The organism is Halofilum ochraceum (genome assembly GCF_001614315.2).
Classification (GTDB): Bacteria; Pseudomonadota; Gammaproteobacteria; order XJ16; family Halofilaceae; genus Halofilum; species Halofilum ochraceum.
The window spans coordinates 342,810-531,074 of the sequence record NZ_LVEG02000004.1 but is presented as its reverse complement, the minus strand read 5'-3'; the positions used below and the strand labels follow the sequence as shown (position 1 = coordinate 531,074).

General features: G+C 65.3%; 163 protein-coding genes and 1 tRNA gene (1 of these 164 cut by a window edge). 74 read left to right on the top strand and 90 right to left on the bottom strand.

The window, feature by feature from the left end; translation table 11 throughout:
* Positions 1-407: 407 nt before the first annotated feature.
* Complete coding sequence (locus tag A0W70_RS06450) at positions 408-1,043, bottom strand: glutathione S-transferase family protein (RefSeq protein WP_067561542.1); 636 nt, start codon at positions 1,041-1,043, stop codon at positions 408-410.
* A 182-nt stretch (positions 1,044-1,225) separates the two neighbouring features.
* Here A0W70_RS06450 and A0W70_RS06445 point away from each other — a divergent pair, with 182 nt between their 5' ends.
* The 11 genes from A0W70_RS06445 (at position 1,226) to A0W70_RS06395 (ending at position 13,279) form a co-directional block, all read left to right on the top strand.
* Positions 1,226-1,705: a MarR family winged helix-turn-helix transcriptional regulator gene (locus A0W70_RS06445; protein WP_067561540.1), complete on the top strand. Its 480-nt coding sequence runs from the start codon at positions 1,226-1,228 to the stop codon at positions 1,703-1,705.
* 126 nt (positions 1,706-1,831) lie between these two features.
* On the top strand, positions 1,832-3,916 hold the full coding sequence (locus tag A0W70_RS06440; protein ID WP_083330824.1) for a TonB-dependent receptor family protein: 2,085 nt from the start codon (positions 1,832-1,834) through the stop codon (positions 3,914-3,916).
* A 294-nt stretch (positions 3,917-4,210) separates the two neighbouring features.
* A complete protein-coding gene (gene proV, locus A0W70_RS06435; RefSeq protein WP_067561538.1) occupies positions 4,211-5,386 on the top strand; it encodes a glycine betaine/L-proline ABC transporter ATP-binding protein ProV in 1,176 nt (391 codons plus the stop codon).
* A 6-nt stretch (positions 5,387-5,392) separates the two neighbouring features.
* Entirely contained in the window at positions 5,393-6,313 is a 921-nt protein-coding gene (locus tag A0W70_RS06430; RefSeq protein ID WP_067561535.1) for an ABC transporter permease, read from the top strand.
* A gap of 388 nt (positions 6,314-6,701) precedes the next feature.
* A complete protein-coding gene (locus tag A0W70_RS06425) occupies positions 6,702-8,006 on the top strand; it encodes a sigma-54 interaction domain-containing protein (protein WP_217495398.1) in 1,305 nt (434 codons plus the stop codon).
* Positions 8,007-8,228: 222 nt separating this feature from the next.
* The gene (locus tag A0W70_RS06420) at positions 8,229-8,597 is read left to right on the top strand and encodes a hypothetical protein (RefSeq protein ID WP_067561533.1); all 369 of its coding nucleotides are present in this window, start codon (positions 8,229-8,231) and stop codon (positions 8,595-8,597) included.
* Position 8,598: 1 nt separating this feature from the next.
* Positions 8,599-9,237 (top strand): hypothetical protein, encoded by a 639-nt coding sequence (locus A0W70_RS06415; RefSeq protein WP_067561532.1) that lies wholly within the window; start codon positions 8,599-8,601, stop codon positions 9,235-9,237.
* A 21-nt stretch (positions 9,238-9,258) separates the two neighbouring features.
* Positions 9,259-10,401 (top strand): hypothetical protein, encoded by a 1,143-nt coding sequence (locus tag A0W70_RS06410; protein WP_070988397.1) that lies wholly within the window; start codon positions 9,259-9,261, stop codon positions 10,399-10,401.
* 37 nt (positions 10,402-10,438) lie between these two features.
* Complete coding sequence (locus tag A0W70_RS06405) at positions 10,439-11,233, top strand: C39 family peptidase (protein WP_083330815.1); 795 nt, start codon at positions 10,439-10,441, stop codon at positions 11,231-11,233.
* A gap of 47 nt (positions 11,234-11,280) precedes the next feature.
* Positions 11,281-12,108 (top strand): hypothetical protein, encoded by an 828-nt coding sequence (locus A0W70_RS06400; protein ID WP_139150751.1) that lies wholly within the window; start codon positions 11,281-11,283, stop codon positions 12,106-12,108.
* 94 nt (positions 12,109-12,202) lie between these two features.
* A complete protein-coding gene (locus tag A0W70_RS06395) occupies positions 12,203-13,279 on the top strand; it encodes a transporter (RefSeq protein ID WP_067561527.1) in 1,077 nt (358 codons plus the stop codon).
* A 41-nt stretch (positions 13,280-13,320) separates the two neighbouring features.
* Here the strand turns inward: A0W70_RS06395 and A0W70_RS06390 are convergent, their stop codons facing one another.
* Genes A0W70_RS06390 through A0W70_RS06380 form a run of 3 tightly spaced genes read right to left on the bottom strand, consistent with a single transcriptional unit; the run spans position 13,321 to position 16,745 of the window.
* Positions 13,321-14,301 (bottom strand): alpha-L-glutamate ligase-like protein, encoded by a 981-nt coding sequence (locus A0W70_RS06390; RefSeq protein ID WP_067561525.1) that lies wholly within the window; start codon positions 14,299-14,301, stop codon positions 13,321-13,323.
* Positions 14,294-15,820, bottom strand: a complete 1,527-nt coding sequence (locus tag A0W70_RS06385) for an inactive transglutaminase family protein (RefSeq protein WP_067561524.1) — start codon at positions 15,818-15,820, stop codon at positions 14,294-14,296. The genes A0W70_RS06390 and A0W70_RS06385 overlap by 8 nt, the downstream gene beginning before the upstream one ends.
* Before the next feature lie 10 nt (positions 15,821-15,830).
* Entirely contained in the window at positions 15,831-16,745 is a 915-nt protein-coding gene (locus A0W70_RS06380) for an ATP-dependent zinc protease family protein (RefSeq protein WP_067561522.1), read from the bottom strand.
* Between the two features lie 518 nt (positions 16,746-17,263).
* Between A0W70_RS06380 and A0W70_RS06375 the strand changes: the two genes are divergently transcribed.
* The 3 genes from A0W70_RS06375 to A0W70_RS06365 are packed head-to-tail and all read left to right on the top strand — an operon-like array spanning position 17,264 to position 23,380.
* Positions 17,264-21,283, top strand: a complete 4,020-nt coding sequence (locus A0W70_RS06375; RefSeq protein WP_067561520.1) for an EAL domain-containing protein — start codon at positions 17,264-17,266, stop codon at positions 21,281-21,283.
* Between the two features lie 58 nt (positions 21,284-21,341).
* The gene (locus A0W70_RS06370) at positions 21,342-23,066 is read left to right on the top strand and encodes a DUF7125 family protein (protein WP_067561519.1); all 1,725 of its coding nucleotides are present in this window, start codon (positions 21,342-21,344) and stop codon (positions 23,064-23,066) included.
* Complete coding sequence (locus A0W70_RS06365) at positions 23,063-23,380, top strand: circadian clock KaiB family protein (protein WP_067561518.1); 318 nt, start codon at positions 23,063-23,065, stop codon at positions 23,378-23,380. Before A0W70_RS06370 ends, A0W70_RS06365 begins: the two co-directional genes overlap by 4 nt.
* 123 nt (positions 23,381-23,503) lie before the next feature.
* Here A0W70_RS06365 and A0W70_RS06360 read toward each other — a convergent pair whose 3' ends face one another.
* Positions 23,504-24,160, bottom strand: coding sequence for a YiiX/YebB-like N1pC/P60 family cysteine hydrolase (locus A0W70_RS06360; RefSeq protein ID WP_245675823.1), 657 nt, complete (start codon positions 24,158-24,160; stop codon positions 23,504-23,506).
* 575 nt (positions 24,161-24,735) lie between these two features.
* Between A0W70_RS06360 and A0W70_RS06355 the strand changes: the two genes are divergently transcribed.
* Positions 24,736-27,510 (top strand): sensor domain-containing protein, encoded by a 2,775-nt coding sequence (locus A0W70_RS06355; RefSeq protein WP_067561516.1) that lies wholly within the window; start codon positions 24,736-24,738, stop codon positions 27,508-27,510.
* 14 nt (positions 27,511-27,524) lie between these two features.
* Here the strand turns inward: A0W70_RS06355 and A0W70_RS06350 are convergent, their stop codons facing one another.
* Positions 27,525-29,270: a diguanylate cyclase gene (locus A0W70_RS06350; RefSeq protein WP_070988394.1), complete on the bottom strand. Its 1,746-nt coding sequence runs from the start codon at positions 29,268-29,270 to the stop codon at positions 27,525-27,527.
* Positions 29,271-29,522: 252 nt separating this feature from the next.
* Here A0W70_RS06350 and A0W70_RS06345 point away from each other — a divergent pair, with 252 nt between their 5' ends.
* From A0W70_RS06345 to A0W70_RS06335, 3 genes are all read left to right on the top strand, one after another.
* The gene (locus A0W70_RS06345; protein ID WP_067561510.1) at positions 29,523-29,822 is read left to right on the top strand and encodes an HlyU family transcriptional regulator; all 300 of its coding nucleotides are present in this window, start codon (positions 29,523-29,525) and stop codon (positions 29,820-29,822) included.
* Positions 29,823-29,892: 70 nt separating this feature from the next.
* The gene (locus A0W70_RS06340; protein WP_067561509.1) at positions 29,893-31,029 is read left to right on the top strand and encodes a hypothetical protein; all 1,137 of its coding nucleotides are present in this window, start codon (positions 29,893-29,895) and stop codon (positions 31,027-31,029) included.
* 417 nt (positions 31,030-31,446) lie between these two features.
* Positions 31,447-32,718 (top strand): MFS transporter, encoded by a 1,272-nt coding sequence (locus tag A0W70_RS06335; protein WP_067561507.1) that lies wholly within the window; start codon positions 31,447-31,449, stop codon positions 32,716-32,718.
* A gap of 153 nt (positions 32,719-32,871) precedes the next feature.
* Here A0W70_RS06335 and metX read toward each other — a convergent pair whose 3' ends face one another.
* On the bottom strand, positions 32,872-33,981 hold the full coding sequence (gene metX, locus A0W70_RS06330; RefSeq protein ID WP_067561506.1) for a homoserine O-acetyltransferase MetX: 1,110 nt from the start codon (positions 33,979-33,981) through the stop codon (positions 32,872-32,874).
* A 169-nt stretch (positions 33,982-34,150) separates the two neighbouring features.
* Here metX and A0W70_RS06325 point away from each other — a divergent pair, with 169 nt between their 5' ends.
* The 3 genes from A0W70_RS06325 (at position 34,151) to A0W70_RS06315 (ending at position 38,190) form a co-directional block, all read left to right on the top strand.
* Entirely contained in the window at positions 34,151-36,268 is a 2,118-nt protein-coding gene (locus tag A0W70_RS06325) for a S9 family peptidase (protein ID WP_245675822.1), read from the top strand.
* Between the two features lie 87 nt (positions 36,269-36,355).
* Entirely contained in the window at positions 36,356-37,645 is a 1,290-nt protein-coding gene (locus A0W70_RS06320) for a GGDEF domain-containing response regulator (protein ID WP_067561504.1), read from the top strand.
* A gap of 98 nt (positions 37,646-37,743) precedes the next feature.
* Positions 37,744-38,190 (top strand): PilZ domain-containing protein, encoded by a 447-nt coding sequence (locus A0W70_RS06315; protein ID WP_067561502.1) that lies wholly within the window; start codon positions 37,744-37,746, stop codon positions 38,188-38,190.
* A gap of 23 nt (positions 38,191-38,213) precedes the next feature.
* Here the strand turns inward: A0W70_RS06315 and A0W70_RS06310 are convergent, their stop codons facing one another.
* Together A0W70_RS06310 and A0W70_RS06305 are read right to left on the bottom strand one after the other, a co-directional pair.
* Positions 38,214-39,539: a nucleoside recognition domain-containing protein gene (locus tag A0W70_RS06310; protein ID WP_067561501.1), complete on the bottom strand. Its 1,326-nt coding sequence runs from the start codon at positions 39,537-39,539 to the stop codon at positions 38,214-38,216.
* Between the two features lie 106 nt (positions 39,540-39,645).
* Positions 39,646-40,053 (bottom strand): DUF411 domain-containing protein, encoded by a 408-nt coding sequence (locus A0W70_RS06305; RefSeq protein ID WP_217495397.1) that lies wholly within the window; start codon positions 40,051-40,053, stop codon positions 39,646-39,648.
* Between the two features lie 245 nt (positions 40,054-40,298).
* On the opposite strand from A0W70_RS06305, the gene A0W70_RS06300 reads away from it, so the two are divergent.
* Positions 40,299-40,649 (top strand): hypothetical protein, encoded by a 351-nt coding sequence (locus A0W70_RS06300; RefSeq protein ID WP_067561499.1) that lies wholly within the window; start codon positions 40,299-40,301, stop codon positions 40,647-40,649.
* A 16-nt stretch (positions 40,650-40,665) separates the two neighbouring features.
* Here A0W70_RS06300 and A0W70_RS06295 read toward each other — a convergent pair whose 3' ends face one another.
* The gene (locus A0W70_RS06295) at positions 40,666-41,607 is read right to left on the bottom strand and encodes a cation diffusion facilitator family transporter (RefSeq protein ID WP_067561497.1); all 942 of its coding nucleotides are present in this window, start codon (positions 41,605-41,607) and stop codon (positions 40,666-40,668) included.
* A 401-nt stretch (positions 41,608-42,008) separates the two neighbouring features.
* Here A0W70_RS06295 and A0W70_RS06290 point away from each other — a divergent pair, with 401 nt between their 5' ends.
* Both A0W70_RS06290 and pbpG read left to right on the top strand, forming a co-directional pair.
* A complete protein-coding gene (locus A0W70_RS06290) occupies positions 42,009-42,692 on the top strand; it encodes a zinc metallopeptidase (RefSeq protein ID WP_067561496.1) in 684 nt (227 codons plus the stop codon).
* A 346-nt stretch (positions 42,693-43,038) separates the two neighbouring features.
* Entirely contained in the window at positions 43,039-43,977 is a 939-nt protein-coding gene (gene pbpG, locus A0W70_RS06285) for a D-alanyl-D-alanine endopeptidase (protein ID WP_245675820.1), read from the top strand.
* Between the two features lie 186 nt (positions 43,978-44,163).
* On the opposite strand, the gene A0W70_RS06280 is transcribed toward pbpG, so the two are convergent.
* Together A0W70_RS06280 and A0W70_RS06275 are read right to left on the bottom strand one after the other, a co-directional pair.
* Complete coding sequence (locus A0W70_RS06280) at positions 44,164-45,171, bottom strand: metal-dependent hydrolase (protein WP_067561495.1); 1,008 nt, start codon at positions 45,169-45,171, stop codon at positions 44,164-44,166.
* Positions 45,172-45,196: 25 nt separating this feature from the next.
* A complete protein-coding gene (locus A0W70_RS06275) occupies positions 45,197-46,552 on the bottom strand; it encodes a trimethylamine methyltransferase family protein (protein ID WP_175443072.1) in 1,356 nt (451 codons plus the stop codon).
* Positions 46,553-46,611: 59 nt separating this feature from the next.
* Here A0W70_RS06275 and A0W70_RS06270 point away from each other — a divergent pair, with 59 nt between their 5' ends.
* The gene (locus A0W70_RS06270) at positions 46,612-46,992 is read left to right on the top strand and encodes an Mth938-like domain-containing protein (RefSeq protein ID WP_067561493.1); all 381 of its coding nucleotides are present in this window, start codon (positions 46,612-46,614) and stop codon (positions 46,990-46,992) included.
* A gap of 324 nt (positions 46,993-47,316) precedes the next feature.
* On the opposite strand, the gene putP is transcribed toward A0W70_RS06270, so the two are convergent.
* The 3 genes from putP to A0W70_RS06255 all read right to left on the bottom strand — a co-directional run bounded on the left by putP (position 47,317) and on the right by A0W70_RS06255 (position 51,009).
* Positions 47,317-48,807, bottom strand: a complete 1,491-nt coding sequence (gene putP / locus A0W70_RS06265) for a sodium/proline symporter PutP (RefSeq protein WP_083330809.1) — start codon at positions 48,805-48,807, stop codon at positions 47,317-47,319.
* Positions 48,808-49,348: 541 nt separating this feature from the next.
* Entirely contained in the window at positions 49,349-50,071 is a 723-nt protein-coding gene (locus A0W70_RS06260; RefSeq protein ID WP_067561695.1) for a glutamine amidotransferase-related protein, read from the bottom strand.
* Between the two features lie 2 nt (positions 50,072-50,073).
* Positions 50,074-51,009 carry a MurR/RpiR family transcriptional regulator gene (locus tag A0W70_RS06255; RefSeq protein WP_067561492.1) on the bottom strand — a complete coding sequence of 312 codons (936 nt, stop codon included), beginning with the start codon at positions 51,007-51,009 and terminating at the stop codon, positions 50,074-50,076.
* 227 nt (positions 51,010-51,236) lie between these two features.
* Between A0W70_RS06255 and A0W70_RS06250 the strand changes: the two genes are divergently transcribed.
* The 6 genes from A0W70_RS06250 (at position 51,237) to A0W70_RS06225 (ending at position 58,915) form a co-directional block, all read left to right on the top strand.
* Positions 51,237-52,289: a TRAP transporter substrate-binding protein gene (locus A0W70_RS06250; RefSeq protein WP_067561491.1), complete on the top strand. Its 1,053-nt coding sequence runs from the start codon at positions 51,237-51,239 to the stop codon at positions 52,287-52,289.
* 367 nt (positions 52,290-52,656) lie between these two features.
* Positions 52,657-53,187, top strand: a complete 531-nt coding sequence (locus A0W70_RS06245; RefSeq protein WP_067561489.1) for a TRAP transporter small permease subunit — start codon at positions 52,657-52,659, stop codon at positions 53,185-53,187.
* Positions 53,180-54,499, top strand: a complete 1,320-nt coding sequence (locus A0W70_RS06240; RefSeq protein ID WP_067561486.1) for a TRAP transporter large permease — start codon at positions 53,180-53,182, stop codon at positions 54,497-54,499. Before A0W70_RS06245 ends, A0W70_RS06240 begins: the two co-directional genes overlap by 8 nt.
* A gap of 66 nt (positions 54,500-54,565) precedes the next feature.
* Entirely contained in the window at positions 54,566-55,930 is a 1,365-nt protein-coding gene (locus A0W70_RS06235; RefSeq protein ID WP_067561484.1) for a glutamine synthetase family protein, read from the top strand.
* Between the two features lie 404 nt (positions 55,931-56,334).
* Entirely contained in the window at positions 56,335-57,726 is a 1,392-nt protein-coding gene (locus tag A0W70_RS06230; protein WP_067561482.1) for an aldehyde dehydrogenase family protein, read from the top strand.
* Between the two features lie 10 nt (positions 57,727-57,736).
* On the top strand, positions 57,737-58,915 hold the full coding sequence (locus A0W70_RS06225; protein WP_067561480.1) for an iron-containing alcohol dehydrogenase: 1,179 nt from the start codon (positions 57,737-57,739) through the stop codon (positions 58,913-58,915).
* A gap of 147 nt (positions 58,916-59,062) precedes the next feature.
* On the opposite strand, the gene A0W70_RS06220 is transcribed toward A0W70_RS06225, so the two are convergent.
* On the bottom strand, positions 59,063-59,863 hold the full coding sequence (locus tag A0W70_RS06220) for a sulfite exporter TauE/SafE family protein (protein ID WP_083330808.1): 801 nt from the start codon (positions 59,861-59,863) through the stop codon (positions 59,063-59,065).
* 103 nt (positions 59,864-59,966) lie between these two features.
* On the bottom strand, positions 59,967-60,530 hold the full coding sequence (locus A0W70_RS06215; RefSeq protein ID WP_067561476.1) for a hypothetical protein: 564 nt from the start codon (positions 60,528-60,530) through the stop codon (positions 59,967-59,969).
* 187 nt (positions 60,531-60,717) lie between these two features.
* Here A0W70_RS06215 and A0W70_RS06210 point away from each other — a divergent pair, with 187 nt between their 5' ends.
* The gene (locus tag A0W70_RS06210; RefSeq protein WP_067561475.1) at positions 60,718-61,302 is read left to right on the top strand and encodes a DUF2726 domain-containing protein; all 585 of its coding nucleotides are present in this window, start codon (positions 60,718-60,720) and stop codon (positions 61,300-61,302) included.
* Positions 61,303-61,334: 32 nt separating this feature from the next.
* Here A0W70_RS06210 and A0W70_RS06205 read toward each other — a convergent pair whose 3' ends face one another.
* Together A0W70_RS06205 and galE are read right to left on the bottom strand one after the other, a co-directional pair.
* Positions 61,335-61,790 carry an aminoacyl-tRNA deacylase gene (locus A0W70_RS06205; protein ID WP_067561474.1) on the bottom strand — a complete coding sequence of 152 codons (456 nt, stop codon included), beginning with the start codon at positions 61,788-61,790 and terminating at the stop codon, positions 61,335-61,337.
* A 107-nt stretch (positions 61,791-61,897) separates the two neighbouring features.
* On the bottom strand, positions 61,898-62,944 hold the full coding sequence (galE, locus tag A0W70_RS06200) for a UDP-glucose 4-epimerase GalE (protein WP_067561473.1): 1,047 nt from the start codon (positions 62,942-62,944) through the stop codon (positions 61,898-61,900).
* Between the two features lie 246 nt (positions 62,945-63,190).
* Between galE and A0W70_RS06195 the strand changes: the two genes are divergently transcribed.
* Positions 63,191-64,342, top strand: a complete 1,152-nt coding sequence (locus A0W70_RS06195; protein WP_067561472.1) for a glycosyltransferase family 2 protein — start codon at positions 63,191-63,193, stop codon at positions 64,340-64,342.
* A gap of 18 nt (positions 64,343-64,360) precedes the next feature.
* Here A0W70_RS06195 and A0W70_RS06190 read toward each other — a convergent pair whose 3' ends face one another.
* The 8 genes from A0W70_RS06190 to A0W70_RS06155 form a co-directional block, all read right to left on the bottom strand.
* Positions 64,361-65,200 carry a formyl transferase gene (locus A0W70_RS06190; protein ID WP_067561471.1) on the bottom strand — a complete coding sequence of 280 codons (840 nt, stop codon included), beginning with the start codon at positions 65,198-65,200 and terminating at the stop codon, positions 64,361-64,363.
* Complete coding sequence (wecB, locus tag A0W70_RS06185) at positions 65,197-66,438, bottom strand: non-hydrolyzing UDP-N-acetylglucosamine 2-epimerase (RefSeq protein WP_425402595.1); 1,242 nt, start codon at positions 66,436-66,438, stop codon at positions 65,197-65,199. Before wecB ends, A0W70_RS06190 begins: the two co-directional genes overlap by 4 nt.
* Positions 66,428-67,717: a glycosyltransferase family 4 protein gene (locus A0W70_RS06180; protein WP_175443071.1), complete on the bottom strand. Its 1,290-nt coding sequence runs from the start codon at positions 67,715-67,717 to the stop codon at positions 66,428-66,430. The genes wecB and A0W70_RS06180 overlap by 11 nt, the downstream gene beginning before the upstream one ends.
* A gap of 236 nt (positions 67,718-67,953) precedes the next feature.
* Positions 67,954-68,610, bottom strand: a complete 657-nt coding sequence (locus tag A0W70_RS06175; RefSeq protein ID WP_067561465.1) for a PIG-L deacetylase family protein — start codon at positions 68,608-68,610, stop codon at positions 67,954-67,956.
* 132 nt (positions 68,611-68,742) lie between these two features.
* Positions 68,743-69,564: a sugar phosphate nucleotidyltransferase gene (locus A0W70_RS06170; protein WP_067561463.1), complete on the bottom strand. Its 822-nt coding sequence runs from the start codon at positions 69,562-69,564 to the stop codon at positions 68,743-68,745.
* Entirely contained in the window at positions 69,561-70,889 is a 1,329-nt protein-coding gene (locus A0W70_RS06165; RefSeq protein ID WP_067561461.1) for an NAD(P)H-dependent oxidoreductase, read from the bottom strand. The genes A0W70_RS06170 and A0W70_RS06165 overlap by 4 nt, the downstream gene beginning before the upstream one ends.
* A 3-nt stretch (positions 70,890-70,892) precedes the next feature.
* Complete coding sequence (locus tag A0W70_RS06160) at positions 70,893-71,951, bottom strand: NAD-dependent epimerase/dehydratase family protein (RefSeq protein ID WP_075109834.1); 1,059 nt, start codon at positions 71,949-71,951, stop codon at positions 70,893-70,895.
* Positions 71,952-71,981: 30 nt separating this feature from the next.
* On the bottom strand, positions 71,982-73,274 hold the full coding sequence (locus A0W70_RS06155; protein WP_245675819.1) for a class I SAM-dependent methyltransferase: 1,293 nt from the start codon (positions 73,272-73,274) through the stop codon (positions 71,982-71,984).
* A gap of 425 nt (positions 73,275-73,699) precedes the next feature.
* Between A0W70_RS06155 and A0W70_RS06150 the strand changes: the two genes are divergently transcribed.
* A complete protein-coding gene (locus A0W70_RS06150; RefSeq protein WP_067561459.1) occupies positions 73,700-74,431 on the top strand; it encodes an SDR family NAD(P)-dependent oxidoreductase in 732 nt (243 codons plus the stop codon).
* An 87-nt stretch (positions 74,432-74,518) separates the two neighbouring features.
* On the opposite strand, the gene A0W70_RS06145 is transcribed toward A0W70_RS06150, so the two are convergent.
* The 5 genes from A0W70_RS06145 to A0W70_RS06125 form a co-directional block, all read right to left on the bottom strand.
* Positions 74,519-75,850 (bottom strand): DUF4910 domain-containing protein, encoded by a 1,332-nt coding sequence (locus A0W70_RS06145; RefSeq protein WP_067561458.1) that lies wholly within the window; start codon positions 75,848-75,850, stop codon positions 74,519-74,521.
* Positions 75,847-76,407, bottom strand: coding sequence for a dTDP-4-dehydrorhamnose 3,5-epimerase family protein (locus A0W70_RS06140; protein WP_070988393.1), 561 nt, complete (start codon positions 76,405-76,407; stop codon positions 75,847-75,849). Before A0W70_RS06140 ends, A0W70_RS06145 begins: the two co-directional genes overlap by 4 nt.
* Entirely contained in the window at positions 76,394-76,597 is a 204-nt protein-coding gene (locus A0W70_RS06135) for a hypothetical protein (RefSeq protein ID WP_139150747.1), read from the bottom strand. Before A0W70_RS06135 ends, A0W70_RS06140 begins: the two co-directional genes overlap by 14 nt.
* A 212-nt stretch (positions 76,598-76,809) precedes the next feature.
* Entirely contained in the window at positions 76,810-77,715 is a 906-nt protein-coding gene (locus A0W70_RS06130) for a glycosyltransferase family 2 protein (protein ID WP_083330806.1), read from the bottom strand.
* The gene (locus A0W70_RS06125; RefSeq protein WP_175443070.1) at positions 77,712-79,058 is read right to left on the bottom strand and encodes a polysaccharide pyruvyl transferase family protein; all 1,347 of its coding nucleotides are present in this window, start codon (positions 79,056-79,058) and stop codon (positions 77,712-77,714) included. Before A0W70_RS06125 ends, A0W70_RS06130 begins: the two co-directional genes overlap by 4 nt.
* 722 nt (positions 79,059-79,780) lie before the next feature.
* On the opposite strand from A0W70_RS06125, the gene A0W70_RS06120 reads away from it, so the two are divergent.
* From A0W70_RS06120 to A0W70_RS06105, 5 genes are all read left to right on the top strand, one after another.
* Positions 79,781-81,343 (top strand): Ig-like domain-containing domain, encoded by a 1,563-nt coding sequence (locus tag A0W70_RS06120; RefSeq protein WP_083330804.1) that lies wholly within the window; start codon positions 79,781-79,783, stop codon positions 81,341-81,343.
* 248 nt (positions 81,344-81,591) lie between these two features.
* Positions 81,592-82,773 carry a hypothetical protein gene (locus A0W70_RS06115; RefSeq protein WP_139150745.1) on the top strand — a complete coding sequence of 394 codons (1,182 nt, stop codon included), beginning with the start codon at positions 81,592-81,594 and terminating at the stop codon, positions 82,771-82,773.
* Positions 82,774-83,038: 265 nt separating this feature from the next.
* On the top strand, positions 83,039-83,689 hold the full coding sequence (locus tag A0W70_RS16405) for a GNAT family N-acetyltransferase (RefSeq protein WP_075109833.1): 651 nt from the start codon (positions 83,039-83,041) through the stop codon (positions 83,687-83,689).
* 130 nt (positions 83,690-83,819) lie between these two features.
* Positions 83,820-85,040, top strand: coding sequence for a hypothetical protein (locus A0W70_RS06110; RefSeq protein WP_139150743.1), 1,221 nt, complete (start codon positions 83,820-83,822; stop codon positions 85,038-85,040).
* A gap of 348 nt (positions 85,041-85,388) precedes the next feature.
* Positions 85,389-86,324 (top strand): alpha/beta hydrolase family protein, encoded by a 936-nt coding sequence (locus A0W70_RS06105; protein ID WP_067561446.1) that lies wholly within the window; start codon positions 85,389-85,391, stop codon positions 86,322-86,324.
* 9 nt (positions 86,325-86,333) lie between these two features.
* Here A0W70_RS06105 and A0W70_RS06100 read toward each other — a convergent pair whose 3' ends face one another.
* Positions 86,334-87,308 (bottom strand): GlxA family transcriptional regulator, encoded by a 975-nt coding sequence (locus A0W70_RS06100; protein WP_067561445.1) that lies wholly within the window; start codon positions 87,306-87,308, stop codon positions 86,334-86,336.
* A gap of 122 nt (positions 87,309-87,430) precedes the next feature.
* Between A0W70_RS06100 and tmpA the strand changes: the two genes are divergently transcribed.
* Positions 87,431-88,552, top strand: coding sequence for a 2-trimethylaminoethylphosphonate dioxygenase (gene tmpA, locus A0W70_RS06095; RefSeq protein WP_067561444.1), 1,122 nt, complete (start codon positions 87,431-87,433; stop codon positions 88,550-88,552).
* 488 nt (positions 88,553-89,040) lie between these two features.
* On the opposite strand, the gene A0W70_RS06090 is transcribed toward tmpA, so the two are convergent.
* The 3 genes from A0W70_RS06090 to A0W70_RS06080 form a co-directional block, all read right to left on the bottom strand.
* Positions 89,041-89,610 (bottom strand): HD domain-containing protein, encoded by a 570-nt coding sequence (locus A0W70_RS06090; RefSeq protein ID WP_067561442.1) that lies wholly within the window; start codon positions 89,608-89,610, stop codon positions 89,041-89,043.
* A gap of 437 nt (positions 89,611-90,047) precedes the next feature.
* Positions 90,048-91,664 (bottom strand): 5-guanidino-2-oxopentanoate decarboxylase, encoded by a 1,617-nt coding sequence (locus A0W70_RS06085; protein ID WP_067561441.1) that lies wholly within the window; start codon positions 91,662-91,664, stop codon positions 90,048-90,050.
* Complete coding sequence (locus tag A0W70_RS06080) at positions 91,657-92,850, bottom strand: pyridoxal phosphate-dependent aminotransferase (protein WP_067561440.1); 1,194 nt, start codon at positions 92,848-92,850, stop codon at positions 91,657-91,659. The genes A0W70_RS06085 and A0W70_RS06080 overlap by 8 nt, the downstream gene beginning before the upstream one ends.
* A 113-nt stretch (positions 92,851-92,963) precedes the next feature.
* On the opposite strand from A0W70_RS06080, the gene A0W70_RS06075 reads away from it, so the two are divergent.
* The 5 genes from A0W70_RS06075 to A0W70_RS06055 all read left to right on the top strand — a co-directional run bounded on the left by A0W70_RS06075 (position 92,964) and on the right by A0W70_RS06055 (position 96,917).
* Positions 92,964-93,656 (top strand): TetR family transcriptional regulator C-terminal domain-containing protein, encoded by a 693-nt coding sequence (locus A0W70_RS06075; RefSeq protein WP_070988389.1) that lies wholly within the window; start codon positions 92,964-92,966, stop codon positions 93,654-93,656.
* A gap of 81 nt (positions 93,657-93,737) precedes the next feature.
* Positions 93,738-94,565 carry an ABC transporter ATP-binding protein gene (locus tag A0W70_RS06070; RefSeq protein ID WP_067561439.1) on the top strand — a complete coding sequence of 276 codons (828 nt, stop codon included), beginning with the start codon at positions 93,738-93,740 and terminating at the stop codon, positions 94,563-94,565.
* 55 nt (positions 94,566-94,620) lie between these two features.
* Positions 94,621-95,406 (top strand): transporter substrate-binding domain-containing protein, encoded by a 786-nt coding sequence (locus A0W70_RS06065; protein ID WP_217495395.1) that lies wholly within the window; start codon positions 94,621-94,623, stop codon positions 95,404-95,406.
* Positions 95,407-95,486: 80 nt separating this feature from the next.
* Complete coding sequence (locus tag A0W70_RS06060) at positions 95,487-96,191, top strand: ABC transporter permease (RefSeq protein WP_067561438.1); 705 nt, start codon at positions 95,487-95,489, stop codon at positions 96,189-96,191.
* Between the two features lie 9 nt (positions 96,192-96,200).
* Positions 96,201-96,917: an ABC transporter permease gene (locus A0W70_RS06055; RefSeq protein ID WP_067561437.1), complete on the top strand. Its 717-nt coding sequence runs from the start codon at positions 96,201-96,203 to the stop codon at positions 96,915-96,917.
* 84 nt (positions 96,918-97,001) lie between these two features.
* Here the strand turns inward: A0W70_RS06055 and A0W70_RS06050 are convergent, their stop codons facing one another.
* Positions 97,002-97,769: a dimethylarginine dimethylaminohydrolase family protein gene (locus A0W70_RS06050; protein WP_067561434.1), complete on the bottom strand. Its 768-nt coding sequence runs from the start codon at positions 97,767-97,769 to the stop codon at positions 97,002-97,004.
* 44 nt (positions 97,770-97,813) lie between these two features.
* Positions 97,814-99,406, bottom strand: a complete 1,593-nt coding sequence (locus A0W70_RS06045; RefSeq protein WP_067561433.1) for a phytoene desaturase family protein — start codon at positions 99,404-99,406, stop codon at positions 97,814-97,816.
* A gap of 1,074 nt (positions 99,407-100,480) precedes the next feature.
* Here A0W70_RS06045 and A0W70_RS06040 point away from each other — a divergent pair.
* The gene (locus A0W70_RS06040) at positions 100,481-101,941 is read left to right on the top strand and encodes a mannose-1-phosphate guanylyltransferase/mannose-6-phosphate isomerase (protein ID WP_067561430.1); all 1,461 of its coding nucleotides are present in this window, start codon (positions 100,481-100,483) and stop codon (positions 101,939-101,941) included.
* A 49-nt stretch (positions 101,942-101,990) separates the two neighbouring features.
* The gene (locus tag A0W70_RS06035; RefSeq protein ID WP_067561425.1) at positions 101,991-103,010 is read left to right on the top strand and encodes a glycosyltransferase; all 1,020 of its coding nucleotides are present in this window, start codon (positions 101,991-101,993) and stop codon (positions 103,008-103,010) included.
* A 278-nt stretch (positions 103,011-103,288) separates the two neighbouring features.
* Here A0W70_RS06035 and A0W70_RS06030 read toward each other — a convergent pair whose 3' ends face one another.
* Positions 103,289-104,293 (bottom strand): hypothetical protein, encoded by a 1,005-nt coding sequence (locus tag A0W70_RS06030; protein WP_067561424.1) that lies wholly within the window; start codon positions 104,291-104,293, stop codon positions 103,289-103,291.
* Positions 104,294-104,632: 339 nt separating this feature from the next.
* On the opposite strand from A0W70_RS06030, the gene A0W70_RS06025 reads away from it, so the two are divergent.
* Entirely contained in the window at positions 104,633-106,570 is a 1,938-nt protein-coding gene (locus A0W70_RS06025) for an XrtA/PEP-CTERM system amidotransferase (RefSeq protein WP_067561423.1), read from the top strand.
* A 22-nt stretch (positions 106,571-106,592) separates the two neighbouring features.
* Here the strand turns inward: A0W70_RS06025 and A0W70_RS06020 are convergent, their stop codons facing one another.
* The 21 genes from A0W70_RS06020 to A0W70_RS05920 form a co-directional block, all read right to left on the bottom strand.
* Positions 106,593-107,222 (bottom strand): acyltransferase, encoded by a 630-nt coding sequence (locus A0W70_RS06020; protein ID WP_067561422.1) that lies wholly within the window; start codon positions 107,220-107,222, stop codon positions 106,593-106,595.
* A gap of 217 nt (positions 107,223-107,439) precedes the next feature.
* Positions 107,440-108,591 (bottom strand): glycosyltransferase, encoded by a 1,152-nt coding sequence (locus A0W70_RS06015; protein ID WP_070988388.1) that lies wholly within the window; start codon positions 108,589-108,591, stop codon positions 107,440-107,442.
* A complete protein-coding gene (locus A0W70_RS06010) occupies positions 108,588-109,907 on the bottom strand; it encodes a glycosyltransferase (protein WP_083330801.1) in 1,320 nt (439 codons plus the stop codon). Before A0W70_RS06010 ends, A0W70_RS06015 begins: the two co-directional genes overlap by 4 nt.
* Positions 109,897-111,294 (bottom strand): O-antigen ligase family protein, encoded by a 1,398-nt coding sequence (locus A0W70_RS06005; protein ID WP_139150742.1) that lies wholly within the window; start codon positions 111,292-111,294, stop codon positions 109,897-109,899. The genes A0W70_RS06010 and A0W70_RS06005 overlap by 11 nt, the downstream gene beginning before the upstream one ends.
* A gap of 5 nt (positions 111,295-111,299) precedes the next feature.
* Positions 111,300-112,514 carry a DegT/DnrJ/EryC1/StrS family aminotransferase gene (locus A0W70_RS06000; protein ID WP_067561414.1) on the bottom strand — a complete coding sequence of 405 codons (1,215 nt, stop codon included), beginning with the start codon at positions 112,512-112,514 and terminating at the stop codon, positions 111,300-111,302.
* Positions 112,481-113,995: a lipopolysaccharide biosynthesis protein gene (locus tag A0W70_RS05995; protein ID WP_083330800.1), complete on the bottom strand. Its 1,515-nt coding sequence runs from the start codon at positions 113,993-113,995 to the stop codon at positions 112,481-112,483. The genes A0W70_RS06000 and A0W70_RS05995 overlap by 34 nt, the downstream gene beginning before the upstream one ends.
* A complete protein-coding gene (locus tag A0W70_RS05990) occupies positions 113,992-115,197 on the bottom strand; it encodes a glycosyltransferase (RefSeq protein ID WP_070988387.1) in 1,206 nt (401 codons plus the stop codon). Before A0W70_RS05990 ends, A0W70_RS05995 begins: the two co-directional genes overlap by 4 nt.
* A complete protein-coding gene (locus A0W70_RS05985) occupies positions 115,194-116,252 on the bottom strand; it encodes a FemAB family XrtA/PEP-CTERM system-associated protein (RefSeq protein ID WP_245675818.1) in 1,059 nt (352 codons plus the stop codon). Before A0W70_RS05985 ends, A0W70_RS05990 begins: the two co-directional genes overlap by 4 nt.
* 105 nt (positions 116,253-116,357) lie before the next feature.
* On the bottom strand, positions 116,358-117,245 hold the full coding sequence (locus tag A0W70_RS05980) for an XrtA system polysaccharide deacetylase (RefSeq protein ID WP_067561411.1): 888 nt from the start codon (positions 117,243-117,245) through the stop codon (positions 116,358-116,360).
* Positions 117,242-118,231 carry an ExeA family protein gene (locus A0W70_RS05975; protein WP_067561410.1) on the bottom strand — a complete coding sequence of 330 codons (990 nt, stop codon included), beginning with the start codon at positions 118,229-118,231 and terminating at the stop codon, positions 117,242-117,244. The genes A0W70_RS05980 and A0W70_RS05975 overlap by 4 nt, the downstream gene beginning before the upstream one ends.
* A 12-nt stretch (positions 118,232-118,243) precedes the next feature.
* Positions 118,244-119,557 carry a porin family protein gene (locus tag A0W70_RS05970; protein WP_067561409.1) on the bottom strand — a complete coding sequence of 438 codons (1,314 nt, stop codon included), beginning with the start codon at positions 119,555-119,557 and terminating at the stop codon, positions 118,244-118,246.
* An 8-nt stretch (positions 119,558-119,565) separates the two neighbouring features.
* A complete protein-coding gene (locus A0W70_RS05965) occupies positions 119,566-120,366 on the bottom strand; it encodes a P-loop NTPase family protein (protein WP_067561407.1) in 801 nt (266 codons plus the stop codon).
* Between the two features lie 2 nt (positions 120,367-120,368).
* Positions 120,369-121,892 (bottom strand): XrtA system polysaccharide chain length determinant, encoded by a 1,524-nt coding sequence (locus A0W70_RS05960; RefSeq protein WP_067561406.1) that lies wholly within the window; start codon positions 121,890-121,892, stop codon positions 120,369-120,371.
* Between the two features lie 12 nt (positions 121,893-121,904).
* Positions 121,905-122,531: an XrtA/PEP-CTERM system exopolysaccharide export protein gene (locus A0W70_RS05955; RefSeq protein ID WP_070988386.1), complete on the bottom strand. Its 627-nt coding sequence runs from the start codon at positions 122,529-122,531 to the stop codon at positions 121,905-121,907.
* Between the two features lie 115 nt (positions 122,532-122,646).
* A complete protein-coding gene (locus A0W70_RS05950; RefSeq protein ID WP_067561405.1) occupies positions 122,647-124,041 on the bottom strand; it encodes a TIGR03013 family XrtA/PEP-CTERM system glycosyltransferase in 1,395 nt (464 codons plus the stop codon).
* Positions 124,042-124,353: 312 nt separating this feature from the next.
* Complete coding sequence (locus A0W70_RS05945) at positions 124,354-125,238, bottom strand: energy transducer TonB (protein WP_067561400.1); 885 nt, start codon at positions 125,236-125,238, stop codon at positions 124,354-124,356.
* The gene (locus A0W70_RS05940; RefSeq protein ID WP_067561399.1) at positions 125,238-125,660 is read right to left on the bottom strand and encodes an ExbD/TolR family protein; all 423 of its coding nucleotides are present in this window, start codon (positions 125,658-125,660) and stop codon (positions 125,238-125,240) included. Before A0W70_RS05940 ends, A0W70_RS05945 begins: the two co-directional genes overlap by 1 nt.
* Entirely contained in the window at positions 125,657-126,055 is a 399-nt protein-coding gene (locus tag A0W70_RS05935) for an ExbD/TolR family protein (RefSeq protein WP_067561398.1), read from the bottom strand. The genes A0W70_RS05940 and A0W70_RS05935 overlap by 4 nt, the downstream gene beginning before the upstream one ends.
* The gene (locus A0W70_RS05930) at positions 126,045-126,767 is read right to left on the bottom strand and encodes a MotA/TolQ/ExbB proton channel family protein (protein ID WP_070988385.1); all 723 of its coding nucleotides are present in this window, start codon (positions 126,765-126,767) and stop codon (positions 126,045-126,047) included. Before A0W70_RS05930 ends, A0W70_RS05935 begins: the two co-directional genes overlap by 11 nt.
* A gap of 108 nt (positions 126,768-126,875) precedes the next feature.
* Positions 126,876-128,141 carry an ABC transporter permease gene (locus A0W70_RS05925; RefSeq protein WP_067561397.1) on the bottom strand — a complete coding sequence of 422 codons (1,266 nt, stop codon included), beginning with the start codon at positions 128,139-128,141 and terminating at the stop codon, positions 126,876-126,878.
* Entirely contained in the window at positions 128,138-128,854 is a 717-nt protein-coding gene (locus A0W70_RS05920) for an ABC transporter ATP-binding protein (RefSeq protein ID WP_067561396.1), read from the bottom strand. The genes A0W70_RS05925 and A0W70_RS05920 overlap by 4 nt, the downstream gene beginning before the upstream one ends.
* 35 nt (positions 128,855-128,889) lie before the next feature.
* Between A0W70_RS05920 and A0W70_RS05915 the strand changes: the two genes are divergently transcribed.
* A complete protein-coding gene (locus tag A0W70_RS05915) occupies positions 128,890-129,429 on the top strand; it encodes a DUF3299 domain-containing protein (RefSeq protein ID WP_067561395.1) in 540 nt (179 codons plus the stop codon).
* A gap of 144 nt (positions 129,430-129,573) precedes the next feature.
* Here A0W70_RS05915 and A0W70_RS05910 read toward each other — a convergent pair whose 3' ends face one another.
* Complete coding sequence (locus A0W70_RS05910) at positions 129,574-130,140, bottom strand: DUF2796 domain-containing protein (RefSeq protein WP_067561394.1); 567 nt, start codon at positions 130,138-130,140, stop codon at positions 129,574-129,576.
* A 349-nt stretch (positions 130,141-130,489) separates the two neighbouring features.
* Here A0W70_RS05910 and A0W70_RS05905 point away from each other — a divergent pair, with 349 nt between their 5' ends.
* Together A0W70_RS05905 and fhuB are read left to right on the top strand one after the other, a co-directional pair.
* Positions 130,490-131,359, top strand: a complete 870-nt coding sequence (locus tag A0W70_RS05905) for an ABC transporter substrate-binding protein (RefSeq protein ID WP_067561393.1) — start codon at positions 130,490-130,492, stop codon at positions 131,357-131,359.
* On the top strand, positions 131,352-133,331 hold the full coding sequence (gene fhuB / locus A0W70_RS05900; protein WP_070988414.1) for a Fe(3+)-hydroxamate ABC transporter permease FhuB: 1,980 nt from the start codon (positions 131,352-131,354) through the stop codon (positions 133,329-133,331). The genes A0W70_RS05905 and fhuB overlap by 8 nt, the downstream gene beginning before the upstream one ends.
* A gap of 266 nt (positions 133,332-133,597) precedes the next feature.
* Here fhuB and fhuF read toward each other — a convergent pair whose 3' ends face one another.
* Genes fhuF through A0W70_RS17240 form a run of 3 tightly spaced genes read right to left on the bottom strand, consistent with a single transcriptional unit; the run spans position 133,598 to position 137,404 of the window.
* Positions 133,598-134,371 (bottom strand): siderophore-iron reductase FhuF, encoded by a 774-nt coding sequence (gene fhuF, locus A0W70_RS05895; RefSeq protein ID WP_067561391.1) that lies wholly within the window; start codon positions 134,369-134,371, stop codon positions 133,598-133,600.
* A 4-nt stretch (positions 134,372-134,375) separates the two neighbouring features.
* Positions 134,376-135,260, bottom strand: a complete 885-nt coding sequence (locus A0W70_RS05890) for an ATP-binding cassette domain-containing protein (RefSeq protein ID WP_245675817.1) — start codon at positions 135,258-135,260, stop codon at positions 134,376-134,378.
* 2 nt (positions 135,261-135,262) lie between these two features.
* The gene (locus A0W70_RS17240) at positions 135,263-137,404 is read right to left on the bottom strand and encodes a TonB-dependent receptor (RefSeq protein WP_067561390.1); all 2,142 of its coding nucleotides are present in this window, start codon (positions 137,402-137,404) and stop codon (positions 135,263-135,265) included.
* 198 nt (positions 137,405-137,602) lie between these two features.
* Here A0W70_RS17240 and mltF point away from each other — a divergent pair, with 198 nt between their 5' ends.
* From mltF to A0W70_RS05860, 5 genes are all read left to right on the top strand, one after another.
* On the top strand, positions 137,603-139,015 hold the full coding sequence (mltF, locus tag A0W70_RS05880) for a membrane-bound lytic murein transglycosylase MltF (protein WP_067561385.1): 1,413 nt from the start codon (positions 137,603-137,605) through the stop codon (positions 139,013-139,015).
* Positions 139,016-139,119: 104 nt separating this feature from the next.
* Positions 139,120-140,148: an Ldh family oxidoreductase gene (locus A0W70_RS05875; RefSeq protein ID WP_067561384.1), complete on the top strand. Its 1,029-nt coding sequence runs from the start codon at positions 139,120-139,122 to the stop codon at positions 140,146-140,148.
* Positions 140,149-140,178: 30 nt separating this feature from the next.
* Positions 140,179-141,039, top strand: a complete 861-nt coding sequence (locus A0W70_RS05870; protein WP_067561383.1) for a hypothetical protein — start codon at positions 140,179-140,181, stop codon at positions 141,037-141,039.
* A gap of 137 nt (positions 141,040-141,176) precedes the next feature.
* Positions 141,177-142,157 (top strand): DMT family transporter, encoded by a 981-nt coding sequence (locus A0W70_RS05865; RefSeq protein ID WP_067561382.1) that lies wholly within the window; start codon positions 141,177-141,179, stop codon positions 142,155-142,157.
* 70 nt (positions 142,158-142,227) lie between these two features.
* Complete coding sequence (locus tag A0W70_RS05860; RefSeq protein WP_070988384.1) at positions 142,228-142,554, top strand: hypothetical protein; 327 nt, start codon at positions 142,228-142,230, stop codon at positions 142,552-142,554.
* A 408-nt stretch (positions 142,555-142,962) separates the two neighbouring features.
* Here the strand turns inward: A0W70_RS05860 and tfpB are convergent, their stop codons facing one another.
* From tfpB to A0W70_RS05840, 4 genes are all read right to left on the bottom strand, one after another.
* Positions 142,963-144,756 (bottom strand): type IV pilus assembly ATPase TfpB, encoded by a 1,794-nt coding sequence (gene tfpB, locus A0W70_RS05855; protein WP_067561377.1) that lies wholly within the window; start codon positions 144,754-144,756, stop codon positions 142,963-142,965.
* Between the two features lie 174 nt (positions 144,757-144,930).
* Positions 144,931-145,203, bottom strand: a complete 273-nt coding sequence (locus A0W70_RS05850; RefSeq protein WP_067561376.1) for an acylphosphatase — start codon at positions 145,201-145,203, stop codon at positions 144,931-144,933.
* A gap of 166 nt (positions 145,204-145,369) precedes the next feature.
* Positions 145,370-146,002: a LysM peptidoglycan-binding domain-containing protein gene (locus A0W70_RS17135; RefSeq protein WP_245675816.1), complete on the bottom strand. Its 633-nt coding sequence runs from the start codon at positions 146,000-146,002 to the stop codon at positions 145,370-145,372.
* 189 nt (positions 146,003-146,191) lie between these two features.
* Entirely contained in the window at positions 146,192-146,401 is a 210-nt protein-coding gene (locus A0W70_RS05840; protein ID WP_067561666.1) for a DUF4398 domain-containing protein, read from the bottom strand.
* Between the two features lie 275 nt (positions 146,402-146,676).
* Here A0W70_RS05840 and wrbA point away from each other — a divergent pair, with 275 nt between their 5' ends.
* Positions 146,677-147,279, top strand: a complete 603-nt coding sequence (gene wrbA, locus A0W70_RS05835) for an NAD(P)H:quinone oxidoreductase (protein WP_067561375.1) — start codon at positions 146,677-146,679, stop codon at positions 147,277-147,279.
* Positions 147,276-147,644: a DUF2069 domain-containing protein gene (locus tag A0W70_RS05830; protein WP_245675815.1), complete on the top strand. Its 369-nt coding sequence runs from the start codon at positions 147,276-147,278 to the stop codon at positions 147,642-147,644. Before wrbA ends, A0W70_RS05830 begins: the two co-directional genes overlap by 4 nt.
* A gap of 239 nt (positions 147,645-147,883) precedes the next feature.
* Here A0W70_RS05830 and hda read toward each other — a convergent pair whose 3' ends face one another.
* Both hda and A0W70_RS05820 read right to left on the bottom strand, forming a co-directional pair.
* Positions 147,884-148,603: a DnaA regulatory inactivator Hda gene (hda, locus tag A0W70_RS05825; RefSeq protein WP_067561372.1), complete on the bottom strand. Its 720-nt coding sequence runs from the start codon at positions 148,601-148,603 to the stop codon at positions 147,884-147,886.
* 9 nt (positions 148,604-148,612) lie between these two features.
* Positions 148,613-149,929 (bottom strand): DUF2066 domain-containing protein, encoded by a 1,317-nt coding sequence (locus A0W70_RS05820; protein ID WP_070988383.1) that lies wholly within the window; start codon positions 149,927-149,929, stop codon positions 148,613-148,615.
* Here A0W70_RS05820 and purM point away from each other — a divergent pair.
* From purM to A0W70_RS05805, 3 genes are read left to right on the top strand one after another with little or no spacing between them, the layout of a single operon-like run.
* Positions 149,928-150,989: a phosphoribosylformylglycinamidine cyclo-ligase gene (gene purM / locus A0W70_RS05815; protein ID WP_067561663.1), complete on the top strand. Its 1,062-nt coding sequence runs from the start codon at positions 149,928-149,930 to the stop codon at positions 150,987-150,989. The two genes, A0W70_RS05820 and purM, sit on opposite strands and share 2 nt — an antisense overlap.
* Positions 150,986-151,681: a phosphoribosylglycinamide formyltransferase gene (gene purN, locus A0W70_RS05810; protein WP_067561368.1), complete on the top strand. Its 696-nt coding sequence runs from the start codon at positions 150,986-150,988 to the stop codon at positions 151,679-151,681. Before purM ends, purN begins: the two co-directional genes overlap by 4 nt.
* Positions 151,671-152,429 (top strand): DUF3108 domain-containing protein, encoded by a 759-nt coding sequence (locus tag A0W70_RS05805; protein ID WP_067561366.1) that lies wholly within the window; start codon positions 151,671-151,673, stop codon positions 152,427-152,429. Before purN ends, A0W70_RS05805 begins: the two co-directional genes overlap by 11 nt.
* Positions 152,430-152,435: 6 nt before the next feature.
* On the opposite strand, the gene pmbA is transcribed toward A0W70_RS05805, so the two are convergent.
* The 12 genes from pmbA to holA all read right to left on the bottom strand — a co-directional run bounded on the left by pmbA (position 152,436) and on the right by holA (position 167,451).
* Complete coding sequence (pmbA, locus tag A0W70_RS05800) at positions 152,436-153,797, bottom strand: metalloprotease PmbA (protein ID WP_175443069.1); 1,362 nt, start codon at positions 153,795-153,797, stop codon at positions 152,436-152,438.
* Between the two features lie 377 nt (positions 153,798-154,174).
* Positions 154,175-155,623: a metalloprotease TldD gene (tldD, locus tag A0W70_RS05795; RefSeq protein WP_067561365.1), complete on the bottom strand. Its 1,449-nt coding sequence runs from the start codon at positions 155,621-155,623 to the stop codon at positions 154,175-154,177.
* A gap of 78 nt (positions 155,624-155,701) precedes the next feature.
* A complete protein-coding gene (locus tag A0W70_RS05790) occupies positions 155,702-156,538 on the bottom strand; it encodes a carbon-nitrogen hydrolase family protein (RefSeq protein ID WP_067561364.1) in 837 nt (278 codons plus the stop codon).
* Positions 156,535-156,894, bottom strand: a complete 360-nt coding sequence (locus tag A0W70_RS05785; protein ID WP_067561363.1) for a hypothetical protein — start codon at positions 156,892-156,894, stop codon at positions 156,535-156,537. The genes A0W70_RS05790 and A0W70_RS05785 overlap by 4 nt, the downstream gene beginning before the upstream one ends.
* A 2-nt stretch (positions 156,895-156,896) precedes the next feature.
* Complete coding sequence (locus A0W70_RS05780) at positions 156,897-160,844, bottom strand: YhdP family protein (protein ID WP_067561357.1); 3,948 nt, start codon at positions 160,842-160,844, stop codon at positions 156,897-156,899.
* A gap of 25 nt (positions 160,845-160,869) precedes the next feature.
* A complete protein-coding gene (gene rng, locus A0W70_RS05775; protein ID WP_067561355.1) occupies positions 160,870-162,384 on the bottom strand; it encodes a ribonuclease G in 1,515 nt (504 codons plus the stop codon).
* A gap of 294 nt (positions 162,385-162,678) precedes the next feature.
* Positions 162,679-163,284, bottom strand: a complete 606-nt coding sequence (locus A0W70_RS05770) for a Maf family protein (RefSeq protein WP_067561353.1) — start codon at positions 163,282-163,284, stop codon at positions 162,679-162,681.
* Between the two features lie 3 nt (positions 163,285-163,287).
* Positions 163,288-163,755 carry a 23S rRNA (pseudouridine(1915)-N(3))-methyltransferase RlmH gene (gene rlmH, locus A0W70_RS05765; RefSeq protein WP_067561346.1) on the bottom strand — a complete coding sequence of 156 codons (468 nt, stop codon included), beginning with the start codon at positions 163,753-163,755 and terminating at the stop codon, positions 163,288-163,290.
* A gap of 330 nt (positions 163,756-164,085) precedes the next feature.
* Positions 164,086-164,460, bottom strand: coding sequence for a ribosome silencing factor (gene rsfS / locus A0W70_RS05760; protein WP_067561345.1), 375 nt, complete (start codon positions 164,458-164,460; stop codon positions 164,086-164,088).
* A complete protein-coding gene (gene nadD / locus A0W70_RS05755) occupies positions 164,450-165,073 on the bottom strand; it encodes a nicotinate-nucleotide adenylyltransferase (RefSeq protein WP_067561342.1) in 624 nt (207 codons plus the stop codon). Before nadD ends, rsfS begins: the two co-directional genes overlap by 11 nt.
* 32 nt (positions 165,074-165,105) lie before the next feature.
* A complete protein-coding gene (locus A0W70_RS05750) occupies positions 165,106-166,389 on the bottom strand; it encodes a glutamate-5-semialdehyde dehydrogenase (protein ID WP_067561341.1) in 1,284 nt (427 codons plus the stop codon).
* A gap of 18 nt (positions 166,390-166,407) precedes the next feature.
* Positions 166,408-167,451, bottom strand: a complete 1,044-nt coding sequence (holA, locus tag A0W70_RS05745) for a DNA polymerase III subunit delta (RefSeq protein WP_067561339.1) — start codon at positions 167,449-167,451, stop codon at positions 166,408-166,410.
* Between the two features lie 209 nt (positions 167,452-167,660).
* On the opposite strand from holA, the gene A0W70_RS05740 reads away from it, so the two are divergent.
* Together A0W70_RS05740 and A0W70_RS05735 are read left to right on the top strand one after the other, a co-directional pair.
* A complete protein-coding gene (locus tag A0W70_RS05740; RefSeq protein WP_067561337.1) occupies positions 167,661-168,383 on the top strand; it encodes a haloacid dehalogenase type II in 723 nt (240 codons plus the stop codon).
* 31 nt (positions 168,384-168,414) lie between these two features.
* Positions 168,415-169,437: a quinone-dependent dihydroorotate dehydrogenase gene (locus tag A0W70_RS05735; RefSeq protein ID WP_067561335.1), complete on the top strand. Its 1,023-nt coding sequence runs from the start codon at positions 168,415-168,417 to the stop codon at positions 169,435-169,437.
* Between the two features lie 238 nt (positions 169,438-169,675).
* Here A0W70_RS05735 and A0W70_RS05730 read toward each other — a convergent pair whose 3' ends face one another.
* Positions 169,676-170,602 carry a histone deacetylase family protein gene (locus A0W70_RS05730; RefSeq protein ID WP_067561333.1) on the bottom strand — a complete coding sequence of 309 codons (927 nt, stop codon included), beginning with the start codon at positions 170,600-170,602 and terminating at the stop codon, positions 169,676-169,678.
* 5 nt (positions 170,603-170,607) lie between these two features.
* Positions 170,608-170,985 (bottom strand): SirB2 family protein, encoded by a 378-nt coding sequence (locus A0W70_RS05725; protein WP_067561331.1) that lies wholly within the window; start codon positions 170,983-170,985, stop codon positions 170,608-170,610.
* Between the two features lie 168 nt (positions 170,986-171,153).
* Between A0W70_RS05725 and A0W70_RS05720 the strand changes: the two genes are divergently transcribed.
* Positions 171,154-171,228 (top strand) — tRNA-Val (locus A0W70_RS05720).
* A gap of 207 nt (positions 171,229-171,435) precedes the next feature.
* On the opposite strand, the gene A0W70_RS05715 is transcribed toward A0W70_RS05720, so the two are convergent.
* From A0W70_RS05715 to A0W70_RS05700, 4 genes are all read right to left on the bottom strand, one after another.
* Positions 171,436-171,714, bottom strand: coding sequence for an EF-hand domain-containing protein (locus A0W70_RS05715; RefSeq protein WP_070988382.1), 279 nt, complete (start codon positions 171,712-171,714; stop codon positions 171,436-171,438).
* Positions 171,715-171,832: 118 nt separating this feature from the next.
* Positions 171,833-172,618 (bottom strand): ABC transporter permease, encoded by a 786-nt coding sequence (locus tag A0W70_RS05710; protein ID WP_067561329.1) that lies wholly within the window; start codon positions 172,616-172,618, stop codon positions 171,833-171,835.
* Positions 172,619-172,679: 61 nt separating this feature from the next.
* Positions 172,680-173,588, bottom strand: coding sequence for an ATP-binding cassette domain-containing protein (locus A0W70_RS05705; protein ID WP_067561327.1), 909 nt, complete (start codon positions 173,586-173,588; stop codon positions 172,680-172,682).
* Between the two features lie 120 nt (positions 173,589-173,708).
* Positions 173,709-174,395 (bottom strand): YiaD family glycine zipper/OmpA-like lipoprotein, encoded by a 687-nt coding sequence (locus A0W70_RS05700; RefSeq protein WP_067561325.1) that lies wholly within the window; start codon positions 174,393-174,395, stop codon positions 173,709-173,711.
* 92 nt (positions 174,396-174,487) lie between these two features.
* On the opposite strand from A0W70_RS05700, the gene mnmM reads away from it, so the two are divergent.
* The 7 genes from mnmM to A0W70_RS05665 all read left to right on the top strand — a co-directional run bounded on the left by mnmM (position 174,488) and on the right by A0W70_RS05665 (position 181,584).
* Entirely contained in the window at positions 174,488-175,048 is a 561-nt protein-coding gene (mnmM, locus tag A0W70_RS05695; RefSeq protein ID WP_067561324.1) for a tRNA 5-(aminomethyl)-2-thiouridylate-methyltransferase MnmM, read from the top strand.
* Between the two features lie 121 nt (positions 175,049-175,169).
* The gene (locus tag A0W70_RS05690; protein ID WP_070988381.1) at positions 175,170-177,260 is read left to right on the top strand and encodes a putative bifunctional diguanylate cyclase/phosphodiesterase; all 2,091 of its coding nucleotides are present in this window, start codon (positions 175,170-175,172) and stop codon (positions 177,258-177,260) included.
* 140 nt (positions 177,261-177,400) lie between these two features.
* Positions 177,401-178,252 (top strand): TRAP transporter TatT component family protein, encoded by an 852-nt coding sequence (locus tag A0W70_RS05685; protein ID WP_067561321.1) that lies wholly within the window; start codon positions 177,401-177,403, stop codon positions 178,250-178,252.
* A 23-nt stretch (positions 178,253-178,275) separates the two neighbouring features.
* Positions 178,276-179,298: a TRAP transporter substrate-binding protein gene (locus A0W70_RS05680; protein ID WP_070988380.1), complete on the top strand. Its 1,023-nt coding sequence runs from the start codon at positions 178,276-178,278 to the stop codon at positions 179,296-179,298.
* Positions 179,288-179,797 (top strand): TRAP transporter small permease, encoded by a 510-nt coding sequence (locus tag A0W70_RS05675; RefSeq protein ID WP_067561320.1) that lies wholly within the window; start codon positions 179,288-179,290, stop codon positions 179,795-179,797. Before A0W70_RS05680 ends, A0W70_RS05675 begins: the two co-directional genes overlap by 11 nt.
* Complete coding sequence (locus A0W70_RS05670; protein ID WP_067561318.1) at positions 179,794-181,083, top strand: TRAP transporter large permease; 1,290 nt, start codon at positions 179,794-179,796, stop codon at positions 181,081-181,083. The genes A0W70_RS05675 and A0W70_RS05670 overlap by 4 nt, the downstream gene beginning before the upstream one ends.
* 87 nt (positions 181,084-181,170) lie before the next feature.
* Positions 181,171-181,584, top strand: a complete 414-nt coding sequence (locus A0W70_RS05665) for a hypothetical protein (RefSeq protein ID WP_067561315.1) — start codon at positions 181,171-181,173, stop codon at positions 181,582-181,584.
* Between the two features lie 11 nt (positions 181,585-181,595).
* Here the strand turns inward: A0W70_RS05665 and A0W70_RS05660 are convergent, their stop codons facing one another.
* Positions 181,596-183,149: a BCCT family transporter gene (locus A0W70_RS05660; protein ID WP_067561313.1), complete on the bottom strand. Its 1,554-nt coding sequence runs from the start codon at positions 183,147-183,149 to the stop codon at positions 181,596-181,598.
* A 211-nt stretch (positions 183,150-183,360) separates the two neighbouring features.
* Here A0W70_RS05660 and A0W70_RS05655 point away from each other — a divergent pair, with 211 nt between their 5' ends.
* Both A0W70_RS05655 and A0W70_RS05650 read left to right on the top strand, forming a co-directional pair.
* The gene (locus tag A0W70_RS05655) at positions 183,361-184,257 is read left to right on the top strand and encodes a DMT family transporter (protein WP_067561311.1); all 897 of its coding nucleotides are present in this window, start codon (positions 183,361-183,363) and stop codon (positions 184,255-184,257) included.
* Between the two features lie 430 nt (positions 184,258-184,687).
* Entirely contained in the window at positions 184,688-185,197 is a 510-nt protein-coding gene (locus A0W70_RS05650; protein WP_067561309.1) for a retropepsin-like aspartic protease family protein, read from the top strand.
* A 374-nt stretch (positions 185,198-185,571) separates the two neighbouring features.
* Here A0W70_RS05650 and A0W70_RS05645 read toward each other — a convergent pair whose 3' ends face one another.
* The gene (locus tag A0W70_RS05645) at positions 185,572-188,013 is read right to left on the bottom strand and encodes a GcvT family protein (RefSeq protein ID WP_067561308.1); all 2,442 of its coding nucleotides are present in this window, start codon (positions 188,011-188,013) and stop codon (positions 185,572-185,574) included.
* Positions 188,014-188,171: 158 nt separating this feature from the next.
* On the opposite strand from A0W70_RS05645, the gene A0W70_RS05640 reads away from it, so the two are divergent.
* Positions 188,172-188,265: the 5' end (the start) of a helix-turn-helix domain-containing protein gene (locus tag A0W70_RS05640; protein ID WP_067561307.1), read on the top strand. 485 nt of this gene lie beyond the right edge of the window; the window shows 94 of its 579 coding nt (coding positions 1-94); it begins with the start codon at positions 188,172-188,174; its stop codon lies off the right edge, out of view.

Sequence of the window (188,265 nt, the reverse complement as noted above, 5' to 3'; positions counted from 1 at the left end):
TCCCTGCGAGGAGGCGAAGGCGACGCGGCAGGAACCAGCCGGCGGGAAACACAGTGGCGCGGTGCAGGGGATGCCGGCTGTTGCCTTTCGGCAAAAGCCGGCCTACCGGCGCCTCACCACAATCCGAGCTACCAGGGATGCCGCATCCCGTAGGCCGGCTTGCGACCGAAGGGAGCCAGCCGGCGAACCACGCGGCGGTGCTGCACCAGCGCTACCACCTCGGGGTTCCGCCAACCGCGCATTTTTCTCTCGCAAAGGGGCGAGGATCGCCGAGAGGTGCAAAGGAAAATCGAGCCAGCAGGTCACGCACTGCCCGACCGAAAGTCATTGGCTTCTCTGCGCTCTTCGCGCCCTCCGCGCCTCTGCGTGAAAACCGACCCGGACCGCTTGAGCCCGCGTTGCAGGAATCAGCCGAGGTCGGGTTCGGTCGCGCGATAGCTCTCCAACTGCTGGAAGCGATCCCACCATTCCTGGAAGCCCGGGACGTCGAACACCTTTGCGGCATCGTCGGTCAGGCTGACATAGAAGCAGGCGGGTGCCAGATAGAGATCGGCCAGCGTCGGTTTGTCACCGGCGATGTACTTCGAGTCGCCGCGGATCTTCATCAGCTCGGTGAGGACCTTGCGCGCGTCCTCGATGGACTGCTTGCGGAACGCCTCGTCCGGATTGCCGAGGAAGCCGGGGAACAGGTGATAACCGGCGACACCGACCAGCGCACCATAGCCATAGGAATCGAACAGGCCGATCGCCATGTCCATGCGGGCACGGTCTTTGGGGTTATCGGGTATGAATGACGGCCCCTCGAGCACATCGTTCAGATAGCGGGTGATCGCGCTGGTTTCGAGAATCCGCATCCCGTCGTGGTCGAGCACCGGCACTTTGCCGAATGGGTGGCGCTCGAGATGTTCCGGCTGCCGCGGCTCGCCTTCCAGCACGTTCACCTGGACCTGGTCGTAATCGGCGCCCTTCTCCGCGAGCAGCATACGCACGGTTCGTACGTAGGTGCTCCCGTCGAAACCGTAGAGAACGATGTCCTTGCTCATGGCACTACCTCCGGGTATGTCCGGTGGCCATTCCGGTACCGGAATGGCGCGAGGCGAAACCCCGCTCGAAGGAGATTCGCACACGATCCAATTGTGTGCAATCATTCTGACCGATCGGGCATTCGACCCGCGCGCGACGCCGATCCGGCATCGCAAAAGGCGACGGGCCCGAAGGAGGTACCTTGGCGAACGGTTGCGACAACAGGGATCCGCTCACGCTCGACAACCAGCTCTGTTTCAGCGTCTATTCGACCGCGCACGCATTCACCCGCCTGTACCGGACCCTGCTCGACCCGCTCGGCCTAACCTACACCCAGTACATCGTCCTGCTCGCCCTGCTGGAAGAAGACGGGGTATCGATCAAGGTCCTCGGCGGCCGGCTGTCACTGGATTCCGGCACGCTCACGCCGGTCCTCCGTCGGCTCGATACGGCTGGCCACGTGAATCGGACGCGTGACCGGGACGACGAGCGCATCGTTCGCGTGCACCTCACCGCTCAGGGGCGGGCCCTGCGACCGGAACTCGAACGCGTGAACAATTCGATCGGCGCATCCACGGGCCTGGACGCGGACGAACTGACGCGGCTGCAACAGCGCCTGCGCACATTGCAGGATGGCCTCGAAGCCGGGTTGAAGCGGCTGCACGGGCAACCGGACGACTGAAGCCGAGAGACAGCGCCGATCCCCCGGGGCATTGCCGCACTCGCCGAGGACCACGCGGGGGTCTGGCAAACGGGTATCACAGCCACGAGAATGCAGGCTATCCAACCCCGCGGCGAGTGGCTGGCGATGGAGACTGGACCGATTCCGGCACACGCCCACTTCGACACGAACGCGCCCGCGAGGCGGATTCGCGTCCTGCTGTTCGCCGCCGCCGCGACCCTGGTGTCCGCCGCGCCCGCGGAGGACGGGGTCATGGAACCCATCGTGATCACCGCCCCGCGCATGGAGCGCAACCTGCTCGACGTCCCGGCGGCGGTGGACGCGGTCGATCGCGACGAGATCCGGAACGGGCGCCGGGGGCTCACCCTGGACGAGTCGCTGCAGCAGATCCCGGGTCTCTACTTCCAGAACCAGTACAACTTCGCCCAGGGGCTGCGGATATCCACGCGCGGATTCGGCGCCCGTGCGCCCTTCGGTATCCGCGGCATCCGGCTGCGGGTCGATGGGTTCCCGGAGACGCTGCCCGACGGCCAGTCGCAGACCGATGCCATCGACCTCGAATCGGCGGATCGGATCGAGGTGATCCGCGGGCCAGCCGCGGTGGCCTACGGCAACGCCGCCGGCGGCGTCATCGATATCACCACGGCGGACGGTCGAGACATGGCCTACAGCCCCGCCGTGTCCGCACAGGGCGGCAGCCATGGCTACCGCAAGGGCGGCGTCCGGGCCGGCGGCAACGACGGCCCGTGGGCCTACCACATCAACGCCTCGGCACTCCGCTTCGACGGCTTCCGCGAGCAGTCGCGCGTGGAGCGCGACCGCGTGAATGCCAAGGTCACCCGCTCGTTCGACGAGGAGCGCGAATTGCAGACGGTGCTGACGCTGATGGACAACCCGGTCTCCGAAGATCCCGGCGGCCTGACCGCGGCCGAGCTGGCGGACGACCGCAGCGCCGCGACCGCCAATGCCCGCGCGCTCGACGCCGGCCAGACGGCCTCGCAACAGCGGCTGGGATTGCGCTGGCGCGACGGGGGTGCGGCCGGCGGCGTGCTGACGCTGCGGGGGTTCTACACCCGCCGGGATTTCGAACAGCAGCTGCCTTTTCCGGGCAACAGCCTGCTCGGCTACGATCGCGATTTCTTCGGCCTCGGTACTGAATACGCCCGTTCGGGCGCATTCGCCGGCATGCCGGTGCAATACACGATCGGCGGCGAAATCGACCGGCAGATCGACGATCGCTTCCGTTTCGCGGTGGATGGCGACGGTGCGATCCAGTCACGTACGGCCCGCGAGCGCCAGCAGGCGACCGCCGGCGGGCTTTTCGCCCAGGCGGACCTTGGCGTGACCGAAGCCCTCGACCTCAGCGCGGGCCTGCGCTTCGATCGGGTGCGTTTCGAAATCGACGACGAGCTCGTCAGTGACGGCGATGACTCGGGTTCCCGCCGGTTCGACGAGACCAGCGGCAGTCTCGGCGCCCTATATGCGCTATCGACCAACCATCGCCTGTATGCCAATGTCTCGACGGCTTTTGAAACCCCCACCTTCACCGAATTCGCGGATCCGGATGGCACCGGCGGCTTCAATCCCGCGATCGAGTCCCAGCAGGCGCTGAACCGCGAGATCGGCGCGCGCGGGCGTTTTGGCAGTCGCCTGCGCTATCAGCTCGCCCTCTTCCGGGTCGATGTCGACGACGAGATCGTCTCTTTCGAGCGCAACGGCCGCGATTTCTACGAGAACGCCGCCGAGACACGGCGCGACGGCATTGAACTCGGTCTCGACTGGATCGCCTCGCGGCGGCTGTCGATCGCCGCCGCCTGGACCTGGTCCGACTATCGCTTCGAGGAATTCGTCGACCGCGACGGCAACGACTTCACCGGCAATCGCCTGCCCGGGCTCCCCGAGCACAAGCTGTTCCTCGAGGCGGACTGGCGCGCTGCGGACGGCCGCTACGCACGCGCCAGCATCCGCTATATCGACTCGGTCTACGCCGACAACGCGAACCGCGTCCGCGTCGATGACTACACGACGCTGGATCTGCGCGCCGGGCGCACGTGGAGCGCCTCCGGGCGCCGCGTCGAGGCCTGGTTCGGCATCGACAACGTCACCGACACGGAGCATGTCGCGAATGTCCGCGTGAATGCGACCGGCGGGAGCTACTTCGAGCCGGCGCCGGGTCGGACATTCGTGGCCGGACTCGAAGTCGGATTCTGAATACAGCGCTGCGGCCGGGCGCCAAAGCCCGCGGCCGGCTGCATACATCCCCGGATTCCGCTGGCGCTGCATCCGGGCTGCGGTTTCCGCGTAGTCCGCCTCCCATCGGCCATGAGCGGGGCTAAGGCTCAGGCCGAACTGGCGTCATGACGGGCGTCGCTCCGCGGCGAAATTGGGCTCGGTTCCGGTCCCCCTCTTTTATAGTGGGGCGCGATCCGGGTTAGACTGCGTTTCGTCGGCCGGCCGTATGCGGCCTGTCATTCCATGATTTCATAACCACGGGAGCGACGATCGATGACACAAAAAATCGTCGTCGAAGATGTCTACAAGATCTTTGGCCCCAGCCCCGATCAGGCGAAACAGCTGATCGAGGAGGGCAAGAGCAAGGACGAGATCTTCGCGCAGATCGGGGCTACGGTCGGCGTGCAACGGGCAAGCTTCGGCATCGAAGAGGGGGAGATTTTCGTCGTGATGGGCCTGTCGGGCTCGGGCAAATCCACCATGGTGCGGATGCTCAATCGACTGATCGACCCGACCTATGGCGCCGTGAAGATCGACGGCAACGACATCACGAAGATGTCCACCGAAGATCTCATCCAGCTGCGCCGCCGCGACATGAGCATGGTGTTCCAGTCATTCGCCCTGATGCCGCACCAGACGGTCATCGAGAACGCGGCGTTCGGCCTGGAACTCTCCGGCGTCGAGAAGGCGGACCGCGAGAAACGCGCGCTGGCCGCGCTTGAGCAGGTCGGGCTGAAGGCGAACGCCAACAGCTATCCGAGCGAACTCTCCGGCGGCATGAAACAGCGTGTCGGACTCGCCCGCGCCCTGGCCGTGGACCCGACCATCCTGCTGATGGACGAGGCCTTCTCCGCGCTCGACCCGCTGATCCGCACGCAGATGCAGGACGAGCTGATCGAACTGCAGAAGCAGCATGCGCGGACGGTCGTATTCATCTCGCACGACCTCGACGAGGCCATGCGGATCGGCGATCGCATCGCCATCATGGAACAGGGCCGCGTGGTGCAGATCGGTACGCCGGACGAGATCGTCACGAACCCGGCCAACGAGTACGTGCGCTCCTTCTTCCACGGCGTGGACGTCACCAAGGTCTTCACGGGCGGCGACCTTGCCCGCAAGGACGCCGTCTCCGTGATCGACGACGCGAACGCCGATCCGAAATCGGTCCGCGAGCAGCTGCAGCGCGACGGGCATGACAGCGCGGTCCTGATCGACGGCTCGGGCAACGTCAAAGGCGTGATGACCGAGAAATCGCTCGCCGACGCCAACTCGCTGAACGACGCCTTCATCAAGGATCTTGAGCCGGCCGGGGCGGATATGTCGCTGCACGATGTCCTGAGCCGTGTCGCACACGCAGGGGCGCCGGTACCGGTGGTCGACGACAACGGCCGCTATGTCGGCAGCGTGTCGCAGGCCCACCTTCTCCAGACGCTCGATCGGACGGGATAATTCATCATGGCTGATCCAGAGAACTATCAATTCCTCAATATCGATCTGGGACAGTACGTCGAAGACCTCGTCGACTGGATCCAGAACAATCTCGGCGGCCTGCTCGACGGCATCTCCGCCGCCATCGACTTCGTCGTGGCCAACCTCGAAGGCTTCATGCTTTGGGTGCATCCATTGGTGATGGCGGCAGCGATCATCATTCTCGGCTTTCTGCGCGTCGGCTGGGGCTTCGGAATATTCTGCATCGTCGCGATGATCCTGTTCTTCGAGATGACGCTGTGGCCGGAGACCATGTCGACGGTGGCGATCGTACTCAGTGCCAGTTTCGTCGCACTGTTGATCGGCGGGCCGCTCGGCATCGCGATGGCCCGCAACGACAAGGTCGAGATGCTCGTACGGCCGGTGCTGGACTTCATGCAGACCATGCCGCCATTCGTGTACCTGATCCCGGCCGCAATCTTCTTCGGCCTCGGGAAGGTACCCGGCACGATCGCGACGGTGGTGTTCGCCATGCCGCCGGCCGTGCGCCTCACGAATCTCGGCATCCGCCAGGTGCATGAGGAGAACATCGAGGCCGGCCTCGCGTTCGGCTGCACGCCGCGCCAGCTCCTGACCAAGGTACAGCTGCCTCTGGCGATGCCCACCATCATGCAGGGCGTGAACCAGACCATCATGCTGTCGCTGTCGATGGTCGTCATCGCCTCGATGATCGGTGCGGGCGGTCTCGGCAACGTGGTCCTGACGGGTATTCAGCGCCTGAACGTCGGCCTCGGGTTCGAGGGCGGTCTTGGCGTGGTGCTGATTGCGATCCTGCTCGACCGGATCACGCAGACCTTCGGTCAGGCTGGAGCCAGCGGCAGCCCGCTGTTCCACTACCTCAAGGCGATGTTCAGCGGTTCCGGCAAGAAGACGGCCGCGTCCAGCTGATCCGCCAGTACCGTTGTGGCGAGCGTACGGTGCCCGGTCCCCCGGGCACCGTACGCCCCGCCCCTTTCCAGTCAGCCCACCTGTTTTCGGACCCGGTTCCCCTATCCGGGCTGCATCCCCACTCCACGTGAATTTCCGCCAAGCCGAACCGTCGGCAGTGCGAAATATTGACCTCACTTTGGGTTAGGTACTACACCTTTAATAAGCAGTCGGCGCTCACCCGTGACTTCATGACAATGAGCGGAGCCCGCGAATGGCCATGCCGGTCGGGCGCGGGCCGTCGACTACTTCGATTTCAGCGCCTGCGCATGCACAGGGGAGGCACGCGATGGATGTGGCGCGCTTGGTTGTTCGGGGCCCGCGGACGGGCCCGATAGATGATCTGATCATGAACATGGAGGCACGCGGCTGGTCTCCGGTGATTCATCGCGAGATCGGAGAACCGCTGCCACCGATGCCGGGGTCGGACACGGCTCCGGGCGTGATCGCCCTCGACGGCGCATCGCCGCCGGATAGTCGTCAAATCGAGGCGATACTCGGGAACAGCCGCAGGGAATGGATCGCACTCGTCCCGGGCAGGAGGAATCCCGAGGAACTCCTCACGGGTTCCGTTGCGGACTGCCTGTTCGCGCATCACCCGCTTCCCCCCGACCCCGACTCGCTCGACACGCTTCTGCGCCACGCTGCTGGACTCTCGGCACTGCGGCAAAAGACAGCCGCAAAGGAATCGGACGAAGACATCCCGCAGGACACGGATGAATCCGAGATGGTCGGCACGACGCCGGCGATGATGAAACTGTTCGGACAGATACGGAAAACCGCCCGGGTCGATGCACCGGTGCTGATTCATGGCGAATCCGGTACCGGCAAGGAACTGGCCGCCCACGCCATTCACGAGCGTTCGCCCCGTGCTGAGGGGCCGTTCATTGCCGTCAATTGTGGTGCCCTGCCGACGGAGTTGATCCAGTCCGAACTGTTCGGCCATGAAAAAGGCGCCTTTACCGGCGCGATCGAACGCCACGAGGGCAGGATCGAGGCCGCGTCCGGTGGCACGCTCCTGCTCGACGAGATCGGCGATCTCCCGTTGAATCTGCAGGCGAACCTGCTGCGCTTTCTGCAGTCCGGCGTCATCCAGCGGGTCGGGAGTTCGCACGATGTCTCCGTTGATGTCCGGATCCTCGCGGCCACCAATGTGGATATCGCGGACGCGGTCGCGGCGGGGGACTTCCGTGAAGACCTGTTTCACCGGCTCAATGTCCTCCAGCTGGAAATCCCGCCACTGCGCGAGCGGCCCGACGACATCGAGGTGCTGGCCCGGTTTTTCTTCGACCGTTTCCAGACCGAAAGCGCCCCGTCGCTGAGCGGGATCAGCCGTAATGCGCTGCACGTCATGCGCCACTATGACTGGCCCGGCAATGTCCGCGAACTGATCAACCGGATGCGGCGCGGCATGGTCATGGCCGAGGGCCGGTTGCTGCAGCCGGAGGACCTGGGTCTGGAGCGTCGCGGCCACTGGCGCCGGGCTAGAAGCCTGGAAGAAGTCCGTGAAAATGCCGAGCGGGAGGCGATCCATGCCGCGCTGATCCGCAATCGGCAGTGCGTGACGGAGGCCGCCCAGGAACTCGACGTGTCCCGCATGACCCTGTACCGGCTCATGGACCGCTACGGATTGCGCGACACCAGCGAAGCCTGAACGCCCGCCTCCGCCTGTCGCATCCGTGTGACGATCGACGAAACGGCCACATACGGGCCCCACGACCGCATCTGCCGCCCTCCCCGCCCCACGCTGTCTCGCCAGCGTGACACATACCTGCACCCGGCCTGAATAATACCCCCATAAAACAGGGATTTACGTAGTGGCACGGCGTTTGCGACACGGTCGGCAACAACGGCTTACCGGCGCAATACGACTGCCATGCAATCACTTTTGGTCGAGCAAAAGCGGAAACGGCAAGGACGCCATACCCGCGGTCTGACCGCCGCGCTTCTCGCGCTGCTGTTCGTCCTGACCGCACCGGCGACCGCATGGTCCGCGGATGCGCAGCAGATCGCGGCGACCGTGGCTGCCGGCGATGCGGGTCTGCCGGCGGCAACGCTGGATGACCGTGCGCTGGCGGGCATCCGCGCCCGCAACGCCGAGGGCAACACCCCCGTCGGCGGGAACCAGCGTACCGGCGTGACGCTCTGGGATGAGCGTGGCTCGCCGACGCAATCGACCCGGCGGCGCAACCACAGCGACGGCGCTGGCAACCGCCAGACTCACACACTGCAGCTGGGGCACTGACATGGAACGCAATCCGTACACCGGTCTCGAACGCGCACTGTGGTCGCTGGCCGCCGCGGCCCTGCTGCTCGGTGTCCCCGGCACCGCCGCCAGCGAGGAGCCGATCCCGGGCAGCGTGGCGCAGAGCGTGATCGAGGATCGTGCGCTGGGCGACGTCAACGGCGCGGTCCAGGTCAACCAGACCGCGGGCAACGCGAACGTACAGGCCAACGCCGGCGCGATCGCGATCGGGGCGCAGACCCCCGGGCGCGCCGTGATCCGCCAACGGACGGCGTCAGGGGCCACGGACAATGGCGCGGCGCGGGCCCGGATCGGGGCGGGCGCATTCAGCGGGGCGAGCGGCTGGATCGCCGTCAATCAGAGCGCCGGCCAGGCAAACGCCCAGGGCAATGCCCTCACGATCAATGTCGGTATCGACGGCGAGCAACTCGGTGAGGCCGATCTGGCCGCCGTCGGTACGGCACAACAGACTCGGCCGGGTCCCGATGGACGCGGCGAGGAGTCGGCGGAAACGGCGGAGATCGATCCGAGCGCTTTCGCCGGCGCCAGCGGCGTCATTCAGGTAAACCAGGCCGCAGGTAGTGGCAACGCCACGAGCAACCGGTTCGAACTGCATGTAGACAGTGCGATCGAGCCATGACAACCAAGGGGAGACAGAGCGATGACTAATCGTTTCGAAAAATCCGCACTTGCAATCGCGGTGGCCGCGGTGATTGCTGCACCCGCTGCAATGGCTGAGGGCTACGAAAGCGACAGTTCCGTCGAAATGGACAAGGAGACCGATACCGAAAAGGAAATCGATTATGAAGGTGAGGTCAGTGTCGGCGGCTACATCGACGGCGATGCCCTCGGCATGGCGGTGATCGAGAACCGCCAGGACAACGGCGGTAATGAAGTCCTCAACAAGGCCAACAACAATTCGGCCTCGGTGGACGACAACGCCATGCGCGAAGGCAGCGGCAACCTCGGCGCCAACGCGGCGGCCGGCGACAACAACAGCCAGTCGAACGCGGCGGCGCTGGCCGCGGCCGATGCCGACTTCGTCTTCGGCCATGGGGACGCCGAGGCGTTCTCCAAGCAGACCACCGGCGGTAACCGCACCGCCAATATCGGTGCCCGGAACTCGGCGAACCTCGGCGGCAATGCGCTGCAGGATGCAACCGGCAACATCGGGGTCAACGTGACGGCCGGCAACAGCAACAGCCAGCAGAACAATTTCGCGGCCACCACCGGTGCCGACAGCATGGCTGAGGCCGGCGTGAGCACCCGGCAGTCGGTCGGGGGCAACGAAACCGTGAACAGCCCCAGCTATGACCTCGAGTTCGAGCAGCTCACCGCCGAGATCGACATGGGCGGTCCCGAAAGCGGGGTCTCAGGCTCCTACGAGGGCGACGTGGATCAGAGCAACAACGTCTACCCCGACAACTGGGATCACAATCCGGAGTTCGGGGATGAGAACCAGCATCCCAATGCGCCGGCTCCTTCACTCGGCCATTCCGACTTCGACTCTGAGACCCAGACGAACTCCAGCGACGAGGACAACGCACCGCTGGACGAGGATGGCGCCTTCGAGTTCGAGGAAGCCGGTGACATCGAACTGTCCGGTACGGCAAGCGTGTCGATGGGCTATGCCCATCTCGAGCGTGACCGTCGCACCACCAACAACGCGTCGATCGATGGCAATGCCCTGCGCGGCGCCACCGGCAATATCGGCGTGAACGTGGCCTCCGGCACCAACAACCTCCAGTCCAACAGCCTGTCGGTCGTGTCCGTCGGGCCCGAAGGGAATGGAGGCGGAGAGTGATCGTGGTAGCCGGATACCACGGGTTCGGGAAGCCGTCATGAAAACGGCAACCCTGCCAACCTCGGCCCGGTCGCCTTCGGGCGGCCGGGTCGAGCCTGTTTTCGCGGGACGCGCCGGCAGGCCCGCGCGGTGGGGAACGATCCTCGCCTGCTGCGGGCTTGTGGCGCTCCTGCTGTCCTGGCCACTGACGGGCCATACAGCCCGGGTCCCGATGGGGGGCAATCTCCCCGTCGGGGACCTGGCCGACAAGGAAGTGGAATCGATGCGCGAGCGCAAGTATGCGCAGCTGGTCGAGCAGCAGACCGACTTCTCCTGCGGGGCCGCGGCACTCGCGACCATCCTGCGTTACGCATACGATCGGAACGGGGCCACGGAAAAACGCATCCTCAAAGGACTGTTCCAAGTCGCGGACCGCGAGAAGGTCCGCAAGCAGGGATTTTCACTGCTCGATCTCAAGAATTTCGTCGAGGGCATTGGCATGCGCGGGCGCGGCTATCGCGTAGCGGCCGATACCCTGGGCGACATCAAGATCCCGACCATCGCCCTCGTCGACATCGAGGGCTACCGGCATTTCGTCGTCGTTCGCCAGGTCGAGGGCGAGCGTGTATTCGTGGGTGATCCGGCGCTCGGGAACCGCACCATGGCGCTGGAGGATTTTGTTGACGCCTGGAACGGCATCGTTTTCGCGGTGATCGGGCCGGGATTCGATGAGGATACGGCTCTGCTGAAACCCAGGCGAACACTCTCCGCCCGCCGCCTCCACGATATCTATGCACCGGTGCCCGAGGCCCAGACGATCGGCTTCGGCATCCGGCACACGGAGATCTTCTGAGAACGGTGGAGTCACGGGCGCTGTCACAGAATTTCGGAGAATCGGTGATGCAATGGCGAAAACTCAGTAATCGGGGAACCGCAAGGGGCGCCCTGCTGATCGTCGCGGCATGCTCAGTCCAGGCGGCCGTCGCTGCCCCCGAGGGGGAACGGCCGGCAACACCAACCCTGGACGCGGCACAGGTGGTCCCGGAGCATGAACTCGCCAACCAGCGCGGGCGCTTCGTCCAGGGCGGCAAGGTCGTCCGTTTTGGCCTGCGAATGGCGAGTCAAATACAATCGGAAACAGGTGAAATTGTACGTGGCGGTGTCGACTTCCGCGTCGATATGAGTTCGTCGGAGCCGAAGGTGGAGTTCACCCCGACCATGGCGATCAAAAACCCATCAGACTCGAAACCCGACGGCACCCATCCGGCTAAAAACGGTGGTGGCTCGGTCACTCCCGGGGAGTCGGGTAATCGCAGTCCCGGCAACGGCAACAACAACGGGAACGGGATCGTGCAACGCGTTCAGGTCGCCGGGGACGCCAACAGCGGCGTCAACGACATGCGGATCGACGTCGTCGAGCACATGGACCACCCCGCTTCCGGCTCGGACGCGAACAATACCGATGTCGCGCTCCATGGCACCAACGGATCGAGTGTCGAGATATCCGCAGGCGAGCACGGCATGAACCTGGCGCTCGATATCCCCGGCAGCGGCCGCGTCTCGCAACGCGTCGTTTCCGGCCAGGGCGTCAAACAGCTGATCCAGCTCAGCGGCGAACTCAACCGGGCCAGCAGTATCGCCCGGCTCCGCGTGGAACTGCAGGAGGAATTGTCAGGCAATACCGCGTCGATACGCCAGGCGCTCGACTCGATCGAGACGCTGCGCTGACCGGGGTTTCCCCCGGAGATATCACGGGGCGCGCCCGCGCGCGGGCGCGCCTTTACGTCGTGCGGACACATGCAAACCGGACGGGAGACGATCCATGGAACGCACCGTCGCAGCATCCATCCTGACGCTCACGCTCACACTGCCATTTGCCGGTGCATCCGCCCAGGAATCCGATTCCGGGGGGGAACCTTCCGCCTCCGGTAGCGCCGCACCGACCGAGGAAGAGGCGGAACCCGAATCCTCGGTCCGCGACGTATACCGTGAGCAGCACGCGCTGTTCGGCGAGGACCTCACGATCGAGCCGAGCATCACCTGGACACACTCCGACCGCAATCAACTGACGCTTTCCGGTTTTCTGGCACTGGACGCGATTTTCCTCGGCAATATCAGCGTTGATCGAATCGCGCGCGATACCATCCAGCCGGAAGTGGCGATGCGCTACGACCTGACCGATCGATTCCAGTTCCAGCTCGCGGTGCCATACGTCTTCCGTCAGGCCAACTACGAATCGACAAATCAGGAAGGTGATCTTACGCTGGAAGAAACGGTCAGCGATGACGATATCGGGGACACGCGTATGCGCCTGTTCTATCGCTGGCTTGACGAAACACAGAACCAACCGGATGTCGTCCTCAACCTGGGCGTGACCGCACCGACCGGGACCGATCCGTTCGGAATCCCGACCGCGAGCCGCGGCGATGGGTTGTTGACTTTCCCCGAGGAATTGCCGACGGGGAACGGCGTCTGGACCGTTTCGCTTGGCGCCTCGATACTCAAGACCTATGACCCGGCCATCGTGTTCGCCAGTTTCGGCGCCGACGTGCGCCTGAAGGAAGAGTTCGACGATATCTCGGCACAGAGTGGTGATCAGCCAGGTGAAATCGACCTCGGTGACAGCTTCCGCTTCGGGCTGGGAACGGCATTCGCGCTGAATCGCGACCTGAGCCTGTCATTTTCTCTCGACCAGAAATTCACGTCGCCGACGGAGCAGAAACTGGAGGGGCAGGCCAGCCAGGAGATTACGGGGAGTGATTCCGTCTCGTCCGTCCTGAATCTCGGCGCTACGCTCAACCTCGGACCCGACCGCTCACTGACCACGAACGTCGGTTTCGGTCTGACGGACGATGCACCGGACGTTTCACTGCGGATGGCCATGCCGTTCAGCATGTGATCCTGAACGGTCCCGGTGGCCCAAAGACAGACCTGAAACCGTCAGGGAAGGACGTCGTTCGTGCCCGTGAACCGGGCGCGCGCGAAGGCGACGCGTTCCTGCGCTGTGTAGACAGGGCGGTCCGCCTCTACGCGCTCGGCCTCACGATCACGAATACACTGCAGCCGCGGAGCGAGCCCGATACCGTTCGCCAGCTGGATGGATAGCCCGGGGCGCGCATTCAACTCGAGCAGTAAGGGCCCGTGCCGGCGGTCGAGCACCATATCCGCGCCGAGGAAGCCGAGTCCGGTCATCTCGAAACAGTTTGCCGCCTGTATGAGCATGGCCTCCCAGTCGCTGATCCGCAGTTCATCGAGCCGCTGCCCCGTGTCCGGATGATGGCTTACGCGTCGGTTCTTCTGCACGGCATGCACCGGCTCGCCACGGGCAATATCCAGACCCACACCGATGGCATTCTGATGCAGGTTGGCCTTGCCATCGGAAGCCGCCGTGGACAGGCGCATCATGGCCATCACCGGATAGCCCTGGTACACGACGATACGGATGTCCGGGACCCCGGCATGACTGAACGCCGCGAATTCCGGTTCGATCTCGACCAGGGCCTCCACCATGGCCACATCGGGCGTCCCCCCGAGCGTATACAGACCGGCGAGCAGGTTGGACAGGTACCGCACGACGCGGCGGCGCGGCAGCCATTCCCCTGACCCTTTCCGGAACCAGCCATCACCGTGGGACGCGATCACGAGGATGCCCTTGCCGCCGCTGCCCCGGGCCGGTTTGATCGCAAAACCGCGATCGCCGGGGATGATCTGTTCGAGGCGGCGGACCTCGTGATTGCCACGGATGACACCCAGCAGTTCCGGCACGGCGACGCCGTAACGTTGCGCGAGGCGTTTCGTCCGCAGCTTGTCGTCGACAAGCGGGAAGTGCCGACGGCCATTGGCGCGGTTGATGTACTCGAGATTGCGCTCGTTCAGGCCCACCACGCCCTGCTCGCGCAGCCGCCGCGACCATTCAGGCATCAGCGCGTTTCCAGAAAGTGCGGAACCGCCACATCTCGCTCAGGCGATAGCCGGTATAGCTGCCGACGAGGATGATCAGGGCGAGCACCACGAGCTGCAGGCCAAGGAAGTTGAACATCCAATACTGCACCCAGGGCTGCTGCATCACCAGATACGCGGCGATCGCCGTAATCAGACTGCCGCCGCCCTGGATAAACACCTCGTGCGCACCCTCTTCTTCCCAGAGGATCGACAACCGCTCGATCGTCCACGCGATGATGATCATCGGGAAAAAGGGCATCTGCAGGGCATCAGCGAACCCGAGATGGAAGCTGAGCACGGACAGCAGCGCGACCAGCCCGATGACACAGACGATGACCACGGACACGCGCGCGACGAGCAGCAGATTGAGATGGGCCAGCGCCTGGCGGAGCACCAGGCCACCGCCGATCACCAGCAGGAACGTCACGAGACCGGTCAGCAGGGACATCTTGATGAACGCCAGCGCGATGAGTACCGGCATAAAGGTCCCCGAGGTCTGCAGACCGACGAACACCCGGAAGAACACGACGACCAGTGCACCCAACGGCAGCAGCAGGATGCTTTTGAAGATGGTCTGCTCGGAGATGGGCAGGCTGTAGATCGAGAGGTTGAACAGACCTTCGCTGATGCCCTCGTCGCGAGCGACCACGGCCGCGGGGCGACGGGTCTCGAGAATCGAGAAGCTGACGTCCGAGTCCTGCCCGCCCTCGACCTCGAGGACCGGGCCACCACTGCCTTCCCACAGCAGCAGCCGACTGGTATCCGCCCGACCGCCCGCGACCGGGTCAAACAACCGCGAGCCGCCGTCACCAAACACGCGCACGATGGAGCGCAGATCCTGCCGACGCCGACCATCCTCGAGTTCGAGCGCCTGGACCACACGAGCCGGAACATCCGCCTGCGCCAACAGGCGCACGAGCGCATCCGGCGGATCCGCTTCGCTCAGCAAGAGGCGGGCGTTCTGATTGCCGTTATCCTGCAGGCGTCGACTCAGTGCCGCCGCCAGACTGAAGGCGTCGACCGAGGCGGCGTAGGCGGACGCGAGGAGTTCATTGGCGGCAATCTGCAAGGCCGGTCGCCACGAAGACACGGTCCCGGTGGAGGCGGGTTTCTCCGGATCTTTCCGTGCCGGCGGCCCGCCGGATTCACCCTCGACCGCCCGGAACTGGGCGCGGTAATAGAGGACCTGCAGCCCCTCGGTCTCCCGCGTTGTCCATTCGGCACGCCGTTGCCCATCATCGAGGAACTGCAGCCCGTACCCCGGCGATGCGGTGTGCTCACTGCGCAGGGCAAAACCCGGCGGATCGTCCGGCACCGCCAGGCGTACGCGGACCGGTCCTTCCTCCGCCTCCAGGCGCACGCGCGCCTCGACATCCCAGAAGGTCTCGCTCGCCCCTGGCAGCAGCGGAACGCCCTGCTCGATATGGCGATAGACGCTGTGACCCAGACCCGACGCGATGAGTCCAAGTGCGACCAGGATCAGTGTCGGTACGCGCATGCCCGATCACTCAGCGCGGCGGACAAGGCTGAACGTACTCGCGGGCCACATCGATCACGGCGAGATCCTGCAGAAAGCGCCGCCCGAGCAGGACTCCGTAGGTCAAATGTCCGCGATCGGCGAGCGTGTACTCGACCCGTCGTTCGAGCGGACCGATCCGCGTCGGCAGGCGTATCACCGGACGTTCATCTTCCCCTGACGCCTGGATGATGGTGACCCGGCGCTGGACCTCGGCCTCGACCCGCACGCCCACCTCCTCTTCATTCTCGGCCTCGGCCGCGGACTCGACCGCATCCATGACTTCTTCGAATACGTCCTCATCCTCACCGGCGCCATCCTCCGCGCCGGACGCGGCCTCGTCACCTGAACCGGCGCGCGGAATCCGAAAGCGAACCCAGGGATCGCCGTCGCGCTCGAACTGTTCGATATCGACGGCGGCCAGTGAGGCCGTATTCGCACCGGAATCGATCCGCGCGCGCAGTACGAGCTCCTGTTCCGGCAGTGCAATGCATTCCTTTGCACCAAAAATCAGCGGTTCACCGGATGTCAGCGCATTCGGATCGCGCTCCAGATCGGGGCCATCTTCGCCCTTGCCTTCGCCTTCGCCGCTGCCCGCGCCATTGTTTCCGTCGTCCCCGGACGCGTTCGATTCATCGCCGTCTCCTCCGCTGTCATCGGCCCGCTCCTCCCGATTCGCGCGCCGCTGGGCCGCCTCGAGTTCACGCAGTCCGACCAGGATCCGTTCCGAACGCCGCTCGAGCGTACCGAGACGTTCCTCGTGTTCGAGTAGCGGCTCGATCCGCTCATCCAGCAGGGCCTTCAGCCGCCGCTCGCGTTCGTCGGCCCAGCGCTCCTCGAGCGTGCGGTACTCGTCGACCGTCAGTGCCTGACTGCCCGACGTCCATGCACAGCCGCCGAGCGTCAAGGCAATGGTCGCGACAATGAGGGCCGAAAGGCACCGAGGGCTGGACGAACGAATCACTCCCCGGCTGCGTGGGCACGGCAGCATTGTTCAACACTCCATCGCAAGGCTGGAATCCGCTGCGGCCAGCGGTAATGGTCCGGATTGAGCGTGATGAAGGATCTTTACGGCGAGTGCACACGCCCCGGATTCTGCTCAATGGATCCGGTACAAGCCGGCATCCACACTGCGCATGTCAGAATGCGAGCGCCGAACGCTGAAGCATACCAGGCGACACCGGAGCGGCATAGTTACGGTTTCTTCAGATCACGCAGCGCGATCTCGCGCAAAGGGAGTGGGTATAAACCCTGAACGGGTCGCGTGGCAAATAGACACTACCAGCCCTGCGCGATACATTGCCAGCAACGAAGCGCATGAGTCCTGTCATTGTCCTCTACCTCCCGCCAACCGCCGCGTTGCTGGCAGACAACGACCGCGCAGCGAAGGGTCGAGCGTGCCCCCTGTAACGGGGGATGACCTGCATGAAACTGGCGCGCCTATCCAATGTCAGTATTGCCGGCTGCGTAACCGGCCTGGCCGCGCTGCTGCTGATCGGCCTGATCGCGTATGACGATATGCGAGCGAGGCAGGCCGAGCTCGTCGAACTGATCGAGCTGCAAAAACGCCTCGACGATCTGTCCGCCGCGAGTGACCGCCAACTCCTGCTCGGAGCCGACCAGCAAAGCGATGGCGCTTTCCGCACCCGTGCGGCGTCGCTTCGCAGGGAGTTGCGCGCCATGGGCGACGAATACCCGGCGGCCCAGGCCGCCGCCCAGGAAATCGATCGGATGATCGAGGCGCTTGCGGATGCCAACGCGTTGGCGACGGAACCGGTAACGGAGCCGGCGGAGTCGAACGCCCCCGGAGCGCTGGATATCTCACCGCGCGCGCGGAGCCTCATGGACCGCGTCGCCAGCCACGGCGTCGCACTCGACACGGCCCTGTATCAGCTGCTGCGCGACCGCCAGCAGGGTATCGCCACCGATGCGATGTGGATCGCCGGCAGCTTCGCCGCGGCGGCGCTGTCGTTCGGAATACTGTCGCTGGCCGCATTCGGGCTGATCCATCGCCGCATGGGTGGGCCCATACAGGAGTTGGCGAGCACGATCGACCGGATCCGCGCGGGGGAGTCCGGCCTGCGCGCCGCCGGTCGTGGCGACAACGAACTCTCGCGCCTCGCCGATGCCTTCAACCGGCTGCTCGACGAGCGTGACGCAGCCGACGACCGCATCGCGGCGCAACAACGGGCCCTGGAGGATCGCGAGCGGATGCTGATCGACTCACAGCGCATTGCGCAGATCGGCAGCTGGCGCCTCATGGTCCACGAAGACCGCCTCGAGTGGTCGGAGGAGACCTTCCGCATCCTGGGACTCGACCCCGCGCTGGGAGAACCGACGCCAGAGGCGTTTCTGGAGCTCGTGCACCCTGACGATCGCGCCCATCTGCTGGACGTGCGCACTCGCCTGCGGGACGAAAATCTCCGGCACGATTTCGAGTTCCGTATCGTCCGCCCAGATGGATCGACCCGCCGGGTCCATGAACTCGCCGAAACCGAGACCGACGCGTCGGGCAATACCGTCGCGCTCACGGGAACGATCCAGGACATTACCGAGTGGCACAAGGTGGAGCAGCGACTCCGGCAATACCACCATCTGATCGAGTCCGGCAGCGATTTATTCTGCGTGATCGATTCGAGTCATCACTACGTGCTCGCCAATGACGGCTACGCGGCACTCTACGGGCTGACCCGGGAGTCGATTGAAGGACTGCATCTGCTCGATATCCTCAGCCGTGAGTTCTACGACCGCGAAGTCGTGCCGCGACTCGATCGCTGCCTCGCCGGGGAATCGCTGAGTTTCGAGGGCGATCGCACCTACGCGCATCTCGGCACGCGTCATTTCCTGATCCGGTATTTCCCGATCACGGCGAGCGAGGGCAAAGGACAGAATATCGGCGCGGTCATGACCGACCTCACCGACGTCCGCCACGCCGAGGAGACGCTGCGCGAGCAGGCGCAGCTGCTCGATATGGCCGGCCGGGTCGCGCGGTTCGGCGGCTGGTGGGTGGACCTCGACAGCGCTCGGATTCACTGGTCGGACATGGTCGCGGAGATTCACGGCATGCCGGCAGGCTATGCGCCCACGGTCGATGAGGGATTGGCGTTCTATGCGCCCGAATACCGCGAGGCCATGCGCGCACGCTTTACCGCGTGTGCCGAAAACGGCATCGCCTATGACGAAGAAATGCAGATCCTCGATGCCCACGGGCAACGGGTCTGGGTCCGGGTCGTGGCCGAGCCGGTCCACGACCTGAGCGGCCGGATCTACTGCGTACAGGGCGCGTTCCAGGATATATCCGCGAACAAGGAAGCCGACGAGGAGCTGGAACGCATCAATGCACGGCTTGCGAATGTCCTCGAGAGCATCAGCGACGCCTTTTTCACCCTGACACCGGAGTGGCGCTTCGATTACGTCAACAGCGCGGCCGGCGACCTGCTCGGGCGCGGTCACGCCGAGCTCGTCGGCAAGCATGTATGGACGGAATTTCCGGCGGCGGTGGGCACGCCGATCGAGCGGGAATACCGGCGCGCGATGCGCGAGCGCGTCACCGTCGCGCTCGAGGAATACTACGAACCACTCGAAATCTGGTTCGATATCCGGGCCTACCCGACCGAAGAGGGACTGGCCGTGTATTTCCGCGACGTCACCGAACGCCGCAGGATGGAGGAACAGCTCCGCAACCGGGAGGAAGAACTCCGTGTGTCGCGTGACGAGTTGGCCGCGACGCTCGAAACGCGGCAGATGCTGATCAACGCATTGCCCGCCCATATCGCGCTGCTCGATGCAGACGGCACGATACGGGACGTCAATCGGCAGTGGCGCCACTTCGGTATGGAGAACGCCAACCCCGACCCCGAAACCGGGGTCGGACAGAACTATCTCCGGATCTGCGATGGTGCAACCGGCGATTGCGCCGACGAAGCGGCGGAGGCCCGCACCGGACTTGCCGATGTGCTGAATGGCGAGCGCGAGACGTTTGTCCTGGAGTACCCGTGTCACGCCCCCGACCGTGCGCGCTGGTTCCGGATGATGGCCAACCGTCTGGGTGGCGAACTCGTATCCGGCGCGGTCGTCATGCACGTGGACATCACGGAACGCAAACTGGCCGAGCAGGAACTCAATCGGCTGGCCTACCAGGACGCTCTCACCCGTCTGCCGTCACGCAACGGCTTCGTGCAGTCACTGGCGGATCGCCTGTGGCAACTGGGATGGCAACCGAGTGCAATGATCGTCATGTTCGATATCCAGCGGCACCGGGATATCAACGACAGTCACGGCTATGCGGTCGGTGACCAGCTGCTGCGGACGGTCGCTGAACGGGTCAACGAGATGCTCGGGGAGGACGCGCTCGCGGGACGCGTGGGCGGAGATGAGTTCGTCGTCTATCTGCCGGAACACCCGGACTTGAGCGCCGCGGAGCTGCGCGCGCAGATCGACGCCCTCTTCGATCAGCCGTTCGAACTTGATGGTCTGCAGCTCGATGTGACCGCCCGGTTCGGCTATACGCTGCTCGGCGACGAGCCACGCGCGCACGAGGAACTGCTGCGCGAGGCGGAACTGGCGCTCTTCGAGAGCACGGGGAGCGACAACAATAACTACTGGACCGCGTACACCAGCGCGATCGATCATGAAGTGCGTCAACGCGTGGAGATCACGCAGGAACTGCGCCAGGCCCTCGCCGGGGATGAATTCCAGCTCCACTTCCAGCCGAAGGTCCGACTGGACACCGGCGAGCTGATCGCGAGCGAGGCGCTGCTGCGCTGGTATCACCCCGAACATGGCCTGCGCTCACCCGCCACGTTCGTCACGATCGCCGAACAGAGCCAGTTGATCGGCCCGATCGGCGACTGGGCGCTGAACGAGGCCTGCCGGCATCTGCGCGAATGGCAGGACGCGAAGCTGGACATCGTGCGCGTGGCGGTCAACGTCTCGCTGGTGCAGTTCATGGTGGGCGATTTCCCGGAGACCGTGCGTTCCGCATTGCAGCGCCACGATGTGCCGCCACAAGCGCTGACGCTGGAGATCACGGAGAGTGTATTCGAGCGCGAATCGGAGAATCTCAATCAACAACTGCGCACGCTGCACGACATGGGCGTACGCCTGTCCCTGGACGACTTTGGAACGGGGTATTCGTCGCTGCTGTACCTGCAGCGCTATCCATTCGACGAGATCAAGATCGATAAGGGCTTCGTCCGGCGTATGCTGGAAGATCCCTACAGCCGCCAGATCGTGACCACCGTGCTCGGCGTGGCCGGTGCCCTGAACGCGGAGGTCGTCGCCGAAGGCGTCGAGAGCGCGGCCGAGCGCGACGCGCTGCTCGGGATGGGCTGCCGTATCGGTCAGGGTTTTTATTACAGCATGCCGCTGGAGTCGGAGGATTTCCGCTGGCTGCTGGAGCAGCGGTCCCACCTGCCGATTTCGCATGCAGGCGGCGCCGGCTAAGCTGCCCGATCGATGAACCGGGCAACGCCCGGACACACGCAAACCGGAGAGTCGACCCATGGGGCAAGCGGATACCCCACTGACCAAACGCCCGACCGGTATCGCCGGGCTCGACGCCGTCACCCGCGGCGGTCTGCCGGATGCCGGCGGCGTGCTTGTGCTGGGCGGACCCGGTGCAGGCAAGACCATACTCGGACTGCAGATCCTCGCCAGCGCCATTGCCAACGGTGATGGCGGTCTGTTCATCTCATTCGAGGAATCCCCCGCGCAGATTCTGCGGGATGCCGGCTCGTTCGACTGGGGTGAGACCCTCACCGAATCGGATGCGTGGGCGCTGCTCGATGGCCGGCCACCGGTGGATGCGACCGCCTCGGGGGGCTTCGACCTCGAGGGCCTGCTGGCGATTGCCGGGCAGCGTCTCGATCACCTCGGCGGCGGCTGGTTGATCCTGGACGGCATCGATCAACTGCTGTCTCTGGAACCGGACGCGCGGGCCGCGCTCGACCAGATCCGACATCTCAACGACTGGTGCGAAGCGCGCCGCGTCACGCTGCTGCTGAGCGGCAAGCGGGCCAGCGCCGATGCGGCACGGCCACTGGATCTCGAGGGCATCGAGTTCATGCTCTCCACCGTGCTGGTGCTGTCAGCGGAACTCGTGGGGCGGCGCCTGAATCGTCGCTTCCGGATCGCGAAGTACCGCGGGAGCGCGCACGTCACCGACGAGTTGCCGATGGTCATGGACGATGCCGGGCTGCACCTGCCCTATAGCGCAGCCAATCAATCACGCCACGCCCCCGTTTCGTATGAACGTGTCGGCATGGGCATTCCGCGCCTGGACCACATCCTCGGTGGCGGTATCTATCGGGGCTCCACCGTCCTCGTGTCCGGCGCGCCCGGGACCGCGAAAACGACGCTCGCGGTCGGTTTCGCGCGGGCGGCGGTCGACCGTGGCGAACGGGTGCTCTATCTGACCTTCGACGAACTGGGTGACCGGATCGTCCGCAACGCCGCCTCGGTCGGGATCGAACTGCAGCCGGGCATCGATTCCGGGCTGCTGAGGATCGAATCGCGCGAGGCCTGGAACGCGCTGGTGGAGGAGCATTTCATCACCATCCACCGCTGGCTCGATGCGTTCCAGCCGGACTGCATGGTCATCGATCCGGTCTCGGCACTGCTGAAGTCGGCCAGCGCCGACAGCGCCTACATGACCACCGAGCGGATCCTTGGCGAGGCGCGCGCACGGGGCATCACGATCCTGTTGACGTCCCTGATCGATACCGAGAGCCAGGAGCAGGAATCGACGCTGAGCCATGTATCGACCCTGGCCGACAGCTGGATCTCGCTGGAATACCGGGTCCATGGCGGCGAACGCAATCGTGCCCTGTCGATCGTGAAATCCCGGGGCTCCGCGCACTCCAATCAGGTACGGGAACTGCTGTTGTCGGATGACGGCGTGGCGCTTGCCGATGTCTATGAGTACGGCTCCGAGGTCCTCATGGGTACCGCCCGGATGCAGAAGGAACATGAGGTCGCCGAGCGCAGTCGACGGGCGGAGGTGGAACGGGGACAGCGCCGGCGTGATCTGGAACGCAACATCGAACAGGCGCGGCTGCGCATGCAGGAGGCACAGAGCGAGGCCGAGCGCCTCAGCGAGGTCCTGGAGCGCGAGCGTCAGGGCGATACCGATGCCAACCATCAGGCGGATCTGCATCGACAGGACATCCGGCGCCGGCGGGCAGCGGATGATCAAACGACCGGCCCAAACCGGGGGAACGAGGAATGAATCCGGGAAACGATCGGGATAGCGGTGCGAGCGCCGACCTGGTTCTGTTCGTGACGGGTAATTCTCCGCGCTCACTGCGCGCGCGTGCCAACCTGGCGAAAGCCGTGGAAGAAACCGCCAGTGACCATATCACCGTGCGCCATGTCGACCTCCTCGAGGACACCGGGGGCATCACCGAGTACGGGATCTTCGCGACGCCGGCATTGGTCCACGTCCGCGACGGGGGAGAACCCGCGGTGCTGTACGGGGACCTGTCCAATGAAGCCGAACTGCAGCGTTTCCTCGCCAATCTCGACGGCCGCCTGAGCGCCTGAACCGCGCGCCGTCGCTCGCATGCGGCTGCCGACCAGGGAACGCTGCTTATATCAGGCGGCGCGTCGGGGAACGATGCCGGTCGGATCGCGGTGCTGCAGGCGCGGCCAACCTTCGAAGTGGCTTCATCGCTCCGTTCCGGCACCTTCCCGGTCGTCCCAGACGATTTCGCGGTAGTCGAAACCCGCCGCGATCCGCGGCTTGATCACGTCGAAATACGGCGACACATCGAAGTCGCGCGGCGCGAACAGGCTGTGGTGGCGGATATGGTGGATCTCGTCGGCGGCCTCCGGGTGGGTGCCCGGCTCGACATGCGGTAACACCGGGTAGCGGATCGACTGGAACGCCTGCGCGATCAACGACGAACAGATCGCGCGCGTGGGGTCACCACTGCCCAGCGCGAGCATCCGCCGCTTCCAGTGCCCCGGCACGGGCGGCGTCTGTATCAGGTAGCGCGCGAGGTCGAAGACGTTGCGCATGTCATACCGGTAACCGAGGCGCGAAATCATGTAGTCGCACACGCGCGCGGTCTCGGAGTCCTTCAACCCGACCGGGCGGCAGATGCGCGTGTGATACCCCGCATACAGGCTGAATGGAACCGCGCGAACGCCCTCGTTAACATCGGCCTCGATCAGTGTGCGCCGATCGCCCACCAGGCCTGGCGGATCGATGGCATCGCCGACATACAGCGCCGCGTGTGACCAGGTCGACTGTGTCAGGTACTTGATCGCCGAGCTGAGCCGGCTGGTCCCTTCCACGAGCAGCACATCGCCGGGCCGCAACGCGGCGGCCACCAACCCGGGCGGGCTGGTGGCCGGATGCGATCCGATATCACGCGATCGCGACAGATATCGCGCGAGCCATTGTCCGATCCGCTCAGGCCAACTCCGCACCACAGCCCCCTCCGCAATCATGCCCCTGCGACACCATCGGCGTGCTGCACCGATGCATGGCCACTATGCCCCGTAGCGGATACCGGCGAACAGATCCCGCGCCGGGAGGTCGCACCAGTCGCCCCGGCAGACGGGTCCGATGCACCGTGCGATCCATCACCCGCGACTACCATGCCATATTGCAATGAACACGCCCGGCGATCATCATCTTCCAGGCGAGTTGCGCGCAATCGCGTGCCCGACCAGCGAGCGGCTGAATGTACCGAGCGGCTTTGAAATCCGCCATCGTCGGCGGCGGATCCGCGCCGCCATCGAACGCACCACGCTCCCGGCGCGCCGGTTTTTCCGGCCTCCGAGCGTCCACGCTGCTGTGCCTTCTGATTCTCGGGACATTTTCATCAGCCGCGACATTCGCCGATTCCGTCAGAGACATCCGCGTCGGCGTCTATGACAATCCTCCCAGGATGGTTTCCGAGGCGGGCACGAACCACACCGCTTACGACCACGAGCTCTCTGCGCTCGAGCAGGAGCAGACATCGACATATGATGCGCTCATCGACCAATGGCTCGGGGCTGGCGGCGGCGTTCCCGCCGAGGCCCCCCTGCCGCCCGGGGCCCGCCGGCTGCTGATCATTTTGCTTGCGGTCATATTCATTACGACCGTGGGTCTGATCCTTGTCGAACTGCGGGTCCACGCGCGCACCCGGGATCTGCGCGCGCACGAGGCCGAACTCGAGCGCCATCAAGGCATGCTCGCGGACGCCCAGCAGCTTGCCGGTATCGGCAGTTGGCGCCACACGGCGGGCACCCCCCATCCCGAATGGTCACTCCAGATGTGGCGACTGCTGCGCGAGCTCCCCGATCGACTCATCCCGACCGCGGAGGCGCTGCTCGGATTCGTCCATGACGATGATCGTGACCGGGTACGCGCCGCGCATGATCGACTGTCCCCCGACACCCCGACTTCGACCGTCGAATACCGGATCGTGTGCGCCGACGATAAAGTCCGCCACGTACATGAGCGCATCGCGGCGGCGTACGACGAGCGGGGCGAACTTCGCGTGATCAACGGCACGGTCCAGGACGTGACCGAGCGCTACGAACTCGACCAGTCCGTACGTCAGTACCAGCAGCTGATCGAATCGAGCTCGGACCTCTTTTCGGTCATCGACGCGGACTACCGGTATACGTTCTGCAACGAGGCCTACGCGGCCCTGTACGAAAAACGCCCCGAGGACGTGATCGGGAAATCTGTCGCCGACATGGTGGGCTTCGATTTCTTCGATACCCGCGTACGCCCGTATATCGACCGCTGTCTCGCGGGCGAACCGCAGCGCATCGAAGTCGAACGCAACTATCAACACCTCGGCACGCGGCAACTCCTGATCCGTTCTTACCCGATCCCCGCGCCCGACGGCAAGACCATTCGTGCCGCGTCGATCCTGACGGACACCACGGAATTGCGGGAGATCGAAACGGAATTGCGGACATCGCGGGATCGGCTCGAACGGGTCCTCGAAACCCGCCAGAAGCTGATCAATGCCCTGCCCGCTCATATTGCACTGCTGGACGTCGAGGGCAACGTTCTCGATGTCAATCAGCAATGGCGCCACTACGGCGCCGCGAATGGAGGCAGCGACCCCGATTACGGTATCGGTCAGAACTATCTCGCGATCTGCAACAACGCCCAGGGTCAAAACGGCGAAGAGGCGGACCAGGTCGCTCACCTGCTCGCTGAAGTGCTCAGCGGCGCGCGCGAGACATTCGCCCTCGAATATCCCTGCCACGCCCCGGATCACCAGCGCTGGTTCCGGGTCATGGCCAACCGGATCGAAACACCCGGCGTCGATCGGCAGACCGACGGCGCGGTGGTGATGCATGTCGATATCACGGAGCGCAAGCTGGCCGAGCGGGAACTCAATCGCCTGGCCTACGAAGATCCCCTTACGGGTCTGCGCTCGCGCAACGGTTTCACGCATTCACTGCACGGAGCGCTGACCGACGAGGCCTGGCATCCGGACGCGGCAGTCGTGATCTTCGATATCGAACAGCTCCGGGACATCAACGACGCCCACGGTTACGAGACCGGGGATCGATTACTGATCGAAATCGGGCGACGCATGCGGGAAATGCTCGACGAGGACGCGATTACCAGCCGGCTCGGGGGTGATGAGTTCGCGGTGTTTCTACCCGCACATGCCAGTCGGGGCGCACTGGAATCGCGTGAGGCCCTGGCGTCCGTATTCGCCGCCCCGTTTTCGCTCGGCGAGCACGCGATCGAGGTGAGTGCAAACTTCGGTTATACGGTACTCGGTCCGTCGCCGCGCCCCGTAGAGGAACTCCTGCGCGAGGCGGAGCTCGCACTCTTCCAGAAGCAGCATGCCGACGGGGCGAGAGAATGGACGCCCTATACCGCGGCCCTGGACGACGCCACGCGCGAGCGGATCTCGGTCACCGGGGAGCTGCGACGGGCACTGTCGAACGACGAATTCGAACTGCACTATCATCCGAAGGTGACGCTGGATACGGGAGCGCTCGTCGCCAGCGAGGCCCTGATCCGCTGGAACCATCCCCAACGGGGACTGCAGTCACCGGGAACCTTTATCCCGATCGCCGAGCAGAGCCAGTTGATCGGCCCGATCGGCGACTGGGCGGTGCGCGAGGCCTGTCGTCAGCTGCGCGAGTGGCGCGACGCGGGACTCGAGATCGTCCGCGTCGCCGTCAACGTCTCGGTGGTGCAATTCACCGTGGGGGATTTTGCCGCCACCGTTCGCGATGCCCTCGATGCCCACGGCGTGGAACCGGCATCCCTGACGCTCGAGATTACCGAGAGCGTTTTCGAACGTGAGTCCGAGCTGCTCCAGCTCCAGCTGCGAACCCTGCACCAGCTCGGTGTACAGTTATCACTCGATGATTTCGGCACGGGGTATTCTTCCCTGCTCTATCTGCAGCGATACCCGTTCGATGAAATCAAGATCGACCAGGGATTCGTCCGCTGGATGCTGGACGATGAATACAGCCGCCGGATCGTTCAGACGGTGCTCGGCGTCGCCGGTGCGCTCGGGGCGGACGTGGTCGCCGAGGGTGTGGAAAACGAAGCGGTGCGAGACGCCCTGTTCGCAATGGGCTGCCGCATCGGCCAAGGGTTCCACTACAGCATGCCACTGGCAGCGGAGGATTTCCGCTGGCTGCTGGCGCGACGCTCAACGCTGCCGCTGGCAAGCGGCGCGGAGGTCTGAACCGCCGTACCCGCTCACTCCCCGGGGCAGCCCTTCAGGGCCTCCGCCGCCAGGGCAAACGCGACCCGATCACGGCCGTCGCCCTTGGCCCGGTACAACGCCCGATCGGCCGCACCGACAAAGGCGTCCCGCGTGTCCACCCCCTGCAGGTCGGCGACACCGAAACTCGCGGTAATGCCGCCGACGCCGGGGAACGGGGTCAACTTGATGCGGCCACGTATCCGCTCGGCCAGCTCCCCCGCCTCGGCCACACTGGTCTCGGGCAGCAGTACGGCGAACTCCTCACCGCCCCATCGACAGACCGTATCGGCATCACGGACGCACTCCTGAAGCAAAGCCGCGACCCCTTCAAGAACCCGGTCGCCGACGGCATGACCGTGAAAGTCATTGACCGCCTTGAAATGATCGATATCCATGAAGACCAGACTCAGCGGTCGCTGATAGCGATGGGCCGTGCTGTACAGCGCCTCCAGCCGTTCCTCGAATACACGGCGATTCCACACCCCCGTCAGCCAGTCGCATTCGGCGCGCCGCCGGTCACTGACGTCACGTACGAGGACATACACCCCGGCCACCTCACCGCCTGCCGCGATATGCGGGATGTAGTCGGCCTCGATCGGCCGCGTTCCGCCATAGCGGTAGGGGATTTCGGCCTCGTAGGTGACCCGTTCACCGGTAAGGGCCGCTTCGAGGCGCGGCTCGATTTCTTCATAGGCGCTGTCGCCCACGATCTCGCGTATATGCCGCCCGATGATCTCGATGCGTTCCAGACCGAACCACTGCCGATACGCATCATTGACCTCGCGGTAGCGCTTTTCAGCGTCGATATACGAAACCAGCGCCGGCAGCGCATCCACCAGGAGCTGCCGCCGCTGACGTTCGCGCTCGTACTGCGATGCGCCTTCGAGCGAGGCCGCGAGCACTTCGGAGGCCCGCCGGAGCACCTGCACATCACCATCGGAGAACGCATCCGGTTCGCCCGAGTAGACCTTAAGCACGCCGAAGGTCTTGCCGCCGTTGACCAGCGGCACGATGATACCCGACCGGAAACCGATGCTCTCGCAGGTATCCTGCAGCGCGACACGCTCATCCCGCGTGACGTCCATACAGATCGCCGCCTCCCCGGTCCGGTAACACCAGCCCGAGAGCGTCTCCGCCATGGGCAACTCCAACCCCAGAGAGGCCGTGGCCGTCCCGCTGGCGGCGGTGTAAACCATACGGTCGCCGACCGGTTCCTCGACCACCGCCCCGTCGGCGCCCGTGGCTTCGAGGGCCGCATCCACGACGCTGGAACGCAGCCCATCGAGCTCATGGCCGGCGGTGGCTACCTGCCGCTGCATACGGGTGACGGCCTCCAGGCGGGACCGTCGTTCTTCGAGCGCACGCAGATCGGTGACATCGCGCAGCACGGCGAGCAGCCGTGAAGGCGGCCCAGACTCCGGGAACGGCTGGATCCGCCATTCCAGCCGCATTGGCAGACCGTCGCGGTCGTAATTGACGAACTCGCCTTTGTAGGGGCGCCCGGCGGCGAGCGCCGCATGCAGCTCCGCGATCGCGGTGGCATCCGTGCCCGCCCCCATCAGGACCCGCGCCGGACCGCCCACGACCTCGCCCGGGGCGTAACCGGTCAGGTGTTCGAAGGCCGAATTGACATAAAGGACCGTCGGCCCGGGCTCTTCGAGTCGGGTATCCGTCACGAGCACGGCATCGCCGACGGCATTCAGGCCAGCCAGCAGGACGTCCCGGGCGGGTTCTTCCATCACACGCACTACCATGTTGGTGAGCACTGCCCCCCGAACACCCGACTCATCGCGGGCCCGGGGAATGGCCCGGCGGTCTGCAAAAACCTTGCCACCGACCGGCGCCCTATACCACAGAAGTCTCGCACACGGGACGGGACCGGAAAATCGGCATCGCCGAGCCCGGACGCGTGCTGCGGCGGGCCTGACAATGCTTGCCAATGCCTCCGCCAAGTGGATGATAGGGGCAATCACGAACAAAGGACGACACCAATGCTGAAAAAACTCTTCGGCGGCCGCGGCGCAAAGGCGACCCGCGGGCCGCTCCAGCCGGGCGAGACGGCCGCACAGGAGCGCTATGAGGGTTGCGAACTGCTGGCGCGCCCGATCCGCGAGGGCAATGTCTGGCGTGTGGCGGGGACGGTCCGCAGCGGCGAAGGCGACGCGGCGGAGGAGCAGGACTTCGTGCGCGCGGACACCATGGCCGACCACGACGAGGCGGTGCAGATGTCCCTGCTCAAGGCGCGGCAGCTGGTCGATGAACGCGGTCGCGGACTGTCCCATCGCGGCTGACGCGAGGCCACTCCATCCCGGGCCGGCCGATTCCCCGCACGGCCGGCCGCCTACGGTTCACACTGCATCGATGCCCCGGCTCCTGTTCATACTCGCGCTGTCCGTCGGCCTCGCGGGCGCCGCTCACGCGGAGCAGACCCGCTGGATTCAGACCGACCGGTCGTGGGATCGCCTGCCCGACACTGCCACCAGCGGCCCGCGCGCGACGCTGGCGGCAGCGGCCCGCGCCCTCGGCGACCAGCCGATCCAGCTGGCCGGGATCCGGGTCGATCGGGATCTGCTCGACGGACTCGCGGCGACACCGGCCGAAGAACCATTGCTGCGGGCCGCGCGCGAGGCGATCGGGCGCCCGGTCGACCTGACGGATTTCCTGTACCTGCTGGATGATCTTGCCGCGGCGGGCGGCACCGGTCTGCATGGCCAGACGGTGCACCTGCCCTCGGGCCGTGCCCGCGCAGCCGGCATCTTGCTGCACCCCGACGACGTATTCGACGGCGAACCGCGGCGCTATGGCGGCCGCCGCCTGGCCATCTACCAACCCCGGCGCCCCGCCGAACTCGAGCCGGCTAACGATGGTGATCCGCTGGGCCCGCGCTGGACGGCGCGCTATCGCAATCCCGACGATGGCGACGAGATGCTGGAGGCGCTGAGCGCGGCGGGCGGCGCCGATTTCGCCCGCCGAATCCGCTCACTGCTCGAACAGTTCCGGGCCCAGGGGGCGGATGCCTGGGTGTTCTCCACGGTGCGCAGCCGCGAACGCGGTTATCTGATCTACGGTGCGTTCATCCTGAGCCGGGCCAGCAGCGAGGCGATCGTCAACGAACGCATCGAGACCCTCGAGCGGCTCAATCGCGAGTGGGATCTCGATATCCCCATCCGCTGGCGGCACCCGGAAGGCTGGCGGGCCACGGTCGATGCGGCCGACGCGATGGCGAATGCCTACAACGTCGTCTATGCAACCCGCAGCGGGGCCCGTTATTCCAGCCACTACGGCGCCAGCGCCGCCGACTTCGCGGCGATGGCCCTGCCGCGCGAACTCACGCTCACCGCGCCCGACGGCAGCCGGCGCACATTTGACCTCTCCGACCCGGATCATCCGCGTGACCTGAACCTGTCACCCGAGCTGATCGGATGGGTCGAGGAACACTTCGGGATGAAGAAACTGCGAAGTGATTATCCGCACTGGACGGACGCTGTCGGGGACTGACGTGGAGTGGTTGGGGATCTGGAAGCGTGGGTCTGGGGTTCCCGCCAAGGCGCGGAGGGCGCCAGGGGACGCGAAGGACGGCAGAACCTGTAGGAGCGAGCTTGCTCGCGATCGTGCGCGTCAGACGGTTGGTTGTTACAGCAGCGATAGGCGAGGCCCGCGGAATTCGTGAGGTATCGCAGAAAGCCGATTCGCCGTGCGGGTACGATCGCGAGCAAGCTCGCTCCTACAATAAGTCTCACCGCGCACCTTCGAATTTCTTCGCGTCCCCTGGCGCCCTTTGCGCCTTGGCGAGAACCCCGAACCCACGACTCCACCCCACAACCACCACACGCCAGTCCCCAACCTCTACAAAGCGGCCCCCAAAGAGCGTAGCCTCGCGTCGCCCGGCAGAGGATCGCCGGTGTGGAGGGGTTGATGCGTATCTGGCTGTATATCGCCACCGTGATCGTCGCGACCGCGTTCACCGCGGCCGGCAACGGCATGATGGCCACGTTCGTGCCGATCCGGCTCGACCTGGTCGGCAGCAGCCAGGACGCGGTCGGTGTCGTCGTCACGGCCTATGCCATCGGTATGCTGCTGGGCTGTATCTTCTCCGGGCACCTGATCCGCGGAGTCGGCCATATCCGCGCCTTTGCCGCCTTCGCCGCCACCGGGACAATCGCAACGCTTTTGATGAGCGGCTGGGTGACCGTGCCGCTTTGGATCGTGCTGCGCCTGGCGGGTGGTTTCTGCACCACGGCCATGTTCATCACCGCACAGTCCTGGCTGAACGAGGTCTGCGAGACGGACTACCGTGGCCGGGTGATGTCGATGTTCTATCTCGGCTACACCGTGTCGCTCGGCCTGGGCGCGCTGGTGATGAGCCGGGTGTCCGCCGAGACGGCGACGCCGTTCCTGATCCACGCGGGTTTCTACGCCGCCTCCGTCATCCCCATTGCCCTGACCCGGCTGCAGACGCCGCCGGCCCCGGAACGCATCGCCGTACGCCTGCGCGAGGTGTACCGCATCTCCCCGGTCGGTCTGGTCGGGGCCTACGCCTCCGGGTCACTGGGCATGACCATGATGGGTGTGGGGCCGATGTACGGCACCGCGATCGGCCTGAGTGCCCAGGACATCGCGCTGACCATGGCGGCGCTGCAGGTCGGAAACCTTGCGATCCAGTGGCCGCTCGGCTGGCTGTCGGACCGCGTGGACCGACGTTACGTGATCGTGGGTGCCGCCTTCTCCGTGGTGCTGGTATCGATCGCGATTCTCGTTGCCGGTGAGGCGACGCTTTTGCTGCTGGTATTCCTGTTCGGTCTGTGGGGTGGCCTCGCCGAATCGATCTATGCCGTGTCGACCGCGCACGCGAATGATCGTACCCGGGTGGGCGATTACGTGGTCGTTTCGTCGACGGTGCTGGTCGTCTGGGCCACCGGGAGCACGGTCGGCCCCATGCTGGCGACCGGTGCCATCCGGCTGTTCGGCCCCGCCGGCATCTGGATCTTCTTTATCGCCGTAAGCGGCCTGTTCGCCGCGTTCGTCGCCTGGCGTCTGCTCCAGCGGGCCGGCCCGCGCGAGGCCCAGCAGGAGCCCTTCCACACGGTACCGGCCTCGCCGCAGATTCCGGAATGGAATCCGTACTGGCACGAGGAAGACGGGCCGGAAACGGCCGCTGATCATGACCGCGGCAGAACGTCGACGTAGGCCGGCTTTTGCCGAAGGCAACAGCCGGCATGCACCTGTACCGGACTGTGGCCTCATCCGCCGGCTGGCTCCTGTCGCGTCGCCTTCGGCTCCTCGCAGCGATGCCGTCGGTCGCAAGCCGGCCTGCAATGATGTGAGAAAGGCGGCAGGATTTCAGGGTGCGTCGGCGCCCAGAAAGTGCTCCACCATGGGCGCGAAGCGCTCATGGTCGATGAGGAAGGAGTCGTGCCCCTGGATGGACTCGAGTTCGTGCATCGACACCTCGACGCCCGCGCCATCCAGCAGCGCGGCGATCTCGTGCTGCTGGGCGACGGGGAACAGCCAATCGGTCGTGACGCCGGCCACCAGCGCACGTCGGGCATCGATGGGCCGCATGCCGGCCTCGAGCGAGCCGCCGCCGTGATCGGCGATGTCGAACAGATCCATGGCGTGGGACAGATAGAGGTAGCAGTTGGCATCGAAGCCGCCGACAAACCGGCGCGCGTTGTACTCCAGGTAGCCCTCGATCTCGAACTCGGGCCCGAGCGGGACCGCGCCGGCACGCTCGGTCTCCGCCAGGCGATTACGGCCGAATCGCTGCGACCATTCCTCCCCCGAGCGGTAGGACATTACGCCGAGCTTGCGCGCGAGCCGCATCCCTTCTTTCGGGCCCGCGTCATCCGCATACCAGCCACCCGCCCACTCGGGATCGCTGCGGATCATCTCGCGCTGGAGTGAGCGGATCCCGATCGCGAACGGCGTCGCATGAACCGCGGCGGAGATGCTGATCAGGTTGCGGTACGTCCCCGGGTACATGGCCGCGTAGGCGAGCACGTCCATGCCACCGAGTGAACAGCCAGCCACGGTATGGAAATGATCGATCCCGAGCGCCATGCACGCCGAGCGGGCGGCATTGACGATGTCCTCCACCGACAGCAGCGGGAACTCGATCCGATACGGCCGCCCGGTCGCCGGATCGATCGAGGCCGGTCCGGTCGAGCCGAAGCAGCTGCCGAGTGAATTGATACAGATCACGAAAAACCGATCGGTATCGATCGGCTTGCCCGGGCCGATCATGTACTCCCACCAGCCCGGCGACGGATCGTCCGCCGAGGAGGCGGCGTGTGCACTGGGCGACAGTCCGGTGAACAGCAGAATGGCATTGTCGCCGCGGCCGACCGGCTCCCCCCAGGCCTCATACGCGATCGTTGCCTGCGCCAGTTGCCCGCCGCGGTACATCGCGAACGGAGATTCGATCTGGACGTAACGACGGGCATCCGACATCCGTACAACGCTCCTGTTGGCTGGTACATCGTTGGCGGCGGGGTCCCCGTCACCGAGAAAAGCGGGCAATCTTCCCGAAACCGGCGCGCAACGTCCAGCGATGGCCAACTGGACGCCAGGGCGCTCGGCTGTCAGGTTACGCGCCCTGTCCATCCCCGCTGGAGTCCTCGTGCAGACACCCACGCAACCGCCCGTCGCCGCAACGGCCCCGATCGAGTCGGTCCATCACGGCCACCGCCGAATCGACCCGTATGCGTGGCTGCGTTCGGACAACTGGCGCGAGGCGATGCAGGACCCCCGCCAGCTCCCCGCCGACATCCGCGAGTACCTCGAGGCCGAGAACGCCTGGGCGGAAGCCGCGACGGCCGATGCCAAGCCGCTGCGCGAACGGCTCACGGCCGAACTCCGGGCCCGCATCCGCGAGGACGACAGTACGGTGCCGCAGCCGCACGGCCCATGGATGTATTACCTGCGCTACCGCGAGGGCGGCCAACACCCGCTGATCTGCCGGTGCCCACGCGACGACAAAGCGGCCGAGTCCCTATTGCTCGACGGCGACGAAGAGGCCGAAGGCCTCGACTATTTCCGGCTGGTCGCGGCCGCGCATGCGCCCGACCACCGCCTGCTGGCCTGCGCGATCGACCGCAGCGGTGCCGAACGCTGCAGCGTGCGCGTACGGCATATGGACAGCGGGGAGTGGCTCGGGTTCACGATCGAGGACGCCCAGGGCGACCTGGTCTGGTCGGCGGACGGCCGGCACCTGTTCTATACCCTGCTCGACGAAGACCACCGCCCGCGCTGGGTCTACCGCCGCGATCTCGATACCGGTGCCGACAGTCTGGTCTTCGAGGAGACCGATCCCGGCTTTTTCGTCGGCGTCGATGATACCGAGAGCGGCCGCTTCATCCTGATCGGCAGCCGCGATCCGGAGACCACCGAGGTGCGGGCGATCCCGGCCGACCGCCCGACCGAGTCCCCGCGCTGCCTGCTCGCACGCGAGCCCGGCGTCGAGTACGAAGTCACCGATCACGATGATCGCTGGGTCATTCTCTCCAACCGGGACGGGGCCGACGACTTCCGGATCGCCACCGCGCCGCTGGACGCAGCGGGGCCCGAGCGCTGGCAGGATCTGGTCCCCCACCGCCCGGGCACCCTGATCCAGAGCATGCTGGACTTCCGCGACTGGCTCGTGCGCCTGGAGATGGCCGATGCCCGGCCACGGATCGTCGTGCGCCGCTGGGCCGACGGCCGCGAGCACGTGCTCGACTTCGGCGAAGACCTCTGCGATCTGGATCTGATCCCCGGTTACGAATACGCGACCACGACCCTGCGCGTCGCTTTCAGTGCGTTGGCCATCCCGGATCGAGTCTACGACTGCGATCTGGCCACGGATGAACGGGTGCTGCGCAAAGAGGAAGAGATCCCGAGCGGTCACGACCCCGAGCAGTACGTCAGTCGCCGCATTACGGCCACTGCCCCGGATGGCGAGTCGGTACCGATCTCGCTGTTGCACCACCGCGCCATCTCACCCGATGCCGGCACACCGCTGGTGCTCTACGGCTATGGCGCGTATGGGATGTCGGAACTGCCGGCCTTTTCACCCAACCGGCTGAGTCTGGTGAATCGAGGCTTCGTGTATGCCATCGCGCACCTCCGCGGCGGCAAGGAGAAAGGCGATCACTGGTATCGCCAGGGCAAACTGGAACACAAGGAGAACACGTTCACCGACTGCATCGCCGCCGCGGAGGCGCTGATCGCCGAGGGCTGGTCCGGTGCCGGCCGGATCGCCCTGCATGGCGGCAGTGCGGGCGGCATGCTCGTCGGCGCCGTCCTGAACCGGCGGCCGGAACTGTTCCACGCAGCCGTCGCGGACGTGCCATTCGTGGACGTGCTGAACACGATGCTCGATGCGGACCTGCCCCTGACACCGCCCGAGTGGCCCGAATGGGGCAATCCGATCGAGGACCCCGAGGCCTACCGCCGGATCCTCGCCTGGTCGCCGTACGACAATGTCCGCGCCCAGGCCTATCCGCATCTTCTGGTCACCGCGGGGGTCAGCGACCCGAGGGTCACCTGGTGGGAACCCGCCAAGTGGGTCGCGCGACTGCGCGCACTCAAGACCGACGATCGTCTGTTGCTGCTGCGCACGAACATGAGCGCGGGCCACGGCGGTGCGGCCGGGCGTTTCGATTACCTGGAGGAAGTCGCCTTCCGCTACGCGTTCCTGCTGCAGGCGTACGGGCTCATGGAAGCGGAGCCGCTGCCGGCCGTGCCCCCGAAAGGCTGACAGCCACCACGCGGGGCCAGCGACCGGCCACGATGGGTATTCCGGCGCTGCTGGCCGCGGGATGCGGGAAGCGGCACAATCCATTCCATGAACATACTGGTGGTCGATCATTCGAAGGTGTTCCGCGCCATTTGGCGCCGCATGGCATCGGCGGCCGGGCATGAACCGATCATGGTCACCGACGGCGGCGACGGCCTGGACACGCTGCGCAACCGCCCGGTCGATCTCGTCTGCGTCGCGCTCACGCTGGCGGACATGACCGGGATCGAGTTCTGTCGGCAGGCCCGCGCGATGCGCGGTGTCGGCCGGATCCCGATCCTCCTGATGACCTCCACCGAGGATAAGACCATCAGCCACGCGGCCTTCGAGGCCGGGGTGACCGACATCCATCCACGCACCGATGTCGAGCACCTGTTCCGGCATGTGCAGCGATACGTGGAGGGTGCGATTCGCGCCTGTTCCGGACGCGTGCTGTACGTCGAGGACAGCAATACGGTCGCGGCGATGATGCTGGGCGTGCTCGGGGAAATGAACCTCGAAGTCGACCACTACGCCAGCGCCAGCGAGGCGTGGGACGCGTTCGACCCGGAGCGCTACGACCTCGTGATCAGCGACATCCTCCTCGAAGGCGAGATGAGCGGGACGGGGCTCGTGCGCGCCATCCGTGCCGCCTGTCCGGACCACATGCGCATGCCGATCCTCGCGATCTCCGGGATCGAGGACAAGCAACGGCGAATCGAACTGTTTCACCTCGGGATCAACGATTTCATCAGCAAGCCGGTGCTTGGCGAAGAGGTGCGCGCACGCGTCACGCACCTGATCACGAGTCGGCAGCTGATCGCACAGGTCGAGGATCAGCGCCGCCACCTCTACGAGCTGGCGATGACGGATCAACTCACCGGGTTGTATAACCGGAATGCACTGGACGAATTCGCCGGCCGCGCGCTTGCCGAAGCGGAACGCCATGATTTTCCGTTGAGCACGGTCCTGATCGACATCGACCACTTCAAGACCATCAACGACGAGCATGGCCACCTCGTCGGCGACGAGGTGCTGGCCGCCATCGGGGAACTGCTGCTGGACAATACGCGCACGGAAGACTTCGCGGTCCGCTTCGGTGGCGAGGAACTGCTGCTCATCCTGACCCACTGCGATCTCGCCGGTGCCGCGGCCCATGCCGAACGCATACGCACAATGATCGCGGAACTGCACCCGCACGGCCTTGATGTGACCGCCAGTCTGGGCGTCGCGGCACGTCCCGCCGGCGCAACGGTCGCGTTCGAACGGCTATTGCGAAACGCCGATGCGGCGGTGTACACGGCCAAGGATAACGGCCGCGACCGGGTCGTGACGGCCGGCCCGGAACACGCGCGATGAAGAACCGATGGTTGGGCCCGACGCGCGGGCCCCATCAGAGTTTGTGGGAACGCGGCGACGGGGGTAGGATCGATCCAGTCCACCCCGGAAATCCATCCGTGGACCCGCAGTACGACGAGCCGTCCAGCGAGCATCCCGACCGCCGCGCGTTCATCCGCCACCCGGCCGATATCCCCATTGAAATCGAATCCCTGCCGGGCGAATCGGCTACGCGGGTCGCGGACGTCAGCTATGGCGGGCTCGCGTTTTTTGCCGAACGCTCGCAACCGCCGGGGACGGTGCTGCAGATCCGGATCGCGGGGAACGAAACGTCCCTCAGTGCGAAGGCCTTTGTCGCCTGGTGTCGCCCCGAAGACGAGGGGTACCGGATCGGCGTGCGCTTCGAGACCCCGGAAGACGCCTACCGTTCCCGCCTGCTCGAACAAGTCATCGCGATTGAGCGCTTCCGGGAAGAGCTGGCGCGCTCGGAGGGCCGGGAGGTGCCGCGCGACGAAGCCGCCCGGGAATGGATCCGGCGCCACGCCAGCGAATTCCCGAATCCCTGACGAACGCGCAGATCCTCCAGCCTTCAGCTGACGCCGCCATACAGGATCAGACAGATCGCGACCGCGCCGGCGATACCCGCTACGTCGGCCATCAGCGCGCAGGGCAGTGCGTGCCGTACGCGGCGGACATTGACGGCGCCGAAGTAGACGGCCAGGACGTAGAACGTCGTCTCGGTCGAGCCCTGCATCGTGCTTACGAGATAGCCCGTATAGCTGTCGGGGCCGACCGCCGGGTCCTGGATGATGGAGGCCAGCACGCCATAGGCGCCGGAGCCGGACAGTGGCCGCAGCAGCGCCATCGGCAGGGCATCCGCGGGCAGACCGACGACCGCCGTCAGGGCGCCCAGCGGACCGATCAGCATTTCCATGGCGCCGGACGCGCGGAACATCCCGACGGCGACAAGGATCGCGACCAGATACGGGATGATGCGCACGGCGACATTGAAGCCGTCGCGCGCGCCCTCGACAAACGCTTCGTACACGCGCACGCGCTTGAGCGCCCCGAAGCCAAGCAGCAGCACCATCAGCCCCGGCACGATCCAGGGGGCGATCGCCTTGCCCCAGACGACGGTAACGGGGATCAGCGCCAGTAATCCCAGCAACACGGCCACCGATACCGGCGTGGAATAGGCCTCATCCGTGGTCTCCGGCAGCGGCGCTTCGACGGGCGACTCCTGATACGCCGTCGCTGCATCGGCCGGGTCGTCCGCGCCGACGGGATCGGGCGGCGGGGTCGCGAAGCGGTGCTGCAGCAGCTTGCAGCTCGTGATGGCGACGATGGTGGAGCACAGGGTGGCCACCAGCGTCGTCGGCACGATCCCGGCGGGATCGGTCGAGCCGGCGGCGGCCCGCAGCGCGATCACGCCGGTCGGCAACAGCGTGATCGAGGAGGTATTGATCGCCAGGAACAGGGCCATCGCGTTGGTCGCGGTGCCCTTGTGGGGATTGAGGCGGTCGAGTTCCTGCATCGCCCGGATGCCGAACGGGGTAGCGGCATTGCCCAACCCGAGCGCGTTGGCCGAGAGATTCATGACCACCGCGCCCATCGCCGGATGATCGGCCGGCACCTCCGGGAACAACCGGACCAGCAGCGGGCGCAGGACCTTGGCGATGATCCGCAGGAGGCCGCCGTATTCGGCCACCTTCATCAGACCGAGGAACAGCCCCATCACCCCGATCAGGCCGAGCGCGAGCGTGACGGCCCCTTCCGCCGAGTCGATCATGCCGAGCCCGAGCGCCTCCATGGGCGATTGCGCGTCGGGGTCGTCCGACGGCGGGCTCCAGCCGGCCTGGCGCCAGGCGGCGACCGTGAAGGCGATGAAAACGATGGCGAAGAAGATCGCGTTCATGGGCGTCGCTGATGGGCCATGCGGGGATGGTGTGCGGCGCGCGTACGCGCCGCTTGACCGGCGGCGGGGTTACTGCGGCTCGCCGCCTCCCTGCGGCGCTGTGGCCTCAGTTCCCGTATTCCGCGAAGATCCGCATACCGCCCTGCTCGTCGAACGCGATCACCCGGTATGGATCGACCCGATCGCCGTACTCCATGCCAGGCGAACCGACCGGCATGCCCGGCACCGCCAGCCCGGCCACGTCGGGCCGCTCTTCAAGCAGACGCCGGATATCCGCCGCCGGCACGTGTCCTTCGATCACGTAGCCGTCGATCCGCGCCGTGTGGCAACTCGCGAGGCGCTGATCAAGACCGGCTTCCCGCTTGTACTCGATAAGCCGGGCCCGCTCGACATCGATCGCCTCGACATCGAACCCGGCCTGGCGGACGTGTTCCACCCAGGCGCTGCAGCACCCGCAGGTGGCCGTTTTGTAGACGGTCATGGCGGCCGCGTGCAGCGGTGTGGCCACGAACATCGCTGCGAACAAAACGCCGCGGAGGCACAGGGACGGAAATCTGGCGGAACGGCGGATAAGGGACATGCAACACCTCCGGCCCCGACGGGCCTTGAACGATCCAGATACAGGGTACGCACGCGATCCTCTCCGAGAACGCGGCGCGCGGCAAGTGGTACGGCCGGCAGCGGCCCCGTAGCCGCGTACAATCGTTCCGGCGCGACCGCTCCGCGCCGGAATGCCAGGCAGCCGATACGGGAGACCCGATGCTGACTCCGACCGCCGCCATCGTCCTGAGCGCCGCAGTGGTCGGCGGCGCCGTGCTCGCCCAGGCCCATGCGCGTGGCCGGCGGGTCCCGTTCGCGCTTGGTCTTGCTCATGCAGCGGTTGCCCTGGTTGGCCTCGTGCTGCTGACACTCGCCGTCAGCCGCTACGCACAGCCGCTCGCGGTCAATGCGGCGCTGCTGCTCTTCTTCATCGCCCTGATCGGCGGCGGCTTTCTGCTGCTCTTCCGCCTGCAGAATGAATCCCCGCCGGGATTCATGATCGTGCTGCACGCCGGTACGGCCGTGACGGCACTGGCCCTGCTCTGGGTCGGTTTGGCCATGGGCGGCTGAAACGACCGCGGCCGCGTCAGGGTGCCTCCGCCTTCGGTGCCGTCAGGCCGGCGGTCGGTGCGGCCCAGCGCACATCCGCCGTGAACAGCGTGTCCACGATCGAACGCGGATGCACCGAACGGACCGCCGCGTCGACCTCGCCGCGCAGCCGATCGAGCGCGACCAGACGCTGATCGGCGAAGTCGTCGGCAAGCACGACATGCACGGTGACGTACAGGATCCGCCCGGGACGGACCATGCGCACGAACCGTTGCTGCACCGGCAGGTCCGCCAGGGCCTCATCAATGGCGGCCGTCACGGGTTGCTCGATGGCGGCGCCGGGCGACTGGTTCAGCAGCTCGAGGATCGCATCACGCGCCATGCGCACCGGCACGCCGAGGAACAGGAGTACCACCGCCGCCACCAGCACGGGGTCGATATAGCGGGCCGCCGTACCCCAGTCCAGCGCGTGGAAGATGGGCGCCAGACAGAACGCCCCCAGTACGGCCGCCGAGATCACGGCATCGAGCACCCAGTTGTCCGCATCGGCCCGGATCAGCGGGCTGTCCAGCGAACGCTGTCCGCGGCGCAGGATGAACGCGGTCAGCGAGCACACGATCGTGGCGGCGAGCGCATACCCGATCGCGGGGCCCACCGCGATCGCGCGTCCTCCAGACCACAGAGACATCCCGGAGTCGAACAGCGCGACCGCCGAAATCCCGAGGATCATCAGGCCTTTGCCCGCATTGACCAGGGATTCGAAATAGGCGTGGCCAAACGGGAAGCGGGCGCTGTCCGGAAGACTCGTCAGGCGCTCGACCCGCAGCGTGATCAGCGCGACACCGAAGTACATCAGGTTGTACACGCCATCGAGCATGATCGCGCGCGAGTTCGTGATGAACGCGAACGCGAGCCCGAGTGCGGCCATGAGCAGGGCAGTCCCGCAGGACAGGAGAAGTGCGCCACGTTCGGTCTTCATCGCAGCTCCGGAGTGCACCGCCGCTCTCGACGGGTATTATGGGCCGATGGCCACCGGCCCGGATCGTGCGGCCCAAGCGTACCAGTCAACTGCAGCGGAACCACGCATCGGCTTCATTGCCAACCGCTACCGTCATTGCGAACGAAGTGAAGCAATCCAGTGCCTGCATGGGGTTTCGGCGGCATTGTGGTTTCACGGAGTACCGAGGACCGTGACCCGAGGGTCTCCGTGAAGCGGTGCGGGCCCGCGCGATACCGTGCACTCACTGGATCGCCGCGCGGCCTTCAGTCGCTCGCGATGACGGTTTCGGCGAGATACAGTTTCCCTGCACCCCGGAACAAGGGCCGCTCGGACCCGAGCCGGTTCACCGATTCACTCCCCGAGCGTGATGGACGCTTTGCATGCACTTCGTGATCTTCGGCCTGATCCTCCTTGCCCTGGTATTCGGCCCTGGCCTCTGGGTACAGCATGTCATGCGCCGCTACAGCGAACCCGCGGATCGTTATCCGGGCACTGGTGCCGAACTGGTGCGCCATCTGGCGGAACGTCTGGGTCTTCCGGATCTGCGGGTAGAGCGCACACAGGCGGGCGATCACTACGATCCCACCTGTGGCGTCGTCCGTCTGACCGCGGACAAGTACGACGGGCGCTCGCTGACCGCGATCACGGTGGCGGCCCATGAAGTGGGACACGCGCTCCAGGACCGGGATGGCTACGCGCCCCTGCGCTGGCGCACGCGGTTGATCGGTGCGACCCGCAATGCCGAGCGCGTCGGCGCCGGCCTGATGATGGCCGCCCCGTTTCTCGCCATGCTGAGCCGTGCGCCCTCCATCGGCCTGCTGACCTTCTTTGGCGGCATGCTGAGTCTGGGTTCGTCGGTGCTCGTGCACCTGGTCACCCTGCCCACGGAGTTCGATGCGAGTTTCAACCGTGCCCTGCCGATCCTTCAGAGCCACCGGATCCTCAAGCAGCCGGATCGCCGCCACGCTCGGCGACTACTGATGGCCGCGGCGCTGACGTATGTCTCGGCCTCGCTGATGAGTCTCCTGAACGTGGCGCGCTGGTGGGCACTTGTCCGCCGCTGACGCCACCTGGCGGCGGCGACCTGCCCGGAAAGACACCTTGAGGAACCCGGCGCGCCAGGCTATAGATTCGCCGAGCGGTCCGATCTTTCCGGCCACCGCATGTTCCGGAAGGATCGTCATGCGCTGTCGACATAAAACAGGCGCGGCCTCCGCCAGGGCCCTGAACAACGGTCGGAGCCAAAACCGCGAGGTCATTCCCGTCTCGCGAATACCGCTGAACGGTACGGTCCGCACGACGAATGGATGCTTCGGCGACCAATTCATGAGACGCGTTCCATCGCGACCATTCGTACACCGTGCTACATTTCCGCTTGCTCAAATCCTGCCCATAACGGATCCCGCCATCGTGTACCGGACAATCGCGCGTCGCCTCTGGATCATGCTGTTCGCGCTGGCGACGCCAGCGCTAGCGGTCGCGGACAATACCAACGGTGTCTCTCCGGACCCCGCCGGCATCGAACTGGCCTCGGTGCACGCGGCGGTCGCCGATCTCGACAGCGGTACCGTGCTCTACCGCAAACACGAGCGCCGCGTCGTCCCGATCGCCTCGGTCACGAAACTGATGACGGCGATGGTCGTACTCGATTCCGGTGAGCCTCTGGGCGAATCGCTGACGGCGGTGAAACGTGATACACCCGCGGCCAACAATGCCTTCACCCGCATCCGTATCGGCTCGCGGCTCCCTCGTGGCGACCTGTTGCGCCTTGCCCTGATGTCCTCGGAAAACCACGCCGCCTACCTGCTGGCGCGGCACCATCCCGGGGGGTTCTCCGCCTTCGTGGAGGCGATGAACGCCAAGGCGGCGGCGCTGGGGATGCACGACACCCGGTTCGTGGGCCCCAGCGGTCTCGACACGGGCAATCGCTCCACCGCCGCGGACCTGCTGGTCATGCTGCGCGCGGCCGAGGAATACGACACGATCCGCGAATACACCCAGACCCGCCGCTTCCTGGCGAACTTCCAGCACCCCGGGTACACCCTGCACTACGGCAATACCAACGTCCTCGTGTACCGCGACCACTGGGATGTCGGGCTGAGCAAGACCGGCTACCTGAACGAGGCCGGTCGCTGCCTGGTCATGGTCACGGAGATCGACGGGCGCCGGATCGGGATGGTCCTGCTGAACTCATTCGGCAAGCGGTCACCGATGGGGGACGCCGGGCGCATCCGCAACTGGCTGCGCACGGGCCATGGCGGCGCGATCGCGCAGGCCGCACGGCAGTATGAACAGCGGCGCGCCGCGGCCTTCGAGCAGACCCAGCACGCCGAGGCGAGCATCCAGTAAGGCAAACGAATTGCAGCGGCGATCGTCGCCGTCGCGATACGCCGACGCACTTAGGGAACCTCTGATTACAAGGAGTCCTGTAGGTCGGGCTTACAGCCCGATACTCGTAAGCCCCTGATCTGTCGGGCTATAAGCCCGACCTACATCGTTCCCCAACGCGCTGCCTGGTTTTGATCAGACCTTCCCTCAGCAGTCGATCACCTCGGTCGGCCGGCCGCGACCACAGGCGTACAGTTCCCGGAACACCGTGGTCATTGGTGGCCGGGGGTATTCGTAACGTGCATCATCGCGGGCGATCGTGCGTCCGTCCCGACGTTCTCCCACGCGGAAACCGAAGGCATAGAACCGCGCCTGCCCCATGCGCAGATCGGTCACTATGACCGAACCGTCGCGCTCGGTGACCGCGTAAAACCCCTTCGTGAAATACTGCAGGCGCTCGACCGCCCAGGTATCCTCGATCCCTTCGAGCAACCCGGGTGAATTCGGGTACCGATTGAAATCGATCGGCCTCCCCGAGCCCACCGTATAGAAGCCCTCCCAGTGCGCATCGCCACCCACCGCGACCACGCGCCACAGCAGCGTATTGAATGGCGCCGGCGTCGCCAGCACCCGATCGACCGCGAGCCCCTCGCGCGCGATCGCCGCCTCGGCCCTATGCTCCACGATCTGTTGCGCCCCGATCGCCCAGGCGAGATAGGCCGTTGACAGCGCCAGGCCGGCGGCGTTCCAGCGTCCGCGTCGCCACGGGTTACCCACGGCCACAAAGATCCCGACCAGTAACGGGAGCGTATAGAGCGGGTCAATGATGAACAGGCTCCCCAACCCGACCGGATAATCGCTGAACGGCAGCCACAACTGCGTCCCGTAGATCGTCACGGCATCCAGCAGGGCGTGCGTGATCAGGATCAGCCAGACGGTCAGCAGCCAGCGCCGATACGATTCGCCGTGGCCCGCGCGCCAGCGCGCGATCGGCCAGGCGATCAAGGGTGCCGCCAGGGTCTGCACGAACAGGGCGTGCGTATAGCCGCGATGGTAGGTGAAATCGGCCACCGCACCGCCATACGGGATGAAACTGTCGAGATCCGGCAGGGTGCCGACGCCGGCCCCGAGTGCGAACGCGCGCCAGCCTGCCCGCCGGCCCATCACCGCACCGCCGACGGCCCCACCGAGGGCCGCCTGCGTCAGCGAGTCCATGTCATGCTCCCGTCGAGTAATCCGTTCACGTCGCCGCCTCCCGGAGACGGCGGCGCGTCCGTTCGCCAATGAAATCCGCCAGCGTCTGCGCGGTCGAGCTGTCCATGGGCGGTTCGCGCCACTCGGCCATCAGGGCTTCCCAGCCGCGCCCCGGCTCCGGCGTGGGCGCATTCAGCCCCTGCGCGCGTACCGCCGCGATCGAATCGACATCGTGTGCGAACCGCTCGAGCGACATGACCAGGCCCGCCTCCAGCCAGCCGGCCGAATGCAACGCGAAATCCACATTCGCGGCATGCGCGCAGGCAAGGCCGCGGGTGGCATCGCCCGACGCCTGCGCGTCGGGCAGCTTGGATGACGTAACCGCCCCATCCCCGCGCACGGGGCAACCCAGATCACGCGCCAGTTGCGCCCCGGCGCTCATCAGGAACAGGCCCTCGACACCGCCGAACTCCGGGCGCATCGCGCGCATGGAGAACACGGCTCCGGACATCCCCACCATGACCGGCGCACCAGGCCGCACGAGCTGGGTCAGCGCGGCGCCCGCCTGCACTTCCGCGAGCATCTGTGCGAGCGCGGTACCCACCGTGACCGGTGCCGTCATGCCGAGGACCGGATACGAAGCGACCAGCACGGCCTGCCCTGCCGCCGAGGTCCGCATGAGCGCCTCGGCCGTGGTCCCGGTCAGCACGAGCGGCGCTTCGATGTTCGCCATCGTAAGCAGACAGCACTCGTTGGCCATCGTCGCCTCCCCGAACACCGCGCGCATCGCGTCGATACTGTCCGTTACCTGGTCACTGTCGCGCCCATAGCCCATGACCGGCTTATCGGTCAGCCGCAAGGCGGCTTCGAGCGAGCGCAGATGGCGCACGGCGGCATCGCAGTCGGTGGGCTCGCAGTACATGGCGCCCGCGTGGTCGATGGCATCGCTTGCCTGCGTCAGCCGCGCAAAGTCGCGGAAGTCTTCGAGCCGGGCATAGCGCCGGATGCCGTCGCGCCCGCGCACCATCGGCGGTCCGGCGGCGGGCGCGGTCACCGTGCCGTGGCCGCCGAAGACGACATCGTTTACGGGGTTACGCGCGCGCTGTGTGAAACGGGGCGGCGCGCTGTGCTGGACAAGCGCCCGTGCCAGGCCCGGCTCGAACCGCACGCGCGTGCCATCGATCCGGGCACCCGCGGCGGCGAAGCGCTCGAGCGCGTCCGGGTGCTCACGAACCTCGAGCCCGATCTCGTCGAGAATCCGATCGGCATCGGCGCGCAGACGTTCCACCTGCGCCGACGTCAGCAGATCGTACGGGGTCGATACGCGGTCGATGGCGGAATCCGGGCACATCGGCATGGGGCGATGGCGTGCACGCGGGCACGGGAGCCGTGATCGTCCCATCCGAACACCCGCATTGCCAGATGCAATTGCTATCCTCGATGTCGGGAGGTATAGCCACCATGACGACATCCACTTCGGCTTCACCGCGTATCGAGCACATCGACTGGGGCGCGATGACCGTCACAGGCCTGGGGACGGGGAAGGACTTCAAGCTCTGGCCCGGGGGCGGCCGCGCGTGGGACTGGAGCGAGACCGGGACACGCCATGTCCCGGGCATCCAGCCGGAGGACGTCGAGGAACTGCTCGCCACGGGCGCCACCACGATCATCCTCACCCGCGGCATGTGGCGCGCCCTGCGCACGCAGCAGTCGACGCTCGACCACCTGGAGCAGGCCGGCGCCACCGTTCATGTCCTGGAGACCCGCGAAGCGGTCGAAAAATACAACGAACTCGCCACCGCCGGCGAGCCTGTGGCGGGGTTGTTTCATTCGACCTGTTAAAGAAGGGTGAGTGAAACTCGTCGTTAATTCGAGGAGGTCAAAGGCGGATTCTCGCCAAGACGCCAAGCGCGCCAAGAAAAATCGACGGCATGAAACAGGAAAGAAAGATTCTGAACCGAGGCACAGACTGACTCTAAAGATTAACCGAGTTCTAAAGGGGGCTGCTGCCCATCCGGAGAATCCGGATTACAAATCTCTGTTGACTTTCCTTGGCGCGCTTGGCGTCTTGGCGAGAGTCCGCCTTTTGCCTCCCTTGAAAAAGCATCAGGCAAAAAAACGGGCGGCCCGAAGGCCGCCCGTTGGTGATCGCCGATCAGGTCGGGATCAGGCCCACTGTTTCGCGGCCTTGTCGAACTCGTCGGTCACCGACTGCGGGGTGTGGCCCATCTTGCTGACCACCACGATCGCGATGGTGCAGAGGATGAAGCCCGGCAGGATCTCGTACATGTCGAACATGCCGCCCGAGAGCTGCTTCCAGATCACGACCGTTGCCGCGCCGACGATGATGCCTGCGAGGGCGCCGTTGCGGGTCATGCCGCGCCAGAACAGCGACAGGATGATGACCGGACCGAACGCGGCGCCGAATCCACCCCAGGCGTAGGACACGAGGCCGAGCACCCGGCTGTCCGGATCGCCCGCGATCAGCAGCGCGATGAGCGCGATACCGACCACTGCGAAACGCCCGACCCAGACCAGCTCGTTCTGGGAAGCGTCGGGCCGGATGAACGGCTTGTAGATGTCCTCCGCGAGCGCGCTCGACGATACGAGCAGCTGAGAGTCGATCGTCGACATGATCGCCGACAGGATCGCGGCCAGCAGGGCGCCGGCCACCCACGGGTTGGCGAGCGTGGTGGACAGCGCGATGAAGACCTTTTCGCCGTCCGGCAGCGGGTTGTCGGCAAAATACGCGAAGCCGATATAGCCCGTGAAGATGGAGCCGAACAGCGCCACGACCATCCAGGTAATGCCGATCAGGCGGGCCTTCGGCACATCAGCGGCCGAGCGCAGCGCCATGAAGCGCACGATGATATGCGGCTGACCGAAGTAGCCGAGTCCCCACGCCATCAGCGAGATGATGCCGAACGTGGTCATGCCGCTCATGATGTCGTTCCGGCTCGCGTCCATCTCGCCCACGCGCTGCACGGCCTCGCCCCAACCGCCGAGCTCGTTGACGCCGCCGAACAGGTTGATCGCGATCAGCGGGACCATGACCAGCGCGGCGAACATCAGGATGCCCTGGACGAAGTCGGTCCAGGAGACCGCGAGGAAGCCGCCCAGGAACGTGTAGGAGATGATCACCAGACCACCGATCCAGAGTGCACTTCCGTAGGTCAGACCGAAGCTGGCCTCGAACAGCTTCGCACCGGCGACCAGGCCGGACGAGGTATAGAAAGCGAAAAACAGCAGGATCACGGCCGCGGAGATGACCCGCAGCACCTTGCTGTGGTCGGCGAAGCGATTCTCGAGGTAATCCGGGACCGTGATCGAGTCACTGGCCACTTCGGTATAGATACGCAGGCGCTTCGCCACGAACTGCCAGTTGAGATAGGCGCCGATCGTAAGACCGATGCCGATCCAGGCCTGGTTCATACCGGAGGCGTAGATCGCGCCGGGCAGCCCGAGCAGCAGCCAGCCGCTCATATCGGAGGCACCGGCGGAAAGCGCCCCGACCCCGGGACCGAGGCTGCGGCCACCGAGCACGTAATCGGAGAGATTACTGGTCGCCCGGTAGGCGAGCACGCCGAGCCCGAGCATGGCGAGCAGATAGACCGCGAAGGTCGTGAGCGTAGGTGCGTTCAGGGCGACTTCATCCATTGGACTGATCCCCCCCACGCTCGCGGAAATAGGTGATTACCGCGAGCAGTACGCACAGCGGCATGGGCACGAGCAACCAGAACCAGGTTGCGGCGGTCAGAGAATGTTCCACTGTGTTTCTCCCAGTTGGCCAGTCATTTGTTGAATAATTCTGCCGTTTATGGTAATGAAAAATTTATTCCGGCTGGAATTAAACAGCATGAAATATTACCGGAGTGTAATGTCCGGCGCCAGCCTGGCTCGATTCCGCAGTGTGATGAGGAGGCGCGTGCCGCTATGGACTTCGTGCAGCGAAGGTGGGATTTTCGGCGCCGTGCAGGTCAGGGTTCTCGCCAAGGCGCGGAGGACGCAAAGGAGAAGCGAGAAGCACAGGCGATATGGAAACGAGCGCGTGAGCCGGGTGTCGTTTCGGCTGCTCTCCCCGGTGAATTCTCTTTTTGCTGATTTTTTGGGGTTCTTGCGTCCCTTGGCGCCCTCCGCGCCTTGGCGAGAACCTCTTTCCTGAAACCGTCAGAACCCCCGCAACACGGCGATCCCGCGCTCAGTCAGCGGTTTCCCCGCATGCGCGGGCGATGAACGAGTGGATCCACGCGGCGGCGACGTCGGGATCGATCGAATTGTCCAGCGAGGCGACGCCGGCACGGTAGGTGTCTTCGCCCAGGGTGTCCCGGCGCATATCCATAGTCGCCTGCGAGTATCCCGGCCCGAACTCCGGGTGCCCCTGGAATGTCAGGATGTGATCGCCAATGCGGAACATGTCGTGGGGGCAGAATTCGTGCCCGGCGAGGAGTTCCGCCCCTTCAGGCGGCTCGATCACCTGATCCTGGTGGCTCACGAGCAGCGACAGCTTGTCGCGATCGGGCTGCATCCACGGCTCGTGCCGCAATATCCCGGCGGTGTGCACCCCGACGCCCCACCCGATCGGCGCCTTCTCGACGCGCCCGCCGAGTGCCCGGGAGATGAGTTGATGGCCGAAACAGATGCCGACGGTCGGCTGCCGTGATGCATGCAGCTCGCGGGCGAACTCGTGTGCCCGCGCGATCCATTCATCCGGGTCGTAGACACTCCATTTGCTGCCCGTGAACAGCCACGCGTCGCACTCGTCCGGCGATTCGGGGAACTTGCCGGCGGTCAGGTCGTACACGCGGAACTCGGGCTGCACCGCTTCGGTCGTCAAAAGACGCTGGAACATATCGGGGTAATCACCGAACTCCGGTTGCAGTTCGGGGCGGACGGAATCGCATTGCAGAATGCCGAGGCGCATGGTCATTGGTCCGATTCAGGTTTTGGTTCCAGTGGCTCGCCGGATTCAAAATGGTCGCGCATGCGCTCGAGTTCACGGATACGGCCCTCGAGGCGCGGCCACTGCCGATTGTTAAGGGCCGCGATCAACGCCTCCATCAGCGTCATCATCGCCACCACGGAGTCCCAGTTCGAAGGGACCTCGATACGGGTTGCGAGGACATATTCGGCGTGCGCCGCGATGGGCGACAGCCAGTTGTCCGTCACCAGCACGATCCGCGCGCCCCGCTCCGCGGCTTCGTCCGCGAACCGGACCAGGTCTTCCTGATACCGGCGGATGTCGAACACGATCAGCACGGAGCGGCGGTCCATGTCGAGGACATACTCCGACCAGGAGACCGGCGGGCCGCTGACGTGATAGACACGCGGACGCAGCACGCGCAGGTGCATGTACATGTAGCTAGCGACCGCGTCGGTGAACCGCCCCCCGAGCAGATACAGCGTGTTCCTGCTCTCGGCGAGGAGGTTCAACGTTCCCTCGAACTCCGAGCGCGGCATCGACGCCACGGACTGGCGGATATTCTCCGCGGCGGCCTCCGCGTACTGGGCCAGCAGGTCGTCGCCACCGCCCGCCTCCGCACCGTCCGCATGCCGCTTCGCCAGCGGTGATTTCAGTCGCGCCTCGAGTTCCGACCGCAGTGCCGCCTGGAACTCGGCATAGCCCGAAAACCCGAGCTTGGCGATGAATCGCAGGATGCTCGGGTGGCTGACCTCGGCGCGCCGCGCGAAGCTCGCCAGCGGCTCCAGTCCCACAACCGGATAGTTCGCAAGCAGCAACCGGGCCGGTTTCCGCTCGGTCGGGGTCAGCCGGTCGAGACACCGATGGATCGTTTCGGCCACCGAGGTATCCCCGTGCACGGCCTGCGGGCCCCCGGCATGCGGCGATTCCGTTTCATTCATCCGCGGGAGCCCTCGGCCATTGTTGGACACCGGTGTACGTGTATGCTACCAAACGCACATAGCGTGTACAGACTTGTACAGAATGGTTCGACCTCGACGGCGAACCCGGGCGTCGGGCCGGGCGGGAAGGATACCCCTACGGGATCGATTCCGCACCGGAGCGACCGGCGGCCTATAAAGAGAGGGGGGCATCCCCCTTCAGACAACCCGGAAACTGGGGAATAGCTATGAAAAGGCGTGATTTCATCAAGACAGCCGGCGTGGGCTCGGTTACGGCCGGCACGGTACTTCATGCGCCGTACGTGATCGGGGCCAAGAAGGACAAAATCACGTGGCGCCTCCAGACGTACGCGGGCGCCGCACTCGCCGAACACGTGATCCAGCCACAGGTCGAGGATTTCAACCGCGCCGCCAACGGCGAGATGGAGATCGAACTGTACAACGCCGATCAGCTCGTCCCGCACGGCGAACTGTTCCGGGCCGTACAGGATGGCACCGTCGACGCCGCCCAGAGCGACGACGACTCGATGGCCGCACCGGTGGACGTATCCGCCTTCGCCGCCTACTTCCCATTCGCCACGCGGTACGGCCTCGACGTGGCGGCCCTGTGGCACTGGTACGGCCTGAAGGAAATCTGGGAAGAGGCCTACGGTGAGGTCAAGAACGTGACCTGGCTGAGTACCGGCGCCTGGGATCCGTGCAACTTCGCGACCAAGGAACCGATCCGGAGCATGGAGGACTTCAAGGGCAAGCGCCTGTTCATGTTCCCGACCGTCGGCCGCTTCATGGAGCGCTTCGGCGTCGTGCCGGTGAGCCTGCCCTTCGAGGATGTCGAAGTCGCGCTGCAGACGGGCGAACTCGACGGCGTCGCATGGTCCGGCATTACCGAGGACTACAACAACGGCTGGGCGGACGTCACGAACTACTTCCTCACCAACCCGGTCGCCGGTGCATGGGCGGGTTCCTACTTCGTCAACACGGAGTCCTGGAACAAGGTGCCCGAGCACCTGAAGACGCTCTACCGGCTCTCGATCGACAGTTCCCATTACTACCGGCTGCACTGGTACTGGTGGGGCGAAGCGCACCATCGTGTGAAGGGTGACAAGCTCGAACTGACTTCGATCCCGGAAGACGAATGGCAGACGGTCGAAAACGAAGCCATGAAGTTCTGGGAAGAGGTCGCGCAGAAGAGCGAACGGAACGCTCGCGTTGTCGAGATCCTCAAGGATTATCTCGACACCATGCGCAAGGCGGGTCCTCCGTACCGCTACGGGGCCTGATCCGCTGCCACGAGGGAATCGTGACCGGCCTTCCCCGACGCCCGTCGGGGAAGGCCGGTGCAGTAACGACACCGGTGCACAAACGCCGCACCGCAGCGACCGGGCCATCACCGGTCCTGGATGATCCGACAGACGCTTCCAGCGGGCACCGTTTTCAGGTATTTCTGGTCCCGACGGCCAGTACCGCGGTGCTTGTGATCGAGGCAGAATGCAGCCCCGGGAAATCAGCGGGGCCGCATCACGGTACTGATCGAGACCCGCCCGGCGAGTGTGTTTCGCGCCGGGCCGTACGACCGGAAGTGACCCCGGCCGCAGCCGGGCACTCCCGACCCTGAAACCACGGGCTACGCGGCGCGAAGGGGGAATCTTGCCCAGGGCAATCCGTCTGTACGTCCATTATGTGGACGCATTCAATACGGTCATCGGCAAGATCATGATGTATGTGATCTTTGTCCTGATGGCCATCCTGCTGCTCGCCGCCATAGGCCGCAATGTCTTCAACTGGTCGCTCTTGTGGACCGTCGAGACGGCTCAGTTCACGATGACCGGGTACTATCTCGTCGGCGGCGCCTATTCTCTCCTGCTCAACAGCCATGTCCGTATGGACCTCCTCTACGGCAGCTGGTCGCGCCGGAAACAGGGGGTCACCGATGCGCTGACCGACACCCTGCTCATCTTCTATCTCGTCGTGCTGTTGATCGGCGCGGTCTCCAGCATCGACTACGCGCTCGAATACGACCAGGTCAGCCGCAGCGCATGGGGCCCGCCGATGGCGCCCATCAAGATCATCATGGGCACCGGCATCCTGCTGATGCTGCTGCAGTCGATATCCACTTTCTTCAAGGATCTCGGCATCGCGTTTAACCGCCCCATCGTCGAGGAGAACACTCATGAGTGATGAACTCATCGCAATACTGATGTTCGCCTCCATGCTGGGACTGCTGGCCACGGGCCAGCGGATCTTCGTCGTGATCGGCGCGATCTCGGCGGGATTCGCGCTCTGGCTCTGGGGGGCCGGCGGCGTCGAGTTGCCATTCAACGCCAGCATCACGCTGCTGAACTGGTACCCGATGCTGACGCTGCCGATGTTCATCTACATGGGCTACATGCTCTCGGAATCGGGCATCGCCGGCGAACTCTACGAGATGTTCCACGTCTGGATGGGGTCGCTGCACGGAGGCCTGGCGCTCGGAACGATCGGTCTGATGGTCCTGATTTCGGCGATGAACGGCCTCAGCGTGGCCGGCATGGCGATCGGTGCCAGCATCGCGATGCCGGAGTTGCTGAAACGCGGTTACGACAAGCGCATGGTCACCGGCGTGATCCAGGCCGGCAGTTCACTGGGCATCATGGTGCCGCCGAGTGTCGTGCTCGTGCTGTACGGGATGATCGGGCGCGTGCCGGTCGGCAAGCTCTGGCTGGCGGGCGTGTTCCCCGGCCTGATGCTGGCGGCGATGTTCGCGCTCTACATCGCCATCCGCTGCCGGCTGCAACCGGAACTCGCACCGCCCAAGGCGGCCGAGGACCGGGAGATGAGCATGGCGGCGAAGCTGCGCCTGTTGCGGGCCGGCCTGCTGCCGCTGGTGATCATCTTCGCCATGACCGGCCTGTTCCTGATGGGCGTGACCAGCCTGGTGGAGAGTTCGGCCGTCGGCGCCGGCATGGCCACGCTGGCCACCTTCATCAAGGGCCGGTTGAGCCGTGAAGTCATCCACAAGACCGCCCTGAACACGCTGCGCGTCAGCTGCATGTTCATGTGGGTCATCATGGCGGCGCTGGGCTTCAGTTCCGTGTTCGACGGACTGGGTGCCGGCAACGCACTGCAGGGCCTGTTCATCGAGCGTTGGGACCTGAGCCCCTGGACGGTCCTGATTATGATGCAGCTGTCATTCCTGATCATGGGGATGTTCCTCGATGATACGGCGATGCTGATCCTCGTGGCGCCGCTGTATATCCCGCTGGTGGCCAAGCTCGGGTTCGATCCGGTCTGGTTCGGCGTGCTCTACACCATCACCGTCCAGATCGCGTACATGACGCCACCGTTCGGGTACAACCTGTTCCTGATGCGGGCGATGGCGCCACCGGAGATCACGCTCGGGGATATCTACCGCTCGATCGTGCCTTTCGTGCTGGTCATGCTGCTCGGACTGGTACTGATCATGATCTTCCCGCAGATCGCGCTGTGGCTGCCGAATCAGCACTACGGCTGATCGGCGGCCCCGGGACCGATTAATCGACAGGACAGAACTGAACAAAAACGCCGGGAGGACCAGAACATGAGCAACGAGACACGACGGGGATACCTCTCGCTGGCGCAATTGAAGAGCGCCGTCGAGGCCGGGGAAGTGGACACGGTGACCATGGCGATGGTGGACATGCAGGGCCGTCTGCAGGGCAAACGCCTGACGGCGGAGCATTTCCTTAACGACATCGCCGACGTCCATGCCGAGGGCTGCAACTACCAGTTGGCCGTGGACGTCGAGATGACCCCGGTTCCGGGCTACCGTCACGCCTCGTGGTCAACGGGGTACGGCGATTTCTCGTTCGTGCCCGATCTGTCGACACTGCGCTGGATGCCCTGGCACGAGGGATCGGTATTCGTGATGAGCGATCTCGCCTGGGCCGACGACAGCCCGGTTACGGTCTCCCCGCGCCAGATCCTGCGGCAGCAGATCGACCGACTAGCCGAACGCGGCCTCGTCGCGCACGCCGGGACCGAGCTGGAGTTCATCGTCTTCCGCGACAGCTACGAGAGCGCGTGGGACAAGGGATACAACGACCTTACGCCCGCGACCCGCTACAACGTCGATTACGCGCTGCTGGACACGCCCCGGCTCGAACCCCTCCTGCGGCGGATCCGCAACGAGATGCGGACCGCCGGACTCGAGGTGCAGGACGCCAAGGGCGAGTGCAACTTCGGCCAGCACGAGATCAACATCCAGTACGACGAGGCTTTGGCCACGGCGGACGGGCATGCCCTGTACAAGAACGGCGCCAAGGAAATCGCCGCGCAGGAAGGCTATTCCCTGACGTTCATGGCGAAATACAATGAGCGCGAGGGCAATTCCTGCCATATCCATCTCAGCGTCCGCTCCAAAGACGGCAAGCCGATCATGGCCGATGGTCAGGCGCTGTCCCGGCAGGGCGAGCACTTCGTCGCGGGCATGCTCGAGAGCCTGCGGGAGATGACCCTGTTCCTGGCGCCGAACATCAACTCCTACAAGCGCTATGTCCCGGGAAGCTTCGCACCGACGGCCGTCAGCTGGGGCCGGGACAACCGCACCTGCGCGCTGCGCCTGGTCGGGCATGGGCCGTCATTGCGGATCGAGAATCGCGTGCCCGGCGGCGACGTCAATCCATACCTGGCGCTGGCCGCGATGATCGCCGGCGGCATCCACGGCCTGGACAACGAACTGGAGCTGGAACCGGCCTTCGACGGCAACGCCTACGAGGCCGACAAACCGCGGGTGCCGGACACCCTGCGCGACGCGCGCGACCTGTTCGCCGGCAGCCGGATCGCTCAGGAGGCCTTCGGCGCCGACGTCGTAGAGCACTACCTGAACATGGCGAACATCGAACTGCAGGCGTTCGACAGCGCCATCACGGACTGGGAACGCGTCCGCTGTTTCGAGCGGATGTGACCATGATGCACCGCCGCGTCAGGATCGACGCGGTGCAGATTCTTTTATTGGAACCACGAATGAACACGAATGAACACGAATGGCTGCCGCAGGGCTTTTATGGCTCCCGGGAGCTTCGCTGAAGTGCCTGCGCGAACGGAGGGTCCGTTTGAACCACAGATAGACACAGATGAACACAGATAAGGTCAAAGCCCGCGATGCAATGAGATCGTGCACTCCCGGCACGGGATCAAGTGCCTTTGACTTTTATCTGTGTCCATCTGTGTTCATCTGTGGTTCCCATCCCGACTTCAGGACCACCAGGCCCTCAGCGAAGCTCCCGTAACCTCACGGGGCCCTGCGGCAGCATTCGTGTCCATTCGTGTTCATTCGTGGTTATCTTCAAACGAGTGGATCGGAGAGACATGTCGAATCAATTGCAGATTGTTACGCCGGTAGACGGCTCGGTGTACGCCGAGCGGCCGTTGGCTTCCGCGGACGAGGCGCGGGCCACGGTCGAGCGGGCGGAGAAGGCGCAGCGGGCGTGGCGTGAGACGCCAATGGCCGAGCGGCAGCGGATCCTTTCCGATGCGGTCGACCGGATGGTCGCCGAGAAGGAATCGATCGCCGAGGAGCTGGCCTGGACGATGGGACGGCCGGTGTCCGCGGGTGCCGGCGAGGTCGGCGGTTTCGAGGAACGCGCGCGCTACATGATCGAGGCCGCGCCCGAGGCGCTGAAGGATATCGTGCCGGCCGAGAAGGACGGGTTCCGGCGTTATGTCCGGCGCGAGCCCGTCGGCGTCGTCATGACGATCGCGCCCTGGAATTACCCCTACATGACCGCGGTGAATTCCATCTGGCCGGCGCTGGCGGCGGGCAATGCCGTGGTCCTGAAGCACGCGGCGCAGACGGTGCTGGCCGCCGAGCGCATGGCGCGCGTACTCGCCGACGCCGGCCTGCCCGACGGGCTATTCCAGGCGTTGCACATGGATCATGCGACCGCGGCGGTCGTGATGCAGGCAACGCCCGTGCGGATGGTGTGTTTCACCGGCTCCGTCGGCGGAGGTCATGCCGTCCAGCGCACGCTGGCCGAGGCCGACGGATTCCCCGGTGCCGGGCTGGAACTCGGGGGCAAAGATCCCGCCTATGTCCGCGCGGATGCCGATCTCGCGCACGCGGCGGCCGGCATCGCCGATGGCGGGTTTTTCAACTCGGGGCAATCCTGCTGCGGCATCGAGCGCGTGTACGTGCACGCATCGGTCTACGATGAATTCGTCGAACGCCTGTGCACCGAGGTGCGCGGCCTGAAGCTCGGTAACCCATTGGAACCGGCTACGACCCTCGGTCCGCTGGTCAAGGCGGAGGCTGCGGATTTCGCCCGCGGACAGGTGAATGACGCCGTCGCGGCCGGCGCGCGCGCGCTGATCGATCCGGCCGAGTTCGCCGCGGACGGCGGCGCCTACATGGCCCCGCAGGTGGTCGTCGATGTGGACCACTCCATGCGCGTAATGACCGAGGAGACCTTCGGCCCGGTCGTCGGCGTGATGAAGGTCAACGACGACGATGAAGCCGTCGACCTGATGAACGACAGCGATTATGGCCTCACCGCGGCCATCTGGACGAGCGATGTCGATGCCGCCGACCGCCTCGGCCAGCGGATCGAGACCGGTACCGTCTACATGAACCGCTGCGACTATCTCGACCCGGCGCTCGCCTGGACCGGCGTCAAACACACGGGACGCGGCTGCACGCTGTCGGTGGTCGGTTACGAATCGCTGACGCGGCCCAAGAGCTTTCATCTGCGCCTGAACACCTGAGGAACCCGTCATGAATTCATTCGATCCCGCACAAGTAACCGCCAACTGGGGCTTCCCGACCGACATCAAGGTCGGCCCCGGTCGGCTGTCGGAACTTCCGGAAATCTGCCGTGAACTCGGCTTCGAGCGGCCGCTGCTCGTCACCGACCCCGGCGTGAAGGATCTGCCGATGATCGGCGAGACCATGGACGCCCTCAAAAACGCGGGCCTGCCGGCAGCGATGTTCGCCGACATCCGGGGCAACCCGAACGGGGCCAACGTCGATGCCGGCGTCGAGGTCTTCCGCTCGGGCAACCACGACAGCGTGATCGCCTTCGGCGGCGGCAGTGCGCTCGATGCGGCCAAGGCGATCGCACTGATGGTCGGCCAGGACCGGCCGATCTGGGACTTCGAGGACATTGGCGACAACTGGAAGCGCGCCAACGCCGACGGCATCGCCCCCTGTGTCGCGATCCCGACAACCGCCGGCACCGGTTCCGAGGTCGGCCGCGCGTCGGTCATCACCAATGACGAAACCCACCGCAAGATGATCATCTTCCACCCGCGCATGCTGCCCGCGGCGGTGATCCTCGACCCGGAGACGACGGTCGGCCTGCCGCCGCAGATCACGGCCGCGACCGGGATGGATGCCCTGAGTCACTGCTTCGAGGCCTGGTGCGCACCGGGCTTCCATCCGATGGCGGATGGCATCGCGCTCGAAGGCCTGCGCCTGATCGGCACCGCCCTGCCCCGCGCCTATGACGATGGCAAGGATATCGAGGCGCGCACGCACATGCTGGCCGCCGCCAGCATGGGATCGACGGCATTCCAGAAGGGGCTGGGCGCGGTCCACGCGATCTCGCACCCGGTCGGCGCGATCTACCACACCCATCATGGGCTGACGAATGCGGTCATGCTGCCGTACGTGATGCGCTTCAACCACGCGGCGATCGCCGATCGCATGGGGCCTGTCGCGCAGGCACTCGGGCTGCTCGATACCTCGTTTGATGCCGTCTTCAACTGGGTGCTGCAGTTCCGCGAACGCCTCGGGGTGCCGCATACGCTGGCGGACCTGGGGGTGGACGACAATCGCGCCGACGAAATCGGCCGGCTCGGCGAGATCGACCCGCCGGCGGCGAAAAATCCGGTACCCGTGAAGGCCGCGGACCTGGAGGGCATCTTCGTCAATGCCGTGAACGGCCGGCTCTGACCCGAAGAATGCCGCCGCACGGCGCCGTGTAGCCCGGATGGAGCGAAGCGGAATCCGGGTTGTTGGTCCGGGCGCTCCCCGGATTCCGCTTTCGCTCCATCCGGGCTACGACTTGAAGACTCCACACGCCGGGCTTGCGTGGTCGGGTCAACCGGCGGCGAAGGCCCCCGCATGGGCCGCAGTCGTCACGCCCATCGTCCCGCTGATCACCAGCCGCACGGCCAACAAGGTCAGGACGACCGCCAGGACCCGATGGAAACGCGCGTCGCCCATCCGGCCGAGCGCGAGGCGGCCGAGCCAGGTGCCGACGAAGGCCGCCACGAACATCGCGGCGATGAACGGCAACCATGGGGCGAATGCGAAGCCCATGACCCCGAATGCAGCGATCTTGAGGGCATGCTGCAACAGCATGCAGGCCGAGAACGTCGCCATGTGGGCATGCCGCTCCAGCCGGAGGGCGCCGAGCAGCGCGGCCACGAACGGGCCGGTGGCGCCGACGAACAGCGTCAGCGCCCCGGTCACCGCGCCGCCCGCGCCGAGCACGGACAGGGAACGGCTGCGCAGCCGCGGGCGCGGACCCCAGGCCGTCCAGAGGATGAAGATGCCGAGCGCAAGTTCGAGCCACGCCTCCGGCAGGCGCACGAACAGGCTGGCGCCGATAGCGGTGCCGATCAGCCCGCCGCCGGTGAAGGCCAGCAGCAATGGCCAGCGAATGTGCCGGATCAGCAAGCCTGTCCGCAACCCGTTGGATCCGGCCTGCAGGACGCCGTGCACCGGGATGACCGCGGCCACCGGCAGGAATACGGGCAGTACGCCCAACAGCAGCACGCCGCCGCCGGCCCCGAACGCCGTGGTCACGAACGCGCCCAGCACGCCCGCCAGCAGCAGGATCGCCGCCCCCCAGACGGGGATGCCCGGCAACAGCGCCATGAGCCCCGGTTCAGTCATCGGGGCAGTGCGGAGTCGATGCCGCTATCGCGGCGGGAATCTGGCGGGGAAATCATGCCCCGCGCACACTGGCGCGGGGCATGGTCATACGGACTGCATCCGTTCAGAGATTGCCCATGCGGGCATTTTCACTCGGATCGGTAAGAAACTTCGAGATGTCCTCGCCCAGCGTGCGCACGTCGCGGCCAAGGATGTCGCAGGTCCCCTTGAACACCGCGAAGGCACCGCCACCGGAGATGCGCCGTGCACGCAGGCTGCCCAGCGATGCACCGTTTTCGGTCAGATCGGCCTCGATGGTAACGGCCTTGCCGCCCGAGAAGGCACCGCCGCCCGGCGCGTAGATATCGGTGATCCGCACGTCCAGGACCTTGCCGGAGGTTCCATTGACCGGCCCGTTACTCGGCACGATCTCGATGTTGCGTGCGGCACTGAATTCGGTGATGAACTGTTGCAGCTTGTCCTGCAGACGACACTCGTCGAGTACCGCGTCCCGGACCTCGGCACTATCCGCGAATTCAATGGGCGTCTTGAGCGTGACCTGCTGGCTCGGGTAATCCGCGGTCGACATTTCCGCCTCGGCTTCCGGCTCGGCACCGCGGTTCTTGGCACAGGCCCCGAGGACGAGCGCGAGCGACAGTAGACCGAACAGTGAAAGTTTCCTCAGCATCGAAATCACTCCTTGTTGTTGATCGGCTCCGGGTGGCCCACGGGTACAATCCCCAGCGGCCGCCTCCCCGCTTGCCGAGAGTAGGGGCACCCGCCCGGGAGTGCAAGAAAACGCGCACGTTTTGGACCCGGACCACCATTAACGGAGACAATGCCGCCTACGTCGGCTGGACTGGAGTACCCGACCCATGGACGCGCCCGCGTTGCTGCACAATCCTGTCGTACTGATCGTCGCCGCGCTGGCGGCGCTGTTGCTGATCTGGCTACTGTTCCGCGCAGCGCGCCGGCGGAACGCACCACTGCCGTATGTCCGCCGCCAGGCCCTGCTGGCGGCCCCGGAGCGGGCCCTGTTGTCCGGACTTCGGCAGGCCGCTGGGGAGCAGGCGATCGTGCTGTTCAAGGTCCCGCTGCGCAACGCGCTCGCACCGCGACGGACACTGCGGCGTCGGCAGCAGCGCAAGGCGCTTGCCCGGCTGGGCGATCGCCGCTTCGATTTCCTGTTGTGCGCGCCGGACGACACCAGACCCCTGGTGGCGATCATGATCGAGGGGGAGACGGGCAAGCGCCACCGGAAATCGCGCCAATTCTTCGACGATGTCTGCGCCGCGGCGGGTCTCGGTCTGCTGCGGCTTGATCCGGAACAACGTCACTCCGTGGAGGCGTTGCACGACGCACTCCGGAGCTGGCTTGAGCCAGCGCCCAGCGATCCCAGGGCCGACCCCCTGCTCGAGGGCCGCCAGGAACCGATCCTGGACCTGCCGGAAGACGACTGATCCTGGTCCGCCGGAAGCCCACGGTCTGTCGCTCAGAATCCGATAATCACCGGCTCGACGAGACGCTCGAAATCGCTCCACGGCACATACATGACTTCCGTGTGCGTGCCGGCATTGAAAGCGATCTCATCACTGGCCGAGAGATGTCGCGATACGAACGTCTCCATACCAAACAGATTGCCGAATGGCGGCATCGCGCCGACCTCGCAGTCGGGGAACGCGCGGCGGAACTCCGCCTCACTTGCCAGCGACACATTCCCGGCCCCCAGTGATCGCGCCAGGCCCTCAAGGTCGACCTGGTCCGTCGCCGGCAGCACGGCCAGCGCCAACCGATCATCGACGCTGATCGTGACCACCTTCGCGAAATGACGGCCCGGTACATGGGCCTCGGCCGCGATTTCCTGGGCGGTGTATGCGGCGGGATGCTTTGCCAGCCGATAATGCACGTCGTTCTCGTCGAGAAAACGCCTGATCCGTTGCACGGTCATCACTGCTCTCCGGGTGGGCCATGGCCCCTTCATCCGGAGCATAGTCCGGGATCCGGCATCACGGAATCGTCACGCCGCAAATCGACAGGGCGGACCACATCACCCGATCAGGCCGCATGCCCCTCAGCGAGATAACCACCAGGATGCATCTGCTGCCAGCGCCAGGCATCCGCGCAGATCCGGTCGATACCGTACTCCGCCGTCCAGCCCATCAACTCACGCGCGAGGGCCGGGTCGGCGTAACAGGAGGCGACGTCCCCCGGGCGCCGCGGACCGATCACATACGGTACTGCGCAGCCACTGGCGCGCTCGAAGGCCCGGATGATCTCCAGCACGGAATACCCGCGGCCGGTTCCGAGGTTCATGGTCAGGACACCCCCACCGGCATAGTCGCCATCGGGATGCAACAGCGTATCCAGCGCGGCGATATGGCCGCGCGCGAGATCGACGACATGGATGTAGTCCCGTACGCCGGTACCGTCCGCCGTCGCGTAATCGTCGCCGTGCACCTGGACCCGGTCGAGTTGCCCCGCCGCCACCTGGCTGACGAACGGCAAAAGATTGTTCGGAATATCGTGCGGCGATTCCCCAAGCAGGCCGCTGGGATGGGCCCCGCCCGGGTTGAAATAGCGCAACAACGCCACGCGCAGCGCGGGCACCGCCTGCTGGAGATCACGCAGCATTTCCTCATTCACGAGCTTCGTGCGCCCGTACGGATTGGTTACCGACACCGGGGCATCCTCAGCCACCGGCACCCGTTCGGGAACGCCGTAGACGGTAGCCGATGAACTGAATACGAAGGTCCTGACACCCGCATCCACCATGATCTGGCAGAGCGTGATCAGACCACCGATGTTGTTGTCGAAATACCGCAGCGGCAGCGTCACGGACTCGCCGACCGCCTTGAGCGCGGCGAAGTGAAATACCGCGTCCACCACCTCAGTAGCGAAGATATCCGCCAGCGCATCGCGATCGCGTATATCGGCCGGGTAGAACGTCAGGGTGCGCCCGGCGATCACCTCGACCGCGCGCAGCGCGGCCAGTGAGCCATTGCAGAGATTATCGACCACCACGACCTCATGCCCTGCCTGAAGCAGTTCAACACAGGTGTGGCTCCCAATGTACCCAGCGCCACCGGTCACGAGAATGCGCATACTCCCCCTGCCCGCACCGCGGGTATATGATGCCGGCTACTCGTTTCGAGTATCCGTGCAGGCTATCTTCATAGACCGTCAGGGACTCCCCCGCAAGGTGGCCCCGGATAAACGTTCCCCATCCCGACAAAAGCCCGCGCCCCGACTATACTCAGCCACGCGTCATCGCGCCCACCCCGTGCCGGAGAACCGTGGGTGCGGGACCATACTTTGAGATCGACCGGCATTTATCTGGGATATACATCCATGATCTGGCTTTTCTGGCTTTGTGCAGTGCTGTTCGCATGGGTGTATTTCGGTTACCCGGTAGTCCTGGCCCTGGGGTCGCGTGCACGCGCACCGGCCCATGGAGATCCAGACCACCGCCCGACCGTCACGGTAATCATCGCGGCCTGTAACGAGACACGCTGGATCCGGGATCGAATCCGTAACGTGCTGGACGCCGATTACCCGCATGACCGGCTCCAGCTGATCGTGGTCTCAGACGGTTCCGATGACGGCACGACGGAAATCGCCCGGAGTATCGCGGACGAACGGCTGCTCGTACTCGAGGTCCAGCCTCGCGCCGGCAAGGCGAACGCGCTCAACCGGGCAATGCAGCATACAACCGGTGAAATCGTCGTATTCTCCGACGCGAACGTCCTGTTCGACGCCGACGGTATCGCCCGCCTCGCGGCACATTTCGCGGACCCCGCATGCGGCGCGGTCACCGGACGTGTCGAGCTCCAGGCGCTGGAATCCGGTGAACCTCTCGGTGAAGGAATCTATATGAAGCTGGAACGGTTCCTGCAGGCGGGCGAGTCCCGGATCGCAACAGTCGTCGGGACGGACGGCGCGATGTTCGCGGCACGGCGCTCACTCGTGCCCCAGCTGCCGCACAATCTGATCCTCGACGATTTCTTTATCGCGATCTGCATCGCCGGGGCCGGCCATCGGGTCCGTTACGAACCGGCGGCACGAGCCGTCGAACTCGTGCCCGCATCCGTAGAACAGGAATTCCGCCGAAAGGTACGCATCGCCGCGGGCTGTTTCCAGGTCCTGCCCCACCTCGAATTCCTGCGCCACCCATGGCGACAACCGCTACTGTGGGGCCTGTTCGTTTCCCACAAACTGCTGCGCTGGCTTACACCGGCATTCATGCTGGGCATGCTGGTCACAAGCGCAATGCTCGCGGACGCCCCGTTCTGGCTTGCCATGTTTGCCGCGCAGGTGGTCTTCTACGGCCTCGCACTGGTCGGCTGGCGCGCCCCCGCGGTCCGGCGTTTCGCGGTGGTGTATGTGCCGTATTACTTCACTGCAGTGAACATCGCCTTCGCACTGGGGCTTCTGCGTTGGCTGCGGGGCGGGCAGAGTGCGACGTGGCAGCGTGTAGATCGAGGTGATGTACCCAGTCGCTGACGCCAGTACCCCGGGGGTTCAGGTGGCTGCCGGACGTCTGTGCTTGACGGCATCGAGGTAGCGGTCATGTGCCCGCCGGATGACGCCAAGCGGTGCCGGGGGATAATGCTGCCCAATCTTTTCCTGTTCGATGCCCGGCAGTACATGGCCGTCGATGATGGCATCGATCACCTCGGCAAACCCCTCGGAACCCGCCCGAGTGATGCGCGCCATCGCCTGACCGAAATCCTCCCCGGGAACGAGCTGCACGCGACGCTGCAGCAGGACCTCGCCGCCGTCGACCCGACTCGATACCCGATGGATCGTGTACCCGACGTGATCAAAATCCCCCGCCGCCAACGTCCAGATCGGACAATCCGAGCCTCGATAGAGCGGTGATATCCCGGGGTGGCGATTAAGGGCACCAAAGCGGGGAATCGTGTACAGCTCGCGCCGCAGTACCGGCGCACCGGCAACCAGGATGTAGTCAGGTTCCATTGACCGCAGAAACGCGAGAGCACGGCGGTCATGCAGATCATCCGTCTCATGCACGGGTACGGTCGCGTGCATGCGGGCGATGGTCTCTGCATCGATCTCGGGAAACGGGACGTGTTCCGGGGCCTGATAGCGAGAACGGAAAATGCGTGCCGCCAACAGGCCGACGACATAACCCAGCCCGTGATCCCGCCGCAGGCGACGCAACACCGTTACCTGATTGCGCAGGGGACGCCCATAGGCATTGAGAACGGCCACTTCCCGACCGCGCTCCAGGAGATGGCTGACCAGAAACCATGCCTCGGGCAGATTGCCCGTGGTGACCACGACGAAACGCCCGCTCGGCAGGCCTTCCGGGTGCACGTTCACGCCCTGTACGTTCATGCCCCGCTCTCGACACCAACGCTTGCACGCCGCTCCGCCTGCGGCACGCCTTCGGCCCGCGTGGCTTGCGACCACCACGCCACGATTGCCCTCACGATCCGCTCCCCCGCATGACCATCCCACAATTCCGGGAAGCACGGATCCGGCGCGCGATCAGAAAGCACGGCCTCGATCCCCGCAACGATCGCCTCGGTACGATTGCCGACGAGACGGTTCGTGCCCTGTTCGAGCGTAATCGGGCGTTCGGTATTGTCACGCAGTGTCAGACAGGGTACGCCGAGAATCGTGGTTTCCTCCTGTATACCTCCGCTATCGGTGAGCACGAGCCGTGCATGGGCGACAAGATTCATGAAATCCAGGTAGCCGGCCGGCTCAATCAGCCGGATGCCATTCTCCCGCGAAAACAAACCGTCCAGGCCGAATTCCGATATTCGCGCCCGCGCCCGCGGGTGGACCGGGAAAATCACCGGCATGGATTCACCGAGCTTCGCCAGGGCGGATCCGATCGCGTGCAGCGTTTCCGCGACGTCGACATTGCCGGGTCGGTGCAGTGTGACGACGGCATATGGGATCGGTTGTCCAGCGCCGTCGAGCAGTTCATGCAAGCCGAGGGTGGGACGGGACAGAGCCTTTTCCCGGTGATGCAGTAGTGAATCGATCATCACATTGCCGACCCGATGGATCGCGGCTGGATCGATACCTTCCCGGCGCAGGCACGCATCGGCGATCCGATCAGTAGTGAACAGAAGATCGACAATCGCGTCGGTCGCGCGGCGATTGATCTCTTCGGGCATGGACATGTCGCCGCTGCGGAGCCCCGCCTCGACATGGGCAACCGGGATTCCGAGTTTTCGGGCGTCCAGGGCGCAGGCGAGGGTCGAATTGACATCACCGACGACGATCACGAGATCAGGCTGATACGATTCCAGGACGGGCTCAAACGCCTCCATGATGCGGGCCGTCTGGCGGGCATGTGACCCGGACCCGACACCCAGATTCACGTCCGGGCGGGGCAGCCCGAGCTCTTCGAAGAACAGCTCGGAGAGCGCGCGATCGTAATGCTGCCCCGTGTGCACTAGCAGCTGCTCGAAGGCCACGGGTCCACCGCGCGCAACCTCGGCATCGACCGCAGCCATGATCGGCGCGACCTTCATGTAATTCGGCCGTGCTCCCACAACGTGCAAGAGCCTGCACGGGCGATCTTGCGCGGGATCACGACCACTTGATTCAGTGTTCACGCAGGTGTTCCTTTGTCGTCGTAACACGCAGTTTCGGCATCAGTTCCGCGTAGACGTCCCGCAATCGCGTGCAGCGCGCATCGACTGACAGCTCGGTAGCGGCATGCAGTCGGGCGCCCGTACCCAGGCGCCTGGCGAGCGTGTTGTCACTGAGGACACGCAGCATCGCCGCCGCCAGTGCCGCGGGATCTTCCGGAGGTACCAACACCCCGGCAACGCCGTCGGGCACGACTTCGGGCGTACCGCCAACCGCCGTGGCCACCAGCGGCCGCCCGAGCGCCATCGCTTCCAGGGCCACATTGGCGATCCCTTCAGAGCGGGACGGCAAAACCACCAGATCCGCGGCCATGAGGTAATCGCCCGGCATCGTCGTGTGGCCGACGAGATGTACACGATGTTGCAGATGCAATCGGCGCACGCGCTCTGCAAGCCGAGTACGTTCGGGTCCATCGCCAATCAACGCGACATGCAAACACTGACCAGGCGGATCCGTATTGAGTGCGAGCGCATCGATCAGTACATCGAGGCCCTTCTCCGGACTGAGCCGCCCGACTGCAACGACCAGACGATCATCCGTTCTGAGCCCGAGCATCTGCCGGACGTCCACACTCCCCGGTAAAGACATCTTCGTAGGGCTCGCCACGTCGACAGCATTATGGATAACTCGCGTCCGCCGACGCACCAGACGCGCAAGCACTCCCCGTCGTTGCGCCTCAGCGACCAGCACGATCCGGTGGGCCACCACCCGGACGATCTGTTCGGTCAAGTGGTAGCACCGCACGCGCCAGTTCTCGGCTGTTACCCCGTGACAGAAACAGACCCACGGCAGTCCGCGGCGCAGACGCAGCCATGCACACATCGCGGCCGGCTTGAAGCCGTGAGACTGAACCAGGTCGATTCCCTCGCGACGCACGATCGCATCCAGCGCCCGCGCAAGGCCGATATACCCGCGCCCCCGCTGGTTGACGAACTCCATGCGGATCCCCGCGGCGGCGGCGGCTTCAGAAAACGCACGCACGTTCGGATCCGTCTCGCCCTTGCAGAAATTCACGAGATAGAACTCGATATCCCTGCCTTGCATATGGCGAATGAACTGCACGCAACCTTTGACCGGCCCTGCCTCGATCGTTGCGGCCGCCACGAGGACCAGAACCCGCAACGGGCGCCGCGGCCCCGTGGTTTCGGCATCAGCCGATGGTCTCTCGGGTTTCGCCTCCGATCCGGGGAGTACCAGCGATGGATAAGGCCGTGAATCCTCTGACACGTTTTTGACACTCATTTTCCCATCCCGCTCCGAGCCCAAACGCCCGCACTCCCGCCCAGGGATTGCCAACCGCCGTACAACAATCCCAACGCCAGACCTCGACGACCATTCCGCAGCACATCCAAAACCGTCAGTGCGGTCCGTGGATCGTCCTTCCATCGGACGTACTGGTATCCAGAAAAGAATAGTCGATACTCGGAAACTCCGCCGACGTTTTCGGGCGGCCCCAGCCCGACTCATTCACCTTTTACTCACGCTCCAGTTCCACTATCAACGATCCATTTATACGCATGAAATGCTTCCGCATAACCGCTTGCGGCTCCACATTCCACACCGCGAACCCGCATCAATCCGTCAAACGTCTCTCTCGAAAACCACATATGGTCATGCTGGCTCGCAAAACTATCCATGAGCGTATCGACTTTTTCTGACCGTTGCTTTTCAGTAATCGGTACATAACAGTTGGGCCGTCCCAGATCACCATCATATTTCGGCACTTCGTATTCAAGCACCCAATGACTCCGGAACGTATTCCAGGTCAGTTCTGATACCGTTCGATGGTCTTGATGGCGATCTTCCCGATAGTGGGTAAAGATCAAATCCGGATCGATCGCGCGCTTGAGCGTCTCGAAACGCTCCTTGATCGCGGGACCGTCCCATGGAAAGAAACCATCACGAAACGATTCGATCGTGACCTGCGCCTCGGCGGCCCCTGCGAGGATACGGCCGGCCGCCGCTCGGGCCTCGGCCTCACGCCGCTCGTCCGCGCTGAAGACCACCCAGTGCACGACCACTTCGGGATCGGCCTCGAGCAGGGACAGTACGGTGGCACCGCAGCCGATCTCGATGTCATCACTGTGCGCACCGAGACAGAGGATAGTGCGTGGACCCGCGGTCAGACCCAGCATGGATTCGTCTCCGCTGTGCCAATCCGGTGGCCGGAGATCCATTGCGGTACACGCCGAGCGCCGCCGGACTGGAAGTCGGACTTACGTGGGCGCTTGGCGCGGGCGCCAGTGCTGCATCTCCGTGGCACTGCCTCAGCCTGCCGCATTGACGAGGTTCAGGCCGTTACCGCTGCGTACCGGTGCATGACGCCAGACCTCCCAGGGACGGGCGTCGCTGTCGTACAGAGCATCGAAATGTTTCTTGTCCTTGAAGGTATCCATCGCCTTCCAGAAGCCGTCGTACTCGAGGCACATCAGCTTGCCTTCATCGATCAGACGATGGAACGGTTCTTCAACCATCTCTTCGCCCTCACGGATGTAGTCGAAGATCTCGTTTCTCAGCACGAAAAATCCGCCATTTATGCGGATGTTCGTATGCAGATACTCGATATCGGTTACAAGACCGTTTCCGTCCGTGCGGACGCCAGAAAGGCTGTTCGGAGGCCGAACCGCAACGAAACAGGCAACGGCGTTTGATCGCCGAAAGCGCTCTACGTAATTATCAAGCGGCAGATCGCTGAGTCCGTCACTGTAATTGGCAAGGAATATTTCATCGTCGGCTACCCAGTCTTTCACGCGCAGAAGACGCTGGCCGATGTTGGTCGTGAGCCCGGTATCAACGAACGTCACGCGCCAGCGCTGGATATCCTCGCCGTGGAGCTGGATGCTTCGTCCGCCGTCACCGAGCGTGAAATCGTTCGACAACGCATCATCATAGTTCAGAAAAAACTCCTTGATTGTCCGGCCCTGATACCCAAGACAGAGAATGAACTGCTCATGCCCATAATGCGCGTAGTAACGCATCAGGTGCCAAAGCAGCGGTCGATCACCCACGGGCGCAAGCGGTTTCGGGATTGTCTCGGAAAATTCGCGCAGACGGGTTCCGAAACCGCCGCAGAACAATACGACTTTCATTTCGCTATTTCTCCCCCGGCTGTGGCGATGATCGCCGCGGCACCGGTCGGTTGTAACAGGGCGTCCTGTTCGGCCCGCAGGCGATCGCTGATCCGCCCCGCCGGCCGCTCCACATCGGCGTACCGAATCGCCATATCGCGCGGAATATCCCTTTTCAATACGCCATCCAGCGAACAGCCCATCGGCAGCAGATCGCCCTCGCGGGCCTTGCCATAGTCCTCCAGCAGCGCGTAGCAGCAGTAACCACCGATACCGTCAAGCAATTCGCCCGCACGCAGATCCCGCTTGGCCACCGCGATTGCATCGGCTCGCGGCGGGCCAAGCGGGGTCACCGCTGCGTCACCGAACAGGGCGGCCCGCGCGACCGTATTCGCCACCTCGAATTGCGGAAGATGGAAGGGTGTATAGAACACGTACAGAGGTCCGTCACCCATTTTCATGTACCGCAGATACTCGGCGCGAACGGGGTCATCGGTACAGCCAAGAACGAAGGCGCCGTTGCCGTGTTTCACGCCCAGCAGGAAGTCGACCATGCCCCCCGACGGGACACGGCCAGCGAACCAGGCCGGCGCCTCGTGCACGTCATCAAGCGCCGGCCCGAACATCCCGCGCTGCCCCACTCCGAATCCAGTGGCATTGGCCAGCACTGCCAGCTCCATCGACAGCTTGGTCCCATCGACAAAGGACGTGACCGCCTGCGGGTTCTGGTTGTGGCACCGCGCGAACTCGGCCTGAGTGGCGGGTGTTCGGTATCGATCATAAAGCCCCTTGAGATTGCCGGCGACGACCACCTGCAGACCGATCGAGCGCACCTGGCGGATGAGGTTCATGGCCACGCCGGGTTCGTCGCCGTCGGTATCGGTAAAAACAACGCCGGCGGCATCGGCATAGTGGCGAAGGATCGGCCCGAGGGTCGCGTCCAGCTCCGCGTTGACGAGAACAACGTGTTTGCCGTGACGAATCGATTCGAGTGCGACGCGCGCCCCATGGTCGATCGTTCCGGTCGACTCCAGCACGACGTCCACTTCGGGACATTCCCACAGCGCGGCGGGGTCGACCGTGACGGCGTACGCTTTCTCGGCAATCGCGCGCGTAAGCTGGCTTGCATCGCGAATCCGTCGCGGATGAGTCACCCCGGCCAGGGCGTAAGCGGCCTCGGCGTTGGCGACGTTGCGGTTGGCGATCGCGACCAGCCTCAGCCCGGGTACGGCGGTGACAATCTGATGGGCGATGCGCGAGCCACTGAAGCCGGCGCCGACGAGGCCGACGCGGACCGGGGTATGCCGGGCGGCGCAGTCGGCGAGAGCCCGATCGATGATCATCATCGGTTACGCGGCTCCACCGGCTGCAGCGACCTGGTGGCGCCAGCGCAGCGTGTCGTCCAGGTCACCGGCGGCGAGGCGCTGCTGCAACTGGGCGATGCGCTTATAGCGACTCCCCTCGTAATCGTCACGATCGAGACCGATGCGCCGGTATCCCTCGTACAGTTCGAGGATTCCGTCATGTGCCGTCCACTGGGGTACATATGCCGGGAAGGCTTGAGCGAAGCGCGCGAAACTGACTCGATAGTTACGCTGGTCGGGACCGGCACCCTCGGCGAAACCCAGTTCACATTCGGGCACGACGTCGCGAACCATCTCGGCCAGTTCCCGGATGCGGTAGTTCTCGCGATCCGCCCCGATGTTGAAGGCACGGTTGTGTATCGCCTCACGGGGCGCCTCGAGCACGGCGAGAACCGACCGTGAAATATCGGCGATATGCACCAGTGGTCGCCAGGGAGAACCGTCGCTCTTCATCAATACCTGGCCGGTTGTATAGGCCCAGGCGGTCAGATTGTTGATGACGACATCAAAGCGGATGCGCGGCGACAGGCCATAGGCGGTCGCGTTACGCATGAACACTGGACTGAAATTGTCCGTCGCCATCCCCGTGACTTCCTGCTCGACCAGCACCTTGGATTTCGCATACGCGGTAACCGGGTTGAACGCCGCGGTCTCGTCGAGTGGCGCGTCTCCACCGGAGGCGCCATACATGCTGCAGGAAGAGGCGAAGACGAACCGCCCGACACCGCAGTCACGCGCGAGTTCGGCAACGCGCACCGAGGCCCGGTAGTTGATATCCCATGTCCATTCCGGGTTCAGATCCCCCAGCATGTCATTCGACAGCGCTGCGAGATGAACGACCGCATCGATCCCCTCGAGATCGCCCGCCTCGATATCTCGGACGTCCTTGATGAGCTCGCGTGGTGGCAACGGCGACATCTCGCCGTAGGTGCTGGCGCGATAGAGATCGCTGTCGAGGCCGGTGACTTCGTGCCCCGCATTGACCAGTATGGGCACCATCACCGTTCCAATGAAACCTTTGTGTCCAGTAACAAGAACCCGCATACCGTTTCCCCCTGTTTCGGTTCGTTACCGTCAATGATCCGGTATATGATCGATCACGCGCGGCTCAGGGATCGGCACGACCCACTGGCCACCCCACTCCCGGATGAATGCCGTCTGGCGACGGACTTCCTCTTCGAGGTTCCACGGTAGTATCAGCACATAGTCGGGCCGCGCCTCGCGGATAGCCGAGGGATCCAGGATCGGGATCCGGGTACCCGGGGTATAACGCCCCTGTTTGTGCGGACTGCGGTCGACCGTAAAGTCGAGAAAATCAGTGCGGATGCCGCAGTAATTGAGCAGCGTGTTGCCCTTTCCCGGGGCGCCATAACCGACGATGCGTTTTCCATTCGATTTCGCGTCGATCAGGAACGAAAGCAGTCGCCGTTTGGTCTCGTGGACTTTTTCCCCGAAACCGGTGTAGGTCACCATATCCGTCAATCCGAATGCGCGCTCACGCTCGCGCAAGGCGTCGACGCGGTTGCCGACCGGGCGGCCGACATCTTCGCGATGGCGCGCGTAAATGCGCAACGAACCACCATGAGTCGGCAACTCCTCCACATCAAACAGCACCAATTCGTGCGCGGCGAATATGCGCTCGACTGTCGTAAGCGACAGATACGAAAAGTGCTCATGGTAGATCGTGTCGTACTGATTGTTCTTCATCAGCTGCAGCAGATGAGGAAACTCCATAGTGATCACGCCTTCCGGCGCAAGCAGTTCACGCATGCCGGCCACGAAATCATTGATATCCGGGACGTGCGCAAGGACGTTATTGCCGAGCAGCAGCTGCGGTCGGCCGTGATCGCGGGCGAAGGCCCGAGCAGTCTCGACGCCGAAGAATGCGACCGTGGTCGGCACGCGCTTATCCACGGCAACCCGGGCGACGTTCGCGGCCGGCTCGATGCCGTGCACCGGCACTCCGTCGTGCACGAAATGCTGCAGCAGGTAACCGTCGTTGCTCGCGATCTCCACCACGAGCGAACGCTGGCCAATGCCAAAGCGCTCCGTCATCGCATCGACATAGCGTCGGGCGTGCTCGATCCAGGAGTCCGAATACGAGGAGAAATAGGCGTAATCGGAGAAGATCTCATCCGGCGCCACGAATTCCTCTAGCTGGACCAGCCAGCAACCACCGCAGACGCGGGCGTGGAGCGGATAGAACGGCTCCATGCGATGCAGCGCCTGAGGCTCAATATGCGTCTGGCACAGAGGCGACAGGCCAAGATCGACAAAGGTGTGCTCGAGGCGTTCTCCACAAAAACGGCAATGCGCTACGTGCGCCGATACAGGCGGTTGTTTGACTGGTTCGAGGATTGCGGCCACTGCTTTTCTCCTGGCACGGACTGAAACCGCCCGTCACCGTTTGCGGTACTTTATATAGTCGGGAGCCTGCCCCTTTGCAACGCGGACATTCCGGGTTTCTCACCGCCGTCATACGCAGCCGCCGTGCCTGGAAGGTGCCCCCGAGCCACCTCGCCTCCGGGACACCAGCACCAGAGCCTCACGGACGGCTGGCGCTTGCTGCGCCCGCGGCCGGAACCGTGCCGCGTCGACAGGCCACGCAGCGGTTCGGCAGAATGGATCCACCGGCTCGGGAACGGGCCCTTTAAGACCCGGTCTTCGTTCAGACGCACTCGTCAGCGGGAAGAGCCACCTGCTTGCCGCCCCGGTGCATCCGGGGCACACTCGATACGACCGTCCAGCAATAAAGAACAACGGTGGGGGGCGGCTGGTAAGGAGATCGGGTTTTGGCCGCGCACCAACGCAAGTTCGCCGTCATTACCGGCGCCTCACAGGGAATCGGACGCGCATTCGCTCTCGCGCTTGGCCGCCGAGGCGGACACGTGCTCCTCGGGGCCCGGCACACAGAGGCGCTGGAGGCGGTAGCCGAGGAGGTTGCGCACGCGGGTGGCGAAGCCTTGACTCGCCACCTTGATCTGACCGACGCACAGTCGATCGGCGCCTTCACCGAGTTCATCGGTGACCGGTTGCCACGGCTCGACCTGCTGATCAACTGCGCCGGAGCATACGCCCGGGGCGGCATCGAAGAACTGACCGGGGAGCGTTTTGACGCCCTCTACCAGACCAACGTGCGCGGCCCGCTTGTCCTGACGCAGGCCTTGCTGCCGGCGCTGAAGGCCAGCCGCGGCGATATCGTATTCATGAACTCTTCGGCGATATTTGGCAGCGGCGCCGGCGTCGGTGGCTATGCCAGTACGCGGCACGCCTTGAAGGGTCTTACCGATGCGTTGCGGTCGGAGGTCAACGCCGACGGAGTCCGTGTACTGAGCGTCTATCCCGGCCGGACCAACACCCCGCTGCAGGAGGCCATCTTCGCCGCCGAGGGCCGGGACTACGACCCGGCGCGGCTCCTTCAACCCGAGGATGTGGTCAGCACCGTCCTGCATTGCATAGATTTGCCCGAGACGGCCGAAGTTACGGAACTGCAGATCCGCCCCCGCCTCAACCACCGCCGCTGAGCATCGGCACCGCGAGGAGCGGTCTGCGCCCCGCCTCCAGCGAGGTCTCCAGTCGCGCTGGGCCGTACTGCGACGCCCTTTGCACTTTCACTGCTTGCGCTCGGATGCCGGGGCATCCGCCGGTGCCAGCAAACCGGCCTCGGCGAGGGTCTCGGCAGCCTCTGCCAGCAATTCCATGGACAGACCGGAGCGGCGGGCGACATCCGATACCGGGCGCGAGCCGTCCGCCTGGTTCAGCATCCAGAGCATGGCGAGACGGAACTCGTCCGGTCCCCCGCTGCCCCCGAGTGCCCCGTAAAGCCCGCGTTTTCCAAGCTGCGGCTCGCCACAGGGGCTCAGGTTCACCCAGTACCGATCGGCCTCCAGATACTCGACGAAGCGCTGGCATGCCCGGAGCGCCCCCTGCAGCTGGGTCTCCGAAACAAAGTCGAGGTGGTCGGCCGAGGTGTGATATTCGGAATACTCGCCGAACGGCGTTCTCGAAAGGCGGCCGACCGCCAGGTCGAAGCCGGGGGCGCAATACTGGCGTTCATCATAGCCGAAAGGCGAGAACCCACGCTGCTCCCAGTCTTCCCCACCGTCGGCCAGGGCGAGCGCCGCCAACCGATCGATGCAACTGTCTTCCTGCTGGCTTCGCTTGTAGGTGAGTCCGCCGGGATCACCGAGCCCTGTCAGTACGAGGCCACCGAGAACCGAGTCCAGCCGATCCCGATTGAGCCAGAGCCAGCTCAATGAGCCGATGGTCCCCGGCACATACAGGGCCCGATAGCTGTAGCGTCGCGGGCGGCGGGACAGCCACTGGAACAGTCGCGTGAGCACAGCGATGCCCGAGAGGTTGTCGTTGCACATGGAGGGATGGCAAACGTGTGTCGAAAATACGATTTCCGTTTCACTCTCCCCCGGGAGCAGTACCTCGCCGAGCGTGAGCGCGCCGGCCTTGAGGTCGGCGTCGATACAGACCCGGTAGTCGCCATCCGGTATGCCCTGCCATTGATTATGCGTCAGGCAGAAGCCCCAGCGCTTCTGATAATAGGACGTGCGGTAGGGAATCCGGTCGGGGTGCTGCGGAAGAGTGTGCACGTGCGCCGCGAGCGCGCGCCGGCTCATGACGGTGTCGATCGGCGTGCTGTAATTGAGCACATGGAGATTGTGTTCGTGGAAATCGATCAGCCGGCGGCCCGATCCATCGGCGATGTACGCATCGCGGATATTCCATTCCGGAGGTATGGTCCAGTCGAACACGTCGGTCCCGCTGGGGATCTCGTGACGCTCCAGTTCGATTTCCCCGCCGAGGATGTCCAGCGTCGCGCGGACGCCATCGCCGGTGATACTGCGGCATATCGGATAGAGCCGGGTGATCAGCGGCATCATCCCGGACTGTGGTGCTCCGGCCGTCTCCTCGATTTCCGGACCGGTCATGGATCGATCTCATAGCCCTCGAACGAGTCTTTCAGAAAGGGCCAGGCCTCGTCCTTCCCGGAGACCTCGGCGACCGGCATGGGCCAGATTATGCCGATCCTCGGATCGTCATAACGCAAGCCACGCTCGGCATCGGGCTGGTAGGGATGGGAATGGTGGTAAATCAGCTCCGTCTGGTCCTGAAGCGTCTGAAAACCGTGGGCTACTCCCCTGGGGATCAGTACCGCATCACCGAGCCCCTCCACGAGTTCTACCAAAGCATGCTGCAGGAATGTGGGGGAACCGCGACGGCAATCCACCAGCACATCCAGCACCGCTCCCCGGACGCACTTGACCAGCTTCACCTCGGCCGCGGCACCGATCTGCAGGTGAAGGCCGCGGACCGAGCCGCGATGCTCGGTGTGCGAATGATTGAAATGGACGAAACCAGGCACGGGCAAGACCTCGGCCAACGCCTCGGTATCAAGGTAGCGAACAAACCACCCCCTGGCATCCCGCGCCGGTCGTGGACGCAGGCGGTAAGCCCCCGCGATGCCCAATGACTCAAGCTCGGGCATCGGCACGACCGGTATGGGCTTTGGCGGCCGGCGAATCGAAGACCTGCTCCCCGTTGCCGATACCGGGGAAGTCCTCGTGCAATTGCCGTGCGCGGAGCCATCGGACGATGAGTGACGCCTCCCGTGTCAGCCATGGGAAATCGTCGGGACCATCGAAGTTATCCACGAGCTGATCGAAGCCGATCACCATGACAACGTCCATACATCGGGCTTTTTATCGTGCACGAAACCGAACGAACGGATCAACAATACCGTACCGCTCCACGGATACCGCGGCCAGCAGTGAAACGGCCACCACCACTTCCGGGGCCCGCATTGACAAGACCGACGGTTACTACAATTGACAGACAAGTTCGATGCAATGCGGCCCCGGGGAGGGCATCGCATCAAGTGACTCGAAGTTCAGCTGGAAGTACCCTGCCTCGGACGCACAAGCCCGACGAGATCGGTTGCAAGCTTACCCCGACCCCAGTACATGAGATGGAACACGTGGGAGATCACGCGCGCCCGTTCGAGGGGGGCAAGACGATACTGCAATGCCCGGTACAGATACCCCGCATACAGGCGCCAGTGGGGGATGACGAAGTCGCTGGAGGTATTACCCCAGAAAGTCGCCTGACGGGTGCTGTCCGTCCGATCCCAACTACTCGCCTCCGCGTGCATGCGGCGATAGAACAGCGTCGGTTCCAGCGCGATAAATCGTCCCAGGAGCGTCAACTCCGCCATCATACGGATATCCGCGGCAGGCATGCGCCCATTGCCCATCAGTGAAGTCCGCGCGAGTGCATCACGCCGCATCAGCCCGAAAATCACGTTGGCCAGACCCACGCGCTCAAAAAACTGGCGAAACCGAACCGAGGGGCGTGGATCGTCGAGGTGAAGATTGTCGTTGTAGTCGGCGGTAACCGCCCCGTCAGCATCGATGATCCGCGTATGCCCATATGCAAGCACCGCTTCGGGATTGCTCTTGAGTGCCTGCAGACAAAGCGCGTGGAGTTCCGGTTCGATCAGATCGTCGGCATTCATCCAGCGGAAATACGGTGCTCGCGCGAGCGCAAAGGCGTGATTGTAGTTGCCGGCGGCGCCAAGGTTCCGCTCATTACACGAGTATCGGATCCGCCGATCACTGGATGCGAGATCGCGGACAATCTCGGAGGTGCGATCGGTCGACGCATTGTCACAGACGATCAGCTCGAAATCGTCAAATGTCTGATCCAGAACGGATCGCAGCGCGGATTCGACATATGGCTCGCCGTTATAGACCGGCATACCGACACTGATCGAAGGACGATCATCTCGACCCATCATGATGGATTCGCCTCCGGTTCACCCACGTGATGCCGACGCTGGTCGACGAGCCTAGCAATACGGACATACTGTTCATCGAGTTCTCTTCGCCGTCCCTCGACGGCATCGTCGATCAACCGATAGACGGCCGGCACCTGCCCGGCGAGCGCCCTCACCCCGGCAATGAGTCGATCGACCGTCATGTCGTCGAGGGCCAACAACGCCTCGGGAAGGCCAGTTGCCTCCATGACGTCGGCCGTCTTGCCCTGATAGCAGAGCGCAAATACGGGGCGGCCACAGGTCAATCCGAGTACGGTTCCATGAAAACGGGTCGGCACAAGCAGGTCGGCCGATCGCAGAATACCGAACAATTCATCCACGGATGCGGGCGCATACGTGGGCACGGCATCTCCCGCCCCGGTCTCACGCAATGCCGCAGAGATATCCTCAATCACGCGCTCGTCGCCCGGCTGCATCGCGTACAGGAACACGCTGTGGCCATCGCTGCGCAGACGTGCGACCGTTTCCGTCACGATCGCGACATAGCGTGAGTAACGCTCCGCATCCGCGTTCGGCCAGTAGCGGGGATCGTATACCGGCATCGGGTTGATACCGATCGTGCGCACCGTATCGCCCCGCATCCCGACGTCGGGGCGCAAGTTGAACGCCAGGTCCGGGTAGATGTACCCGCGCCACTTGCGGCGCTTCCCTTCCATCAGCTCTCTCGAAGCCGCATCGCGCCAGGAGACGTAGGCGGCCAGCCTGAGGGCGCTGCGCGACAGCAGTCGGCTCATACGCCCGGTCAACGGCCCCGCCCCGACACTGACGAATGCCACGGGGGTGCCGGCCAATCGGGACATCAGGGTCCACTTGAACAGGGTCCAGGGAAAACCGGATGCGCCACCGAAGTGGTCAAGGAACTGATTGGATCCGGTCACCATGACCAGATCAACGCGCCGCGCGAAGCGCCAGACACGAAGGAGGAATGCACACTCGCGGCTGATTCCCCGGAGCCTGCGCGCAATGCCACGAAGCGGGCGCACCGTGCGTGCGACCGCACCGTTCGGCCGTGGTCCCGATGCCCCCTGTGCGGCCCACTCCGTCGGCGGTACCGGCTCAGCCGATTGCATGGACGGGTCCTCGACCGCGTCGGATCGCGCGGCGAGCCGAACGGGGAATGCGGCCACGCCATGGCGCCGTGCGGAATCAGCGGGATCCATCGAGACGGCAATCGGGACAACGTCGGGCACGGCTTGCCGCAACCCCGCAAGTGTTGCTGCGATGATCGATTCGTCACCCAGATTGCGGTTGCCATAATGACCCAGCACCGCAATGACCGGTCCGCGCTCCCTGTTTTTTGCCACCACTGTCACCGTCTCCCGGCCGCGAGCCCGGTGTCGGTGCGATCGGAGTATCCCCATCGCCTCGCCGTTGGCATCGTGCCCACCGGTCGTCGCGGCTGTTCTCTGAGCCCCGGCGGGCGCCTGGGACCAGGGCCACTGCATCCCGGTGCCGTCTTCTTATAGGTGCGCCGCCAGGGCTTTGCAATGGCGCTGCAGCGGCTTTATCAACGACATTCGTCAAACCTGAGAAAGCGCCCTGGTCTCGAAGGGTACGGGCACGGAACCCCCCGTTCCGGGTAACGGTGCATGAAGGCGGCCAGGCGCCAGGCCGGATCGTGCCTCTTGAGGTAGCCCCCCGCAAAATATTTCTCGCGACCAGGCCCCGTAGTCGCGGATCCGACATCCGTCAATACTTTTTCAGAAAAATGTGAACGAGTCGGCGGATGGACGCACCGCCCGTCCGTAACCTGCGCTCAACAAGAAAGCGGTCCGTAAAAACGGTGCCGTTCGGAAGAATGAAATCCCTTTTCAATGAGGCTGTACCCGAGTGTGAGGGCACCGGGTCCACGGGGGTATGTTCGCGCCGATCGGCCCAACGGGCGATTCGGTATTGAGTGCGGGGAATCCAGCTTCCGGGTAACCGGAAGGAGAACGGCATGCAACCGGATCACCCGGAAACAGTTTTACACCGTACACAAAACCCACGTTCCATACTTCTCCTGCGTGTCGTCACACTGAGTGCGATGCTGGCCGTAACGACCGCCTGCATTGACGACAGTTCCGGCGACGAATCAACGTCCGGAAGTTCCGGCGGGTCCGCGACCGGGGACACCTCGACCGGGCAGTCCTCGACTGACGACTCTTCGACTGACGACTCTTCGACTGACGACTCTTCAACCGACGACTCTTCAACCGACGACTCTTCGACCGACGACTCTTCGACCGACGACTCTTCGACGGACGACTCTTCGGCGGACGACTCTTCGACCGACGATAGTGCGTCCAGCGTAGAAATCGATGTGTCTTTCAGCCCTGAAGACCAGAGCAGCGGTGTCTCCAACTCACGTACCGTCAGCTTCCAGACGTCCAAGGCGCTCGATTCCAGCAGCGTCGACTCCGACAGCTTCACCCTCGAGGGCCCCGACGGGGAAGTGTCCGGCGACGTCACCTATAGCGGGAATACGGCAGAACTGGTTCCCGCCAGCGACCTTACGCCGGGCGCGAACTACACCATGACCGTCACCACTGATGTCATGACGGAAGATGGTGTATCGATCGCCAATAACCACTATGCGAGTTTCACGACCGTCAGTGCCTCCGCACTGCCGCCGAAAATCGACCAATGGGAGCAGAAAATGGTCGACTACGGCCACCAGTGGGGTCAGGAACTGCAGCAGGAGACCGACTACGTCACGAAATTCAAGCTGCGCTACTACGATGCCCAGCGTGTTCATGAGCAGATCGGCGATTACCTCGGTGAGACCCAGCCTTGGCGATCCTATGGCCAGGAAGCCGAATCGGTCTATAAACAATACCTCGAAAACGCCGACTTTCGCGCTGCCGGATGGGAACGGTTCCCTCATGGACTCTACATGGACTGGAAGCGGACCGGCGACACCGAATCCCGGGACTATCTCGAACTGCTCCGGGATCGGCCACCATTCTCCTATCCGACCGGATGGGAAGATCAGTGGGCGGAACAAAGGTACTCGCGTGAGATCGCGTACTCGATCGAGAGCCAGATCATGGCTGAACGGGCCGGATACCCCCGCAAGTCGGACCGCCTCGCAACGCTGGTCGACCTGGCCCTCGGTCATATCGATATCTGGGTTACGAAAAATTACATCAACAGCAACCCTGATTGGCAGTTTGTCCAAGCTTTCATGACGGGGCTCACGGGCTCCGCGCTCATCGAATACCAAGAGCGTCAGGTCGAACGCGGTACGCCCGACTCCCGTATCCTTCCGGCGATCGAGCGTGTGGCCAGCTTCATCTGGGATGAGATGTGGGTCGCCAACGTCAACGGCACGGGCTACGGCGCATTCGAGTACGTCCAGCCGACCACAAGCGGCGTCGGGAGTGAATCTCCGGCACCGGACCTCAACCAGCTCATCGCACCCATGTTCGCCTGGCTTTACCTCAAGACCGGCGACGGTAAATGGCTGGAGCGTGGCGACGACATCTTCGCCGGCGGGGTTGAACTGGCCGACCTTGGCGCTGCCAAGCGATTCAACCAGAACTATCGGGCCAGCTTTCAGTTCGTCGAGTGGCGGACCGAAGCCGTGGAGCAACACGGCGCGCAGTGAGCAAAGCCGCCGGCCTCCGGTGCATCCGGAGGCCGGACCGGTCATCGCTGTTCCCGACGCGTTCGTCCAGAGAACTGTTGACCCATTCAATCCGCCGACGTAAAACGCCGGATTTCGCGTAAAACCCAAAAAGGAACCCGTCAGTCGACGACGCAGGGAAAGCGTGACAATTCAGCCAGAGGGGAAACCGTCTCCGTTTGCACGCACGGAGACATGGGTGTGCGGCCCACAAACTGTGGAGTCACATAATGCACCTTGGTTCCTCCGGCGACCGAACTCGCCGCACCCTACTTACCCGAATCACCCCTTTTTGTACCGGGATTGCACTCGCGACCCTGACCGCTTGCGGTGGTGGTGGCGACGGCAACGGCACCGAGACTTCAAGCGGCACATCCGCAACGGAGGCCAGCGATGGTCTCGAGCGCAACAGCGTGGTGAACACATCGAGCCAGCCGCCACAATTCGAGGCCTGGGAAGCGGATATGACCGAGTACGGTCACAAGTGGGGCCGTGCGCTGCAGAAGGAGACGAACTACCTCAGCAGATTCAAGCTGCGCTACTACGATGCACAGCGCGTTCATGAGCAGATCGCGAACTACCTTGGTGAGAATCAACCATGGCGTTCGTACGGTCAGGTGGCGGAAGCGACGTACAAAAAGTATCTGGAGAACGCTGATTTCCGGGCAGCGGGATGGGAGCGTTTCCCGCATGGACTGTTCATTGACGCCATCCGTAATGGTGATGACGAGTCGCAGGAATATCTTGCAAAACTGCGCGACGCTCCACCTTTTTCTTATCCGTCACAATCGGGCGGCGAGTGGAGCAAGCAGAAATACTCGCGTGAGGTCGCCTATTCGCTGGAAACGCAGATTCTCGCGGATCGGGTCGGCCACGAACGAAAAAGCGGTCGCATCCAGGGCCTCGCGGATCTGGCGCTCGGCCATATCTATATCTGGGTAGAGCGCGAATATATACATACCGATCGCAACTGGCAGTTCTTCCAGGCCTTCATGGGAGGCCTGACGGGTTCCGCATTGATCGCGCACTACGAACGTGCGGTGGAGGTCGGCAACCCCGATGCCCGGGTCCCGCCAGCCCTGAAGCGCCTCGGCAACTTCCTCTGGGATACGATGTGGGTCAGCGACGTCAACGGCAGCGGCTTCGGGGCGTTCAAGTACGTCGAGCCGACCACGACCGGGGTCGGCAGCAATGCGCCCGCCCCGGACCTGAATATGCTGATCGCGCCCATGTTCGGGTGGCTCTTCTACCACACGGGTGACGATCGTTGGCTGAAGCGCGGTGACGCGATTTTCGCGGGTGGCGTAGCCCTCGCGGATCTTGGCTCCGGGAAGCGCTTTAACCAGAACTATCGGTCCAGTTTCCAGTATGTTGACTGGCGTACACGTGGCGTCGAACGCCATGGAGGCTGAATTGTCCCGCGGAATGCGCTTCCGCGTGGCAAAACGACCGCTTTTGGACTACATTTTATCCCATTGCGGTGCTATTACCTGTCGTGCGGCCGGTGCCCATGGGGACGACAATGCCCACCAGAGAGAACGCTCTGACCAGCTGCCCATGGCTGCGCTGGTCTTCCCGACGTTGGCCGCACTGTTCATTGGCCCGGCCTCCTGACGAATGGACGTCCCGGAATGGACGGGAACCGGACCCCGACTTCCTCCAGGCAATACGAACATAATGAACATCCTGAATACCATAAGACTTACGCTTACCGACCTTCGTCAAACCGTGCATGTGCGATATGGCGGTGGCGTGCGCGGATACGCTGAATTTTTCTACATCAGCTTGTTGAGAACCAACACGTTCATAATCTTTGTAACGAAATCTACCGGATGTTCAGTCTATCTTCCCGATCCGGAATCACTGAGTTTCACCCGAAATGATCATAAACGACTGAACGAATTTCGTCAGAGCCGTGATTTGCCCAAAGAGTTTTACTGCGATCAAACTCATGATGCCCATGACTTCATTCTGGGTTTTTGGGAGGGAGAAGTTGCTTATATCCACTGGATCTTCCATGAGAATGCCAAGACACGATTCCTCAAAATTGGAGAAGATTGCGCGGAAATCGGCTATATGGTGACTTTGCCCGAATTCAGGGGAAACAAAATCTGTTCTCATGCACTGACTCACACCGTACAGGCCTTATGCTCTGAAGGTGTACGGAGCATATTTTGTGTTGTGCATGACAAGAATATCGCTTCCATCAAGGCCGTAAAGAGGGCCGGTTTTCGGGAGTCCGGAAAATCGAGAACGCTTGGCCCATTCAACATGAGGCACGATGTAACGTCAGAGGCAGTACAACGCTCCCGTCCAAGCGCCCAATGACCACCTCCCCGGCAAACGCCATTACGTGCCCGAAGGGCGTGACGGCATGGCGCGGCGCCCGCTTGTGGACTACATTTTCCCCCAATGCCGTGCGATGACCTGGCGTGCGGCCGGTGCCCATGGAAAAACAATGTCCACCAAACAGAGCGTTTTGACCGGTTGGCGATGGCTGCGCTGGTTGCCACCGACATTGGCTGCGCTGCTCATCGGCCTGGCCTGTACCGCGACTGAGCGGCCCCACCGACCACTGACGGTCACTGTTCCGGTCGCCGGCTGTGCGGCGGACGGTGGACGGGAGAATCGTCAAGAGGCCAATCCGAGCCCTGCCGATGGACCACCAGATCTGGCTGAGTGGGAGGCCGCGATGGTCGACTACGGTCGGCGCCGCGGCGATGACCTGCTCGGCGAAAGCAATTTCCAGGCGCAGCTCAACATGCAGTATTACGACGCCCAGCGGGTTTTCCTGCAGATTGCCGACTACACCGGCGATGACGACCCCTGGCAACGCTACGCGGATGCGGCTGAAAGCACCTACAAGACGTATCTCGAAAAAAACGACTTTCAGATCGCTGGTTATATGCGGTTCCCGCACGGCCTTTTCATGGACTGGCGACGCAACGGCGACGAGCAGTCCCGAGAGTATCTTTTTCGACTCCGGGAAACCGGGGCATTCGCGACTCCTGAAGACCCGGCGTACAACAGACTTTGGCGTGACTCACGCTATTCTCGCGAGATCGCTTACGCCATTGAAACCCAGGTTCTGGCCGAGCGCGCCGGTGCGCCGGCACAGACGTATCGGAAAGATCTCTATGTGGACATGGCCCTTGATCACATCGACGCCTGGCTGACCGGTGATTTTGGCCACAACGATGAACAGTGGCGCTTCTGTCAAGCATTCATGGCCGGCCTGACGGCCAGTGCGCTCATCGCATATGACGATCACCTCGAAAGCACCGGCCGCGATCGCGATCCACGCGTCCTTGCTCGAATCGAAACGCTTTCGGACTGGCTCTGGCAGACCATGTGGGTCGCCGGTGTCGGCGGTAGCCGTGGAGACTGGTATCCGCACGAGAGCTCAACGCTCGGCGCGTTCGAATATGTCCAGCCCTCAGTGGAGGGTGTCGGCTCCGAGGATCCCGCACCGGACCTCAATCTCCTCATCGCTCCGATGTACGGGTGGCTCTACGCGCAAACCGGCGCCGCCCGATTTCGCGACCGGGGCGACGCGGTGTTCGCCGGGGGCATCGCGATGGCCTCGCTCGAGCAGAACAAAATATTCAACCAGAACTTTCGGAGCAGTTTCGACTACGTTGAGTGGCGCCGACACGACGCCTCTGCCGTCGAGGACTGAAGCCGCGACGGAGTCAGGGCAACTCGCGGACATATTCGGTGCGGGGGTACAGTCGCGGGATGCCCCTTCGAGGGAGCCCCCGCGTGCCATAAAAATGGCGGATCGCTCGTGACTTCCAGATCCCTGTGGTGGCTACCGACCATACGCCTGCTGTCTCTGTTGGCTGCAATGACCCATTGGCTCCCGGCGGCAGTCGCGTCGCGAACGCCTCCGGATATCTGCCAGGGTCATGTAGAGATCTCGGCCTGCCGAATCGGTCCCGCTGAATTCGCGCACGCGACCAAAGACTGGGAGCGTCGACTCGAGAGACGGGGCCACCAGCTCGGTCGCCACTTCATTGAAACGGACTTGGCCAAGCTGAATGCCGAGCCGCGGGCGTGGTACTACGACTCCGAACGGGTATTTCTGCAGGCCGCCAACCATTTTGCTGATTCCGCCGGCACCTGGAACACCTACGCTCAGGCAGCCGAGGCGGCATACAAAGCTTACCTTCGGCCTGGATTCACCGTCCCGGGCTACGAGCGGTTTCCCCATGGCCTTGCTCTCGACTACCGTCGCAACGGTGACGAAGATTCATTGGCCACGCTGCGCGCGCTGCGTGATCGCGGCCCATTCGCGGACGTGCTGACGAACAGCAACGCCCGGCACTGGTACCGTCAAGCCTACAGCCGTGAAATCGCGTACATGATCGAAACGCATGTCATGGCCGAACGCAGCGGCCTCGACCGCCGGCCAGCCGCACTCGAGCGCTACGTCGATATGGCCCTGCAACACATCCGTGCATGGACTACCGGCCAGTACCGAACGGAGGACCCCCAATGGCGTTTCTGCCAAGCCTTTATGGCGGGTCTGACGGCCTCCGCCCTGATCGATTATCATGAGCTCACCGTCGACAACAAAGACGCGGATAAGCGTATTCCGAGAGCCGTGCGCGCACTCGCCGACCGATTGATCGACCATATGTGGGTCGTCAACCACGCCACGGATACCGTCACCACCCGCTTGCCCCGCCTCTACGGCTCATTCCGCTACGCAGTCCCCGCAGTCCCGGACGTCGGTGGCGACTCTCCCGCACCGGATCTGAATCTGCTCATCGCCCCCATGTACGCCTGGCTGTATCTTGAGACGGGGAAGCAGCACTATCGCACGGTCGGCGATATGGCCTTTGTCGCCGGAGTGGCACTAGCCTCTATCGACCGGCCGAAGGTATTCAATCAGAACTACCGGAACAGTTTTTCCTATCTGAGTTGGCGTGCAAGCGGCAACGAACGCTGGTCGGAATAGCACTCCCGCTTACTGCCATACGCCGGTGTCCCGCTCGGCGCTCGGCGTCCATCCGTACCGGGCCTTGTATGCGCGAGTGAAATAGGCGGCCGAACCGAACCCGCAGGCAACAGCGACCTCGTTCACGGGCAGATCGCCGTAGCGCAGCAGATGGCGGGCGCGCTCCAGCCGCAGCCGCAGGTACCAGCGCTGGGGTGGATCATCGAGGTGATGTTTGAATAACCGTTCCAGACGTCGCCGGCTCAGACCACAAGCCGCCGCCAGGGCGTCAAGCGACAGCGGATTCTCGATGTGGGCCTCCATCGTTTCGGTTACCCGGACCAGATCGGGATCCGAGGCGCCGACGCGCGTATCCGCCGCCATGCGCTGGTGCGCACCGGCGGATCGGATCTCGGTGTGCAGGAACTGATCGGCGACATCGGCGGCGACCGTACTCGAATGATGCAAGCCGATCAGGTACAGCATCAGGTCCATGCCGGCGGTGGCGCCCGAGCAGGTAAAGATCGGGCCGTCGATTTCATAGAGTGAGTCGCGGGCATCGATGTCCAGCCAGCGCTCCCGGAACGCCTCCAGCGTTTCCCAATGCAGCGTGACCCGGCGTCCGGAGAGCAGTCCCGCTTCGGCGAGCACGACCGTGCCTGTCTCGAAGCCCCCGAGCTCGGTCCCCTGTCGATAGAGCCGCTGCAGCCATCGATACAGCGGCCGTCCGGCGGCGGCCAGCGGATCGTAACTGGCGAGCACGCTCAGGCAGGGGAAGTGATCGATCGCCTCGATACCGGCCTCGGGCGCGATCGGGATTCCGTTACTGGCGGCCACCGGCTCACCATCCACCGAGAAGAAATGCCAGCTGTAGGCGGTATAGCCGAGCGTACGGTTGGCCCCGCGCAGCGGCTCGATGGCCGACAGCAGGCCGATCAGCGAGAACTTCGGCAGCAGCAGGAAGCCGATTCGCCGTGGGGATTCCTGTTCTTCTCGTTGCAGCATGGCCCCCTGCTCCGGGGATTAGGCTTGACTTATCCTGCCGATAAAAGAGAAGAAAAGACAAGAGTCCCTAAGCCAGGGCTTCTATGATGATTGCCGTTCCCGATGAGAAAGGAGGACCGCTCATGACCGCAACGGCGAGTCGCACCGAGGTCGCGAATGGCCGTCTCACGCTGGTGCTGCGCGACGGCTCGGTGCGCGAACTGCACCCGCTGTGGCTGCGCGAGCGCTGCCCGTGTGCCGAGTGCCATGACCCCAAAACCGGTCAGCGCCTGCTCGACGCCTGGTCACTGCCGCTGGAAACCGCGGTGACCGATGCCCGGGCCGACGGCGACCGCGTCGAGGTAACCTTCTCTGACGGTCACGTCGCGCCATTCGGGCTGGACGCCCTTGAGGAAACGCTCGCGACCCGCAAAAAGGACGAACGCGACGACATCGTGACGTGGGACGCCACACTGGATCCGATTCCCGAGGCCGACTGGTCGGTGGCAAAGGACAATAGCGCGGCGCTCTACGACATGCTCGAACAGCTGCGACGCCATGCCTTCGTCGTGGTCCGTAACGTGCCGCCGGAAATGGACGCCGTCGCCGAAGTCGTCGAGAAGATTGGCCCGATGCGTCGGACCAACTGGGGCGGCGTGGCGGATGTGAAGGCCATCCCGGACGCGTTTGACCTCACCATGACCACGCGGGCCCTCGAGCCGCACACGGACAACCCCTACCGCGAGCCCGTACCCGGCTACATCTTCCTGCACTGCCTCGTGAACGATGCCGAGGGCGGTGATTCCACCGTAACCGATGGTTTCCGGATCGCGGAGGAACTGCAGCGGACCGCTCCGGAAGAATTCGAGGCGCTGACGCAGGTGCGGCCGGATTTCACCTACGTCGATGACGACACGATCCTCGAGAACAGCGGCCCGCTGATCGAGCTCGATGACCGCGGGCGCGTGCGCCAGGTGCGCATGTCGAACCGCACCGATGCCGTGGCGGCCGGGGATCCCGATCTGCTCGACCGCTACTACCGGGCGCGGCGGCAGATGACCGATCTGGTCAACGACCCGGCCTTCCAGCTCCATTTCAAGCTGGAACCGGGCGATCTGTTGATCATGGACAACTTCCGTCTGTTCCACGGCCGCGCCGGTTACAAACCCGGCACCGGTCACCGGCACATGCGCCAGTGCTACATGGACCGCGACAGCGTCGGCAGTCGCCGCAAGGTCCTGGCCCGTGAGCATGGGCGGGGTTGATCAGACGGTCCGCGAGAGACCAACAACCCGATTCGCCAGCTCCGCCCGGTGTCTCCCGCCGGGCGGATTTTTTTGTTCTTTCGCATTTTCCCGGGAAAGCGCATCACGCAGAGCCGCGGAGGGCGCAGAGGAAAACCGTTATCTCGCCGACACCCAGGCACGCCAGGAAAAAGCAAATTGAGGTTTGGCACGCACTGCTTTGAAAGCCCGTGAATTGCGGCGCGGTCGCGTGTACGGGATGCGTTGGGTATCGCTTCGCTCAACCCAACCTACGTTTACGGAAACGAATGTCGTGTCGTGAACTGGCCTGCGATCCGCATGAAGCGTCTCGCGAAATCCCTGATGCCTCCATACGGCTTTCAGAAGACCGTAGGTTGGGTTGAGCGAAGCGATACCCAACAAAACCGTTGAAACCTCTGCAGGCTTCAATCGGCATCGCCGATCCAGGTTGTTTTCTCCGCGAACTCTGCGCCTCCGCGTGAGACGCCTTACTCCGCCTGCACATGCTCCCCGAACGGCTCGCGCGCGAAGATGCGGCGCAGCATCGGTTCAAAGAATTCGAGCGGCAGGTTTTCGTAGTCCGGGTCGAAGCAGTTCTGGTCGTAGTAATACGTGAACGCTTCGGTTCGGTCGAAATACGGGCTGTCGCGGAAGGCCTCACGGGCGTGGCGATCGCCGCCCAGGTGGTGAGCGTAGTAGTACATCTGGAAGGCGCCGTGGTGTTTCACCATCCAGTAGTTCGCCTCGGATACATACGGACGAAGGATCGCCGCGGCGTATTCGCTGTGATTATCGGGCGAGAGATGATCGCCCATGTCGTGCAGCAGCGCGCAGACGACGTACTCTTCGTCCTTGTCATCGTGGTACGCTCGCGTCGCGCTCTGAACGACATGTTCGAGACGATCGATCTGATACCCCTCGAACGACCCAGAGAGCGCGTGCAGTTCTTTCATGATGTTGTCGACGAGCTCTTCCTTCTGCTGCTCGGCGAGGCGGTCCAGGAACTCATAGTCCGCCTGGGTACCGTCTTCCATCCGCGTAAAACTCACGGTCTGCATCGCTGTACCTCCGGTTGGGTTCGGTATGGGGGTCAGGGATGGCACTGTACGGATCCGGGCATTCGTCCACTTGCCGGATTCCGCCGGATATGGACGGTATAGGACAAAGCTCACCGGCAGCGGGGCCCCGGGAGGTGTGTAGGCCGGCCTTTCCCGGCGCCCGGCCGACTCCAGACATGCACCATCAACCGCCGCCGGGGAATGCCGGCATTGCGCGGTGGCACGCCCCGGCGAGTATTCACCGTCACGGACCGCGCAAAGCCGGCCTGCATACTTGTGTTCGGTCCGTAGGCGCGTCTTCGAACGGCGCGGCCGAGCGCCGTTCGAATGCGCGCGGCGCGCCGAGGCGCCATGAATGCCGTGCACACGTTATCCGCCACAGCGGTGCTGCGCGCGTTCGCCTGCGGCGAAAACGCGCCTACGGACGGTGCCCCCGATCAGTCTTCAGCGAGCATGCGCGCCTCATCGAGGCGCACGAGCGTCGGCTCGTGACGCCCGGCCGCCGCCGTGAGCACTTCCGGCAGCTGATCGAGCCCGGTGGGCGCTTCAAAGGCGTAGCCATAGGCTTTGGCGAGGGCCTCGAAATCCGGTGCGAACAGATCCACGCCGATCGGCGTCACGTGCTCGGCCTCCATCGCCAGCCGGATCTCGCCAAAGCCGGCGTTGTTCCAGAGCAGAACGATGACGGGGCGGTCCTGATCTCGGATCGAGGCGATCTCGCCGAGGGTGTAATGCAGGCCGCCGTCGCCGACCAGGCACACGATCGGGCGATCGGGTGCGGCCAGCGAGGCGCCCAGCGAGGCCGGCAGGGCGTAGCCGAGCGTGCCGTAACCGGTCGCCGAGTTGAACCAGCTGCCGACCCGGGCGGCCGCGAAGTACAGGTTGCCGGCGTAGATCGGGTGGGTCGAATCGCCGACCATGATGGCCTCCGGGAGCGTATCCCGGACGGCCTCCAGAAACTCGATACCGCGCTGCATCGGGGACTCGAGGCTTGCCCGCGCCGCTTCGCGGGTGCGCTCGGCGCGGCCGGCGCCGTCATGCCCCTGCCCCGTCCCCTCCGGGAGCCCCTCCAGCAGCGCGACGAGCGTGATCCCCGCATCGCCGGTGAGCGGCACATCGGCGACGCGCGGCTGGGTCATCTGTACCGGATCGATATCGAGGCGGAGCAACGGCCCCGGCAGCTCGGGCATGCCGCGCTCGTACATATCGTAATCGGTCGGCCCGAGTTCGGTGCCGACCGCGAGGATGGCATCGCTGGCGGCCATCAGTTCCCGCACCGCCTCCAGGGACGGGCTTGCCGGCACCGCCAGCGGATGGTCGGGGGCCAGCAGGCCGCGGCCGTTGACGGTCATGACCACGGGTGCATCGAGGCGTTCGGCCAGTGCGCGCAGTTCGGGCTGCGCGCGGGTCGCCCCGCCACCGGCGAGAATCAACGGACGCCGCGCGCCCGACAAGCGCTGCACGGCCTCGGCAATGAGTCCGGGTGCCGGCTGGATCCGGGCCGGGACCGCGGCCGTCGACGGCGCATCCGTCGGCGGTGCCTCGTGCCAGAGATCGAGCGGAATTTCGATGTGCACCGGGCGCGGGCGTTCCCCCGAGAAGACCGCGAACGCGCGATCGAGTGCAGCGGGCAGATCAGCGAGGGAATGCAGGGTCTGGCTGAATGCGCTCACGCCAGCGGCCAGCGCCTGCTGGTCACGCAGTTCGTGGAGCTGGCCCAGACCCCGCCGGAGATGGCGACGGTCCGAGACGCTGGAGAGCACGAGCATGGGCACGGAATCGGCGTACGCCTGCCCCATCGCGGTGGCGATATTGGTCAGGCCCGGCCCGGTGATCACGAAGCACACGCCGGGCTTTCCGGAGACGCGCGCATAGGCATCGGCCATGAAACCGGCCCCCTGCTCGTGGCGCGGCGTCACGTGCTCGATAGGGCTGTCGGCGAGGCCGTCGTAGAGTGCGATCGTGTGCACCCCTGGAACGCCGAACACGCGTTCGACGCCGCGGGCTTCCAGCAAACCGAGGATCCAGGGTCCGGGACGCGCATTCTCAGACATCGGCATGCTCCGCATTGTCGGTGAGGGAAGTGGCGAACGCCTCGATCCGGCGACATCCCTCCGCGAGACGTTGTTCATCCAGCGTGTACGACAGGCGTAAATAACCGGCCGCATTCGGCCCGAAGGCGGTGCCGTCGAGTACGGACACGCCGTGCTCGCGCAACAGGCGCCAGGCGAAATCCGCCGCCGACAGCCCGGTGTCACGGACATCCAGCATCACGAACATGCCGGCATCGGGGGTGACCACCCGCAGGTTGGGCACCGCCGCGAGGGATTCCACGACCAGGTCCCGGCGGCGCCGGTAGATGGCGCGCATGTCGGCGGCGATCTCATTCGCCTGCCGAAGGCCCGCGATCGCCGCGCGCTGGATGAAGCCCGGCAACCCGTACAGAACGCACAGCGACAGGTTCTCGGCGTGGCTCATCAGCGAGGTCGGGCCGATGATCCACCCGCTGCGCCAGCCGGTCATGGCGTGCGACTTCGACAGGCTGGAAACGGTAACGGTGCGCTCGGCCATCCCCGGCAGCGCGGCGATACTGTAGTGAGGCGTGCCGAAGGTAAGCATCGAGTAGACCTCATCGCTCACCACCCACAGGTCGTGGCGGCGGGCGATGTCGGCGATCGCCTCGAGTTCGGCTGGCGTCATGACCACGCCGGTCGGGTTGTTCGGATTGGTAATCAGCAGCGCCCGCGTGCGCGACGTGACCGCGGCCTCGATGGCCCGGGCGTCCGGCCGGAAACCGTCCGCCTCGCGCGTGGCCACACCCACCTGTGTTGCGCCGGAGAGACCGATCGTGGCCTCGTAGGTCACGTAGTTCGGCTGCAGGACGATCACCTCGTCGCCCGGCTGGAACAGCAGCATGGAGGCGAAGCACAGGCCATTCTGTGCGCCGGAGACGACGGCGACATTCTCCGGGCCGACACGAGCGCCGGTACTCGTGAAGTGCTCGGCGATCAACTCGCGCAGCGGCCATTCACCGAGGGCCGGCGGATAGTGGGTATCACCGGCGTGGAGCGCATCGATCGCCGCCTGGACAATCGGAGCCGGCGTATCCAGGTCGGGATCCCCGACGCTGAGCACGATGACGTCTTCCCCGTTGGCCTGACGCTCGACGCCCTGCTGGTGGATATCCCAGGCAGCCGCGCCCTCCCCGGCGATGCGATCGACTAGTGGTGAGTACTCCATGCGGTATGATCTCCGGTGCGCCCTTGGACCGGCATTCTAGCCGGCTACTGAACAATCGTTCAACAAAAGCGGTCGGGCCGCGCATCGGGCTCGGCCATCGGGAGCGGCAAAGGATGACCAATGACGAGACTGCCGCGGACGGCCCGCTGCGCAAGTTTCGACGGCAGACCCCCGACGAGCGCCGCCAGGCGCTCATGGAGGCGACCCTGCGCTGCCTTGCCGAACACGGCGCCGAGAAGACATCCATCCGCACGATCTGCCGGGAGGCGGATGTCTCGGTTGGCCTGATCAACCACTATTACAGCGGCAAGGAGGCGTTGATCGCCGACGTCTACGAGCGCGTGGCGAACGATCTGCTCGCGACCCTGCGCGATGAGATGGAGCGCGCGGGCGGCGATGCCCGCAATCGCCTGTCCGGTTTCTTTCAGGCCTCATTCTCGTCGGTGAATCTCGATGCCGGCCTGCTGCGGGTCTGGCTCTCCTTCTGGAGCATGACCCACCAGTCGCACTCGGTTGCCGCAGTCCACGACCGCACCTACCGTATGTATCTGCAGACCCTCGAAGGGCTTCTCGCGGAACTCGCCCGCGAACGCCCGGACCGTCCGCTGGACGTGCGGCTCACCGCCATCGGCCTGTCCGGGGTCCTCGACGGGTTGTGGGTCGAGTGGTGCCTCAACCCGCGCACCTTCTCACCCGAGGAGGCCGTGCGGATCTGCGAGGCCTGCCTCGACGGCCTGCTCGCGACCGGCCTGTCGCCGACCGCGCCGGCGGACGGGGCGCCCGCGTCGGCGCGAGGCGAGAGGTAAACCGGGACGCCATGAGCCGGAGATAGCGCTTGAACAGTTGTTCAACTGTGTGCGAGTCTATCCGTGTCACAGGGGGTAAACATGCCGCAGAAGGATGGAACCACCCCGGACGAACCGGCCCTCGCAAGCGGGGATACCACCGCCGAGGAGCCGGCCGTCCGCGTCACTGACCTCGAGAAGAAGTTCGGGCCGTTGTCGGTCCTTCGCGGCGTCACACTGTCCGCCGAGGAGCGCAGTGTGATGTCGATCATCGGCGCCAGCGGCTCCGGCAAAAGCACGCTTCTGCGCTGCCTCAATCTGCTTGAGATCCCCGATCATGGTGAGTTGCTGATCGCCGGCGAACAGCTGCGGTTCGAGCGCGATCAGGACAGCCTCGCCGTCGCCTCGGACCGCGCCAGGGTGCAGCGCCTGCGCACCAGGGTCGCGATGGTATTCCAGCAATTCAACCTCTGGCCCCACCTGACCGTACTCGGCAATGTCATCGAGGCCCCGGTCCACGTGCTCGGCATGTCGAAGAAGGAGGCGATCGAGCGCGGCGAGGCCTACCTCGAGAAGGTCGGCATGTCGGACAAGCGCGATCAGTATCCCGCCTTCCTCTCCGGCGGCCAGCAGCAGCGCACGGCGATCGCGCGCGCGCTGGCCATGGAGCCGCGCGTGCTGCTGTTCGACGAGCCCACCTCGGCCCTCGACCCGGAACTGGTCGGCGAGGTGCTGCGCGCGATCCGCGGCCTTGCCGACGAGGGCCGGACAATGGTGATGGTGACCCACGAGATGGGCTTCGCGCGCGACGTCTCGAGCCAGGTGGTTTTCCTGCACGACGGCCTGGTCGAGGAGCAGGGCTCGCCACAACACGTATTCGAGCACTCCGACAGCGAACGCTGCCGGCAGTTCGTATCCGCCGTGGCCTGAACGCGAGGCCACGGCGCAAGATGGCCCACGGGTCGATCAACCCAGGAGGTAAGACATGATGAGCACGATGAAGAAAAGGCTCTTCGGCGCTCTCGGTAGCGCCCTGCTGATGCTCGGCGCATCCGCACCGGCGGCGGCCGAGACACTGCGGATCGGTATCGCCGCCGAGCCCTATCCGCCGTTCACCTATAAGGCTTCGGACGGCAGCTGGACCGGTTTCGAGGTCGAGCTGTCCGAGGCGATCTGTGCACGCATCGAACACGACTGCAAGATCACGCCGACATCGTGGAGCGGCATCATCCCCGCGCTGACCTCGAACAAGATCGATATCATCATGACCTCGATGTCGATCACCGAGAAGCGGGACAAGGTGATCGACTTCACCGATCCGTACTACTACACGCTCGGCGCCTACGTCGCGGAAAAAGGCATGAACCTGGATCCGCCGGAGGATCTGTCCGGCAAGGTACTCGGTGTGCAGGCGGCCACCACCCATGCCAACTTCGCCCGCCAGGAGCTGCGCGACATCGCCGCCGATATCCGCATCTATGACAAGCAGGAGCAGGTCAACCGCGACCTGATGGCCGGGCGCATCGACGTCATCCTCGCCGATCAGATCGCCATGGCCGAGTTCGTCGAGCGCGAAGAGGCGCAGAACTACGAGATCAAGGGCATGACACCGAAGCATCCCGCCTTCGGCGAGGGCATCGGCATCGGCCTGCGCGAGGGTGAGAACGAACTGCAGAAGACCCTGAGCGAGGCGATCCACACCGTGATCGAAAACGGTACCTGCGCCGAACTCTCGCAGAAGTACTTCAACCAGGACATCTGCGGCGGCTGACGGCCCCGGCGGTCCCATGCCCCGGCGGCGCGCAGGCGCCGCCGGGGATTTCCACGGACCGGCGGATGGACTGACACGCCATGGAAACCTTCGGTAGCTCCGGCCTGCTCGAGTGGACGGGCCCAATCCTCAACGGCGCGCTCGTGACGATCCAGATGGCGATCGCCGCCTATCTGATCGGCCTGGTGCTCGGCCTGCTCGGCGCGACCGCGAAACTCAGCGGCAGCCGCGCACTGAAGGGCCTCGCGACCGCCTACACGACGATCGTGCGGGCCGTACCCGAACTGCTGTTGATCATCATCCTCTACTATTCGGGCCAGCAGGCGCTGAACGCCCTGCTGCAATGGCTCGAGGTCGAGGGCACGTATGACATCAGCGGTTTCGCCGCCGCGATCGCGGTCCTCGCCGTGGTCGAGGGCGCCTATCTCACCGAAATCTTCCGCGGCGCGATCCTCGCCATTCCGCGCGGCCATATCGAAGCGGCCGACGCCTTCGGCATGACCCGCCGCCAGCGTTTCCGCAGGATCGTCCTTCCGGAGATGCTGCCCAACGCCCTCGGTGGCATGTCCAACATCTGGCTCATCCTGGTCAAGGACACGGCGCTGGTCAGCGTGGTCGGTTTCCAGGAGCTGTTCTTCACTACCCAGCAGGCCGCGGCGAGCACGCGCTCCTATTTCATTTTCTACGCCGCCGCGGGGGTGATCTACCTGCTCATGACGATGACGTCGAACGTCTTCTTCAACCGGATCGAGCGGCGCGTGCGCCGCGGGCAACCGGGCGTCTGAGGGGGAACCATGGACTACTCCTGGCTCACCAACCCGGTTTACCTCGAATATCTGTGGGAAGGCTTCATCAATACGATGATCCTGCTGGTGGTCTCCGGCATCCTCGGCTTCGCGCTGGCGATCGCGCTGGCGCTGTCGCAGATCACCGGGCCGCGCCCACTGGCCTGGCTGGCGCGCGGCATCACCACGGTCGTACGGGGCACGCCGCTGCTGCTGCAGTTGTTCTTTTTCTACGACGGCGTCGGGCGACTGCTGCCGCAGATCGAGGGCATCCGCGAGATGTGGATCTGGCCGATCCTGCGCGACCCGTTCTTCTACGGCATCCTCACGTTCACGGTGAGCGTCGGTGCCTACGCGGGCGAGGTCATCCGGGGCGCGATGTTGAGCGTCCCGCGCGGCGAACTCGAGGCCGCGCGCGCGTTCGGCATGTCACGCTTCAAGATCCTCTACCGCATCTGGCTGCCGCACGCCATCCAGATCTGCCTGCCCACGCTGACGGGTGAGATCATCCTGTTGCTGAAGTCGGTGCCGCTGGTCTCCACCATCGCCGTGATGGACCTGCTTCAGGCAGCCAACATCGTTCGCGACGAGACCTTCCTGGTCTACGAACCCCTGCTGCTGATCGCCGGCATCTACATCGCGATGACCATGGTACTCACGCTCGGCATGCGCGCGGTCGAACGGAATTTCCCCGGTGTTCGGCCAGCGGGTGGAACCGCCCGCTAGCGACAGGGACCGGGGCTACGCGCCCGCGTGGGGAAATCCGCTCGGATGCCCGACAGGCTGGCGGCGGGGAATCCAGCGGCGACCTCAATCGCGCACGAGCAGGCTGCAGCAGGTCAGACCGCCTTCCGCCTTCGCCAGTTCGTCCGCATCGACCGGGATCACACGCAGGCCGGCCTGCTCGACGCGCTCGCGCGTGCGCGGCGCCGCGGCCGGCAAGAGTACCTGGTCGTCGATCCACAGCGCATTGGCCGCGAATGGTTCCTGTGGATCCACCTCGATGCAGCGGTAGTCCGCGAACGCGGTGCGATCGATCCATTCCGGGTTGAGCAACAGCGTGGCGGCGTCCAGTGCCGTGACGGCGGACTTGAGATGCAGGCAGCCGGTGACGGGCAAGCTGTACACGGCGTAGCCCAGCGGCTCGACGATCGCCCGGAACTGCTCAATGCCTTCGATGTTGGTGCGCGGCGTCCGGCCAATGTAGATCCGTTGCCCCAGGCACAAGACATCACCGCCATCCATGATCCCCGGCGCTTCGATGAACGCGAGCGAGCGGAATGGGCCGAGGGCCTCGGCCACGGACGCGGTCTCCGGGCGACGGGATTCGGCACCCGGGCGCGTGATGATGGCGATCTCGTCGAGCACGACCGCGGTATCCTCAACGAACACCGAGTCCGCCAACTCCGGCGTGGCAGGCAGTTCGCGCAGACTGCAGCCGAGCGACTCGATCACGCTCCGGTATTGATCGTGCTGCTGCCGGGCGCGAACCGGATCGATCGGCGTTCGCTCCAGATGCGTCAACTCCGCCTGCGCGAGCGACTGCGGCACGCTGCGTGTGAATGCAATGCAGGTCATTGAATCCGATACTCCCGTCGGTGGGTTTCGCTGGCAAAGCGCATTCAGTGCGGCCGCGGACGGCGCCCGGCATCCTTGAGGATCTCGCGCGCCGCATTGCGCCCCGGCAGGCCGGTCACACCGCCGCCCGGATGCGCGCCGGCGCCGCAGAGGTACAGGCCGCTCAGCGGCATGCGGTAATCGCCGTGGCCGAGTACCGGGCGCGCCGAGAACAACTGATCGAGGCTCAGGCGCCCGTGGAAGATGTCGCCGCGGGTGAGGCCGAAGCGCCGCTCCAGATCCAGTGGCGTGAACACCTGTTCGCCCACGATGCTCGCGCGGAAACCGGGCGCCTGGCGCTCGACGGCGTCGATCGCGGTTTGCGCGGCCTGCGTGCGCAGCTCGTCCCAGCTCTCGCCGCCCGGCGGCTCCGGGCTGAAGTGCTGGCAGAACAGGCTGGCGACATGCCGGCCGGGGGGCGCCAGGCTGTCGTCGAGGGTCGAGGGGATGAGCATCTCGACCACCGGCTCGCGCGAGATCCCGTGTTCACGCGCATCCAGCCAGGCGCGATCCATGTAATCGAGCGAGGGCGCGATCACGATCCCGGCGGACAGGTGCGGCCCGGGTTCCGGTCGTGCGGTGAAGCGGGGCAGTTCGGACAACGCGACGTTCATGCGCAGCGTGGCCGAGCCGTACTGACTGCGCTGGACCCGCGCGCGGAAATCCTCCGGCAGTTCCACTTCGTCGACCAGATCTTGGAACAGATGATGCGGCGTGACGTTGGCGACCACGCGCCGGGCGGTGACGGTCTCGCCGTTCGCGAGCTCGACCCCGCTGGCGGTGCCATCGCGCGCGAGGACCCGGGTCACGCGGGCCTTGGTCGTAATCTCGACGCCGAGCGATTCGGCCTCGCGCGCCAGCGCCTGCGTGATCGCGCCCATGCCGCCGACCGCATGGCCCCAGGCCCCTGGCTTGCCGTTCACCTCGCCGAAGACATGGTGCAGCAGCACATACGCCGAACCGGGGGTATAGGGGGAGGCGAAATTGCCGATCACGGCATCGAAGCCGAATAACGCCTTGACCGGCTCCGACTCGAACCACTGGTCGAGGATCTCCGCGGCCGAGCGTGTGAACAGGTCTACCACATCGCGCTGCGCGGCGAGGTCGAGCTTGTTCAGACGCCGCGCGAGGCGCAGCGCCTGCCACAGGTCGGCCAGCCCGCCCCCGGCGTTGGGCGGCGTCATGGTCGTGATCTCGCGCAGCACGCGCGCCACGCGATTGAGCATGGCCTCGTAGCCGACGAGATTGCGCGCATCGCGTTCGGAGAACCGCGCGAATTGCGCCTCGGTGTCGGCCTCGCCACCCGCCAAGAGACAGTCGCCGTCCGCCAGTGGCAGGAAATTGCCCACGGGCCGCTCGAGGATCCGCAGCCCGTGCTCGTGCAGATGCAGCTCCTCGATCACGCGTGGGCTGAGCAGGCTGACCGTGTAGCTGGCAGTGGAATTGCGAAAGCCGGGATGGAATTCCTCGGTCACGGCCGCACCGCCAACGATGTCGTGACTCTCGAGCACGCGGACATACAGCCCGGCCCGAGCCAGATAGCAAGCGCAGGTCAGGCCGTTGTGGCCGGCACCGATCACCACTGCATCATAGTCCATCGGAGTCTTCGCTCTCTTGCCCGGGTAGCCTCGGTTGCGTGCGAGGAACGGCCGATCGCTGCGGCAATCCCGCAGCGCGCCTCTCACGTTGCGCCCTGCGGCAAGTACTGCCCGATGATCGCAAGATATTGCGAATTGAACACTCGTTCAAGCGTAGCCATCTTGCCCGCGGCATCGAACGCCGCCGATGGTCGGAGCCCACGGAACATTGGACAAAGTCGATTCTAGAGAGATCAGGGGTGTACCTTGAATAGCACTTACTTCATCGCAAGTGCCATTCGACTCGGGGAGTAAGCCGGTTCCTTGCCGCCGGTCAGACCGAAGTTCGTGTTCTCCGTTGCCGCTCGTGGTCACGGACATCACTACTCTCTATGCAGGGCCGTGTCGCCCCCGCGCGATATCTCCGGCCGGCACGCTTTCGCTCGACCCGCGTTGCGGGGCTCTTCATTACCCTGGGTGCCTCCGACTTCCCGTCACCACCGCCCGCTTCCTCGCCTGTTATGGCTTGTCCGCGGGTACGCCCGGGGACCCGGCGGCCCACGCTGCGTGACGATCGCGGCGGACAGGAAACCGGCCGCATGGAATAACCCTTCACCCAGTAAGCGCGTGGATTCGAATTCTTTTGGAATTGCGCGCAAAAAGTTGCACCCACGCGCTGAAATGAAACTACGCTCCATTGAGGGGCCGCCGACCCGCGGGCAGGCTCGCGGCAACGCCCCTGTTGAGTGCCCCCGTACTGATGGGGATGTCACGAGAGGGAGCGTGCGGGATGGGAGAGTTTCGATGCCGGGGCCTCAAGCGCCCGGCTGCCGACTTCGAACCAGGAGCTCTAGTGGAGCGGGACTCGGCTTTTACCCGTTCCGGAACGACCTCCTGTCATTTCTTCAGGTCCATCACTCGCGGTACATGCTCACCGCGACACAATAATCCACCGTTTCGCCCGAACACCGCGCCATATCGACTCCAGGCGACACGTTCATCACCCCCGTTCCGGGCCCACCGTCCAGCGGCATGCGCCCCGCATGCGCGTGGCACCGACCGCGGCAGGGTGCCGGAAAAAGGGAGAGTGCTCTGATGGTACTTCCAGTTATTCTCGCTGGCGGAAACGGCGCTCGGCTCTGGCCTCTTTCGCGCCAGCTCAAGCCCAAGCAGTTTCTGCCGCTCGTCGGCAAAGAAACGATGCTTCAGGCAACGCTCACGCGACTCGAAGGCCTGACCAGCAGGCCGCCGATCGTGCTCTGCAACGAGCAGCATCGCTTCATGATCGCGGAACAACTGCGTGAGATCGATGCCACCGCGGCTGCAATCCTGCTCGAGCCACTGGCACGAAATACCGCACCCGCGATTGCCCTGGCTGCGTTGCATGCGACTGCAAATGGTGAGGATCCTCTGCTGCTGGTGCTATCCGCCGATCACGTCATCCAGGACACATCGACGTTTCATGCCCAGGTGGCCGCAGCGCGAGCCCTCGCGGAGGCGGGCTATCTGGTCACGTTCGGCGTGTCACCCACCGAACCGGAAACCGGCTACGGCTATATCGAGCGTGGCGTGCCGGTAGGCGACGCCGGTTACATCATCAAGCAGTTTATCGAAAAGCCGCAGCGGGAAGCCGCCGAGCGTTACCTTGGTAGCGGCGTGCATTACTGGAACAGTGGAATGTTCCTTTTCCGCGCCTCGTCCTATATCGATGAGCTGGGCGCGAGTGAGCCGACGATCCTGTCACTGTGCCGCGAGGCGCTAGCATCGGGGGCACGGGACCTGGATTTCCTGCGCGTGGCACGTGAACCGTTCACGCGTTGTCGTGCGATCTCGATCGATCACGCGGTCATGGAGAAAACCGGACGAGCAGCGATGGTGCCGCTGGATGCCGGCTGGAGTGACATCGGTTCATGGTCAGCACTCGCGGGGGTATCAGAGCGAGATGCGGCGGGCAACGTGTGCAATGGCGACGTAATTGCGCTTGATACCCGTGATTCGCTCATCCACTCGGATCATCGGCTCGTGGCGACGCTCGGTGTCGAGGATTTGGTGGTCATCGAGACCTGCGACGCCGTGCTGATAGCCCACAAAGAACGAGCCCAGGACATCCGCAAGATCGTTGACCGGCTTCAAGCCGATGGCCGCACGGAGCACGTGGACCATCGCCAGGTTATCAGACCCTGGGGCAGTTACGACTGCGTCGACCGCGGCGATCGCTTCCAGGTGAAGCGCATAATCGTGCGCCCGGGTGCGCGATTATCACTGCAGATGCACCACCACCGTGCCGAACACTGGGTGGTCGTACGGGGCACCGCTCGTGTGACGAGCGGTGACGATGTCTGCCTAGTGTCCGAAAACCAATCGACATTCATTCCTCTGGGGCAAATCCACGCGCTGGAGAATCCGGGTCATATACCGCTGGAATTGATCGAAGTCCAATCCGGATCCTATCTCGGTGAGGACGATATCGTACGGTTTAATGACTGGTATGGACGGGTCGCATCCATGGAGACAGCCTCGATTTCCGAGGAGACGGCGGGCGTGGAACGCGACTGACGCTACATCGTGCGGGCCAATGCCAGAATGCAGACAGGGAATATCAACAATGTCCAACAATGCGAACGCTCACTGGATCACCTGGGAGAATCATCGTCGATCCCGCGAACTCGCGGATGCCTTCGATGCGGAGTATGCATGTTTCGAAAGAGAAGCACCGACGCTGGTGCGGTACCTGTTGCTCAGCGCCCGCACGGCGGTTTTTATTCTGCGCAGACGCAGTCGCCTTGTTTTCTGTCAGAACCCGTCGATCGCACTGACTGGCCTTCTGTGCATGCTGCGCAAGGTGATGGGCTACACGCTGGTCGTCGACCGGCATTCCAACTTCATGCTCGAGACACTATCGTCCCCTGCTATCAGGTGGCGGCTGTACCATGCCCTCAGTCGCTGGACGGTTCGCAACGCCGATCTGACGATCGTGACCAACAAAGGCCTCGCGGAAGTCGTTCACGATTGGGGCGGGCATGCATACGTCCTGCAGGACCGGATTCCGCAACTGCAACCGTCGCGGCCGCGGCGCCGCCCAGACTGCCTCGGTGAGCCGCGCGGGCGCACCATAATGTGCATCACCAGCTACGCGGACGATGAACCCATCGAGGAATTGGTGGAGGCGTTCGCCATCTCGACTGATGTCACGGCCTACTTCACGGGTGACTATCGAGGCACGCCATGGGCCTACCGGGTCGAAGAGCTGGGCTCGCAGGGTATCGTGCTAACCGGTTTTATCAACGAACAGGACTACGTCGACCTTATGGACAATGTCGACGCCGTCATGGTGCTGACCACAGGGGAAAACGTCCTTACCTGCGGCGCCTACGAAGCTCTCTCGCTCGGTAAGCCACTGATTCTTTCCGATACCCATGCATTGCGGTCTTACTTTGGCAAAACGATGGTGTACGTCGCTCCAAATGCGGCGAGTATTCGCAAGGGCGTCAACGAGGTGCTGGAGCGGCGCGAGGAGTTGAAAGGCAAGGTCAGCGGCACTGCAGAGAACCTGCGAGCCGACTGGTACCGGCGTTTCGATCGACTCCGCAGGCAGCTGCAACATGAGGACGAGTTGCAGGCATGATCGGCGACGACCAACGGCCCGCGCCAGCCGGTTGGAGGGGTTTGCCCGACGCGGGGACACCGCGCCCGGTTCAATGGATCCGGCGCGTTCGCGGACCTGCTCCCGGACCGTGAGCTGTGGCAGAAGCGCGGGCTCGGGCGCTCGGCATCAGCGACTTCCGCGCTTCGTCAGATCAGCACCTCGATACCGCATGTCGGTCTACTGATTCAGACCGGCAATTCAATACGCACAAGCCGGGCGTCGTCTGCTTTACGGCAACAACCGACTGCCGGCGAGGCTCAGTTCGCCGGTCTTTTCGGATCAACGGTCGTGGCACAATCAGGCTCTCTTGCGAACCGACGGTAGAGCCGATTAACGACCCGCAGCGGCAGCCTGACAAGCCATTTGAACGCCAGTTCGATACGGTGTGGCGCGCGCACCGGAATATGCCGGTACCTCGGGAAGTCACCCGGATAGATCATCGCGCGGGTCGCGAAACAGAACACCGGCTTACCGGTCTGCTCGGCGATCGCCGAAGCATGATCCGGATCACCCTCAATGAACAGCTCTGCGCCGGTCTCACGGTAGATGCGCGCCTTGAAAGCCACTGGGGACCGGAGGTCCCTCGGCCCCATCGGCATGATCAATTCCTCGCACTCGACGCCCTGCCGTGCAAGCCAGGCCAAGGCTTCCTCACGCCTTGTATCGGGTTGGCGGGTCACAAGCCAGCCGACCCGGTGCCGTGGCAGAAACCAGGGTTCGACGTACGCCCGGAAGGCGTTGTCGCCGACAGTGGAATCTGCTCCGGTATCCGCCGGACCTCCAAGGATCACCGTGTCGAAATCGATACAGAACCGGTCCAGTTGCCGTGTATGAAGGATATTCCACTCGAACGCCCGTGGCATCGGTACCGCCTCGGCGAACAGTTCGACCTTGCCCTCACGGACCGCCTCCGGGGTCACGAACACGGCGCCGTAACGAATCCGGTGCGGTAAGCCGGCGTTGGTCACCGTAGCACGCACGCGGTCCATGGATATGCCGGAACAGACACTGTCATCCACGACCAGCACATTGAGTGGCCGTTCTGGATCCGGGTACGGTACGCCGCGCTGGCCGGAGGCCATGATCCGCCCGGAACACAAGCCCTCCACATCGGTGAACGGCAAATGGAGATGCAGCGCGAGCAGGTTCGCCGGCAGCATGCCACTGCGCGGGATCCCTACGATCAGATCAAGATCCCGCGGTAATACACCGATCCAGTCCACGACTCGATCGTTGAGTTCGGCAATACTCCGGTATTCCATGGCACCCCGCCGTTGTCATGTCCAGCAGCGATCGCACCCTTTCGAGGGCTTCGATCATCCAGCGGCTGCAGACTGCATGCGCCGCCTGAAGGCCGGGCCTGGTGGCGTCAAAGCCGGCACGACCAACCGCAGCCACGAATCCTGCGCAGACCGAAGTCACGAATCCGCCGCATCAGGCTCGGTCGGACTAAGCATAGCCCACGCCTCACCGATTTCCACTGCCAGATTCCAACACGGCCACGCATGGCACGGACGCCCACCGTGATCTACATTCCGGTAGATCGCCCGTTGTCCCGTGGGCCCGACGGGCCACACAACGACGGCGTTGGGGAGTGAGGCATGTGCGGCATCGTCGGTATTCTGGACCCGGTAACCGGCGCGAGACCGGCACGGATGGATTTGCAACGCATGAACGATGCACTCGTGCATCGCGGGCCAGACGGCGAGGGCCTGTTCCTCGATTCGGGGATCGGTCTGGGTCATCGGCGTCTGGCGATCATTGATGTCGACCGGGGGCATCAGCCGTTATTCAATGAGGACGGTTCGGTCGTCGTCGTGTTCAACGGTGAGATCTACAACTACCGTGAACTCACACGCGAGTTGACCGCGCGCGGCCATGTGTTCGCCACTGACAGCGACACCGAGGTACTGGTGCACGGGTGGGAAGAATGGGGTCCGGCGTGCGTGCAGCGATTGCAGGGGATGTTCGCCTTCGCCCTGTGGGACCGCCGACAACAGGTACTCTTTCTCGCCCGTGACCGGGTCGGTATCAAACCCCTGCATTACGCCCGATTGCCCTCGGGCCGAATGGTGTTCGGCTCCGAGCTCAAGGCGCTGCTCGCGCATCCCGAGATGACGCGCGATCTTGATCCGCGCGCTTTCGAAGACTATCTCGCTTTCGGGTTCATTCCGGACCCGCGCACACTGTTGCGCGATGCGCGCAAGCTGCCCCCGGGCCATACCCTGTTGCTTGGACCGGACGGTCGCGGGGAACCGCGACGCTACTGGGATCTGCATTTCAGCGACAATGGGCCGAGTGCCGAGACCACGGCCGTCAACATGCTCCAGGAACGGCTCGACGCAAGCGTGGGCGCGCACATGATTGCGGACGTGCCCCTGGGGGCCTTTCTGTCCGGCGGAGTCGACTCGTCAAGCGTCGTGGCGGCGATGGCCCGGCACAGCGAGCAACCGGTGCATACCTGCTCGATCCGTTTCGGTGACCCGGCATTCGACGAATCGGCGCACGCGCAACAGGTCGCGGATCTCATCGGCGCCGAACACCGGGTCGAATCCGTGGACATCGACGATCTCGACCGGATCGATCGTCTGCCCAGCCTATATGATGAACCTTTCGCCGACTCCTCGGCGCTGCCGACGACACGACTGTGCGAGATTGCGCGCCGCTCGGTGACCGTGGCGCTTTCCGGCGACGGCGGTGATGAGGCCTTCGCCGGTTACGGCTGGTATGCGGGCCATGCCGCCCGTGAACGGGTACGCCGGTGGCTGCCCGCGCCGCTGCGCGGGCCCGTGTTCGGTGCCATCGCGAACGCCATCGGCGACGCCGATGGGTCGGGCCGGCGCGCAAGCTGGGCGCGGGGGTGGCAACGGATCGCGGACGGCGGTCACGCCGGTTACGCGGCAAGTACGATGATCACGACGGCGCGCCAGCGCGACACCCTGTTTTCGCCTGCACTGAAACGTGAATTGGCCGGCTATCGGGCCGATACCGTGGTCGCCGACCACGCCCGGCGCGCGGACACGGACGATCCGCTGGCACTGGCGCAATTCATCGACTTCCAGCTGTACCTGCCGGGTGACATCCTGACCAAGGTCGACCGCGCGAGCATGGCCAACTCGCTGGAAGTGCGGGTTCCATTGCTGGACCACAAGCTGCTGGAGTGGGCCGCCACCCTGCCCGCATCACTCAAGCTGCACCGCGGCGAGGGCAAGTACGTGCTCAAAAAGGCGGCTGAGCGGCGCCTGCCGAAGGAAATCCTCTACCGGCGCAAGATGGGGTTATCGATCCCGTTGGCCGACTGGTTCCGCGGCGCTCTGCGCACGCGCGCGGAGGCGCTGGCGGAGAGCGAAGTCCTGCTCGGATCGGGGCTGATCCAGGCAGAGGGCGTTGCCGAGCTCGTGCGCGCCCATATGGCCAGGGAGGCCGATCACTCGACCCTGTTATGGGCGCTGTTGATGTTGGACGGCAGCCTCCGGGGCCTGGAAGCGATGCCCATGGCGACTGATACGACGGCGATCCCTTTGGCGAGTGCGACCTGACAGGGGCCGCCGCTACATCAAATCAGGCTACGGCGCGCCCGCGCTGCTCCACCGTACGGGAAATCGGCGGCTCGCCCCGTTCGCGCACCAGACGGGCGGGGTTACCGACATAAACACCGAGTGACTGACAGGGTCGCACCACGACCGCGCCGGCGCCGATCACTGCACCCTCCCCCACGGAAGCCATCACGATCGCCCCGTTGGCGAGCCACGAGCAGGGACCGATGATCGTCTTCTCGAGTTCGCCGCCCTGCTCGCGAATGGGGATGTCGAGGCGGTCGATGTAGTGCACGCGTGGGCCACTGATCACATCGACATGGCTACCGATCAGCACATCATCACCGATCTCGGAAAGGCCGATATTGCAGTGACTGCCGATGTACACATCGCGCCCGATAGTGATGTCGCGCTGCGCGAAGGTCGTACCGAAGCCGGTGTACAGGTTGGGGGCGCCGCCGGGCAGTACCGTGTCGTAATAGGCGCGACGGAGATACACACCCGGCAACCCCGGCATCAGCGCGAACAGCTGGGACCCAAAACAGAACCACTCATCCCTGCGATCCAGAGGGCCGAGCAGGCGGATCGGCAGACTGACCGGCGCCGCGATCATCCAGGCGACGGCATACAGGGCGCTGCGCAGCAACGATCGCATCAGGACTCCCCCTTCCTTCGACTTCAACTGTTCCCTGCAGCCCGGTCCGCACGGCCCCGGTTCAACTATTCCCTGCGGCCCGGCCCGCACGGCACCGGCATCCTTATGCCCCATTATCGGGCATGTGTCATTCCCGCGGGGTCTGCCATTCTGTCTGTCTAATAGCACGTCTGGCGTGATAAGCAATAGCAGCCGAGGTAAACGGGCTCGTGGCCGGCTACTGTCGCACCGCCCTGCCCAAGGGCACGCCACCCGATTCCGGCGCCAACGTCTCGGCGTACGCATCAACCATGTCGCGGTCGCGATATCCAGTCAGCACGCGTTCGCGCGCAACGCCACCCAGGTGGCCACGCAGACGCTGATCAGCGCAGATGCGCGCAAGCGCGGCGGACAATCCGGACACATCCCCCGGTTCGACGAGTTCGCCGCCGCCCTCGGCCAGCAGATCGGGTATACCACCGACGGCGGTCGCAACGCAGGGTACCCCGCAAGCCATCGCCTCAAGCAGCACCATCGGCAGTCCTTCCGTCCGCGATGCCAGCACGAGCAGATCGAATTGCGGCATCAGCTGAGCAATATCATTGCGGTCGCCAAGCAGGCGTACCCGGTCATCCAGACCAAGGTCGCGGATAAGCGTTTCGATTGCCAGACGCTCGCTGCCATCACCGACCAGCGCGAGCTGAGCGCGGCTGTCCGGATGGGTTTCGATCATTCCTGCAAAGGCCCGCAACAGGGTCACGTGGTCCTTGTCCGGGTGCAGCCGCGCTACACAGCCGACCAGAACCGAATCCGCGTCCGCTCCCATAATGGACCGCAACCTCGAATCAGGCGCAGCCGGGGCGAAATACTCGCTATCGATGCCGTTGACGATCACCCGAACGCGTTCGGCAGCGATACCAAGGTCCTCGATGAAATAGCGTGCCAGCCCGTGGTGGATCACGGTGATCCGTTCCGCGCGATGTGCACAGCGGGACAGCCGCCGCCGGACCCGCGGTTCCGTACGCAACTGGTAATCCGTGTGTTCGGTCACTACGAATCGCCGCACCCCGGCCAATCTGGCCGGCCAGTAGCACAACAGGAACATCGGTATATGCTGGACGTGCAGGACATCGGGGCGGAGGCGGCGACAGAGCCGAAAGATCGCCCAGCGGCGGGCCAAACGTCCGTGTCGCTCGATATCGAGTCCATGACAGGTGACTCCGGTACCGGCCAGCAGCTCGCGTATCGGGCCATCGGCGGCATGGGTGGCCGCGAGGTCCACGCACCAGCCACGGGCTGCCAGTGCCTTCGCGATCACGGCACCAATGCGCTCCGAGCCCCCGCGATCGAAACTGAAAAGGACTTCGAGCAGGCGCGGTGGTGAACTCATCGGGTGACCGCATGACCACAGGCGGCCGCAAGGACATCGCCAAGACGGCCTGTCAGATACCCGCGATCGAAGTCGCGCACAAAGGCCGGATCGACCTCCGGGACTCGAACATCGCGCTCCCGCCAGAGGGCCTCGAGCGCCGCGTTGACGGCGTTGTCATCCGGTTCGGTGACCACCCGCGCGCCCGGTGCATGGCGGCTGACGATTTCGGCGTTGTCGCCGGGCGGACACTCGGCCAGTACGGGCAGTCCCGTCGCCAGGTATTCATAGGTCTTGGCGGCAATGGCGACATAATCCCGGACGCCCTCCTCGAACCCCTGGCGCAGGTACAGCACCGAGGCCGAACGCATCCGTTTCAGTGCCTCTTCGGGTGCGAGTTGGCCGGTTACTTCGATCGCAACCCGGTCGCGCCATTTCTCAAGCGCTGGATGACTCGGCCCCACCTGAACGAAGCGTGTGTCCGGCAGATCAAGAGCTGCCAGCGCCTGCAGAACGCGCTCGGGGCTGCGCGCGCCATACAGTGTGCCGACATGCATGATCGTAAAGGGGTCGCCGGCCGTACGCGGGTAGGCCGTGTGCAGTGCATCGTAGCCGTTGGGGATGCAGACGAAACGATCCGCGTATTCCGGGTACGCGCGCTGATAGAGCCGCAACGCGCCGGGCGTATTCAGGATAATCCGCTCGGCCTCGGTGATGGCGCGCCGCTCCAGGCGCTCGATTCGCCGCTTGTACAACGACGAGGTCCACGCGGCGTGCGGGTTCAGGCTCCAGGCGTCGCGGAAATCGATAATCAGTGGCCGACCGCTGCGGCGGCGAATGTCCAGCGCAATCGGCACACCGGAAAACGGCGAGCAGCTGACGTAGACGCAGTCATGTGCAATAGCGAGTTCCGCTCCCCTTCGCCGCGCCCGCCAACCGATCTGGGGGTCAGGCACGGTCAACAGTTCGCGGCACCAGTGCCCGGCCACCGGCCGGCCACGCAGCCAGCCGGCAATACGCGAGAGGGCGCCATCGGCGAGCGCCACTGGACGGTCAAGGTTGAATTCCGGGCAGCGCTCGATGGCAATACCGTCGGGTATCGGTGCGCCTCGCCCCGCTACGCCCCAGGAGTCATACGATTCCCCCACCGTCAGCACGGTCGGGCGCCAGCCATGAGCCGGCAGGTGCCGAGCGAATCCCACGCTGCGTGCTACCGCCGCCGTCTGCAGCGGCGGGAAATAGTAGCAGAGCATGAGAACGCGCCGCGCCGGCGCCCCGGATCCAGCGGGATCAATCGGCGCCACGGCTTCGCCAAACGCGTGCGGTTCATTTTTCATGGCGCACCCGCGACTGCCGCGCGGTGGCGGTAGCAGAGCTACGCCCGCGTCGACCCGAGATCGGCCGCCAGCCGCCGACCGGCGCCTGTGGGCGTGGCTGCCGCGGTCCACCTTTGGTCCGGGCTATCGCGCGCGATCCCGGTTCGTCTTCGATGTGCGGCTCCGCCCGAGAGGAAGGGGCAAGCACAAGGCTCTGCAACCCGGCGAACACGCCAAGCACCGCGAAGAGCACGCCCGCGTAGGCAGCCGAGAGGAAGAAGCCGGTCACCAGATAACCGAGCAGCGCACCGCGCAGGCCCAATGCCACCGGCAACGCCCAGTGATCGGGCGGTGCCCGTGGTGGCTGCAGCCGGACCTGGCGCGCGATGCCGAACGCAGTCGCCAGGATAAGGATCATCACTACCCACCCCTGCACGCCCAGCTCGACGCCGAGCTCGATCCAGAGGTTGTGCGCCGCCTTGTAACGACCGCCCTGCCTACCCTCGACCGCTTCGAATGCCTTGATCCCGTACCCCCACGGCCGCGCGGCCATGGCGTCCAGGCCGCGCCCCCAGATCGCGACCCGCCCGCTCGATTCGGTCAGGTTGTAGTCCGCCTCGAGCGCGCCCATGGTGCCAATGCGGTCCCAGACGGTCGCCGGCACCGACACCAGCAGAACGGTAACGCCCAAAGCCGCCGCAGCGAGTTTCCCCGGTGAGAAGCGCGCACCGAGGCCACCATCCGACCGCGGCAGGCGGGCAAAGAACAGATATCCCCCGACCACGATCAGGCCAAGAAAACCGCCGCGCGAGCCGGTGAGCAGTATCCCGACGAGCATGCTCCCGCAAAGCAGGAGCAGGACGACACGCCCAACGCCATTGATCGCAAACAGCACGGCCACCGCCAGAGGCAGCAGCATGACAAGCACCATCGCAAGATCGTTCGGATCGTAGGCGGCGCTTACGGAGATGCGCGTAGTCTCGGCACTGGCCGCGGCGAGTACGGCATTGACGCTGAGCAGGCCGGTGGCGATCAGCAGGACCGCGACGTAGAAACGCAGCGTACGGGTGTTCGCAAGGGTCCTCGCGATGATAAAGAACAGGATCATGTTGATGAGCAGGCCACCCAACAGGAAGCCCAGGCTGTAACTGCGCCACACGGACCAGAGCACGCTGACGGCCGCGAACACGAACCACACGGCCAGCAGTTTCGCCAGACGCTGGTCGAAAACCCGGGGGTTGCCCACCTCGCGCGGACCCAACGCGATTGCGGCCGCGGCCCAGATCACGGCGATCTTGCCAAGATGCATGGAGGCGAGAAACGGAACCAGTTCGGGCAGCCGTCCAACGCCGATCAGTATCAGCAGGGCGCCGGGCCAGACGGCTGGATGCAGGGGTTCACGATCCACGGGTTTCACGGGCTGAATTCACCTATTGAGGCCAACGCACGTTCACGCTCGCGCGGCCCGACGCCGGCATGGGTCGGCAGGGTCACGAGGTGGCGTGCAATCCGTTCGGCCCCGGGCATCGGGGCGTCACCGTCGACGCGCAACGCACGGACCTGTTCCAGTTCCGAAAGCGCGCGCGGGTACAGCCCACAGACGCCGGCCTGTGCAGCGCGCGCGCGCACCCTGGGCGCCGCGTCGAGCCACGGCACGGTCAGCATGACAGGGTATCGGTGCGGGGCGTAGTCGGGGATATCGCAGCCACCGGGTTGCGGTCCGGGCAGGCCGGCAAGCGCGTCCGCATAGGCCAGGGCCGCGATGCGACGTCCGGCCAGCAGACGATCCATGCCGGCGGCAAGCACGGGATACAGACGCTGCTGCTGCCGCGAAGCTGCTCGCACCTCAATGCGATCGGGCCAGCGGGTACGACCGATGCCGAGAAACGGCAGGCGTGCCGGCAGCCAGAACGCGCGTGGATGCAGGAGGCCATCGACGAGTACCGCCTTCGCCGCGCGGATCGCTTCTCCGCCTCGCGCCGCGGGTGGCACATTCGGCCATGCACGCGCGAAAGCGCCTACCGGTCCCGCCAGACCAACCTGGAGCCAGCCACCACCGGATGTGCTCAGAGGCTTTCCGCGAGCGGTGCTGGTCATGCGCACCGCCACGCCGGGGGCAGGTCCGGCGCGCGGATCCTGAGCCTGGGCGGCGTCCTCTACCAGCCAGGCGCCGGCCGCCGCGGCAAGGCGCGCATGGCTCGTAAGATCGGGGCGACGGCCGAGCAGATGGGTCGAAACGATCGCCAGCGTGTCCGGCCCCACGCGCTCCGCAAGCGCGGCGGGCTCGAAGTCGAGGGTGGCCGGATCGAGATCCACCAGCGCGATACGCAGACCGGCGTACTCCACGGCCGCCGCGACGGACCAGCACGTCCAGGCGGGCAGGATCACGGTGGACCGCTCCGGCGAGGCCTGGGCAAGGACGCCAAACGCCCACCGGAGGGCTCCCTGTCCAGTGGAGAAACCGTAGGCCTCGTCGGCCCGGATGCGCCCGCCCAGGGACCGTAAGAGCGCCGACCACCCCATCGGGCACGCGACCGGCGGCATACGATAGAACATCCCGAAGACAAGGTTCTGGGTCAACACGCCATCGCGCCTCATGTCGCGGACACCGCCGAGCGCCGAAGCCACCGCCAGAACTCCGCAAGATCGGCCACCGGAACGGCACGCACGAGGAGCAACGCCAGCGGATACACCACCAGCAGCAGCAAGAGTTTGAAGCCGATCGCCATAACGATACTGCCATGATCGCTGCTTCGTCCGATCACGACAATCACTACACCCACCGCCAACGGCGCGAACGCGCGGTGATAATCCCAGCGTAATGTCGACGCCCGTGCCGCCAGATATTGCGTCACCCCAGCCATTGCCGTGAAAGCGATAAGCGTCGCCACCGCCGCGCCGGTCGCGCCGTAAAACGGTACAAGCAGGAAGTTGACGACCACGTTGACGCCGGCGCCAGCGGCGGTGGCGAGCGCGACCCAGCCGGTCCGGCTTTCGGCATAGAGCGGCCCCATCGAGAGCTGGTTCATGGCGGCAAGCACATACCCAGCGGCGATGATCGGTACCAGCGATGCGGCCGCGTGGTAGACGGGCGGCGAAATCAACGCCAGCACCTCGTCGATGAACAGTGACAGGCCCACACCGGCACCGACCAGCACAATCCCATATGCCGACAGGACCTGGTTATACATCCGGTCGCGGCCGGTCTCCCGATACAGCACATGCATCCGATTTCCCCATATGAGCGAGAACGGATGGGCGATCACCGCGCTGATCAGGAACCCGAATTTGTAGGCAAGGGCATAGAGTCCAACCGCCTCCAGTGAAACGAACATATTCAGGATGTAGCGATCGGCAAAGTGCAGTACGAACAGAAACAGAGCTGCCGGTATCAACGGTAGACTGTAAACGACCATCCGCTGCAGCAGGACCGGGTGCAGCCCCAGTCCGGTTCGGCGTGCAACCGAGACAATCACGATTGGCCCGACGACCCCCGTCGCGATCGCGGCCGCCAACAGGACACCGAACACGCCCCAGTCAAAAACGACGAGGAAAAGGATGCTTCCAACCAGCATCAATAGCAGATGGATCCACGTAATCGCGACAAACAGGCGACTGCGCTCGTGGATTCTGAGTTCACTCATCGCGATCTGCTGAACCAGTTCCAGCGCAGTCGTGAAGAAAACGATCTGCAATAGCGTTGCGTGTTCCGAGGAGCCAAACAGCAACCGGGCAATATCACCGGTAAAAAAAGACGCAACGATGAAGAATAACAGCCCGACGATAAGCATCGCCGTCAACGAGGTCGCCAGGACCTGACGGCGTTCCGCGGCATCCGCTGCGGCATGATAAAAGCGGAACATCGCCGCCACGAGCCGTCCACCGATGATCAACGCCATGACATCCGTGGTCAGGGCGACCAGTTCCAGAGTTCCATAATCCGCGGGTGTCAGATGGTGCGTATAGATCGGAATCAACAGGAAACCGATCAGTTTTGACACCATCACGCCGCCCCAGTAGACGGCCGAATGTCCGATCATTCCGGTGAGCCCGACCGGCGGGGGAGATCCTGCATCGGGCTCAGGGGCGGCCGTGGTGCGCGCAGTCATACCTGGGCTACCAGGGTCTCGAGTTCGCGGACCCGAACAGACCAGTCCTCCCCCGAGACGGACTGCGACACGGCGTCGCGGTCAGGGCGATTGGACAACGTGTGCCGTATCGCCACCGCGAACTCAAGCGCCGTATCTGCACTTGCCACGAACGGCGACCGCTCAGGCAACTCCGGATGGGGTGTGGAAACAACCGGGCACCCGGCGGCGAGATATTCGCGAACCTTCGTGGGGTTCGCGAAACGGTTCCGCTCATTCCTCTTCCATGGCAACAGGCCAATATCGATATGGGCCAGATATGTCGCCAGCATTCCAAAAGGCCGTGCGCCGATGTAATGAACGTTCGGCAAATCCGGCGGCGTTACCCCATCCTCAACGGGCCCGATTACTACAAACGATACCTCTGGCATCGAGAACATCAGTTGATACATCAGGTCGAAGTCCAGATGCTCACCGACAAGACCGATATAGCCCACACGGGGTTCCGGAACATCCGCAAACTCTTCCGGCAGACACAACTTCTCGACCGCTGCCGGCCTGAATGACGCCCATGCGACACCATGCGGGAAGTAATGGACAGTCGAATGCAGTCTCTCTTTCGCCGAAACAAGCTCACGGGATACGGCAAAAACCGCATCAACCCGCTCAAGCAATTCCATCTCCAGGCGCCGGACCAACGGCGCATCCATGCCCGGCAACGCCGAGTGCTCATCCGCACAGTAATAGATTACGTGTGTTGGATTCAGAACATCCACCACATCGACCGTGGCAGGACATGCGGTTATCACCAAGGGGCGAACGACACCATTCCGGCGTGCCACCCGGCGCAGGTAACCTCCCACGAACCAGCGGTTAAGCGATCGGACCCATGCATACTTCAGCCAGGGAATCGCGAGCGGGCTTACGACTATCGGTCGACGCTCATGCGCTGCATCGGTCTTCGATTTCTTCCCAAGAGAGCGGAGAAACAACCAGAGTTTTCTGCCGATACGCCGCAGATCCCTGATCTGCAATCCGGGCGCCCGTAAACCCAACGAGTCAACCCAGATCACCTGATGGCGCTCGGACAGACCCGACGCCAGGTACTTTCCCGTACTGTGGTGACCGGCCCAGTCCTCGCCGAAAAATACGATCCAGCGTTCGCCGCTTACAGTGGCTGGCTGTGGCATCACCGGGACGGGATCAGCCGTGGTTGTCTTCATGGGAGATTTCGCACGATCCCCGGGCCAAAGCGATTCGCGACTGCCAACGGGAGATGACGCCAGAGGCGGATCGCCATTCGGTACTTTGGATTGTCGGGATTGAGCGCTGGTATAACGCCGCCCTCTGGGAGCCAGTAATGCCAATAGCACGGAACCTCCAGCGCCCCCCACTGACGCTTGAAGCGGTGCGTCCCGCTGTCGATGCTGGAACGTCCGAAATCGAATTCGGTGAAACCATGCTCGACTGCGAATTCCAGGCAGCGCCAGTAAAGGAGCATATTCACGCCGAGCGGATTCGCCGAGCGCAACGAGGACGCCCAGGGAATCTCCAGTCGCGTTCGAAAACCCAGCAGAAACGCGGCCGCCACCGGCACGTCACCATGGCGCACGACCACCAGCCAGGTCTGTTCACACAGCGCCAATACGGCACGGAAGAAATCGCGTCCGTACACGGGCGTTCCGAGGTCCCGCATATTGCGTGAGAAGACGGCGTAGAAATCCGCCACCAGTTCTTCACCGCCGTACTCCACCGTTACGTCCTCGCGCATGGGCCGTCTCACCTGCGCACGCAGCTTCGATCCGAGCTCCGACCAGAGTGTCTCGGTCGCGGCCGGCAACGGCCTCCGCATGATGACCTTGGTATCACGAACGGGCCAACGTTCGGCGCGTGGCTCCGCATCACGGAACTCGATATGATCGAGTCCGAGTTCGACCGCACGAGCTCCCGCCACATCCATCAGCGCTTCCGCGACGGGGCCGTCGTCCGCGAGGGCACCGCCATAGTTACCGAAGGGGACAGACACGCCGTAATGACCGAACAGGCGACTCTTGAGGTAGTCGACCGCGAGTACACCGCGGATCGAATCGGTGCTATCACGGGCCACCCAGCGATCCCCCGAATGCCCGAAGGCCACTGCCACAACCCGGCGCCAGGCATCAAGATGATACGCCGAGCCATGCTCGTGACCCTGCACGTAGGCATCCCAGGCGCGCAGATCATTCGGGCCGGCGGCTTCGATCCGGAACCCCTGAACCATATCCACTGCAGCGCTCATGCCAGGCCTCGCGGGTACGATCGAGCGGATACTCCCGGATTCCGGGCAATACGTCCCGGCACGGGCGCGCTGGCCGACTCGACGCGGAGTACGCTCTTCGTGCGATCAGGCATGGGCGGCCTCCGGCGGTACCGCCGCGGCATCAAGCCGTGCAGTGGCCAACACCTCACCGACCGGTGCGAACGAGAAATCGCGCAGCAGCCACTCAAGGCGTTCCATGCAGCGATGGAGGTTGTTGTAATGACGGAATCGGGACAGCAACGATGTTCTCACGCGCGGCTGTTGGGGATCGACTTCCCAAGGGTGCAGATAGAAAACAAAGGCTTGACCATCGCGCCGGTTGACGCTGGCCAGTCCGGTCCGGGTAAGGCGATACGGATAAAGGCGGAAATACCCACCGCCGGCAATCGGCAGATCGACTCCGGCGACGCGCCAGGTCGTCAGCGGGAATTCGATCAGATCGAAACCCGCTGGCGTTCGCAGGCGGTGAGGCCAGCGTTCGAATCCAGCGATACCGTAACGGTCATGATGCACGGGAAAGATGCTTGAATCCCAGGTGAAACCGGCCTCGGCAATCTCATCGAGTGCCCACATCGATGCCCGGGTGATCGAATAGCTCGCGGCCCGGTAGCCATACACCGGCTCCTGTACCTGGTCTTCCAGTATCGCCTTGCCTCGCCGGGTTTCCTCACGGAAATCCGCCTGCGTCTGTTCATAGATCAGGCGATGACTGTAACCATGACTTGCGACCTCGTGGCCCGCGGCAGCAATCGCCCGGACGAGCCCAGGGTAGCGCTCCGCGATCCAGCCGAGCACGAAGAAGGTACCGCGCACGCCAGCCCGATCGAACAGAGCCAGCAGACGTTCGGTATTGCGCTCCACACGCGATTCCATTCTTGGCCAATCCTCGCGAGCGATGCTGTCGGCGAGCGCGGAAACCTGGAACCAGTCTTCGACATCGACGGTCAGCGCGTTGACAACGGTCCGCGTCATCGTGAGCCTCCTCCCCCGGACTGCCCCGCGACCAGTGCATCCGCCACACGGGCGAGATCGGCCCGAAGCCCCCGGATCTGCTCGGTCAACGACAAGCCCAGTGCGCGAATCTCGTGCTGCAGTTCCGTACCCGGCGCCTCGCCGCGCGGAGGCGTGACCCGATGCGCCCGCTCACTGTACGGAAGCCAGCCGAGTTCCCTGGCGGCCGTTTCCACCACCTCGGCATCGACTCCATCGCGCTCATCCACATACGCGGTAAGGAGCGCCATGTCGGAGAGCGAGTTGATGAGACGCGGGATGCCGCCGGCGTACCGGTGGATGACCGCGAATGCATCTTCCGCAAACAGATCCGTACGACTGCACCCCGCGATACTGATCCGGTGCAGCAGATAGTTCCGGCTGTCTTCGGGTGATAACGCACCGAGATGGAACCGCAGCCGCACGCGCTGCGCGAGCTGCTCGAGCTCGGGCGAGCTGATCAGACGATCGAGTTCCGGCTGCCCCATCAGGACCAGACTGGCCACCTTGACCTGGTGCAGTTCAATGCCCGACAGAAGGCGGACCTCTTCCAGTGCCTTGTATCCAAGGCACTGCGCCTCGTCGATCGCGATGATTACCCGCCGTTCCTGCTCCGCCTGATCCAGCAGAAACTCCCGCAACTGCTGCATCAGAGACACCTTTCCACGCTCATCCGGTTCCTCGCCGAAGGCGACAAGGATCGCTTCAAGCAACTCACGCTCGGATAGCTGCGTCTGATCGATGCGGGCCAGCAGGACATCCTGATCAAGATCGTCAATAAAACGGTTCAACAGCGTCGTCTTTCCCGCGCCGATTTCTCCCGTAATGACCACGAACCCATCACCACTCACCAGTGCGTACTCAAGATACGCCTTGGCCCGCGCATGACCCGGGCTGAAATACATGAAATCAGTATCCGGCGCTACCCGAAACGGGTGTCGTTCGAAACCGAACGCGTTCAGATACAAGGTGTCACCTCCTCACTCCCCCCAGCGATAACCGGCCGCGAGGAAGACCCGGTTCTCCTCGAAACTGCTTCCTGCCGCGGACGAATCGCGTTCCCAGTATAGATAGCCGCCTTCCACAAACATGTTACGTCCCAGTAAATGACGCAAACGGATACTGGTCGTCCAATCATCGTCTCTGCGGTTGAGTAACAGGTAGTCGGTGCGTTCTCCACGGATCAACCATTCAACGCGATCCACCGGCGTAAGGGGATACTCTATACCGAGACTGCCGCCAAATCGCTCGCGATCCAGCTGCAGATTGCCGGTCTTGAAATCTTCCTCAGCCACCAACCCGCCGAGAGTGACATCGAGCTTGGCTCCGCGTCTGATCAGACGCGCCTGCACTTCCGACAGAATTACGATATCATCATTATCGAACGCATCCGCGGCCGGCAACTCTACCGTCTGCGCGTTGCGGCCAAGCAGGCGGACTCCGGTGTCGGTCAACCCGGTCTCAGCGGTCAAATCGAACTCGGTCCGCCGTGTCGGCTTATACGCCCAGTCGAACCTGGCAAATCCGCGTTCAATCCAATTGCCGTTCTCCTGTTCTATGCGACGTTGCCCCCCCGTAAGCGAAACAGAACCCCGAGCAAGGCGGTGAGTCCCACCTATACCGATCTCGTCCAGCGTATAGTCCAACGGATCCCCGCTGAACTCGGTGAACTCGACATCCTGCCTCTGTATGTTCACCGCGACCTCATTGAGCGTACTCAAGCGATGCGACCACATCGCTCCCAGGGCCCAGCGCTCACTGTCATTCCCGCGCTCGAAGTACGTATTCCCATACCGGGCGCCGAAGGTCAGCTGATCGACGGGTGACGGATCGAAGCGTAGGTCCGGTCCCATCGTAAAAGTATTAACATCCTCGATGTTATCCGGGGTCTGTGGATCGAGCTCTTCGGTTCGGACCTGTTGAAAACGATTCTCGAAACGAAAATCGAGACGATCCTCAATCAGGTGCAGATCGGCCACCGCCGAGAGATCACCGGCGGTACCATCCGTAGTTGCGTCATCGCGATAATCCCGATATTCCAGATTCCCCTCGATACCCGCGGTAAGCGCACGACTCGCCGTACTCCAGTCGAAATTCATATATGGAGTCCGCGCGAGATCCGATTGCTCGTTCTCTTCGGTAAGACCAATGTTATCGGTGCTCTCGAGACGAAAACCGATTTCGACATTGGTCTGCGCGAAACCGAGCGCAGGGAAAACAGCCAGTATCGCGAGAAGCGAGAAACCGGAAGCCCTATGAATCCCGCCCATCACCTTGAGGAGCCGCCGTTTCATTCCGGTAGTCACGCGGAGAAGGGCATGGGTGGGTCATTGTTTATCACACTACCCACGAAACGATCCGGTGGAAGGCTGCCGACAGCGGCCTCGACCTGGCTGGCGGTGACGCCCGCGTAGGGAATGACAAGCATTGCGCTATGACATATATCCGCAAGGATGCGGGTATCGGCTGTACCGAGGATCGGAGGTGCGTCCACGATCACATAGCGGTCGGGATACCTTCCGAGGATTTCCTGAAACAGTGTACGCAATCGGGTTCCGGTAAAATACTCGGCACCGCCCACCCGGGAACGGCCAACCGGCAGAATGCGCATCCTCGGCACCCCGGTTTCGTGGATGATGCGGCCAACCCGGGTTTCATGGCCATCAAGGTAATCCGTGAGCCCCGGCACCGCCTCATTGCCGTCGGCGAACAGGTCAGAGGCCTGGGGATGGGCAATATTGCAATCCACCAGCAATGCCGTTTTTGTCTCCTCCAGCGCGAACGCAGCGGCCAGATTACGGGCGACGAAACTGGTGCCCGCGTCTTCGTTGACTCCGGTCACGAGCAGCAGGAAGTTTCGGCTGCCAGCGCGGCGCAGAAGCGAAGTCCGCAATTGCCGAAAGGCATTGGTCACCTTCGGTGTCATAGCCGGATGGATGATTCGCATCGCGGTAAGCGCCTGCGGCTTCCGCGGCAGCGACTCACGCATACGGGCGATACTCGCGGTACCACGCGCACGGCTCTCGAGCGTCCCGGGTATCGAGCGACTCCCGTCGGGCTGAGTGGTGATTCGCTCGAGCGCCTGTTCGATCTTGCTGGCCATGATCAGAGGATCCCCATTTGGCGGCCCACCAGGGCCGCAATCACGCCGGCAACACCGGCCACACCGATCAATACGGCGAAAAACGTACCCAGGCTTCGAAGGCGTCGGTCACCAACAGTGTCCATATGAGGGATCGTTTCCAGTACCTGTGTCCCGCTGTCGCGAGTCAGCCTCTCCGCACTGCGGACGCGCGGATCCACCAGCAGAATGGCGAACAACAAACCGATCGGAATCCCCGCGCCGGCCACCATTCCGCCAACCGCAAAATGGAGCATCCGTGGTCCCGACGCGTCATGCGGCCGATACGCGGGCTCACTGACGCGCAGCGTCAGGCCCTGTTGCTCGCTGTCGAGATTGACCGAGACGCGGGCGTTCTCACGCCGGCGCTGCAGATCCTGGTAGATATCCCGGTTGACCTCGTAATCGCGGGCGAGTTTCTCGTACTCAGCCTGCAGGCCCTGAATCTCGCCTGAACGCGCGATCGTCTCGACCAGCTTGCTCTCAAGATCGCCTTTGCGCGAACTGAGAAGATTGATTTCTCCGCGTACCGTATACAGTTCTTCCTGCAGCTTCTGGTAGACCGGATTGTCCCGGGTGGCGCCGAAACTCAAGCCGCCGCCGGATCCCGCATCGGGGTTCTGTTGAACATCACGGCGCAGTTCGGCGAGCTTTTCTTTGATACGCACTACATCCGGATAGGTCTCGTGGTAGCTCAGGCGTAAGGTATCCAGCTCTTCCTGCAACTCGGCGATGCGCTTACGACGCGCGTCCAGGGCGGTCGACAGCATGGATACCTCTGCCTCCCCCGAGAGCTGTTCGGTCAGCGTCGTCTCCCTGAGCCGGGCTTCGCGGATTTCCTGGTCCAGGTCATCGATCTGTGTACGCAGCTCATTCATGCGCTGTGTAACTTCACGATCGGAGCCGGGTTGCGCCAGCGGATTGGCCTTACGCAGTGCCCGGATTTCCTCCTGGGTTTGCTCCAGTTTTTTCTCGTACTGTTTGACCTGACGATCGATAAACTCGTACGCGGCCACGCTTTCCTGACTTCTTCCTGCACGCATCTCGTCGAGAAAACGCTGGGCGATTGCCCGCACGGTTTCGTACGCCTGATCGGCATCGCCGTCACGGTAATCGACCTGCACGAGATTATCTCCCGGGTTGGTTACCGTGATCCGCTCGCGGATCGCTTCGATCTGCTCCGCGACATCCCGCTGAGGCGACTCGGGCGTAATCCAGCCCCCCGCCTCGAGCACATCTCGTAACAGGCTGCGGCTGTAGATCACCTCGCGCGCGTTCTCGTACTGGTTCTGGATGTCTCCGCGGGCGGCGCGGCCTGCCATCAGGCCATCAACGATGTTCGTGGACTCGACGAGGATCGTCGTCGAGCTGGAATACGATTTCGGCCACACGGCTCCAGCGCCGGTCGCCAGCAAGGCGATCAGGGCGAAACCAAGGCTGACGCGGATCCGCCAGCGCCACACTTCCTTGATGAGCAACCGGAGTTGCTGTTGGAGTTCGTCACCCATTGCATTCGTGCCTCAGAATAGCCGTTCCGGGACCGCGACGATATCGCCCGGTCGGAGCGTGTAGTTGGTCGTCAGATCACCGTCGGCCAGAATGTCATCGAGGCGCACCGGGTAGGTGCGGCGCTCCTTGCCATCACTGCGGTACAGACGGGAACGATTCGGCGATGCGAATTCGGTCATTCCCCCCGCCTCCAGCACCAGGTCGAGAACCGTCATGCCGGGCCGGAACGCCATCGAGAGGGGCGTTTCCACGGCACCGGTTACACGCACTCGATAGAGATATTCATGACTGTTCAGTTCGGTGACGATGACCGTCACTTCCGTGTCACGGATGTAGTAACCGAGTGCCTGCTCGACCACCTCGGCGAGTTCCTCCGGCGTACGCCCACCCGCGCGGACGTCACCGACCAGCGGCACGGAAATCATGCCGTCGGGGCGCACCGGCGTCGTGACTGATACGTCGGGATTTCTCCAGACGTCGACCTGCACCATGTCGGCCGGTCCGATCCGATAATTTTCGACCCGGGCCGACTGCGCGTTGGGATCATCGTCCGGCATGGTCGACATGGACGTACAGCCCGCCAGCACCAGCACGCTCGCCAGAATGGACGGCCAAAGCCGCCGTAACCGCAACCTCATTGTCTCCCTCCTCCCGCCCGGATTCCGGCCGGACAGCAGTCCGGACCGGGGTATTTATATAGACCAGGCAATCGTCACCAACAACGGCAGCAACGAAGATTTCGTGGATATCCCGTCACCGTGCCCCCTTTCCCCAGAGCACGACTTCGGCCGTCTGCAGGAGGATCGTCAGATCCAGCTGAAGATTCCGGTTCTTGACGTAGTACAGGTCGTACTGGAGCTTTTCGAACGCATCCCGGTCGGAGGCCCCGTATGGATAACGGATCTGGGCCCATCCGGTCAGACCCGGCTTGACTCGGTGGCGGTCGGCATAGCGGGGAAAAATCCCCTCCAGGTGGTCGACGAATTCGGGACGCTCGGGCCGCGGGCCGACGAAGCTCATCTCGCCGCGCAGGACGTTGAATATCTGCGGCAGCTCGTCAATCCGGTACCGGCGCAGGATCCGCCCGACCGATGTAACCCGGTCGTCGCCGGCGGTCGCCCAGCGCGCGGTACCGTCCGCTTCGGCATCGGGTCGCATGCTGCGAAACTTCAGGACCTGGAAAACCGTGTCATTCGTCCCGACACGCGCCTGCCGGTACAGGATCGGCCCGCGAAAACCGGATTCGATCCATACGGCGAGCGCAGCCAGCAGAATGAGCGGCGAAGCCAGAATCAGAAGGGAGAGACTGACGACGATATCGAACAGGCGCTTGACGCGGTCACCGATGAAGCTCGAATGGAAACCAGTCGAAAACGCCAGCCAGCTCGGCAGGAGAATATCGAGACTGACACGCCCGGTTTCACGCTCATAGAACGTGGCGACGTCGGATACGACCATCCCGTGCGCCCGACACAGAAGCAACTGGTGCATATCCAGGTTCTGGCGCCGTTCATCCGGACCGACCACGATCTCGTCGATACCGTGATCGATGGCCCAGGTCGACAGCGGGGCGTCGAGTTCAACCAGTTCCGACTCGGGCACGGCAAGACGGTCATTGGCATGACGGACATAACCGACGATGCGCAGGCCGATCAGATCGGTACGGCGCCTCAGGCGGGAAAGGACTTCCGCCCGTTGACCGGCGCCCAGGACCAGCACCCGGCGCTTGCCTTCTTCGTACCGTGCGATACCCAGGATCTCTGCGCGCAGTATAAGGACGGCCAGAAACCCAAGCGCCAGGGCAATGAAGAGTACACCACGCCCCAGGAATATCTGCGGGAAGGCGTAGTAAATCAACGCGGTCAACGTCGTCCCGCCGGCAAAGGCGAGGACAATCCGTACGACGATCCCCTCCAGCCCGTCGCGCAATCGCCGGTTGTACAGACCTACGGCGGTCATCGAGACCAGCAGGGCCGCGCTGAAAACGACGGCTTCGGGCCACACCGGTCCGATGCTCGTCCGGATCTCGGACGGATCCGTCCCGACGCGTATCAGGACCGCAAGATACACGGCCCCGACCAGAAGGAATCCTTCAAGCACGGGCAACCAGTCGAACAGCCGCCCATAATACCTTGCCAGTTTGTTCATATTGCTCCGCGCCATCACAACGACCGCCGGGGAACCGGTCGGCCTGCAAGCCGCACGTGCGCGGGGTCAGCCGGCGCCCCGAACCACGGGACTGTTTATAGTCGGAAATCCGCTGTCTTGCGCGGTCGGATTGATTACATGGATGACATTACGCAAAGGGGTTACCGATTCCGGCCCTGTCGCCGGGAACCGCGGAGCGATTCGTGAATCCGTTGCGGGTCGCGGGAATGCGCCCTGATGGTCGGTTCGCGTAAAGGGGGGCTCGCCCCGTGCGCCCCGGAGCACGCACAAGCCGAGGGGGAGACGAGAGCGTTACCGGAGCCCGTAGCTGACCGGGACGCTCAGCGTGATGGGCGACGAATCCATGTCATCGTTGAACGACGGCGCCGGCGACGCCCGCTCAAGCATGCGCTCGGCCGCCTGATCGAGAATCCGCTGACCGGAACTCTCGTCGATCCGCGTATCCGTGATCCGCCCGTCCGGATGAATGGTGAAGCCCACGGTCACCGTGCCCTCGATCCGCCGCGCCCGGGCCCGGCGCGGGTATTCCTTGTGGCGACCGAGATGCGCCCGCAGCCGGTCGAGATAGTCGGCGCGCGCGCCGGGATCCCCACCCCCGGCACCTCCCTCCGAAGTGGACCCGGTGTCACCGTCTGCCCCGCCCGATCCGGCGTCGCCCGCCGTGGTCTCGCGCTTGTCCGGATCCTCCGCCGGCTTTTTGGTGGACGCGGTTGCAGTCGTTGATTCCGATTCCGGTTCCGGTTCCGGTTCCGGTTCGGGTTCGGGTTCGGGTTCCGGCTCGGGTTCCGGCTCGGGTTCCGGCTCGGGTTCCGGCTCGGGTTCCGGCTCGGGTTCCGGCTCGGGTTCCGGCTCGGGTTCCGGCTCGGGTTCCGGCTCGGGTTCCGGCTCGGGTTCCGGCTCGGGTTCCGGCTCGGGTTCGGGCTTGGGTTCCGGCTCGGGTTCCGCTTCCTGTCGCGTCTCCGCCTGCCTGTCCGGATGTGGTGTCCGCGCATCGGTGCGGCGTGTTTCCCTGGCATTGCCTGCGGCAGTGCCGGCGGGCGCGAGCGCGACCAGCAACCCGTCACGTCCCCTGGCCTGCGTACCGGTGTCATTCATGGCCCGGGAGAGGCCGACGAACACGGCGATGTGGAGCGCGAGCGCGAGCGAGCCGACGAGCAGCCAGCGGATACCACGCATCAGCCCGCCCCGTCTTGGCCGCCAACCGCCAGCATGCGGATACGCTCAATCCCGGCTTCCTTGAGGGCCGCCATCACCGCCAGGAGACGCTCGCTGTCGGCCCCGCCGTCTACCCGCAGCGTGAGTGGCCGGTCGTTATCGTTGCTCCCCGCCCAGTCGCGGGCACGGTCGGACAGTGCCCCGAGGGCGATCTCCTCGCCCCGGAACGCGATACGACCATCGGCTGCAATCGCGATTCCGGCAGTTGCCGGTGCTGAGGTCGATGGAGCCGCATCTGCCCGCGGCGGCTGCAGTTCGAACGGCGGTCGGGTGGATAGCGCCCCGGCGATCATGAAGAAGATCAACAGCAGAAAGACGATATTGATGAGCGGCAGGACGTTGTCCTCGGACGTCCGGCTGCTGCGCGGCAGCGGCACGATCATCGCGACTCTCCCGCCAGTGACGCCCCCTCGATACCGCCGGCATGCAACCGATCAAGTGCGCGGACGGTAGCCTGGACGGGCGCGTCGGCGTTCGCCTGGATGATCACGGGCCGCTCATCCGCCCCGCCACGGACGTCGCGCACCCGATCCGCCAGTTCCCCGGCGTCGACATCGAGGCCACCCATCCGGTAACCGCCATCGCCCAGCACCCGGATAACGATCGGGTCGATGTCCGGGTCCGGCGTGGCGTCCGCTGCCGGCAGATCGAGACGGAACCCGCGCCAGTCCATGAAGCTGGACGCCAGCATGAAAAACACCAGCAGGATGAATACGACGTCGATCAGCGGTGTGAGGCGGATTCCGACCGGCCGGCGCCGGGGTACATCAATCCGCACCGGCCGCCTCCGCCAGACGGGTCGGACCGGCGTCCGCACGCTCCTGACCCGAGGCGTCGTCGGCGCCTTCGGGGGCCATGATACGACCGACCGCCCGGCTGAACACGCGTGTCGCCGCGTCCTGCATCCGGTGATGCAGACGCTCGAGCTGGCGTTCGAGGAACGTGTGCGCCGCGACCGCCGGGATCGCCACGGACAACCCCGCCGCGGTGGTCAGCAGAGCCACCCAGATACCGCCGGAGAGCACGGACGGATCGACCTGGCTGCCGGCGGATTCGAGTTCACGGAAAGCGTCGATCATGCCAATGACCGTACCGAGCAGACCGAGCAGCGGCGCCAGCGTGCCGATGAGTTCCAGTGGGCGCAGCCCCCCCCGCAGCGATTCCAGCCAGGCCGCGCCGCGTCGCGCTACTTCCTCACGGACCACACCATCTTCCACGCCCGCGTCCATGCGCCCCGCCAGCGCCACGCGCAGCACGTCGGCGACCGGATCGCGGGCGTGCTCCAACGGCGGCAGTGCCGTGCCATCCCGTCCGGCCTGCCATTCGGCCAGCGCAAGGTTCACCTCTTTGCGGCGCCAGATCCCGGCGCGCCAGAAGTCCCATAATTTGTTGAATATGATCGCCAGCGCGAACACGGACAGACCGGCGAGGATCCACATGACGGTGCCGCCGGCCTCGAGCAGGGCAAGCACCGAACCCGATTCATTCATCGCTCCACTCCATGCCCATTCAGACCGGCGATGATCTCACAAACAGGAACGATTTGCATTTGCATACTGCATGACAAAAGGAGATCGTTGACCACCACAGACTGGCGCTCAGAGCCGGATCGCCAGCCCGTCAGCGAGCGAAGTCCGCCACGCGCGCCAGGCCGGAATGGCCCCCGCAAGCGCACTCGCGGCGATCACCAGTCCGAGAATGACGGCCTCGCTCACACTGGGCGCGACGAGCTGCAGGTGGATACCTGTCTGCTGCCCGATCACGCCTGCCCCCAGCCAGAAGCCACCAAAGACGAGGACGCTTCCGAGTACGGCTGCCGCGACCCCAATCGTCGTCGCTTCGAGCATGAACAGCACGAAGATGTGCCAGGGACGCGCACCCACGGCACGCAGGATCGCCATCTCGCGGCGCCGCTCGCTGAGGCTCGTGAGCAACGTCGTCACCATACCGATCAGGCCCGCCAGCACCACACAGGCGGAAATGGCCAGCAGGACGCGTTCGACGGTCCCGATCACAGACCACAGTTCCGACAAGGCGACGCCGGGCAGGATCGCGGTCAGCGGTTCATCCGGGTAATCGTTGATCGCCCGCTGCAGGCGGAACGTCGCGATGCGGGACTGGAGGCCGACGAGAAACGCGGTGATGGCCTCCGGCTGCAGTTCCATCGCGAGCGCATCATCCGCCGAAATCCGTTCACCCGGCGTCGGCGGCCGCCCGGACTGCCAGTCGACGTGGATCGCCTCGATCCCTTCCAGCGTGACCAGAACAGTGCGATCGAGCGGTGTACCGGTGCGCTGCAGAATGCCAGTCACGGTGAACGGCTTGTCGTCGTGATCAAGAAAGCTCCGGGCGGCGACCCCGTGACTGACCACGATCTCGCGCCCGACTTCGTAACCGAGCCGCTCGGCGACATCGACCCCGAGGACGGCGTCGAACACGCCGTCAAAGGCCTGGCCGCGGGCGAACTCCAGCTGGCGCGTCCGCGCGTAGCGGTAGTGCCGGAACAGATCCTCGGTCGTGCCCATGACCCGATAGCCGCGGTGCGCGTCGCCCAGCGCGATCGGTACCGTCCATGCCACCGGGCCGCTGTCGGCGATCTCGCGGTAGCTCTCCCAGGAGACCTGATTGGTCGCGTTGCCGATGTGGAACACCGAATACAGCAACAGTTGCACCGGGCCACTGCGCGCACCGACGATCAGGTCCGTGCCCGAGATCGTCTGCGTAAAGCCCTCGCGGGCGGACTTGCGCGCCTGTTCGACCCCGAGCAGCAGCGCCACGCTCACCGTCAGCCCCGCGATCGTCAGTCCAACCGTCAGCCGCCGGTTCAGGAGACTGCGCAGCGCGATCCCGAGCAGCGCCTTCATGCCGCCACCGACGCGCGGTTCAGCGCGGGCAGCTCGACCACGCGATCGAACCCATCGGCGAGCGCCCGATCGTGACTCACGAACAGCAGGGTCGCCCCCGTGCGGGCGCACTCGCGGAAAAGCAGTTTCATGAATGCGGCGCGCGAATCGCTGTCGAGCGCCGATGTCGGTTCGTCCGCGATGACCAGTCCCGGCGCCCCGAGCAGCGCGCGCGCGACCGCGACCCGCTGCTGCTGCCCGACGCTGAGTTCCGTTACCGGCGCGTGCAGCAGCCGTGTGTCGTCCAGCCCCAGAACCGCCAGCAATTCGCGCGCGGCCCTTGCGGCATCATCCCCGACCGCGGCTGCCCGGCGGGCCGAGAACCGCGTGGCGAGCAGGACATTGTCGACCACGCCGAGGTACGGCAACAGGTTGAACTGCTGGAACACGAGGCCGATATGATCCGCGCGGAAGCGGTCCCGCGCGGCGGGTGACAGCCGCCCGAGATCGGTTCCAAGCACGCCGACCTCGCCGCCACCCGGTTGCAGGACGCCGCCGATAACGCCAAGCAGCGTGCTCTTGCCGCTGCCGCTTGGGCCACACAGAAAAACACGCTGGCCCCGCTCGATGGTGAACGACTCGATCGCGAGGACGGGCTCTGATGCGCGCGGCCATGCAAAGCCGAGGTCGTGCAGTGTGACCGCGGCACTGTTTACGGCATCGCTTTGGGGCATACTCACACACTCATCTCCCAGCGCCGGACCAGACCATGGCACGCCCGATCCGCATCGCGACCGCCCTGATTTTTGGCATCGTTCTGACGCTTCCACTCGTGACGCATGCGCGCGAGGCGCGGGACCTGGAGTGGTTCGACCTGCTCCCGGAAGAGGATCTTGAGGCCATGAAAAAACTCCCGGAGACCATGGCCGAGCTGAACCGCGAACAACTCGAATCGGGCGCGGACGAACTCACCGATGGTGTGAAGATGCCGGAAGTCCTGTCTTCTACGCGGGTCCGCGGCGAACTCGAGGGTGAATACGTGCGCATCCCCGGTTTCCTCGTGCCCCTGGAACACACCGAACGCGGCGACCCGTTCCGCTTTTTTCTCGTGCCCTATTTCGGCGCCTGCATCCACTCGCCACCGCCTCCGCCCAACCAGATCGTCCACGTAACGTTCTCCGGCGGCCTGCCCACCGACCTGTACGCCCCGTACAACGTGGTCGGCGAGCTCGAAATCGAAACCACCGAGAACGAACTCGGCCTCGCAACCTACACCATCGACGCCGACTCGATCAGCGAATTCCGGTAGGCGCGGAATTTCCAGCGCCGCATCCACGTAGGCCGGCTTGCGACCGGAGGGAGCCAGCCGGCATTTACGTCCGAAGAACCGTCTGAACCATGCCGGCTGTTGCCTTCGGCAAAAGCCGGCCTACGGCGTCGATCAGTCCGTTGGTCAAAACGGCACATCCGCGTTGTCCGGCAGCAGGACCATGGCGCGCTGGGCGGTATCCGTCAGCATCTGCACACGGATGCTCTCGGTAGCCGGGAACAGTTCGAACAGCCTCACCTGAATCCGCTCGAGCGCGGCGGGGGCGCTGCACTCGTAGCGGTAACGGGCCTGGATCTCCGAGTGGGCGCTCTCGCTACCCGCATGCTCTTCGTGCTCTTCGTGCTCTTCGTGTCCATGCTCGGAGACCCGGTTTGCCTGGCTGAGCACGGTCCTGCATCCGGCGGCATCCGTTACGCTGAATACGCGCCCGGCATCGCGCAGCGTGCTCAGTGCATCCTCGAGCTGCTCGCGTTGGGCATTGTTGCCCGGTTCGTGCTCGAAGCCGACGATGTTCATCGCGGGGGAATACAGATCAAGCGCCAGTTCTCCGCCGACGAAGGCGATGTCGAGGCGCGCGGTGCCGTGCACATGCGCACCGTGCTCCCGGGTCTCAGCCGCCGACACGAAACCGCTTACGGCAAGGGCACAGAAGGCGGCGCTCAGGATGGTGGCCCGCAGGATGTTTTGCATTGGACGGCGCTCTCCGGCGTTCATTGTGTCCCTGCCTTTGGCAGGATCGAGGGTTGCGAGCAGGCCGCCGCGCAATCGTAGGTGATCGTCTCCGTACTGTTATATCATTACATAACTGGATAATACAGTGCGGCACGCCTGACAAACACCATCGATGGCCTTCATGGGGCCGACCGGCGATGTCCGTTGGACATCATCCTGGTGCGCCATTATGCTCTCGTGCCGACCGCGCGTGAATGCGAATCAACCGCATCATCGCGTTCCCGCCGACGACGGGTGACTCCAGCGGTGGCGGCATCCGCGTGATTCACTCGATTACCGCTGCAGGCGATCCACGACAGAGGCCCCCATGGCGTTGCGCACAACCGCGATCGCACTGACGGTGTGTCTGCTGATCACCGGCCCGCTATCCGCCTCGCCAGAGCAGCGCCCGGAACGCATCGCCGTGCTCAACTGGGGTCTCGCGCAGACCCTGCTCGCGCTCGATGTCGAGCCGGTCGCCATCGCCGATATGCACGGGTACCGCAAATGGGTTGGCCGCCCGTCGCTGCCCGATCGCACGGTCGATGTGGGGCGGCGCATTGAACCGAACCTCGACGTACTGGCAGGCACCGACCCGGACCTGATCCTCATGTCCGGGTACTACAACCGGGCCCGCGAACGCCTCGCGACGATCGCGCCTACCGAAACCCTGCGCATCTATGCACCGGACAATGAAGTGAACGCACTCGAGAGCAGTCTCCGCATCGCCGGACGGCTCGCGGACAGACTGGGTCGCGTCCAGGCAATGCCGCGCCTGCGCGCGGATCTGGACCGCGCGATCGCGGACCTTAAAGAACGTACCGATGCCGGGGAATCCGTATACGTCATCGGTTTCGAGGACGCCCACCACGTACGGGTCGTTGGTGCGCCCGGGCTCTTCGACGCGGTCCTGCGACGCGCCGGATTGAACAACGCCTGGCAGGGCGGCGCCAGTTACTGGGGATTCTCGCTGGTCCCGATCGAGCGCCTCGACCGGGCCGCTGATCACATCGTGGTGATCGAGCCGGTCCCGCAGAAGGCGCAACGGATGATGGCGAGCAGTCCCATCTGGCAGGCCCTGCCGGCGGTGCGCGAAGGCAACGTCCACCGGCTCGAGCCGATCTGGAGTTACGGTGGCGTGCCGGCCGCGATCCAGTTCGCCGAGCACCTCGGCGCGGCGATCGATGGCGATGACTGAGGCCATACGCCCGCGCGCCCTGCCCGCCGGTGGCATTGCGCTGCTGGCCGGTGCCCTCGTCCTCGCCGGCTTCAACCTCGTGGGTATCGGCGACCCGGGCGCCCTCGTCGAAGCCTGGCGCGCGCCGGCGTCAGCGCCGATCGGCGCGGTGCAGGTCCTGCATGCGTGGCTGCCGCGCCTGGTCATGTCCCTGCTCGCGGGTGCCGGTCTCGCGCTGGCGGGCACGGTCATGCAGCAGGTGCTGCGCAATCCCATCGCATCGCCGCTGACCCTGGGCGTGGCGGCCGGGTCCCAGCTCGGACTGTCCGTCCTGACGCTGACCGCGCCCGCCCTGCTCGCGCCATTCGGGGAGGCCGTCGCGGTGGCCGGCGGCGCACTCGCACTGGGGATCGTGCTGGCCCTGACATGGCGGCGCGGACTCGAACCGGTCAGTGTCGTGCTGGCCGGACTGGTGGTCAGCCTGTACTTCGGCGCCGTCAACGCCGGCCTGCTGCTGTTTTTCGAGTTCGACCTCAAGGCGCTGCTGATCTGGGGTGGCGGCGCGCTCACCCAGCATGACTGGAGCGGCGTCACGTTCCTCGCCCCGCGCGTGCTGGTCGTGCTGGGCCTGCTCGCGCTGCTCGCGCGGCCCCTCGCGATCCTGACGCTGGATGACCACAGCGCCCGCGGGCTGGGACTTTCCCTGCAGCGTGCGCGTCTGCTTGCACTGGCGGCCGCGGTCTACCTGGCGGCGGCGATCGTGAGTGCCGTCGGCATCATCGCGTTCGTCGGTCTCGCCGCTCCGGCGCTGGCACGGCAGCTCGGCGCCCGCACGATCGGCCAGCGCCTGTTCGCCGCGCCGGCGATCGGTGCGCTGCTGCTGTTCGTGACCGACCAGTGCGTGCAGCAGCTCGACGTGTATACCTCGGGCCTACTGCCCACCGGGGCCGTTACCGCGCTCCTCGGCGCACCGTTGCTGCTGTGGCTGCTGCGCCAGGTCCGCCCGCGCGCGGCTCCGATGCAGACCGCCACCGTCCCCCACCCGGGCACGCATGCAACCGGGCGAGTCACCGCGCTCTGGCTGGTGGCCCTCGCGGTCGCCGTGATCGCGCTGCTGCTCGGACGCGACGCGAGTGGCTGGCATCTGCGCGATATCGCAACCGTGCTCGACGCGAGTCCCTGGCGTGCCCCGCGGGTGGTCGCGGCCGCCTGCGCGGGCCTGCTGCTGGCGCTGGCCGGCACGATCCTGCAACGCCTGCTGCGCAACCCCATGGCGAGTCCAGAAGTGCTCGGCATCAGCGGGGGCGCGCTCGCCGGCGTGACCCTGCTCGTGATGGCACAACCGGGGGCCGGCGAACCGGCTCTGGTCGCCGCGGGCACCGCGGGCGCGGTCGTGACCACGGGCGGCCTGCTCTGGTTCGCCCGCCACGGCGGTGCCGCGCCCGAGCGGATCCTGCTCGCCGGCATCGCGATCAAGGCGATCTATGACGGGTTGATCGGGCTTGTCGCGGCGAGTGGCAGCCCACTCTGGCTGCGCCTGCTGAGCTGGGTCTCGGGCTCGACGTATGGCGTGGACTGGCCGCTGGTGATCGGCGCCGGGATGGCCGTGATGCTGCTCGCGCCGACGGTGCTGGCGCTGCACCGCTGGCTCGAACTGCTCGGGCTGGGCGCGGAAGCGGCCGGTGCGCGCGGCGTACGGGTGAACATGGCGCATCTTGTCCTGCTGACGCTCGCGGCGCTGGCAACGGCGGTCGCCACACTGCTGGTCGGCCCGCTCAGTTTCGTCGGTCTGATGGCGCCGCACATGGCCCGCATGCTGGGGCTGCGCCGGGTGCGCACGCAGATCATCGGCGCGGCCGCTATCGGCGTGCTCGTCATGGTGGCCGCCGACTGGGCCGGACGTACCCTTCTGGTACCGCATGAATGGCCCGCGGGGCTGGCAGCCGCCTTCATCGGCGGGCTCTACTTTATGTGGCTGCTGCGGCGTTCATGAACCACGGACGGACTCACAACGGCAGGTGACCGAAGGCTCGCCGTGAGCCGGCTTTTGCCGCAGGCAACAGCCGGCGTCAGCAGCGGGACCTCCCGACAACGGCTGGTGCTGTCCCGCCGGCTGGCTCCCTTCGGTCTCAAGCCGGCTTACGGTCATCCCTGCCAATGACGACGACGGGAACACTGGAGTAATCCAGCCATCGCGTTGAGGAACGATACAGATCGGACTTTGCGTGGCGCACCCGTGCATCACCAAAACCCCGACGGTCAGGCCCCCCGATCATCAGAGGTTCCACAAGAGCAGGTGATCGGACAGTCGCCACAGTAGTCGAACCCGCTCAGGCGGTAACGCAGACAGCACACTCGTCGGGCCGGACGTCCGGGCACAGCCACGCGCCTGGCGCCCAGATACAGCGGATTGGGGCGTCCGTCGGGCTGGTGGCGTCGGGTCAACAGTTCATAACCGGGTGCCAGCGTAGCCTCGTCGGCGACGGTTCCGAGTTCCGCCAGCATCCATCCGAGCACGTTGGCCACGTTGCTCCACGGCACGCGCGGCGCCGTTGCAGTGGCCTCGGCCACCGCGTTGATCAATGGAGTCGCGTGCGCAGCGGTCAGCGCGTCGAGCAGCGTTGCCGGATCGCCACTCTGCACTTCGGGCGCGATGCCGAGACCGCTCGGACAGCCGTCTTCATCCACCAGCAGCCGCGTCTCGCGGCATTCGAACCGCGGCGCCCGTCCCAGCAAGAGAATCCCCGCGACGAGCGGCGGCCAGACGGTCACGGCATACCACTGCGTCCAGAGCGACCCCAGGCCGCGCCGGTCCTCGCCCTGCATTCCCCCGCACCAGCGCTCGAAACAGTCGCACAGCGCACGATCGGCATCGGATCCGGTCAGGGGAACCGCATCGCCAACGGAGGGGTGAAGGAGAATCCGATCACAGCAGAAAGGCCAGCGCTCCCGGAGCAGCGCGTGCAAGGCGTCGGGCAGCGGCATCTCCGGCGAACCATTGCCGACGCGCTCCCCTTCGGCGGGCGTGCGCATCGCTTTAGGCGACGTAGCTGATCGGCAGCGCGTGCTCGGGCGTGTGCATGACACCCATCGGCACGCCGTAGATACGCTCGAGTGTTTCCGGCTGAACGACCTCCGCCGGTGTGCCGGTAACCACGCGCTGGCCGCCGTGCAGGGCTACGAGCTCATCGCAGAAACGGGCGGCGATGTTCACGTCATGGAGGACGGCGACGACCGTGAGCCCGCGTTCGAGACACAGGTGCCGGATCCGCTCCATCACGTCCATCTGGTGGGCTACGTCGAGCGCCGATATGGGCTCATCCAGAAGCATACAGCGGCTGTCCTGCGCGACCAGCATCGCCAGCCATGCCCGCTGGCGCTCGCCGCCGGACAGCGTATCGACCAGACGCCCCGAAAGATCCTCCACTTCGGTCAGCCGCAACGCCTCATCGACGTGCGCCCGATCGTCCGCCGTGAAGCGGCCAATGGCGCCGTGCCACGGATAGCGCCCCAGCGCGGTCAACTCGCGGACGGTCAGCCCGGTCGCCTCTGGCGGCTGCTGCGCCATGTAGCCGATCCGGCACGCCAGTTCCCGCTGGGACCACTGCTGCAGCGGCGTACCGTCGAAAGTGATCCACCCGGTGGTGGGTGTCTGCTGGCGGGCCAGCAGTTTCAACAGCGTGGTCTTGCCGGAGCCATTATGGCCGATCAGGCCGTACAGACGGCCCGGGCGCAGCGTCAGATCAATGCCCGCGAGCAGTTCCCGCTCCGGCACCCGGAAACCCACCCCCGTGACCGCGAAACCTCCTTCATCAACGCCGCTCTGCATGCCGATGCACTCCGACTGGTACTGGCCACGATTGTCGCCGAAACCGGGGCGGCGGGGGAAACCGGATGCGCTACCCGGCCCCCCGGTGGGCACGCCTACCACTCCATCGCGTAACTGACGCCAAGCCGTCGGCCTGGTCCCTTTGCGTACGCGAACGAGGAGTCGAACGCCTGATTGACGGCCGGGTAGTAGTCCTCATTCAGCAGGTTGCTGAGCGACACCCGGACTGCCCCCGGCCCGACCTCATAGCGGGTGGTGAAGTCGACCAGGGTGTAGCCATCGACCTCGCCGCCACCGAACTGGTTGGTGTCCGGATCGCGATCACCGATGGCCTGGACCTGCAGGCGATTGTCCCAGCCACCGCTCGGACTGTATTCGACATAACCCGTCAGCTTCTCCGGCGAGACCCGGGTATTGGGCAGATCCTGGGTTGCACCCGTTTCGTCCTCACTTTCACCCTCAGCCCATGAGAAGGTGCCGCCGATGTTTGTACGCCGATTGACAGCGTAGTCGAGCGTCGCCTCGATCCCGTGGATGGTTTCGCTGAATTTCTGGATCTGCAGGTTCTGGTTGAAGGTCGCGCCGTTATCCGATTCGCTGTAGAAGGCGATCAGCGAGCCGCTGACCGGCCCCTGGAAGAACCGGTAACCGAGTTCATAGTTGTCGACTTTCTCGGCGTCCGATTCGAATTCCTCGGCGCTGAATGTGGCGCCGCCGGAGAACGGACCCGCATCGCGGATCACGCGTCCGATATCGGCGATGGAAAAGCCCTGGGAATAACTCGCGAAAACCTCTGACGATTCACTCAGGTAGAACACGCTGCTCAGGTTGAACAGGGTCTCGCTGTAATCGAGCGTGCCGCCCGTGACCGTATTGCCGAACTGGTTCGACTGCACCGTGCCGACATCGACTTCGATCTCTTCATGCCGCACGCCGCCGCGCAGGAGGCCGATGTCACCCATCGGAACTTCCAGATCGCCAAAAACCGCGAAGGCATCCTGGTCCATGTCAGGCACGTCGGAAGTCGCGCCGGGACCGAAACGGTTCGCCTGCGTTTCGTCGCCGAGATAATCCACGCCCCAGATCACCGTGGCTCCCGTCTCCTTCAGCGTGATCGGCGTATTCACGGTGACGCGTGAGCCGAATTTCTCGGACTCGATCTCGCCCTGCGGGAAATTCGGGAAACGCGGGAAAACGACCGACTGATCGCCGAAGTATGTGTTCAGCCGCACCTGGCTCCCGCCGAGATCACGGTGGAGCCACGTCAAGTTACCGGTCGTGTTTTCGGTCCCCGGATCAACCAGTGCCGTACTGCCCGGCTGCGCATCCTCGACCCGGATGGCCGGCGTCCTTCTGCTGTTCGGCGTCGGGTCGCTGGTGGTCGTAAAACCGGTGGCGCCAAAAGTGTAGTCGGAGTCCTGCTCATTCTCGAAGTGATTGAGCATGACCTCGATCCGCTGATCACCACCGTCGAATTCATAGCCGGCCTTGCCGAGCAGACTGAATTCATCGGTGTCCGAGAAGCCGCCCTGAGAACCCAGTGGATTCGGCGGGATGCGGCGGCCTTCGGAATCGAAGCGGCCGTTACGCTCCACGTACGAGCCCGACAGCAGATAGTCCCACTGGTCCGAAGTACCGGAAACACGGTGCTCCGTTTCATAGATACCCGAGTCATCGGTCTCCTCGGTCGAGAAGCTCGCGCCGCCCTGCGAATAGCCGGCGACCGGCTTGTCGGAGGGCTCCTTCGTAATGATGTTGACAAGCCCGCCGGCCGCGCCGAAGCCGTAGACGGCGGTACCGCCTCGAATAACTTCGATGCGCTCGATCGACGACGGCGCGATGGTGTTGAGGTCGCGGAAGCCGTCGCGCAGCGGCGTGGACTGCGGGATGCCATCGATCAGGACAAGGAAATTGCGTCCACGCAACGACTGGCCGAAGTTGCTGTTGGCCTCGGTACTCGGCCCCATGCCGGGAACCGTTTTCGCCAGGATCGTGCCCAGATTGCGATCGAGGCTCGCCTGCTCCTCGATTTGCTGCTCGTCCACGACGGTCACCGACCGCGCGAGCTCGGAAACGGGTTTCTCCGTGCGGGTCGCCGACACGACCACAGGCTCGAGATTGTCGCCACCTTTGTCGCCGTTCTGGGCGTGGACCGACCCGGCCCCAAGAATCGTGATCCCCATTAGACCGATGGCCTGGCAGACGGCAGTGGCCTGCGCGGAACGACGGAATCGCATTTTGTTATCCCCCGGATTGGTTTCTTTCGCGGCGTGGTGCCAGGCGTTGGCACACAATCGGAATATCGCTAATCGAGTTGCGAATTATTCGCATTCCTATAACTGGTGTCAATCCACTTCGCCCCGCCACCCAGGCCGAAGCGCTCGATCGTTGCTACCCTTGATCGCAGAAAGGATCAATCAGGGGGAGTTTCCGTCATGCACGGAACGAGGCGCGTCATCGCGGTCGGTATCGGTTCGGCGCTGCTGGCGCTTGCGGCGCAGTCGACCGCGTCCGCCACCCGTCCGCTCCAGCAGATCCGCGATTCCGGCGAACTGATCGTCCTCACGCGCAACGCCCCGACGACCCTCTACATCAATCGCGACGGTCAGCGCAGCGGCCCGGAATACGAACTCGTGGAGGCGTTCGCGGATTCACTGGGCGTCGACGCCGTCTACCGCGAATATTCGTCCACAGGCGCTATTCTCGAGGCATTGCGTGCCGGCGAAGGCGATCTCGCGGCGGCCGGCCTGACTGTTACCCCGGAGCGGCAGCAGTGGCTGCGTTTCGGCCCCGCCTACCAGCGGATCACGCAACAGGTGGTGTGCCGGCGAGATACCGTCCAGCCGGAAAATCTGCGTGGACTGTCCGAAGTGGATAAGCTCCAGGTCGTGGCCGACAGCAGTTACGCGGAGTTACTGGAAACGCTCGCCGAGCAGGGCTATCCCGTTCCGGAATGGCAATCCGTCGCGGACGTCGGCACCCATGCGCTGCTGCGCGCTGTCTGGGACCGCGAGATCGACTGCACGGTCGCCGATTCGCACATCACGGCGATCAACCAGCGCTATTACCCGGAGCTGCTGACGCCGATGAATCTGTCGCGGGAGCAACGCCTCGCCTGGGCGATGCCCCGTGATGCCGAACGGCTGGATGCCGCGGTCACCCGCTGGCTGGACGAATACCGCTCCGCCGGCCGCCTCGATGACCTGCACGAGAAGTATTACGGCTTCTTCAAGGCCTTCGACTACGTTGATGTCCGCTACCTGATCCGCCGCACGGACCAGCGTTTCCCGCGCTACCGGCAATGGTTCCGTGAGGCGGCGAAAAAGCACGATCTATCATTTGTGCTGCTCTCGGCCCAGGCCTACCAGGAGTCGCACTGGCGCGAAGAAGCCCGCAGCCCCACCGGCGTTCGGGGCATCATGATGCTCACGCAAGTCACCGCCAGTGAGGTGGGCGTCTCCGACCGGCTCGATCCCCGCCAGAGCATCTTCGGCGGCGCCGAATACATGGCCCGGATGAAAGAGCGGTTCACCGATGAAGTCACCGAGCCCGATCGGACCTTCCTCGCGCTGGCCGCCTACAACGTGGGTCGCGCGCACATGCACGATGCGCAGGTACTGGCGCGGCGCCATGGCCTCAGCCCGTGGCACTGGCGGGATATCAAACGCATGCTGCCACTGCTGTCCGATCCGAAGTATTACCGCACACTGAAGTACGGGTACGCGCGCGGCCACGAACCGGTTCGGTACGTCCAGCGGATCCGTGAGTACCACCACGTGCTCGCCAACGAACTCGCCGACGATCCGATACGAGCCATACCACACCAGGCGGCGGTCAGCGTTCCCTGATCTTCCGGAAACGTGGTATGCATCGGTTCTGACGGGCCTGGGACACGCCGTGCGTTTGCCGTAGCATGGCACCCAGACCGCAGGAACCCGATGGAGCGTACCGCATGAGCGACACCCTGCAACTGCGCCTCGACGAGGTCCACGAACTCGCGCGCAGCGCCTGTGAAGCGAACGGCTGCTCAGCCGAACAGGCGCGGGCGATCGCCGACACCGTCACGGCCGCCGAACGCGATCAATGCCATTCCCATGGCCTGTTCCGGATCCCCTTTTTCGTCCGCGCGATGCGGGAAAGCGGTGTTTCCCCCCTGGCGGAACCGCGTCTGGAGGAACTGGCTCCGTCCATCCTGCGTATCGACGGCGGCCTCGGTTTCGCCCCGCTCGCGCTGGAGACGGGCTGCAATGCGTTGATCGAACGCACGCGCGAACAGGGTATCGCCGCGCTTTGTCTGACCAACGTATTCCACATTTCCGCCCTCTGGCCCGAAGTCGAGCGCCTGGCGGACGCCGGCATGGTCGGATTCGCATTCACCGGCGCCATCGATTACGTGGCCCCCGCGGGCGGCAGCAAGCCGCTGTACGGCACCAATCCCATGGCCTTCGCGTGGCCGCGCAACGGCAAGCCGCCGATCGTGTTCGACCAGGCGTCGGCCGCCAGCGCCCGCGGAGAGATCCAGGTCCATCTGCGCGAGGGTAAACCGATCCCCGAGGGCTGGGCGGTGGGGCCGGACGGTCAGCCGACCACCGACCCGGAAACCGCCCTCGCCGGAGCCCAGTTGCCGTTCGGAGGCCACAAAGGGGCCTCCATCGCGCTGATGGTCGAGCTGCTCGCGGGAGCGCTGATCGGCGATCTGTTCAGTTACGAGGCCGGCGAATACGACCAGGCCGGCGTCGGCGCGCCGCGTGGTGGCGAATTCCTGATCGCGATCGATCCCGCGCGCTGCGTCACGGACGGCAATCGCGAGGCCCAGATCGAGCACGCGGAACGGCTCTTCCAGCGGATCCTCGAACAGGACGGGACGCGGCTGCCCGGCCAGCGCCGTTTCGAGGCGCGTGAGCGCACGGCGGCCGAGGGCGTTACGATCCCCCGGTCACTGCATGAGCAGATCCAGGCCTTCATCGCGGGCACCGCCTGATCCGTACCACCCGGCCCGGTCCCTGCACGCATGAACGACGACGCGCCGGATGACGAACGGTTCGAGCTGGCCTGGGGGGCATGGCGGCAGTTCTTCGCGCTGCATCTCGACACCCCGCCGCCGACCCAGCCGGAGATCGACGCCCGCCTGATCCGATTCCGGCGCGCGCACGAGGCGCTGGGCCTTGCGCGTTTCGGCACGGCCCTGGCACTCGCGGCCGGCATCGCACAGGCGCTTTCCATCAGCGCCGCAACAGTTCCACGGTTAACCACCGCATCAGAGGTGCTTGTGCTGCTGTTGAGCGGCCTGCTGCTGGTCGCGCTCGCCCATCTCGCCTTCCAGCATGCGCGGGCCGCGCTGGAGCACCGCGCGATGGCGCAGCGGATCGACGTCGAGCCGCTGGATACAAAACGGCTGGAGACCCTGTTCGCCGACGTGCGCGATCCGGTCGCACGCGAGTATGTCCAGGGAGTACTGGCGCAGGGACGGCCGCTGCGCAAGGCGGAAGCGGCGGTGGCACTCGACCGCGGGCGGGGCGCCAGGGGGCTGGACGATGACTCGCGCGCGGCGTTCACGAACGAAGTGCGCAACCGGCGCGGGGTCCGGGGGCGCGAGATCGCGATCGCCGCCGCGTGTCTGGTGGTCGCGCTCGCCACCCGGTCCCCGACGATCGACGGCGGTACGTTCCTGCCGGCGATGTTCCTGCTCGGCGCGGCGACGCTGATCGACCTGCCCCGGACGGTCATACAGCTTGCGGTCGATCCGTGGCAACTGGCCGGAGGCGGCCCCGCCTGCCGCCGGCTACGCCTGCAATTGTTGACGGATCTCGTGCCGCAACTCGCGGTGTTCCTGGCCGTGGTCGTGACGGCCACTGGACTCTCCGGATACTGACCCGGCACAGCGGCCAGGGTCGGGCATCATGCGCGATCGTGGTACCGTCGCTGCGGCCGGCCGCGCGCGACATCGCCCCACCGCGGATGTCACCGGCACAGCCCTTGTGAGCAACGCCGATCGGGGAACGATTCCGTATGCAGGCCAGGCATCTCGTCGCGATACTGTTCATCATGGCCCTTTTCGGCAGCGCCTATCCCGTTGGCAAGCTCGGGGTCGGGCACTTCCCGCCATTCGAATTCGCGGCGCTACGCAGCACCGTACTCACGCTCGCGCTGTTGCCGCTGTGGCGCTTCGCGCATCCGCAGAAAGGCCAGGGCTGGGCGCTGGTCGGCTTCTGCGCGTCCATGGGTGTCGGCGTCTACGCCACGATGTATACCGCGCTGGGAATGGCCGATACGGTATCCCCCATCGTCATCGGCACCCAGCTCAGCATCCCGTTCGCGGTCGTGCTCGGGCGACTGGTCCTCGGCGAGCGGGTGCGCCCGTTGACCTGGGGGGCCATCGTCGCCGCGTTCGCCGGCGTCCTGCTCATCGCGTTCGAACCGGCGCTGGCACGGGATCTGCCGGCCCTGGGCGTCATCGCCGCGAGTGCGTTCTGTTACGCCACCGCCACGCTGTTCGCCCGTTCGCTGCGAAGCGTATCGCCCTTCGTGATGAACGGCTGGATGGCCGCGAGCGCAATCCTGCCCCTTGCGCTGTTGTCCGTCGTCTTCGAAACGGGCCAATGGCAGGCGATCCGCAGCGCCGGCCCGGTGGCCTGGGGCGTCGTGCTGCACTCCGCGCTGGCCGTGTCTCTGCTGGCGCATGTGGGCATGTTCTCGCTCTACCGGCATTACCCGGTCGCTCACGTTATTCCGTACTACGTGCTGATGCCGGTTTTCGGGGTCGCCTTCACGCTGTTGCTGTTCGAGGAGGTACCGTCCACCCGCACGCTGTTTGGCGGCGCCATCGTGATCCTCGCGACCTGGGTCGTGAACCGCTCCACGGCCGGGAGCGGGCGTAAGCCGAGGGTCGGCGCGCAGCCCGCCACCGAGGTCCCCGAGCCACCTCCCGGGCCAACGACCACGCCGCCCCCGGAAACCGAGCCGCCGCGAACGGAATCGCGCGCGCCGTGATCATGGTGGTCGGGTTACGCGCGGGCTGGATGCTACAATGCCGGGCCAAATTCCAATACAGAGCCCGAAGATGAGCGAAAGCGAACAGGAACTCCAGTTGTCGGTCGAGATGGTCCGCGATATCCAGCAGCGGGTACAGCAGGACGACCCGCGCGCATCCGACAGCGGTGTCTGCGCGCAGTACCTGGCGGCCGTAACCGGCTTCATGCTCGGTCAGCTGAATGCGGATACGGACAAGAAGAAGGAATTCCTGCAGCAGCTCCAGGAATTCGCCGCCGGCGTGGTCGACGATGTTGAATCGCAGCAGGAAATGGAGGCGGCACAGCCCGGTAGTGGCGGTGGCCAGTCCGCGGGCGAACAGCGCAGCTCCGGTATCTGGACGCCCGATCAGGGCTGATCAGGCGCCCGGGATCGGGCACCACGGCCGGCGTGCCTTGATGCAGTAACCCCTTGAGCAGGGCCAAGGGCCAAGGGCCAAGGGCCAAGGGCCAAAAAGTATACGTCGGCTGCCTGCGAGGGCGTAAGCGCGTGTTCGCGGCAGATGGACGCGCGCATCGGTTGCACCGCAACCCGCCCGCCGGTTCAGATGCGTAGGCCGGTTTTCCCCGGCGCCGGTTACGTTTCAAGTGTGCACCGGCATCGGCCGCCGGGGAATGCCGGCATTGCGCGGTGAGATGCCAACGCCGGCATCATCACCTCGGACCGCGCAAAACCGGCCTACACCCTACCGCGGACCTTGAGTCTTTTCCGTCAGGCGAGACTGCCCGAGGTGCGGTATGTGTCGCTTTCCGATTGCGGCCGCCCGTCAGTGTCCCTCGGGTGACGGTGTCACGCGCATCACCTCCGCCATGGTCGTCTCCCCCGCCGCCACCTTGCGCGCGCCGGCCAGGCGCAGCGGGCGCATCTGCTCGCGCAGACCCTGACGCCGGATCTCCGCCGTATCGCATTCGGGGCCGACCAGGTTCCTTACGGCCGGTGAGATGCGCAGCAGTTCGTACAGTCCGGTGCGCCCGAGGAAACCGGTATTGCGGCACTCCAGGCACCCGACCGGACGGTTGATCCGTTCCGGGACCTTCGAGGTGAATGGCTGGACCATCCGGTTCCATTCCTCGGCATCCGGCTCCGCCGGCTCCCGACAGTGGGGACAGAGCGTGCGCACGAGCCGTTGCGCCATGACGCCGAGCAGCGTACCGCTGATCAGATAAGGCGGCGTACCGAGTTCGACCAGACGCGTCAGCGCCGACGGCGCATCGTTCGTGTGCAGCGTCGACAGGACCAGGTGTCCGGTGAGCGCGGCCTGGGCGGCCATCTCGGCCGTTTCCCGATCGCGGATCTCGCCGACCATGATGATGTCCGGGTCCTGACGCAGCAGCGTGCGGACGCCGCTGGCGAAATCGACGCCGATCCCGTGCTGCACCTGCATCTGGTTGAAACTCGGCTCGACCAGCTCGATCGGGTCCTCGATCGTGGACACGTTGACGTCGGCGGTCGCCAGTTGTTTCAGGCTCGAGTAGAGCGTGGTCGTCTTCCCGGAGCCGGTTGGACCGGTGACGAGCACGATACCGTAGGATTGATGGATCATGTCCTGCCATACGGCGCCGTCCTGCCGTGACAGCCCGAGCGCGTGCATATCCTGCACCAGCACGTCGGGGTTGAAGATCCGCAGGACCAGCTTCTCGCCGAATGCCGTCGGCATCGTCGACAACCGCAGTTCGATCTCGCGCCCCTCCGGCGTGCGGGTCTTGATACGCCCGTCCTGGGGACGGCGCTTCTCCGCCACATCCATGCGACCGAGGATCTTGATGCGACTCGCGACCGCGGCCATCAGCGGCGCCGGTATCTCGTAGACATAGTGCAGCACGCCATCGATCCGGAAGCGCACCGAGCACTGCTCGCGGCGCGGCTCGATATGGATATCGCTGGCGCGCTGATCGAACGCGTACTGGAGCAGCCAGTCGACGATGCTGACGATGTGCTGGTCGTCCGCGTCGAGCTGCCCCTTGCGGCCGAGTTCGGTGAGTTGTTCCAGGTTCTGTACGGATGTGCCAACCGGGCGATCGCTCTGCTCGCGGCTCGCGCCGACAACCGAGCGGGACAGCGTATAGAACTCGAGGAGATAGCGTTCGATGTCGCGGGGATTGGCGATCACGCGACGGATCGAACATTTCAGGATCGATTCGAGTTCCTTCTCCCACTCGCGCTCGTACGGTTCGGCCGTGGCGACGGTCACTTCGTCATCGCCGACTTCCAGCGCCAGGATATTGAACCGTTTCGCGTAGGCGTAGGACATCACGCCGGTGATGCGGCTGACGTCGACCCGAAGGGGATCGATCCGCACGAACGGCAGCTCCGCGTGCGAGGCGACCCACTCGGTCAGCCATTCCAGCGTCAGTCTGCGTTCCGGACGAGCCGCGTCCGGCCAGTCGCGATCGGCGATGATCTCGATTGCATGACGCCCCCCGAGATCACGGCCACTGTAGAGACCGCCGAGCAGGCGTCGGCTCTCTTCCGTGAGATGCCCTTCAGCGACGAGATCCCCGATCACGCGTTCCAGCGTCAGGCGGCCGTGACCGGTGTTCCGTCGTTTCGATTCAGCCATGGATCAGCGCGCTCCAACCCTTCACCGGCCGTGCTTTGCGGACTGTGGCGCCACCGCTCGCGCACCGGATCCGCTCTGTACGAGACACGGCCTCATGCCGCAGCCGTGCGTGGCTGCTGTCTGGCGACACCGACATGGCCATGCGCCGACGATGGGAGCCGGAGCGAGTGGTGATCAGCGGACCTCGAATTCCGGCGGGGCATCGCCGGGGTTCGCCGCGGTCTCCTCCACCCGATCGACGCGGGCAGCGGAGGGGCCATGGCCGAGCCATTCGCGGAAGGCATCGACGGCATCATCTTCGCCGGCTGCCAGCACCTCGACCCGCCCATCGGGCAGATTGCGCGCCCAGCCGGACACGCCGAGCTCGTGCGCCCGTTCGCTCGCCGACGCCCGGAAGAAGACGCCCTGGACGTGGCCGCTCACCAGGCAGTGAATCGCGCGTTTCATGAATCACTCCGGGATCATCTGTACCGATCGTTGCCAGTGGGCCAGCCGCCGCGGCGACCGATCCAGACCGGATCAAGTATAGCGCCCCATCGCCGGACAAAAAAAAGCCCCGCGCTGCGCGCGGGGCTTTCGACTTCAACGGCGCAGGCCGCGAGGCCTGCAACCATCAGTTGCCGCTGAGGTAACGCAGATCCGAACCTTCGGTTACACCGAGTTCCCACTCGCCACGGTTCTTGGCGTGATCGATGGCCCGGTTGACCTCAGACGAACTCGGATCAGCCATGATCTTGAACTCCTGATTCGGATAGATCAGATCGGCGTCCTTGATCTTGTCCTCGTTCGCCTTGTAGATCAGCGGCCACTGGTAGGGATCGTTGTAGCCCACCGAGCGCCCGGAGATTCCCCACAGCGTGTCGCCGCGCTTGACGGTGTAGTCGCGGTGTTCCGGTTCCTGTTCTTCTTCGGCCATCCGCTGCTCTTCCTGCATGCGGCGATAGGCCTCGATCGACTCGTTGGCCATCATCTGCGCCTCGTCGGCGAGACGCATGGCGCGGTCGTCGTCACACTCGGAGCCGGCCGCTTCGGCCTGATTGATGATCTTGCGGGCTCCACGCCACTCCGCCCCCATCGCGCGGGCATCGGCGTTGACCGACTTGGCCTCATCAATGGCGGCCTGCACATCGGGACTGATGCCTTCACAGGTTTCGGCTTCCTGCTCGGGCGCGGTTGCGCAGCCGACCGCAAGGCCGAGCACGAGAGCTGCTACGCTCAGGCGCTTGGTATAGGCGGAAATCTTCATGATCCGGTTGCCTCCAGGCACAGGGAAAAAGTCTTGTAGAACGCTACTCGGTTCATTGTTTTCAAGGCGTCAGTGGGCGAGCCCTGATTGTACGAGGCGCTGAATTGAAGCTATCACCCCCCGTGGGACCGGTCAAGCTGACCACGCCAGGGTGTGAACCGCTTCTCACCGTGGCTCCGGGAACACTTATCAGTCTTGCGTCCCGGCCCGTTCGCGCGCCTCGATGGCCAGACGTTTGGCCCGTTCGGCGGTATCACGCGCCGCACCATACTCGCCAGCGTGGAGTTTTTCTTCGGCCGTTTCGAGCAGATCGCGCGCACGCTGGAGTTGGGCGTCACCGCCGTCACCCTCGATGACCACCGCCTCGGCCGATTCTATGGCCTGGCGTGCGTCACTCATTTCCTGGTAGGGCACACCAGCACAGCCGCCCGAAAGGAGCAGCAGAACGCTCACGAGGAGAGGGATGACGCCTTTTCGCGCGCGTCGCGAATCGATTATGCTCATGCTGGCTGTGCCGCCCGACGGGTGGTCGGAAGCTAGCACCACCCCCGGGGACGGTCAAGCCGCGATCGGGGGCGGGATCCGGCCGCGCGCGCCGGACACCAAGCCACGCACGCCGCCAGGATCGCCTACCCGGCGACCCTGACTGTAATCCGCGACCACGGACCATATCCATGACCGACATCCTTGTCCTCTATTACAGCGCGACCGGAGGTGTCGCAGAGATGGCGGCACAGGTTGCACGCGGCATCCAGTCCGTCGACGGCATGCAGGCCCGCGTGCGGACGGTGCCAGCGGTATCCCCGGAGACCGAACGCGTCGCCGACGAGATCCCGGCCGATGGCCCGCCCTACGCGAGCGAGCAGGATCTGTTCGAATGTGCCGGCCTCGCCTTGGGGTCGCCCACGCACTTCGGCAACATGGCGTCGCCGCTGAAGCATTTCTGGGATCACTCGACGAGCACATGGTTCAGCGGCGAGCTGGCCGGCAAACCCGCCGGCGTATTCACGGCGTCGTCCAGCCCCCATGGCGGTCAGGAGACCACGCTGCTGTCGATGATGCTGCCGTTGCTGCACCACGGCATGATGGTCCTGGGCCTGCCGTATACGGAGAGCGCGCTGATGGAAACCGATGGCGGCGGCACCCCTTACGGCGCGAGCCGGGTGACGGGCTTCGACGGCGCGCGCGCGTTCGCCGCCAGCGAAAAGACCCTCTGCCGCGCCCTCGGCCATCGCCTCGCCGATGTCACGGCCCGTCTCGGGAATCAGCCGAATTGAGCCCGGTCACGATGTCGTACCGGGCCGCCGCGCTGGCGGCCTACTTCGCCCTGCTCGTGCTGATGCTGAACTGGTTCACCTGGCTTGCCCCGCCGGAGCGAATGCCGATCGCGATCGCCCTCATTCTGACCGCCGTACCGCTGCTGTTTCCGCTGCGGGGCCTTCTGCACGGGCGCCTGTATACCCATGCATGGACGAGCTTCCTCGCCCTCCCCTATTTCATCCTCGGTGTCGATGCGGTCGCGGCCGGGACGGAGCCGATCTGGCTCGGCTGGGCGACGGTAGTGGCGAGCACGACCCTGTTCACCGCAACGGTAGGCTACACGCGCTGCCGCGGCCGGGAATTGCGCGCGGACGGCGGATAGCCACTGGATCGCTTCGTGTGTCGGGTTTCCTTCGTCAACCCAACCTACGCAACTGTGGACTCGGTTACGTAGGTCGGGTTGAGCGCCACCGATACCCAACGGGTCGAGTCGAGACCCTTCGAGGGAATCCCCACCGTCTCGATCGAGATGTCGGGTTCCCCGCGGCAGCCCCATCCATGGCAGCGTGCAACGCCGTGCTTGGCTACGCGCTCACGCAGTTGTGCCGCGAGCGACGCCGGTCAGCGAGCCCGCGCCAGCACCTCTTTCACGAAGGGCACGGTCAACCGGCGGCCGCTGGCCAGCGATGCGCGATCGAGGGTATCCAGGCGTTCGAGTTGCCCGGCGAGGTCGCGCGGGAAGTGGCGCAGCAGATAATCGGCCACGGCATCAGGCAATTCCAGCCCGAGCACCCCGGCCCGCGCGGTGAGGGCCTCGCGCTTCTCCGTCTCGTCGAGCGGCGCCAACTGCAGCACGGGCCCCCAGGTCAGGCGCGAGGCGAGGTCGGGCAGCGCGAGTGGCAGTTCGGCCGGGACCGCTCCCGCCGCGAACAGCAGTCGCGCGCCACTGGCGCGAGCGGCGTTGATCAGGCCGAACAGACCGCGCTCCCACGCCGCATCTCCGACCACGGCGTCGAGTGCGTCGAGCGCGATCAGATCCAGCGCCTCCAGGCCTTCCAGGATCCCGGCATGCGCACCGGCCTCGCCGTCCAGCGGCAGCCAGGCGCAGCGCGCGCCCGCATCACCGGCGCGCCGGCAGGTCGCCTGCAGCAGATGGCTCTTGCCGAGGCCGGCCTCGGAAGCCAGGAATGCCTGGCGCTCGCCGGTACCCTCGGCCATCCCGCGCAGGACTTCGACGGCGAACCGGTTCGGGCCCACAAAGAAGGCCTCGAACGTCGCGCCGGGCGCCAGCGATATGCCGAGTGGCATCTGCGGACCGAACGGGTCGGCATGGGTCGCCATGAGGGTCTGTCAGTCCGTCAGGCGGAAAACGATCTGCGTCCGGGGGGCATCCGCTTCGCCATCCTCGCCGGGCGTGGCTCCGGCCTCCGATGCGCTGTCCGGATCCGGATCCGTGTTACCGCCGTCACGCTCCCCGTCACCGGTCGACCATGAGTCCATCCCGTCGCCGTCGGACTCACCGTCGCGATCAGCAGGCTCGCGCCGTTCGACCTTTTCCAGGACATCGCCCAGGGCCACGGCGCGCTCGAACTCGCCGGCGCCACCGCGGACCTCCAGATCGAACACCAGCTCCTCGGGCCGGACCTCGCGCAGCGCGAACGAGCGGATGCGGACGAGGCCCTCGATGTATTCCTTGACCCGGGCATAATCATCGAGCGACGCCACACCTTCGATCCGCGCGCTCAGCCGGGTCCGCTCCCCGCCCTGGCCGGCGAGCATGGCGGCCAGGCGATCGGTCGCGCCATCGACACCCGTGGCCACGGCGGCACCGACACCGTCGCCGATCCCACCCCAGGCGCGGCGCTCGCCCGCACCGACGAGCGTCCAGTCACCGCGCCATTCGCCGCTGCCACGACGCAGATGCCCCACCAGCAGGATATCGCCGCGGTAGCGTTCAGACGCCGTCTCCAGTGTGTCCAGGAAACCACCACTGATATCCACGAAATCGACCTTCTCGCGGTCGCGCGTATCCATCAACGGCAGCATCACGGGCAGCGCACGGCGGCTGGCGGCTTCCATCAGGGCCTTGAAGGCCGCGGAATCACCGTCCGCGGCGAGTATGCGCCGCTCCCGGCCATCGTCGATCGCGAGCCACACCAGCACCTCGGGGCGTTGCTCACCCCAGACGACGACCTCCAGCTCCTCGAGGCGCTGCTCGATGCGACCCCCCGTATAACTGACGACCAGGCGGAACTGCGGGCCGCCTTCGTCCTCCTCATCGGTCTCGGCTTCATCCTCCCGATCGCCATCCTCGATCGGATCGTAGCGATAGCGCTGGACGAATCCGTCCGGGCTCTCCAGTAACGCGTCGATACCGTCGCGATCCAGCACGGCCGCGCTGCCGGCCATTTTGACCAGCACGCGCTCCAGTCCCTCGCGGAACGCCCTGGTGCGCTCTTTCCCGCTCTTGTCGTCGACCTCGACGGAGGCCGTGTGGAGATCCTCGATGGTAACGGCCTGCGCGCTCGCGAAGGGCAGCAGCAGGGCGATGAACAGCAGTAACAGCGAAAGAAAGAGGCGCATGGCGGCGGGGCGCATATCCGGTGACCGAAACGGCGAGGTACAATACCATTTTTGCTCGCTGCTGCAGACGTTGCCATCGCCCATGACCGACTCCGATTCAGCTCCCGGCCCTCTTACGTACCGCGACGCCGGCGTGGACATCGATGCCGGCGAGCGTCTGGTCGACCGGATCGGCGCCGACGTGGCGGCCACCCGAAGACCCGAGGTGCTCGGCGGACTCGGCGGCTTCGGCGGCCTGTTCGCGCTCGATATGAGCCGCTTCCGCCAGCCGGTACTCGTCTCCGGCACCGATGGCGTCGGCACCAAACTGCGACTCGCGCGCGACCTCGACCGCCACGACTCGATCGGCATCGACCTGGTCGCGATGTGCGTCAACGACGTGATCGTCACCGGGGCCGAGCCGCAGTTCTTCCTCGATTACTACGCCACCGGCAAGCTCGATGAAGAAGTCGCTGCGACCGTCATCCGCGGTATCGCAGCCGGCTGCAGCGAGGCCGGCTGCGCACTCATCGGCGGCGAGACGGCGGAGATGCCGGGCATGTACGCGGCCGGGGACTACGACCTCGCCGGTTTCTGCGTCGGCGCGGTCGAGCGTGACCGGATCCTCGACCCAACGCGCGTCGCGCCGGGCGACTGCGTGCTCGGCCTCGCCGCGTCGGGTCCGCACTCGAACGGTTATTCGCTTATCCGGCGGGTACTCGAGCGCAGCGGCGCCGATCCGGCCATGCCCTGCGGTGACACCACGCTCGGGGCCGCCCTGATGGCACCGACGCGGATCTATGTCCGCTCGCTGCTGGCCCTGCTCGGCGAGCATGAGGTCCATGCACTGGCGCATATCACGGGGGGCGGGCTGCTCGAGAACCTCCCCCGCGTACTCCCCGCCGGGACCTGCGCCCGCATCGACCCGCAAAGCTGGGAGCGGCCGCCCGTGTTCGACTGGCTGCAGGACGCCGGGGAGATCGAGGAACGCGAGATGCTGCGTACGTTCAACTGCGGCATCGGTATGTGCGTGGTGGTTCCGGAGACGGGCGCGGCCGCGGCCGAGGCGGCGCTCGCCGGCGCGGGCGAGACGGTGTGGCGCATCGGCCGGATCGAGGCATCGGACGAATCCGAGCCCGAAGTGATCACCGGGGCCGTTTCTTGAAGGGCGGACTGCCGATCGTCGTTCTGGTCTCCGGGCGCGGGACCAATCTGGAGGCGCTGCTCGCGGCGCATGCGCGCGGCGACCTCCCGGTCGATTTCCGCGCCGTCATCAGCAACCGCCCCGGGGTCACCGCTCTCGACCGCGCCGACGCGCACGGCGTGGCCGCGCAAGTCATCGATCACAAGGCGTACGGGGACCGGGCAGCCTTCGACGCCGCGCTCGCGGAGACCATCGACCGCCACGGGCCGGCCCTGATCGTGCTGGCCGGCTTCATGCGGATTCTGACCGATGGTTTCATCGAGCGATATCGGGATCGGATGCTCAACATCCATCCATCGCTGCTGCCCGATTTTCGTGGCCTGCACACCCACCGCCGGGCCCTAGAGGCCGGCGTCGAGCGCCACGGGGCCACCGTGCACTTCGTCACCCCGGAACTCGACGGCGGTCCCGCCGTCCTGCAGGCGAGCGTCCCTGTCCGGGCCGGCGATACCGAAGAAACACTGGCCGCGCGGGTGCTTGAGCGCGAGCACCGCATCTTTCCGCTGGCCGTGCGCTGGTTCGCGCAGGGCCGGCTCACGTTCGATGGCCGCACCGCCCGCCTCGACGGCGCCAAGCTCGCGGCCCCGATCATCGATCCACATGACATCGAGGACGAACCGCTCCCGGAGGAATCCCGCGACCGTGTCGACTGACGCCCCCTACCGCCCGGGCAACCGCTTTCTGCTGGCTACGTGCCTGTGGCTGCTCTCGCTCGCGACCATGGCCGGAGGCAACGCGCTGCCCACGCCCCTGTCGACCTTCCACGCGGAGTACCGCGTGACCAACGGCTCCATCCAGCTCGGCACCACGGCCATCAGCCTGCAGCCCGACACGGGGGGCTGGCACTACCGCAGCATCACCGAGGCCAGTGGCCTGGCGAGCCTGTTCGTCTCCGGCCAGGCGATCGAGTCCACCCGGCTGGAAGCGCATAACGGCCGGCTCCGCCCGACGGTCTATGATCACAGCGACCCGGACAAAGAGGACAATGTCCGGGTAGATTTCGACTGGGCGGCGCGCGCGGCGACGGTCCGGGACGCGGACGGCGTACGTACGCTCAACCTCAAAAAGGACACGCTCGACGGGTTCTCGGCCACACTGGCCATGATCCAGCACGTCGCGCGCGGCGATCAGGATGTGCGTATCGCCACGATCGACGACGATGGCGAACGCGAGACGCTCGTGTTCCGGCAAGCCGGGCGCGAATCGATCAGCGTGCCTTTTGGCACCTTCGACACCGTGCGGGTTGAGCGGGTCCGCAGGGGCAAGAAACGCGAGACCATCACGTGGCTGGCGCCGGAACTCGACTGGGTCGCGGTCCGGATCGACCAGCGCAAGAACGGCGATCTGACCGGCCGCCTCGAACTCACCGGCCTGAAAGGCGAAGCCGCCCAGTCCGACTGACGCCGCTCAGGATCCGGCGACGGTCAGGCGGTCGATCAACACGGACGGCGTCCGGATATTGGCGCGCGTATCCAGATCGCTGCCAATGGCGACGATCCCCGCGAACATCCGCTCCAGCGTGCCGGCGACGGTGACCTCCTGGACGGGCTGGGCGATGCGCCCATTTTCCACCCAGTAACCGGCGGCGCCGCGTGAGTAGTCGCCGGTTACCATGTTCACGCCCATCCCCATCATCTCGGTGACGACGAGCCCCGTCCCCATCCGCGCGAGCAGCTGCTCGAAGTCTTCATCGCCCGGCTCGAGCGTGAGGTTGTGCACCCCACCCGCATTGCCGGTCGTCTCCATACCCAGCCGGCGCGCGCTGTAACTGTCCAGCACGTAATCGCGCAGCACGCCATCGCTGACGAGATCGCGCGGTGCGGTCGCCACGCCCTCGCGGTCGAACGCACAGGAGCCCATCGCGCGCGGCAGATGCGGTTGTTCGTGGATGCGCACGAATTCCGGGAACAGTTGCTCGCCCCGCCGTCCGGCGAGGAACGTCGCCTCCCGGTAGAGCGCGCTGCCGCGCACGGCGCCGACCAGATGGCCGACGATCGAACGCGCCATCTCCGGCACGAACAGCACCGGACACTCGGTCGTGGCGATCTGGTCGGCACCGATCCGGGCGATGGTGCGCTCGGCGGCCCGCCGGCCGACCGCCTCGGGCGACTCGAGATCCTCCGGCGCGCGCGCGACCGTGTACCAGAAATCACGCTGCATGTGGTCGCCATGCCCGGCGATCACGGCGCAATCGATACCGTGGCGGGTGCCGTGGACCGTCTGCAGGAAACCATGCGTGTTGCCGTACGTGGAGACGGCGGCGTGGGCGTTGACGCCGGCACCCTCGGTATTGGTGATGCGCTCATCGGCACGGGCCGCATGCTCGCAGGCAAGGGCCCGCTCGATCGCCGCTTCCGCATCGAGTCCCCAGGGGTGATACAGGTCGAGGTCGGGCACCTCGCGGGCCATGAGTTCGGCATCGGCGAGGCCGGCGTACGGATCCTCCGCGGTGAAGCGCGCGATCCGGCAGGCGGCCGCGACCGTGTCCTGGACCGCCTCGTCGCGGAAGTCGCTGGTCGCCGCCGAGCCGGTGCGCTGGCCGATGAACACGGTGATGGCGAGACTGCGGTCGCGCTGATACTCGACCGTCTCGACCTCGCCGCCGCGCACGCTCACGGACAGACCATCGGCCACGCTCGCCCCGGCCTCGGCCGCGGTCGCCCCCTCGGCCTGCGCACTCGCCAGCGCCTGCTCCACCAGCCGCTCCAACTCACTCGCCGCCGGCAGATCGCCACCGGTCCGGTCTGACTGCACGGGCACGGAACTCATCGTTTCTCCATCAGCGGTCTCTGCCGCTGAACCGGACTAAAAATCAAGAACCACGAATGAACACGAATGGACACGAATGCTGCCGCAGGGCTTCTATGGTTCCGGGGAGCTTCGCTGAAGTGTTGTCGGCAGTGAAGTCTGGTGCCTTAACGACAGATAGACACAGATAAGGTCAAAAACTCCAGTGGAGTAAAATCACGCGTTCGCGATCTGTGACCTACCACATTTGACTTTTATCTGTATCCATCTGTGTTCATCTGTGGTTTTCATCACCACCTCGAAGACCTCCATGACCTCAGCGAAGCTCCTGTAACCTCACGGGGCCCTGCGGCAGCCATTCGTGTCCATTCGTGTTCATTCGTGGTACCGCTTTTGACTTACCCGCTCTGCGTACCACCCACGGTAATGGCATCAAGCTTGAGCGTGGGCTGGCCGACGCCGACGGGGACGCTCTGGCCTTCCTTGCCGCACACACCGATGCCGGTGTCGAGTTCGAGGTCGTTGCCGACCATCGAGACCTGGTGCAGCGCGCTCGGGCCGTTGCCGATCAGGGTCGCGCCCTTGACCGGCTTTGTCACGCGACCGTTTTCAATCATGTACGCCTCGGACACGGAGAAAACGAATTTACCGGAGGTGATGTCGACCTGGCCGCCGCCGAAATTGACGGCATAGAGGCCGCGATCGACCGACTCGATGATCTCCTGCGGGTCGCGGTCGCCGGCGCGCATGTAGGTGTTGGTCATGCGTGGCATCGGCAGATGGGCATAGGACTCGCGCCGGCCGTTGCCGGTCGAGCGCTGCCCCATCAGGCGCGCGTTCATCTTGTCCTGCATGTAACCGGTCAGGATGCCGTCCTCGATCAATGTGGTGCACTGCGTCGCGGTGCCCTCGTCGTCGATACTGAGCGAGCCGCGACGACCATCGATGGAACCCTCGTCCACCACGGTGCAGCCGCGCGCGGCCACACGCTCGCCCACACGACCAGCGAACGCGGACGTGCCCTTGCGATTGAAATCGCCTTCGAGCCCATGACCCACCGCCTCATGCAGGAGCACACCGGCCCAGCCCGACCCGAGCACGACCGGCATCGTCCCGGCCGGGGCATCGACGGCCTCGGTGTTGACCAGCGCCTGGCGCACCGCCTCGCGGGCGTACTCGCGCGCACGGCCCTGCTGGACGAACACGTCGTAGCCATGGCGGCCGCCGCCACCGCCCATGCCCTGCTCGCGGCGGCCGTCGCGTTCAACGATCACGCTTACGTTGAGGCGCACCAGCGGACGCACATCGGCCGCCAGCGTCCCATCGGATGCGGCCACCAGCACCACCTCGTGCTTGCCCGACAGGCTCGCGATGACCTGCTTGACTGCCGGATCGGCCGCCCGCGCCTCGCGGTCACAGGCCATCAGCAGCTCGACCTTTTCGCTGTCCGTCAGCGTCGCCAGGGGATCGTCGGACGGGTACAGCGCCAGTGCACCGCCGCCGCGCCATGCGGGTACGGCGGCGTCCTGGCCGGCCCGGGCGATGGCACGGGCGGCGCGGGCCGACTGCTCCAGCGCCGGCAGCGCGATCTCGTCGGAGTAGGCGAAGCCGGTGCGTTCTCCGGCCATCGCGCGCACGCCCACCCCGCGGTCGACATCGAAACTGCCCTCGCGGACGATGCCATCCTCCAGGATCCAGGATTCCTGGCGTGCGGACTGGAAGTACAGGTCGGCCGCGTCGACCGCATGGCCGAGCAGGCCGTCGAGGACGCGCCCGAGCGCGTTCGTCTCGAGGCCGGCCGGGGCCAGCAGGTGCTCGCTGGCGATATCGAGTGCAGCGTCGGTCATGGGTTCCTCCATCCGACAGTACGGATGCGGTGGTCTGGTCGCCGGGCATGCGCCACTGGCGCCATCCCGGCGATCGGGTTATCGCGGTTCGTGCGAACCGCTGGCGAGACGACGGTGGCGCGTCGCGGGGAAACGGCGGCGCGTGGCCTCCAGGCGCGCGCGATCGAAATCGGCGGCGACGAAACCATTGCCGTTGGCGCGTTCGGCCACGACCGTGCCCCAGGGATCGACGATCATCGTATGTCCCCAGGTCTCACGTCCACTGACATGGTATCCGCCCTGGGCCGGCGCAACCGTCCAGGCGAGATTTTCGATCGAACGGGCACGCAACAGGACTTCCCAGTGGGCCCGACCGGTCGCTTTGGTGAAGGCGCTGGGCACGAAGAAAATCTCCGCGCCCCGGTCGAGCAGCTGGCGGTACAGCTCCGGGAAGCGCAGATCGTAGCAGATCGTCAATCCCAGCCGTCCGATCGGCAGATCGACGGTCACAACGGCATCGCCGGGTTCGATCCCCGAGGACTCCCGATAGGTCTCGCCGTTGTCCAGCTCAACATCGAACAGGTGCATCTTGTCGTATTGCGCGACACAGGCACCGTCCGGACCGAAGACCATCAGGCGCTGCCGCACGCGCTCGCCACCCGGGGTCGCGATCGGCAGCGAGCCCCCGATCAGCCAGACCCCGTGGCGCACGGCCGTTGCCGCCAGGAAGTCCTGCTGCGGACCGCTGCCTTCCGCCTCCGCGTGTTCCAGCTTGGCCTTCTCGGTTTGGCCGATCAGGCCGAAGTTCTCCGGGAGACCGATCACGCTGGCGCCATCGGCGGCCGCCGCGGCGATCAGATTCCCGGCCTCATCGAGATTGGCCAGCACGTTCGACCCGGACGCCATCTGGATCGCGGCCATCCGCGTTTCGCTCATGTCCCGTCGCCCTCCGTGATCTCGAGTTCAAGGCGTTCCGGCCGACCGCCGGGGGTCAGCGTGATTGCACTCCCCGGAACCCCCAGCGCGACCAGCCAGTCGCCGAGCTCGGTGGCCCACAGTTCGCCGCGCTCGCCCCCCGCATAACGAACGACCAGCTGGGCATTGCTGCGGCGCGACCAGGCGCGGACGACCGAGGGCAACGGCGCCATCGTGACGACCGTGCGGCCGTCACGGGGTCGCGCCCAGGCGCTGGCTTCCAGGGTCCAGGAATCGGCTACCGCCGTAGCCGGCACCGACAGCATGGCACCGAGCAAGGCGATCCCCGAGAGTATACGCGGAAGGTTGCGCGCCATCCTCATCGGCCCTGGCGGCCCGGTTGCGATGGCTCATAGGTATTCGTGTTTTCGGGTGCCCGGTTCACCAGTTGGACTTTGGGATCGGCCCATGTGCCTGTCAAGCTGTAACGGAATTCGCTGGCCTCCTCCACATCAGCACCGATGTTGCGCAGCACGCCCTGCACCAGCGCGACGGCAAGCCCGGTAACCGGTCCTCCGGTCAGAGCGCCGATTACCGGCAGCGAACTCGACAGTTCCGGCTGAAACGCGACCGTCTGGTCATAGTCCCGCGCCACCAGGCCGGTCCGCCCGGTAATGATCATTTTCCCGACGGGCCCATCGACTTCAAGGCCACGACTGAACGCGTTGCCACCATCGAAATCGATGCGGCCATTGATGGTATCGAAGGCGTAACCGCGCTGAACGAGAGTGCCGAAATCCATGGACAGCAGCTGCGGCAGCGCTCGCAGCGAAACGAGACCCAACAGGCGCGCCGGGCCCGGATCCACTTCCGGAATCACGCCGTCCTCGAGCTGGAGCTGGGCGTACCCTTCGAGATTCTCAAGTGTCGGCGCCCAGGGCGGGCCATTCCAGTCCAGATTGGCTGTCACCTCGCCATCGCCCTCGACCAGGGCACCACCGTAACCGATGCCGCTCAGCCCCGCACCGAAGTTGCCGCTGCGCAGCTGCAGACGCACGGAGGTCCTTGAACGTGGATCACCGCGCCAGCGCCCCTGGCCCTCGAGCCGCAGATGCTCGTTATCGAATCCGACGCGATGGATCGTCACCCCATCCGACGTTGGACTGGTCACGAGGGTGATATCGTTCAGCAGGGCATTACGGGTCTTCAGCCGATCGATGCGCACGTCGAGCGGGGGCATGCTGGCGGGGTCTACACCATCGAAACCGGTCTCCTCCTCCGTCTGCTGGGCGGCGGCCGCCTCCACCCCGCCCTCAGGCGCAAGCAGACCCAGATCGATCCAGTCATAGCGGACGCGGATCGGCTCACCGGCACCCACATTGGCGGGGATCCGCGTCTGGCCGCTCACCTCGTCGCTGTCGAGTTCCACCAGCCAGTCCCCGCCCTCGCGTCGGGTCCTCAGCCGTGCATCCGAGAACACGTACGCGTCGTAGCGGGCGGCCTGCACGTCCAGGTCGGCACCTCCGAATCCGGGGGCGCCCGGGAAACCGTCGGCGCCAGCGGGTCGTGACGCGGCGGACGATGATGTTCCCCCGCCCGCCTCGGCGATGAGGGTGCGCGCCCAACCGCGCAGATCGAGCCGCCTGAGCGTGCCGTCCATATACAGCCCGGGTTCCTTACGCAGCCGGGGCGCTCCATCGCCGAAATGCACCGCCGCGCGCTCGCACACGATGCCATCGTCCCTGCCCTCCAGCAGTTCAACGAGTGCGCGCAGCTCGTCACCGTACTCGAGACGCACGACGCGAGGCGCGTCGTCCTCGAGCGGCAGCGAGAACGCGAGTCGACGATCCTGATCGGGCGCCTTGCCGAGTGGGCTCGGCACATCGATGGCGGTGCCGCGCAGCGCACTATCACCGCTCAGCATAATGGGCTCGTCATCGCCCGACGGGATGCGGATATTGATACGCCATGGCGCGGCGCCGGTTACATACTCGGCAAGCACAGTGGACAAGTGCGGCAACAGCGCCTGCGGCTCCATCATGCCGCTCGCGGTGATGACGTTGTCCGGATCGGGGCCCTCTTCGACCTCGGCATCCACCGTCAGACGCTGGCCGCGCACCGTTGCGCCGAGTCCGTCCATCTCGACCCCGCGCCGGGTGAAACGCAATGCGCCATCGAGATCGCGCATGTCCAGATCGAAACGGGGCTGCACCAGGCTGTCACCGCTGAGCGCGACACGGCCAGCGACGGTCGTCTGCTCGGGCGCGCGCAGCGGCACCTCCAGGTCGAGCCTGAACGGTGCCTCGCCGTCACCCCGGGCGCCGGCGAACAACCGCCCCAGCTCGTCCGCCAGGGGGCTCTCGTTGACCAGCCGGATCAGATCGGCAATCGGGGCATCGGCCTCGGCGCTCACGGCGAGTCGACCTTCCTCCAGATCCGGGATACGCGCCGTCAGACGCCGCGACCGGATACCGAAAAGGCGCGCCGCTTCGGCATCGATACGCATCGAGGGCCCATCAAAGCGCACACGCCCTGACACCTGATCGAGCGAGGGCCAGCCCGGGGCATAATCGATGCGTGCGTTACGCGCCTGAAGATCGACCGTGAACGTCCCGTTGCCATCCCGGTAAGGGAAATCGCGCGCACGCCCCTCGAGGCGCAATTCACCGTGCTCGACAAGGCCCGCCTGCAGGGTCCGGTCCAGGGCCGACATGACTTCCCGGGGGATTTCGCGCGCGGGGATATAACGGGTTACCGCGGGCACCGGTACGTTGTCGAAGCCGGCCTCGATGTCCAGATGGACGCTCCCGTCACCGGGCACGAACGCCTCGACACGGCCACTGGCCGTGCCGTCCGCGTTTTCCGCGCGCAACCCCTGCCCCCGGATCCGAACCCCGTCATCCGGCCAGGTGACACCGACACGGCCAGTGAACCGGGCGAAATCAAGCGGGGCGGCCATGAAACGGGGCGCGTCGAGACTGGCCTCGCGCGCGGCCAGGTCAATGCGCGCGCCGCCGCCACCCGCCTCAAGCCTTCCATCGACACCACGGACGCCGGGAATATCACCGGTGGCGGTCCAGTCCACGTCCTCGAACCGGGCCCGCAGAGCGATCGGTTCGGAGGCCGCTCCAGCCGCCTGCAGATCGTACAGGTCCCCGCCCGGCGCCAGTGGCCGAAGCTTCCGTGGCAATTCATTGGCCAGTGGCGTCAGGCGCGCCAGGGCCAGGCTGTCCTCGATCCGCAGAAAATCGGCGCCGAGGCGCCAGCGTGCCCCGTCGCCGTTCGACTCGCGGGCCACGCTGAATCCGGATTCGGGCCAGGCCCGGCCGCCGCGCCGGACCTTCAGGTCACCGACATCGAGCTGCCAGTCGCCGCCCGACTGGCCATGCCAGCGTAAGCGCCCCGCGAGGCGTTCAAACGCGACCGGCACTTCCATCGGCCCTCCGGCAACGGCGAGATTGTCGCTATCGCCGTGCAGCGCGACCTCCCCGAGGCGCCCGTTACCGAAATCGATCCAGGTGGCGAACGATGCGCGCCCGTCGCGCACGTGAATCGGCAGCTCGGGGTACAGCCCCGACCAGCGCCGCAGCTCGACGTTTTGCGCATCGACCCAGATGCGGCCTTCCCACTGCGCCCAGTCGCCGATTTCCGCACCGGTGACGTCGAAGACCGCGTCAATCGATTCACCCCATTCGGACGGCAGCTGCATCGACAGCGCGGCGCGATGATGATCTTCATCATTGGCAAGACGGAGATCGATATCCGATATCCGTGAGCGGTCGCCGTCGACCGAGACGAGATCGATCGATGCGTCGAGGAGTTGCAGACGGCCAGTGCCCAACAGCCAGCCGCCGATGCGCTGGACAAACGGTGGGGGTGTTTCCCCCTTGGGAATCACTTCCTCGACCGGCACGCGCTGGCCGAACATCGCCAGCTGCCCATCCTCATTCAATTCGATCTCGAGATTCAGGCCGACCAGCGACATGCTGCGGATGAACATCGGCAGTTCGCCACCGATACCCGGCCCGATACCGATATCGACGAACGCCTCGTCAAAACGCAGTGGCTGGCGCGCGGGCGGCGGCCCTTCGAGCCGCAGATCGACCAGCCGCAGGCGCGGCCCCAGACCATGCCATTCGACTTCCATGGACCCGATCGACACGGGCGTGTCCAGATAGTCGGCAACGCGCGCCTCCAGCTCGGCCCGGTATTCGGCCGCGAACGGCAAGGCGAGACGCAGGACGGTCAACAGCACGGCCGCCGCGATCAGGGCGAACGCGACCGTCCCGCCGAGCCACCGCCGCAGACGCCCCCAACCACTCCTCATATCGATCCCCGGTCACGCCGCCCCATCACACAAGGACGACGTCGAACTGTTCCGGTGCGTACAGGGCTTCGGCCTGCAGGCGCGTGGGGATGCCGATAAATGCCTCGAGTTCGGCCAGACTGGTCGATTCCTCATCGAGCAGCATATCCACCACCTCCTGGGCCGCCAGCACCATCAACTGGCGAGCATCGAATTGGCGCGCCTCACGCAGGATCTCGCGGAAGATTTCGTAGCAGACCGTTTCCGGCGATTTGATCGAACCGCGGCCACCGCAGGTCGGGCAGGCCTTGCACAGCACGTGCTCCAGGCTCTCGCGCGTGCGCTTGCGCGTCATCTCGACCAGTCCGAGCGCTGACACATCGCAGACCTGGGTCCGGGCGTGGTCGTTCTCCTGGGCCTTGCCCAGCGCGCCCAGGACCTTGCGCCGGTGTTCGGCCTCCGCCATATCGATGAAGTCGATAATGATGATCCCGCCCAGGTTACGCAGCCGCAGCTGCCGCGCGATCGCCTGGGCCGCCTCGAGATTGGTCTTGAAGATCGTTTCTTCGAGATTGCGATGACCGACGAACGCGCCGGTATTCACGTCGATCGTCGTCATCGCCTCGGTCTGATCGATGATCAGGTAGCCGCCCGACTTGAGCTGCACACGGCGATCCAGCGCCCGCTGGATCTCATCCTCGATGCCGTATATCTCAAAGATAGGCCGCTGGCCGCCGTAATGCTCGATCCGCTCCGTCGTCTCCGGCAGGAACTCCGTGGCGAAGCGCTGCATGCGCTCGAACGCCTCGAGCGAATCGACCCGGATCCGGTCGATACCGCCGCCGACGATGTCGCGCAGCGTCCGCAGCGCCAGCGGCAGGTCCTCATGCACCAGCGTGCCCGGGTTCGAATGACGAGCGCGTTCCTCGGCGGCCCGCCAGATACGGGCGAGCAGGCGCATGTCGGTGTCAATCGCGCTCTCGGACGCCCCTTCGGCCGCCGTGCGCAGGATCCACCCCCAGCCGGGCTCCGCCTCCAGGCGGCTCTCGACCAGCTCGCGCAGCCGGACCCGTTCCACCTCTTCCTCGATCTTGGTCGAGACACCGACATTGGCATCGTTGGGCATCAGGACCAGGTAGCGCGAGGGGATCGTGAGGTGGGTCGTCAGGCGCGCACCCTTGGTCCCGAGCGGCTCCTTGATTACCTGAACGACGAGATCCTGGCCTTCGCGCAGCAGGTCCTGGATGGGCGGATAGCCGTTGCCCGCGGGGATCGGCTGCGCCGGCGGCTCCTCGCCGTTTTCGCTGCCGGCGACGGCAGCCGCCGTCTTGTGGGCACCCGCGACGTCGGATACGTGCAGAAAGGCCGTGCGCTCAAGCCCGAGGTCGACGAAGGCCGCCTCCATTCCCGGCAGCACACGCACCACGCGGCCCTTGTAGATGTTGCCGACGATGCCGCGTCGGCGCGCACGTTCGATACTGACCTCGGCCAGTACACCATTCTCGACCAGCGCCACCCGGGTTTCCTGCGGGGTGACGTTGATCAGGATTTCCTCATTCATGGGCCGGGGTCCGGTGGCTTATGGCGGGTGCTGCATTCAGGCCACGATTATCGGGCGCAGGGTCCGTTGCGCTCAAGAAACGTGCGGCAGGCGGCAGGCGGCAGGCGGCAGGCGGCAGGCGGCAGCGCCAAGGGCCAAGGGCCAAGGGCCAAGGGCCAAGGGCCAAGGGCCAAGGGCCAAGGATCGTAGGCCGGCTTTTGCCGAAGGCAACAACCGGCAAGAACCTGTTCAGGGCCGTGGCCTGGTCCGCCGGCTGGCGGCTCCTTCGCTCGCGAACCGGCTTACGGTAAAGCCCTAACAGGATACATAACGCGCAAGCGGATCGACGCCATGGTCACGCAGCAGCGCCAGGGTCTCGAACAGGGGCAGGCCGACCACGTTCGAATAGCTGCCCTCCAGGCGTTCGACGAACACGGCGCCCAGGCCCTGGATCGCGTACCCGCCCGCTTTGCCATCGGGCTCCCCGCTGGCCCAGTACGCACGGCGTTCCGCGGCGGTGGTCGGGCGCAGCGTGACGATCGACTCGACGACCCGGCTGGCGATGGCACCGTCGGCGTCGACGGCGATGCCGCTGACGACCTCATGGCTCCGCCCGGACAGGCGTTCGAGCATGGCCAGGGCGTGGGCCGCGTCCGCCGGTTTGCCCAGCGCGACGCCATCGGCCACCACCGCGGTATCGGCCGCCAGCACCGGCAGCCCCCCCGCGGCGGTCCGTCCCGCCCGGGCCTTCGCTCGTGCGAGGCGCTCGACCAGCGCCTGCGGCGATTCGCCCGATTCGGGCGTTTCGTCGACATCGGGGTCGAGAACGCTGTAAGTCAGACCGACCTGGTCCAGCAATTCCCGCCGCCGCGGTGAACGCGACGCGAGCAGCAGATCAACGATTTCGCGTTTCTCCGGCATGGTTCAACGGTGGTACGGCTGGTTATGGAGGATGGAGACGGCGCGGTACAGCTGCTCCGCCAGGACAACGCGCACCAGCGCGTGGGGCAGCGTCAGCGGTGACAGCGACCAGCGCTCGTCCGCTTCTTTGACCAGGGCCGGATCGAGCCCATCGGGGCCACCGACAAGGAATGCGACCTGGTCGCCGGTCCGGTTCCACTCGCGGACGCGCTCGGCGAGCCCTTCCGTGCTCATGGCGCGGCCGCCGAGATCGAGCGCGATCCGATAGGCCCGCCCCGGCACCGCCGCGCGCAGCCGCTCGGCCTCCTCGGCGCGCGCCCGCTCCGGCTCGCTTCCGCTGCGCCGACGCGCCGCCGCCACCGCGTGCAGCTCCAGCCGCGCACCGCCCTGCAGGCGTTTCGCGTAGTCCGAGAATCCCTCGGCCACCCAGTCCGGCACCCGCGTACCGACGGCAACGAGATGAAAACGCATGCGGGCTCCGATGTTCTTTGGGCTGGATTGGTCTCGTCGGACAGGTCCGGCGCTGGCGTTTTCTCACGCAGAGCCGCGGAGCACGCGAAGAGTCCGAAAGAAGACCGTAGGCCGGCTTTTGCCGAAGGCAACAGCCGGCATGCACCTCGACAAAATCTGTCCCAGCCGCCGGCTGGCTCCCTTCGGTCGCAAGCCGGCCTACGTCTGGTTTTTACCTTACTTCCCGGGCGAGTTCGGCGTGCCTGGCGAGAGGCGATTTTGACTATACTCCGCGCCCTCCGCGGCTCTGCGTGAACAAAACGGCGCCGGAATTCTCCGCAACCGGATCGCTCACCCCGATCCGGCGGCCGAGTCGTCCACGTGCATCGACCAGAGTTTTTCGAGGTTATAGAAGTCGCGTTTCTCGCGGCTCATGACGTGAACCACCACATCGCCGAGGTCGACGAGATACCAGTCCGCACCGCGCTCGCCCTCGATACCGAGGGGTTTGATCCCCGCCTCACGGGAGCGCTCCAGCACCCGATCGGCGAGCGATTTCAGGTGGCGCTGGGAGGTGCCGCTGACGACGATGATGGTGTCGGTGATCGAGGTCTGGTCACGTACATCCAGCGTGCGCACATCGACGCCCTTGAGTTCGTCGATGGCGGCGAGGACGACCTCGGCAATGGCGCCCGGTTCGGGCGACGGACCTTGTTCACGCGTCATAGAGTCGATGTTCCTCGAGATGGTGGCGTGCGGATTCGGGCATCAGGTAGCGCAGATCGCCGCCACGGGCGGCGAGCCCGCGGATGGCGGTGGCGCTGATGTCGAGCTGGGTGACCGGCTGGATCCAGATCCGGCCGGCCGGCGTTTCATCAAGCCCTTGCGGCGCATCGACAAGGGCATCGCGCACCGGTTCGGGCGCGGTCGGCGGTGCGCCGGGGCGGTACGTGGCGACGATATGGGCGCTGGCGAGGATCTGCCGCCAGCGGTCCCAGCGGTCGAAGGCGGCGAAGGCATCACCGCCCATGATCAGATACAGGCGATCGTCGGGATACTCCGCCCTGAATTCGGCCAGCGTATCCGCGGTGTACGACGGCCCCGGGCGATCGAGTTCGCGGCCGTCCACGATCAGGTCCGGTTCGCCGGCGACGGCGGCGTCGAGCATGGCGAGGCGATGCTCCGGCGCGGCCGCCGGCTCGTCGCGCAGCGGCGAGACGCGGCACGGGAGCAGCCGAATGGCGTCGAGCGCGAGCGCGGCGCGTACCTCGACGGCCGGGCGCAGGTGGCCGAAATGGATCGGGTCGAAGGTGCCGCCGAGGATGCCGATGCGGCGCATTCAGGCACCCGGCCGGAGGGGCTGCGCGCCCTTCATGTGCGGATCTGGCCTTCGCCCAGGACCACGTACTTCTGCGTCGTCAGGCCCTCGAGCCCGACCGGGCCGCGTGCGTGGAGCTTGTCGGTGCTGATGCCGATCTCGGCGCCGAGGCCGTACTCGAAACCATCGGCGAACCGCGTCGAGGCGTTGACCATGACCGAAGCGGAATCCACCTCGCGCAGGAACCGCTGGGCCCGCGACCAGTCTTCGGTGACGATCGCGTCGGTGTGGTGCGAGCCGTGCGCCGCGATGTGCTCCAGCGCGGACTCGATGCCGTCGACCACACGCACGGCCAGTACGGGTCCCAGATATTCCGTATCCCAGTCGGCCTCGGTCGCCGGCACCATCTCGGGCACGATCGCCTGGCTGGTCGGGCAACCGCGCAATTCGATGCCGTGCCCGGCGATGGCGACGGCGATCTTCGGCAGCAGCGCGTCCGCCACCGCCCGGTCGATCAGCAGCGTCTCCATGGCATTGCAGACACCCAGCCGGTGGGTCTTGGCATTGACCGCGATCGCCCGCGCGCGCTCGGCGTCGGCCGCCCCGTCGATGTAGACGTGGCAGATGCCGTCGAGGTGCTTCAGTACGGGGATGCGCGAATCGCGCGCCACCCGCTCGATCAGCGAGCGCCCGCCGCGCGGAATAATGAGATCGACCTTGCCCTCGGCCGCCAGCAGTTCACCGACCGCGGCCCGATCGGTGGTGGCGACCACCTGCGCGGCCTCACCCGGCAGGCCCGCTTCGGCGAGACCGGTGGCGACACAATCGCCGATGGCACGATTCGAGTGGTGCGCCTCCGAGCCGCCGCGCAGGATGCAGGCATTGCCCGCCTTCAGGCACAGGGCCGCCGCATCGGCGGTCACGTTCGGACGCGATTCGAAGATGATCCCGATCACGCCCAGCGGCACCCGCATTTTGCCGACACGGATACCGGACGGCCGCGGCTGGAGATGATCGATGGCGCCGACCGGGTCCGGCAATGCGGCGACCTGGCGCAGGCCGGCGATCATGGCGTCGATCCGGTCGTCGGTGAGCGTCAGCCGATCCAGCGTCGCCGCGTCGATGCCATTCGCGCGGCCGGCCTCGAGATCGCGCTCGTTGGCCTCCGCAAGCGCTTCGCGCCGGCTGTCCAGCGCCCGCGCGATCGCTTCCAGCGCCGTATTGCGCTCGGCGGTCCCGGAACGGGCCATCGCGCGCGCGGCCGCGTGCGCCGCGGCCGTCAATGACGCCATGTACTCGTGAATGTCGGGTGCGGCGACCTCGGCGGGTGCGCTCATGCTCGACTCGCTCTGCGGTTACGGTGCAACAACACGCGAGGGCGACAGCGGGGTACGCCGCGCCCCCGCGGCGGTGAGTGCCAATTCTAGCAGTTCGTCCCGGAAACTGCCCTGTGCCGCGCCCTTCGCGAGACGTTCCAGACGCGCCGCGCGAGCGCACAGCCGCTGCCATCCCGCGACGTCCATGCGCCCAAGCGCCTGGGCGAACGGACGCTGGCGGCGTTTCCATACACCGACGGCGTCCGCCGCCCGCGCGGCCGGCATGCCGGCGGCCACCCGTTCGGCCCCATCCGCGAGCAGCGCCAGATCGCGCTGCAACGCCCAGACGATCACCGGCTCCGGGGTCCCCTCGCCGTGCAGGCCGGCGACGATGCGGCCGACGCGGGCGGTCGAGCCGGCCAGCAGGGCGTCGCTCAGATCGAACACGGACCAGCGCGCCGAGTCGGCCACGACCTCCGCGACCCGATCGGCGTCGACCGCGCCGGGCCCGCCCAGGAGGAGGAGTTTGTCGATCTCCTGGGCCGCCGCGAGTAGATTGCCCTCGACCCGCGCGGCGAGCAGGGCGACCGCCTCGCGGCTCGGCTTGAGGCCCTGCGCCTGCATGCGCTTATCGAGCCACTGCGGGAGCTGGGCCGGGTCGATCGGCCAGACCTGGATCACGACCCCGGCTTTTTCCAGCGCGCTGAACCAGCGCCCGCGACGCGCCTGCTGTTCCAGCTTCGGCAGCGTCAGCAGCAATACGTTGTCTTCCGGCGGCCGTTCGGCCCAGGCCGTCAGGGCGGCGCCGCCCTCGCGCCCGGGTTTCCCGCCCGGCAGGCGCAGATCCACCAGGCGCTGCTCGGCGAACAGCGATAAACTGTTGGCCGACTCGCTGAGCCGGCTCCAGTCGAAGTCGCTGCCGGCATCGAAGACCTCGCGCGAACCGAAGCCCCGCTCACGCGCCGTGCGGCGGATCATGTCCGCCGCCTCGACGTGCTGCAGCGGCTCATCGCCGGTGACGACATAAATCGGTGCGAGCCCTTTCGCGAGCTGGGTAGCAATCTGGTCGTAGCGTAGCTGCATCGGCCCTCCGGGCGTGGCCACACAGTGTAGCGCCGCACAGCCCCGTGGGCGATTACCCCGCTCCGATTCCGGCCCCGGTGATCGATGCATGTTGCACCCCCGGCGATTCGCCAGCACCATTCGCCCGATCGCGTGCCCGGGGTCGTTCCGCTCCGGGCCGCCCAACCGAACCGGGTCTGCGGCCCGGGAGTCTGGAGGCGCCAGAAACCATGCGGCTCGATACGATCACCACGCTGACCTTCGATGTGGTCGGCACCCTCATCGATTTCGAAACCGGCATCGTCGAGTGGTATCACCCCTGGCTGCGTCGCCATCGTCAGCGCGTCGATGACGAGGAGATCCTGCGCGCGTTCGCCGCCGCGGAGGACCGCCTGCAGCGCTCCAACCCGGAAATGCCGTTCACCTCGATGCTGCCCCGGATCCATAACGCGCTCGCGGAATCATGGTCGCTCGACAGCGACGAGTCCGAGTCGCTCGATTTCCGCGATTCCATCCGCGACTGGCCCCCGTTCGCCGACGCCGTCGCCGGCCTGCGCACCCTGCACGAGCGGTTCCGGCTGGTGGCGGTCACGAACGCGGACAGTTGGGCGCTGGAGCAGATGAGCCGGACCCTCGGCGACCCGTTCGACGAGATCGTGACCTGCGACATGGTCGGTGTGAACAAACCGGACCCGCGCGTGTGGGAGTACACCGTGGATCGCCTCGGGGCGAAGCGCGAGGAGATCCTGCATTGCGCCCAGAGCCGCTACCACGACCTCGTGAGCGCCCGGAATTTCGGTTTCGCGACCGCCTGGATCGAACGCCGTCACGACCGGGAGGGTACGGGGGCAACGCCCGATACGGGCGAGAGCGTCAAGACCGACCTGCACGTCCACTCGCTGTCCGAACTGATCAGCGCGCTCGAGCCACCGCCGCCGGAGGAGCACCCGTAACCGCCGGGCCCGGCGACCGGACCGCTGATCCATGCCTTACCCGCTGCTGCGACGCGCACTGTTCACGCTCGAACCGGAACGGGCCCATGACGTCGCCCTCGCCGGCCTCGACCGTGCCGGTCCGACCCTGCTCGGACGCCTGTACGGCGACCGGGTGCCGCGCGCCCCCGTGCACGCGCTCGGGCTCGACTTCCCCAATCCCGTCGGGCTCGCGGCCGGTCTCGACAAAAACGCCGACCACGTCGACGCACTGGGCGCGCTCGGCTTCGGCTTCATCGAGGTCGGCACGGTCACGCCCCGCCCCCAGGACGGCAACCCCCACCCGCGCCTGTTCCGCCTCCCCCGCCACGAGGCCCTGATCAACCGACTCGGTTTCAACAACCGCGGCGTCGATCACCTCGTGCAACGCCTCGAAGGGCGGCGCTACCGCGGCATCGTCGGCGTCAACATCGGCAAGAACCGCGATACACCACTGGAGCACGCCCTCGACGACTATCGCCATGGCCTCGAGCGGGTGCATGCGGTGGCCGACTACATCACGGTCAACGTCTCATCGCCCAATACCCCGGGACTGCGATCGCTGCAGTCGGGTGACGCGCTGACCGAACTGCTCGCCGGCCTCGACAAGACACGACGTTCGCTGGATGCCGCCGCCGGGCGCCGGGTACCGCTGCTGGTGAAGATCGCGCCCGATCTGGACAACGAAGGCATCGACGCCCTCGCCACGGCCGCAACCACGCACGACATCGACGGCCTGATCGCCACGAACACGACCGCCAGTCGCGACCGCGTGGCCGGCGCCCCACATGCGGAGGAAGAAGGCGGCCTGTCCGGCGCGCCGCTGCTGCAGCCCTCGACCGCCGTGCTCGCCCGGCTGGCCGCACGGGTCGATGCGCGCACCGCGCTCGTCGGGGTCGGCGGTGTCGTCGATGCGGCCGGCGCAACCGCCAAGTTCCTGGCCGGCGCGCGGCTCATTCAGATCTACACGGGGCTGATCTATCGCGGGCCAAGCCTGATCCGGGATGCGGTTCGGGCTGCGCAGCGCACTGGCTGAGCGGGACCGGTGCCAAACGGCACGTTCCTGACAAGCGATGCGCGCGTTCGCTTCGCGAAAACGCGCCTACGCGGTATCCATAAACCGAATTCCATGCAGGCCGACCTGCCGCAGCAAAGTAGGCCGGCTTTTGCCGACGGGCAACAGGCGGCTTGCCCTTGCACAAGGCCTCCGCCTTGGCCGCCGGCTGGCTCCCTTCGGTCGCAAGCCGGCCTACGGTCGGTGCTGAGGTGGCAGGCTACGGCTGGCGCAGCAGGGCGCGGACGTGGGCGGCCGCGCTGCGGCCGAGGGCGTCTAGGTCGTATCCGCCCTCGAGGACCGAGACGATGCGGCCTCCGGCGTGGCGATCGGCGATGTCGCCGATGCGTTCCGTTACCCAGTGGAAGTCGTCCTCGTTCCATGCGAGGCCGCCAATGGGATCGTCCCGGTGGGCATCGAAGCCTGCCGAGACGAGCACCAGTTGCGGGGCGAAGTTTTCCAGCGCCGGCAGCCAGCGCCGTTCGACGGCTTCGCGCATGGCCTGACCGTCGGTGCCCGGGCTCAGCGGGCAGTTCACGCGCTGTCCCGGGACATCGTCACCGTAGTAGCCGGGGAACTGCGGGAATTCGAAGGTCGAGCAGAACAGGATCCGTGGATCGTCGGCCACGAGGTCCTCGGTGCCGTTGCCGTGGTGGACGTCGAAGTCGCAGATGGCCACGCGCTCGAGACCGTGCGCCTCCAGGGCATGGCGGGCGGCCGCGGCCACGTTGCCGAAAAAGCAGAAACCCATCGGTCGTTCGCGTTCCGCGTGATGGCCCGGCGGGCGCACGCTGCAGAACGCGGCCTCGCACTCGCCGGACAGCACCGCATCGGTCGCGGCGATCGCCGCGCCGGCGGCCCGCCGCGCCGCCGTCAGCGTGGCCGGCATCATCAGCGTATCGCCATCCAGTCGCCACTCGCCCCGGGTCGGCGCACTGTCGAACAGCCGATCGACATGAGCCGCCGGATGGACCCGCAACAGCGCCTCGCGCTCGACCAGTGGCGCCTCGCGCCACTCGAGCCAGTCCGCCAGACCGTCCGCCGTCAGGGCATCGTTCACCGCCGCCAGACGTGCCGGGCGCTCGGGATGACCGCCGCCCATGTCGTGTGCGGCACAGTCGGGATGAGTAAAGACCGCGACCTTCATGGCACTCAGGCGAACGGCACCACGGCGTGCGCGCGGGCGATCGTGAAGATCCAGGCGAATACCGCCACCGCGGCGAAGAACGCGGGCACACGGACATTGGCCCCATACCAGGGTTTAAGTGCCACGAGGCCCAGCCCGATGTAGACAATCAACAGCACGATCTTGGCTACCAGCCACCCCTGCGCGAACGGGTTCCAGCCATAGGCGAAAAGCAGCGCGATTGCACTCGCCAGCAGCAGGGTATCAATCACGTGCGGGAGGATTTTCACCGGCTTGCGCGCCAGCATGCCGGGCACGCGCCACGCCCAGAACCCTCGCAGCAGGAAACCGAGAATCGATAACCCCGCCATGAGCATGTGCAGGTGTCGCAGGCCGTCGATCATGTTCGCTCCAGTCGTTGGCGGCCATTATCGGCCGACCCGTAAGGCAGGCAAGGGCCACGCAACCCTACCAGTCCCGGCTCCATTCAGGGAGCCCGAAAGCCGCACGTAAAAGCACTGCCATCGATCCATTGATCGCCGCCGATAAAAACCGTAGCATCCCGCCTTGATGGGCGATTAGCTCAGCGGGAGAGCGCTGCCTTCACACGGCAGAGGTCGCTGGTTCGAAACCAGCATCGCCCACCACTTCCTTACCCGCGCCGGTCGTGCCCGTACGATCCTGGCGACTCCCGAGCAGTCAATTCACATCGGTGCTTCGTTACGGCGGCGGCAATGCCGCGCCGGGCTATCCGGCGCGCATACGGATTCGCGCGACCGCTGGAGCGGCCGCACGTCCCGGGCGATCACGGGCGATGGGGCGCGCGACCGGGACGGGTCGGAGGGGATACCGCGTTACGAGTCGCCGGTCGACCCGTCGCCCGATTCCGGGCCATCCATATCGACAAACTTCCAGTCGGCCCGGGTCAGCTTGCCGTCGTTGTCGATATCCTCACGTTTCGCTTCCGCCTCCGGCACGCCGAGTTCGATTGCCTCCTCGACCGTGATCCGCCCGTCGCCGTTACTGTCGGCGTCCTTGAATCCGGGCCGCTCTTCGCCCTCGGCCGCGCCGGAGATCAGCGGGAAGGAGACGAGCGCCGCCCCGACCATCGCGGCTATCGATGTCTTCGTCATACAGCACCTCCCGTAACGTCACAATGAACCGTTCGCATGGAACGGGCGCAAGGTAACGAAGCCGTCTGGTGCCCTACAAGTGAACGTCGTGTAACCGTGAACCGCGTCACGCCGCGGCTCACGAGGCAAGGCGACGACGCAGGCGATGGGTCGCGAAGATCCACGCCACGACCCCGTAGGCGATCACCACCGACAGGTGCAGGACGACATCCGTGGGCGCCGTACCGGTCATCAGCGGGCGCACGATGGCGACTGCATTGGCGAGCGGCAGCAGGTGGGCGATACCGGCCACGACAGGCGGCAGTTCACTCAGCGGGAAGAAGACCCCCGACAACAGCAGCATCGGGGTCAGGATCAGCGTGAAGTAATACAGAAAGAAATCGTAGCCGGGCGCGATCGCCGTGACCACCATTGCCAGTGAACCGAAACAGAAGCCGATGAGCAGCATCATCGGCAGTACCCAGAGCGCGGCGGGACCGGCGACAAAACCGGCGAGCGAAGCCACCACCAGAATGGCCACGCCGCTGAACATCCCTTTTGTCGCCGCGAACGCGATTTCACCAAGAACGATATCGTCAACGTTCAGCGGCGCATTCAGCATGTTCGTCCAGGTCTGCTGTTCATGCATCCGCGTGAACGCGGAATAGAGCGCCTCGAAACTCGACGTCAGCATAATCGAGGAGCACACGATCCCGGAGGCCAGGAAGTCCATGTAGGGCATGCGCTCGACTTCGCCCACGAGCCGCCCGAAGCCATAGCCGAATACGAAAAGATACAGCAGCGGCTCGCCGAAGTTACCCAACACGGACGGCACCATCAGCTTGCGCCAGACGCGCAGATTCCGCCGCCAGATCGGGATAAAGCGCAGACTGGGCGCGGGCAGAAGCTGTGCGGGTCGGGCCATCGCCTTGTCTCCGGGAAATTTTCGGTCCAGCCCATGCGGGCCGGCCATTCGGGCCGCCGCATCAGTCGCGCAGTTCGTGCCCCGTCAAGCGCAGGAATACATCCTCCAGGTTGGCGCGCCGACTGAGGTATTCGATCGTCGGTGCCTCCCCGAGCGAGGCCAGCAGTTCGCTGTCGTCATGCGCGTACAGCAACAGCGTGTCGCCCACGTCTTCACTTCGCGCCGCCAGCGCGATGCCCTCGCCGCGCCCCCACTGCCACGCGGCGCCACCACGCAGTTCCAGCACGCAGGGTTCGATATGGTTCGCGATCAGATCACGCGGGCGCCCCTCGGCGACGATGCGGCCACCGTCGACGATCGCCAGCCGATCGCAGAGCCGCTCGGCCTCTTCCATGTAGTGCGTGGTGAGGATCAGCGTCCGGCCGTCGTCGCGCAGTCGTCGCAGACGCTGCCAGATGTGCTGGCGTGCCTGCGGGTCGAGCCCCGTCGTCGGTTCGTCGAGAACGACCAGTTCCGGATCATTGACCAGGGCCCTTGCCAGACTGAGGCGGCGGCGCATGCCGCCGGAAAGGGCGGACACACCCGCATCCTCGCGCCCCTCGAGCGCGGCGAACCGGATCAGCTCGTCCACGCGCGGACCGATGCCCCGCTCCTGGCCAAAATAGCTCGCCCAGGTCAGCAGGTTTTCGCGCACGGTGAAATCGGGATCCAGCGCGTCGGTCTGCGGCACGACACCGACGCGGGCGCGCATTGGGCGGGCCGCCTCGGGGATGCGATAGCCGAGCACGGTCAGATCCCCCGCGCTCGGATGCGTCAGGCCAAGCAGCATCCGCAGGGTCGTGGTCTTGCCGGCTCCGTTCGGGCCCAGCAGACCGAAACACTCGCCGGGCTCGATGGAGAAATCCACCCCATCCACCACGGCACGCCCTTCGTATGTTTTGACCAGTTCGCGCGCTGCGACAATCGTCATATCGGCACTCTGGAATCATCCGCGAGAACATCATGCCGGCAACACGCGCGGCATCGTCCGGGCGCGACGAGGCGCCCGGGCACGCTGGTAACGGTTACGGCGAAAAGGTCTGGCCGCGGCTCAAGTCCGCGGCGGCGGCGTGTAGGCCTCGCGCTCTTCACCTTCGACGATCGGCTTGATGACGATCTCGACGCGCCGGTTCTGTCGCCGGCCTTCTTCGGTCTCATTGCTCGCGACCGACTCGGTCTCACCACGACCATCGTAGATCAGGCGATCGCCCTGGACACCGCGGTCTCGCAGGTACAGACCGACGGACTCGGCGCGTCGCTCGGAAAGGCGCATATTGTAGTCGGCGGGACCGGTCGAATCAGTATGACCGATGATGTGTACGATCGTCTGCTCGTATTCGCGCAGCACATCCGCGATCTTGCGATAGGTCGGGCGGTACTGCGGCTGGATATCGGCACTGTCGAACTCGAAGGTCGCGTCGCTGGCGATACCGATCTTGAGCGCATTGTCACCCACTTCGGTTATATCGAGTTCGTCGCGCCGCTGCTCGTCGGCGAGGCTGTTCTCGAGATCCTGCCGCTGGCGATCCATATAACTGCCCACGGCGCCTCCCGCGAGCGCACCGACCGCGGCACCGGCATAGCGCTGCGTGTCGCTGCTGCCCTGGTTGCCGATCACGGCGCCCACGATGGCACCGACCACTGCCCCCGTTTTGGCGCCGCGATTGGGGTCATTGGCCGCACAGCCGACTACGAGGACGAGCGCGGCGGCGGCGGCAAAGCTGCGATACTTTTGCATGGAAGCGATCACTCCAGGGTGATTGCGTTGGGTGGCGAATTCCGCTCGATTATCCCATAAAATCGCGCGCAACCGGTCATCCCGTTACCCGCATGCCTGCACCCGCAATCGATCTGACCACCCGTGCCCACCAATGGCTGGAGCCGGTGCTCGCGCCCGGGGGCACAGCCCTGGATGCCACCTGCGGCAACGGCCACGACACCCTGTTTCTGGCCCGCGCGGTCGCCCCGGGCGGTACCGTACATGCCTTCGACCTCCAGGCTGCGGCGATCGAGCGCAGCCGGCGCCGCCTCGATGCCGCCGCCACCGGCACAGCGATCCAGTGGTACCAGCGGGACCACGCCGGACTCGCCGACGTGCTGGAATCAATCCGGCTTGATGCGGCGATGTTCAACCTCGGCTGGCTGCCGCGGAGCGACTCGAACATCATCACCACACCCGCCTCGACCACGGCAGCGCTGGCCGCGGCCGTGGCACTGCTGCGGCCCGGCGCGCGGCTGACCGTGATCTGCTATCGCGGTCACGCCGGCGGGGCGCGCGAAGCGGCCGCGGTACGGGCGTGGCTGGAGACCGCGCGCATACGCCTGCTGGCCCGTGAACCCGACCAGCCGGCACCCGGTGCGCCGGTGCTGTATGCCATCGAACCGCTGTAGGCGGGACGTGACGGCGCAAGCGGATCGGGCGTGAGAACCACCCGACTATTGACTTGGCGGGGGGTTCGCAGCAGTTTGCCCGTACTCGGGAGAAAGGAAACACCGGATGCCGCGTCCGCGGATGGATACCAGAACGCGCGGTGCACCGCTACAGCCACGGCGATTCGCGCTGTTCGTGGCGCTGAGCTACGTGCTCATCGCGGCCGTCTGGATCACGCTCTCCGATCGCCTCGCCGCGGCGCTGACCTGGGCGCCGGGGCAGATGGCCTGGGTACAATCGGTGAAGGGCATCGGTTTCGTCCTCGTTACCGGAACCCTCCTGTACATACTTGTCCAGCGATACGCACGCCAACTGGAGCGCCGCGACCGGGTGCTGCGCCACCAGCATGACCGCCTGGCGGCGGTGAACCGTGTCCAGGACGTGCTGCGCATGGTCAATGCGAGCCTGTTGCGCGTGCAGGATCGCGATCTGCTGCTGGAGGAGGCCTGCCGGGCACTGGTACATGGCGGCCATTTCCCCTGCGCCTGGATCGGTCTGCTCGGCCCCGAAGACGGCACGCTGCGGACGGTGGCATCAGCGACGGCCGAGGGCCTGCCCGCGGTCGGTATCGAGGTCCCAGCGGCGGAACTCGCCGCCGCCGGCCCACTCGCCAGCGCCCTGAGCGACGGCGAATTCGCGCGCATCGAGGCGGGCGGAGGCGGGATCCTGGATCACAGCGGCCCACCCGTCGGCACCTTCTCGGAAATCGCCCTCGTCCCCCTGCGCAGCGGCGGCACGGTCATCGGCCTGATCGCGATCTACGCCGGCGCACGCGGTTTCTTCGAGGACCAGGAGGAATGCGCGCTGCTCACCGAGATCGCCGACAACATCGGACTCGGGGTGGGCTATCTGCGACAGCAGCACACGCTGCAGCATTTGAGCTACCACGATGATCTGACCGGGATCGGCAACCGGGCACTGATCGAGAACCGGCTCGTGCAGGCGGTCAATGCGGTCGAACGCAGTGGTCGGACCATCGCGGCCATCGTGCTCGATATCGACGGGTTCCGGGCCATCAACGACACCAGCGGACGCCACGCCGGCGACCGGGTTCTCCACACCGTGGCGGAGCGCCTTGCGGAGCGGATCCGTCCGGGCGACAGCATCGGCCGGCTCGGCAACGACGAGTTCGCCGTCGTGTTCGCGGACGTGGACGACAGCAACCCGGTCTCCCGCCTCGCCGGCCGGCTCGCCGATGCTTTCCCGGTACGCATCGATGTCGATGGCCAGGAAATCTTCCTCACGGTCAGCATGGGGGTCGCCGTCTACCCGACCGACGCCGGCGACGCGCGCGACCTGCTCGCCCGGGCCGAACTCGCGCTGCACAGCGGCGCTGCCGACGCGTCCGGCACCATCACTTATTACGCCGCCGCACTCGATCTGCAGGCCCGCGAGCGTCGCGAGATCGAGCGCGCAATGCGGCATTCGATCGACACCAATGACTTCTCTCTCGCATGGCAGCCCGTCGTTGACCTCGGGAACGGCCACACCGTGGGCGCCGAGGTGCTGCTGCGCTGGAATCACCCCGAACTGGGCGAGATCCCTCCCGACCGCTTCATCCCCGTTGCCGAACAGACCGGCCTGATCGCGGCGCTTGGGCGCCGGGTGACGGACGAGGCCTGTGCCCAGGCGGCCGCGTGGGGGCGCGCGGGTCACGGGCTCGATGTCGCCGTCAATGTCTCCCTGCAGGAACTCAAGGCACCGGAGTTCGTCGGCCAGGTGCGGCGGATCCTCGCCCGGCACGCCGGCTCCGGGTGGCGCCTGGTCCTGGAGTTGACCGAGAGCCAGTTCATGGCGGATCCGGAGCCCGTCGTCGCCACCTGCCGGGCACTCAAGGCCATGGGCTGCGCGATCTACATCGACGATTTCGGCACCGGTTATTCGGCGCTGAATTACCTCACCCACCTGCCGCTCGACGGCCTCAAGATCGACCGTTCGTTCGTCGTACAGGCAGAGGCCGATCGTGGCGTCCGCGCGATCATTCGTGCCGTCATCGCCCTGGCCCGGGAACTCGACCTCGATGTCGTGGGCGAGGGAGTGGAGACCGAACGCCAGCTCCAACTCGTGCGCGAACTGGGCTGCCACAAGGTGCAGGGCTTCTGGTACGGCCGCCCCGAGCCCGCCGCGGCGTTCGCCCGGCGACTGCGGTCCCCGCCCCGGCAACGCGGCTGAAATGGTCCATGCGATGCGTGCGCATCAACCCAGCGGTCTACCAGGGTAAGATCCGCAATCGGCCGGCGCAGGCTGCTGAAGGGTTGCATAGCGCGACGGGCGCCGTACGCTGGGACGGATACAATCGGAGACGGCACGCAATGCGCAACATCATCCCGCGGGGCATCGTACTGGCGGCCCTGTTCGCGGCAGCCACCGGGTGCACGGGCTTCGGCGGCCTCTCGCAAAGCCTGGGCGAGTCGATCGCCTCACAGAGCGATCCGGCGGTGGTCCGCGATGGCGCGCCATCGTACCTGATCCTCGCGGATACGCTCGCACGCCGCTCGCCCGACGACGCCGGCGCACAGTTCACCGCCGGACGTCTGTACGGGACCTACGCCGGGAGCTTTGTCGAGGACCCCGAGCGTCGGCGAATCCTGTCGCAGACCGCTTACGACTACGCGCGCTCCGGCCTGTGCCTGCGCCTCGAAGCCGTCTGCGAGACGCTGGACGGACGCTTCCCCGCGTTCAGGGACGCGGTCAATGAAACGGTCGACAACGAGGACGAGGCCGAAACCCTGTACCGCTTTGCCGCGGTCTGGGCCGGCTGGCTGCGGGCGCGCTCCGACGACTACGCTGCACTCGCCGATCTGCCCAAACTCGAGGTGGCCTTCGAGCGCGTGATCGCGATCGCACCGGAAACCGACCACGGCTTCGCCCACGTCTACCAGGGCGTTCTGCTGTCCCAGCGCCCGGCCGCTCTGGGCGGCGAACCGGAAGAGGCCCGCGCGCATTTCGAGCGCGCGATCGAGCTCTCCGGCGGGCGCAACCTCATGGCCAAGGCGCTGTTCGCGGAGAATTACGCGCGCCTTGTGTATGACCGGGAACTCCACGACCGCCTCGTAACCGAAGTGATCGAGGCGGACCCGGCCGCCGGTGACCTCACGCTGTCCAATCGACTGGCGCAGGAACGGGCGCAGGAACTGCGCTCCAGCGCCGACTCTTTCTTCTAGCCGTCCTGCCCTGGAGTACGCCGATGGTTCGCCGTTTCCACCCCCTTGCAGCGCTCGCGCTTGCCTGCGCGCTGCTGGGTGTCGCCTCGAATACGAGTGCAGCCCGCACCCTGAAGATCGCCACGTCGGTTCCGGCCGGGACCACGTTCATCGAAGAACTGAAGAAGGCGGGCAATACGATCGCCGAGCGTACCGATGGACGGGTTGAGCTCAAGCTGTTTCCGGGCGGCGTCATGGGCAACGATCAGGCGGTCCTGCGCAAGATCCGGATCGGCCAGCTCCACGGCGCCGTCATCACCGCCAACGCCCTGTCGAAGATCCACGCCGATGCACAGGTCTACAGCCTGCCGTTCGTCTTCCGCAACCGCGAGGAAGTCGAGTACGTACGTGAACGCATCGACCCGGTGATCCGGGAGCGCGTGCGCTCCGAGGGCTTTGTCGTCACCGGCATCAGCGAGGGTGGTTTCACGTATCTGTTCAGCAAGGACCCGATCGACAGCGTCCAGGATCTCGGTGACGCCAGGGTCTGGGTCCCCCAGGGCGACGAGATCACCGCGCGGATGTTCGAGGCGGCGGAGAGCCAACCGGTGTCCCTGCCGGTGTCGGACGTCTATACGTCCCTGCAGACGGGGCTGGTCGATACGGTCGCGATCAACCCATCCGGCGCGATCGCGCTGCAGTGGCACACGGGCGTCAATCACTACACCAATGCGCCGCTGCTGTTCCTGATCGCGATGATGGTCGTCGACGAACGCGCAATGGAAGGCATGGAGGCCGGCGACCGGGAAACCGTGCAGACGGTACTGGAAGACACCTTCGAGCGCCTCGACGACATCACGGCCGAAGACAATCGCGAGGCGCTGGCGGCGCTCGAATCCCGGGGGATATCCGCCGTCGAGCCGGCGCGACCGCCCGAGGAGCGCGAGTGGGAAGCCATCGCCCGCGAAACGCTGAACAATATGGAACAGGAAGGGCGCTTCGACACGGAACTGCTCGAACGCGTACGTGGGCTGGTCAGCGAATACCGCGCGCGGAATGACGACTGACACACCCATCGAACGGCTGCGCCGCGGACTGCACCTCACGGAGAACGGACTGCTGGTCGTCGCCGTGCTGGCGATGGTCATCCTCGCGGCACTGCAGATCGTACTGCGCAACGTTTTTGGCAGTAGCCAGATCTGGATCGAGCCGACCCTGCGCTCGCTCGTGCTCTGGGTCGGCCTGCTTGGCGCCGTGACCGCGAGCCGTGACGGCAGCCATATCGCGATCGATATCCTCACCCGGGCACTGCCCGATCGGTGGCGACGGGGCCTGCAGGCCACCGCCTGTATCTTCACCACGCTGGTGTGCGCTGCGATCGTCTGGCACGGCGTCCGTTACGTAGTACTCGAATACGGGTTCGCCGGCACCGCCTTCGCCGGGGTACCCACCTGGGCCGTCGTGACGATCCTGCCGCTGGCGTTTGGCCTGATCGGTCTACGCTACGCACTCTTCGCCGTCGCCTTCCTGCGCGGCCGCGACCCCCTCGGGCGGCCGCAATCGTGACGACGGCCATCGTCACCCTGATCCTGCTGTTCGCCGCGCTGGCGGGCGCACCGCTGTTCGCGGTAATCGGTGCCAGCGCACTGATCGGCTTCCACCTCGCCGGCATCGATGGTCAGGCCGTAATCATCGAGATCTACCGGATCGCGGATATGCCGATCCTGGTGGCGATCCCGTTGTTTACGCTCGCCGGTTACATCCTCGGCGAGAGCGATGCGCCACGGCGCCTTGTCCGCCTCACCGACGCGCTGCTCGGGGGCTTCGGCGGCGGGCTGGCGATCGTGGCACTGATCGCCTGCGCGCTGTTCACCGCATTCACCGGCGCCTCCGGCATCACCATCGTCGCCCTCGGCGCCCTGCTCTACCCGGCGCTGAAGACGGCCGGCTACGGTGACCGTTTCAGCCTCGGACTGGTCACCAGTTCGGGGAGCCTCGGCATCCTGTTCGCGCCCAGCCTGCCGCTGATCCTCTACGGGGTGGTCGCCCAGCAGCTCGACCTGCCGATCAGCATGAGCATCAATGACCTGTTCCTTGCCGGGCTGCTGCCGGGCGTGCTGATGCTCGTGATCCTGAGCGCGTACAGCGTCTACCACGGCCGGGGACTGCGCTCGCCGGACCACCCGGGTTTCGACCGCCGCGAGGCATGGGCCGCGATCCGTGACGCCGGCTGGGAACTGCCGCTGCCATTGTTCGTCCTCGGCGGTATCTACGGCGGCCTCATCGCGATCTCCGAGGCCGCGGCGCTGGCGGCCGTCTACGCCCTGGTGGTCGAGGTCATGATCCGCGGCGACATCCACTGGCGCCGCCTGCCGGACGTACTCGTGGATGCGATGAAACTCGTCGGGGCCATCCTCCTGATCCTCGGCGTCTCGCTCGCCTCGACCAACATCATGATCGACGCCCGGGTGCCGACCCGGCTGTTCGAGTGGATCCAGTCCGTGGTCGACAACCGCTGGACGTTCCTGATCCTGCTGAACATTTTCCTGCTGATCCTCGGCATGATGCTGGATATCTTCTCGGCGCTGGTGATCATCGTGCCGATCCTGCTGCCGGTCGCACTCGGCTACGGGATCGATCCGCTGCACCTGGGCATCATCTTCCTCGCCAACATGCAGATCGGCTATTTCACGCCGCCGGTCGGCATGAACCTGTTCATCGCCAGCTTCCGCTTCGGCAAGCCGGTCATGACGCTGTACCGGGCGACCCTGCCGTTCTTCTTCCTGCTGCTCGCGGCCGTACTCATCATCACCTACGTGCCCGCGCTGTCGCTGTGGCTGCCGGGCCGGTAGGAGGAGACCTTCCGGTGGCCGACGGGTCTGCCCTCGCCACCCCGGCCGTGGCATCCTGCGCGGCCATGTCACGAACGGACGGCGCGCGTGCACGACCGCGAACTGGAACGAGAACTGCAACGCATCAACGGTGAAGGGACACAGAGGCGCGCACTGTGCGCGTCGTTGGCGCTCGGGTTGATCGCCGCGGCCGTGCTGGCGAGCGACACACCGACAACGTCGTTCCTGCTGGTGCTGGCAGCGGTCTTCCCCGCCGGAGTCTGGCTGCGCCGCTACAATCGCGCCCGCCCTCGCCACGGGGCTGCGGTATACGATCTGGCCGCCGGCGCATTCCTCGGTGCGCTGATGGCCGCCGCCTGGATCCACACGCCCGAATCGCTGCACGGATGGCTGCAGCTCCCCGGCGAGCGCGCCGCCCCCGCGGCGGTGGTCATCGTCATGACGGCGATGCTGGAGGACCTTGCGCGGGAATTGTGCGGCAAGTTTCGCGCGAGCGACTGAATACGACCGGATCAGCCGCCCGCGGCATCCGCGTCCGACTGCCGCCCGCTGCTTTCCTCCAGCAACACGGCACGCCAGACGCCGACACACAGCAGCAACAGCACGATCGTGAACGGCAGCCCCGCCAGAATGGCGGCCGTCTGCAGCGGGACCAGGCCACCGCCCAGCAACAGGCTGCCAGCGACCACGCCGGTCATGACCGACCAGAACACGCGCTGCAGGCGCGGCGGATCCGGATCGCCACCGGCCGTGAGGACATCGATCACGAACGCACCGGACGTCGACGAGGTCACGAAGAAGGTCACCAGCGCGATGCAGGCGATCGCCCCGAGCAGCCACGACAGCGGCAACGCATCGAACATCAGGAACAGCCCGCTGCTGACGTCCGCGGCGGTCGCATCGGCGATCTCCGCGCCCTCGAACAGCTCCATATTCAGGGCCGTGCCGCCGAAAACCGAGAGCCAGATCAGCGTCGCTCCGGCAGGCACCAGCAGCACGCCGGCCAGGAATTCGCGGATCGTGCGTCCGCGTGAGATCCAGGCGATGAACATACCGACGAACGGTGACCAGGAGATCCACCAGGCCCAGTAGAACAGCGTCCACTGCTGCTGCCAGTCCGGCGTGCCGAACGCGTTGCTCCACAGCGAGAGCGTCGGGATATTGACCAGATAGTCGGTCGTCGCCTGACCGAGCAGTTCCAGCAGCCGCACGGTCGGGCCCAGCAGCAGCACGGCGACCAGCAGGATCACCGCGATCGCGATATTGAGCCGGCTCACCGCTTCGATCCCCTTGTCGAGTCCGCGCGCCAGCGCCCAGGTCCCCAGCGCGGTGATCGCCGCCACGATCAGCAACTGGGCCAGCGCGGACACGGGCACGCCGAAGAGGTACTGCAGACCGGCATTGAGCTGAATCGCACCGAGCCCCAGAGAGGTGGCCACGCCGAACATCGTCGCCACGACCGCGATGATGTCGACCGTATGCCCGGGCCATCCCATGATCCGGCGCCCGAACAGCGGGAACAGCGTCGAGCGGATGGTCAGCGGCAGTCCGCGCCGGTACCCGAAATACGCGAGCGCCAGCCCCACGACGGCGTAGACGGCCCAAGCGTGTAGCCCCCAGTGGAAGAACGTCAGTCGCATCGCGCGCTGGGCGGCGTCGGCCGTGCCGGCGGCGCCGCTCGGCGGGTTGGCGAAATGGGCCAGCGGTTCCGACACACTCCAGAACAGCAGCCCGATCCCCATACCGGCACCGAACATCATCGCGAACCAGCTCACGCGCTTGAAAGAGGGCTTGCTGGCGGGATCGCCGAGGCGCAGTGCCCCGTGACGGCTGACGAGCATGAGCAGGGAAAAGAGCAACACCGCCGTCATGGTGTAGCGATACACCCAGCCGAACGCCGCGGTCACGTCGGACTGCAGCGACGCGAAGGTGGCCTCGGCACCACTGGGATCCCGCAGGACGAACGCGATCAGTCCGAACAGGATCATGGCGGAACCGATAAACACCGGGCGGCTGGTCCGCTTGAACAGTCCGAACAACAGCGGCTTGTGCGGAATGGGCTCCATGGGGGACCTCTGGATCGGGTGCGCGGGGCCACGGTACACCAATCAGGCAACCGCCGGCATGCACCCCGCCCCGCCACCGACGCGATACAGACGGGGCCTGAAGCGGCGGGCTGCGAGCGGACGTCACCACCGGTATAGTGCCCGGTTCCCGATATGACGCGCATACGGCGCGCCATCAAAACCCCCTACAGCAAAGGCATGAGGAAAGCACTTGTCCCCCGACCCTGGTAACACCGGGACGCCGCTCTGGCTGCGCGCGGCGCCGGTGCTGTTCCTGCTGTTCTGGTCGGCGGGGTTCACCTTCGGCAAGCTCGGACTGGAGCATGCCGAGCCGATGACGTTCCTTGCCATGCGCTATGGCAGCGTGCTGATCGTGCTGTTGCCGCTGGTCCTGCTGATGCGGCCACCGCTGCCGCGGCGCGCGGCCGACTGGGGCCATCTGGCGGCGGTCGGCACCCTCATCCAGGGCATCTACTTCGGTCTGACGTATTACTCGTTCGAACTCGGTATTTCCGCCGGTGGTGTCGCCCTGATCGTCTCGCTGCAACCCATCCTGGTCGCGCTGTTCGTACCGTGGACGGCGGGGGAAAAGGTGGGGCTGCGCCGCTGGGCCGGTCTCATCATGGGGCTTACCGGCGCGATGCTCGTGATCGCGGCCCGCTCAGCCGTGGGTGCCACATCCATGATCGGCATCCTGGCCGCGGTGGCCGCGCTGGTGTCGATCACGGGCGGAACCCTGTACGAGAAGCGCTTCGGCGTGAGCCATCATCCGGTCACGGCGAACGCCATCCAGTACCTGGTCGCGTTCGCACTGATCCTGCCGGTCGCAATGCTCACCGAGACCATGCAGGTGGAATGGGTACCCGAACTCTATATCTCGCTCGGTTACCTGGTGGTCTTCAACTCGCTGATCGCGATCACCCTGCTGCTCGCGATGATCCGCCACGGCGAGGCCGCACGCGTCTCGGCCCTGTTTTTCCTCGTGCCGCCGGGGGCGGCGCTGATCGCCTGGGGTGTCCTCGGGGAAACCATGCCACTGCTGGCGTGGCCCGGCATCGTTCTGGCCGCGATCGGTGTCGCGATCGCCGCGAGGACCTCGCGTGGTTGATGCCATGAAGTTTTCTCGCCAAGACGCCAGGCCCGCAAAGAAAACGAATAAAAAAACAGAATTGAAATGCGTCCCCCGGCGAGCCTGGCGTCCTGGCGAGAGATCGCTTTTCCCGGTTTTCAGTCGGCGTCAGGGCGGGATCATTTGCTTCGGGCGCTGTAGTAGCGGGCTTGCCCGCGAACCGTTTTCCCGCAGCCACAGGGGACCAGGCAGTCGACACGGTACGGCTGGGGGCGCCATAGGGACACGGGATGAAAACAGCGAGACGCCAGAGCGATAATCGCCGCTGGATAGCGGTTCGCGGGCAAGCCCGCTCCTACAGCGCCACCTGATACCGGACCCGCCTCGCACCGCTACGGCCGGGCGATTACCATCCCTGTCATTCCGGCCATAATCGCGCCGGCGATACGTTTCCACCGGAATAACCACTATGCAGGATTCATTGCGGGCGCTGGCACCGGTGATCGCTACCTTCGCGCTGCTGTTCGCCCTGCTCTGGTTCGGCATGGACGCGCTGGTCGACCGCCGTGACAACCCGAACCGGGACCTGTCGACCGGCGCCGATGGACCGCAGCGGATCGAGCTCGAGGCCGGGCCTGGTGGACATTACCGGGTGCCCGGCCAGATCAATGGTCAACGGGTATCGTTCCTGGTCGATACCGGAGCGAGCCATGTAGCCGTTCCGCAGGGCGTGGCCGACCGACTCGGGCTGGAGCGGGGCGCCGAAATCCGGGTGATGACGGCCAATGGCGCAACCACCGCTTACAACACCCGCATCGACCGCATCGCCGTCGGGGGTATCCAGCTCCGTGACGTGCGCGGCTCGATCAATCCCTCCATGGGCGGCGAGGACATCCTGCTCGGCATGACCTTCCTGCGCGAGGTCGAATTCCGCCAGGTCGGCGGGCGGCTCATCCTTGAGCAGCGCCCGGGTTCCTGAGCGGGGCGTTCGGGAGTTGGAGACGCGTCTGCCGGCATTGCCCGGCGCGCCGACCGGCGTACCCATCCGATCCGCCATCCACGCGCCGGTCAAGGCCTGCCTACGTACCTCGAAGCATTATGGCCTGCCGTAGGCGCGTCTTCGATCGGCGCCACCGCACCGAGCGAATGCGCGCGGCACGCCCGAAGCGCCGGCGCCCGGCCCCGCGCAGACCGCGCGCGTTCGCCTTCGGCGAAAACGCGCCTACGTCGGTGTCATCTTGGGCAGTTTCCATGCCTCCACGCCGCCCGTTTTTTTCCCTCTTCGCGCTCTCCGCGAGCACCGCGGCTCTGCGCGAAAAACAATCGACACTCGCCCCGGCCGAGGCATCCGATTCAGCCTTTCACCCGCTCACGCCGCGGATCGTAAAACGGCTTCAGCGATAGCCGCGCCGCCACCGGCTCACCGGCGACCTCGACCTCGAAGCCATCGCCTTCAAGGAAGTTGGCGTCGATATGCGCCCCATCCGGATGCTCGACCCAGCCGAGCGCGACTGCGGCCCCCACGCTGTGCCCATAGCGGCCAGAGGTCGTGCGCCCGACGATCCGGCCGTCGAGCCGGATGGGTTCGTCGTGAAACAGCAGTGGTTCCGGGTCATCGAGGCGGATCGAGACCAGCCGTTTCGAACGGTGCTGTTCGCGCAGCGCATCCACCGCCTCGCGGCCGATGAAATCCTTGTCGCGCGCGACCGCGAAGCCGAGGCCCGCGGCCAGCGGGTCGTCCTCGTCGGTAATATCATGGCCCCAGTGGCGATAGCCCGATTCGGTGCGCAGGGAGTGCAACGCGTGGAAACCGGCCAGCCGCGGTGCGTCGGCCTGGCCCATGATCGTGTCGAACACGCCGGCGGCGAATTCGGTCGGCACGTAGAGTTCCCAGCCGAGTTCGCCGACGTAGGTCATACGCACGGCCCGTACGCGGGCATAACCGATATCGAGCTCGACGAAGTGCCCGAATGGACAGGCCTCATTGGACAGGTCGGCACCGGTGAGGGCCTGCAAGAAGTCACGCGAACGCGGGCCCATGAGGCCCATGACGGCCTCGGACGAGGTGGTGTCGGTGACCGTGACGTGCAGGTCTCGCGACAGGTTCGCGCGCAACCACTCATGGTCGCGGCGCTGGGCGGTCGCGGGGGAGACGATCAGGAACCGCTCTTCGTCCAGGCGGGTGATGGTCACGTCCGACTCGATCCCGCCGCGCGCGTTGAGCAGCAGCGTATAGATCGAGCGCCCGGGTTCGACGTCCACGCGGGCGGAGCTGACCCACTGCAGCGCCGCCTCGGCATCCGGGCCCTGCACCAGCAGCTTGGCGAAGGCGCTCTGGTCGAACAGCACCAGGTCCTCGCGGGCCGCGCGGTGCTCGGCGGCGTGATCCTCGAACCAGCCGGGGCGACCGAAACTGTAGTCGTAGGTCGGCGTCGTACCGGGGTCGCCGTAGAAGTCCGGCCGCTCCCAGCCGGCGGCTTCGCCGAAGGCGGCACCGCGCGCGGCGAGGCGGTCATGCAGGGGCGAACGGCGCACATTGCGGGCCGTCTCGTACTGGCGATACGGCCAGTGCATCGCGTACAACAGCCCCAGACCCTCGACGGTCCGGTCATGCAGGTAGTTGCGGTTGTTCTGGAATCCAAGCATGCGCCGGATATCGACGTCGGACAGGTCCATGGGCGGATGGCCGTCGACGATCCAGTCCGCGAGCACGCGCCCGGCCCCGCCCGCCGACTGCACGCCCACGGAGTTGAAACCGCTGGCGACGAAAAAGCCCGGCAGTTCGGGCGTCTCACCCAGCAGATAGCGGTCGTCCGGGGTAAAGCTCTCCGGGCCGTTGAAGAACAGCTGGATCCCCGCCTCGCCGACCGCGGGTACCCGCTCCATCGCGGCCTCCAGCTGCGGGGCGAGGTGATCCCAGTCCTCAGGCAGTTGCGTGAAAGAACTGTCTTCGGGGATGCCATCCATGCCCCAGGGCTTCGCGACCGGCTCGAACATGCCGACCAGCAGCTTGCCGGCATCCTCCTTGAAGTAAATCGCATGATCCGGGTCCCGCAGGACCGGCAGCGCGCCGGGGGGCTCGGCCAGGTTCTCGGTCACGACGTAGAAGTGCTCGGCCGCGTGCAGCGGCACGTCCACATCGGCCATACGCCCGAGCTCGCGGCCCCACATGCCGGCACAGTTGACAACATATTCGGCCTCGACCGTGCCCTCGTCGGTATCGACGCCGGCCACCCGGCCATTTGCGCGCCGGATTCCGCGCACGGGTGTACGCTCACGTACGGTCACACCGTGCTGGCGCGCCCCGCGGGCCAGTGCCTGGGTCAGATCCGCCGGGTTGATCTGGCCGTCCTTCGGCAGCCAGATTCCGCCGCGCACCCCCTCGGTATCGACAAGCGGCCAGCGCTCCTGGATCTCTTCCGGGGCCAGCAGATGCGTTTCGAGGCCAAAACAGTTCGCAGTCGAGTGCGCGCGGCGGATTTCATCCATGCGACCATCCGAACTTGCCAGCATGATCGAGCCGCGCTGCAGGAACCCCGTGGGCTGGCCGGTCTCGGCCTCGAGAGCACCGTAGAGTTCCGTGCCGTACTGTGCGAGCCGGGTCATATTCGGCGTCGCGCGCAGCTGCCCGACCAGGCCGGCGGCGTGCCAGGTGGTGCCGCTGGTAAGCTGGTCCCGCTCCAGCAGCAGAACATCGCGCCAGCCACGGTGGGCAAGATGGTAGGCCACCGAGCAGCCGACAGCGCCGCCGCCGACGATCACGACCTGCGCGCGCCCGGGAAGAAGCTTTGTCATGGATTACCCCCATTACGGTTGCGAAACCCGCGCACTTCGTCACGAGCGGGCGAGTGTGCCCGCCCCTGCGAATCGGGCCGGCACCCATCATGGCTTGAAAATTTCACGTACGTGAAGAAAATACCAATATTTTCACCATATCGACAGGGAGGTACCCCATGACACCGGCCACGGATGGACAACGGATCCGCGCGAGCGTTGGCCAGGACATCCGCCGCCTGCGGCGGCTCAAGCGCATCACGATCAAGAAAC

Excerpts from the sequence above, each read along its gene's own strand:
- A0W70_RS05940 (WP_067561399.1), bottom strand. The coding sequence starts at position 125,660 with ATGATCGTGCCGCTGCCGCGCAGCAGCCGGACGTCCGAGGACAACGTC.
- A0W70_RS06090 (WP_067561442.1), bottom strand. The coding sequence starts at position 89,610 with ATGCAGACCGTGAGTTTTACGCGGATGGAAGACGGTACCCAGGCGGAC.
- A0W70_RS06225 (WP_067561480.1), top strand. The coding sequence starts at position 57,737 with ATGAATTCATTCGATCCCGCACAAGTAACCGCCAACTGGGGCTTCCCG.
- galE (WP_067561473.1), bottom strand. The coding sequence starts at position 62,944 with ATGCGCATTCTCGTGACCGGTGGCGCTGGGTACATTGGGAGCCACACC.
- A0W70_RS06430 (WP_067561535.1), top strand. The coding sequence starts at position 5,393 with ATGGCTGATCCAGAGAACTATCAATTCCTCAATATCGATCTGGGACAG.
- A0W70_RS06110 (WP_139150743.1), top strand. The coding sequence starts at position 83,820 with ATGTCCACCAAACAGAGCGTTTTGACCGGTTGGCGATGGCTGCGCTGG.
- A0W70_RS05865 (WP_067561382.1), top strand. The coding sequence starts at position 141,177 with ATGCAGGCCAGGCATCTCGTCGCGATACTGTTCATCATGGCCCTTTTC.
- A0W70_RS06420 (WP_067561533.1), top strand. The coding sequence starts at position 8,229 with ATGCAATCACTTTTGGTCGAGCAAAAGCGGAAACGGCAAGGACGCCAT.
- A0W70_RS05970 (WP_067561409.1), bottom strand. The coding sequence starts at position 119,557 with ATGAAACGGCGGCTCCTCAAGGTGATGGGCGGGATTCATAGGGCTTCC.
- A0W70_RS05725 (WP_067561331.1), bottom strand. The coding sequence starts at position 170,985 with ATGATCGACGGCCTGCGACACCTGCACATGCTCATGGCGGGGTTATCG.
- A0W70_RS16405 (WP_075109833.1), top strand. The coding sequence starts at position 83,039 with ATGAACATCCTGAATACCATAAGACTTACGCTTACCGACCTTCGTCAA.
- A0W70_RS06320 (WP_067561504.1), top strand. The coding sequence starts at position 36,356 with ATGAACATACTGGTGGTCGATCATTCGAAGGTGTTCCGCGCCATTTGG.
- A0W70_RS06340 (WP_067561509.1), top strand. The coding sequence starts at position 29,893 with ATGCCCCGGCTCCTGTTCATACTCGCGCTGTCCGTCGGCCTCGCGGGC.
- A0W70_RS06145 (WP_067561458.1), bottom strand. The coding sequence starts at position 75,850 with ATGACCGGTCCGGAAATCGAGGAGACGGCCGGAGCACCACAGTCCGGG.
- A0W70_RS05705 (WP_067561327.1), bottom strand. The coding sequence starts at position 173,588 with ATGACGATTGTCGCAGCGCGCGAACTGGTCAAAACATACGAAGGGCGT.
- A0W70_RS06305 (WP_217495397.1), bottom strand. The coding sequence starts at position 40,053 with ATGTTCGTGGCCACACCGCTGCACGCGGCCGCCATGACCGTCTACAAA.
- A0W70_RS06050 (WP_067561434.1), bottom strand. The coding sequence starts at position 97,769 with ATGACCTGCATTGCATTCACACGCAGCGTGCCGCAGTCGCTCGCGCAG.
- A0W70_RS06055 (WP_067561437.1), top strand. The coding sequence starts at position 96,201 with ATGGACTACTCCTGGCTCACCAACCCGGTTTACCTCGAATATCTGTGG.
- A0W70_RS06390 (WP_067561525.1), bottom strand. The coding sequence starts at position 14,301 with ATGCCTGAATGGTCGCGGCGGCTGCGCGAGCAGGGCGTGGTGGGCCTG.
- A0W70_RS05700 (WP_067561325.1), bottom strand. The coding sequence starts at position 174,395 with ATGCAAAAGTATCGCAGCTTTGCCGCCGCCGCCGCGCTCGTCCTCGTA.
- A0W70_RS06165 (WP_067561461.1), bottom strand. The coding sequence starts at position 70,889 with ATGATGATCATCGATCGGGCTCTCGCCGACTGCGCCGCCCGGCATACC.
- A0W70_RS06365 (WP_067561518.1), top strand. The coding sequence starts at position 23,063 with ATGAATCCGGGAAACGATCGGGATAGCGGTGCGAGCGCCGACCTGGTT.
- A0W70_RS06080 (WP_067561440.1), bottom strand. The coding sequence starts at position 92,850 with ATGGAGTACTCACCACTAGTCGATCGCATCGCCGGGGAGGGCGCGGCT.
- mnmM (WP_067561324.1), top strand. The coding sequence starts at position 174,488 with ATGCCTGCACCCGCAATCGATCTGACCACCCGTGCCCACCAATGGCTG.
- A0W70_RS05995 (WP_083330800.1), bottom strand. The coding sequence starts at position 113,995 with ATGACTGCGCGCACCACGGCCGCCCCTGAGCCCGATGCAGGATCTCCC.
- A0W70_RS06230 (WP_067561482.1), top strand. The coding sequence starts at position 56,335 with ATGTCGAATCAATTGCAGATTGTTACGCCGGTAGACGGCTCGGTGTAC.
- A0W70_RS05750 (WP_067561341.1), bottom strand. The coding sequence starts at position 166,389 with ATGAGCGCACCCGCCGAGGTCGCCGCACCCGACATTCACGAGTACATG.
- A0W70_RS05955 (WP_070988386.1), bottom strand. The coding sequence starts at position 122,531 with ATGAGGTTGCGGTTACGGCGGCTTTGGCCGTCCATTCTGGCGAGCGTG.
- rlmH (WP_067561346.1), bottom strand. The coding sequence starts at position 163,755 with ATGCGTTTTCATCTCGTTGCCGTCGGTACGCGGGTGCCGGACTGGGTG.
- fhuF (WP_067561391.1), bottom strand. The coding sequence starts at position 134,371 with ATGCGCACGCCCGCCGAAGGGGAGCGCGTCGGCAATGGTTCGCCGGAG.
- A0W70_RS06260 (WP_067561695.1), bottom strand. The coding sequence starts at position 50,071 with ATGCGCCTCGGCATTCTGCAATGCGATTCCGTCCGCCCCGAACTGCAA.
- A0W70_RS17135 (WP_245675816.1), bottom strand. The coding sequence starts at position 146,002 with ATGAAGATTTCCGCCTATACCAAGCGCCTGAGCGTAGCAGCTCTCGTG.
- A0W70_RS06395 (WP_067561527.1), top strand. The coding sequence starts at position 12,203 with ATGGAACGCACCGTCGCAGCATCCATCCTGACGCTCACGCTCACACTG.
- A0W70_RS05965 (WP_067561407.1), bottom strand. The coding sequence starts at position 120,366 with ATGGCCAGCAAGATCGAACAGGCGCTCGAGCGAATCACCACTCAGCCC.
- A0W70_RS05990 (WP_070988387.1), bottom strand. The coding sequence starts at position 115,197 with ATGAAGACAACCACGGCTGATCCCGTCCCGGTGATGCCACAGCCAGCC.
- A0W70_RS06410 (WP_070988397.1), top strand. The coding sequence starts at position 9,259 with ATGACTAATCGTTTCGAAAAATCCGCACTTGCAATCGCGGTGGCCGCG.
- A0W70_RS06370 (WP_067561519.1), top strand. The coding sequence starts at position 21,342 with ATGGGGCAAGCGGATACCCCACTGACCAAACGCCCGACCGGTATCGCC.
- A0W70_RS05740 (WP_067561337.1), top strand. The coding sequence starts at position 167,661 with ATGCGGCTCGATACGATCACCACGCTGACCTTCGATGTGGTCGGCACC.
- mltF (WP_067561385.1), top strand. The coding sequence starts at position 137,603 with ATGCACGGAACGAGGCGCGTCATCGCGGTCGGTATCGGTTCGGCGCTG.
- A0W70_RS05950 (WP_067561405.1), bottom strand. The coding sequence starts at position 124,041 with ATGAACAAACTGGCAAGGTATTATGGGCGGCTGTTCGACTGGTTGCCC.
- tldD (WP_067561365.1), bottom strand. The coding sequence starts at position 155,623 with ATGACCGACGCTGCACTCGATATCGCCAGCGAGCACCTGCTGGCCCCG.
- A0W70_RS05850 (WP_067561376.1), bottom strand. The coding sequence starts at position 145,203 with ATGAAACGCGCGATTCACTGCCTGGTGAGCGGCCACGTCCAGGGCGTC.
- A0W70_RS06385 (WP_067561524.1), bottom strand. The coding sequence starts at position 15,820 with ATGCGCGTACCGACACTGATCCTGGTCGCACTTGGACTCATCGCGTCG.
- A0W70_RS06190 (WP_067561471.1), bottom strand. The coding sequence starts at position 65,200 with ATGAACGTACAGGGCGTGAACGTGCACCCGGAAGGCCTGCCGAGCGGG.
- A0W70_RS06025 (WP_067561423.1), top strand. The coding sequence starts at position 104,633 with ATGTGCGGCATCGTCGGTATTCTGGACCCGGTAACCGGCGCGAGACCG.
- A0W70_RS06290 (WP_067561496.1), top strand. The coding sequence starts at position 42,009 with ATGCACTTCGTGATCTTCGGCCTGATCCTCCTTGCCCTGGTATTCGGC.
- A0W70_RS06240 (WP_067561486.1), top strand. The coding sequence starts at position 53,180 with ATGAGTGATGAACTCATCGCAATACTGATGTTCGCCTCCATGCTGGGA.
- pmbA (WP_175443069.1), bottom strand. The coding sequence starts at position 153,797 with ATGAGTTCCGTGCCCGTGCAGTCAGACCGGACCGGTGGCGATCTGCCG.
- A0W70_RS05685 (WP_067561321.1), top strand. The coding sequence starts at position 177,401 with ATGCGCAACATCATCCCGCGGGGCATCGTACTGGCGGCCCTGTTCGCG.
- A0W70_RS06250 (WP_067561491.1), top strand. The coding sequence starts at position 51,237 with ATGAAAAGGCGTGATTTCATCAAGACAGCCGGCGTGGGCTCGGTTACG.
- A0W70_RS05650 (WP_067561309.1), top strand. The coding sequence starts at position 184,688 with ATGCAGGATTCATTGCGGGCGCTGGCACCGGTGATCGCTACCTTCGCG.
- rng (WP_067561355.1), bottom strand. The coding sequence starts at position 162,384 with ATGAATGAGGAAATCCTGATCAACGTCACCCCGCAGGAAACCCGGGTG.
- A0W70_RS06425 (WP_217495398.1), top strand. The coding sequence starts at position 6,702 with ATGAACATGGAGGCACGCGGCTGGTCTCCGGTGATTCATCGCGAGATC.
- A0W70_RS06020 (WP_067561422.1), bottom strand. The coding sequence starts at position 107,222 with ATGCGATCGTTGCTGCGCAGCGCCCTGTATGCCGTCGCCTGGATGATC.
- A0W70_RS05910 (WP_067561394.1), bottom strand. The coding sequence starts at position 130,140 with ATGCAAAACATCCTGCGGGCCACCATCCTGAGCGCCGCCTTCTGTGCC.
- A0W70_RS05730 (WP_067561333.1), bottom strand. The coding sequence starts at position 170,602 with ATGAAGGTCGCGGTCTTTACTCATCCCGACTGTGCCGCACACGACATG.
- A0W70_RS06130 (WP_083330806.1), bottom strand. The coding sequence starts at position 77,715 with ATGATGGGTCGAGATGATCGTCCTTCGATCAGTGTCGGTATGCCGGTC.
- A0W70_RS06350 (WP_070988394.1), bottom strand. The coding sequence starts at position 29,270 with ATGGAAGAACCCGCCCGGGACGTCCTGCTGGCTGGCCTGAATGCCGTC.
- A0W70_RS05930 (WP_070988385.1), bottom strand. The coding sequence starts at position 126,767 with ATGAATGAATCGGGTTCGGTGCTTGCCCTGCTCGAGGCCGGCGGCACC.
- A0W70_RS05820 (WP_070988383.1), bottom strand. The coding sequence starts at position 149,929 with ATGGGCGATGGCAACGTCTGCAGCAGCGAGCAAAAATGGTATTGTACC.
- A0W70_RS06040 (WP_067561430.1), top strand. The coding sequence starts at position 100,481 with ATGGTACTTCCAGTTATTCTCGCTGGCGGAAACGGCGCTCGGCTCTGG.
- A0W70_RS05870 (WP_067561383.1), top strand. The coding sequence starts at position 140,179 with ATGAACGACGACGCGCCGGATGACGAACGGTTCGAGCTGGCCTGGGGG.
- A0W70_RS06235 (WP_067561484.1), top strand. The coding sequence starts at position 54,566 with ATGAGCAACGAGACACGACGGGGATACCTCTCGCTGGCGCAATTGAAG.
- A0W70_RS06075 (WP_070988389.1), top strand. The coding sequence starts at position 92,964 with ATGACCAATGACGAGACTGCCGCGGACGGCCCGCTGCGCAAGTTTCGA.
- A0W70_RS06375 (WP_067561520.1), top strand. The coding sequence starts at position 17,264 with ATGAAACTGGCGCGCCTATCCAATGTCAGTATTGCCGGCTGCGTAACC.
- A0W70_RS06300 (WP_067561499.1), top strand. The coding sequence starts at position 40,299 with ATGCTGACTCCGACCGCCGCCATCGTCCTGAGCGCCGCAGTGGTCGGC.
- A0W70_RS06295 (WP_067561497.1), bottom strand. The coding sequence starts at position 41,607 with ATGAAGACCGAACGTGGCGCACTTCTCCTGTCCTGCGGGACTGCCCTG.
- proV (WP_067561538.1), top strand. The coding sequence starts at position 4,211 with ATGACACAAAAAATCGTCGTCGAAGATGTCTACAAGATCTTTGGCCCC.
- tfpB (WP_067561377.1), bottom strand. The coding sequence starts at position 144,756 with ATGGCTGAATCGAAACGACGGAACACCGGTCACGGCCGCCTGACGCTG.
- A0W70_RS06170 (WP_067561463.1), bottom strand. The coding sequence starts at position 69,564 with ATGAAAGTCGTATTGTTCTGCGGCGGTTTCGGAACCCGTCTGCGCGAA.
- A0W70_RS05770 (WP_067561353.1), bottom strand. The coding sequence starts at position 163,284 with ATGCCGGAGAAACGCGAAATCGTTGATCTGCTGCTCGCGTCGCGTTCA.
- A0W70_RS06205 (WP_067561474.1), bottom strand. The coding sequence starts at position 61,790 with ATGACCGTGCAACGGATCAGGCGTTTTCTCGACGAGAACGACGTGCAT.
- A0W70_RS06345 (WP_067561510.1), top strand. The coding sequence starts at position 29,523 with ATGCTGAAAAAACTCTTCGGCGGCCGCGGCGCAAAGGCGACCCGCGGG.
- A0W70_RS05920 (WP_067561396.1), bottom strand. The coding sequence starts at position 128,854 with ATGCCCCAAAGCGATGCCGTAAACAGTGCCGCGGTCACACTGCACGAC.
- fhuB (WP_070988414.1), top strand. The coding sequence starts at position 131,352 with ATGACTGAGGCCATACGCCCGCGCGCCCTGCCCGCCGGTGGCATTGCG.
- A0W70_RS06035 (WP_067561425.1), top strand. The coding sequence starts at position 101,991 with ATGTCCAACAATGCGAACGCTCACTGGATCACCTGGGAGAATCATCGT.
- A0W70_RS06175 (WP_067561465.1), bottom strand. The coding sequence starts at position 68,610 with ATGCTGGGTCTGACCGCGGGTCCACGCACTATCCTCTGTCTCGGTGCG.
- A0W70_RS06120 (WP_083330804.1), top strand. The coding sequence starts at position 79,781 with ATGCTGGCCGTAACGACCGCCTGCATTGACGACAGTTCCGGCGACGAA.
- A0W70_RS05915 (WP_067561395.1), top strand. The coding sequence starts at position 128,890 with ATGGCACGCCCGATCCGCATCGCGACCGCCCTGATTTTTGGCATCGTT.
- A0W70_RS06405 (WP_083330815.1), top strand. The coding sequence starts at position 10,439 with ATGAAAACGGCAACCCTGCCAACCTCGGCCCGGTCGCCTTCGGGCGGC.
- A0W70_RS06045 (WP_067561433.1), bottom strand. The coding sequence starts at position 99,406 with ATGGACTATGATGCAGTGGTGATCGGTGCCGGCCACAACGGCCTGACC.
- A0W70_RS06400 (WP_139150751.1), top strand. The coding sequence starts at position 11,281 with ATGCAATGGCGAAAACTCAGTAATCGGGGAACCGCAAGGGGCGCCCTG.
- A0W70_RS05675 (WP_067561320.1), top strand. The coding sequence starts at position 179,288 with ATGACGACTGACACACCCATCGAACGGCTGCGCCGCGGACTGCACCTC.
- A0W70_RS05735 (WP_067561335.1), top strand. The coding sequence starts at position 168,415 with ATGCCTTACCCGCTGCTGCGACGCGCACTGTTCACGCTCGAACCGGAA.
- A0W70_RS05985 (WP_245675818.1), bottom strand. The coding sequence starts at position 116,252 with ATGAGCGCTGCAGTGGATATGGTTCAGGGGTTCCGGATCGAAGCCGCC.
- A0W70_RS06160 (WP_075109834.1), bottom strand. The coding sequence starts at position 71,951 with ATGCGGGTTCTTGTTACTGGACACAAAGGTTTCATTGGAACGGTGATG.
- A0W70_RS06140 (WP_070988393.1), bottom strand. The coding sequence starts at position 76,407 with ATGCCCGAGCTTGAGTCATTGGGCATCGCGGGGGCTTACCGCCTGCGT.
- A0W70_RS06210 (WP_067561475.1), top strand. The coding sequence starts at position 60,718 with ATGGACGCGCCCGCGTTGCTGCACAATCCTGTCGTACTGATCGTCGCC.
- holA (WP_067561339.1), bottom strand. The coding sequence starts at position 167,451 with ATGCAGCTACGCTACGACCAGATTGCTACCCAGCTCGCGAAAGGGCTC.
- A0W70_RS05780 (WP_067561357.1), bottom strand. The coding sequence starts at position 160,844 with ATGAGGAGTGGTTGGGGGCGTCTGCGGCGGTGGCTCGGCGGGACGGTC.
- A0W70_RS06415 (WP_067561532.1), top strand. The coding sequence starts at position 8,599 with ATGGAACGCAATCCGTACACCGGTCTCGAACGCGCACTGTGGTCGCTG.
- A0W70_RS17240 (WP_067561390.1), bottom strand. The coding sequence starts at position 137,404 with ATGCGATTCCGTCGTTCCGCGCAGGCCACTGCCGTCTGCCAGGCCATC.
- A0W70_RS05840 (WP_067561666.1), bottom strand. The coding sequence starts at position 146,401 with ATGAGTGACGCACGCCAGGCCATAGAATCGGCCGAGGCGGTGGTCATC.
- A0W70_RS05960 (WP_067561406.1), bottom strand. The coding sequence starts at position 121,892 with ATGGGTGACGAACTCCAACAGCAACTCCGGTTGCTCATCAAGGAAGTG.
- A0W70_RS06065 (WP_217495395.1), top strand. The coding sequence starts at position 94,621 with ATGATGAGCACGATGAAGAAAAGGCTCTTCGGCGCTCTCGGTAGCGCC.
- A0W70_RS05660 (WP_067561313.1), bottom strand. The coding sequence starts at position 183,149 with ATGGAGCCCATTCCGCACAAGCCGCTGTTGTTCGGACTGTTCAAGCGG.
- A0W70_RS06030 (WP_067561424.1), bottom strand. The coding sequence starts at position 104,293 with ATGGAATACCGGAGTATTGCCGAACTCAACGATCGAGTCGTGGACTGG.
- A0W70_RS05945 (WP_067561400.1), bottom strand. The coding sequence starts at position 125,238 with ATGCGTGGTATCCGCTGGCTGCTCGTCGGCTCGCTCGCGCTCGCGCTC.
- A0W70_RS06135 (WP_139150747.1), bottom strand. The coding sequence starts at position 76,597 with ATGGTGATCGGCTTCGATCAGCTCGTGGATAACTTCGATGGTCCCGAC.
- A0W70_RS06115 (WP_139150745.1), top strand. The coding sequence starts at position 81,592 with ATGCACCTTGGTTCCTCCGGCGACCGAACTCGCCGCACCCTACTTACC.
- tmpA (WP_067561444.1), top strand. The coding sequence starts at position 87,431 with ATGACCGCAACGGCGAGTCGCACCGAGGTCGCGAATGGCCGTCTCACG.
- A0W70_RS06355 (WP_067561516.1), top strand. The coding sequence starts at position 24,736 with ATGGTTTCCGAGGCGGGCACGAACCACACCGCTTACGACCACGAGCTC.
- hda (WP_067561372.1), bottom strand. The coding sequence starts at position 148,603 with ATGGCGACCCATGCCGACCCGTTCGGTCCGCAGATGCCACTCGGCATA.
- A0W70_RS06215 (WP_067561476.1), bottom strand. The coding sequence starts at position 60,530 with ATGCTGAGGAAACTTTCACTGTTCGGTCTACTGTCGCTCGCGCTCGTC.
- A0W70_RS06180 (WP_175443071.1), bottom strand. The coding sequence starts at position 67,717 with ATGAGTGTCAAAAACGTGTCAGAGGATTCACGGCCTTATCCATCGCTG.
- A0W70_RS06255 (WP_067561492.1), bottom strand. The coding sequence starts at position 51,009 with ATGAATGAAACGGAATCGCCGCATGCCGGGGGCCCGCAGGCCGTGCAC.
- A0W70_RS06070 (WP_067561439.1), top strand. The coding sequence starts at position 93,738 with ATGCCGCAGAAGGATGGAACCACCCCGGACGAACCGGCCCTCGCAAGC.
- A0W70_RS06270 (WP_067561493.1), top strand. The coding sequence starts at position 46,612 with ATGACGACATCCACTTCGGCTTCACCGCGTATCGAGCACATCGACTGG.
- A0W70_RS05680 (WP_070988380.1), top strand. The coding sequence starts at position 178,276 with ATGGTTCGCCGTTTCCACCCCCTTGCAGCGCTCGCGCTTGCCTGCGCG.
- A0W70_RS05790 (WP_067561364.1), bottom strand. The coding sequence starts at position 156,538 with ATGAGCGAAACGCGGATGGCCGCGATCCAGATGGCGTCCGGGTCGAAC.
- A0W70_RS05690 (WP_070988381.1), top strand. The coding sequence starts at position 175,170 with ATGGATACCAGAACGCGCGGTGCACCGCTACAGCCACGGCGATTCGCG.
- A0W70_RS06450 (WP_067561542.1), bottom strand. The coding sequence starts at position 1,043 with ATGAGCAAGGACATCGTTCTCTACGGTTTCGACGGGAGCACCTACGTA.
- A0W70_RS06085 (WP_067561441.1), bottom strand. The coding sequence starts at position 91,664 with ATGTCTGAGAATGCGCGTCCCGGACCCTGGATCCTCGGTTTGCTGGAA.
- wrbA (WP_067561375.1), top strand. The coding sequence starts at position 146,677 with ATGACCGACATCCTTGTCCTCTATTACAGCGCGACCGGAGGTGTCGCA.
- A0W70_RS05710 (WP_067561329.1), bottom strand. The coding sequence starts at position 172,618 with ATGGCCCGACCCGCACAGCTTCTGCCCGCGCCCAGTCTGCGCTTTATC.
- A0W70_RS05860 (WP_070988384.1), top strand. The coding sequence starts at position 142,228 with ATGAGCGAAAGCGAACAGGAACTCCAGTTGTCGGTCGAGATGGTCCGC.
- A0W70_RS06060 (WP_067561438.1), top strand. The coding sequence starts at position 95,487 with ATGGAAACCTTCGGTAGCTCCGGCCTGCTCGAGTGGACGGGCCCAATC.
- A0W70_RS05925 (WP_067561397.1), bottom strand. The coding sequence starts at position 128,141 with ATGAAGGCGCTGCTCGGGATCGCGCTGCGCAGTCTCCTGAACCGGCGG.
- A0W70_RS06280 (WP_067561495.1), bottom strand. The coding sequence starts at position 45,171 with ATGGACTCGCTGACGCAGGCGGCCCTCGGTGGGGCCGTCGGCGGTGCG.
- A0W70_RS06100 (WP_067561445.1), bottom strand. The coding sequence starts at position 87,308 with ATGCTGCAACGAGAAGAACAGGAATCCCCACGGCGAATCGGCTTCCTG.
- putP (WP_083330809.1), bottom strand. The coding sequence starts at position 48,807 with ATGGATGAAGTCGCCCTGAACGCACCTACGCTCACGACCTTCGCGGTC.
- A0W70_RS06195 (WP_067561472.1), top strand. The coding sequence starts at position 63,191 with ATGATCTGGCTTTTCTGGCTTTGTGCAGTGCTGTTCGCATGGGTGTAT.
- purM (WP_067561663.1), top strand. The coding sequence starts at position 149,928 with ATGACCGACTCCGATTCAGCTCCCGGCCCTCTTACGTACCGCGACGCC.
- A0W70_RS05905 (WP_067561393.1), top strand. The coding sequence starts at position 130,490 with ATGGCGTTGCGCACAACCGCGATCGCACTGACGGTGTGTCTGCTGATC.
- A0W70_RS05715 (WP_070988382.1), bottom strand. The coding sequence starts at position 171,714 with ATGACGAAGACATCGATAGCCGCGATGGTCGGGGCGGCGCTCGTCTCC.
- A0W70_RS05645 (WP_067561308.1), bottom strand. The coding sequence starts at position 188,013 with ATGACAAAGCTTCTTCCCGGGCGCGCGCAGGTCGTGATCGTCGGCGGC.
- A0W70_RS05980 (WP_067561411.1), bottom strand. The coding sequence starts at position 117,245 with ATGACGCGGACCGTTGTCAACGCGCTGACCGTCGATGTCGAAGACTGG.
- A0W70_RS06310 (WP_067561501.1), bottom strand. The coding sequence starts at position 39,539 with ATGAACGCGATCTTCTTCGCCATCGTTTTCATCGCCTTCACGGTCGCC.
- nadD (WP_067561342.1), bottom strand. The coding sequence starts at position 165,073 with ATGCGCCGCATCGGCATCCTCGGCGGCACCTTCGACCCGATCCATTTC.
- A0W70_RS06335 (WP_067561507.1), top strand. The coding sequence starts at position 31,447 with ATGCGTATCTGGCTGTATATCGCCACCGTGATCGTCGCGACCGCGTTC.
- rsfS (WP_067561345.1), bottom strand. The coding sequence starts at position 164,460 with ATGACGCGTGAACAAGGTCCGTCGCCCGAACCGGGCGCCATTGCCGAG.
- A0W70_RS06275 (WP_175443072.1), bottom strand. The coding sequence starts at position 46,552 with ATGGGACGATCACGGCTCCCGTGCCCGCGTGCACGCCATCGCCCCATG.
- A0W70_RS05785 (WP_067561363.1), bottom strand. The coding sequence starts at position 156,894 with ATGGCGCGCAACCTTCCGCGTATACTCTCGGGGATCGCCTTGCTCGGT.
- A0W70_RS06015 (WP_070988388.1), bottom strand. The coding sequence starts at position 108,591 with ATGAGTTCACCACCGCGCCTGCTCGAAGTCCTTTTCAGTTTCGATCGC.
- A0W70_RS06440 (WP_083330824.1), top strand. The coding sequence starts at position 1,832 with ATGGAGACTGGACCGATTCCGGCACACGCCCACTTCGACACGAACGCG.
- metX (WP_067561506.1), bottom strand. The coding sequence starts at position 33,981 with ATGTCGGATGCCCGTCGTTACGTCCAGATCGAATCTCCGTTCGCGATG.
- A0W70_RS06220 (WP_083330808.1), bottom strand. The coding sequence starts at position 59,863 with ATGACTGAACCGGGGCTCATGGCGCTGTTGCCGGGCATCCCCGTCTGG.
- A0W70_RS06010 (WP_083330801.1), bottom strand. The coding sequence starts at position 109,907 with ATGAAAAATGAACCGCACGCGTTTGGCGAAGCCGTGGCGCCGATTGAT.
- A0W70_RS05875 (WP_067561384.1), top strand. The coding sequence starts at position 139,120 with ATGAGCGACACCCTGCAACTGCGCCTCGACGAGGTCCACGAACTCGCG.